217 protein-coding genes, 6 tRNA genes and 1 riboswitch (2 of these 224 cut by a window edge) are annotated in these 229,386 nt (G+C 59.6%); of the genes, 87 read left to right on the forward strand and 136 right to left on the reverse strand.

The features are described 5' to 3' along the window. The 4 genes from AGR1_RS10445 to moaB form a co-directional block, all read left to right on the forward strand. Positions 1-624, forward strand: the 3' portion of a protein-coding gene (locus tag AGR1_RS10445) for a polyprenyl synthetase family protein (RefSeq protein WP_080793191.1). The gene continues 393 nt to the left of window position 1, outside the view; 624 of the gene's 1,017 nt are visible here — the last part of the coding sequence; its start codon lies off the left edge, out of view; it ends in the stop codon at positions 622-624. Between the two features lie 142 nt (positions 625-766). Next, positions 767-2,662: a tetratricopeptide repeat protein gene (locus tag AGR1_RS10450; protein ID WP_187772109.1), complete on the forward strand. Its 1,896-nt coding sequence runs from the start codon at positions 767-769 to the stop codon at positions 2,660-2,662. Between the two features lie 6 nt (positions 2,663-2,668). Then, a complete protein-coding gene (locus tag AGR1_RS10455) occupies positions 2,669-3,553 on the forward strand; it encodes a 4-(cytidine 5'-diphospho)-2-C-methyl-D-erythritol kinase (protein WP_149146874.1) in 885 nt (294 codons plus the stop codon). Between the two features lie 10 nt (positions 3,554-3,563). Next, entirely contained in the window at positions 3,564-4,109 is a 546-nt protein-coding gene (moaB, locus tag AGR1_RS10460; RefSeq protein WP_149146875.1) for a molybdenum cofactor biosynthesis protein B, read from the forward strand. A 233-nt stretch (positions 4,110-4,342) separates the two neighbouring features. Here the strand turns inward: moaB and AGR1_RS10465 are convergent, their stop codons facing one another. The 5 genes from AGR1_RS10465 to AGR1_RS10490 form a co-directional block, all read right to left on the reverse strand. After that, on the reverse strand, positions 4,343-5,218 hold the full coding sequence (locus AGR1_RS10465; RefSeq protein ID WP_149146876.1) for a dienelactone hydrolase family protein: 876 nt from the start codon (positions 5,216-5,218) through the stop codon (positions 4,343-4,345). A 118-nt stretch (positions 5,219-5,336) separates the two neighbouring features. Beyond that, on the reverse strand, positions 5,337-6,365 hold the full coding sequence (gene adhP / locus AGR1_RS10470) for an alcohol dehydrogenase AdhP (protein WP_149146877.1): 1,029 nt from the start codon (positions 6,363-6,365) through the stop codon (positions 5,337-5,339). Between the two features lie 149 nt (positions 6,366-6,514). After that, on the reverse strand, positions 6,515-6,916 hold the full coding sequence (locus AGR1_RS10475; protein ID WP_162927526.1) for an MAPEG family protein: 402 nt from the start codon (positions 6,914-6,916) through the stop codon (positions 6,515-6,517). Between the two features lie 112 nt (positions 6,917-7,028). After that, entirely contained in the window at positions 7,029-8,534 is a 1,506-nt protein-coding gene (gene guaB, locus AGR1_RS10480; RefSeq protein ID WP_080791328.1) for an IMP dehydrogenase, read from the reverse strand. A gap of 179 nt (positions 8,535-8,713) precedes the next feature. Beyond that, complete coding sequence (locus AGR1_RS10490) at positions 8,714-9,715, reverse strand: MBL fold metallo-hydrolase (RefSeq protein ID WP_187772110.1); 1,002 nt, start codon at positions 9,713-9,715, stop codon at positions 8,714-8,716. A 210-nt stretch (positions 9,716-9,925) separates the two neighbouring features. Here AGR1_RS10490 and AGR1_RS10495 point away from each other — a divergent pair, with 210 nt between their 5' ends. Further along, positions 9,926-11,323, forward strand: coding sequence for an MDR family MFS transporter (locus tag AGR1_RS10495; RefSeq protein ID WP_149146878.1), 1,398 nt, complete (start codon positions 9,926-9,928; stop codon positions 11,321-11,323). A gap of 103 nt (positions 11,324-11,426) precedes the next feature. On the opposite strand, the gene AGR1_RS10500 is transcribed toward AGR1_RS10495, so the two are convergent. The 3 genes from AGR1_RS10500 to AGR1_RS10510 all read right to left on the reverse strand — a co-directional run bounded on the left by AGR1_RS10500 (position 11,427) and on the right by AGR1_RS10510 (position 14,145). Next, entirely contained in the window at positions 11,427-12,167 is a 741-nt protein-coding gene (locus AGR1_RS10500; protein WP_149146879.1) for an RlmE family RNA methyltransferase, read from the reverse strand. Further along, positions 12,164-13,792, reverse strand: a complete 1,629-nt coding sequence (locus AGR1_RS10505; RefSeq protein WP_187772111.1) for a Ppx/GppA phosphatase family protein — start codon at positions 13,790-13,792, stop codon at positions 12,164-12,166. The genes AGR1_RS10500 and AGR1_RS10505 overlap by 4 nt, the downstream gene beginning before the upstream one ends. Before the next feature lie 276 nt (positions 13,793-14,068). After that, positions 14,069-14,145 (reverse strand) — tRNA-His (locus tag AGR1_RS10510). A 315-nt stretch (positions 14,146-14,460) separates the two neighbouring features. Here AGR1_RS10510 and AGR1_RS10515 point away from each other — a divergent pair. Together AGR1_RS10515 and AGR1_RS10520 are read left to right on the forward strand one after the other, a co-directional pair. Then, positions 14,461-18,237: an ATP-binding protein gene (locus AGR1_RS10515; RefSeq protein ID WP_149146880.1), complete on the forward strand. Its 3,777-nt coding sequence runs from the start codon at positions 14,461-14,463 to the stop codon at positions 18,235-18,237. A 275-nt stretch (positions 18,238-18,512) separates the two neighbouring features. Then, positions 18,513-20,177, forward strand: a complete 1,665-nt coding sequence (locus AGR1_RS10520) for an iron ABC transporter permease (RefSeq protein ID WP_187772112.1) — start codon at positions 18,513-18,515, stop codon at positions 20,175-20,177. 310 nt (positions 20,178-20,487) lie between these two features. On the opposite strand, the gene AGR1_RS10525 is transcribed toward AGR1_RS10520, so the two are convergent. The 5 genes from AGR1_RS10525 to AGR1_RS10545 all read right to left on the reverse strand — a co-directional run bounded on the left by AGR1_RS10525 (position 20,488) and on the right by AGR1_RS10545 (position 26,213). Next, positions 20,488-21,300: an ABC transporter permease subunit gene (locus AGR1_RS10525; RefSeq protein ID WP_004432617.1), complete on the reverse strand. Its 813-nt coding sequence runs from the start codon at positions 21,298-21,300 to the stop codon at positions 20,488-20,490. 4 nt (positions 21,301-21,304) lie between these two features. Further along, positions 21,305-22,213, reverse strand: a complete 909-nt coding sequence (locus AGR1_RS10530) for an ABC transporter permease subunit (RefSeq protein WP_149146881.1) — start codon at positions 22,211-22,213, stop codon at positions 21,305-21,307. A gap of 11 nt (positions 22,214-22,224) precedes the next feature. Continuing rightward, positions 22,225-23,382 carry an ABC transporter ATP-binding protein gene (locus AGR1_RS10535; protein ID WP_149146882.1) on the reverse strand — a complete coding sequence of 386 codons (1,158 nt, stop codon included), beginning with the start codon at positions 23,380-23,382 and terminating at the stop codon, positions 22,225-22,227. A 165-nt stretch (positions 23,383-23,547) separates the two neighbouring features. Next, positions 23,548-24,645, reverse strand: a complete 1,098-nt coding sequence (locus AGR1_RS10540) for a polyamine ABC transporter substrate-binding protein (protein WP_080791335.1) — start codon at positions 24,643-24,645, stop codon at positions 23,548-23,550. A 152-nt stretch (positions 24,646-24,797) separates the two neighbouring features. Next, entirely contained in the window at positions 24,798-26,213 is a 1,416-nt protein-coding gene (locus AGR1_RS10545) for a helix-turn-helix domain-containing protein (protein WP_149146883.1), read from the reverse strand. Positions 26,214-26,469: 256 nt separating this feature from the next. On the opposite strand from AGR1_RS10545, the gene aceA reads away from it, so the two are divergent. Next, entirely contained in the window at positions 26,470-27,759 is a 1,290-nt protein-coding gene (gene aceA, locus AGR1_RS10550; RefSeq protein WP_003503303.1) for an isocitrate lyase, read from the forward strand. A 95-nt stretch (positions 27,760-27,854) separates the two neighbouring features. Beyond that, the gene (locus AGR1_RS10555; RefSeq protein WP_003493954.1) at positions 27,855-28,112 is read left to right on the forward strand and encodes a hypothetical protein; all 258 of its coding nucleotides are present in this window, start codon (positions 27,855-27,857) and stop codon (positions 28,110-28,112) included. A 64-nt stretch (positions 28,113-28,176) separates the two neighbouring features. On the opposite strand, the gene AGR1_RS10560 is transcribed toward AGR1_RS10555, so the two are convergent. The 4 genes from AGR1_RS10560 to AGR1_RS10575 all read right to left on the reverse strand — a co-directional run bounded on the left by AGR1_RS10560 (position 28,177) and on the right by AGR1_RS10575 (position 31,241). Further along, complete coding sequence (locus AGR1_RS10560) at positions 28,177-28,530, reverse strand: hypothetical protein (RefSeq protein WP_246669639.1); 354 nt, start codon at positions 28,528-28,530, stop codon at positions 28,177-28,179. Positions 28,531-28,640: 110 nt separating this feature from the next. Beyond that, positions 28,641-29,513 (reverse strand): LysR family transcriptional regulator, encoded by an 873-nt coding sequence (locus tag AGR1_RS10565; protein ID WP_080791338.1) that lies wholly within the window; start codon positions 29,511-29,513, stop codon positions 28,641-28,643. Positions 29,514-29,766: 253 nt separating this feature from the next. Next, positions 29,767-29,901, reverse strand: coding sequence for a hypothetical protein (locus tag AGR1_RS30105; protein WP_272868517.1), 135 nt, complete (start codon positions 29,899-29,901; stop codon positions 29,767-29,769). A gap of 155 nt (positions 29,902-30,056) precedes the next feature. Continuing rightward, a complete protein-coding gene (locus AGR1_RS10575) occupies positions 30,057-31,241 on the reverse strand; it encodes an NAD(P)/FAD-dependent oxidoreductase (protein WP_080791340.1) in 1,185 nt (394 codons plus the stop codon). A 123-nt stretch (positions 31,242-31,364) separates the two neighbouring features. Between AGR1_RS10575 and AGR1_RS10580 the strand changes: the two genes are divergently transcribed. The 6 genes from AGR1_RS10580 to AGR1_RS10605 all read left to right on the forward strand — a co-directional run bounded on the left by AGR1_RS10580 (position 31,365) and on the right by AGR1_RS10605 (position 39,932). Then, on the forward strand, positions 31,365-32,804 hold the full coding sequence (locus tag AGR1_RS10580) for a glutamine synthetase family protein (protein ID WP_080791341.1): 1,440 nt from the start codon (positions 31,365-31,367) through the stop codon (positions 32,802-32,804). 12 nt (positions 32,805-32,816) lie between these two features. Then, on the forward strand, positions 32,817-34,103 hold the full coding sequence (locus tag AGR1_RS10585; protein ID WP_149146884.1) for an FAD-binding oxidoreductase: 1,287 nt from the start codon (positions 32,817-32,819) through the stop codon (positions 34,101-34,103). A gap of 137 nt (positions 34,104-34,240) precedes the next feature. Next, positions 34,241-35,716 carry a glucose-6-phosphate dehydrogenase gene (gene zwf / locus AGR1_RS10590; RefSeq protein ID WP_080791344.1) on the forward strand — a complete coding sequence of 492 codons (1,476 nt, stop codon included), beginning with the start codon at positions 34,241-34,243 and terminating at the stop codon, positions 35,714-35,716. Between the two features lie 9 nt (positions 35,717-35,725). Continuing rightward, complete coding sequence (gene pgl / locus AGR1_RS10595; protein ID WP_080791345.1) at positions 35,726-36,424, forward strand: 6-phosphogluconolactonase; 699 nt, start codon at positions 35,726-35,728, stop codon at positions 36,422-36,424. Between the two features lie 125 nt (positions 36,425-36,549). Beyond that, positions 36,550-38,370, forward strand: coding sequence for a phosphogluconate dehydratase (edd, locus tag AGR1_RS10600; RefSeq protein WP_149146885.1), 1,821 nt, complete (start codon positions 36,550-36,552; stop codon positions 38,368-38,370). 197 nt (positions 38,371-38,567) lie between these two features. Next, entirely contained in the window at positions 38,568-39,932 is a 1,365-nt protein-coding gene (locus AGR1_RS10605; RefSeq protein ID WP_149146886.1) for a metallophosphoesterase, read from the forward strand. An 81-nt stretch (positions 39,933-40,013) separates the two neighbouring features. Here the strand turns inward: AGR1_RS10605 and AGR1_RS10610 are convergent, their stop codons facing one another. The 8 genes from AGR1_RS10610 to AGR1_RS10645 form a co-directional block, all read right to left on the reverse strand. Then, positions 40,014-40,313 (reverse strand): type II toxin-antitoxin system RelE/ParE family toxin, encoded by a 300-nt coding sequence (locus AGR1_RS10610; protein WP_149146887.1) that lies wholly within the window; start codon positions 40,311-40,313, stop codon positions 40,014-40,016. Further along, positions 40,310-40,573 carry a type II toxin-antitoxin system ParD family antitoxin gene (locus AGR1_RS10615; RefSeq protein WP_149146888.1) on the reverse strand — a complete coding sequence of 88 codons (264 nt, stop codon included), beginning with the start codon at positions 40,571-40,573 and terminating at the stop codon, positions 40,310-40,312. The genes AGR1_RS10610 and AGR1_RS10615 overlap by 4 nt, the downstream gene beginning before the upstream one ends. Before the next feature lie 125 nt (positions 40,574-40,698). Continuing rightward, positions 40,699-41,055: a hypothetical protein gene (locus AGR1_RS10620; RefSeq protein ID WP_162927527.1), complete on the reverse strand. Its 357-nt coding sequence runs from the start codon at positions 41,053-41,055 to the stop codon at positions 40,699-40,701. Positions 41,056-41,292: 237 nt separating this feature from the next. After that, complete coding sequence (gene ugpC / locus AGR1_RS10625; RefSeq protein WP_149146889.1) at positions 41,293-42,381, reverse strand: sn-glycerol-3-phosphate ABC transporter ATP-binding protein UgpC; 1,089 nt, start codon at positions 42,379-42,381, stop codon at positions 41,293-41,295. 20 nt (positions 42,382-42,401) lie between these two features. Beyond that, positions 42,402-44,057, reverse strand: a complete 1,656-nt coding sequence (locus tag AGR1_RS10630; RefSeq protein ID WP_149146890.1) for an alpha-glucosidase family protein — start codon at positions 44,055-44,057, stop codon at positions 42,402-42,404. 37 nt (positions 44,058-44,094) lie between these two features. Further along, a complete protein-coding gene (locus AGR1_RS10635) occupies positions 44,095-45,255 on the reverse strand; it encodes a carbohydrate ABC transporter permease (RefSeq protein WP_080791350.1) in 1,161 nt (386 codons plus the stop codon). Position 45,256: 1 nt separating this feature from the next. Continuing rightward, the gene (locus AGR1_RS10640) at positions 45,257-46,270 is read right to left on the reverse strand and encodes a sugar ABC transporter permease (RefSeq protein WP_077983385.1); all 1,014 of its coding nucleotides are present in this window, start codon (positions 46,268-46,270) and stop codon (positions 45,257-45,259) included. A 102-nt stretch (positions 46,271-46,372) separates the two neighbouring features. Continuing rightward, entirely contained in the window at positions 46,373-47,734 is a 1,362-nt protein-coding gene (locus AGR1_RS10645) for an ABC transporter substrate-binding protein (RefSeq protein WP_149146891.1), read from the reverse strand. A 274-nt stretch (positions 47,735-48,008) separates the two neighbouring features. Here AGR1_RS10645 and AGR1_RS10650 point away from each other — a divergent pair, with 274 nt between their 5' ends. Beyond that, positions 48,009-49,034, forward strand: coding sequence for a LacI family DNA-binding transcriptional regulator (locus AGR1_RS10650; RefSeq protein ID WP_149146892.1), 1,026 nt, complete (start codon positions 48,009-48,011; stop codon positions 49,032-49,034). Between the two features lie 18 nt (positions 49,035-49,052). Here the strand turns inward: AGR1_RS10650 and folD are convergent, their stop codons facing one another. From folD to motA, 29 genes are all read right to left on the reverse strand, one after another. Further along, complete coding sequence (gene folD / locus AGR1_RS10655; protein WP_080791354.1) at positions 49,053-49,952, reverse strand: bifunctional methylenetetrahydrofolate dehydrogenase/methenyltetrahydrofolate cyclohydrolase FolD; 900 nt, start codon at positions 49,950-49,952, stop codon at positions 49,053-49,055. Positions 49,953-50,029: 77 nt separating this feature from the next. Beyond that, the gene (locus tag AGR1_RS10660; protein WP_149146893.1) at positions 50,030-51,805 is read right to left on the reverse strand and encodes a hypothetical protein; all 1,776 of its coding nucleotides are present in this window, start codon (positions 51,803-51,805) and stop codon (positions 50,030-50,032) included. A 114-nt stretch (positions 51,806-51,919) separates the two neighbouring features. Further along, positions 51,920-52,594 carry a WecB/TagA/CpsF family glycosyltransferase gene (locus AGR1_RS10665; RefSeq protein WP_080791356.1) on the reverse strand — a complete coding sequence of 225 codons (675 nt, stop codon included), beginning with the start codon at positions 52,592-52,594 and terminating at the stop codon, positions 51,920-51,922. 200 nt (positions 52,595-52,794) lie between these two features. Further along, positions 52,795-53,328: a flagellar basal body-associated FliL family protein gene (locus tag AGR1_RS10670; protein WP_149146894.1), complete on the reverse strand. Its 534-nt coding sequence runs from the start codon at positions 53,326-53,328 to the stop codon at positions 52,795-52,797. Then, complete coding sequence (locus tag AGR1_RS10675; protein WP_080791358.1) at positions 53,328-53,696, reverse strand: hypothetical protein; 369 nt, start codon at positions 53,694-53,696, stop codon at positions 53,328-53,330. Before AGR1_RS10675 ends, AGR1_RS10670 begins: the two co-directional genes overlap by 1 nt. Positions 53,697-53,725: 29 nt before the next feature. Further along, on the reverse strand, positions 53,726-54,283 hold the full coding sequence (locus AGR1_RS10680; protein ID WP_162927430.1) for a rod-binding protein: 558 nt from the start codon (positions 54,281-54,283) through the stop codon (positions 53,726-53,728). A 114-nt stretch (positions 54,284-54,397) separates the two neighbouring features. Next, positions 54,398-54,817 (reverse strand): hypothetical protein, encoded by a 420-nt coding sequence (locus AGR1_RS10685; RefSeq protein WP_149146895.1) that lies wholly within the window; start codon positions 54,815-54,817, stop codon positions 54,398-54,400. A 15-nt stretch (positions 54,818-54,832) separates the two neighbouring features. Then, the gene (gene fliR / locus AGR1_RS10690; RefSeq protein WP_077983391.1) at positions 54,833-55,588 is read right to left on the reverse strand and encodes a flagellar biosynthetic protein FliR; all 756 of its coding nucleotides are present in this window, start codon (positions 55,586-55,588) and stop codon (positions 54,833-54,835) included. After that, positions 55,585-57,672: a flagellar biosynthesis protein FlhA gene (gene flhA, locus AGR1_RS10695; RefSeq protein ID WP_149146896.1), complete on the reverse strand. Its 2,088-nt coding sequence runs from the start codon at positions 57,670-57,672 to the stop codon at positions 55,585-55,587. Before flhA ends, fliR begins: the two co-directional genes overlap by 4 nt. Positions 57,673-57,830: 158 nt before the next feature. Further along, positions 57,831-58,097, reverse strand: a complete 267-nt coding sequence (gene fliQ, locus AGR1_RS10700; RefSeq protein ID WP_077983392.1) for a flagellar biosynthesis protein FliQ — start codon at positions 58,095-58,097, stop codon at positions 57,831-57,833. A 48-nt stretch (positions 58,098-58,145) separates the two neighbouring features. Continuing rightward, entirely contained in the window at positions 58,146-58,616 is a 471-nt protein-coding gene (gene flgD, locus AGR1_RS10705; protein ID WP_080791361.1) for a flagellar hook assembly protein FlgD, read from the reverse strand. Beyond that, positions 58,607-59,056: a flagellar biosynthesis repressor FlbT gene (gene flbT, locus AGR1_RS10710; RefSeq protein ID WP_004432543.1), complete on the reverse strand. Its 450-nt coding sequence runs from the start codon at positions 59,054-59,056 to the stop codon at positions 58,607-58,609. Before flbT ends, flgD begins: the two co-directional genes overlap by 10 nt. Continuing rightward, positions 59,053-59,397, reverse strand: coding sequence for a flagellar biosynthesis regulator FlaF (gene flaF / locus AGR1_RS10715; RefSeq protein WP_063949721.1), 345 nt, complete (start codon positions 59,395-59,397; stop codon positions 59,053-59,055). The genes flbT and flaF overlap by 4 nt, the downstream gene beginning before the upstream one ends. A 34-nt stretch (positions 59,398-59,431) precedes the next feature. After that, positions 59,432-60,529: a flagellar hook-associated family protein gene (locus tag AGR1_RS10720; protein WP_149146897.1), complete on the reverse strand. Its 1,098-nt coding sequence runs from the start codon at positions 60,527-60,529 to the stop codon at positions 59,432-59,434. 3 nt (positions 60,530-60,532) lie between these two features. Further along, entirely contained in the window at positions 60,533-62,011 is a 1,479-nt protein-coding gene (gene flgK / locus AGR1_RS10725) for a flagellar hook-associated protein FlgK (protein WP_149146898.1), read from the reverse strand. Positions 62,012-62,033: 22 nt separating this feature from the next. Further along, positions 62,034-63,311: a flagellar hook protein FlgE gene (locus AGR1_RS10730; protein WP_149146899.1), complete on the reverse strand. Its 1,278-nt coding sequence runs from the start codon at positions 63,309-63,311 to the stop codon at positions 62,034-62,036. A gap of 105 nt (positions 63,312-63,416) precedes the next feature. Further along, positions 63,417-64,088: a response regulator transcription factor gene (locus tag AGR1_RS10735; protein WP_046800597.1), complete on the reverse strand. Its 672-nt coding sequence runs from the start codon at positions 64,086-64,088 to the stop codon at positions 63,417-63,419. Between the two features lie 282 nt (positions 64,089-64,370). After that, positions 64,371-64,937, reverse strand: a complete 567-nt coding sequence (locus tag AGR1_RS10740; protein WP_162927431.1) for a lytic transglycosylase domain-containing protein — start codon at positions 64,935-64,937, stop codon at positions 64,371-64,373. After that, positions 64,885-66,246, reverse strand: coding sequence for a flagellar hook-length control protein FliK (locus AGR1_RS10745; RefSeq protein ID WP_149146900.1), 1,362 nt, complete (start codon positions 66,244-66,246; stop codon positions 64,885-64,887). The genes AGR1_RS10740 and AGR1_RS10745 overlap by 53 nt, the downstream gene beginning before the upstream one ends. Next, positions 66,243-67,520 (reverse strand): chemotaxis protein MotC, encoded by a 1,278-nt coding sequence (gene motC, locus AGR1_RS10750; protein WP_080791365.1) that lies wholly within the window; start codon positions 67,518-67,520, stop codon positions 66,243-66,245. Before motC ends, AGR1_RS10745 begins: the two co-directional genes overlap by 4 nt. Further along, complete coding sequence (locus AGR1_RS10755) at positions 67,517-68,803, reverse strand: MotB family protein (protein WP_149146901.1); 1,287 nt, start codon at positions 68,801-68,803, stop codon at positions 67,517-67,519. The genes motC and AGR1_RS10755 overlap by 4 nt, the downstream gene beginning before the upstream one ends. After that, on the reverse strand, positions 68,800-69,450 hold the full coding sequence (locus AGR1_RS10760; RefSeq protein ID WP_149146902.1) for a hypothetical protein: 651 nt from the start codon (positions 69,448-69,450) through the stop codon (positions 68,800-68,802). The genes AGR1_RS10755 and AGR1_RS10760 overlap by 4 nt, the downstream gene beginning before the upstream one ends. A gap of 310 nt (positions 69,451-69,760) precedes the next feature. After that, positions 69,761-71,053: a flagellin gene (locus tag AGR1_RS10770; RefSeq protein ID WP_149146904.1), complete on the reverse strand. Its 1,293-nt coding sequence runs from the start codon at positions 71,051-71,053 to the stop codon at positions 69,761-69,763. A 308-nt stretch (positions 71,054-71,361) separates the two neighbouring features. After that, positions 71,362-71,799, reverse strand: a complete 438-nt coding sequence (locus AGR1_RS10780; protein WP_080791370.1) for a hypothetical protein — start codon at positions 71,797-71,799, stop codon at positions 71,362-71,364. A gap of 5 nt (positions 71,800-71,804) precedes the next feature. Next, a complete protein-coding gene (gene flhB, locus AGR1_RS10785) occupies positions 71,805-72,887 on the reverse strand; it encodes a flagellar biosynthesis protein FlhB (RefSeq protein ID WP_080791371.1) in 1,083 nt (360 codons plus the stop codon). 125 nt (positions 72,888-73,012) lie between these two features. Then, positions 73,013-74,056 carry a flagellar motor switch protein FliG gene (gene fliG / locus AGR1_RS10790; protein WP_080791372.1) on the reverse strand — a complete coding sequence of 348 codons (1,044 nt, stop codon included), beginning with the start codon at positions 74,054-74,056 and terminating at the stop codon, positions 73,013-73,015. Positions 74,057-74,083: 27 nt separating this feature from the next. After that, positions 74,084-74,623, reverse strand: a complete 540-nt coding sequence (gene fliN / locus AGR1_RS10795; protein ID WP_080791373.1) for a flagellar motor switch protein FliN — start codon at positions 74,621-74,623, stop codon at positions 74,084-74,086. A gap of 64 nt (positions 74,624-74,687) precedes the next feature. Beyond that, positions 74,688-75,647 (reverse strand): FliM/FliN family flagellar motor switch protein, encoded by a 960-nt coding sequence (locus tag AGR1_RS10800; RefSeq protein ID WP_187772113.1) that lies wholly within the window; start codon positions 75,645-75,647, stop codon positions 74,688-74,690. Beyond that, positions 75,644-76,516, reverse strand: a complete 873-nt coding sequence (gene motA, locus AGR1_RS10805) for a flagellar motor stator protein MotA (protein ID WP_020010426.1) — start codon at positions 76,514-76,516, stop codon at positions 75,644-75,646. Before motA ends, AGR1_RS10800 begins: the two co-directional genes overlap by 4 nt. 186 nt (positions 76,517-76,702) lie before the next feature. Between motA and AGR1_RS10810 the strand changes: the two genes are divergently transcribed. The 4 genes from AGR1_RS10810 to AGR1_RS10825 are packed head-to-tail and all read left to right on the forward strand — an operon-like array spanning position 76,703 to position 80,203. Beyond that, complete coding sequence (locus AGR1_RS10810; protein WP_149147333.1) at positions 76,703-77,482, forward strand: DUF1217 domain-containing protein; 780 nt, start codon at positions 76,703-76,705, stop codon at positions 77,480-77,482. A gap of 1 nt (position 77,483) precedes the next feature. Then, positions 77,484-78,218, forward strand: a complete 735-nt coding sequence (gene flgF / locus AGR1_RS10815) for a flagellar basal-body rod protein FlgF (protein ID WP_065114846.1) — start codon at positions 77,484-77,486, stop codon at positions 78,216-78,218. An 11-nt stretch (positions 78,219-78,229) separates the two neighbouring features. Beyond that, entirely contained in the window at positions 78,230-79,636 is a 1,407-nt protein-coding gene (gene fliI, locus AGR1_RS10820; RefSeq protein ID WP_080791374.1) for a flagellar protein export ATPase FliI, read from the forward strand. Positions 79,637-79,639: 3 nt separating this feature from the next. Continuing rightward, on the forward strand, positions 79,640-80,203 hold the full coding sequence (locus tag AGR1_RS10825; RefSeq protein WP_121459705.1) for a hypothetical protein: 564 nt from the start codon (positions 79,640-79,642) through the stop codon (positions 80,201-80,203). A 166-nt stretch (positions 80,204-80,369) separates the two neighbouring features. Here AGR1_RS10825 and AGR1_RS10830 read toward each other — a convergent pair whose 3' ends face one another. After that, entirely contained in the window at positions 80,370-81,020 is a 651-nt protein-coding gene (locus AGR1_RS10830; RefSeq protein ID WP_080791375.1) for a LysE family translocator, read from the reverse strand. Between the two features lie 284 nt (positions 81,021-81,304). Between AGR1_RS10830 and flgB the strand changes: the two genes are divergently transcribed. The 14 genes from flgB to AGR1_RS10900 all read left to right on the forward strand — a co-directional run bounded on the left by flgB (position 81,305) and on the right by AGR1_RS10900 (position 91,197). Then, positions 81,305-81,697, forward strand: coding sequence for a flagellar basal body rod protein FlgB (gene flgB, locus AGR1_RS10835; protein WP_080791376.1), 393 nt, complete (start codon positions 81,305-81,307; stop codon positions 81,695-81,697). Between the two features lie 3 nt (positions 81,698-81,700). Then, positions 81,701-82,120, forward strand: coding sequence for a flagellar basal body rod protein FlgC (flgC, locus tag AGR1_RS10840; RefSeq protein WP_020811275.1), 420 nt, complete (start codon positions 81,701-81,703; stop codon positions 82,118-82,120). Continuing rightward, positions 82,117-82,452, forward strand: a complete 336-nt coding sequence (locus tag AGR1_RS10845; protein WP_080791377.1) for a flagellar hook-basal body complex protein FliE — start codon at positions 82,117-82,119, stop codon at positions 82,450-82,452. The genes flgC and AGR1_RS10845 overlap by 4 nt, the downstream gene beginning before the upstream one ends. 17 nt (positions 82,453-82,469) lie before the next feature. Next, positions 82,470-83,258, forward strand: a complete 789-nt coding sequence (gene flgG / locus AGR1_RS10850) for a flagellar basal-body rod protein FlgG (protein ID WP_077983409.1) — start codon at positions 82,470-82,472, stop codon at positions 83,256-83,258. 20 nt (positions 83,259-83,278) lie between these two features. Next, a complete protein-coding gene (flgA, locus tag AGR1_RS10855; protein WP_080791378.1) occupies positions 83,279-83,767 on the forward strand; it encodes a flagellar basal body P-ring formation chaperone FlgA in 489 nt (162 codons plus the stop codon). Beyond that, positions 83,764-84,885: a flagellar basal body P-ring protein FlgI gene (locus tag AGR1_RS10860; protein ID WP_149146906.1), complete on the forward strand. Its 1,122-nt coding sequence runs from the start codon at positions 83,764-83,766 to the stop codon at positions 84,883-84,885. The genes flgA and AGR1_RS10860 overlap by 4 nt, the downstream gene beginning before the upstream one ends. Continuing rightward, positions 84,882-85,418: a MotE family protein gene (locus tag AGR1_RS10865; protein WP_080791380.1), complete on the forward strand. Its 537-nt coding sequence runs from the start codon at positions 84,882-84,884 to the stop codon at positions 85,416-85,418. Before AGR1_RS10860 ends, AGR1_RS10865 begins: the two co-directional genes overlap by 4 nt. Then, on the forward strand, positions 85,415-86,134 hold the full coding sequence (gene flgH / locus AGR1_RS10870; protein WP_077983413.1) for a flagellar basal body L-ring protein FlgH: 720 nt from the start codon (positions 85,415-85,417) through the stop codon (positions 86,132-86,134). The genes AGR1_RS10865 and flgH overlap by 4 nt, the downstream gene beginning before the upstream one ends. A 27-nt stretch (positions 86,135-86,161) precedes the next feature. Continuing rightward, positions 86,162-86,662, forward strand: coding sequence for a flagellar basal body-associated FliL family protein (locus tag AGR1_RS10875; protein WP_149146907.1), 501 nt, complete (start codon positions 86,162-86,164; stop codon positions 86,660-86,662). After that, positions 86,659-87,396 carry a flagellar type III secretion system pore protein FliP gene (fliP, locus tag AGR1_RS10880; protein ID WP_059760555.1) on the forward strand — a complete coding sequence of 246 codons (738 nt, stop codon included), beginning with the start codon at positions 86,659-86,661 and terminating at the stop codon, positions 87,394-87,396. Before AGR1_RS10875 ends, fliP begins: the two co-directional genes overlap by 4 nt. Before the next feature lie 372 nt (positions 87,397-87,768). After that, the gene (locus AGR1_RS10885; protein ID WP_080791382.1) at positions 87,769-88,644 is read left to right on the forward strand and encodes a flagellin; all 876 of its coding nucleotides are present in this window, start codon (positions 87,769-87,771) and stop codon (positions 88,642-88,644) included. Positions 88,645-88,797: 153 nt separating this feature from the next. Continuing rightward, complete coding sequence (locus AGR1_RS10890; RefSeq protein WP_187772114.1) at positions 88,798-89,025, forward strand: hypothetical protein; 228 nt, start codon at positions 88,798-88,800, stop codon at positions 89,023-89,025. Between the two features lie 25 nt (positions 89,026-89,050). Next, on the forward strand, positions 89,051-90,013 hold the full coding sequence (locus tag AGR1_RS10895) for a flagellin (RefSeq protein ID WP_080791383.1): 963 nt from the start codon (positions 89,051-89,053) through the stop codon (positions 90,011-90,013). A 242-nt stretch (positions 90,014-90,255) separates the two neighbouring features. Beyond that, positions 90,256-91,197 (forward strand): flagellin, encoded by a 942-nt coding sequence (locus AGR1_RS10900; RefSeq protein WP_080791384.1) that lies wholly within the window; start codon positions 90,256-90,258, stop codon positions 91,195-91,197. 188 nt (positions 91,198-91,385) lie between these two features. On the opposite strand, the gene AGR1_RS10905 is transcribed toward AGR1_RS10900, so the two are convergent. After that, a tRNA-Thr gene (locus tag AGR1_RS10905) sits at positions 91,386-91,460 on the reverse strand. A 155-nt stretch (positions 91,461-91,615) separates the two neighbouring features. Between AGR1_RS10905 and AGR1_RS10910 the strand changes: the two genes are divergently transcribed. The 10 genes from AGR1_RS10910 (at position 91,616) to AGR1_RS10955 (ending at position 98,467) form a co-directional block, all read left to right on the forward strand. Further along, on the forward strand, positions 91,616-91,882 hold the full coding sequence (locus AGR1_RS10910) for a hypothetical protein (RefSeq protein WP_149146908.1): 267 nt from the start codon (positions 91,616-91,618) through the stop codon (positions 91,880-91,882). 101 nt (positions 91,883-91,983) lie between these two features. Next, positions 91,984-93,276 (forward strand): UDP-N-acetylglucosamine 1-carboxyvinyltransferase, encoded by a 1,293-nt coding sequence (gene murA / locus AGR1_RS10915; RefSeq protein ID WP_080791386.1) that lies wholly within the window; start codon positions 91,984-91,986, stop codon positions 93,274-93,276. Between the two features lie 114 nt (positions 93,277-93,390). Continuing rightward, positions 93,391-93,831, forward strand: a complete 441-nt coding sequence (locus tag AGR1_RS10920) for a DUF2948 family protein (protein WP_080791387.1) — start codon at positions 93,391-93,393, stop codon at positions 93,829-93,831. Positions 93,832-93,964: 133 nt separating this feature from the next. Next, positions 93,965-95,263 carry a histidinol dehydrogenase gene (hisD, locus tag AGR1_RS10925; RefSeq protein WP_149146909.1) on the forward strand — a complete coding sequence of 433 codons (1,299 nt, stop codon included), beginning with the start codon at positions 93,965-93,967 and terminating at the stop codon, positions 95,261-95,263. A gap of 3 nt (positions 95,264-95,266) precedes the next feature. Next, a complete protein-coding gene (locus tag AGR1_RS10930; RefSeq protein ID WP_137409753.1) occupies positions 95,267-95,740 on the forward strand; it encodes a UPF0262 family protein in 474 nt (157 codons plus the stop codon). Between the two features lie 2 nt (positions 95,741-95,742). Beyond that, positions 95,743-96,231, forward strand: a complete 489-nt coding sequence (locus tag AGR1_RS10935) for a low molecular weight phosphatase family protein (RefSeq protein ID WP_149146910.1) — start codon at positions 95,743-95,745, stop codon at positions 96,229-96,231. A gap of 143 nt (positions 96,232-96,374) precedes the next feature. Further along, positions 96,375-96,593 (forward strand): translation initiation factor IF-1, encoded by a 219-nt coding sequence (infA, locus tag AGR1_RS10940; RefSeq protein ID WP_003503453.1) that lies wholly within the window; start codon positions 96,375-96,377, stop codon positions 96,591-96,593. Between the two features lie 33 nt (positions 96,594-96,626). Continuing rightward, complete coding sequence (locus AGR1_RS10945) at positions 96,627-97,250, forward strand: Maf-like protein (RefSeq protein ID WP_080791390.1); 624 nt, start codon at positions 96,627-96,629, stop codon at positions 97,248-97,250. A 3-nt stretch (positions 97,251-97,253) separates the two neighbouring features. Next, complete coding sequence (gene yacG, locus AGR1_RS10950) at positions 97,254-97,481, forward strand: DNA gyrase inhibitor YacG (RefSeq protein ID WP_149146911.1); 228 nt, start codon at positions 97,254-97,256, stop codon at positions 97,479-97,481. 149 nt (positions 97,482-97,630) lie between these two features. Further along, on the forward strand, positions 97,631-98,467 hold the full coding sequence (locus AGR1_RS10955) for a DUF6030 family protein (protein WP_187772115.1): 837 nt from the start codon (positions 97,631-97,633) through the stop codon (positions 98,465-98,467). A 12-nt stretch (positions 98,468-98,479) separates the two neighbouring features. On the opposite strand, the gene galE is transcribed toward AGR1_RS10955, so the two are convergent. From galE to mscL, 3 genes are all read right to left on the reverse strand, one after another. Continuing rightward, complete coding sequence (gene galE / locus AGR1_RS10960; protein WP_149146912.1) at positions 98,480-99,511, reverse strand: UDP-glucose 4-epimerase GalE; 1,032 nt, start codon at positions 99,509-99,511, stop codon at positions 98,480-98,482. A gap of 327 nt (positions 99,512-99,838) precedes the next feature. Beyond that, positions 99,839-101,005, reverse strand: a complete 1,167-nt coding sequence (locus AGR1_RS10965; protein WP_080791393.1) for a pyridoxal phosphate-dependent aminotransferase — start codon at positions 101,003-101,005, stop codon at positions 99,839-99,841. A gap of 151 nt (positions 101,006-101,156) precedes the next feature. Next, positions 101,157-101,585, reverse strand: a complete 429-nt coding sequence (mscL, locus tag AGR1_RS10970; RefSeq protein WP_080791394.1) for a large conductance mechanosensitive channel protein MscL — start codon at positions 101,583-101,585, stop codon at positions 101,157-101,159. 218 nt (positions 101,586-101,803) lie between these two features. Here mscL and AGR1_RS10975 point away from each other — a divergent pair, with 218 nt between their 5' ends. After that, entirely contained in the window at positions 101,804-105,313 is a 3,510-nt protein-coding gene (locus AGR1_RS10975; RefSeq protein WP_149146913.1) for a hybrid sensor histidine kinase/response regulator, read from the forward strand. A gap of 56 nt (positions 105,314-105,369) precedes the next feature. Here the strand turns inward: AGR1_RS10975 and AGR1_RS10980 are convergent, their stop codons facing one another. The 13 genes from AGR1_RS10980 to AGR1_RS11040 all read right to left on the reverse strand — a co-directional run bounded on the left by AGR1_RS10980 (position 105,370) and on the right by AGR1_RS11040 (position 118,940). After that, positions 105,370-107,217 (reverse strand): methyl-accepting chemotaxis protein, encoded by a 1,848-nt coding sequence (locus AGR1_RS10980; protein ID WP_149146914.1) that lies wholly within the window; start codon positions 107,215-107,217, stop codon positions 105,370-105,372. Positions 107,218-107,367: 150 nt separating this feature from the next. Further along, positions 107,368-108,069 carry a helix-turn-helix transcriptional regulator gene (locus AGR1_RS10985; RefSeq protein ID WP_162927529.1) on the reverse strand — a complete coding sequence of 234 codons (702 nt, stop codon included), beginning with the start codon at positions 108,067-108,069 and terminating at the stop codon, positions 107,368-107,370. A 53-nt stretch (positions 108,070-108,122) separates the two neighbouring features. Beyond that, positions 108,123-108,854, reverse strand: coding sequence for a helix-turn-helix transcriptional regulator (locus tag AGR1_RS10990; protein ID WP_162927434.1), 732 nt, complete (start codon positions 108,852-108,854; stop codon positions 108,123-108,125). Positions 108,855-109,222: 368 nt separating this feature from the next. Next, the gene (gene fliF, locus AGR1_RS10995) at positions 109,223-110,905 is read right to left on the reverse strand and encodes a flagellar basal-body MS-ring/collar protein FliF (protein WP_162927435.1); all 1,683 of its coding nucleotides are present in this window, start codon (positions 110,903-110,905) and stop codon (positions 109,223-109,225) included. A 128-nt stretch (positions 110,906-111,033) separates the two neighbouring features. Further along, on the reverse strand, positions 111,034-111,417 hold the full coding sequence (locus tag AGR1_RS11000) for a hypothetical protein (protein ID WP_080791399.1): 384 nt from the start codon (positions 111,415-111,417) through the stop codon (positions 111,034-111,036). Positions 111,418-111,431: 14 nt separating this feature from the next. Next, positions 111,432-111,977 (reverse strand): chemoreceptor glutamine deamidase CheD, encoded by a 546-nt coding sequence (gene cheD / locus AGR1_RS11005; protein ID WP_080791400.1) that lies wholly within the window; start codon positions 111,975-111,977, stop codon positions 111,432-111,434. After that, positions 111,974-112,363, reverse strand: a complete 390-nt coding sequence (cheY2, locus tag AGR1_RS11010; protein ID WP_003503467.1) for a chemotaxis response regulator CheY2 — start codon at positions 112,361-112,363, stop codon at positions 111,974-111,976. Before cheY2 ends, cheD begins: the two co-directional genes overlap by 4 nt. Next, a complete protein-coding gene (gene cheB / locus AGR1_RS11015; protein ID WP_149146915.1) occupies positions 112,363-113,418 on the reverse strand; it encodes a protein-glutamate O-methylesterase CheB in 1,056 nt (351 codons plus the stop codon). The genes cheY2 and cheB overlap by 1 nt, the downstream gene beginning before the upstream one ends. Further along, complete coding sequence (cheR, locus tag AGR1_RS11020; RefSeq protein WP_080791402.1) at positions 113,415-114,323, reverse strand: protein-glutamate O-methyltransferase CheR; 909 nt, start codon at positions 114,321-114,323, stop codon at positions 113,415-113,417. The genes cheB and cheR overlap by 4 nt, the downstream gene beginning before the upstream one ends. A gap of 13 nt (positions 114,324-114,336) precedes the next feature. Beyond that, positions 114,337-116,604, reverse strand: coding sequence for a chemotaxis protein CheA (locus AGR1_RS11025; RefSeq protein ID WP_149146916.1), 2,268 nt, complete (start codon positions 116,602-116,604; stop codon positions 114,337-114,339). 16 nt (positions 116,605-116,620) lie between these two features. Further along, entirely contained in the window at positions 116,621-116,986 is a 366-nt protein-coding gene (cheY1, locus tag AGR1_RS11030) for a chemotaxis response regulator CheY1 (RefSeq protein ID WP_003493773.1), read from the reverse strand. Further along, positions 116,983-117,282, reverse strand: a complete 300-nt coding sequence (locus AGR1_RS11035; protein WP_077985403.1) for an STAS domain-containing protein — start codon at positions 117,280-117,282, stop codon at positions 116,983-116,985. The genes cheY1 and AGR1_RS11035 overlap by 4 nt, the downstream gene beginning before the upstream one ends. After that, positions 117,282-118,940: a globin-coupled sensor protein gene (locus AGR1_RS11040; protein ID WP_348640585.1), complete on the reverse strand. Its 1,659-nt coding sequence runs from the start codon at positions 118,938-118,940 to the stop codon at positions 117,282-117,284. The genes AGR1_RS11035 and AGR1_RS11040 overlap by 1 nt, the downstream gene beginning before the upstream one ends. A 453-nt stretch (positions 118,941-119,393) precedes the next feature. Between AGR1_RS11040 and AGR1_RS11045 the strand changes: the two genes are divergently transcribed. From AGR1_RS11045 to mnhG, 7 genes are all read left to right on the forward strand, one after another. After that, on the forward strand, positions 119,394-119,771 hold the full coding sequence (locus tag AGR1_RS11045) for a hypothetical protein (RefSeq protein ID WP_149146918.1): 378 nt from the start codon (positions 119,394-119,396) through the stop codon (positions 119,769-119,771). 106 nt (positions 119,772-119,877) lie between these two features. Then, positions 119,878-122,796, forward strand: coding sequence for a monovalent cation/H+ antiporter subunit A (locus AGR1_RS11050; protein ID WP_149146919.1), 2,919 nt, complete (start codon positions 119,878-119,880; stop codon positions 122,794-122,796). Further along, positions 122,796-123,131 (forward strand): Na+/H+ antiporter subunit C, encoded by a 336-nt coding sequence (locus AGR1_RS11055; protein ID WP_020810384.1) that lies wholly within the window; start codon positions 122,796-122,798, stop codon positions 123,129-123,131. Before AGR1_RS11050 ends, AGR1_RS11055 begins: the two co-directional genes overlap by 1 nt. Continuing rightward, positions 123,128-124,780, forward strand: coding sequence for a monovalent cation/H+ antiporter subunit D (locus tag AGR1_RS11060; RefSeq protein ID WP_149146920.1), 1,653 nt, complete (start codon positions 123,128-123,130; stop codon positions 124,778-124,780). Before AGR1_RS11055 ends, AGR1_RS11060 begins: the two co-directional genes overlap by 4 nt. After that, positions 124,777-125,265 (forward strand): Na+/H+ antiporter subunit E, encoded by a 489-nt coding sequence (locus AGR1_RS11065; RefSeq protein WP_187772116.1) that lies wholly within the window; start codon positions 124,777-124,779, stop codon positions 125,263-125,265. The genes AGR1_RS11060 and AGR1_RS11065 overlap by 4 nt, the downstream gene beginning before the upstream one ends. Next, positions 125,262-125,543 (forward strand): K+/H+ antiporter subunit F, encoded by a 282-nt coding sequence (locus tag AGR1_RS11070; protein ID WP_077985397.1) that lies wholly within the window; start codon positions 125,262-125,264, stop codon positions 125,541-125,543. The genes AGR1_RS11065 and AGR1_RS11070 overlap by 4 nt, the downstream gene beginning before the upstream one ends. Beyond that, positions 125,540-125,884, forward strand: coding sequence for a monovalent cation/H(+) antiporter subunit G (gene mnhG, locus AGR1_RS11075; protein WP_003522773.1), 345 nt, complete (start codon positions 125,540-125,542; stop codon positions 125,882-125,884). The genes AGR1_RS11070 and mnhG overlap by 4 nt, the downstream gene beginning before the upstream one ends. Before the next feature lie 283 nt (positions 125,885-126,167). On the opposite strand, the gene AGR1_RS11080 is transcribed toward mnhG, so the two are convergent. From AGR1_RS11080 to AGR1_RS11110, 6 genes are all read right to left on the reverse strand, one after another. Further along, a tRNA-Phe gene (locus AGR1_RS11080) sits at positions 126,168-126,243 on the reverse strand. 284 nt (positions 126,244-126,527) lie between these two features. Next, entirely contained in the window at positions 126,528-126,959 is a 432-nt protein-coding gene (locus tag AGR1_RS11090) for a hypothetical protein (protein WP_149146921.1), read from the reverse strand. A gap of 167 nt (positions 126,960-127,126) precedes the next feature. Beyond that, a complete protein-coding gene (locus AGR1_RS11095; RefSeq protein WP_149146922.1) occupies positions 127,127-129,343 on the reverse strand; it encodes a 3-hydroxyacyl-CoA dehydrogenase NAD-binding domain-containing protein in 2,217 nt (738 codons plus the stop codon). A gap of 183 nt (positions 129,344-129,526) precedes the next feature. Then, the gene (locus tag AGR1_RS11100; RefSeq protein ID WP_149146923.1) at positions 129,527-130,735 is read right to left on the reverse strand and encodes an acetyl-CoA C-acetyltransferase; all 1,209 of its coding nucleotides are present in this window, start codon (positions 130,733-130,735) and stop codon (positions 129,527-129,529) included. 37 nt (positions 130,736-130,772) lie between these two features. Then, positions 130,773-132,569 carry an acyl-CoA dehydrogenase C-terminal domain-containing protein gene (locus AGR1_RS11105; RefSeq protein WP_149146924.1) on the reverse strand — a complete coding sequence of 599 codons (1,797 nt, stop codon included), beginning with the start codon at positions 132,567-132,569 and terminating at the stop codon, positions 130,773-130,775. A gap of 80 nt (positions 132,570-132,649) precedes the next feature. After that, positions 132,650-132,979: a hypothetical protein gene (locus AGR1_RS11110; RefSeq protein WP_187772187.1), complete on the reverse strand. Its 330-nt coding sequence runs from the start codon at positions 132,977-132,979 to the stop codon at positions 132,650-132,652. Between AGR1_RS11110 and podJ the strand changes: the two genes are divergently transcribed. The 4 genes from podJ (at position 132,946) to AGR1_RS11130 (ending at position 139,300) form a co-directional block, all read left to right on the forward strand. Continuing rightward, positions 132,946-136,692, forward strand: coding sequence for a cell division protein PodJ (podJ, locus tag AGR1_RS11115; RefSeq protein WP_149146925.1), 3,747 nt, complete (start codon positions 132,946-132,948; stop codon positions 136,690-136,692). The two genes, AGR1_RS11110 and podJ, sit on opposite strands and share 34 nt — an antisense overlap. 263 nt (positions 136,693-136,955) lie before the next feature. Continuing rightward, positions 136,956-137,882, forward strand: coding sequence for a sulfite exporter TauE/SafE family protein (locus AGR1_RS11120; RefSeq protein ID WP_080791415.1), 927 nt, complete (start codon positions 136,956-136,958; stop codon positions 137,880-137,882). Further along, the gene (locus AGR1_RS11125) at positions 137,879-138,706 is read left to right on the forward strand and encodes a TIGR02186 family protein (protein WP_077985386.1); all 828 of its coding nucleotides are present in this window, start codon (positions 137,879-137,881) and stop codon (positions 138,704-138,706) included. Before AGR1_RS11120 ends, AGR1_RS11125 begins: the two co-directional genes overlap by 4 nt. 156 nt (positions 138,707-138,862) lie before the next feature. Next, positions 138,863-139,300: a universal stress protein gene (locus AGR1_RS11130; RefSeq protein ID WP_077985385.1), complete on the forward strand. Its 438-nt coding sequence runs from the start codon at positions 138,863-138,865 to the stop codon at positions 139,298-139,300. 46 nt (positions 139,301-139,346) lie between these two features. Here the strand turns inward: AGR1_RS11130 and pdeM are convergent, their stop codons facing one another. Together pdeM and AGR1_RS11140 are read right to left on the reverse strand one after the other, a co-directional pair. Further along, a complete protein-coding gene (gene pdeM / locus AGR1_RS11135; protein ID WP_077985384.1) occupies positions 139,347-140,075 on the reverse strand; it encodes a ligase-associated DNA damage response endonuclease PdeM in 729 nt (242 codons plus the stop codon). Between the two features lie 28 nt (positions 140,076-140,103). After that, entirely contained in the window at positions 140,104-142,623 is a 2,520-nt protein-coding gene (locus AGR1_RS11140; protein ID WP_080791417.1) for a ligase-associated DNA damage response DEXH box helicase, read from the reverse strand. Between the two features lie 116 nt (positions 142,624-142,739). On the opposite strand from AGR1_RS11140, the gene AGR1_RS11145 reads away from it, so the two are divergent. After that, a complete protein-coding gene (locus tag AGR1_RS11145; RefSeq protein WP_077985383.1) occupies positions 142,740-143,243 on the forward strand; it encodes an Rrf2 family transcriptional regulator in 504 nt (167 codons plus the stop codon). Positions 143,244-143,351: 108 nt separating this feature from the next. Beyond that, positions 143,352-143,813, forward strand: coding sequence for a carboxymuconolactone decarboxylase family protein (locus AGR1_RS11150; protein WP_077985382.1), 462 nt, complete (start codon positions 143,352-143,354; stop codon positions 143,811-143,813). Positions 143,814-143,839: 26 nt separating this feature from the next. Here AGR1_RS11150 and AGR1_RS11155 read toward each other — a convergent pair whose 3' ends face one another. From AGR1_RS11155 to AGR1_RS11165, 3 genes are all read right to left on the reverse strand, one after another. Next, positions 143,840-144,481, reverse strand: coding sequence for a YitT family protein (locus tag AGR1_RS11155; RefSeq protein WP_080791418.1), 642 nt, complete (start codon positions 144,479-144,481; stop codon positions 143,840-143,842). 72 nt (positions 144,482-144,553) lie between these two features. Beyond that, a complete protein-coding gene (locus tag AGR1_RS11160) occupies positions 144,554-145,165 on the reverse strand; it encodes a YitT family protein (protein WP_035236585.1) in 612 nt (203 codons plus the stop codon). A 134-nt stretch (positions 145,166-145,299) separates the two neighbouring features. Beyond that, the gene (locus AGR1_RS11165) at positions 145,300-146,241 is read right to left on the reverse strand and encodes a class I SAM-dependent methyltransferase (RefSeq protein WP_162927440.1); all 942 of its coding nucleotides are present in this window, start codon (positions 146,239-146,241) and stop codon (positions 145,300-145,302) included. Positions 146,242-146,407: 166 nt separating this feature from the next. On the opposite strand from AGR1_RS11165, the gene AGR1_RS11170 reads away from it, so the two are divergent. Then, on the forward strand, positions 146,408-146,674 hold the full coding sequence (locus AGR1_RS11170; protein WP_003493739.1) for a DUF6460 domain-containing protein: 267 nt from the start codon (positions 146,408-146,410) through the stop codon (positions 146,672-146,674). Between the two features lies 1 nt (position 146,675). Continuing rightward, a complete protein-coding gene (locus AGR1_RS11175) occupies positions 146,676-147,173 on the forward strand; it encodes a CAP domain-containing protein (protein ID WP_080791419.1) in 498 nt (165 codons plus the stop codon). Between the two features lie 124 nt (positions 147,174-147,297). Here AGR1_RS11175 and AGR1_RS11180 read toward each other — a convergent pair whose 3' ends face one another. Then, positions 147,298-148,389, reverse strand: coding sequence for a quinone-dependent dihydroorotate dehydrogenase (locus tag AGR1_RS11180; RefSeq protein ID WP_080791420.1), 1,092 nt, complete (start codon positions 148,387-148,389; stop codon positions 147,298-147,300). After that, positions 148,389-148,742 carry a DUF952 domain-containing protein gene (locus tag AGR1_RS11185; protein WP_080791421.1) on the reverse strand — a complete coding sequence of 118 codons (354 nt, stop codon included), beginning with the start codon at positions 148,740-148,742 and terminating at the stop codon, positions 148,389-148,391. The genes AGR1_RS11180 and AGR1_RS11185 overlap by 1 nt, the downstream gene beginning before the upstream one ends. A gap of 242 nt (positions 148,743-148,984) precedes the next feature. Here AGR1_RS11185 and AGR1_RS11190 point away from each other — a divergent pair, with 242 nt between their 5' ends. Together AGR1_RS11190 and AGR1_RS11195 are read left to right on the forward strand one after the other, a co-directional pair. Beyond that, a complete protein-coding gene (locus tag AGR1_RS11190; RefSeq protein ID WP_077985377.1) occupies positions 148,985-149,635 on the forward strand; it encodes a response regulator transcription factor in 651 nt (216 codons plus the stop codon). A 111-nt stretch (positions 149,636-149,746) separates the two neighbouring features. Next, a complete protein-coding gene (locus AGR1_RS11195) occupies positions 149,747-150,397 on the forward strand; it encodes a helix-turn-helix transcriptional regulator (protein ID WP_080791423.1) in 651 nt (216 codons plus the stop codon). Between the two features lie 67 nt (positions 150,398-150,464). Here the strand turns inward: AGR1_RS11195 and AGR1_RS11200 are convergent, their stop codons facing one another. The 3 genes from AGR1_RS11200 to AGR1_RS29570 form a co-directional block, all read right to left on the reverse strand. Further along, positions 150,465-151,217 carry a polysaccharide deacetylase family protein gene (locus AGR1_RS11200; RefSeq protein ID WP_080791424.1) on the reverse strand — a complete coding sequence of 251 codons (753 nt, stop codon included), beginning with the start codon at positions 151,215-151,217 and terminating at the stop codon, positions 150,465-150,467. 26 nt (positions 151,218-151,243) lie between these two features. Beyond that, on the reverse strand, positions 151,244-152,539 hold the full coding sequence (gene uppY / locus AGR1_RS11205) for a Wzy-type polysaccharide biosynthesis protein UppY (protein WP_080793223.1): 1,296 nt from the start codon (positions 152,537-152,539) through the stop codon (positions 151,244-151,246). 145 nt (positions 152,540-152,684) lie between these two features. After that, positions 152,685-152,849, reverse strand: coding sequence for a hypothetical protein (locus AGR1_RS29570; protein ID WP_162927293.1), 165 nt, complete (start codon positions 152,847-152,849; stop codon positions 152,685-152,687). Here AGR1_RS29570 and uppX point away from each other — a divergent pair. Further along, the gene (gene uppX / locus AGR1_RS11210) at positions 152,827-154,119 is read left to right on the forward strand and encodes a Wzx-type polysaccharide biosynthesis protein UppX (RefSeq protein WP_187772117.1); all 1,293 of its coding nucleotides are present in this window, start codon (positions 152,827-152,829) and stop codon (positions 154,117-154,119) included. The genes AGR1_RS29570 and uppX overlap by 23 nt on opposite strands. A 37-nt stretch (positions 154,120-154,156) precedes the next feature. Here uppX and AGR1_RS11215 read toward each other — a convergent pair whose 3' ends face one another. Beyond that, positions 154,157-154,918, reverse strand: coding sequence for a transporter substrate-binding domain-containing protein (locus tag AGR1_RS11215; protein ID WP_149146926.1), 762 nt, complete (start codon positions 154,916-154,918; stop codon positions 154,157-154,159). Positions 154,919-155,087: 169 nt separating this feature from the next. Here AGR1_RS11215 and AGR1_RS11220 point away from each other — a divergent pair, with 169 nt between their 5' ends. Continuing rightward, entirely contained in the window at positions 155,088-157,025 is a 1,938-nt protein-coding gene (locus AGR1_RS11220) for a glycosyltransferase (RefSeq protein ID WP_187772118.1), read from the forward strand. Positions 157,026-157,234: 209 nt separating this feature from the next. On the opposite strand, the gene AGR1_RS11225 is transcribed toward AGR1_RS11220, so the two are convergent. The 4 genes from AGR1_RS11225 to AGR1_RS11240 all read right to left on the reverse strand — a co-directional run bounded on the left by AGR1_RS11225 (position 157,235) and on the right by AGR1_RS11240 (position 159,663). Beyond that, entirely contained in the window at positions 157,235-157,528 is a 294-nt protein-coding gene (locus AGR1_RS11225) for a hypothetical protein (protein ID WP_162520452.1), read from the reverse strand. A 52-nt stretch (positions 157,529-157,580) separates the two neighbouring features. After that, positions 157,581-158,306 carry an aquaporin Z gene (aqpZ, locus tag AGR1_RS11230; protein WP_149146927.1) on the reverse strand — a complete coding sequence of 242 codons (726 nt, stop codon included), beginning with the start codon at positions 158,304-158,306 and terminating at the stop codon, positions 157,581-157,583. 129 nt (positions 158,307-158,435) lie between these two features. Next, positions 158,436-158,509, reverse strand: a tRNA-Gly gene (locus AGR1_RS11235). A gap of 56 nt (positions 158,510-158,565) precedes the next feature. Then, positions 158,566-159,663 carry a 2'-deoxycytidine 5'-triphosphate deaminase gene (locus AGR1_RS11240; protein WP_149146928.1) on the reverse strand — a complete coding sequence of 366 codons (1,098 nt, stop codon included), beginning with the start codon at positions 159,661-159,663 and terminating at the stop codon, positions 158,566-158,568. Positions 159,664-159,736: 73 nt separating this feature from the next. Continuing rightward, positions 159,737-159,815: riboswitch (SAM riboswitch) on the forward strand. A 43-nt stretch (positions 159,816-159,858) separates the two neighbouring features. Between AGR1_RS11240 and AGR1_RS11245 the strand changes: the two genes are divergently transcribed. Both AGR1_RS11245 and apaG read left to right on the forward strand, forming a co-directional pair. Continuing rightward, positions 159,859-161,043, forward strand: a complete 1,185-nt coding sequence (locus AGR1_RS11245; protein WP_080791427.1) for an O-succinylhomoserine sulfhydrylase — start codon at positions 159,859-159,861, stop codon at positions 161,041-161,043. Positions 161,044-161,275: 232 nt separating this feature from the next. Continuing rightward, positions 161,276-161,668 carry a Co2+/Mg2+ efflux protein ApaG gene (gene apaG / locus AGR1_RS11250; protein WP_003503545.1) on the forward strand — a complete coding sequence of 131 codons (393 nt, stop codon included), beginning with the start codon at positions 161,276-161,278 and terminating at the stop codon, positions 161,666-161,668. Positions 161,669-161,722: 54 nt separating this feature from the next. Here the strand turns inward: apaG and AGR1_RS11255 are convergent, their stop codons facing one another. The 4 genes from AGR1_RS11255 to AGR1_RS11270 all read right to left on the reverse strand — a co-directional run bounded on the left by AGR1_RS11255 (position 161,723) and on the right by AGR1_RS11270 (position 165,403). Next, positions 161,723-162,712 carry an Hsp33 family molecular chaperone gene (locus tag AGR1_RS11255; protein WP_149146929.1) on the reverse strand — a complete coding sequence of 330 codons (990 nt, stop codon included), beginning with the start codon at positions 162,710-162,712 and terminating at the stop codon, positions 161,723-161,725. Between the two features lie 237 nt (positions 162,713-162,949). Beyond that, positions 162,950-163,867 carry an ornithine carbamoyltransferase gene (gene argF, locus AGR1_RS11260; protein ID WP_080791429.1) on the reverse strand — a complete coding sequence of 306 codons (918 nt, stop codon included), beginning with the start codon at positions 163,865-163,867 and terminating at the stop codon, positions 162,950-162,952. Positions 163,868-163,924: 57 nt separating this feature from the next. Continuing rightward, positions 163,925-165,124, reverse strand: a complete 1,200-nt coding sequence (locus AGR1_RS11265) for an aspartate aminotransferase family protein (RefSeq protein WP_149146930.1) — start codon at positions 165,122-165,124, stop codon at positions 163,925-163,927. A gap of 30 nt (positions 165,125-165,154) precedes the next feature. After that, positions 165,155-165,403 carry a hypothetical protein gene (locus AGR1_RS11270; RefSeq protein ID WP_080791431.1) on the reverse strand — a complete coding sequence of 83 codons (249 nt, stop codon included), beginning with the start codon at positions 165,401-165,403 and terminating at the stop codon, positions 165,155-165,157. A gap of 152 nt (positions 165,404-165,555) precedes the next feature. Here AGR1_RS11270 and AGR1_RS11275 point away from each other — a divergent pair, with 152 nt between their 5' ends. After that, positions 165,556-166,089, forward strand: a complete 534-nt coding sequence (locus AGR1_RS11275) for a GcrA family cell cycle regulator (protein WP_080791432.1) — start codon at positions 165,556-165,558, stop codon at positions 166,087-166,089. Between the two features lie 179 nt (positions 166,090-166,268). Here AGR1_RS11275 and phoB read toward each other — a convergent pair whose 3' ends face one another. The 7 genes from phoB to phoR all read right to left on the reverse strand — a co-directional run bounded on the left by phoB (position 166,269) and on the right by phoR (position 174,204). Continuing rightward, positions 166,269-166,952: a phosphate regulon transcriptional regulator PhoB gene (gene phoB / locus AGR1_RS11280; protein WP_003493692.1), complete on the reverse strand. Its 684-nt coding sequence runs from the start codon at positions 166,950-166,952 to the stop codon at positions 166,269-166,271. A gap of 30 nt (positions 166,953-166,982) precedes the next feature. Beyond that, positions 166,983-167,708, reverse strand: a complete 726-nt coding sequence (phoU, locus tag AGR1_RS11285) for a phosphate signaling complex protein PhoU (RefSeq protein ID WP_077985368.1) — start codon at positions 167,706-167,708, stop codon at positions 166,983-166,985. A gap of 97 nt (positions 167,709-167,805) precedes the next feature. Next, the gene (pstB, locus tag AGR1_RS11290) at positions 167,806-168,621 is read right to left on the reverse strand and encodes a phosphate ABC transporter ATP-binding protein PstB (RefSeq protein WP_080791433.1); all 816 of its coding nucleotides are present in this window, start codon (positions 168,619-168,621) and stop codon (positions 167,806-167,808) included. Between the two features lie 14 nt (positions 168,622-168,635). Continuing rightward, a complete protein-coding gene (gene pstA, locus AGR1_RS11295) occupies positions 168,636-169,958 on the reverse strand; it encodes a phosphate ABC transporter permease PstA (protein WP_080791434.1) in 1,323 nt (440 codons plus the stop codon). Next, a complete protein-coding gene (gene pstC / locus AGR1_RS11300) occupies positions 169,955-171,439 on the reverse strand; it encodes a phosphate ABC transporter permease subunit PstC (protein WP_149146931.1) in 1,485 nt (494 codons plus the stop codon). The genes pstA and pstC overlap by 4 nt, the downstream gene beginning before the upstream one ends. Positions 171,440-171,702: 263 nt before the next feature. Further along, complete coding sequence (locus AGR1_RS11305; RefSeq protein WP_080791436.1) at positions 171,703-172,737, reverse strand: substrate-binding domain-containing protein; 1,035 nt, start codon at positions 172,735-172,737, stop codon at positions 171,703-171,705. A gap of 195 nt (positions 172,738-172,932) precedes the next feature. Then, positions 172,933-174,204 (reverse strand): phosphate regulon sensor histidine kinase PhoR, encoded by a 1,272-nt coding sequence (phoR, locus tag AGR1_RS11310; protein ID WP_149146932.1) that lies wholly within the window; start codon positions 174,202-174,204, stop codon positions 172,933-172,935. A gap of 233 nt (positions 174,205-174,437) precedes the next feature. Here phoR and ppk2 point away from each other — a divergent pair, with 233 nt between their 5' ends. Next, a complete protein-coding gene (ppk2, locus tag AGR1_RS11315; protein WP_149146933.1) occupies positions 174,438-175,319 on the forward strand; it encodes a polyphosphate kinase 2 in 882 nt (293 codons plus the stop codon). Between the two features lie 48 nt (positions 175,320-175,367). On the opposite strand, the gene AGR1_RS11320 is transcribed toward ppk2, so the two are convergent. Beyond that, positions 175,368-176,513 carry a hypothetical protein gene (locus AGR1_RS11320; RefSeq protein ID WP_187772119.1) on the reverse strand — a complete coding sequence of 382 codons (1,146 nt, stop codon included), beginning with the start codon at positions 176,511-176,513 and terminating at the stop codon, positions 175,368-175,370. A gap of 254 nt (positions 176,514-176,767) precedes the next feature. On the opposite strand from AGR1_RS11320, the gene AGR1_RS11325 reads away from it, so the two are divergent. The 4 genes from AGR1_RS11325 to AGR1_RS11340 all read left to right on the forward strand — a co-directional run bounded on the left by AGR1_RS11325 (position 176,768) and on the right by AGR1_RS11340 (position 178,817). After that, positions 176,768-177,730, forward strand: coding sequence for a nitronate monooxygenase family protein (locus tag AGR1_RS11325; RefSeq protein WP_149146935.1), 963 nt, complete (start codon positions 176,768-176,770; stop codon positions 177,728-177,730). 136 nt (positions 177,731-177,866) lie between these two features. After that, positions 177,867-177,942, forward strand: a tRNA-Thr gene (locus AGR1_RS11330). A gap of 156 nt (positions 177,943-178,098) precedes the next feature. Next, the gene (locus AGR1_RS11335) at positions 178,099-178,257 is read left to right on the forward strand and encodes a YqaE/Pmp3 family membrane protein (protein ID WP_020811433.1); all 159 of its coding nucleotides are present in this window, start codon (positions 178,099-178,101) and stop codon (positions 178,255-178,257) included. 317 nt (positions 178,258-178,574) lie between these two features. Further along, positions 178,575-178,817: a DUF982 domain-containing protein gene (locus AGR1_RS11340; RefSeq protein WP_080791442.1), complete on the forward strand. Its 243-nt coding sequence runs from the start codon at positions 178,575-178,577 to the stop codon at positions 178,815-178,817. A 94-nt stretch (positions 178,818-178,911) separates the two neighbouring features. Here AGR1_RS11340 and AGR1_RS11345 read toward each other — a convergent pair whose 3' ends face one another. From AGR1_RS11345 to AGR1_RS11370, 6 genes are all read right to left on the reverse strand, one after another. Further along, a complete protein-coding gene (locus AGR1_RS11345; RefSeq protein ID WP_162927445.1) occupies positions 178,912-179,304 on the reverse strand; it encodes a PRC-barrel domain-containing protein in 393 nt (130 codons plus the stop codon). A gap of 128 nt (positions 179,305-179,432) precedes the next feature. Next, the gene (locus AGR1_RS11350; protein WP_162927446.1) at positions 179,433-180,314 is read right to left on the reverse strand and encodes an AraC family transcriptional regulator; all 882 of its coding nucleotides are present in this window, start codon (positions 180,312-180,314) and stop codon (positions 179,433-179,435) included. A gap of 109 nt (positions 180,315-180,423) precedes the next feature. Further along, on the reverse strand, positions 180,424-182,613 hold the full coding sequence (locus tag AGR1_RS11355; RefSeq protein ID WP_149146936.1) for a TonB-dependent siderophore receptor: 2,190 nt from the start codon (positions 182,611-182,613) through the stop codon (positions 180,424-180,426). Between the two features lie 178 nt (positions 182,614-182,791). Next, on the reverse strand, positions 182,792-184,468 hold the full coding sequence (locus AGR1_RS11360) for an iron ABC transporter permease (protein ID WP_149146937.1): 1,677 nt from the start codon (positions 184,466-184,468) through the stop codon (positions 182,792-182,794). 72 nt (positions 184,469-184,540) lie between these two features. After that, on the reverse strand, positions 184,541-185,557 hold the full coding sequence (locus AGR1_RS11365; RefSeq protein ID WP_149146938.1) for an extracellular solute-binding protein: 1,017 nt from the start codon (positions 185,555-185,557) through the stop codon (positions 184,541-184,543). Positions 185,558-185,705: 148 nt separating this feature from the next. Next, on the reverse strand, positions 185,706-186,761 hold the full coding sequence (locus tag AGR1_RS11370) for an ABC transporter ATP-binding protein (RefSeq protein ID WP_149146939.1): 1,056 nt from the start codon (positions 186,759-186,761) through the stop codon (positions 185,706-185,708). A gap of 360 nt (positions 186,762-187,121) precedes the next feature. Between AGR1_RS11370 and AGR1_RS11375 the strand changes: the two genes are divergently transcribed. Then, the gene (locus AGR1_RS11375) at positions 187,122-188,834 is read left to right on the forward strand and encodes a long-chain fatty acid--CoA ligase (protein WP_149146940.1); all 1,713 of its coding nucleotides are present in this window, start codon (positions 187,122-187,124) and stop codon (positions 188,832-188,834) included. Positions 188,835-188,973: 139 nt separating this feature from the next. After that, positions 188,974-190,599: a glucose-6-phosphate isomerase gene (gene pgi, locus AGR1_RS11380; protein ID WP_149146941.1), complete on the forward strand. Its 1,626-nt coding sequence runs from the start codon at positions 188,974-188,976 to the stop codon at positions 190,597-190,599. A gap of 62 nt (positions 190,600-190,661) precedes the next feature. On the opposite strand, the gene AGR1_RS11385 is transcribed toward pgi, so the two are convergent. The 16 genes from AGR1_RS11385 to AGR1_RS11465 all read right to left on the reverse strand — a co-directional run bounded on the left by AGR1_RS11385 (position 190,662) and on the right by AGR1_RS11465 (position 209,521). After that, on the reverse strand, positions 190,662-191,390 hold the full coding sequence (locus AGR1_RS11385) for an alpha/beta hydrolase-fold protein (protein ID WP_080791450.1): 729 nt from the start codon (positions 191,388-191,390) through the stop codon (positions 190,662-190,664). Further along, positions 191,387-192,352, reverse strand: coding sequence for an acetylxylan esterase (locus tag AGR1_RS11390; protein WP_149146942.1), 966 nt, complete (start codon positions 192,350-192,352; stop codon positions 191,387-191,389). The genes AGR1_RS11385 and AGR1_RS11390 overlap by 4 nt, the downstream gene beginning before the upstream one ends. Positions 192,353-192,476: 124 nt before the next feature. Beyond that, on the reverse strand, positions 192,477-193,403 hold the full coding sequence (locus AGR1_RS11395; protein ID WP_080791451.1) for a carbohydrate kinase: 927 nt from the start codon (positions 193,401-193,403) through the stop codon (positions 192,477-192,479). 100 nt (positions 193,404-193,503) lie between these two features. Next, complete coding sequence (locus AGR1_RS11400; protein ID WP_149146943.1) at positions 193,504-194,202, reverse strand: orotate phosphoribosyltransferase; 699 nt, start codon at positions 194,200-194,202, stop codon at positions 193,504-193,506. Between the two features lie 145 nt (positions 194,203-194,347). Further along, positions 194,348-195,385 (reverse strand): dihydroorotase, encoded by a 1,038-nt coding sequence (pyrC, locus tag AGR1_RS11405; protein ID WP_149146944.1) that lies wholly within the window; start codon positions 195,383-195,385, stop codon positions 194,348-194,350. Positions 195,386-195,497: 112 nt separating this feature from the next. Beyond that, on the reverse strand, positions 195,498-196,535 hold the full coding sequence (locus AGR1_RS11410; protein WP_149146945.1) for a 4-hydroxyproline epimerase: 1,038 nt from the start codon (positions 196,533-196,535) through the stop codon (positions 195,498-195,500). 126 nt (positions 196,536-196,661) lie between these two features. Then, a complete protein-coding gene (locus tag AGR1_RS11415) occupies positions 196,662-197,984 on the reverse strand; it encodes an alpha/beta hydrolase (RefSeq protein ID WP_149146946.1) in 1,323 nt (440 codons plus the stop codon). 183 nt (positions 197,985-198,167) lie between these two features. Continuing rightward, on the reverse strand, positions 198,168-199,664 hold the full coding sequence (locus AGR1_RS11420; protein WP_080791456.1) for an acetyl-CoA hydrolase/transferase family protein: 1,497 nt from the start codon (positions 199,662-199,664) through the stop codon (positions 198,168-198,170). A 289-nt stretch (positions 199,665-199,953) separates the two neighbouring features. Beyond that, complete coding sequence (locus tag AGR1_RS11425) at positions 199,954-200,754, reverse strand: phosphodiesterase (RefSeq protein ID WP_149146947.1); 801 nt, start codon at positions 200,752-200,754, stop codon at positions 199,954-199,956. Between the two features lie 66 nt (positions 200,755-200,820). Then, positions 200,821-202,113 (reverse strand): ABC transporter substrate-binding protein, encoded by a 1,293-nt coding sequence (locus tag AGR1_RS11430; RefSeq protein WP_080791458.1) that lies wholly within the window; start codon positions 202,111-202,113, stop codon positions 200,821-200,823. Between the two features lie 42 nt (positions 202,114-202,155). Beyond that, positions 202,156-202,977 carry a carbohydrate ABC transporter permease gene (locus tag AGR1_RS11435; protein ID WP_149146948.1) on the reverse strand — a complete coding sequence of 274 codons (822 nt, stop codon included), beginning with the start codon at positions 202,975-202,977 and terminating at the stop codon, positions 202,156-202,158. Then, positions 202,977-203,903, reverse strand: coding sequence for a sugar ABC transporter permease (locus AGR1_RS11440; RefSeq protein WP_149146949.1), 927 nt, complete (start codon positions 203,901-203,903; stop codon positions 202,977-202,979). The genes AGR1_RS11435 and AGR1_RS11440 overlap by 1 nt, the downstream gene beginning before the upstream one ends. Then, positions 203,900-205,045, reverse strand: coding sequence for an ABC transporter ATP-binding protein (locus AGR1_RS11445; RefSeq protein WP_187772120.1), 1,146 nt, complete (start codon positions 205,043-205,045; stop codon positions 203,900-203,902). Before AGR1_RS11445 ends, AGR1_RS11440 begins: the two co-directional genes overlap by 4 nt. Positions 205,046-205,510: 465 nt before the next feature. Then, a tRNA-Arg gene (locus AGR1_RS11450) sits at positions 205,511-205,587 on the reverse strand. A 217-nt stretch (positions 205,588-205,804) separates the two neighbouring features. Then, positions 205,805-207,223, reverse strand: a complete 1,419-nt coding sequence (locus AGR1_RS11460) for a HAMP domain-containing sensor histidine kinase (protein WP_162927530.1) — start codon at positions 207,221-207,223, stop codon at positions 205,805-205,807. Positions 207,224-207,472: 249 nt separating this feature from the next. Then, a complete protein-coding gene (locus AGR1_RS11465; RefSeq protein WP_080791461.1) occupies positions 207,473-209,521 on the reverse strand; it encodes a methyl-accepting chemotaxis protein in 2,049 nt (682 codons plus the stop codon). 352 nt (positions 209,522-209,873) lie between these two features. Here AGR1_RS11465 and rpmH point away from each other — a divergent pair, with 352 nt between their 5' ends. Genes rpmH through yihA form a run of 4 tightly spaced genes read left to right on the forward strand, consistent with a single transcriptional unit; the run spans position 209,874 to position 212,883 of the window. Next, on the forward strand, positions 209,874-210,011 hold the full coding sequence (gene rpmH, locus AGR1_RS11470) for a 50S ribosomal protein L34 (protein ID WP_003493611.1): 138 nt from the start codon (positions 209,874-209,876) through the stop codon (positions 210,009-210,011). Positions 210,012-210,047: 36 nt separating this feature from the next. Next, complete coding sequence (gene rnpA / locus AGR1_RS11475) at positions 210,048-210,431, forward strand: ribonuclease P protein component (RefSeq protein ID WP_080791462.1); 384 nt, start codon at positions 210,048-210,050, stop codon at positions 210,429-210,431. Continuing rightward, positions 210,431-212,233 (forward strand): membrane protein insertase YidC, encoded by a 1,803-nt coding sequence (gene yidC, locus AGR1_RS11480; protein ID WP_149146950.1) that lies wholly within the window; start codon positions 210,431-210,433, stop codon positions 212,231-212,233. The genes rnpA and yidC overlap by 1 nt, the downstream gene beginning before the upstream one ends. After that, the gene (gene yihA / locus AGR1_RS11485) at positions 212,230-212,883 is read left to right on the forward strand and encodes a ribosome biogenesis GTP-binding protein YihA/YsxC (protein ID WP_035263945.1); all 654 of its coding nucleotides are present in this window, start codon (positions 212,230-212,232) and stop codon (positions 212,881-212,883) included. The genes yidC and yihA overlap by 4 nt, the downstream gene beginning before the upstream one ends. A 12-nt stretch (positions 212,884-212,895) precedes the next feature. Here yihA and AGR1_RS11490 read toward each other — a convergent pair whose 3' ends face one another. Continuing rightward, complete coding sequence (locus AGR1_RS11490) at positions 212,896-213,273, reverse strand: hypothetical protein (protein WP_149146951.1); 378 nt, start codon at positions 213,271-213,273, stop codon at positions 212,896-212,898. A 271-nt stretch (positions 213,274-213,544) separates the two neighbouring features. On the opposite strand from AGR1_RS11490, the gene argB reads away from it, so the two are divergent. Further along, on the forward strand, positions 213,545-214,429 hold the full coding sequence (gene argB / locus AGR1_RS11495) for an acetylglutamate kinase (protein WP_003503698.1): 885 nt from the start codon (positions 213,545-213,547) through the stop codon (positions 214,427-214,429). A gap of 45 nt (positions 214,430-214,474) precedes the next feature. Here the strand turns inward: argB and AGR1_RS11500 are convergent, their stop codons facing one another. Then, positions 214,475-215,392: a DMT family transporter gene (locus tag AGR1_RS11500; protein WP_149146952.1), complete on the reverse strand. Its 918-nt coding sequence runs from the start codon at positions 215,390-215,392 to the stop codon at positions 214,475-214,477. Between the two features lie 106 nt (positions 215,393-215,498). On the opposite strand from AGR1_RS11500, the gene AGR1_RS11505 reads away from it, so the two are divergent. Next, positions 215,499-216,212, forward strand: a complete 714-nt coding sequence (locus AGR1_RS11505) for a pyrimidine 5'-nucleotidase (protein ID WP_149146953.1) — start codon at positions 215,499-215,501, stop codon at positions 216,210-216,212. A 100-nt stretch (positions 216,213-216,312) separates the two neighbouring features. Beyond that, a complete protein-coding gene (locus AGR1_RS11510) occupies positions 216,313-216,921 on the forward strand; it encodes an EF-hand domain-containing protein (RefSeq protein ID WP_149146954.1) in 609 nt (202 codons plus the stop codon). A 40-nt stretch (positions 216,922-216,961) separates the two neighbouring features. Here the strand turns inward: AGR1_RS11510 and AGR1_RS11515 are convergent, their stop codons facing one another. Next, a complete protein-coding gene (locus AGR1_RS11515) occupies positions 216,962-217,219 on the reverse strand; it encodes a DUF1150 family protein (RefSeq protein ID WP_149146955.1) in 258 nt (85 codons plus the stop codon). 56 nt (positions 217,220-217,275) lie between these two features. Next, complete coding sequence (locus tag AGR1_RS11520) at positions 217,276-217,701, reverse strand: Hsp20 family protein (protein ID WP_080791469.1); 426 nt, start codon at positions 217,699-217,701, stop codon at positions 217,276-217,278. Between the two features lie 206 nt (positions 217,702-217,907). Between AGR1_RS11520 and AGR1_RS11525 the strand changes: the two genes are divergently transcribed. Continuing rightward, the gene (locus tag AGR1_RS11525) at positions 217,908-218,852 is read left to right on the forward strand and encodes a nucleoside hydrolase (RefSeq protein WP_080791470.1); all 945 of its coding nucleotides are present in this window, start codon (positions 217,908-217,910) and stop codon (positions 218,850-218,852) included. A 71-nt stretch (positions 218,853-218,923) separates the two neighbouring features. On the opposite strand, the gene AGR1_RS11530 is transcribed toward AGR1_RS11525, so the two are convergent. Next, complete coding sequence (locus AGR1_RS11530) at positions 218,924-221,251, reverse strand: methyl-accepting chemotaxis protein (RefSeq protein WP_149147339.1); 2,328 nt, start codon at positions 221,249-221,251, stop codon at positions 218,924-218,926. Positions 221,252-221,419: 168 nt separating this feature from the next. After that, positions 221,420-222,280: an LOG family protein gene (locus tag AGR1_RS11535; RefSeq protein ID WP_137409698.1), complete on the reverse strand. Its 861-nt coding sequence runs from the start codon at positions 222,278-222,280 to the stop codon at positions 221,420-221,422. Positions 222,281-222,423: 143 nt separating this feature from the next. Between AGR1_RS11535 and dapD the strand changes: the two genes are divergently transcribed. The 3 genes from dapD to AGR1_RS11550 are packed head-to-tail and all read left to right on the forward strand — an operon-like array spanning position 222,424 to position 225,070. Then, positions 222,424-223,278, forward strand: coding sequence for a 2,3,4,5-tetrahydropyridine-2,6-dicarboxylate N-succinyltransferase (gene dapD, locus AGR1_RS11540; protein WP_003520045.1), 855 nt, complete (start codon positions 222,424-222,426; stop codon positions 223,276-223,278). Positions 223,279-223,293: 15 nt separating this feature from the next. After that, complete coding sequence (gene dapE / locus AGR1_RS11545) at positions 223,294-224,490, forward strand: succinyl-diaminopimelate desuccinylase (RefSeq protein WP_149146956.1); 1,197 nt, start codon at positions 223,294-223,296, stop codon at positions 224,488-224,490. Then, positions 224,474-225,070: a hypothetical protein gene (locus AGR1_RS11550; RefSeq protein WP_080791473.1), complete on the forward strand. Its 597-nt coding sequence runs from the start codon at positions 224,474-224,476 to the stop codon at positions 225,068-225,070. Before dapE ends, AGR1_RS11550 begins: the two co-directional genes overlap by 17 nt. 22 nt (positions 225,071-225,092) lie before the next feature. Here AGR1_RS11550 and truA read toward each other — a convergent pair whose 3' ends face one another. From truA to def, 3 genes are read right to left on the reverse strand one after another with little or no spacing between them, the layout of a single operon-like run. After that, positions 225,093-225,896, reverse strand: coding sequence for a tRNA pseudouridine(38-40) synthase TruA (gene truA / locus AGR1_RS11555; protein WP_080791474.1), 804 nt, complete (start codon positions 225,894-225,896; stop codon positions 225,093-225,095). Further along, positions 225,896-226,831, reverse strand: coding sequence for a methionyl-tRNA formyltransferase (gene fmt / locus AGR1_RS11560; RefSeq protein ID WP_149146957.1), 936 nt, complete (start codon positions 226,829-226,831; stop codon positions 225,896-225,898). The genes truA and fmt overlap by 1 nt, the downstream gene beginning before the upstream one ends. Before the next feature lie 45 nt (positions 226,832-226,876). Continuing rightward, positions 226,877-227,389, reverse strand: coding sequence for a peptide deformylase (gene def / locus AGR1_RS11565; protein WP_080791476.1), 513 nt, complete (start codon positions 227,387-227,389; stop codon positions 226,877-226,879). Positions 227,390-227,538: 149 nt separating this feature from the next. Between def and AGR1_RS11570 the strand changes: the two genes are divergently transcribed. Both AGR1_RS11570 and AGR1_RS11575 read left to right on the forward strand, forming a co-directional pair. After that, a complete protein-coding gene (locus AGR1_RS11570; RefSeq protein WP_187772121.1) occupies positions 227,539-228,732 on the forward strand; it encodes a DNA recombination protein RmuC in 1,194 nt (397 codons plus the stop codon). A gap of 54 nt (positions 228,733-228,786) precedes the next feature. Further along, positions 228,787-229,386: the 5' portion of a ribokinase gene (locus AGR1_RS11575; RefSeq protein ID WP_149146959.1), read on the forward strand. The gene runs 300 nt beyond the window's last position; the window shows 600 of its 900 coding nt (coding positions 1-600); the start codon lies at positions 228,787-228,789; its stop codon lies off the right edge, out of view.

Below are 229,386 nucleotides of genomic sequence, written 5' to 3' on the forward strand. Positions count from 1 at the left end.
CAGGCGTTCCGCATGATGGTGGATGTCGGCTCTCTCGATGCGCTTGACGTGCTGTCCACCGCCGCCTCCGTCATCGCCGAGGGCGAGGTGCTGCAGCTTTCCGTCGCCAAGAACATGGAAACGACGGAAGATGATTACCTGCAGGTGATTCGCGCCAAGACGGCCGCCCTTTTTGCGGCGGCGGCGGAAGTCGGCCCCATCGTCGCCAAGACAGACAAGGCGACCCGCAGCGCGCTGAAATCCTACGGCATGAATCTCGGCCTCGCCTTCCAGCTGGTCGACGATGTTCTTGACTACGGTGGAAAGTCCGCCGATCTCGGCAAAAATACCGGTGACGATTTCCGCGAAGGCAAGATCACCCTGCCGGTCATCCTCTCCTATCGTCGCGGCACGCAGGATGAGCGCGCTTTCTGGCGCACAGCCATCGAAAAGGGCGAAAGCAGCGATGAGAACCTCGAGAAGGCGCTTGGCCTGATCACCAAATATAACGGCCTAGGTGACACGATCGGCCGCGCCACGCATTACGGCACCATTGCCCGCGACGCGCTCGCGCCGCTGCCGCAGAGCCCGTGGAAAGATGCGCTTCTGGAAGTCATCGACTTCTGCATCGAGCGTCTGAACTGACGCTGGAAGACCGGAACAACGGCGGATGAAAAAGACCATCCGCCCGAGGTTCCGGGCCAGCTTCTCCGCAAGGCGTGATTGTGGCCGGGGCCATAATTTCTTGCGGGGCTGCTTCAAAAAAGCCATTCTATCGTGACCAGTAATGGAAACTGATTTTTCCGTGCTTCTGCACAAAGGCAAAGGTTCCCTCATGCGGCGTAAACCAGCACTCCGTCTTCTCTGCAGCGCGGCTCTTGCCGCTGCTCTCGCAATCGGCGCGGGTGCAAGCCCCGGCTTTGCGGAGACGAAGGCGACACCGGAAGACAAGGCCGTTACGTTCGATCCGGCCAAGGTGAACACCTTCTCCGGCGCGTTCCTCGCTGGCCGTAATGCCGATGTCGATCAGGATTATCCCACCGCGATTTCGCTTTATAAAAAGGCGCTGGAATTTGATCCGGCCAATACGGAAATCCGCCAGCGGCTGATGATCGCCGAACTTCTGAGCGGCAATTTCGAGGCCGGCGCGAAGATCGCCGATTCGATGAAGGACGATACCTCGGTGGAGCGCGTGACGACCATCGTTCGTGGTCTGGATGCGATCAAGGACAAGGAATTCACCAAGGCCGAGAAGATCCTGAAATATACCGGTCCGAACGATCTCGACCGCATGGTCAACACGCTTTTGACCGCCTGGGCGCGCGCCGGTTCCGGCAAGCCGAAGGAAGCGCTGGCGCTGGTCAACAACATGAAGGGCCCGGGCTGGATTTCGATCTTCCAGAAATACAATGCGGCGGCCATCGCCCTCGTTTCCGGCAACAATGAAGCGGCCCGCAAAAGCCTCAACGAAGCGGTGACGGACCGCGAAGGCGGGGCAACCGCCTCCGATACCTATATGCGCGCGGTGATGGCGCTTGCCCGGCTGGAAGCTTCCGCCGGCAACAAGCAGAAGGCGCTGGATGCGATTGCGGTCGGAGACACTTTCGCGCCGAATTACGCGCCGCTGAAAGCGCTTCGCCAGTCCATCGAAAACGGTGAAAAGCCGGAACAGCAGATCACCAATGCGGTTGAAGGCGCCGCCAGCGTCATGTTCTCCATCGCCGGCGCGCTGAACCGCGAAGGCGCCGAAGAGATCGTGACGCTTTATCTGCAGACGTCGCGCGCGCTCAATCCGAAGAGCCCGGATACGCTCATCCTGCTCGGCGGCCTTTCAGAAGCGCTGAAACAGCCTGACCGCGCCATTGCCTTCTATCGTGAGGTGCCGAAGGATTCGCCGATGTATCGCATCTCCGAGCTCCAGCTCGGATTGACGCTTGCACAGACGGGCAAGGTGGACGAGGCGCGCAAGCATCTCAAATCGCTGCTCGAATCCGATCCGAAGGACATCCGTTCCTATCTCGCCTATGGCAGCGTGCTTTCGGACGCCAAGGACTACAAGGCGATGGCCGAGAACTACGACAAGGCCATCGAGGTCATCGGCTCGGTGCCGCAGAAATCCGACTGGTCCATCTTCTTCCAGCGCGGCATCGCCTATGAGCGGCTGAAGGAATGGGACAAGGCGGAACCGAATTTCAAGCGGGCGCTGGAACTGAACCCGGAACAGCCGCAGGTTCTGAACTATCTGGGTTATTCCTGGGTGGACAAGGGCATCAATCTCGATGAAGGCATGAAAATGATCAGCCGTGCCGTCGAGCTTCGGCCGAATGACGGCTATATCGTCGATTCTCTCGGCTGGGCCCATTATCGCCTTGGCGATTTCGATGAAGCCGTGACCGAGCTGGAACGGGCGATCGAACTGAAAGCTGGCGATCCCACCATCAACGACCATCTGGGCGACGCCTACTGGCGGGTCGGCCGCAAGATCGAGGCGGTCTATCAGTGGAACCGCGCATTGATCGGCGACAGCGACGACGTGGACAAGGCCAAGGTGAAGGAAAAGATCGCCAACGGCCTGCCGCCGGTGGAAAAGGATGCCGAAAATACCGCCAAGAAGGACGTCACGCCACAGCCGCCGGCTCCTCCGGCACCGGCACCGGCCACCACTCCGGACAAGAAATCCTGACGCCGCATGCGCGGGCATGAGGTTTCCGGGGCCGCTGAGACCATCGAGGCGGCCCCGGCCAAGATCAATCTGGCGCTGCATGTGACCGGCCAGCGAGCGGATGGATATCACCTGCTGGAAACGCTGGTGACCTTTACCGAAGCCGGCGACAAGATCCGTATTCGCAACGCCGATGCCGACAGTTTCTCCATCTCAGGCCCCTTCGGCGATCTTTTGCGCGCGGGCGATGGCGGCGATAACCTCGTCACCAGCGCCAGGGACCTGTTGCGCGATGCGCTCGCATCGACAGGTCAACCGGCACCCCCGGTCGCCATTCATCTTGAAAAGAACCTGCCAGTGGCTTCCGGCATCGGCGGCGGCTCGGCGGATGCGGCGGCGACACTGCGCGGGCTTTTGCGGCACTGGCGTGCCGGGATTGCGCCGGATGCGCTTGCATCCATGGCGCTGACGCTCGGGGCGGATGTGCCGATGTGCCTTGAGAGCCGATCCCTGATCGCGCGCGGCATCGGCGAGGACATCGAACTACTCACCGATCTGCCGGAACTGGCGATGGTTCTGGCCAATCCGCTGAAGGCGGTCTCGACGCCGGAGATTTTCCGGCGATTGCAGAACAAGACCAATCCACCCCTGCCTGCCTCTGCGACAATCGGCTGGATGGATTTTCTCGCTCAAAGCCGTAACGATCTTCAGCTGCCGGCACAGGCGTTGCTGCCGGAGATCGGGGAGATCATCGGGTTACTTTCGCAGGAAGATGCAGCGCTTGTGCGCATGTCCGGTTCGGGAGCAACCTGTTTCGGGATTTTTCATTCCTTCGATGCCGCCCAAAACGCGGAAACATCGCTTCGGAAGAAACGCCCCGGCTGGTATTTTCAGGCGACGCGGACCATTTGAGGATAAGGCCATGGCAGGCGAAAGACCCTTCATTCCCCTTGGCATTGCGGTTTTGACCGTTTCGGACAGCCGCACGCTGGAGAACGACAAATCCGGTGATACGCTCGTCGCAAGGCTGGAGGAAGCGGGCCACAGGCTCGCGGCCCGCGCCATCGTGCCTGATGACAAGGCAGCGATTGCCGGTACCGTGCGCGACTGGACGCTCGCTGAAGGCGTGGATGTGGTCATCACCACCGGCGGCACCGGTTTTACCGGCCGCGATGTGACGCCGGAAGCGCTGGAGCCGCTGTTCGAAAAGCGCATGGATGGGTTTTCCGCCCTCTTCCACCGCATCTCCTATGACAAGATCGGCACCGCCACCATCCAGTCGCGGGCGACCGGCGGCGTGGCGAACGCAACCTTCATCTTCGTGCTGCCCGGCTCGCCGGGTGCGTGCAAGGATGCGTGGGACGGCATTCTGAAAGCCCAACTCGATTATCGCCACCTGCCCTGCAATTTCGTGGAGATCATGCCGAGGCTTGACGAGCATTTGAGGCGTGGGAGTGGTGGGGTTTAGATCAGCGGATTGAGGGCGCGTGGGGCTTACCCCCCTCTGCCCTGCCGGGCATCTCCCCCTCAAGGGGGGAGATCGACTCGTGGTTGGGTCTCGCCCATCTCAACATTCGCGAATGAATTGGTGGCTGCGCCTCCTGCCGATCTCCCCCCTTGAGGGGGAGATGCCCGGCAGGGCAGAGGGGGGTGAAGCCGCACGCACCTCCGGTTCGCAGACAATGCCCGCCCAAAGCCCCATCACGCCAGATATTTCTTGAAGAACTCCACCGTCCGGCCCCAGGCGAGATCGGCGGCCGCCTTGTCGTAGCGCGCCGAGGACGTGTCGTTATTGAAAGCGTGGTTGACGCCGTCATAGACGAAGATTTCAAAGGTCTTGCCGTTTTCCTCCAGCGCTTTCTTATAGGCATCGAGGCCGGCATTGATGCGCTCGTCGAGACCCGCATAGTGCAAAAGCAGCGGCGCCTTGATGGCAGGTACATCGGCCGCCGGGGCCTGCTGGCCGTAATAGGCGACGCCGGCATTCAGGTCCGCCGATTTCGTGGCGAAACGGTTGACCAGCCCGCCGCCCCAGCAGAAACCGACCGCGCCCACCTTGCCATTCGCCCCCTGCCGGGCCGCAAGCCATACCCGGCCCGCTTCTGCATTAGCGACGGTCGCGTCCATGTCGAGACCGCTGAACATCTGCCGCGCCTTCTCTTCATCGGCGGGCGTACCGCCCTGCGGTGAGAGGAAATCGACCGCGAGCGCCCGGAAACCGGCGAGCGCCACCCGTCTTGCCACGTCACGAATATGGTCGTTCAAGCCGCGGTTTTCGTGGATGACGATGACCGAGCCGATGGGGCCGGAAACGGATTTCGGCGTAACGAGGTAACCCTTCATCTCGCCACCGGAAGCGGGATAGGTCACCTCTTCGGCGACGATCCTGTCATCATCAGCCGCGATGACCGCCGCTCGGGCACTGTTGGCCGAAAGAAGCGGGGCAATGGCCGCCGCCGCCGCGCCCGACCCGGCCAGCACGGTGAGCTTTTCCATGAATTTGCGGCGATCGAGGCTGAGATGGGTATATTCATCGTAAGCGTCGATCATGGCCTGCGTAATCTTGGGCTTGTCCATCGCTCTATCCTCCTTGAACGCTCGGATGCGGAAAGATAGCGCAGATCGCAGGGTGGGGAACGAGGCGGGGGCAAGCGGCGTCACACATTTGCGTGAGCGCCGCCTCCGGTTTTTCACATCAGGCGGCGAGATCCACGACAATACGGCCGTCGATCTTGCCCTCTTCCATGCGGTGGAAGATATCGTTGATGTTTTCGAGCTTGTCCCAGGAGAAGTGGGCCGCCACCTTGCCTTCGCCGGCAAAGGTCAGCGCCTCCTCCAGATCCTGACGTGTTCCAACGATGGAGCCACGCACCGTGATGCGCTTCAGCACCGTGTCGAACACCGGAATGGAGATGAAGCCCGGCGGCAGGCCGACAAGCGCCATGGTGCCCTTGGCGCGCAGGAAACCGTAAGCCTGTTCCATGGCCTTCGGCGACACCGCCGTCACCAGCGCGCCGTGGACGCCGCCGGTCGCCTTCTGCACCTGCTCCACCGCGTCAGGCGCACGGCCGTTGACGGTGACATCGGCTCCGAGCTTTTTCGCAAGCGCCAGCTTGTCGTCGAAAATATCGGCGGCAACGACATGCATGCCCATGGCCTTGGCATATTGCACGGCCATGTGGCCAAGCCCGCCAATGCCTGAAATGACCACCCACTCACCGGGCCTGACTTCGGTTTCCTTGAGGCCCTTATAGACGGTGACGCCGGCGCAGAGCACCGGTGCGGCCGGACCGAAATCGAGATTATCCGGCAGGCGGCCGACGAATTTCGGGTCGGCGAGGCCGTATTCGGCAAAGCTGCCATTCACGGAATAGCCCGAATTCTTCTGGCTCGGGCAAAGCGTTTCCCAGCCCGTGCGGCAAGGAATGCAGCATCCGCAGGCGGTGTAGAGCCAGGGCGTGCCGGCGCGGTCGCCTTCCTTGATGCCGGTGACGCCAGCGCCGATCTTGGCGACGTAACCCACACCTTCGTGGCCGGGAATGAAGGGTGGGTTGGGTTTGACCGGCCAGTCGCCAGTTGCGGCGTGCAGGTCGGTGTGGCAAATGCCCGTCGCCTTGTAGTTGATGAGAATCTCACCGGGACCGGGATCCGGTATCGCCACTTCCTCAATGGTCAGCGGTTTTCCAAATGCGCGGACAACCGCCGCCTTCATTGTCTTAGCCATGACATACTCCCTAATCTCTGCTCGCTTGAAATCCTCGACGGCACTCAGAGATTAATGGGGATGGAGTTTCATGGAATTGACCCATCGCAAGCCGGAGCATTTTGCGCGCCGGGATTGTCTCACTTATGAAACAACCTGATGGTGCTGATTTACTCCAGCGCCAACCATATGGCGAGCCATGCCCACAGGCAGACGACCAGCGCAAAACCGATGCCGAACAATGCGCCGCGCTGACGCAAGCGGTTGCTGGTGACATGGACATAGGAATGGGCGTAACGCGAAAGCACGAACAGCCATGCCAGAACGACGGTGACGATGTTGTCCGCATCCGTGATGTAAAGCAGCAGGCAGGCGATGTGGAACAGGACCGGTAGTTCGAACTGGTTGGCGATGTTGCGGTTCACCAGATGGCTTTCGCGCGCTTCCTCGCCGCGGTCGCGCAGCTTGATCGCGGATTCGCGATCCTTGAAGGTGTATTTGTTACGCCGGACGATCAGGAGCGCGTAAAGGCAGAAGACCAGAAAGACATGGGCGATCATCGGCCAGAACATTGCGGTCGTGGGTGACATGCTTTCTTCTCCAATCATCAAAACGCTCCCCGATCCGGCATGAATCGGGGAGCGCCAAATACTCAGTATCCTTTTACGGATTCACCTCGAAAGATCAAACCGCGCCGGGGTAGTTCGGGCTTTCGCGGGTGATTGTCACGTCATGGGCGTGGCTTTCACGCAGGCCCGCGCTGGAGATGCGAACGAAAGTGGCCCGCTCCTGGAATTCCTTGATGTTGCTGCCGCCGACGTAACCCATGGCGGCTTTCAGGCCACCTGCCAGCTGGTGCAGCACGCCGGAAACCGGGCCCTTATAGGGAACCTGACCTTCGATGCCTTCAGGCACGAGCTTCAGCGTGTCGCGCACTTCCGCCTGGAAATAACGGTCTGCCGAACCGCGCGCCATAGCGCCAACGGAGCCCATGCCGCGATAAGCCTTGAAGGAACGGCCCTGGTAGAGGAACACTTCGCCCGGGCTTTCATCCGTGCCTGCCAGCAGCGAGCCGATCATGACAGCGGAAGCGCCGGCGGCGATCGCCTTGGCCAGATCGCCCGAGAACTTGATGCCGCCATCGGCGATAACGGGGATGTCAGCCGCATTGGCGACTTCAACCGACGACATGATGGCCGCGAGCTGCGGCACGCCGACGCCGGCGACGATGCGGGTGGTGCAGATGGAGCCGGGGCCGATACCGACCTTGACGCCGTCGGCCCCGGCATCGATCAGCGCCTTGGTGCCGTCGGCTGTCGCGACATTGCCGGCGATGATGCGAACCGAGTTCGACATTTTCTTGACGAGCGAAACGGCATCCAGCACGCGCTGCGAATGGCCGTGCGCGGTATCGACGACCAGAAGGTCGACGCCGGCATCGATGAGACGCTCGGCGCGCTCGATGGCGTCAGCACCGACACTGATGGCGGCTGCGGCGCGAAGGCGGCCCTGCGCATCCTTGGTGGCGTTGGGGTTCAGCTGCGACTTCTCGATATCCTTGACGGTGATGAGGCCGACGCAATTGCCCTTGGCGTCCACCACAAGCAGCTTTTCAATGCGGTGCTTGTGCAACAGGCGGCGCGCTTCCTGCTGATCAACGCTGCTTTCCTTGACCGTGACCAGATTTTCGCGGGTCATCAGTTCGTAAATCTTCTGCTGCGGATCGGAGGCGAAGCGCACGTCGCGGTTGGTCAGAATGCCGACGAGGCGACCGTTCTTGTGGCCGCCGGAACCGCCGTTTTCAACAACCGGAATGCCGGAAATGCCGTGCGCCTTCATCAAGGCCTGTGCTTCTGCGAGCGTTGCATCCGGGCCGATGGTGACGGGGTTGACGACCATACCGCTTTCGAACTTCTTCACCTGCCGGACTTCTTCGGCCTGTTCGATGGGGGTCAGGTTGCGGTGGATAACGCCAATGCCGCCGGCCTGGGCCATGGCGATGGCAAGACGGCCTTCGGTCACCGTATCCATGGCGGAAGAGAGGATCGGCAGGTTGAGATCGATATCGCGGGCGATGCGGGTGGCGATATTCGTCTGTCCCGGCATAACCTCGGAATGTCCGGGTTGCAGCAACACATCGTCAAATGTGAGAGCGTCCAAACCAGTGGGTGTTTGAATGATGCGTGCCATGACCAAATTCCTTCATAATGAAAATGCGTGGCCGTTCCGGAACGAAAAGTTCACCCCGGCGCCCTGCAAGGATTGCTTGGAAGTTGGCGAGGGCTGGTAACACGTTCATGACAGGAAGGGAATAGAAAAAACCCGGAATAACCTTCCGGGCTTTCTCTGTTGCTGCGTTGCAGCAGATATCAGATGTCGAACTGATAGGATTTCGGCACGAAACGATAGCCCGTATCCAGCTTCTCCGCGTAACCGACCGCCGGGAAAGGCATGTGATACCCAAGGAAAGGCAAACGGTCGGTGGCGATCATGTCATAGACCTTCTTGCGGGTCGCGGCGGCTGCCGCCTTGTCCATGTCGAACTTCACCTCCCAGTCCGGCTTTTGCAGGGAAAGGACGAAATGGTTGGCAGTATCCGCCGTCAGAATGAGTTGTTTGCCTTCCGATTCGACACGGAAGATCATGTGCCCCGGTGAGTGACCGAAGGCCGCCACGCCGGTAATCCCGGATACGACGCTGGCGCCGTCGCCGATGAAGGTCGCCTTTTCCGCCAGCGGCTTGACGTTTGTGAGAACGCCCTTGTGACCGCCTTCCGCAGGCGTGCCGACGCGCTTGTCGTCCGTCCAGAAATCATATTCCATCTGGCCGAACACATAGCGGGCCTTGGAAAAAGCCGGTACGCCCTTCTCCATCAGCCCGCCAATATGATCGCCATGCATATGGGTCAGCACCACCACGGTCACATCCTCCGGCGTATAACCGGCGGCCGCCATGCCCTCGATCAACCGGCCATTGCCCGCACCGCGCCCGGCTTCACCGAAGCCGGTATCGAACAGCACGAGATCGGTGCCGGTATTGACGAGGACCGGCGAGAAGGAATTGACGAATTGCTCTTTCGGCAGAAAATTGTCTTCCAGCAATTTTCCGACCGTCTCGGGTGATTGATCCGTGCCGAAGGTCTCGCCGGGATTGGGGGCCGCGCGTGCGCCATCCTTCACCACCAGCACTTCGAAATTGCCGAGCTTGAAGCGATTGGTTTCAGGCGGCATCGCGTGTTCTATCTCCATGGATGTCTGCGGCTGGTTGGTCTGGGCATTTGCGCTACGCGCCATCAAAAGCGGCGCGCCGAGAACGCTTGCACCGGCCGCACCGATAAGGCCGCGTCTGCTCATGCTCAAGGATTGGGTCATCATCTTTCTCCCGATATCGCCAACTGGCCGTGATCGCCAACTGAACTCACCCAACGGACAATAAAGCGAGAAAGTTGCAAGAAAACCGGCCTCACGCAGGTTTGATCGGAACTTGAGAAATTGATAATTAACGTGTTGGCAAGCCCGTTTATCAGGCGTAGGAGGAACGGCGATATCCTTTGTCGCAGCGGAAAGCCGCAGGCAGCCTCAATGAACCGCATCATTCCACTCATCCTGGCAGTCGCTCTCTTCATGGAGCAGATGGACTCCACCGTCATCGCCACCTCGCTTCCGGCAATCGCCGCCGATCTTCATGTCGGCCCGATCACGCTCAAGCTCGCATTGACGGCGTATATGGTGGCGCTGGCGATCTTCATTCCCATCAGCGGCTGGATGGCCGACAAATATGGCGCGAAGAAAATCTTCCGTTTCGCCATCGGCGTTTTTGTGGTGGGATCGATCTGCTGCGCAGTTTCCTCCTCGGTGTTCGAGTTCGTGCTTTCGCGTTTTTTGCAAGGCATGGGCGGGGCGATGATGACGCCCGTCGGACGTCTCGTGCTTTTGCGCACGACCAAGCGCAGCGAACTCGTCTCCGCCATGGCACTGCTGACAATTCCGGGACTTGTCGGACCGCTCACCGGACCGCCCATCGGCGGTTTCATCACCACCTATTTCTCATGGCACTGGATTTTCCTTATCAACGTGCCGATCGGTATTATCGGCATCTGGCTGTCGACAATCTTCCTGCCGGAAATCGAAACGACAAATCCGCCGCCGATGGACGGCAAGGGGTTCTTGCTCTCAGGCATCGCCGCCTCTGGCGTGGTGTTCGGCCTCTCCGTCGTCAGCCTGCCCGCGCTACCGCCCGCCATCGGAATCGCCTCGACCCTCATCGGTTTCATCTGCGGTTTTCTTTATCTGCGCCACGCCGCGCGCCACCCCGCCCCCATTCTGGATTTTCGCATATTCCAGAACGCGACCTTCCGGGCGGCTTCCGTCGGCGGCACCGTTTTCCGCATTTCCACGGGCGCCATACCCTTCCTGATGCCGCTGATGCTGCAGATCGGTTTCGGGCTGAACCCGTTCCAGTCGGGCATGATCACCTTTGCCGGCGCAATCGGTGCGATCACGACGAAATTCATGGCCAAGCGAGTGTTTGCGGCAACCGGATTTCGCTCGACGCTGATCGGTGCCGGCATCGTCGGCGCCTGCACAACGCTTGCCAACAGCTTCTTCACCCCGGAAACGCCTTATGCGCTCATCATGATCTTTCTGGTGACGGCGGGATTTGCCCGATCCTTCTTCTTCACCGGGTCGAATGCGCTCAGCTATTCCGACATCGAGGACAGGCAGGCCAGCCAGGCGACCTCGATGGCGTCGGTGTTGCAGCAGATCAGCCTCGCGCTGGGCGTGGCTTTCGCCGCTTCCATTCTGGAAGTCAGCAGCATGATGTCCGGCACACATCTGCAGCTTGCCGATTTCCACATCGCTTTCACTATCGTCGCACTGGTGTCGCTGTTCGCCATCGTGCCGATCATCCGCATGGACGGCAATGCCGGGGCGGCCGTTTCCGGCCATCGCGGCAAGGTCTCGCAACCGGCGGAGTGATTAAAGCGCCGTGCGCCCGTTTGGGCGCACAAAGGACGCTTTAACTCTTTGAATCTGCGCATCGTTTCGGACAAAAATCGAATACGATTTTCTGTCCCATTCGCTAGTCTTCGGAAGCCTCTCCGGCCTCCGCATCGACCTGCGGCTCGGTCTTGCGGCCCTTGAAGTGTTTGGCAAGCAGGAACATTTCCACCGACTCCGAACGTGACGAGGCCGGTTTGATATGCAAGACCTGCTTGAAGTTCTTCTTGAGCATGTCCAGCAGCTGCTTTTCCGTGCCGCCCTGGAAGGTCTTGGCAAGGAAGTGCCCGCCCTCCGCCAGCACCTGAACGGCAAAATCGGCCGCGACTTCGCACAGATGCATGGTGCGGATGTGGTCGGTCTTCTGGTGTCCGGTGGTGGGCGCGGCCATATCCGACAGCACCAGATCAGGCGTACCGCCGACGGCCTCCATCAGCTTTTCCGGCGCGCTCGGATCGAGGAAGTCCAGCTGCAGGATTTTCACGCCGGGAATAGGATCGATCTCGAGGAAATCGATGGCCGCAACGCGAATGTCATCTTCTGTCGAATCCGTCACCTTGGAGGCGATCTGCGACCAGCTGCCGGGTGCGGCGCCAAGATCGATGATGCGGCGTGCGCCCTTCAGAATCTCATGCTTGTCGTTGATTTCCAACAGCTTGAAGGCGGCGCGGGCGCGATAGCCCTCAAGCCTGGCGCGCTGCACATAAGGGTCATTGATATGACGTTCCAGCCAGCGGCGCGACGAGGCCTTTAGCTTGGTCTTCTTGACCTTCTGGCCGATCTTGCGGCCGGTGCGGTTGTTGCTTGTCGGCGCCTTGCTCATGTCAAACCTTCCGTCCTGTCCTGCCGTGCCATCTGCATGCGCCTTATCCGGTTGCGCCGCCATGCGCCGTCATCCGCCATCATATCCGTCAGCAGGCCTTCGCGAAGGCCGCGATCCGCCACGCGCATGCGGCGCGCCGGCCAGCGGCGGCGAATGGCCTCAAGGATGGCGCAGCCGGCCAGAACCAGATCGGCCCTGTCAGGCCCGATGCAGGCATTGGCGGCGCGACCCGCGAAATCCCATGCCAGCAGCTTGTCCTGCATCGCCGTCACCTCGGCATCGGAAAGCCAGAGGCCATCCACCTTGCGGCGGTCATAGCGTGGCAGATCGAGATGGACGCCGGCAAGCGTCGTCACGGTGCCCGAGGTCCCGATCAGGTGAAAATCCTCGTGGTGGGTCTGCGGCGCGAGAGGGGGGCAATGGAAGGCGTCGAGCAGCCCTTCGACTTCCCCCACCATGGCGGCGAAAACATCCGGCGTCACATCGCGCCCGCCATGACGTTCCGAAAGCGTGACGACACCGACCGGCAATGAGGTCCAGTGGGTGATGTGATTGGCGAGCCGGTTCGAGCGATTTTCCCCGACCTTGATAACGGCGATTTCCGACGATCCGCCACCAATATCGAACAGCACGACAGAGCGCGCTTCGCGCCCGACAAGCGAGGCGCAGCCAGACACCGCAAGGCGGGCTTCCGTCTCGCGGCTGATGATTTCGAGCTTCAGTCCCGTCTCCCGCGTAACTCGCGCCAGAAATTCCTCGCCATTCGACGCAGCGCGGCAGGCCTCGGTGGCGATGAGCCGCATGCGCCTGATCGGACGACCGGAAAGCTTCGCGGAGCAGACTTTCAGCGCCTCGACAGCTCGATCCATGGCATCGTCGGAAAGCCGGCCGCTCGACACCAGCCCCTCGCCCAGCCGGACGATGCGCGAAAAGGCGTCGACGACCCGAAACTGGCCGGGCCTCGTCGGCTGCGCGATTAGAAGCCGGCAATTATTGGTGCCGAGATCGAGCGCGGCGTACATATCCGTCGGCGGCTCCTGGCCATGCTCGTGCTGGCGGCCTGCGTGGCGGGCGGATGTTTCGGACTGCCGATGCGGCTCCTGCCCGGCCCCGTTGGCGCGGCCATTCTGCTTGCCGACATGTTTCGGCGCATGGGTAGGAACCAGCGGGCGACCCTGTGGATCGCGCCCGCGCGGATCGCGATGCCCACGCTTGCGGTGGCGCGACTTTCGCCCGCCGCCCGGCGGCACGGAGGAAGGATTGACCGCATCGGTTGCGGCTGGCGCCTGCGTCTGCACGCTGGAAGCTGGGGCAACCTGTTGAGAGGTCCCCTTGCCGCGAGAGCGCCTGCGACGCTTTCTCTTGCGCGGCTCGGCATCCGGCTCAAGAGCCGATACGTAGGAGGAACCGGCCGGAACATCCGCGGCAACATCATGCGACAGCACAGCAGCGTCACGGGGCTGACCGTCACGCTTGTGTTTCTTGCCACGACGGGATCGCTTCGCTTTCCCTTTGTTCGCCACCGACTCCCCTTGTTCCGACGGCTTTGGGCCGTTTCCGGGGTCGATCACTGTCTTGTCCATTTCGCCGCGCACAAGCGTAGACGCTATGCTGCTGGCTTTCATAAGGTTTCGTTGGGCCGACAATACCAGCGCAAGCGATTTTAGCCAAATGGTTTTTGCCAGGCCCCACATGGGAAGCGCTGATGCCTCGCCAAGGCTGGGCAAGGATCGTCACGATCGCGGCTATGATTTCCGGATATTTCGAAATCGGAAGGCAGGTCAGCTCGCCGCCGGGACTTGCGCAAACACCCACAAGTCATGAACGGGCGCCAATGTGGAGAAAATATTCCCCTCTCCCGGTAAGTCCTTGTGACATATAAACTTACTGGGAGAGGGGAATGGTACGGTTGAGTGGGGTCGAACCACCGACCTCAGGTGCCACAAACCTGCGCTCTAACCAACTGAGCTACAACCGCACATGAAACGCCGAAGCGGCGTCACGGGGGGTGACATAAAAGGTGTTTTGCCCATTTGCAAGTGCCTGTTCGAATTTTGCGAAAAAAGGCGAAGAAAGGCAAGCGCTTTTCAATGGGCCGGATTGTCATTAAGAGGCCGCGGCGGCCTGTTGATGTTAACTCTATTTGGCGATTCATCCGGCGGATGGTGGACCGGATCGCCCTGTGAAGTTATTTAAAATTCTGTTAACGTGATGCCTCGGCGGGTTTACGTTTAGAGCTTCATGAGGAAGCCGAAAGCCCGCGAGGTCCGGTAGTGCCAGAATAGGTTTCGACATGCCCGCCGTCCAGTATCCCTTTATCGATATCGCAGTACATGAACGGGTGCGTGACGGTTTCGGGCGCGGCGAGGCCATGGCGTTGTTCTCGCTAGACCTTAAAAACGCCCTTTGGGCCAATGGCCGGGGTGCGGCGCTGTTTGGCACGCCGATGGTCTATGATTTTCTGGAACAGGGCCCGAAACCGCAGGACGTGACCTTCCGGCAACTGGCGGCCGCGGCGGCGCGGCTTTCCAAAGCGGGCGACAGCCTGCCGTTTACCATTCGCATCACGTCGGGTTTCCGCAGCCTTGCCGTTACCGCGCGCGCAGAAGTCATCGAGGCCGAACCCGGCCAGCCCGCCATCCTGTTTTCCGCCCTCACCGATCAGGCCGAACCTGACACGGCGGAATGCGCCCGGCGCATGATCGAAGGTTTCGACGACCCTGATATCCATATGGCGGTTCTGAACGGCGAGAACGAGATTGTCGCTGCTTCCCCCGGCTTTTCTTCTCTCGGTATTACGCCTCACACTGCGCGGACGCTGGTGAAAATGGCAGCCGGACAGTCCGGCCATCTCGTCAAGCGGCCGGTGCCGACCGGCAAGGGTTATCTGCCCGCGGCCACCGGCCAGATCGCGACATCGCCCGAACTGAACCTGATGTTCGTGGTCGAAACCGCGCTGGGTACACTCGATCCCGTCAATGGTTTTTTCGAAGACAGGTCGCAGGAAGCGCCAGCCCTGCCGGTTGCGGAGACCACGACTGTCGTCGTTGCAACTTCCTCTTTCGATTCCGTGCTCGACGCTGTTGCCGGCATCGAGGATGTGGAAGAGGTGCAGGAACTGCCGGTCGATCCCGAAGAAGAAGCGCCAGTGCAGCAGGATGATGACAGCATCCTGTCCTCGCCTGAAGACGAAACGGAAACCCCGGCGGCGCTTTCCGCGCAGGACACCGACGCCGCTGCGAATGTGGCGATGACGGACGACATCGCCGATCTTTTCGAACTCGATGAAGATGAAGCAGAAGCGCCCTTAACCGAGCGGGCGATCGCCGATGCCCCTGCCGAAGAGGCCGTGACCGAAGAAAACGTAGTCGCTTACGATGAAATCGTAGAAACCGCGCCGTCAGAAGCTGCTCCTGCGGCGGATGAAGAGGTAGCGGCGGAGACGGAGACCGAAGAGACGAATATCGGCGCTGGCGCAGAAGCGCAGCCTTTTGTTTTCAATGCCGGTGCGCGCGCTTCCCGTTTCGTCTGGAAAATCGATGCGGAAGGGCGCTTCAGTTCGATCTCGCATGAATTTGCAGAGGCTGTGGGCGCCAAGGCGGCTGCCGTGGAAGGCATGGGCTTTGCCGATGTCGCGGCCCTGTTCAATCTCGATCCCGACGGCAAGATCCGCGAGCTTCTCGGCCGTCGCGACACATGGTCGGGCAAGACGATCTACTGGCCGGTGGAAGGCACATCGCTGATGGTGCCGATCGATCTTGCCGCCCTGCCCACCTACACGCGCTCACGCGAATTCGACGGCTTCCGCGGTTTCGGCATCGTGCGGCTTGCCGACGCCGCCGAAGACCCGCATGCCACGGGCCTGACCTTCATCAACGGCGAAGAGGCCCATCCGGCGGAAGCCCTGCCGCAGCCCGCCATCGAGGATGAAAGCCACGAATTGCTGGCCTTTATCGATGAGGATGACGACGCGGCGCAAGACGCAAGTTCCGTCGCTGATAATGAGGCCCCCGTAACGCAAGCCGATGCGGCGCATGATGCATCGGACGTGGCTTCGGCAGAAGAACAGCACCATGATTATACCCCGCCGGAATTCGAAGCGCCGGTTGCGGCGCCCGCTCTGGAACCGGCCTATTCCGACAAGGTCGTCCATCTGGAGGAGCGCCGCTCGCGCTCCCGCGAGGGGCTGACCGCAGGCGAGCAGGCCGCCTTCCGCGAAATCGGCCGAGCCCTTGCGCCGGCGGATGCTGCTTGCGAAGACGACCGGGAAACGGATGAGGAGGCCATCTCCGCTGAGCCGGTCATGCAGGATATCCACCAGGATATCGATGCGGATGCTTCGGAAAGCGCGCCCTGCGAAACGGAAAATGACGGCAATAAAGCCGAGCCCGCGGAGGAAGACGATCTTTTCGCCGATTATGTTCGTGGCGAGCAGCCTGCGGCCATTCGTGCACCCGTGGATGAAAGCGGTTCCGACGAAAAGCAGGAACCTGCGGCTGACGAGCGGCCGGCTGCCGATATTGCCGCCGCCATGGTCAGCCCGTCCGTTCGTCCCGCGAATGCCTTGACGGCCGAGACGCTGGACCAGATGCCCGTGGCGCTTCTGGTGCATGCCGGCGACAGGCTGATCCACGCCAATCCGGATTTCCTGCGCTTGACGGGCTATGGCTCTCTCGCCGAACTCGAAGAGGTGGGCGGTCTGGAAGCGCTGCTGCAGCGGCAGGAGCTGGAAGAAATGCCGGACAATGAAGGCGGCATGGTGGTCGTGAGCGCCGAAAACGACATCATTCCCGTCAAGGCGCGGCTGCAATCCATCCGCTGGGAAGAGACCAAGGCGCTGATGCTGTCTCTGGTGCCGCTTGAGGAAAAGCAGGCGCCGGTTGCGGCCGCCAACGAAAATATTGCCGCTGGCGATGCCGAAGGTGCGGAAGCAGGCAGTCTCTCGCTGTTGCAGGGGGAAGTAGAGGAGCTGCATTCCATTCTGGAAACAGCCACCGACGGGGTTGTGCTTCTGGGAGACGAAGGCGAAATCCGCTCGCTCAACCGTTCCGCCAGCGCGTTGTTCAACTATGACAATGCTGAAATCGCTGGCAAGCCTTTCGTCACCCTCTTTGCCCATGAGAGCCAGCGCGCCGTGCTGGATTATCTCTCCGGCCTTGCCAATAACGGTGTCGCCAGCGTGCTGAACGACGGCCGCGAAGTGATCGGCCGCGAAGCCTCCGGCGGCTTCCTGCCGCTGTTCATGACCATCGGCCGGCTAAAATCCTCGCATGGCTATTGCGTGGTTATCCGCGATATCACCCAGTGGAAGCGCACGGAAGAAGAACTGCGCAACGCCAAGCGGGCTGCGGAAACCGCCAATGCCCACAAGACAGACTTCCTGGCGCGCGTCAGCCATGAAATCCGCACGCCGCTCAACGCCATCATCGGTTTCTCCGACATGATGGCGACCGAACGTTTCGGGCCGATCGGCAATCCGCGTTATGTGGAATATGCCAATGATATCGGCCGTTCGGGCCGGCATGTGCTCGACATCGTCAACGATCTGCTCGATATTTCCAAGATCGAGGCCGGGCAAATGGATGTGGATTTCATTGCCGTACCGCTTAATGAAACGGTGGCCGAGGCGGTCTCGCTGGTGCAGCCGCAGGCCAATAACCAGCGCGTCATCATCCGCACCGCGCTTGCGCAATCCGTGCCGCAGATCGTCGCCGACCTGCGTTCGATCAAGCAGATCGTGCTGAACATCCTGTCCAACGCCATCCGCTTCACGCCATCCGGCGGCCAGATCGTGGTGTCCACCGCCTATGAGGCCAATGGCAGCGTGTCGCTGCGCATTCGCGACACCGGCATCGGCATGACACGGGCGGAACTGGAACAGGCGATGAAGCCGTTCCGGCAAGTTGCTTCGTCCGGTAAGCGTATACGCGGCGACGGCACCGGGCTCGGCCTGCCGCTGACCAAAGCCATGGTGGACGCCAACCGGGCGAATTTCTCCATCACCTCCACGCCGAATGAAGGCACGCTGGTGGAAATTACCTTTCCGTCGCAGCGGGTTCTTGCCAACTGAGGCCATGCGGGCGTAGCAATGCGACGGTAGGAAGCGGGTGGTTTTCCGAAGATACCATCTCTCCCTCATTCCTGTGCTCGTCACAGGAATCTAGCCAGCCCAAGTCCTTGGGCTGAAAAGACTCTTCTCGCCGCGCAGACGCGCGTCGGCTGGATTCCTGTGACAAGCACAGGAATGAGGGAAATGCGGATGCGAGAGCATAAGAATTCGTTAGGTCATACAGTGTGCCGCGGGATGCATGACACGTTGTGGCTTTCGCAAAACAGCAGGCCCGCATGCCCATGACCATTTCCCCTCCAGCGTCAAAACGCGTTTCGCTCTTGCCCATCACGGCGGTCATCGTCGCGGCCATTGCCGCCATGCCCATTCTGGCAATTTTCTGGCTGGCGCTGACGGGCAGCACGGAGGGATGGCAGCATCTTCTCGTCAATGTCCTGCCGCGCGCCGGGTTTCGCACCTTCCTGCTCTTGGGGATGACGGCCGCGACGACGGCATTCTTCGGTATCGTCTGCGCCTGGCTTGTCACCACATTCGAATTTCCGCTGCGGCGGTTATTGTCCGCGGCGCTCGTCCTGCCGCTCGCCATCCCTTCCTATCTTGCCGCCTATGCGTTTGGCGAGTTTCTCGACTTTACCGGCCCGGTGCAGAGCGCGTTGCGCGCCGCTTTCGGGTATCACAGCATCCGCGATTACTGGTTTCCGGACATACGCTCGCTCGGCGGTGCGGTGCTGGTTCTAAGTTCGGTCCTCTATCCTTACGTCTATCTCTCGGCCCGCGCCGCCTTCTCCATGCAGGGGCGGTTTGCGGCCGAAGCGGCCCGCACGCTTGGCGCAAAACCGCTGAACGTGTTCTTCTCCGTGCAATTGCCGATGGCCCGGCCGGCCATCGCCATCGGACTGTCTCTGGTCCTGATGGAAACGCTGAACGATATCGGCGCGGTTGAATATCTCGGCGTCCAGACGCTTACCTTCACCATTTACGAAACCTGGCTCAATCGCGGCAACCTCGCCAATGCGACGCAGATCGCCGCCGTCATCCTCGTCATCGTCGGTGCGCTGATCGTCATCGAACGCAATGCGCGGGAAAAGCAGCGTTTCGGCGCGCCGAAAGCGACAAGCATGGCGCAGCGTCACCGGCTGAAGGCGCTCGCCGGCTGGCGGCGCTGGGGCGCGAGCCTTCTATGCTTCCTTCCCGTGGCGAGCGGCTTTTTCATTCCCGTCATCGTGCTGGGCGGTTACGCCGCCAAAAGGCTCGATGCGCTGTTTGCGCCGAAGCTTCTGAAAGCACTCGGACACAGTCTCGAAGTCTCGCTTTCCGTCGCCTTCGTGACCCTGATTGCCGCTCTCGTGTTTTCCTATGCCATTCGCACCGAGCGCTCGCGCATATCGAAAGCGGCCGTCCGCTTCGGCTCCATGGGATATGGCGTGCCGGGAACCGTGCTCGCCATCGGGGTGCTCATTCCGCTGGCCAGTCTCGACAATGGCGTCGATGGCTTCATCCGTGCACATTTCGGTTTTTCCACCGGGCTGCTGCTTTCCGGCACCGCCTTCGCCATCATTTACGCCCATGCCGTGCGCTTCATGACCATGGCGGAGGGTACGCTTGATGCCGGTTTCCACAAGCTCTCTCCGCATATCGACATGGCCTCGCGGACGCTTGGGCGCAACCGGACGCAGACGCTGTTCAAGGTGCTGTTGCCCAACATGCGGCCCGCAGCGCTGACGGCTTTTCTGCTCGTCCTGATCGAATCCATGAAGGAACTGCCGGCCACCATCCTGCTACGGCCATTCGGCTTCAACACGCTGGCCACGCTGGTTTATGAGGATGCGTCGCGCGCAAGGGTGCAGGATGCGGCCGTGCCGGCGATCATCATCATCATTGCCGGACTTATTCCCGTGCTTCTCGTCTCGAAATCAATGGATCATCCTGAAAACCGCTGAGTGGCGCGGGCCTTTGCGGCAAAAAGAAAGGCGGCCTTGCGGCCGCCTGAATGAGTTGTGCTTTTCAACGAGAGAAAGGGGGACAATCTCGCCATATGGAAATTATCAGTCCCGGCCATCAAAAATTTGACGGCCCTGCGTTGGGTTTACTTTCCGCCAACTCCTATTAACAAGCGGTTAAAACCAAAATCGATCAATTACCCACGAAAATTCCTATTCTGAGACCGTAAAACGCCGAAACTAAATTAACAGTTTCTACTTTCCTCGCGATTTCAACAGTAACGCGTAAAAATTGACGAGGGATATTCGATCAGTTCCGCGCCGCCGCATGTTCGTCCCGCATGCGTTGCAATTCCGTGCGTTTGGAAGCGATGGAGGCGACAATCACGCCGATGGTGACGAGTCCGATCAGGATCGTGCAGATGGCGTTGATTTCCGGCGTTACGCCGAGGCGAACCTGCGAATAGATCTTGATCGGCAGCGTGGTTGCGCCGGGGCCGGTGGCGAAGCTGGCGATCACCAGATCGTCCAGCGACAGCGTGAAGGCCAGCATCCAGCCGGCGATGACGGCGGGGAAGATGAGCGGCAGGGTGATGCGGAAGAAGGTCTTGACTGGTGGGCAGCCAAGATCGAGCGCTGCTTCCTCAAGACTGCGATCGAAGGTCAGGAGCCGCGACTGCACGACAATCGCCACGTAACACATGGTGAAAGTCGTATGGGCTATAACCACCGTCCAGAAGCCGCGATCCACCCCGACGGCCACGAAGAGCAACAGGAGCGACAGGCCGGTGATCACTTCCGGCATGACGAGCGGCGCATAGATCATGCCGGAAAACAGCACCCGGCCCGGAAACCGCGCGAACCGCGTCAGCGACAGCGCCGCAAGCGTTCCGAGAATGGTGCCGATGGTGGCGCTGAGGATACCGACGCGCAGCGTCACCCAGGCCGCATCCATCAGCCCCTGGTTCGACCACATGGAGCGATACCATTGCAGTGAAAAGCCGCCCCAGACGGTGACGAGCTTGGAAGCATTGAAGGAATAAACAATCAGGATGATGATCGGGATATAAAGGAAGGCAAAACCGAGGGTGAGGACGGTAATGTCGAATTTTCCTCGCTTCATGGCCTCACCCCGCCTTCTTCTGCTGGTTCTGGAAGATGGCGATTGGCACCACCAGCAAGATAAGAAGCAGCACGGCGACGGCGGATGCCAAGGGCCAGTCGCGGTTGCCGAAGAATTCCGTCCACAGCGTCTTGCCGATCATCAGCGTCTGGGCGCCGCCAAGCAGATCGGGGATGACGAATTCCCCTGTTATCGGAATGAAGCAGATCATCGAACCGGCCACGACGCCCGGCAGCGACAGCGGGAAGGTGATCTTCCAGAAGGCCTTCCAGGGCGGGCAGCCGAGGTCGGCCGCCGCTTCCAGCAGCGTATTGTCGAGCTTTTCCAGCGCCGAATAGAGCGGCAGCACCATGAAGGGCAGATAGGAATAAACGATGCCGATGAAGATCGCCGTCTCTGTGCGGAAGATGTTGACCTGCTGGTCCGGCCCCAGAAACCCGAGCCACTGAAACAGCACCGTCAGTAGACCTTCGGGCTTCAGAATACCGATCCAGGCGTAAACGCGGATCAGGAACGAGGTCCAGAACGGCAGGATGACCAGCATTACCAGCGTCGGGCGGATGGATGATGGCGAACGCGCCATGGCAAGCGCCATGGGATAACCGATCAGCAACAACAGGAAGGTGGAGATGAATGCGATGCGCAGCGACGACAGATAGGCGTCGATATAGAGCGGGTCTTCCGTCAGGAAGAGGTAATTCTCAAAGTCCAGTTCGGAGAAGAACGCGCCGAGCTTCGAAAACCCTTCGAAGACCGGCGTATAGGGCGGCATGGAGATCGCCGTATCCGACAGCGATATTTTGAAAATGATGAAAAAGGGCGCTGCGAAAAACAGCAGCAGCCAGACATAGGGAACCGCGACGACCAGCCAGCGCCAGGGGCTTTGCCGGTTTTCAGGAATGGAGATCGCCATCGAAGCCTCCCTCAGCGCGTCAGGACGAGGCCGGAATCCGGCTTCCAGTTCAGCCATACCATATCGCCGAAGGTGATCGGGCGATCGACGAGACGCGAAACATTCGCCTGCGCTGCGCGAATGACGCGGCCATCGGCGAGCTTGACGATGAAGACCGAGAAATCGCCGAGATAGCCGATATCCCAGACCTCGCCATAGGCGGAATTGACGCTGCTATCGGCGGGCTGGTCGAGCGAGATGCGGACCTTTTCCGGGCGGATGGCGAAAGCCACCTGGCTGCCGGTCGCGGCGGCGCATTCCTGCTCCACCGCCACCTTCAGCCCGTCACAATCCAACGTCACCGGGCCGGGTTTGCCGATATCGGAGGCATTGGCGACGACATTGGCGTCGAAAATATTGATATCGCCGATGAAGTCCGCCACGTAGCGACTGTTCGGCGCTTCATAGATCTCAGCCGGCGTCGCCACCTGCACGACATTGCCCTTGTCCATGACAGCGATGCGGTCCGAGACCGTCATCGCTTCTTCCTGATCGTGGGTGACGATGAGGAAGGTAAGGCCGAGATTGGTCTGGATGTCCATCAGCTCGAACTGCGTTTCCTCGCGCAGCTTCTTGTCGAGCGCACCGAGCGGTTCGTCGAGAAGCAGCACCTTCGGCCGCTTGGCAAGCGAACGGGCAAGCGCCACACGCTGCCGCTGGCCTCCGGAAAGCTGGCTGGGCTTGCGTTTGGCGAATTCCGTGAGCTTGACGAGCCGCAGCATTTCTTCGACGCGCGCGGCGATATCCGCCCTGGGCAGGCCATCCTGCTCCAGGCCGAAAGCAACGTTCTTTTCCACCGACATATGCGGGAAAAGCGCGTAGGACTGGAACATCATGTTGGTGGGGCGCTTATAGGGCGGCACGCCGGAAATATCCTTGCCCTGCAGCAGGATGCGGCCCTCGGTCGGTTCCTCGAAACCGGCCAGCATGCGCATCAGCGTAGTCTTGCCGCACCCGGAGGGACCAAGCAGCGAGAAGAATTCGCGTTCGTAGATATCGAGCGTCAGATTGTTGACGGCGACGAAATCGCCGAAACGTTTGGTGACGTTTTCAAAGCGGATGAAGGGCACCGCATCGGGATTGTCCCAAGGGCTAAATTTGCGTTTGACCGGCCCCAGAGTTTTCGCCATTCACCCTACCCTCAAATCCCGTTGGTCTTGTAGATTTGAGCATCGGATTTTCCGACTTTCGGTCCGATGCTTTGAGGCGGGCGGCACCGGCAGGTAACAGAACCTGCCGGCAAAGGATCAGAGAAACAGGCCCGCCGGCCGTTCCTCAACCAGCGGGCGGAAGTGTCAGCTGCCGGTCTTTATCTGCGTCCAGACGCGGTTCAGGACGCGCTGTTCCTTCGGTCCGTAGGGCGAGATGGTGAAGAGCTTCTTCAGCGTCTCGGCATCGGGATAGACCGCCGGGTTCTTGACGACGGACTCATCCATCACCGCCTGCGCCGCGAGATTGCCATTCGCATACTGAACATAGTTGGAGGCCTTGGCGATGACTTCCGGTCGCATCAGATAGTTGATGAAGGCGTGGGCTTCCTCGACATTTTTGGCATCCGCCGGGATGGCAAGGTTGTCGAACCACATGTAGGTGCCTTCCTTCGGAATGACGTAGTTCACCTCGACGCCGTTCTTGGCTTCCTCGGCACGGCTCTTCGCCTGCAGGATATCGCCCGACCAGCCGATGGTGATGCAGCTGTCGCCGTTCGCCAGTTCATCGATATAGGCGGAGGAATTGAAGGTCTTCACATAGGGGCGGATCTTCATGTAGACGTCGCCGCCCGCCTCGAGATCGGCGGTTTCCTTGCTATCCGGATTCTTGCCGAGATAGTTCATGGCGATGGCGAAGGTCTCGTCCGACGCATCGAGAATATTGATGCCGCAGGATTTCAGCTTTTCGGCATTTTCCGGCTTGAAGAGAATATCCCAGCTGTCGACCGGAACATCGCCGAGCGCCGCCTTCACCTTGGCGACATTATAGCCGATGCCAGTGGTGCCCCACATGTAGTTCACGGCATATTCGTTGCCGGGATCGTATTTGGCCAGACGCTCGGAAACCTCGGGCCACATGTTCTTCAGATTCGGCAACTTGGACTTGTCGAGTTTCTGGAACACGCCGGCATTGATCTGGCGGGCGAGGAAGGGCCCAGTCGGCACCACGACATCATAACCGGAGCTGCCGGCCAGAAGCTTGGTTTCCACAAGCTCGTTACTGTCGAAAACATCATAGACGACCTTGATACCGGTTTCCTTGGTGAAATCGGCAAGGATCGATTCGTCGATATAATCCGACCAGTTATAGACGTGGACGACCTTCTCCTGGGCCATTGCCGAGCCTGCTGCAACGAGCACGGTGGTGAGAGCCAAGGTCAGACGGAGAGAACGGTTTTTCATGATGTCTCCTGTTAACGCATCCTCACGGTGGAAGCGTGATCCCCTTTTTTTGGAGAGACTAGAAAGGAAAACAAAAGGGAGCAAGCGGGAAATGTGCAGCACAGCATTTTCAACCAAATGTGTTCCGACCACAAAAAAGCGAATGGAAGCACCTACTGGAAGTCGAAAACACTGAGACCGGTGACCATTTCATCGAGCCCCAGCGGCCGCGTCAGCGGCGCTTCCGCCCGCGACAGACAGCCCTGCCTTTCGCACAGCCGGCACGAAGGCCCGACGGCGACGGGCGCAGCACCCGAGGCGGTGGGGCCATAGACGGTCTCTCCGGCCTGGGCGAGATCGCAGCCGAGAAGCACGGCCGTTCGCCGCACCCTTTCGCCGAAACCCGCCTGCGGGCCTTCCAGCGTGCGCGACACAGTGAGGAACGCGTCGCCATCCGGCATCTCGACTGCTTCCACCAGCACCTGTCCCGGCTGTGCGAAAGCGGCATGGATGTTGAGCCGCGGGCAGAGGCCGCCGAAGCGCGCCCTTGGAAAACCGCCCGCCCCTGCAAGGCGGAAACGGTTGCCGGCATTGTCGATTTCCATCAGGAAAAACGGGATCGCCGCGGCTGACGGCCGTTGCAGACTGACAAGACGGTTGGCCGCCTGTTCGAAAGAAACGTTGAAGCGCGACCGCAAAACCTCGAGATCGTATTTCGCCCGCTGGGCGGCGTTCAGGAACGCGCCATAGGGCATCATCAACGCATGGGCGGCGTAACGCGCCAGTTCGAAGCGGGCGATGCGCCTTGCCTCCTCCCCTTTCAGACCGAGCCCTTCAAGCTCCGTGCCGATTTCTTCGCGAAGCGCCAGAAGACAGGTCTCCATGGCCATTTCCCGCAATTGGTCCGGCTGCGACAGGCGTTCGGATAAAAACAGCCGCATGGAATGGCGATCATAACGCCTTCTAAGGTTCGGCATGGCATGAACCGGCAGAGTGCGGACCACGATGCCGTGGTTTTTCTGAAGCCATGCCCTCAGCCCAGAAGCCAGATCGTCGCCCGCCGACAGATGTTTGTGGAGTTCTTCGGCCGTCGCATCGATAGCATGGAAATAGGCCGGCCGGTTTTCAAAGACATGTCGCACCTCGTCAATCGGCAGGCGGGTGGAGGAGAGCGCCGTCTCGTGCCCTTCCCGCGCCAGAAGATCGGAGAGATCGGAAAGGCGCTGCGCCTGTTCCCGATAGGCCCGGTAAAGCTTGAGGACACCGCTTGCCGCATTGGGCGCGGCATCGGCAACCTCGATCAGCTCCTGTGGCGACGGCACTTCACCGGCAAGCAGCGGATCGGCGAAGACCTCGCGCAGCTGCCCCGCGGAACCGGCGCTTTCGCCCTGCAGGTCGTCCAGATCGACCTTGTAGACGGAGGCAAGCTTCAACAGCAGCTGCACGGTGAGCGGTCGCTGGTTGCGCTCGATGAGGTTGAGATAGGACGGCGAAATCGCCAGCGCCTCGGCCATGGCCGTCTGCGTCAGCGCGAGACCGTTGCGAATGCGGCGCACGCGCGGGCCTGCAAAAATCTTGTTTTCCGACACTGCGTCGCCCCTCCAACCTCGTCAACTCATACAAGCTTGTTACAAACTCGAAAACTCAAACTCTTTTACAAAATTTACAATTTTACAGCGCCACTCTGTCACGCACCCTACAGGATAACCTCTTTCAAGTCACTGTTTTTATGTTTGTTCTGGCGCTCAAATCTCAAAAAATGTAAATGTAGTCACATCGAACCGCGACACACGCAACGCACAGTCGCCGGTTCTTGTAACTGTATTTATCTTGGGAGAGAGAAGTATGACGGATTTTTACAAGCTTGTTCCGGGCGCGCCGCAGGGACGTTTTGACGGCATTGAGCGTACCTATACCGCCGCCGATGTGGAACGGCTGCGCGGCTCCGTCGAAATTCGGCATTCGCTGGCCGAAATGGGCGCGAACCGGCTGTGGAAGCTGATCAACGAGGAAAATTTCGTCAACGCGCTCGGCGCGCTTTCCGGCAATCAGGCCATGCAGATGGTTCGCGCCGGACTGAAGGCGATCTATCTCTCCGGCTGGCAGGTTGCGGCGGACGCCAATACGGCGTCGGCCATGTATCCGGACCAGTCGCTTTATCCGGCCAATGCGGCACCGGAGCTGGCGAAACGCATTAACCGCACCTTGCAGCGTGCCGACCAGATCGAAACGGCGGAGGGCAAGGGCCTTTCGGTCGATACCTGGTTCGCGCCGATCGTTGCTGATGCGGAGGCCGGTTTCGGCGGGCCGCTGAACGCCTTCGAGATCATGAAGGCTTTCATCGAGGCAGGTGCTGCGGGTGTTCATTATGAAGACCAGCTGGCATCGGAAAAGAAATGCGGCCATCTCGGCGGCAAGGTGCTGATCCCGACGGCGGCGCATATCCGCAACCTGACGGCGGCCCGGCTCGCGGCTGATGTCATGGGTGTACCGACGCTGGTTATTGCCCGCACGGATGCGGAGGCCGCCAAGCTTCTGACCTCCGATATCGACGAGCGCGACCGTCCCTTCGTGGACTACGATGCCGGGCGCACCGTGGAAGGCTTTTATCAGGTCAAGAATGGGCTTGAGCCCTGCATCGCCCGCGCCGTTGCCTATGCGCCTTATTGCGACCTGATCTGGTGCGAGACATCCAAGCCGGATCTCGAACAGGCGCGCAGGTTTGCGGAAGGCGTGCACAAGGTGCATCCCGGCAAGAAGCTGGCTTACAACTGCTCGCCGTCGTTCAACTGGAAAAAGAACCTCGACGACGCAACGATCGCCAAGTTCCAGCGGGAACTCGGCGCGATGGGCTACAAGTTCCAGTTCATCACGCTCGCCGGTTTCCACCAGCTGAATTTCGGCATGTTCGAACTGGCGCGCGGTTACAAGGACCGGCAGATGGCGGCCTATTCCGAGCTTCAGGAAGCGGAATTCGCGGCCGAAGCCAATGGTTACACCGCCACCAAGCACCAGCGCGAAGTCGGCACCGGCTATTTCGACGCCGTATCGCTCGCCATTTCCGGCGGCACGTCGTCCACGACAGCCATGAAGGAATCTACCGAGCACGACCAGTTCCGCCCGGCGGCCGAATAAAATCGAAAAACTGCCCTTCTCGGCAACGATTAGAGACCGGGAAGGGCTTGCAAACCGGATCAAGAACCCCAACCAATAATGAGAGGAGAAATGCCATGAACGCCCATAACCCCATCAAGACCCACGTCAAGGAACGCGCCGAGGAGCAGTCCTCCGCCATGACGCAGGATCAGCAGGCCGCCATCCGCATGCTGGCCAATGACCTGCACCGCCTCAACCAGGCCGTCATGAAAGCCGTCGAGGCCGGCGTTTCCGTCGAGCTGGTCCGCTCGGCCCGCCACCATGGCGGCGGCGGCAACTGGGGCGATCTGCTTATCCCCGTCATCGTCGCGCAGGGAAGTGCTGCGGCCTGAAACGAAAGACCGGAGCATCATAATCGATGCTCCGGCCCTTAATGCAAAACTGAGAAGAAACGCCTCAGAAGCTCGCAGATAGGGAAACGCCGACGCTTACATTGACGCCCATCGCTTCGACGTTACCCTGGAGTTGAGGTGCATATGGAGCAAAGCAGGACAGCTGCGTTAGAGGAATCGGGTTCAGAATGGCCGGAGATTCCCACGCCAACTGCATCGTCACGCCCGCCACGAGCTTTTCCCAACCCGCGATCTTGGTGCCTGCGGCTGCCGGCGCAATTGCCGTTACAGATTGCGAAAGAGCGTCGGCTACGATTGCTGCGAGACCCCTGCTGACTGCTGCATAAAAAAGCTTTGCTGCTTCTTCCGGTGTTCCTGCTGCGGACATTGCATTTAAATAGGATGCTGAAATTATCATGGCGGACTCAACCTAAAAGAGTTAACTATACAAAAACAACCTAAAGCTAATTTGAGGCATATGCAACCAGAAATTATCGATATAATTATACACAACCAATGACGGCCTTTTCATGCCGGGCGGCTCTTGCGTCCGGCATATAGATCGGAATGCCCCTTGATGAGACGGGTCATCCGATCCGCCACCGTCCTGATATCACGGCGGTGGCGATCGTCATTGTTCATGACAATCCATTGATTGTGGCGAAGTGGTTCGATTTCGCCGCCTTCCCGAGCAAGCCGCGCATCCGCATCACCCACGAAACAAGGGAGCACAGCGACCCCGGCCCCGGCCAGCACCAGATCGAGCAGCGCCACCGGGCGGTTCACCGTCACCACGATATCGCTGCTACGGTTCTCATGCGGCCAGCGCAGATAGGTGGAAATAGCGCCATCTTCCGCCACCGCCAACCAACGGTCGGCAACCGATCTAGCTGCATTGCGCAGCCTGTAGGGCGCATAGGCCACCTCCCCCGTCCTGATGGCGGCGAGGTTCTTTTCCTGCGGCTCGAAAGCGCGGATACCGATATCGTTTTCGCGATGGGCGAGAGACGCCCTCTGTTCGGCAATGAAAAGATCAATGCGGAAATCATCGCGGTCGGTGCAGATGGCGGAGAAGTTACCGGTCAGCAGCCAGGCATTCCAGGTCCCGACGGCGATACGCACGACGGAAGAGGCTGACGACGCCTTCTGCCATCCCTCGATGTCCTTGGCTGCATTTTCCATCGCCTGAAGACGGTCGAACAACGCGCGGCCATCCGCGGTCAGGGCATATCCCGTCTGGCTGCGATGAAACAGGGCCTTGCCGAGGCGCTCCTCCAGCTCCAGCATGCGACGCCCGACGGTCGCGGGGCTCAGACCCGTCACGCTGGCAGCGCCCGTCAAGCCGCCACTGCGTGACACATCAAGGAAAAGCTGGTAGGAATCCCAGGTGACGTTTTTCATTGGTGAAAAGCGTAGCTCATTTTCTTGCGCAGATAAATCAAAAAACGGCGTGCATCATGGCCCTCCGCATTAGAAGGAGAGCGACATGCACGCGATTTTTGCAGCTCGGGCCATCATCGAAATCGAGCAACCGCGCACCCGACGCGAGGCCATTCTACAGGAAGAGAAATTTTATACTGATATGGCGCAGGCATCTCGCCCGTCACGGCTTTTCAGCGCGCTTATCGGCTTGATGAAGGCAAAAAGCCGCCGATCAGTAAAAGAGAGCGATCAGTGCCGCGACAGCGCCTGCGGCGATGACGGTCAGACGAAAAGCAAGCTGCCGGCTCTCGCTTTCAGCGCGGGCGATGGCAATGGCGCGAGGGCGGCGATGTGCGGATATGTTCATGCGCGGGCTCCTGACGAAAAACTCAACCGACCCATGCCCTGTTGAGGGCCTCCAGCAGGACATCATGTGCAGCGGGATCATTGAGCGATCCGGCCTTGCTGGCATTTGATCAGGATGACTCCATGCACCTTAACAAGGCCTTAAGGCAGGCGCTTTCAGGCGAATTCGCCAGCCGCCTGCCCGGAGGCCCAGGCCCACTGGAAATTATAACCGCCGAGCCAGCCGGTCACATCAACACATTCGCCGATGAAGTAGAGGCCGGGCACGGATTTTGCCGCCATGCTGCGGGAATCGAGGCCGGTCGTGTCCACACCACCAAGCGTGACTTCCGCCGTGCGGTAGCCTTCGGACCCGGCGGGCTTGATCTGCCAGTCCTGCACCTCGCCCGCCAGCTTCGCCAGCACCTTGTCGGACATATCCGCCAAATGGCCGGTGAGACCGGATTGTTCGACAACGTGCTGGGCAAGCCGTTTCGGTAAGATTTCCGACAGGGCCGTCTGGGGCGACTGGCGGCCGTTCTTCTGCTTCGCCTGCTTCAGCAGCGCGGCTATATCGCGATGCGGCTCGAGCTTCAGGCGGACCACATCACCCTCGCGCCAGTAGGATGAGATTTGCAGGATCGAGGGCCCGCTCAAACCGCGATGGGTGAAGAGCAGCGCTTCCTCAAACGACGTCTTGCCATGGAAAACCTCGGCTGGAACCGAAACGCCGGCAAGAGGGCTCAGCCTTTCAAGTGCTGCAGGATCGAGCGTCAGCGGCACGAGACCGGGCCGCGTTTCGATGAGCTTCAGACCGAATTGCTCGGCGATCTGGTAGGCAAATCCGGTCGCGCCCATTTTCGGGATGGACTTGCCGCCTGTCGCCACAATGAGGCTTTCCGCCTCGATGACGCCGGCGGATGTCGTGACGCGGAAACGGGCGCCATCATGGGTGACGGCCGAAACTGACGTTTCGAGCCGCAGTTTCGCATTCACCGCCTGCATTTCGCCAAGCAGCATGCGGATGATGTCCTTGGCGCTGTCGTCACAAAAGAGCTGGCCGAGCGTCTTTTCATGCCAGCCGATGCGGTGTTTTTCGACAAGGGCAATGAAATCGCGCGGTGTGTACCGGGCAAGCGCGGATTTGGCGAAATGCGGATTGGCGGAGAGATAATTCTTCGGCCCGGCATGGATATTGGTGAAGTTACAGCGGCCGCCGCCGGAGATGCGGATCTTTTCGCCCGGCGCTTTCGCATGGTCGAGAACGACGACGGAGCGGCCGCGCTGGCCGGCGCGGATGGCGCACATCATGCCGGCGGCGCCCGCCCCCAAAATCAGCACGTCACATTTCTCTGCCATCATTCCATTCGATCCGTTTCCTTCCTCTTTTTCCAAGTGTCGCCGCTTGTCAATGGCGCTTTCCCCCTCGCCAATTGCCAAACTACGGTTATGATGGCGCCACCAGAAACACAGACCCGGTGATACATGCCCGCCAAGAAAACCATGCTCCGCCCGAAGAAACAGGCAACCATGGCAAAGAAGTCCCCTCCCCTCGACCTTTCTTCCACCCGTGGTGTTTCCACCTGGCGCGAAGCCGCGCAATGGCTCCGCGCGCGCGGGATCGAGGACATAGAATGCATCACGCCCGACCTTGCCGGCGTTCCCCGTGGCAAAATGATGCCAACCGCGAAATTCACCGGCGATACCTCGCTCGCTTTGCCCTCGGCGCTCTATCGCCACACGATTTCAGGCGAATATCCCGATGAGACCGCGAATTTCCGCTATGAGCCGCGCGACAGCGACCTGAAGCTGGTGCCTGATCTTTCGACGCTCTCCGTCGTGCCGTGGGAAACGGACCCGACCGCGCAGGTGATCTGCGACGTGGTGGACGCGGAAGGCAATTTCGTGCCCTACACACCGCGCAACGTCTTGAAGAACGTGCTGTCGCTTTATACGGAAAAGGGCTGGAAACCGGTCGTGGCGCCGGAAATCGAATTCTACCTCGTCGCCATGAATGACGACCCTGACTATCCGCTGCATCCGCCGAAGGGCCGGTCCGGACGCTCCATCGTTGGCGGTCAGAGCTATTCCATCGCCGGCATCAACGAATTCGACGAGCTGATCGATGATATCTACCATTTCTCGGAAAAACAGGGCCTCGAGATCGATACGCTGATCCATGAGGAAGGCCCGGCGCAGCTGGAAATCAACCTGCGTCATGGCGATCCGATCGAGCTTGCCGACCAGGTGTTCCTGTTCAAGCGCACCATTCGTGAAGCAGCGCTGAAGCACGGCATCTACGCCACCTTCATGGCCAAGCCCATGCAGGGCCAGCCGGGTTCGGCCATGCATATCCACCAGTCGGTGGTGGACATCGACAGCGGCCGCAATATCTTTTCCAATGCCGATGGCAGTCCCTCGAAAGAATTCTTCTCCTTCGTGGGCGGCATGCAGCGTTATGTTCCCAACGCGCTCGTCATGCTGGCGCCCTATGTGAATTCCTATCGCCGCCTGACGCCCGACATGGCCTGCCCGGTCAACAATGCCTGGGGTTACGACAACCGCACGACTGCCTTCCGCGTGCCGATTTCCGGCCCGCAGGCGCGGCGTGTCGAAAACCGCCTGCCGAGTTCGGACGCCAACCCCTATCTGGCGCTTGCCGCCTCTCTGGGCTGCGGCTGGCTCGGCATCGTCAACAATATCGAGCCGACCGAACCGACTGCCGATACGGCCAATGAAGGCTCCATCGACCTGCCGCGCGGCCTGCTAGAAGCCGTTGCCCTGCTGGAAGGCGAGGAGCAATTCGACCGGGTGTTCGGCCACGAATTCGTGGGCCTTTATGCCGGTCTGAAGCGCGGGGAGTTTGAGACGTTCATGCAGGTCATCAGCCCCTGGGAGCGGGAATTCCTGCTTCTCAACGTGTGAGGAGCCGCGAGCATGACATGGCAAAGCCCGATTGCGCCGGGACTATCCTGGTATCAGGCAAGCGTCGGCGAGCGGCCTGACTATCCCGCCCTCGACGGGTCGAAGCAGGTGGATGTCGCGATCATCGGCGGCGGTTATACCGGCCTTCAGGCCGCCTGCAACCTTGCCGAAAACGGCGTCTCCGTCGCCCTCATCGAAGCGCATCGTTTCGGCGATGGCGCTTCCGGCCGCAATGGCGGGCAATTTGGCACCGGCCAGCGTTCCTTCCCCGACGAGATGGAAGAAGAGATCGGTTTCGAGCAATCGAAGCTGCTGTTCGACATTGCCGAGGACGCCAAAAACTACCTGCGCGGCTTCGCCGTCAGCCGCGGCATCGACATGGAATATCTTCCCGGCCAGCTCTATGTGGCGCACAAAGCCGCTTATGAGGATGATTACCGCCGAAGCGTCGATGCGATGAACAACCGTTATGGCTATCCGCATATTTCCTACATGGAACGTTCAGAAGCACGCAAACGCGTCGGCTCCACCCATTATTTCGGTGGTACACGCGATACCGGCACCGGCCATATCCACCCCTTGAAGCTGCTGGTCGGGCTTGCGAAAGCGGCGAAAGATGCGGGCGCTCAGATTTACGAAATGACGCCGGCGAAATCGATCCGGCAAGTGGGCGGCAAGACCATCATCGAAACGCCTTTCGGTACGATCACCGCGCCACGGGTGCTGATCGCCACCAATGCCTATATCGGCAATCTGGAACCGGTAACGGCCGCCCATATCATGCCGATCCGTTCCTTTATCGGCGCCACCGCGCCGCTGGATGCGTTTCCTGACATCATTCCCGACCGGGAGGCCGTGGCCGACTCCCGTTTCGTGGTGCGTTATTTTCGCAAGACGGCCGACAACCGGCTGCTGTTCGGCGGGCGTGAGGCCTATACGGCCGATGCGCCGCGCGATATTTCCAGCCATATCCGCCGGCAGATCGCGGAAATCTATCCCGAGCTGAAAGCCGTCGAAATCACCCATTCCTGGGGCGGCTCCGTTGGCATCACCCTGCCGCGCAAAGTCTTCGTGCGCGACGTCATGCCCGGCGTCACCTCCATCGGCGGTTATTCCGGCCACGGGGTGATGCTGTCGAATTATTGCGGCAAGCTTTATGCCGATCTCATTCTCGGTAAAAAGGACATGCTGGCGCCCTTCGCGCAGCTGAAGGTGCCCTCTTTCCCCGGCGGGGCGTCGCTGCGCGCGCCGCTGCTTTTCCTCGCGCTTTCCTGGTACGCGTTGCGAGACAGGTTTTAGGCCAATGTTTACAGACTGTTGCCGGCGGTGGACGAGTCGGCGGAAGCAAAATTCATAATTTCACATAACTGAGTCTGGCATTTTTAAATCGATTAGATTATTGATGCCCCAACCCTTTGAAGATCGAGAGAATCGATATGAGCAGTCAGATCATTCCTGTTGAACCTTTTGATTGTGTCGTTTTCGGCGGCACGGGCGATCTTGCCGAGCGCAAGCTTCTGCCGGCCCTTTATCACCGGCAGGTCGAAGGCCAGTTCACGGAGCCGACCCGCATCATTGGCGCGTCGCGTTCGGTCATGACCCACGAGGAATATCGCAAATTCGCGCAGGACGCGCTGAAGGAGCATCTGAAGGCCGGCGAATATGACGATGCGCAGGTCGCCACCTTTCTGAACAGGCTTTTCTACGTGCCAGTCGATGCCAAGGGCAATAATGGCTGGGACGTGCTGAAGAAGCTGCTGGACGAGGGCAAGGAGCGCGTGCGCGCCTTCTATCTGGCCGTCGCGCCCGGCATTTTCGGCGATATCGCCGACAAGATCCGCGAGCACAAGCTCATCACTCGCTCGACCCGCATCGTCGTTGAAAAGCCTATCGGCCGCGATCTGGCTTCCGCGCAGGAACTGAACGACACCATCGGCCATGTCTTCAAGGAAGAGCAGATCTTCCGCATCGACCACTATCTCGGCAAGGAGACGGTGCAGAACCTGATGGCGCTGCGTTTCGCCAATGCGCTTTATGAGCCGCTGTGGAATTCCGCCCATATCGACCATGTGCAGATCACGGTTGCGGAAGCGGTCGGTCTCGAAGGCCGCGCCGGCTATTATGACAAGGCCGGCGCGCTGCGCGACATGGTGCAGAACCATATCCTTCAGCTGCTTTGCCTCGTCGCCATGGAGCCGCCTGCTTCCATGAATGCGGAAGCCGTGCGCGACGAAAAGCTGAAGGTTCTGCGCTCGCTGAAGCCGATCGACACCAGCAATGTTGAAAAGCTGACGGTTCGCGGCCAGTATCGCGCTGGCGCTTCCGCCGGTGGCCCGGTGAAGGGTTATCTGGAAGAGCTGGAAGGCGGCGTTTCCAACACCGAGACCTTCGTCGCCATCAAGGCTGAAATTGCCAACTGGCGCTGGGCCGGCGTGCCCTTCTACATCCGGACGGGAAAACGCCTCGCGACCCGCGTTTCGGAAATCGTCGTGACCTTCAAGCAAATCCCGCATTCGATCTTTGACGATGCGGCCGGCAAGATCGAGGCCAACAAGCTGGTCATTCGCCTGCAACCGGATGAAGGCGTCAAGCAGTCGCTGCTCATCAAGGACCCCGGTCCGGGCGGCATGCGTCTGCGTCAGGTGTCGCTGGACATGAGCTTTGCGGAAGCCTTTAACGTGCGCAGCCCCGATGCCTATGAGCGGCTGCTGATGGACACGATCCGCTCCAACCAGACACTGTTCATGCGCCGCGACGAGGTCGAGGCCGCCTGGGACTGGATCGATCCCATTCTCAAGAGCTGGGAAGAGCTTGGCCAGGGCGTGCAGGGCTACACCGCAGGCACCTGGGGTCCAAGCGGTTCCATCGCGCTGATCGAGCGCGACGGCCGCACCTGGCACGATGCCGACTGAGGGCGGGCGATGAGCGAAACCATTCACGTCTTCGACACCCCCGCAGCGCTGGCGACCGCGCTTGCGGCTGAGGTCGCCAAACGCCTTGATGAGGCAACCAAGGAACGCGGGGCCGCAAGCATTGCGGTCTCTGGCGGCTCGACACCGAAGCTGTTCTTTCAGGCGCTTTCCCGCCACGAACTCGATTGGCCCAATATCAGCGTAACGCTGGTGGACGAGCGTTTCGTGCCACCGGAAAGCGACCGGTCGAACCATCGTCTCGTCGCCGAGAACCTTTTGCAGGACAAGGCGAAGGCGGCTTATTTCGTGCCGCTGTTCCAGCCGGCGGCCTCGCCGGAAGATGCCGCAACCCTTGCGACCGTCAAGACCGAAGCGATCTGCGATCCCTTCGATGTCGTCATTCTCGGCATGGGAACGGATGGCCACACGGCATCGTTCTTCCCCGGTGGAGACAATCTCTACGAAGCGCTTGATCTCGATGAACCGCGCGGCGTTCTGACCATGGCGGCGGAAAATGCCGGTGAGGAGCGGTTGACCTTCAACTTCTCCAGCCTGCACGATGCCGAGTTTCTGGTACTGCATATCGAAGGTGCGGCCAAGAAGGCAACGCTGGAGAAAGCGCAGTCCGGTGAGGATGAGGATGAAATGCCGATCCGCGCCGTGCTGAACCGGGCCGAAACGCCAGTGGATATATACTGGGCGCCATAAGCCAACGCGGTTGCCGCCTTTGCGGCCCGCGACGAGCGCCCCGAAGACATGAAGACTGAACCACGACAACCGGCCGCTCACCTCCCGGAACGCCGGTTGCCGACCAACGAACAGGATGAACGCCCATGTCCGCCGATTCCCGCATTCAGGCCATTACCGCCCGCATCGTCGAACGTTCCAAGCCCTACCGCGAGACTTATCTCGAGCGGCTGCGGCTGCAGGTTTCCAAAGGCGTTCACCGTTCCGTGCTTTCCTGCGGCAATCTTGCGCACGGCTTTGCCGTCTGTTCCCCCGCCGACAAGGACATCCTTGCCGGCGACCGGGTTCCCAATCTCGGCATCATCACCGCCTATAACGACATGCTGTCGGCTCACCAGCCCTATGAGACCTTCCCGGCGATCATCCGTGATGCGGCCAAGGAGGCCGGCGGCATAGCGCAGGTGGCAGGCGCGGTTCCCGCCATGTGCGATGGCGTGACCCAGGGGCAGCCCGGCATGGAGCTTTCGCTGTTTTCCCGCGATGCCATCGCCATGGCTGCCGGTATCGGCCTGTCGCACAACATGTTCGATGCGGCTCTATATCTCGGCGTATGCGACAAGATCGTGCCCGGCCTCGTGATCGCGGCCCTCGCCTTCGGTCACCTGCCCGCCGTCTTCGTTCCCGCCGGCCCGATGACGTCAGGCCTGCCGAATGACGAGAAGTCGCGCATTCGCCAGCTTTATGCCGAAGGCAAGGTCGGTCGCGCCGAGTTGCTCGAAGCGGAATCCAAATCCTATCACGGCCCCGGCACCTGCACCTTCTACGGCACCGCCAATTCTAACCAGATGCTGATGGAAATCATGGGCTTCCATATGCCCGGTTCCTCCTTCATCAATCCCGGCACGCCGCTGCGTGATGCCTTGACCCGCGAGGCCACCAAGCGCGCGCTCGCCATCACCGCGCAGGGCAATGAATTCACGCCCGCCGGCGAGATGATCGACGAGCGGTCAGTCGTCAACGGTGTCGTCGGTCTGCATGCGACGGGGGGGTCCACCAACCACACCATGCATCTGATCGCCATGGCGCGTGCCGCCGGCATCATCCTCACCTGGCAGGATATTTCCGATCTTTCGGACATCGTGCCGCTGCTCGCCCGCGTCTATCCCAACGGTCTTGCGGATGTGAACCATTTCCACGCCGCCGGCGGCATGGGCTTCCTCATCAAGCAGCTCCTGAAGCAAGGCTTCGTGCATGACGATGTCCGTACCGTCTTCGGACAGGGGCTTGCAGCCTACACCGTGGATGCCCTGCTGGACGAGAAGGGCGCCGTCACCCGCCAGCCCTCACCCGAACAGAGCCACGACCCGAAGGTTCTTTCCAGCATCGAAACCCCGTTCCAGCCAACGGGCGGTCTGAAGATGCTGACGGGCAATCTCGGCAAATCGGTCATCAAGATTTCCGCCGTCAAGCCGGAACGCCATATCATCGAAGCACCGGCGATCGTCTTCCACGACCAGCAGGAACTTCAGGACGCCTTCAAGGACGGGAAGCTCAACCGCGATTTCATCGCCGTCGTCCGCTTCCAGGGGCCGAAGGCCAACGGCATGCCGGAGCTGCACCGCCTGACGCCGCCGCTTGGCGTGCTGCAGGATCGCGGCTTCAAGGTGGCGCTGGTGACCGATGGGCGCATGTCAGGCGCCTCCGGCAAGGTGCCGGCCGCGATCCATGTCACGCCTGAGGCTTCCGATTGCGGGCCGATCTCCCTCATCCGCGATGGCGATATCATTCGTCTCGACGCCATTTCCGGCTCGCTAGAGGTGCTGGTTTCCGCCGCCGAGCTGGCAAAACGCGAACCGGCGCGGGCCGATCTTTCCGGCAATGAATGGGGCATGGGCCGTGAACTGTTCGCCCCCTTCCGCCGTAGTGCCGGCCCGGCCGATCAAGGCGCCAGCGTGCTCTTCCATTGATTTTGTGGAGGCGAAGGCCGGATGCGGCTTTCGCCTTTCAACCCTGCTTTGCGGTGTCGCCGGGATGCCGCCAGAAACCGCTTTATTTCCCACATCTTAAACGTCAGACTTGTCATGCGGCTGTGATGATCGCCCTATAGGGCCTTCTCCGGCCGACCGTGGGACGACGGCGCAGTTTCGGATGATGGGGCAATGACATGACGATTTTTTCAAGCAAACGCCGCGACGTGCTGAAGCTTATGGCAGGCACCGCCATGCTGCCGCTGCTGGTGGCGGCGACGCCCGTTATGGCGCAGGATGTAGCCCTTCGCGCGATCGTCATCTCCGACCTGCATTCGGCCTATGAGCGTATCGGCCAGCTTCTCGCGGCCATCGAAACGCGCATCGCCGCCGACAAGACGCCCCACATCATCCTGCTGAATGGCGACCTTTTCGAGCTCGGCAACGCGGTGGCCACACGGTCTGCCGGCGAAATCGAATGGACCTTCCTTGCGGCGCTCGCCAAGCTCGCCCCCACGGTCATCAATATCGGTAATCATGAACCCGATATCGACAATGATCTTGCCAATTTCGTCAGCCGCGCCGGCGCGCTCGGCATCACCGTGCTTTCCAACATCATCGACAAGCGCAGCGGCAAACCCTATGCGGCTGATCGCGTCGAGGTGAGCGTCGGGGAGCAGCGGGTCGTCGTGGCGGGCCTCGCCACCAATGCGATCAACACCTACCCGAAGGCCACGCGCGAAATGCTCGACATTCCGCAACCCGTGGAATGGGCCAAGGCCAATCTTCCCGGTATCGTCAAACCGGACGCGATCAATATCGTTCTCAGCCATGCCGGCGTCGTCGCCGACCGCGATATCCTGCCGCTGCTGCCGGATGGCACGCTGCTTGTCGGCGGCCATGACCATCTGAATTTCGTGCATGAACAGGGCGCCACCCGCTATGTCCATACCGGCTCATGGTGCACCTCCATGACGGTGGCGACCATTGCGGCACCCGGCAAGGCTGCGGCCATCGAGACGATCGCCATTGATCGCGCCGCTCCGGCATCCCCTGCCCTCAAGGCCCTGATCGAGCAGACGCTTGCAAAGCACCTGACCTCGGAAGAACGGGAAGTTGTCGGCAAATCGGCGAAGGCGATGACCGTCGACGAGGCGGGCCGCCATGTGGCGCAGCTTATCGCCGCAAAAACCGGCGCAGATGTCGGTTTCGTCGGCCACACCTCCTTCGGTGCGGGCCTGCCTGAGGGCGATATTCGCCGTTATGATTTCAACGCATCGCTGCGTTTCGACGGCAAGCTGATGGTGACGGAAGTGGACGGCGAGGCGCTTGCGCAAATCCTCAAGCGATGCAACCAGGATGGCGACATTCCGCTCGCCGCACGCACCGGCGACTATCTCTACGCCATGCCGGAAAAGCCGGAAAACAAAGAGCGTTACAAGCTGGTCTGCAACGACTGGTCCGCGACCAACCAGAAATCCTATTTCGGTCGCGGCGATCTGACCTTCACCGAGGTGCCGGATGTAAAGCTGAAGCAGACTGCTCTGGGCGGGCTTTCTTAAGCTCACAGGCATCGAAGGCAGAGACAGTCGCGAGCCTGCAAATTCTTGATTCATGCCGCGTTTTCGGGATCGATGTGTGAATCAGTCTTGCGGGAAGAGGATGGACTCGTGATCCTGTGCACCGTTCAGAATGTGCAGAATTTCCACCCGTGTTTCGGTAACACGATAAAAAACAAGATAGTTTTCATAGGGACGGCGACGAACACCGGTTTGCTCGTAACGGGGCACCAGCGGGTAAGCACGAGGCATCTCCGCCAGTCTTGAACATCGGTCCAGCAACTCGACAACGAATGTTTCTGCGCGTCGCGGATTATCAGCCGCAATAAAATCACCGATGCGTTCAAGGCCTGCCTTGGCCTCGTCGGTGAGAACGACGATCACAGCCCGCTTTCTTCCGCAATTTTTCGGTACTTCGCGCTAAGTTGCGATGCAACGTCCTTGATTGGCGTCACGCGTCCCGCATCTGCGTCTGCGACTCCGCGCGCAATTGCCAGATCAAGAACGGCGAGTTTCTTCTCACGCTCTTCCACCAGCCGAACGCCCTCCCGCAACACCTCGCTGCGAGAATTATAACGCCCCGACTTCACAAGGTCTGAGACGTAAGTTTCCAGATGACGACCGAGATTTGCACTGCTTGCCATAGCCATATCCTTTCCACCACCTATATCATCCAGTGATAATAGTTAGCAACGGCAGGATATGACACGGGGTGATGCGGACGGTCGAAACAGCCGGTTAAACCATTTTCGCCGATCCGCAGATGGTCTCAGAACGACCTGATATCGAGCTTGCGGTCCTTGTGCGCCGGGTGTGTGCTGAACACGAAGATGCGGTCCAGTTCCTTCTGTGTCAGCATGCGCAGGAAGCGGACGTGGATCGTGTTATTGGCGTTGACGCGCAACATCACGCAGCCGATCTTGGTGATGCGGGCGTCGGGAATATCGAGATAGAACTGGTTCGGCAGATTGTATTTCGTCAGCAGCGCCAGCACCGCTTCGGTCTGGGAGATGCGGATGACATCGCAGCGGCGCGCCGCCATGTGCATCACGGCCTTTTCGGTATATTCGATGCGTGCCGCATTCATGGTATCTTCCATGCGGAACCGGTTTTCGCGGTCATACATGAAGGATTCTTCCTTGCTCAGGTAATGGTTCCTGATGACACCCGTACCGCTCTGCACGCCCAGACTCCCATGCTCGATCAATGGATCGAGACTAGGCCATAGTCTTTAACAATTCATATCAGCGCAGGCTTAAACAGACCGAGAGCGGGACATTTCCGTCATTTTTCCACAGCCGTAAAAAGCTCAGGAAAACCCCGGAACGAGGACGTTCCGGGGTGTTTTGGGGGGCGACTGCAATCAGACGCGGTAAGTCTTGCCCTCGGCATTAAAGAGGTGAAGCTTTTCCTGCGGCGCGGCGAAACGCAGGGTTTGCCCCTTGGCGACCGCGACAATGCCCGGTGCCTTGACGATGATGGGCTCCTGGCCCTTCGGCGCTTCGAGATACAGAAGCGTCACCTCGCCCAGAGCCTCGACAATCGACACTTTCCCTTCGAAAAGATAATCATCACCGGTGACGATGCTCAGATCTTCCGGCCGCACACCGAAGCTTGCGGCCTTGCCCTGTTCGGATGCGGGGGTCGGAACATCGACGGCAAGCGTCTTGCCGCCGGCCAGCTCGATCGACGTCCGCTCGCCGGTCCCGACGATCTTCCCTTCGATGATGTTCATGGCCGGCGAGCCGATGAATTTCGCCACGAAGAGATTGGCCGGGTTCTCGTAAAGTTCGAGCGGCGCCCCGACCTGCTCCACGCGGCCGGCATTCAGAACCACGATACGGTCAGCCAGCGTCATCGCCTCCACCTGGTCATGGGTGACGTAGATCATCGTCGTATCGGCCATCTGCTCGTTGAGCTTGGCGATCTCGATACGGGTAGCGACGCGCAGCGCCGCATCGAGGTTCGAAAGCGGCTCATCGAACAGGAAGACCTTCGGGTTGCGGCAGATGGCGCGACCGATGGCGACACGCTGTCGCTGGCCGCCTGACAGAGCCTTGGGCAGACGTTCCAGATATTGCGTCAGCTGCAGGATTTCGGCGGCGGCGCGCACGCGGCGGTCGATCTCCTGCTTGTTTTCCTTGGCGATCTTCATGCCGAAGGCCATGTTGTCGTAAACTGTCATATGCGGATAGAGCGCATAGGACTGGAACACCATGGCGATGCCGCGACGCGAGGGCGGGATTTCGTTGACGATCTGGCCATCGATGAACATCTCGCCGCCGGTGATTTCCTCCAGCCCGGCGATCATGCGCAGCAGCGTCGATTTTCCGCAGCCGGACGGACCGACGAAAACGATGAATTCGCCCTGTTCGATCGAAAGATCGATGCCGTGCAGGACTTTCACCTGCCCGTATGATTTGCGGATATCCTTGAGAACGAGACTTGTCATGGGTGTTCCTCCCTCATCTGTCAGGCGTAACGGGCGAAGAATGCGCCCCATGCCGGAAGTTCTACGCTTCTGCCTTCAAGACCGCTTGCAAAGCCGTGGCCTTCAAGAACCTCCCAGTTCCCTTCCGGCAGCGTGGCCTTTGCCGGCGTTGCGGCGAGATTGAAGAGGCATAGCACGGTTTCGTTGCCGAGCGTGCGGGTGTAGCTCAGCACTTCGCCCTCAACCGGCTGGAATTCGATACCGCCCTTGGCAAAAGCGGGGTGTTTTTTGCGGAAAGCCAGAAAACGGCGATAGTGCTCAAGCACTGATGCTTCATTACCCTGCTGGGCACTGACGGCGCGCTGCTTATGCTCGGCCGGAATGGGCAACCACGTCCTGTCGGCGGTCGAGAAACCGGCCTGCGCATGACCGGCATCCCATACCATCGGCGTGCGGCAACCGTCGCGCCCCTTGAATTCCGGCCAGAACTGGATGCCATAGGGATCCTGCAAATCCTCGAACGCGATATCGGCTTCGGTGAGGCCGAGTTCCTCGCCCTCATAGATGCAGACGGAACCGCGCTGCGTCATCAGCAGCGCCGAAAGCACCTTGGCGAAGGCATCCTTATCTTCGACATGCTCGCCCCAACGGCTGACATGGCGCACGACATCGTGGTTGGAGAAGGCCCAGCAAGCCCAGCCTTCCGGCGCGGCTCTCGCAAAATCCGCCTGCACATCGGCAACGCGCTGCGGGGTGAGCGCGTCCGGTGCGAGGAATTCAAAGGCGTAGCACATCTGCATCTTGTCATCGCCCGACGTATATTCGCCGACGATTTCGAGACCGCGCTGGCTATCGCCGACTTCACCCACGGCGGCGATATCCGGAAACTCGTCCAGCACCGCGCGGAAGCGCTTCAGGAAAGCAATATTTTCCGGGCGGTTCTTGTCGTAGAGATGTTCCTGGAAGTTATAGGGATTAACGGCAGGTGCCGTGGAGGCATTGCGGCGCTCCGGAGCCAGCGCCGGGTTGTCGCGCAGCTCAAGGTCGTGGAAATAGAAATTGATGGTATCCAGGCGGAAACCGTCGACGCCGCGCTTCAGCCAGAAACGGGTGATGTTCAACAGCTCTTCCTGCACTTCCGGATTATGCAGGTTGAGGTCCGGCTGCGAGGTCAGGAAGTTGTGCATGTAATATTGCATGCGGGTCGGGTCCCACTGCCAGCCCGAACCACCGAAGATCGACAGCCAGTTGTTGGGCGGCGTGCCATCCGGCTTGGCGTCAGACCAGACGTACCAATCCGCTTTGGGATTGTTGCGGCTGGCGCGGCTTTCCACGAACCACGGATGCTGGTCCGAGGTGTGCGACAGAACGAGATCGATCATGACGCGAATACCGAGGCGGTGGGCTTCGGCAATCAACCCGTCGAAATCGGCAAGCGTGCCGAACATCGGGTCGACATCGACATAATTCGAGACGTCGTATCCGAAATCCTTCATCGGCGAGGTGAAAAAGGGGGAAATCCAGATCGCATCGGCACCGAGAGCGGCAATATGCGCCAGCCGGTCGGTGATGCCCTTGAGATCGCCGATGCCGTCGCCATTGGAGTCCTGATAGGAGCGCGGATAGATCTGATAGATAACAGCGCCGCGCCACCAATCCTTGTTGGGCGTCAAAGCGGAAGTCACCGAAGCGGTCATTGTCTCATCCTGTCTGGTATGGGCGTTCATGGAATTATCAGCCTCCCTTGACGGAGCCGGAGAGCAGGCCACGCACGAGATAACGTTGAAGGGCAAAGAAGACGCCGAGCGGCACGACAATGGTGACGAAGGCCGAGGCGGTAAGGATTTCCCAATTACCGCCACGCGAACCGAGCAGCGCGTTGAGCGCACCGGTCAATACCAGCTCGTTCTTCTGCGTGCCGAGGAAGACCATGGCAACGAGCAGGTCGTTCCAAGTCCACAGGAACTGGAAGATGGCGAAGGAGGCGAGCGCCGGGAAGGACAGCGGCAGGATGATCTTGACGAAGATTTCGAAGTCGCTCGCGCCATCGACACGAGCGCTTTCGATGATCTCTTTCGGCAGGCCGGAAATATAGTTGCGCAGCAGGTAGATGGCGAGCGGCAGGCCGAAAGCGGTGTGCGCCAGCCAGATGCCGGCATAGGTCTTGGACGGCACGCCGAAGATGGTGCCGATTTCATTATAGAGCCTGAGAAGCGGGATCAGCGACATCTGCAGCGGCACGACGATCAGGCCCACCACCATGGCAATCAAGAGATTGCGGCCGGAAAAGCTCATCCATGACAGGGCATAGGCGGCGAAGGCGGCAATGAGGATGGGGATGACAGTCGCAGGCACCGCCACGGTAAGCGAATTGACGAAGGATTGACCGATGCCTTCCGAGGTCAGGACCGTGCGATAATTATCGAGCGTGAAGACGGGCGGCGTCGCGACGGAAATATAGACGCGCTTGCCGCGAGAGCCTTCAAAGCTGGAGGCCTTGCTATATTCGTAGGTGCCGTCCGTATTGACGAGCAGCGTTTCGCCGTCACCGATATCGGCCGCCTCGCCAGCTTTGAACGCCGTGGGCTCCTGTACGCGAACGCCGAAGGCTGCAACCTTGCCGTCCTGTCCGTTTTCGAAAACATTGCCTGATATGACATAGCGGCTGCCGTCCTGCTTCTGCACGGAAGCATCGGCGAGGCGAACCGCAGAAGTCTGTTCGGAACTGGAGAAGGCCGTCCACCAGCCGGAAACGGTGATCTGGTCCTTGTCGCGCAGCGAGCTGACGAGAATGCCGAGCGTTGGCAAAAGCCAGAGAAGCACGACGACCAGAACGCTGGCGTGGACGATGAGGCGCGGCAGGCCGACGCGGCGAAGACGTTTGACGATATTCATCTCAGCGGCCCTCCATCTCGCGGTTTGCCTGGCGGATGTTCCAGACCATGATCGGGGTGACGGCCGCCATGATGATGAGCGCGATGACGGCGCTTCGGCCGCTGTCTCCGCCACCGCGGAACATCCAGTCGAACATGAGGTTGGCGAGAACCATGGTGTTCCACTGCCCGTTGGTCATGGTGAGCACGATATCGAAGACCTTGAGCACGAGAATGGTAATCGTCGTCCAGACGACGGCGATGGTGCCCCAGATCTGCGGGACCATGATCTTCCAGAAAATCTGCCAGCCATTGGCGCCATCGATGACGGCCGCCTCGATGGTTTCTTCCGGGATACCGCGCAGCGCCGCGGACAGGATGACCATCGCGAAACCGGTCTGAATCCAGATAAGGATGACCATCAGGAAGAAGTTGTTCCAGAAGGGCATGGAAATCCACACTTCCGGGCTACCGCCGAAAAATTCGACGACGGCGTTCAAGAGGCCGATCTGCACCTGCCCTTCAGCACGGTATTCATAGATGAACTTCCAGATGACCGAGGCGCCAACGAAGGAAATCGCCATCGGCATGAAGACGATTGATTTGGCGATATTGCCCCACCAGATGCGGTCGGTCATGACGGCGATGACGAGGCCGAAGAAGGTGCAGGCGGCCGGTACGACAGCGAGCCAGAGGATATTGTTAAAGATCGACTGCCGGAAACCGGCATCGAAAATCGCCCAGCGATAATTGGCAAGCCCAACGAATTCGCTGCCGGTCCGATCATAAAAGGACAGGATCAGCGTGGCGATGACAGGGTACACCAGATAGACCAGCAGAAGGATCAACGCCGGGCCAATGAACAGCCAGGGCCGGACGGCGGCGCGGCGATTGAGATTGCGGGATGCGTGAATGACGTCTCCCGAGCGTACGGGAAAGATCGCCTGCAGCGCCTTGTCGGATAGCCAATAATAGGCAGCGCAGGCAAAAACGCCCGCCACCATGACGCCGATGGCTGACACGAGTTGTTGAGCCATGTTCCCTCCCTTGATCCTCTCCGCGCCGCGCTGATTTATGCGGTCGTCGGGGCCGTTCCGTTGGTTAAGGCCCGGCAGAAAACCGCCGGGCCTGATCCGATTTTATTTCAGGCCGTCCCAGGCCTTCTGGATATCGGCGGCGACCTGATCGGCGGACTTGCCGCCGACGAAATCGATCATGCCGGTCCAGAACGCGCCGGCGCCGATCTTGCCGGGCATCAGGTCGGAACCATCGAAGCCGAAGCTGGTCGCAGTCGTCAGGATTTCACCCTGGCGCTTCATCTGCTCATTGGCATAGGTGTCGACATTCACGCCCTTATACGGCGTCAGGAAGCTGGACTGCGCCATCCAGACTTCATGCGCGATCGGGGTCTGCAGGAATTCTACGAATGCCTTGGCAGCCGGCGCTTCCTTGGTGATGGTGACGAGCGTGCCAGCGCCGAGAACCGGCTTGCCGAGTTCAGGCTTGGACGCGTAGGTCGGCATGTAGAAGAAATCCGCATCCGTTCCGACCTTCGTGCCCTCAGGGAAGAAGGAGGGAATGAACGACGCCTGATGGTGCAGGTAGCACTTCGGCGGAATGTCGAAGAGGCCCTTGGGGCTGTCGCGGAAGTCGGTGGAGGCCACGGCCGCGACGCCGCCGCTGACATATTTTTCGTTCTTGGCGAATTTGCCGAATTCGTTGATCGCCTCGACCACGGCCGGATCAGTGAACTTCACCTCGTTGGTCGTCCATTTCTGGTAAACGTCGAGCGGCTGCGTGCGCAGCATCAGGTCTTCCACCCAGTCGGTCGCCGGCCAGCCGGTAGCGCCGCCGGAGCCGAGGCCGATGCACCAGGGCGTGCCGCCATCGGCAACGATCTGGTCCGTCAGCTTGAAGAGGTCTTCCATGGTCTCGGGCACTTTATAACCCGCTTCCTCGAAGTTCTCAGGCACGTACCAGACGAGCGACTTCACGTCCGCCTTGAACGGGAAGGCGAAATAGGCCTTGTTGCCGTCCTTGCCCTTGTAGCTGCCGAGATCGACCCAGGACTGGCCCGCGCCGTAATTTTCCTTGACCCAGTTGGCGGTCTCGTCGCCGAGCGGCACGAGGAAGCCCTTGGCCGCCAGATCTGCCAGAAGACCGGGCTGCGGCAGGATGGCGATATTGGGCGGCGAGCCCGCCTGCGTATCGATGACGATCTGCTGCTCGTAGTTTTCCGAAGATGAATAACGGACATTCACGCCGGTCGCATCGGCGAAATAGGCGAGCACCGACTGGAACAGGGCCTCGTCTTCACCACGCCACGGACCGAAAATCGTCAGCGTCTGGCCTTTCAGGTCGGCATGGGCCGCCTTGAAGTCCTCGTAGCTTTTCCAGTTGAACTTGGCGTCGCCGCCGGGTGCAAATTTAAGGTCGGCGGCAAAGGCCGCACTGGACAGCAATGCCATGACAGCAGCCGTCGCCAAAAGAGTCTTCTGCATGTGATTTACCTCCCATCACATAAAAGGCTCAAAGCGTCCTCTCCAATCAAAGCGCTTTGGCTGTCTATTCATCTCATTGTCATCAAGACAGAGTCAAGAGGCTCTTTGTTCGGAAACGTTGCAGCGCCTTATAAATAGTCATATTTAATTCGGAAGGCGGCTATCCTTTTCGATTGAGAAATGCAGTGGAGGCTGGTAAAAATCTAAAGCGCTTTGGGAATTGAGGAGAGGCTTTGCCGTATTCTTAGGCGCGCGCATGGAGGAAATTAGAGACATGAACCTGAAACAGTTGTCGCAACTGCTGGGCATTTCGCAAACGACCATCAGCAGGGCGCTCAACGGCTATCCGGAAGTCAGCGCCGAAACGCGCCGCCGCGTCATGGAAGCTGCCGAAAAGACGGGATATCGCCCGAATGCGGCAGCGCAACGGCTGGCGACGGGCAAGGTCGGCTCCATCGGGCTTGTCATGCCGATTGGCGAACACCACCGTTCCGACGTGCATTTCGGCGAATTCCTGAGCGGCCTCGGTGAAGAGGCGTCGCGCAGCGGCTTTCATCTCGTGATCATGCCCACCGAGCCGGAAAAGGAGCGCGAAGCTCTGCGGGGGCTCGCCACAAACGGCAGCGTCGATGGCATCTATCTCGCCTATATGAAGAAGAACGACCCGCGCATCGCCATGTTGCAGTCGCTCTCCCTGCCCTTCCTCGTTCATGGCCGCTCCGTCGGCGTGGAGGAGGACTATCCCTATCTCGACGTGGACAATGAGGGCGCGTTTCGCGATGCGACCCAGCTTCTCCTCCAGCTAGGCCACACGCGTATCGGGCTTCTGAATGGCCCGGAGGGTTATGATTTCACCTATCGGCGCTGTCTCGGGGTGGAAAAGGCGCTTTCGGCAAATGGCCTGACATTGCATGCGAACAACAAGAGACACAGCAGCATGACCGACGAGGATGGTTATCTCGGCATGGAAGCGTTGCTGTCACAACCGGAAAAGCCGACCGCCATTCTCTGCGCCAGTACCGCGCTTGCGCTCGGCGCGATCCGTTCTCTCAACCAGCGCGGCCTGAAACCCGGCAAGGATATTTCGCTGATCGCCCATGACGACGTGCTGCCGCTTTTGAAGCCGGATAATTTCTCCGTGCCGCTCACCACCACCCGTTCGTCGCTCCGGGCGGCGGGCGTGCGCGTAGGCCAGCGCCTGATCAACCGGATCAAACTCAACCAGACCGAACCGCATCAGGAACTCTGGAAGGCGGAACTGGTGGTGCGCGCCTCGACGGGGCCGGCCCCGAAAGTGTAGCCGGCCGTTTCTAACCGCTTAGAATTTCGGCGCGGTCAGGCCCAGCGCGCGATGGGCGGCGATGACGGTGTTGGCCATCAGCATGGCGATCGTCATCGGGCCGACGCCGCCGGGAACAGGCGTGATGGCGGCAGCCACGGCGCTCGCCTCATCAAAGGCGACATCGCCAACCAGCTTCGACTTTCCTTCGCCCTTTTCCGGCGCGGGGATGCGGTTGATGCCGACATCGATGACGGTCGCGCCCGATTTCACCCAGTCACCCTTCACCATTGCGGCGCGACCCACCGCCGCGACGAGAATATCCGCCGTCTTGCAGATGCCGGCCAGATCCTTGGTGCGGGAATGCGCCATGGTCACCGTAGCATTGGCATTCAGCAGAAGCTGGCCCATGGGCTTGCCGAACAGGTTGGAGCGGCCGATGACAACGGCGTTGAGGCCGGAAAGATCGTCACCGTGAATGCCGCGCACCAGAAGCATGGCGCCGGCGGGCGTGCAGGAGATGAGGCCGGTGGCGAGATCGCCGGTCGCGAGCTTGCCGGCATTCAGCACGCTCAGACCATCCACGTCCTTCTCCGGCAGGATCGACTGGATGATCTCGTCGGCATTGAAGTGTTTCGGCAGCGGCAGCTGCACGAGAATGCCGTGAATGGAGGCATCGGCGTTCAGTTCGCCGACCAGCTTCAGAAGATCAGCTTGCGTGGTTTCTTCCGGCAGCGTGTGCTGGATGGAGTTGAAACCGCACTGCTTGGCCATCTTGCTCTTGGAGTTCACGTAAGCGTGGCTGGCCGGATCATTCCCGACGATGACAACCGCGAGACCGGGCTTTACGCCCATTTCCGCCTCAAGCGCTTCTGCCGATTTGCGGACCGCCTCCGTTACCGAAGCCGCCTTCGCCTTCCCGTCAATCACAACTGCCATGCGTCCTGCTCCTGCTGGGTTACGTCGGCTCCGTATGGTGCCCCCGCCACAGGAATGCAAGCTAAAATGCGGCGTTTTCAGGCTGTTTTGCGGTAGTCTTCGCGGCGATCGGCGTAATCGGTAAGACACTCCCTCAGGAACGCCAGTTCGCGTCGCAATTCCATCAGTTCCTCTGCTTCGGCCTGGGCATGATCGACGTGCCCGGCAAGGGCGTCAGCCAGAAGCGGCGGAAGTTCGTAAGGGGCTGGATCAGCGCTCCTGACCGTGCGGTTGCCCATCAGCACCTGCCGCACGCGCTCGTCCAGCGGCATGTCGTCGTCGTCATTGACGGCCTCGCCGTAATAGTCGGCAAAGCCGTCTTCCTCCGGCTCGATGTTGTCCTTTGCGGCAAGATCCTGCAGATCGTCGAACACGGCCGGCTCTATCGGTTCGAATTCAGAAATCTGCAGAGACTCAACCGACGGCTCGACGGAGGATGGACGTTGCGCGCCCTCTTCGATGAGCAATGCGCCCTCCTCTTCCTCGTCGTGACGACGATAGCTCAGGAGATAGAGACTGCCCAGCAGGCCGATCAACGCACCGCCGCCCGCCAGCATGGCGGCCTGCGTCAGGTCGCGGGTCAACTCGCCCGGCGCCGCCTTCTTGGTCAAACGGGTTTCGACCGCGGGCGTGGCGGATGCGGACAGGTCTCGGCGTTCGCTTGCCTCCAGATAGGCATTTCGCGCCGTTTCCAGTTCCCCCTGCAATCTGGAAAACTCGCCGGGGGCGACACCCAGCTCATTGAGGCGGTCGAGATACTTCTTTTGCTCGCCATTGGCGGCCGCGATCTCCTGAGAGATACGCTTTTCATCCGCCTGCAGGCCTTCCAGCAATTGCCGCAATGCGGGGGCGGCAAGCGCCTGTGCGGCATCCACCGCATTCTGGGCGGCGATGCGACGGGGATGTTTCGGGCCGTAATCGACCGAAACTGCAGCAAGCGCCATGCTGGCGGTTGAATACTTCTGCCTGACATCCTCAAGCGCCGAAAAACCCGCACCGGCCGGCAAAGGCTTCGCAACTACATCATTCGGCTTCAGGGCCGAAGCCGCTTTCAGATCGGTCTGGATGGACAGTTGCTGCCGGGTACTACGCGCCAGACTGTCATTTACGTCGCGCAGCTGCTGCTCGAGCTGCTGCGCCTCGGCCATCACCGCGTCACCGTGGCGCATCTGGAAACCGTTCAGCGCCGCTTCCGCCTCATCGAGCCTTGCCCGCGCCCTTTCCGTCTCGCGCATGACGGGCGTCATGGTGCCGGCCTTACCATCCGCGATGACGCGCATCGAAAGATAGTCAGTCAGTCGCATGGCGGCGTCCGGCGTCGCGGCCTTGCCGGTCACGATCAGCGTGTTTTCATCCGGGGTAAGTTCCAGCCGGATCGCTTCTCCCACCGCGCCGTTCAGCGCCTCACGCTCAGACAGCGGACGCGCATCCGCGCCGGTCAGAAGCTCGAAAAGCAAGCCAAGCTCGCCCTGATTGCGAACGCCGACCATATCGGCGGACTTCAGCCTGAGATCGGCGGTTATACGGTCGAGCCCAGAGGGTGAAAGCAGCGTACGACGCGCCATCGCCAGAAAGCGGGCAGCATCCGGGGCATCGTAAGCGGTCTGGATAACCTCGATCCGGGCCTGCGAAATATAGCCGCGAAAGCCCGAATCGACGAGCAGAAGCGGAAGGGCAGCACTGGTAACGGCGGCGGCGGCGATGCAGCCGGACGTCAGGAGCCGACGGCAATGTCTGCGCCATTGCGATACGGGCCCAGCGCCATCATCCTCGTCAGGGCGGATCGCCATCATGTCCGGATTGTCATCAACCATCTGAAGCCGTCTGCCGCCCTCGGCGCCGCCCGCCACGGGCGACTGTCAAAACCTTACGAGAGGTTAAAGGATCGTGGCAAACAAATGGTTAACGTGACACTTTCAAAAGCAGCCTCAGCTCTTGCCGAGCGCAATGTGCCAGGGTTCGGCACAGAGGCTGTAAAGCCAGCTCATGTGAAGCTTGCGGAAAATTTCCGGCATGCCGGCCACTTCCGAAGACAGGACCTTGAACAGTTGCCCAACCGCAATGGTGACCCGCGCATTCTCGCTGCTGACGGTGCGGTGCAGCCACGTTTCCTGGTTTTCCTTCAACATTCCCGCGAGCAGAACATCCACCTTAACACCCGATGCGTCGCGGTTCAGCATGACGAAATCATGCCAGGGCGCATGCGCCCGCAACCTGGCGAGAACCTCGCCGATCTGCGCCGAATCATCTCCCGCCACACCGATACGCTTCGGCACGGCCATATAGGTCAGAAGCGCCATGGTGAAGGCGACGCCGTCGATGGGTGCAGACAAAGGCTCGCCATTCTCGTTGCGCACAGCGGTCCTCATTGTCTTTCCCTGCGGCAAGAGCAGACAGCTCTCAAGAACCTGCCGGTAGGCGTTGTCCTTGAGCGAAAGCTTCACCTTTTCGATGGTGAGAAAGGACAGCATCGTATGCCCTTCACAGGCAGACGCCCTGCCGCTGATCAATTCCAGCGCCCCATTCCAATCGAGATCACAGACGCGCAGTCCGTGGATATTCCGTTGCGGTCCCGACCGCGCGAGACCTGACGCAAAACTCATTGCCAACCCCCAAATGCCAAAGCCGTCGCCACCGACCCGACGCATGGTCTGCGGGATGGTGGTTCATGGGTTTGTTATACAGGTGCTGGTTGAATTTAGCCTGAAAGCAATCTCTCGAATGCCTGGGGATGCGGCAAGAGACAATTAACCAGAAAGACGCCCCGTATCCCCTATCCGGCCGACGCCCCTCCCCTCGGTCGTCAGTGGCTTGGCGTCGCTTCTTTTCCGGCCTCGGTCTTTTCGCCCTCGACGAGCTTGACCGAGCGGGGCGTGCCATTGCCGTCCTGCTCGCGGATATCGGATTTCGACAGATAATCCAGCTGTTCGATCAGCACATCCTCGACCACCTCGTCATCGAGCCTTTTGTTCAGCCCCTCGCGGATGCGCTGTTTGAAGGCTTCGGGGTCGAAGGTGGAAATATTGGCGATATTGACCATGGAAGAACCCGCAAGCAGCGTGAACAGTTCGTCCGTCATCAACTGCGTTGCCGGCAACTCGATCTTCGCCATCTTGGTCTTGTCGACGCGCAGCGAAATACGGCTAAGGAAATAGCCGTTCACCCCGCCGTCATTGATGACGGGGATCGTGATGCTTTCGCCCTTGACCAATTGCAGATTGGCCTTTTTGGCCCCCGCCTCATCCGGCGCGGGCGCCGTCGCCAACTGGACGGAGAAATACACCGCGCCGAGCGTGACGGCGCAAACCCAGACGCCGGTGAGAAGAAGCTTCAACATCAGGAGGCTGCGCCGTACATGAACTGTTCCTGCGAATAGGTGCCGTCCGTATCGGCTTCCTGGATCGCGTTCTTGAGCAAATCCGCAACGGCGCGAACCGCGTTCAGATGCGCCTCGACACGGCTGGCATTGGTGGCGAGCTTGGACTTGATGCCCGTGACCTGTTCCATGTAACCGGCGGCGATTTCCTCGCGCGGTGTGTCGCGAAACAGCATCGTCAGCTCATAGAGGCAACGGCTCTTGTGGGCGTTGGATACCTTGAAGTCGAACTTGGGGTCTTTACCGATATTGTCGTTCTCATTGTCGATGATCATCTCAAGGCGGCCGAGAACGGATTGGATACGGTGGTCGTTCGACATAAGGTCCATGCTTGTCTCCTCGTTAGGGGTTTTCATTCTCAAGCCTCGTCCGTTTTATCATTGGAAACGCCGAGGACCTGCCGCTCGAACTCCGCCACCATCCGAATTGCAGCATTATGGTCTTTTTCATTCATCGATACGTCGGTAATGCCTTTGCTTTCGGCTTTCCGCAACGCATCCTTGTAAGCCTGCTCCGCAATGCCGACACCGCCATTTCTGGAGATCGTGTCAGCAAACTGTTCGGCCATCATGCTTTTCCAGATCTCGCCGGCATTGCCCTTGCCGTAAACTTCCTCGCTGTCTTTCGGCAGCATGTTGGCCACGAAGGTCTGGAGTACCGAGGCTTCATATTTGCGGTAGGTTTCCGGGATTTCGGTGCGGGCCGCGCGAATATTGGTGTCGCCGAGGCCAGCCTTCGAGGAAGCGCCATCCAGCATATCGACCGCGGCACCGAAACCCTTGCCGGCATCGGCAAGGCTGGTTGCGGCAAAAGCCGCCTTGTTCGCCTTGAGTTTTTCCTGCGCGACCTGAACTTCCTGAGGGTCCGCAGCGCGAACCACATCCATCACCAGATCACTTATCACCGATATCGCCACGTCCAGATCTCCCGAGCTGACGAATGCTCGGCGCAAAAGCCGGCGCATTCGCTCAATCAAGAAACATCGCCGGAAACGTCCTCAAGGACGCCCGCGATGCAACAATGGGACAGATTATGGATCGCCAACCTTGCTGGAGGCTGGTGTGTGGGAAACATTCGTAATTTCTAACAAATCATAGATTGCATTATCGTCGGCCTCGCGCTGCTCGAGATCGCGCGCCAGGTGCATCCTGTCCTCCAGCCGGTCTGCCTTGGTCTTTTCCTTCAGAACTTTGTTTTCCTGAAATTGCTGAACGCCCTCAAGCTGGCGGTCCTGGACGACGAGACGGCCGTAGCGATCCGAATAGTGCCGGGAGAATGTCTGATGCACCGGCTCCATGGAGCTCATGGCCTCCAGCACGCTCTCCATGGATTGCGCCACTTCGGTACGGGCGCGGGTGGTGTCGGCCAGTTCCACCTCAGCCATTTTTTCCATGTGCCGCTGAACCGTTACCAGACGTTTGAGTTTTTCCGAGCGTTTGTCCGAAGCCATAATGTCTTCTCCCGATCAAAAGCCGATAAAGACGGGGCCGAAACCATCCACGAACTGACGGATAAGGGCTGCGACCGACAGGTAGAGCATGAAAATACCCCCCGCGAGAACGAAGGGCGTCGATATAAAGAAGACCGGTATCTGCGGCGCGAGCTTGTTGATGAGGCCGACCGCGACGTTAAACATCAAGCCATAGATCACGAAGGGGCTGGCAAGCCGCAGCATGATGGAAAAGGAAGCCCTGAGCGTGTCGGTCAGCGTAATCAGCATTTTCTGGCCGCTGATCAGCGCGCCGACCGGTGTGGCGGTATAAGAATCCACCAGCGCCTTGAGGACGATATGGTGGAAATCGAATATGAACAGAACCAGCAGGCCGCCGAAAGTGATGAAATTGGATATCTGGTTTTCCTGCACGTCTTCAATGACATCGGCGCCACCCGGCGCACTGAGGCCAATGGAAGCGCCGATGACCGCGCCTGTGAACTGGAAGCCGAGCGTGTAGAACCGCGCGATCAGGCCATACATCGAACCGATGACGACCTCGGTGAAGATGAGGCCGACAACCGTGCCCTGGCTTGCGCCGGAAACTTTCGGATAGATCGTGTCCCATAGCACCGGCAGAAGCGCCATCGACACGGCCACGCAGAGCAGCATGCGTATCTGCGGCGAAATGCGCGAGCTTGAAAAACCCGGCATGGTCATGAAGCATGCGCCGATACGGCAGATGGCAAGGAACAATGCAATGATTGTCCCCTGCGGGTCGGTTATCATGAAATGGCGCCCAGAATCTTGATCTCAAGACCCTTGGCCAGTTCCACATGCGAAAGAACCGGCAGGGTCGCAAAGAGTCGCTCGATAATCATGCGCACATAGGACCGCGTTTCCGGCGAGGTTACAAGGACAAAGGGCAGGCCGCGATCCATGAATTCACGGATAACTTTCGACGCCTGCTCTGAAAACTCCTCGAGATGGCGGGGATCGATGTCGAATTCGACGATTTCGCCCTTCTGGTCGCGCTTGAGCGCCTGATGGAAGACCATGTCCCATTTGTTGCCGAGGCGCAGGACGCGCAGCACGCCATTGTCGGCCAGATCGCCGCAGAGCTGCTGCGACATGCGCACCCGAACATGTTCGACGATCTGTTCCGTCTTGCGCACATGCGGCGCGAGTTCTGCAACCGCTTCGAGAATGAGATGCAGGTTGCGGATCGACACGCGTTCGGCGAGCAGCAGCTTCAGAACCGCCTGCAGGCCGGAATAGGACATGTGCGACGAGCAAATCTCGTCGGCAAGCTTTTTGTATTCGGGATCGAGCCTGTCGATGAGGATTTTGACATCCTTGTAAGACAGAAGCTGCGGCAGGTTGTTGCGGATGACCTCGCTCAGATGCGTCAGCACCACGGAGACGTTATCGATCGGATGGAAGCCTTCGCGCTTGAGATCTTCGGTGAAGGTTTCGAGGATCGAGACCGCAGGCATGCCGAAAGCGGGTTCGCGGATTTCGTCGCCGGGAATGCTCGGCTTGCGCCCTGCCCCAGTCACCACGAGGACATCGCCGACGCGCAGGCTGCTGGATGCGATGGTCGTGCCGTGGACGCGGATCTGGTAAGCTTTTTCCTGGATCATGATGTCGTCGGAGACCTTGATCTCCGGCACGACGAAACCATACTGGCTCGCGAATTTCTTGCGCATCTTGCCGACACGGAAAGCCAGCTCCTGATGCGCGCCAAGAAGGCGGGTGGAAACCTGCTTGCCAAGTGCGAGCTCGATTTCGGCGGTCTTGAGTACCTGCTTGACGGAATCCTTCTCCGCCTCGGTGTTCTGGAGAACCTTGTTCTCCTCTTCCTGCCGACGAAGGGCGCTTTCGGCTTCGGCCTGGCGTGGAATATACCAGCTGCCAAAAGCCATGATGCCGCCGAGGAAGATGAAGGGCAGGAACGGCAGGCCTGGAATGATGGCGAGCAGGCCCATCAGCATGGCTGAAACCATCAACGCACGCGGATAGCCGCTCAGCTGGTTGACAACGGCCTGGTCCGTCGAGCCGGCGGTACCGCCGCGAGAGACCAGAAGGCCGGCGGCGAGCGATACGATCAGGGCCGGGATCTGCGAGACAATACCGTCGCCGACCGAAAGTTTGACGAAGACGTCGGCCGCTTCACCGATGGGCATGCCGTGGCGGAAATAACCAATGATGATACCGCCGAAGATATTGATCGCGGTGACGATGAGGCCGGCGATGGCGTCGCCACGAACGAACTTGGAGGCGCCGTCCATCGAGCCGAAGAAGGAGCTTTCCTCTTCCAGTTCGCGGCGGCGGCGCTGGGCTTCCTTTTCATCGATGATGCCGGCGGAGAGATCGGCGTCGATCGACATCTGCTTGCCGGGGATGGCATCGAGGGTGAAGCGCGCGCCGACTTCCGCGATACGCGTCGCACCCTTGGTAATGACGATGAAGTTGACCGTGATCAGGATCAGGAAGACGATCAGACCGATCACGAAATCGCCGGACATGACGAGACTGGAGAAACCCGCAATGACGCCACCGGCCGCCGTCGGCCCCTCGCTGCCGTGCGAGAGAATGACGCGCGTTGTCGCGATGTTCAGCGACAGGCGAATCATGGTCGCTATCAGCAGCACGGTCGGGAAAGACGAGAAGTCCAGGGGCCGCTGGATCCAGAGCGCCACCATGAGGATAAGGACCGAGAGCGCGATCGAAAAGGCCAGGCCAATATCGACCAGCATGACCGGAATGGGCAGGAAGAGGACGCAGAGGATCGCCACAATGCCGAGGGCGAAGCCGATATCACGCGTGCTCGGACTGACCTTCGGTAAGGAAATGACTGGTGGTTGCGCCATGATTTCGTCCTGTCTCTTCATGAGAAGGGCGACGGAAAAGCCGCCGCACGGTTCCGAAGCACCGGTTTTCGAAAAGCGCACACAATCCGGGCCGATGCTTCGCGCCTATCCCTAGCCGCTGAAGCTTGCGCGAGGGTGGCATCGGGATCGAACGGAGGTCAGAAGCCGGACTGGATGCGGGAAAAAACGAGATTGGAAAAGAGCGATATCTGCGCGCCCACAAAGGGGGCGGCGACGCCAAGAACGATCATGATCGTTACGATTTTGGGAACGAAGGTCAGCGTCATTTCCTGAACCTGGGTCAGGGCCTGAATGAAGGCGATGACGACGCCGACGATCATGGCGGCGAGAACAGCCGGACCTGCCGCGACGAGAACAGTCCAGACAGCCGCCTGCATGATATCAAGCGCATCTGCCTCGTTCATCGTCGCATCCTTGTTTCATAAAGGCGGCATCATGCCGCCTCTTCAATGTCAGGAACCGGGCGGGCTATCCGAATCGGTTCCGCCATCAGATGTACTCGTAATCGGGCCGTTGGAGAAGGTCACGCCGGCCTGCAGCAGCACCTTGTCACCAGCTTCGGTGATGGCGACAACGCCGTCCGAATAGACCTCGACTTCCTTCACCACGCCGGTGACGGTGTCGTCGGCGCTCTTGACCGTCTTGCCAACCAGATCGGAGGCGCGCGTCAGGGCTTCCGCCTGCAGCATGCTCTTCAGATGGGTGTTGGTCTTGATCGTCTGCTCGACCTGAGAGAAACTTGCGAGCTGCGACATCTGCTCGCCGGCATCCATCGGGCTGGTCGGATCCTGGTTCTTCATCTGCGCGATGAGGAGCTTCAGGAAGCTGTCATAGTTCAGCGACGCCGCGCTGCTGTCGGAGCCGCTCGCCCCGGCATTAGCCCAGGGATTTGACGCTGCCGAAGTGACTGCATCTACCGCCATGGTGCGATCTCCTTGCGAATCTGTTCGATCGTTGCGGGGGTCATTTCCTGATTGTTGAGGATTTTCTCCTCGATCGGGTATAGACCGCGAATGGCTTTCAGCGCTTCGAAAGCCTTGCCGGATGCGACAAGCCCGTCGATCCGCTTCAGTTCCGCCAGAACCTCGTCATGCTGGAAGCAGTTCAAGAGCATGCTCACCGACTTGCGGAACATGTTGGTGGACTGCTCGCGCCCTTCCGGGTTGATGAGGATCATCTGCGCGATGAAATAAAGCTGTCTGAGCGGCGTCGTCGCCTGATCGGGCTGCAGAACGTGGTTTTCAAGCAGGAACGTGACATCGTTCAGGAATTCGAGCGCTACCTTGCGATCCACACGCAGAACTGCGCCGTTGATGAAGATCTTTTCGCCCGATTTCAGCGAAATCCGAAGTGTACTTTTCATTTCAGTCCATCCCTGATGATGGTTGTCACGTCAATTATGCCCTGGAAATTCGTCGACTGACGTTTCCGGATCAGTTCGCACTCTTTCAAAATCCAGATCGCGATGGAGATCAGATTGGCTCTGAGCTCGATGGCAAGCTGGTTGTCCGGCTGTTTGAGATCCTCAATGAAGCGGATCCAGACACGGCGAGTGTAAAAAAGTGCCTCAATCGTCGGCCGCTGCGAGGAGGAGTCCCTTGCCTCCACCAGAAGTTCGATCGATTTGGTCAACGCCTGCCGCTCGCGATCTTTCGCGTTGGCGACACCATCCTCCATGATTTCGGCGTAGGAAAACTGGTACATTCATGTATCCTTTATCTGCCGCCACCCCTGATCATCAGAGGTAGTTGACCAGACTCATTTTTTGCAGACGCGACGTGAGGCTGTATGCGATTTCAATCTGCTGCTGCAGCAGGTCGAGGCGTGTCTTCGCCTCGTAGGTATCGATCCCCTCGATATCCAAGAGATGCGTTTCGATGATCTTTTTCTGGGCTGAAAGCGAATCGTTGGCTTTCGTAACGCGCTCCTGTGAAAGACCAAGGCTGCTCGCCTGCTGGTTCAGGCCGTCTATGGCTTTGCCGATGTTCGTACCGGCCTGAGACGCCACCATGGCGCGAATCTCGCTGCTCACGCTGTCATCGAGAAAGGTCATGGCCGTTACGGACGTCATCGCGAAATAGCGCATCCCCTGGGAATTGCTGTTCGTCGAGCTTTCCACCACCTCATTCTGGCTGATGCGGCTCGTCATATTGGTGTCGCTCGCCTTGGAGCCGAAGGTCGTCCAGAAATCGTAATTCTGCGTGCCGTCGAGACCGGTATGCGGCGGGTTTGTCACCGTGGTGGTGCCGTTGAACACTCCTTCGATATGAGTCATGAACGCGCTGACCTGGTCCTTGGTGAGGTCCGATGGCTTGGACACACCCGCAGTCGCGAGGAAGCTGTTCAGCTCGACATCATAGGCCGCCTTCAGTGTCGATCCTTCTGCAAAATAGTCATCGACCGGCTGCACATCGGTATTGATGCCTGAAAACAGGTACTCACCACCGACAGCCGTATTGGCAAAACCCGTAAAGGTCTTGTAGGCGTCGGTAATCGTCTGAAGCACGACTGCCGTGGTCGGCGCCTCCGCTCCGTTTGTCGTCAGCACGACGCTCTGGATCTTGTTGGCCGCCGTCGCCATCGACTTGAGGGCAGCCTGGGAGGATTCCAGACGCTGGGTCGCGAAGGCATTGATGGTGATGTTCGACTGGAGACGGTCGACATCGCGGTTGAGATCGAGGCTGCGCGCCGTGTTGGCGCCCAGCGTCACGCCGAGATCCGCATGTTTACCCGTCGTCAGCTCAGTATTGAGATTGGTCATCTCAAGTTGAGCCTTGAGGATGGTGCTGCGCATGCTGTTCTGCATCGCCAGCGATGAAATGAAGGATGTTTTCATCGTTTACCTCACCATGTCCATCAGCGACTTGAGCATCTCATCCACTGTCGTCACCAGCTTCGTGGCCGCCTTGTAAGATTGTTCGATATCCATGAGCAGCGAGAGCTCCTCATCCAGGCTGACCGCCGTATTGTTCGAATAGGAAGCGGATGAGCGCTCATAAAGTGCGCTTTTCGCTTCGTTCGCCGAAGTCGCGCCGGACCGTTCCTGTTCGAGCCAACCCATTGAGTTGGTGCCATATTTCAGGATGCTGGTGTTCGTATCGATACGTGTCGACGCGGCAAAATTCATGGGCGCGTCGAAAGCAGTGACATAGCTGTCGATCAGTGCGGAAAAACCGGTTCCGCCCGAAGTTGTACTATTGATGACGTAATCGGTACCGTTGATGCCGCCGTCGCGCAACAATTCCGGATTGCCACCTTTAGAAATAATTAACGCCGGGTTGACAGTAATGCTGGCGGCGAGCCCCGGAGAGACAATCCCATCCGCCGGAATGGTCGTCACCGGGGGTGAGCCGTAGATGAACAGACCCGGCATATTCGGCAAACCTGCGGTTGGATCCGCCGGCTTTTCCGCAAACATGGTGATGAGCCCTCGGGCGATTTCATCGAGCTGGCTCTGCATCGTCGGCGCCAGATCGTCACGAACCTGCATCAGGCCCTGAAGCGAACCCTCCGCCGTCGTGTTGTTGCCGCTGCCGGCCTTCAGCGCTACGCCATCGACATAGATTGCGTTGCCCGTGGTCGTCGCATCGTAGCCGGGCTGCGCGCTGAAGGTCACCTTGCGCGGTACGATCTCGAACAGCGTCGCGCCATCCGTCGTATAAAGTGCGACATCGTTGTTTGGACGCGTAACGGCATTGACGCCGATAATGGACGAGATGTCCTTCAGAAGCGCCTCGCGCTGATCGAGAGCGTCGCTCGGATCGCCGCCAAGCGACGTCTGCGCCTTGACCTCGTTATTGGCTTCCTCGAATTTCGCAAGCAGACCATTCAGCTTGTCGACCTGAAGGGTGATTTCCTTGTCGGCGCGCAGGCGTATCGCCTGCAATTCGGCCGAAGCCTTGTTCAGGGAACTGGCGACGTCAGTGGCGGAAGTCACCACCGTCGCCGCCAAAGCGGAATCGCTCGGCTTGGCGGCATAACCCTCAAGGCTCTTGAGCAGCGCCTTCATATAGGTTGAAGGAGAGCTTTCGTAGTCATTCCCGCCGAAAATGCTTTTCATCTCCTCAAGACCGGTCAAAACGGTTTTCTGCCCGGAAGCGAGAGAAGAACTGGAAATCGTCTGCCTGAAAAGACTTTCATTCTGGGCACGGCCATTGGAGACGATACTCGCTCCGGCCATGGTCGTGCCAAGAATGGCGGTTCGCTTGACGTAGTTCGCATTACCAACATTGGCAATGTTTTTCGAAGTAACGTCGGTCTGCTTACCTGTGTTATTGAAAATCGATTGCGCAGTATTCATTGCTGACGTGAGCGACATTCATCTGTCCTCGTGAGAAGTATTATCTCTTCAGATTGATCAGGACGTCCATCAAATCCGATCCAGTCTGGAAGACTTTCGAATTCGCTGTGTAGATACGCTGGGATTCAATCATGTCGGTGAGTTCGCTGGCGATATCGACGTTCGAGCCTTCCAGCGCACCCTTCTGGATGTAACCGAAGCTGCCCGATTGCGGGAAGCCGATGGTGACGACACCTGACTCGTTGCTCGGCAGATAGACGTTGCCGTTCTGCGGGCTGAGATTGTCGACGCTCGGTACCGTGGCCAGCGCCAGCTGGTAAATGTTGCGCCGACCACCATCCTGATAGACCGCCGTTACCACGCCATCCTTGCCGATTTCCACATCCTTGATCTGGCTTGGGCCGTTGCCGTCCAGAATTGCGGTGCCAGGCGTAAACTTGGTCGAGAATTGCGTCATTTCAGACAGATCAATGTTGATCGCCTGCGCCACACCGCTGTTGCTGTCATTAATCGTGATTGACGTGGGCGACGTGGTCGTGAGCTTGTTGGTGGCGGGATCGAAAGTGAGGGTCACCGTTTCCTGGACAAGCGTCGCAGGTGCCGTTGCCGTGTAGGGGAAACCGCCATTCGTCGACTGATCCTGACGATAAACCGCAACTTCCCAGGTATTGTCTGCGGTCTTCGTGTAATAGAAATCGTAAAGTACCTTCGCACCGCCGCTATCGAATGCCGTCAACGAAGTCTTGTTGCCGAATGCCGCAGTCGCCAAGTTGCCGCTCGGAAGCGGTGCCGTTGCAGCCGTATCGTCACGGTTAAGATTGGCCGGGAAACTGCCCTGCGTGGAGGGCGATGCCGTCAGGCCGAAATTATTGACGTTGATGGCCTCAAGACCCGTGAAACCGTTGACGACAGCCGCCGGCGGGTTGGAGCCGTAAGGATAACCCATCAGCTGAAAACCAGCCGCGTTTTCCAGATAGCCTTCCGAGTTCTTCACGAAAGAACCGGCACGCGTGAGGTAGGGCGTGCCCGCACCGTCCTGGACCACAAAGAAACCGTTGCCCTGAACGGCAAGGTCCGTGCTCGAGGTGGTGTAGGAGAGGTTGCCCTGCTCCGAAATGCTGTAGCGAACGTTGGACTGTACGCCGCCGGACGCATAGCTGCCCGACGAGGAGGGCAGAACGAGCGAGGAGAACGACGTCGAAGCGCGCTTGTAGCCGGTGGTGCTTGCGTTGGCGATGTTGTCGCCCACGGTGCCCAGCTTGTTCGCCTGCGCATTCATGCCGGACACACCGGTTCGCATAGTGCCGAAAATACTCATTCAAAAACCCTCGTGGTCATCTTTCAGGGAGAAGGTAAAGCGTTTGGCTTGCGTGAAGCTGTCGGAAATACCGCGTTTGAAAAAGACCACGCGGGTCAATGAAAATCACTGCCAGTCGATGCTGTAGCCGAGGAACCGCTTGGAATCGACCGGATCGTAGCCAAGCTTCTTGCGCAGCTTCTTGCGCAGCTTGCTGATATGGCTTTCGACGACGTTCTCTTCGACGTCGTCATCGAAGATGCCGTAGATGGCATTGAAAATCTGCGTCTTGGAAACGCGGCGTCCGCGATTGGCAATCAAGTATTCGAGGATGCGGCGCTCACGGCGCGGCAAGGGGAACACTTCACCACCCACCTCCGGGTCGCGGCCATCAGAGAAAACCCGGATCGGTCCCGCATCGGTGAAATTCGAGATGACCTGCAATCGGCGACGGATCGCCGCTGCACGAGCAAGGATCTCACGGGGGTGCACCGGCTTGCGCACGACGTCATCAACGCCGCTGTCGAAAAGCGCCAGCGTCGATTCCAGCGAGGGCTGGTCGCTGACCGCGATCACCGGGGCCGTCGTGCGATCCCTGATCGCCTTCGGCAAAGAAAAGCTCCGGTCGCCCTGGCCGATCAGGAAGGCTTCAACAGCCGCAAGATCGCTTTCCGCCGCCGTCGAGACCCATTCCCCGAATTCGACCGGATCGAACCCGGTCGAGGGAATGCCCTCACGCCCAAATAGAGATGTATAGCCGTCTTTAACGAGCTCGCGCTCATCAACCACTACGATCATTCGTCCGCCTCCGAATCAGTGTGGTGTTTTCCAATGTGGCATTGGTACGAATCGGGGGATTCACGAACAACTGTAGAAAATCATCGATAGATATTAATAATTGATTAACCATTTTGTGCCGATTTGATCTATATATAGTGGGTATTAACCATATATGGCACAAAATTTTTGTGTAGAAATTTCAAAATTCCGAAAAAACCACTTGAAGTGCCTTTTTTCGATCAATCTATCGCCACATTTCGAAATACGAGTCCCGCAGCGTCTGAAAGCAATTTCAGGTTGTTATCCGTCGCAGAAACTTTTCGCATTGGGGGTCCATTTCCCGTAGCCTGTCGCCACCAGATTGGCGATGACACGGCAGACATATTTCTTCTGTGCCGGGTCGTTGTTCGGGCCGGCATGATAACGGGCAACCGCCATGGTCCAGGTTTCATGCCTGTTGTGAAGGTTGCGCAGGAACATGGCGGCATATTCCACATTGCGACGCGGATCGAACATTTCCCGCGCGGATGTGAAGTTTTCGCCATGGAAATAATGATTGATCTGCATGCATCCGAGGTCGATAAGCTTTGCGCCGTTGCGCTTCGCCGCCTCGAAAGTGGTCAAAGCCTCCTCCGTGGAGGCGGCAAACACCGGTTTTCCCTCAATATTCATGGCGTTGGGGTCGAGCCGTCCCTTGCGGCCGGTTTCCGTCAGCCCCACCGAATAGAGAATTCCCTCCGGCACGCCATATTTGCGTGCCGCCGACTGAATCTCTCTTTCACAGACACCTGATGTGGCCGAAGCGGACGCGTTGTCAGAGGTAGACGCCATTGTCAGCAGAAGTGCGGCCAGACCCAAGAGCGCCATCCATGCCTTCATTATGCACCCCCAAATTATTGCCATTGCCTTGCCGGTCGCCGCGCCCCCCGGACTCGTCACGGTTGCGCCCGGCGGCGGCTTGCTGGCCCTGCTGCTGCGCCTGCTGATTTTGCTGATTGTTGCCTTGTGTGCCCGATTGGTCACTCTTGTCGGAAGAAGCGATGCTGATGGTGATGTTGTCGACCGTCAGCCCCTGCGCCTTGAGGCCGTCGAGGATGCTCTTGCTGTCTTCCTGCAGCTTTTTATAGGCCGCAACACTCTCCACCGTCATGTGAACGGAAAGCTCGTCACCGGCAAGACGCAGTGACATCGTCACCGACCCAAGCTCGATCGGCGTCATGTGCAGCTTCAGCGTATGGACGACCTTGCCTGTGCTGCTCTGGGCCGCCGCATTGGACAGCGACGAACCGGGCTGCATGGCGCTCACCCATTCCGGATCATTGACGATCAGGCCGGTCAGCGCCGAGGCGTTGGTCGAAGGCGCGAGGCCAATGAACCGCCGTGAATCGAGAACCGTTATGGTGTCGGTCGTCTTGCCGGTGCTTTCCCGCGCATCGAACTCGACACGGCCGTCACGCTGAACCGTGCTCATATCCAAAGCCCGGGCCGCGCCCGAACGCGGCGAGGAAAAACGGAATGCCGCGGCGTCGCCCTCGTTTTCCGAACCCGAACCCGCCTCGTTACCGGCGGGTGCAATCCCTGTCGGCATGTCCTTGATCAAGTGCTCGCCCTTGCTCCGGACGGGTTCACCCCGGTCTGACTTAACCGTGTCGGCCTTACCGGCAATCGCCTGGGCAATTTCCTCAAGCGGCGTCTTGGCGGTCGCCATATCGGCGGCAGCGGCCGTCGCCAACTGCAGTTCCGTCAACTTCGGATCGATCGTATCGTCCGCCGCTTCGGCGCCCCTGTCGACGTTGTCTTTGAGCTTCTTACCCGTCTTGCCGTTTTCCGGCGTCGCGCGGACCGTTTTCACAGCGTTTTGAAACTCGGCCACAGCGTCCTGAGCACGACCTTCGTCGGCATGCTGCTTGACCATCGCATTGAGAAATGTTGGGGGCCGCTTGACCGGGACATCCATCTTTTCCGCCTCGCCATCAGGCTGCGATTGCTGTCCTTCAGCCGGATTTTCGTCCTGCTGACGCCGCGAATGCAGCGCCTGCGGCGGCCGCTCGTCCCGGACCGTGGAAAGGGCATCACCGAAACTGCCGCCCTTGGCGTCGTCCCTGACACTGGCGCCGCCGGCGCGCGGATCGGATGGCGGCGCATTCACTATCGTGTTGATGGTTGCGTCGATCATGGTGCCCCCTCGCCTTTCTTCAACAGGCTGTCGATTTCATCGAGCTTGCTGCGGCCACTCGTCACGAGCTGCCGCACATTATCGCCCTCATCGTCAACCTTCTGGGTTTCGACCCGCCATATGCTTTTTGCATCGGCAGCGCTCGCCTCGTTTTCGGGCGGATTCCGTCCGGTCTCCTTCGCGGTCGCAGTCTCGGCCTCAACACCGGCCTGCGGGGAGGGAGGACGAACCACCTGGTCGGCAATCGTCCTTGCCGCCTCCCGCAAGGCCTTGTCCCGATCCGAAAGCTGCGCTTCGGGAATTTGCCCGATTGTCTCGATCGCGCTCACCACATCGGGCGTGCCGATATTGGAAAGGCTTTCATAGAGATTTGCCTGCACTTCCGGCTCACCCGGCAGTGCCGGAGACAGCGCCTTCGCCTTCAACGCCGCCATGCGCGCCAGCGAATCCTTGCCGCTGATCGCCGCCAGCCGCGAAAGCCGCAGATAGGCTTCCTTCTGCCTTTCCGTATCCATCATGGCGAAGGTTTCCTGTATCGCCTCATGGCCGATGGAATCGGCGCGCTTGACCACCAGCGAAACCAGAAGGTCTGCGAACTGGCTGGCATAGGGCGAATGCAGGAACCGCCGCGCATAACGCTGCGCATAATCGACGCCGCGCGCCGCATCGCCGTCCTCGACCGCAATGGCGAGCGAGCGGCGCAATGCGGCCTCCTCAACTATGGTGCCCGGCGCTTCGAGCCGGGCGATGTCGTAAAAGCCGAGCGCAGCCAACGGATCGCGCGGGATTGTCACATTCCCGCTGATCAGCGCCAGATAGGCGCCAATCCGCTTGCCGCGATATTCCGGCACCATGGCCGCAATGCTCTGCGCGACAAGGGTTCCCTTGCCGGAGAGGTATTTGCGCAGGACATCGGCGACGCGGCTGTCGAAATTGCCATCCACATCGCGCGCGACCAGAAATTCCAGCGTGGACGGATTGCCGCCGCTCATCGCATAGATGAGCGCCGCATCGACATTGCGCGGATCCTTAAAGATCGCCGAAGGCGCGCTCTTCAGCCGTTCATCGATGGTCTGGAGTAGAAATCGCTGCATTTCCGAGGCGGAATGGTCGCCCATGGCGACCGAATCCTGTACGAATTGCAGGGAGCGCAGCATGGAATAGGGCATAAGATTGTCTTGCGACTGCGACAACGCCCTGCCCGGCTCGGAGCCGAGACCGCAAAGCGTCGCTGCAAGAAGAAGCCAGCGTTTCGAGGTTTTCGTCACTTTCACCCCCGATCGGCCTCAAGCAGAATTTCGATGCGGCGGTTGGCGTCCGCCATAGGGTCTGCCGGCACTTGCAATCTTCGGTCCGCAAAACCCGAGACCTGCTTTACCCGCTCTTCTGACAGGCCGCCGCGCACCAACATGTAATAGGCGCTGTGAGCGCGATCCATGGAGAGCCGCCAGTTGTCATTGGCCTCGCCCTTGAACTGCCTCCCGTCGGTATGGCCGCGGATCACCACGCTGCCGCCGCGCTCCTGAAGCAGTTTGCCGATTTTTTCCATGGCCAGAACCATTTCACGCCGGGGAACGGCCGATCCGATGTTGAACATCGGTGTCTCCGTCTGGTCGGAAATGGTAAGCAGCAATCCACCTTCGGCCGGCGTCACCACCAGACCTTCGGAAAGCTTGCCGGTAATGCCTGAGATCTGCTTCTCGATTTCCTCGCGCAGCGCGTCGGCCTGTTCCCACTCGGTGTCGCTGGCCTTTTGCTGCTGCTCCGGCCTTGGCTGAGAAAGCGCTGCCTGCTCGGCGGCGTCCGGACGCTGCTGCGGCACGACGGCGGCGACTTCGGTCGGCTTGCCGTCTTCCGCCTTGTCGGCCGGTGTCTCGGACGCCTTGAGTGCGACCGCCTGAGCGTTTTCGGCCGCATCCTCTTGCTTGTTTTCGGCGAGCTGCTGCTGTTCAACCGGTTTTTGGGGTTGATCGGCGCGAGTGATTTTCACCTGCTGGGTCCAGAAATCGGGATCGAAGGGATCGCGATAGGCTTCACCGCCGCTAGCGCCCGTCGCCGGGCCGGAATCAGCAGCGCCGCCCTCGCCCTTGGCGCTGACATTAGCCTGCTGCCCCACCTGCTGGGCAATTTCGGCGAGCACGGAGTAAGGATTTTCGAAAAAGTCCGCTTCGGAGAAATTCGACTGTTCACCGGTCTGGGAGGTCAGATCTTCGCCCGTCGCCGCGGCGGAGCCCTTGGTGACTTTTTCCGCCTGGATGTTGGACTGATCCTTCTTCTGGACGCCCTCTTCCTTGTCGACAGGCTTTTCCAACCCCTTGGAGGACGGTTTCTCATCGGACAGCTTGATCGGATTGAAATAGCTGGCGACCGAGGCCTTGGTCTCCTCGTTGGCGGCATTGACCAGCCACATGACGAGGAAGAACGCCATCATCGCCGTCATGAAGTCAGCATAGGCGATTTTCCACGCACCGCCATGGGCGCCGTCATGCCCGCCCTTGTGGCGCTTGACGATGATGATCTCGTTCTTGCCGTGGTGGTGGTTCTCGCCTTCACTCATTTCATCACCTTGCGAAGACTGGAGGCCCAGGCGGACATGCGCGTCACGAACACGCTTTCACCCAACTCGACGGAAAGATCGATATCGGTGGTCTCGGTAAATTTCATCGTTTCTTCTTCAAAGCCCGGCTGCGTCTTCAGTCGCTCGAACAAATCTTTCGGGCCTTTCACGACAAGCGTGACCCCTTCGCCATCCGGCATGGCGCTACGCACCACATCCGCCAGCGCGGAGACCGCCTTGAGCGACAGCTTTTCCGTCAGGACCGGAGCAAGGATATTGGCGGTCTGCTCGCTGAGATTGGCCGCAATCGCGTCGATGCCCTCGCGCAGACCCCGGGACAGGGAAGCTGCGATTTCTTCAAGATGGCCCGAACACAGGGTTTCCAGCTCGGCCGCATGGGCAGCGATCAGCTCTTCCCGCTCCGCCTGCATCTTTTCAGTGATCTCGCGGGTGGCGTCTTCGCGACCGCGGGCGTAAGCCGCCTGTTTCTCACTTTCAACATCGACGGTTTCGAAGTCATCGAAACCCGTTGCGAGATCGGGAAAAGCTGATGTGGCGTCGCCATCCGCCAATGGATCGCCAAAGGCCATCCCGGCAGGCTGGGTGTCACCAAAATCCTTGAGATATCGTGCAATGGACGCGCTCATGCCCGCCCCCGGCAAAACAGGCCAAAGGGGTGGTACATGTTTCGCTGCCTGCGATCTGACGCGTTCTGTCGCATTTCCGGACGGAAAACCGGAACCCACTTTTCCTGGAAATGCTCTAAGCCGTTTGGCGGCACCACCGTCATCCTTGCTACCCTGCCCGTCTCTTCCACGTTTCCCGGCCAGATCACGCCATGCAATCCGCCCCATATTGACCCGACGTTAGGTGTTCAAACTTGTGCGAAGATGAAGGCGGGCTCGATCAGCAAGCCTGCGCCCCTTCACCCCCTCGCGGCCACGCCGGCCAGATCCGTTACTTGAAGAGCTGGAGGATATTTTCCGCATTTGCGTTGGCGATGGAGAGCGCCTGGATGCCGAGCTGCTGCTGCGTCTGCAGCGCTTTCAACCTGGTCGATTCCTCGTTCATGTCAGCATCGACGAGACGGCCGACGCCCTTGTCGATCACATCCATCAGGCTGGAGACGAAATTGTCCTGCATGCTGATGCGGCTCTGCAGCGAACCGAGGCTGGAAGCCGTGCTGGTCATCGCCTCAAGCCGCCGGTCCACGAAAGACATCATCATGTCGATGGCGTCGGCATCGGTATAGGTCGTGCCGCCGCCGGCAAAACCGCCCATGGCTGCCGCGACGACGTCAAGCTTGGCGAGATCGAGGGTGGAGACGGAAAACTCGAGGGAACGACCGGTTGAAGCCGTTCCACTGCTGGTGTCGTAAAACCAGTCGTTGCTGCCGGTGTCCCGATAGGCTGGGGAAACGGTGACGCCGCCGCTCGACGGATCTGTCGCCGTTACCTTGACCCATACATTTTCGGCGAGTCGCAGATAATTGTCGGTTCCGTTGCCGTAGACATTCGGATCCGTATTCGTGTCCGCCGTCGCGGCATTCAGCGCGCCGATCTGTGCATCGGTCAGCTTCGGGACGACATAACCCGTATCCGTCGTCGTTCCAGCCGTCGTTGACGTCTGGGTGACTTCATATTCCGTCTTGCTGACAAAAACGGCGTTCTTGTCGAGAATCCCGAGCTTTCCGCCACTGAGGTCGAAAAGCACGGTGCTGCCGTCGAGCGTGTAGTCGACGGTGGTGACCCCGACATTGCCCGAGCCCGTGCGCGTGAAGGATGCAACGACCTTTTTGATGATCGCTTCTTCAACCGGCGGCGTGCCGCCGTTGCTGATGCTGGCCTGCAGCCAGTTTTCACCCGAGAAGGAGGCCGATTCGGAGATGCTCTTCAGCTGTTCCTGAAGCTGTTTGATTTCATCCTGAATCTTGCTGCGGTCGGCGCCCACGCCGTAGGCCGCAACCAGCTTGGCCTTAATCTGCTTGACGACCTCAATCGTGCTTTCAAGCGCATCGTAGGCGGTGTCGACCTTGGCCGCTCCCAGACCCAAAGCATCCTGCACGGCCGAAAGCGCATTATTGTCAGAGCGCATCGTCGTTGCAATGGACCAGTAGGCGGCATTATCCGCGGCCGTCTCGACACGGTAGCCGGAAGATACGCGCGCCTGTGTTGTCTCAAGGCTCTTGTCGATCATGCGCAGGGTTTGCAGCGCGGCCATCGCCGCCGCATTGGTCAAAATGCTGGTCATGGGGTCCACCCAACTCAAAATTTAAAAAGAAATCCGGCGCGGTGCCGACAACGAGCAGAAGCATCATGCGCATCGCCAATGGTCTGAACCGACCACCGCGACCTGCCGTTCGTTAACAAATCGTTAATGCGATAGGTAACAAAGAACGAGACTGATTTGCAAGGCGTTCCTGACCTTCGCAGCCGGGTTTCGCATAAACCGGCAGGCTTCAGGCAAGCTCGGGTTAAAACGCACCGGAAGGAGGCCGTTGCGCCCGCGATTTCGGCGCGCGCAACAGACATGATGGAAATATGCAGCGGGTGATCCGATTAAGCCGCTTCGCCCTGACGGGTGGGCACGAATCGGGCAGCCGTGAGGCTTTGACGAAGAAACTCGGTGTTCTCGTCCGGGTTTTCGGAAGGGTTCTGAAAAGAGACGTGATTGATCTCGATCGCCGCATGCTCGTTGGCGAGTGTCAATCGCGCATAGACCGTGGCGCCCTTCGGCTTCAGCTCGAGATCGAGAACGATCTCCGGCGCGCCTTCCCATTCGAGCTTATATTCGCCGCCGGTGCCGAAATTGATCGTACCAGGATGGTAATAAAGCTCAGCCGCCGAGGAAACGAGGTCGGCGATGCTGCCGTAGCACTCGAATCGGAGCAGCGAAATCAGGTCGGCCGGGTCTAACAATCGAAGTTCGGTGGCGATCGGGTTGATCGCCTCTGCGACGATCATTTCCCGCTGTTCGGAATAGGCGGATTTTTTCATTGGTTTTATTGAACCCGTATTTTCGGTGACTTCATGGCGTAAACCCGGTGAACGAGTTCCGCCACAGCCTTGTAAAAGACTGGTGGAATCACACTATCTACCGAGACTTGCGCAAACATGGAGCGTGCAAGCGGCGGGTCTTCAAAAACGGGGATATTATTTTCTTCCGCAATCTCGCGGATTTTCAATGCGATAAGGTCCTGGCCCTTGGCGACGACGACAGGGGCGTCGCCTTCTTCGCGCACGTAACGAAGTGCTACCGCGAAGTGCGTCGGGTTGGCGATCACGAGCGTCGCGCGCGGCACGTTGTTGATCATGCGGCGGCGGGCACGGTCACGGGCAATCGAGCGCTGGCGGGACTTGACCACCGGGTCACCCTGCGACTGTTTGTATTCTTCCTTCACCTCGTGCTTCGTCATTTTCAGCTGGCTGAACCAATGATGGCGCGTCCACAAGACGTCCACGGCGGCGAGCAGCGCTGTCGAGAGCAGGATGACCACCATCATTTTCTTGACGATTTCAACCACCCGCACGAAAATCACCTGCGGATCGGAAAACATCAGATCGATGAGACTGTAGAAATCACCGCGAAGCGCGAAGAACATGATGACCGAAACGATCATGATCTTGAACACCGATTTGGCGAATTCCACAAAGCCCTGCTTGCTATAGATACGGGTGAAGCCCTTTGCCGGTGAAATGCGCGACCATTGCGGACGCACCCGCTCCAGCACCGGCGACGGCAGGTTCTGCAGGAAAGACGAGGCAAGCCCGAACACGATGAACATGATCATGGCCGGCATAAGCAGATAAGCAACGGACGTGCCGAGAAAATAGAGCAGCGACAGGGCATCCGGCCGGGTGCTGAGGTTCCATTGTTCGGGCTGGCCGAACAGGTCCTTCAGGGTAACACCGAGACGACCGGCACCATCGGGCAGGAAAAAAACCAGATAGCAGTAAAAGGCGAGCGACGATGCAAAGATCGGCACTTCGCGCGAAAATGGAAGATTGCCTTTTTCCGCCGCATCACGAAGTTTTTTCTCCGTGGGGTCTTCTGTTTTACTGTCCTTGTCCTGATCGTCTGCCAAGGCACGTTCCCGAAATAAAAAAGGCCCGCCGATCCCGGCAGGCCGTCATCCCGAAACTAGCGCCCGTGAGCGGCCACCGCAATGGCCGGTTTCGGCGTAAAAGCCGGTTATCAACCGGCTTCCGCTTAAGCTGCGGCTGGCTGGTCTTCCGCGGAAGTTTCCTTCAGCTGGATCTGGCCGGAATTGGCGAGCCGGATCGCTTCTTGAGCGACGGCGCGACGTGCGATCGCCACTTCGCGGGTATTGATCGAGGCTTGCGGCACGGAAAGGTCCGATTCGATCATACGGCGCTGGCGCGGGCTGATGCTGGAGAGCACGCATTCCTTGATTTCCATCGTGGCGCCGCGCAGCGCCATCGTCAGAACATCGGCCGAGACATCGTTGAGCAGCAGGACGCGGCTGCGCTGCGGCATGAACATGAGGTCGTCGAAGAGGAAGATCTTCGGCTTGACCTTGTTTGCGGCTTCCTTGCTGAGCGTCTCGAGCGAGCTGAGCAGCGTATCGACCTGCGGCTTGTCCAGTTCGTTCATCAGATCCGCAACCTTCGTGGAACCGCCGGCATTGCGCTCGGCCTCGATTTCATTGATCAGATTGACCACACGTTTCTCGATGATCTGGGCGGCCGTGGGGCTGACTTCCTTCATGTTGACGGTACGATTCATGATATCGGCGCGCTGCTCTTCCGGAATGGTCAGGAGAACCTTCGCGCCGAAGGAAGAAGGCAGCATGGAGAGGATATAGGCGATGGTCTGCGGATGCTCGCGCAACAGGAACTTGCCGACGAATTCCGGCTCGGCTTCCTGCAGACGGTCCCAGATCGACGCTTCATAGGCCTGGAAGGCGGCACGGCGACCGAGAAGGCTGTCGACCTCTTCAGGCGTCAGCCCCTCTTCGAGAATGCTTTCGATTGCCTTGGCATTGTCCATCAGGCCTGTTCCTTCGGTGAACAGGTCTTCGAATTCCGCCACGATCTGCGCGAGTTCGTCCGGAGGAATGACGCGCAGGGTCTGGGCCGAGGAAATGATCATCTGCAATTCGTGCTGCGTGAAAAACTTCAGCAGCTTGCCGGCGACGCCCTTGCCCATGGCAAGAAGCACCGCGGCCGCCTTGTCGGCCTGAGACAACGGCTTGCCCGCAATGGGGTTACCGAAATCTTCAAAGTCCATCATGGTCTTTCCTCTCCGTCCCCACAGGGATCAGGCTTTCTTCGTACTCAGTACTTCAATCAATTTTACGCCGAAGCGCGTATCGTCGTCTTCCAGAACCGTTATTTCACCGCGCGCAATACGGCGGCCATTCACCATGATTTCAACCGGCTCGCCGATCTTGCGGTCGAGTGCGATTGTTGCTCCTTCTTCAAGGCTCATCAGCCCCGAAACGAGCATTCTGCTGGTGCCGAGAACGATCTGGACATCGATCGGGATGTCCATGATCATTTCCATGTTTTCGGACAATCCGCTGCCAAGCGGCGCCTTCACACCCGCAACCTGGGGGGCGGCGGCGAAATCGTCCATCGCAAAATCGTCCGTTCCGCCACCGAAGGCGGATAGGTCGGTGTCCGTCGAAACCTCGTCCGTCGTTCCGAAATCGCCAAAGTCGCCGAAGTCGGATAGCGAGCCTTCCGCATCCGTCTTGAGGACGCCACGCAGATCGCCGATAGCCTGGTCGAGGTCGCCGCCGTCTTCAAACGACGGCAGCGCCGCATCATCGGTCACAGGTGTTTTCTTCGTAGCCATGCGCTGATTATTCCCTTTGAAACTTGCGTCAACCTGCCCAAATCCTCGAAGGCCGGGCAGGATTTTAACCCATCAAATGTCGTAAGATCTCGTCGTCAGAGCTGACATTGTTCTTCACCCGAACCATGTAGCGGTCGCCGGACTTGCCGAATTCGCAATTGTAGAGCTTGGAACCGTTGGCGCTGACCTCAACGCCGATATCGTCCTGCTTCAGAGCCTGAAACGGAATGACATCGCCGGCCACCAGCTTGGAAATCGTCCTGAGCGTCAGTGTTTCGAGCTTGATTCGCGCCTCGAGCGTGACCTGCGATCGCTTCACCTGCTCCGAAATCATCTCCATCCATTCCTCCTGCTTCTTCAGCGCCTGGGCTGAAGCCTTGGGGGCGACGATGGAAGTCTTGAGCAGGGGGCGCTGCGGCACGATCAGCGAGAACTCCGACGATACCTTGCCAATATCGACCTTCAGGCGGATGGTCACGCCGTAAAGGCCGGCGATCATCTCGTCAAAGGCGCTTTTACCGCTGGAATTGAAGGGCGGATCGATGGTCGCCTCAAAACCGCCCGGCGCGTTGACACCCGAGCGCAGGACACCTGCGATGCGGCCAAGAACCATGGCCGCGAGATCAAGCTCGATATGGGAGAGGCTGCGCTCGTCCGGCTCGCCAATCATGTCCGGCGACGCGCCCAGCATGCGCTCCATGAGCGCGATGACGAAACCGTTGCCGACCGTCATCATGAAATTGGGGCACCAGTTGCGCAGGGAACAATCGGCAACCGCGACATTGCGCCCGACATTGGCAATGAGATCGGTCATCAGTCCCGATTCGGAACCGACATATTCGACGTCGATCGCGATGCCGGTCTCGCTGTGGAAGATGTCTGGCAGGAACTCGCTGTAGAGATGGCCGATATCGGAACCGATCTTGGCGATCGTCTTGCGATCGGATAACCCGCCCGTCAACTTTGCCAGAAGGGCCGTGTCGATGGTCGGTGCTTGTTGCGCTGCAGCTTTTGCCATCGTCATGCCGCCTTGTTTTCGCCGCCGGGGTTCATCATCTCCTGCTCGACGGCGTCAATAGACGGCCGCTCATAGTTGGAGATGGTCTTGCGACCATATTCGAGCGCGACCTGCGGCACCGAGCCGTTCATGTAGGCGATCAGCGTCTGCTTGACGATGATGTAGAGGCGGTGCTGCTTGGTGCGGACGATCTTGACCTGGGACGCCAGCGGGTTGCAGATCGAATAAGACAGGATGATGCCGAGCATGGTGCCGACCAGTGCGGCGCCGATGAGGCCGCCCAGCACTTCCGGCGATTCGTTGATCTTGCCCATGGCCTTGATGACGCCGAGAACCGCCGCGACGATACCGATGGCGGGGAAGGAATCCCCCATGGTGGTAATCGCGTGATAAGGTTTCAGCTTGTCGTTCAGGATGGTTTCGATTTCTTCATCCATCAGCGCCTCGATTTCGTGGCTGCGGGCGTTGCCGATGATGATGAGGCGAACATAGTCGCAGATGAACGAGGTCAGTTCCTTGTTCTTCAGAACCGATGGCGCGCTCTGGAATATCGAGGATTCTTCCGGATTGTCGATATGGGCCTCGATCTCGTTGCGCGATTTCGTGCGCAGGTCGCGCATCAGCGAATAGAGCACGCCGAGCACGTCGAGATAGTTTCGCTCCTTCGGGACCGAATGCTTGAAGGCCTCGCCGAGCGCCTTGCCCGAATCCTTCACGACTTTCATGGGGTTCGCCATGATGAAGCCGCCGAGACCGGCGCCGCCGATGATCATCAATTCGAACGGCTGAACCAGCACGTCCAGATGACCGCCCATCGCCATGTAGCCGCCGATGATGCAGCCGAAGGTGATTATAAGTCCAATTACAATATTCATTGATCGACCACGCTCGAACAGTGTTCCATGACGCCATGTCTAAAAAATGTGGCTTGCGTGAACCTGTCCGCAAAGCCTCTCTCGCATTCCTGTCTCCAGCCAGTTTCGCACAAGCAAGCCACGGCACTATGCCGACAAAGGCGGACGTGCGCCTTGAGATCGGGATCAAACGAGAGCGGCGGTTCAGTGACTTCCACCTACACCAGCTACAGACTGATCAGTCAGGATATCGGCAAATCGCTTGAGCGGGTGTCGGAGCAGCCCGACGTGGCGCGCGAGACCGAATATTATCGCGCGAAGATCGGCGCCGTGAAATCCATCGACGACTTCATGGCCGATACGCGCCTTTACAATTACGCTCTGAAGGCCCACGGCCTTGAGGACATGGCCTATGCGAAGGCCTTCATCCGCAAGGTGCTGACAGAAGGTGCCTCGGACAAGGACGCTTTCGCCAACAAGCTTTCCGACAGCCGTTATGCGGATTTTGCGAAGTCGCTGGATTTTGCCGGCCTTGGCGCAGCGGCGACTTCGGTCGACGCGGCCCAAACGGGCGTCATCAGCAAATACACGCGCCAGACCCTGGAACAGGAAGCCGGTGACGACAATAACGGTGTCCGGCTCGCCCTTTATTTCGAACGCAAGGCATCAACCATCACATCCGGCCTCGATTTTCTCGCCGACGACGCGCTCGCGCAGGTGTTTCGCACAACGTTCAACCTGCCCGACGCATTTTCCGCGGCCGATATCGACAAACAGGCGGCGCTCATCGAAAAGAGCATCAATATCAAGGATCTGCAGGACCCCGAAAAAGTTAGAAAGCTGCTCGAGCGTTTCACCATCATGTGGGAAATGCAAAACCCCTCGACGACCTACGACCCTTTGGCCGTTTTCGGCTCCTCCAGCGGCTACGGCATTTCCCCTGACCTGCTGATCTCGATCAACTCCCTGAAACTCGGAGGCAAATGATATGCAATCCGGACTATATGTCGCCCTCTCCTCACAGATCGCGCTGGAGCGCCGTCTCACCACCATTTCCGACAATATGGCGAATGTGAATACCGTCGGTTTTCGCGGTTCCGAAGTGAAATTCGACGAAATGGTCGCCAAGAACCACAATGACATGAACGCCCGGGTGGCCTTCGTTTCGCAGGGCAACGACTATCTTTCCACTCGTCAGGGCGCTTTCGAGCAGACTGGCAATTCCTTCGATTTCGCCATCAAGGGCGATGCCTGGTTTTCGCTGGATACCCCCGATGGCCAGATTCTGACCCGCGACGGCCGTTTCACCATGCGTCCGGACGGCGCGCTCATCTCCTCGAGCGGTTATCCCGTTCTAGATGCCGGCGGCGGTCCGATCCAGCTCAATCCGAATGGCGGCCCGATCACCGTCGGTCTCGATGGAGCCATCCGGCAGAACGAAAACATCGTCGCTACCCTCGGTATCTTTCAGGCGGATTTTTCGCAAGGTTTCCTGCGTCATCCCAATAGCGGCGTGAAGCCGGTGGCCCAGCCGGTTCCGGTGGTCAACAATCATGAAGTCGGCGTCGTTCAGGGTTACCTCGAACAGTCAAATGTCAACGGCATTTCCCAGATGACCCAGCTCATCCAGGTCAACCGCGCCTTTGAAAGCATCTCCTCGCTGATGCGCGATACCGAATCGACCTTCGGCGAGGGCATCAAGACGCTTGGCGGCGCGCGTTGAGGAACTGAGTGATGACAATGCCGGAATCCATGCTCTCGGCTGATGCCATTTCACCGAAGCTCGCGCAGCTGGCGAGCCTTGCCGGGCATTATGCCGATCCGGAGTTTTCGGTGGCGCATGGCGGTCATGTCCGCACGATCGCCGCCGGGCACTATACGGTTTCCGGCCTGTCACGGCATGTGCGGCTCGGAGAATTCGTCGCCCATCGCAGCGCGACCGGCATTCATCTCGGCGAAGTGGTGCGCGTGGAGCCGGACATCTGCTATGTCTGCCCCATCGAGCCCGGCGAGCCGATCGGCATTCACGACACCGTCATCCGCAAGGGCGCTTTCCGCGTCGCGCCCGACGATAGCTGGTGCGGCCGCACGATCAACGCGCTGGGCGAACCTATCGACAATCAGGGGCCGCTTGCGCCGGGCATTGAACGCCGCTCGATTTCAAACAACGCACCACCTTCAATGACCCGCAAGCGCGTGGAGACACCCTTTAAGACGGGTGTCCGCGCTATCGATATCTTCTCGCCGCTTTGCCTCGGCCAGCGCCTCGGCATTTTCGCCGGTTCGGGTGTGGGCAAATCCACGTTGCTGTCAATGCTCGCCAAGGCAGACGCCTTCGACAAGGTGGTGATTGCGCTTGTCGGCGAACGCGGCCGTGAAGTGCGCGAATTCATCGAAGACACGATGGGCGAGAATATGAGCAAGTCCATCGCGGTTGTCGCCACGAGCGACGAAAGCCCGATGCTGCGAAAAATGGCCCCGCTTTCCGCCGTTACCATCGCCGAGCATTTTCGCGATCAGGGCGACAATGTCCTACTCATCATCGACAGCGTGACGCGATTTGCCCATGCGATCCGCGAAGTGGCGGTCGCTTCCGGCGAACCGCCCGTCGCACGCGGTTATCCCGCCTCGGTCTTTACCGAACTGCCGCGCCTTCTCGAGCGGGCGGGACCGGGCGCCGAAGGCACTGGCACCATCACCGCCATCGTCTCCATCCTCGTGGATGGCGACAATCACAACGACCCGATTGCCGATTCGACCCGCGGTATTCTCGATGGCCATATCGTGCTTGACCGCAGCCTTGCCGAAGAAGGCCGTTACCCGCCGATCAATCCGCTCGCCTCGATCTCGCGTCTCGCCAAGAAGGCCTGGACGCCGGATCAGGAGAAGCTGGTCTCGCGCCTCAAGGCGCTGGTGCATCGCTTCGAGGAAACCCGGGATCTTCGCCTCATCGGCGGTTATCGGCCCGGCACCGACCCCGATCTCGACATGGCGGTGAAGCAGGTGCCGATCATCTATGAAACGCTGAAACAACTGCCGAGCGAGCCGGCGGCGCAGGATGCCTATGCTGACCTTGCCACCGCATTGCGCGGCGGCGCGCAGAACGGTCAGCCGCAGGTAACCCCGAGAATGAGAGGCTGACCCGTGAGGAAAAAGCGGAACGACAATAGCCACGATGAAGACGTGCTGCCCAGGCCCGTTTTCTTTACACCCGACCGTATTCTCGCGTGGACGGGCATCGGGCTCGCCGCAGCAGCAGCCTTTTTCCCCTGGTACGTGTTTTTCAACGAAGAAAAATTCGGCATGAAGGTGGCGGGCGGCGATCGCACGCGCGATCTGCCCCATACCGGCCCGCGGGAAGTCTTCAGCGTTTCGCCGATGGCCATGACCAACCGCAACAAGGAAGACACCCCACCGCCGGCGGAGCTGCCCGACATGCTGACGACGGCAACCGTGAATGCAGGCGGCAAGGAAAAACAGAACGACCTGGCGGCCGGGATCGAGGACCAGCCTTTCCCCGGCCAGACATCCTTTCGTTTGCTGCATGTATCCAATGGCCGCGCCCTGATCGAAGACGGTTCGGGCATGTATATGGTGAGGGTCGGCTCGACCCTGCCTGACAATGCGCTGCTGACGAAGATCGAGCAACGCAACGGCGAGTGGCTGATAGAGACGTCCTCCGGAAGAACCTATCATCCGGAAAAATAGTCCGGCCACCCTTGAGCGGAAGGCCGTGTTGCGGATCTCGGTGACAACACTCCCAAAGCAAAACTTCCCGATGACCGCCGCAAAGACCTCTTTGCGGCGGCATTCCATCGGTAATCTTGGCTATCCCCGCAGTAGCCTTCAGGGACGGCTCTGCAAGTCCCGCGGTTTATTTTCTCTGGTTGCCGGCAAAAGCCGCCGTCACACCGAGACCGATATAGACGAAACCGCTGACCCAACGTTCGGCGCTGAGATAAACCGGGCTGCGCTTCAGCCAGTTGCCGGCCGTTCCCGCCACAAGGGCATATGTCCCATCCGTCAAAACGCCGATCACCGTGTAGAGAATGCCGAGAAAAGCGATCTGCATTGCCACATGGCCCCTTCCGACCTCCACGAACTGCGGCAGGAAAGCCAGAAAGAACAAAGCCGTCTTCGGATTGAGGAGGTTGACGATGAAGCCCTCGCGAAAGATGCGCATGCGGCTGCGCGTCGGCAAACCGCCCTCGATATCGGGAATGTCCGACGAGCCGAAGAGCTTTTTGAGGCCAAGCCAGATCAGATAGGCCGCACCGGCATATTTCACCACGCTGAAGGCGAGCGCAGACGAGGCGAGCAGCGCCGACAATCCGACAGCGGCAGCGACGACATGAACAAGCGTCGCCGTATGGATGCCAAGGATCGAAACGAGACCGGCGGAACGACCCTGCTCGACCGAGCGTGCGAAGATATAAAGGACTGCGGGGCCGGGCACGAGAAGCAGCACCAGCGTAGCGCTGATGAACAGGCCGAGATTGGCGGCACTTGGAATTACCAGATCCATGATTGTCTCCCATCGTTCTCACCACTCTAGCGCTAATATCGGGCCGCGTTCAAGGTGAATCGAATCCGCTTCCGACCCACCCTGCACGGCGCTCTCTGGAATGGGCGTGACAGCCGCATTTGGTCATTCAAAGCGACGCGTGCCGCAATGGAGACATGCGCTTTTATCTCCGGCAGACCCTCTTCCGTCCCGCGTCCGGCCCTTGGCCAGCGCCGTCTCCCCTCCCCGCAAGTCTGACGCAAGATTAGCCCCGTAGGTTCGGGCCATACGAGATGGAGAAGTCTATGCAACCGATTCAACTGTTCGAACTGGCATCCCGCCAAGCGGAATGGCTGAGCGTGCGGCAGGAAGTCGTGGCGACCAACATCGCCAACGCCAACACACCCCAGTTCCGCGCCAAGGATGTCAGCCCTTTCGAAGCGGTCATGCAGGCCACCAGCCAGCAGGTCGGCATGGCCAGGACCAATCCTGCCCACTTTGGCGAGAGCACCCTCAGCGACAATATCGCGGTGCGCGACAACCCGGTCAATAACGAGATCGGCATGCAGGAATCGGGCAATTCGGTCGCGCTTGCGGAAGAAATGACCAAGACCGGCGAGATCAAGCGGCAGTACGAGCTGAACGCCAATCTCGTCAAATCCTTCCATCGCATGATGCTGATGACGGTTAAGAGGTAAGCCATGGATCCCTTGAGTGCAGCGAGCAAGATTGCCGGCAGCGGCCTGGAAGTGCAGTCCACGCGACTGCGCATCGTCTCCGAAAACATCGCCAACGCCAGATCGACCGGCGACACCCCCGGAGCCGACCCCTATCGCCGCAAGACCATCACTTTCGGGTCCGAGCTCGACCGCGTCAGCGGCGTGGAGCGCGTGACGGTGAAGAAGCTCGGCGTCGACCGTGGCGATTTCATCAACGAATACGACCCCGGCAACCCGGCCGCCGACAGCAACGGCATGGTGAAGATGCCGAACGTCAACATCCTGATTGAAATGGCGGACATGCGCGAAGCCAACCGCAGCTACGACGCCAATCTTCAGGTCATCCGCCAGACACGCGACCTCGTCGCCTCCACAATCGACCTTCTGAAGGCATCGCAATGATCGACGGTATCAAGCAAGTCAGTTCCCTTTCGCTCACCCGCGGCGCAAGCGGTATTTCCTCGCTGACGGAAAGTGTTTTCGGCAGCGAGCAGACGACGCCCGCCCAGCAGACGGGCGCAAGCTTCGCCAGCGTTCTCGGCAACGTATCGATTGATGCGATGAACAATCTGAAGAAGGCGGAAGTCGCTTCCTTCGAAGGCATTCAGGGCAAGGCGAATACGCGTGAAGTGGTCGATGCCATGCTTTCGGCCGAACAGTCGCTGCAGACCGCCATCGCGCTCCGAGACAAGATCGTGTCGGCCTATCTCGACATTACCAAAATGCAGATCTAGCCCACAGGAATATTGACATGAGAGCTCTTGCCATCGCTGCCACCGGTATGGACGCCCAGCAGACCAATCTGGAAGTCATTGCCAACAACATCGCCAACATCAACACCACCGGCTACAAGCGCGCGCGTGCGGAGTTCACCGACCTTCTTTACCAGACCGAGCGCATGCAGGGCGTGCCGAACCGAGCCAACCAGGCGATCGTGCCCGAGGGCGCCAATATCGGTCTCGGCGTACAGACCTCGGCCGTGCGCAACATCCACACCCAGGGCAATCTGATCGAGACCGGCAACAAGCTGGACGTCGCGATCATCGGCCAGGGCTGGTTCCAGATCGAGGCGGCCGACGGTTCGACGCTCTACAGCCGCGCAGGCGCCTTCAACAAGAATGCCGACGGCAATCTCGTGACGGTCGACGGCTATAACGTCATTCCCAACATCAATATCCCGACGGACGCGCAGGACATCACCGTGACCCGCACCGGTCAGGTCACGGCCCGCATCGGCAATGCCACCGATTTCACCGAACTCGGCCAGCTGACCATCGCCAACTTTGCCAATGAAGCAGGCCTGAAGCCGCTGGGCGACAACCTCTTTGCCCAGACGCCGGCCTCCGGCGATGCGGTCGTCGGCGTGCCGGACGATCCGAGCTACGGCTACATCAAGCAATCCTACCTCGAAGGCTCGAACGTCGACGCCGTCAAGGAAATCACCGATCTGATCACGGCGCAGCGCGCCTACGAGATGAATTCCAAGGTCATCACCACCGCTGACGAAATGGCTTCGATTGTCAGCAAGAACCTGAAGTAAGAACGGAAAGGCAGGCGAACATGAGGTTTGGCCGGAAACATAGCAGCAGCAGAACGGCGCTTGTCCGTATGTGCCTTGCGTCTGCCTTTTCACTGGGGGCTCTTGCCCCCGCCCTTGCGCAGGCGCCGATGGCGCTGGTCCCGACGCGCACCATCTATCCGGGCGAGACCATCTCGCCCGACCAGGTGAAGCCTGTCGAAGTGACCAATCCTAATATTTCCTCGGGTTATGCGAGCGATATCAGCGAAGTGGAAGGCATGATCTCCAAGCAGACCCTGCTTCCCGGCCGCACGATCCCCGTTGCCGCCTTGCGTGAACCGTCGCTCGTCACGCGCGGCACCAGCGTCAAACTCGTCTTCACAATCGGCAATATGACGCTGATGGCTTCGGGAACGCCGATGACCGACGGCTCGCTCGGCGAAGTCGTGCGGGTACGCAACATCGATTCCGGCGTGATGGTCAGCGGCACGGTCATGAGGGACGGAACCATTCAGGTGATGGCGAAATGAGAGTGCTTCCTATCCTGGCCGCGGCCGTTCTGTTTTCGGCCCAACCTTTCCTCTCGCTGCCCGCAGCCCATGCGGATACCTCCCGTATCAAGGATATCGCATCGCTACAGGCCGGGCGTGACAACCAGCTGATCGGCTACGGTCTCGTGGTCGGCCTGCAGGGCACGGGCGACAGCCTGCGCTCCTCGCCGTTTACCGAGCAATCCATGCGCGCGATGCTGCAAAACCTCGGCATCACCACGCAGGGCGGCCAGTCGAACGCCAAGAACATCGCCGCCGTGATGGTGACAACCAATCTGCCACCCTTCGCCAGCCCCGGCAGCCGTGTCGACGTGACAGTCAGCTCGCTGGGCGACGCCTCGTCGCTGCGCGGCGGCACCCTCATCATGACTTCGCTTTCCGGCGCAGACGGCCAGATTTACGCGGTCGCTCAGGGTGCGCTGATCGTCAACGGCTTTTCCGCACAGGGCGATGCCGCAACGCTGACCCAAGGCGTCACCACCTCCGCCCGCGTGCCGAACGGCGCAATCATCGAGCGCGAACTGCCGTCCAAGTTCAAGGATTCGGTCAATCTGGTCCTTCAGCTGCGCAATCCCGATTTTTCGACCGCTGTGCGCGTCGCCGATGTCGTCAACGCCTTTGCCCGCGCCCGTTACGGAGATGGCATCGCCGAGCCGCGCGATTCGCAGGAAATCGCGGTGCAGAAGCCGCGCACCGCTGATCTGACGCGACTGATGGCGGAAATCGAAAATCTGACGGTCGAGACGGATACGCCTGCCAAGGTCGTCATCAACGAACGTACCGGCACCATCGTCATCGGTGCGGATGTGCGCATTTCCCGCGTCGCCGTCAGCTACGGAACGCTGACCGTGCAGGTGACGGAATCGCCGCAGGTCATCCAGCCGGCGCCATTTTCGCGCGGCCAGACAGCCGTGCAGCCGCAGACGGATATCATGGCCATGCAGGAAGGCAGCAAGGTCGCCATCGTTGAAGGGCCTGACCTTCGCACGCTGGTTGCCGGTCTCAACAGCATCGGGCTCAAGGCGGACGGTATCATCGCCATTCTGCAAGGCATCAAATCCGCCGGCGCCCTTCAGGCGGAGCTTGTGCTGCAATGATGGAACATCAGAAGAAAAACGTATTCCCGAATGGCCTTACTCGCTTCGCGGCCGTCGCCTCGCTGCTAGTCCTGCTGCCGGCCGCCGGCGCGGAAAGCCAGCAGAATGTGGTGTCCGAACTCAGCACGCAGGATGAAATCCAGAAATTCTGCACCAACATCGCCGATGCGGCCCGCGACCAGCGTTATCTCATGCAGAAGCAGGAGCTGGAAAAGCTGCAGTCCGACGTCAACGAACGTATTGCCGTGCTGGAAGACCGCAAGGCGGAATATGAGGACTGGCTGGCGCGCCGCGAACATTTTCTCGCCCAGGCGAAAGCCAATCTCGTTGATGTCTACAAGACGATGAAGCCGGATGCCGCAGCACCCCAGCTCGAAAAGATGCATGTGGAGATCGCCGCCGCCATCATCATGCAGCTGCCGCCGCGCCAATCCGGCCTGATCCTCAGCGAAATGGATGCGGCGAAAGCCGCAACCGTCGCCGGCATCATGTCGCAGGCAACCGACAAAAACACTTCGAAGGATCCTTCATGACCGCGCGTCGTCTTCCGGCCCTCCTCCTGCCGCTCGCTCTGCTTGCCGGCTGCCAGAACAACCAGACCCTGAAGGAAATCGGCAACGCACCTGCGATGAGCCCGATCGGCAGTGGCCTGCAATTCAGCCAGACGCCGCAGATGGGCATGTATCCCAAGCAGCCGAAGCACATGGCCAGCGGCTATTCGCTATGGAGCGACAGCCAGGGTGCGCTGTTCAAGGACCTTCGCGCGCTCAACATCGGCGACATTCTGACCGTCAACATCCAGATCAATGACAAGGCCGATTTCGACAATGAGACCGAGCGCAACCGCACCAATGCCAGCGGCCTGAACTGGAAGGCCAAGGCCGAAATCTTCGGCTGGACCCCGGAAGCGGACTCGAGCATCAAATACGGCTCCGACACCGACACCCAGGCGAAGGGCAAGACCAAGCGTTCCGAAAAGCTGACGCTGCTGGTGGCCGCCGTGGTGACAGGCATTCTGGAAAACGGCAACCTCATCATCAGTGGCTCGCAGGAAGTGCGCGTGAACCACGAAATCCGCATCCTCAACGTCGGCGGTATCGTCCGGCCGCAGGATGTCGATGCCCAGAACATGATCTCCTACGAGCGCATCGCCGAAGCACGCATCTCCTATGGCGGCCGCGGACGTCTGACGGAAGTGCAGCAGCCCCCGGTCGGGCAACAGGTCGTCGACCTGTTCTCGCCGCTCTGACGCCGGTACACGGGAACGGACTGACCCATGGAAAACGAACAGGTAGAGGGCAAGAAAAAATCTTCCCCTCTGGTCATGACCATCGCAGGCGTTGCGATCCTCACCCTGCTCGGTGCGGGTGGCGGCTGGCTCGTGGGCGGCATGATTGCGCCGAAGATCGCTGGCGCGGAGGCCCATGCCACGGCCGCTGCCGGCGGGCATGGTGACAAAAAAGACGAGGGTATCGAGAAAATCTCGGCTGAGGCGAACGGCATCGTCCAGCTCGATCCCATCACCACCAACCTCGCTTATCCCTCAACGAACTGGGTGCGGCTGGAAGTGGCGCTGATGTTCAAGGGGCCGGTCGAGGTGGGTCTGGCGGAAGACATACACCAGGATATTCTCGCCTATGTCCGTACCGTTTCCCTTCAGCAGCTGGAAGGGCCGCGCGGCTTTCAATATCTTAAGGATGACATTCAGGAACGAGTTGACCTGCGCTCTCAAGGGCGCGTATCCAAGGTCATGTTCCGGACCTTTGTCATCGAATGATTCGATTTCTTGTAACCATCGCCGTCCTCCTCGCCTTGCCGGGTCTTGCCAGTGCCCAGCAATTCCCGTCCGATCTGTTCAATACGCAGATAGACGGCTCCGTCGCGGCTTGGATCATCCGCACCTTCGGCCTGCTGACGGTTCTGTCGGTCGCGCCGGGCATCCTGATCATGGTCACGAGCTTTCCGCGCTTCGTGATCGCCTTCTCGATCCTCAGATCCGGCATGGGACTGGCTTCGACCCCTTCCAACATGATCCTGCTGTCGATGGCTATGTTCATGACCTTCTACGTCATGTCGCCCACCTTCGACAAAGCCTGGACCGATGGCGTGCAGCCGCTTCTGCAGAACCAGATCAACGAACAGCAGGCCGTGCAGCGCATTGCGGAGCCCTTCCGTACTTTCATGAACGCCAATACGCGTGACAAGGATCTGAAGCTGTTCGTCGATATCGCCCGCGAGCGTGGACAAGAAGTGATGACCGACAATGTCGTCGACTACCGCGTGCTGGTTCCGGCCTTCATGCTGTCGGAAATCCGGCGCGGTTTCGAGATCGGCTTCCTCATTATCCTGCCGTTTCTGGTCATCGATCTGATCGTCGCCACCATCACCATGGCCATGGGCATGATGATGCTGCCGCCCACCTCGATCTCCCTGCCGTTCAAGATTTTGTTCTTCGTGCTGATCGACGGCTGGAACCTGCTCGTCGGCAGCCTCGTCAGATCGTTCAACTGACGGCCTTTGTGCCGGATTGACACCCGTTAACCCTGTTCTTTAACCCCGCGTGCCCAAGGCCGCGGGGTTTTCGCATTTTGATGCTTTGTTTACCATCTTCGCTAGCGCCTGAGTAACTATATTTATAAACAAAAAAATCACCATTTAACTAAACAACTCAGTAACCATAAGTATTTTCCAGTATTTCTTGGCGCTCAAATTAATAATTGCGCAATTTTTCGCTGCGAAATTCCAATCACACGCAGCGGGTTTGGTTTCCGAAACTAAGAATTTCTGGACCGAGTGGCATGAAGCCGAAACGTTGTGACCGGTAATACCAAGTCCGGAATGTCCCCACTCCAGTATCTCGTAAAAACAAGGGACACATTTATTATGGCAAGCATTCTCACCAATGTCGGCGCAACCGCCGCTCTCCAGACTCTCCGCTCGATTGCTTCCAACATGGAAGACACGCAGGGCCGCATTTCCTCCGGTCTGCGCGTTGGCTCGGCTTCCGACAACGCTGCTTACTGGTCGATCGCAACGACCATGCGTTCGGACAATGAAGCTCTTGGTGCCGTTCAGGACGCCCTCGGCCTCGGCGCTGCGAAAGTAGACACGGCCTATGCAGGCATGGAAGCTGCTATCGACGTCGTGAAGGAAATCAAGAACAAGTACGTTGCCGCCAGCGAGCAGACTGCGGACCGCGCCAAGATCCAGGAAGAAATCACCCAGTTGAAGTCGCAGCTTATTTCGATCGCAGAAAGCGGTTCGTTCAACGGCGAAAACTGGCTGCTCAATGATCTCAGCTCCGCGAACAAAACGGTGGTTTCCGGCTTTGTCCGTGCTGCTGACGGCACGACGTCCGTTAAGACGACGGCTTATACACTTTCGGCAACCAACGTACTGTTCGAAGCTGCTGCCGGCACCGGCGGTATTCTGGGCGCCTCCTACGCTCTGGCGGACATGGACGCGACGACGACCGATGCAACCGTCGCAACCAACCTCAGCACCGTCGAAACCGCTCTGAAGGCGATGACGAGCGCTGGCGCCAAGCTCGGCTCTGTTTCCATGCGTATCGACCTGCAGCAGGACTTCGCAACGAAGCTCTCCGACTCCCTCGAAAAGGGCATTGGCCGCCTCGTCGACGCCGACATGAACGAAGAGTCCACCAAGCTGAAGGCTCTGCAGACGCAGCAGCAGCTGGCAATCCAGGCTCTGTCGATCGCCAACAGCGACTCGCAGAACATTCTGTCGCTCTTCCGCTAAGAGCCGAGCTTCTCATAGCCCTTCGGGGCTGGGGGATCCATTTCTTCCCATAAGCAAACGGGGGCTGACCGAACGCAGATTGGGATAGAAAGCATAAAGGTCCGAAAGGCTGAATCGGACTGAATGCATGCATGAGGCCGCATCCGGAAACGGATGCGGCCTTATCTTTTTCTTAAACTTTCGGGGATACGCGCGCGTGCGCGCGAGGGTTGCAATTTTAAATTTGCCGGGGATGAATTTCTTTCCACGCTTATCAATTCATTAACCAAACCCGCGTTACCTAATGCTCATCGAAACGGCGAGCTAACGTTAAAAATCAGCCAGTTAGCAGGCATGATGCTGTACGCCGTTCCCGGTGAAACCGGAATGTCCCTTCTTTAATCAGCCATTCAAGGGGCACACTACTATGACGAGCATTATCACGAATGTCGCAGCAATGTCTGCGCTCCAGACCCTGCGCTCTATCGGCCAGAACATGGAATCCACCCAGGCACGCGTTTCCTCCGGCCTTCGCGTCGGCGAAGCTGCGGACAATGCTGCTTACTGGTCGATCGCGACCACCATGCGCTCCGACAACATGGCGCTTTCCTCGGTTTCCGACGCTCTCGGCCTCGGCGCCGCCAAGGTAGACACCGCTTCTGCCGGTATGGAATCGGCAATCGAAGTCGTGAAGGAAATCAAGGCAAAGCTGGTCACGGCAACGGAAGAAGGCGTCGACCGCACCAAGGTTCAGGAAGAAATCGGCCAGCTCCAGAAGCAGCTCGCATCGATCGCACAGGGCGCATCCTTCTACGGCGAAAACTGGCTGGTAGGCGCTTCAACCCTCGGCGCAGCAACGCCCGGCACGGCCCCGGACAAGTCGGTCGTTGCCGGCTTCGTTCGCTCCACCGGTGGCGCCGTTAACGTCACGACCACGAAATACGCCCTCGACAGCACCGCTACCGGCAATACGCTCTTCGGCTCGGTCGACTCGGCAGGCGTTCCGGACACGACCGGCATTCTCGGCACTGTCGGCACGTTCACGACGGTTGCCGCCCAGTCGGTCTACACGCTGGATATCACCCAGTACGCAGCCGCAGACCGCGCCACCAACATGGCAGAAGCCCTGACGCTGGTTGAAAACTCGCTCAAGGCAATGACCAGCGCCGCTGCAAAGCTCGGTTCGCTCTCCATGCGTATCGGCCTGCAGGAAGATTTCGCTTCCAAGCTGTCCGACTCCATCGACAAGGGCGTCGGCCGCCTCGTGGACGCTGACATGAACGAAGAGTCCACCCGCCTCAAGGCCCTGCAGACCCAGCAGCAGCTCGGCGTTCAGGCTCTCTCGATTGCCAACAGCAACTCCGAAAGCATCCTTTCGCTCTTCCGTTAATCGAAGACCGAAAGCGAAAAAATCAACCGCGCCGAAAGGCGCGGTTTTTGTTTGTCCAATGGACCCGAAAAATTAAGAGATTTTTTGATTAAGAGTTCATTAACCAAATCACGGCTAAATCAGCGCATCGAAACGACTCGTTAACCAAGACGAAAAAGAGGTTAACAGGCATCACGCCGCTCAGTCGTTTCCGGCGATCCCGGAATGTCCCTTCCCAATTTAGCCAGCTCAGAGGGGCAATTATGACAAGTATTCTGACAAACACCGCCGCCATGTCGGCGCTTCAGACACTGCGTGCAATCAGCGGCCAGCTCGAAGAAACACAATCCAGAGTATCTTCGGGGCTGCGCGTCAAAACCGCTTCCGACAACGCCGCTTACTGGTCGATCGCGACCACCATGCGTTCGGACAACATGGCCCTTTCCGCAGTACAGGATGCACTTGGACTCGGTGCGGCGAAGATTGATGTCGCCTACTCCGCAATGGAAAGCGCCGTCGAAGTCGTGAAAGAAATCAAATCGAAAATCGTTGCGGCAACCGAAGAGGGCGTCGACAAGACAAAGATCCAGGAAGAAATCGACCAACTGAAAAAGCAGCTGGAATCGATTGCGCAGGGCGCGTCTTTCAGCGGCGAAAACTGGTTGCTGGGCACCGGCGCAAAGACCGTCGTTTCCGGCTTTGTCCGTGACGGCAGCGGTTCCGTCAACGTTACGAAAACCGACTATACGCTTGTCGATACGACGACCGCGACAGAAACACCCAATGTGATTTTTGGACTGACCGGCACGCCCGCAACGCTCGACACCACAAAAGGCATCATCGGAGAGGCCGGAGTAGCCTCGGGCATTTCCGTATGGAGCATCGATCTCAAACTTTTCGATAGCGCAACGCCGCCAACCTACACGATCGGCAATCTTCTCACCGATGTCGAAACCGCGTTTCAGTCTCTAAGCAGCGCCTCCTCCGCCCTCGGCTCCATCAAGATGCGCATCGGCCTGCAGGAAGATTTCATCTCCAAGCTCACCGACTCCATCGACAGCGGCATCGGCCGCCTGGTGGATGCGGACATGAACGAAGAATCAACACGCCTCAAGGCATTGCAGACACAACAGCAGCTGGGCATCCAGTCGCTCTCCATCGCCAATACCAGTTCCGAAAATATCCTGTCGCTATTCCGTCAGTAAGCGGCGCCCGATGGCTACGGGCGGTTTCGTCCCGCTCTGGCAGCAACAGAATATTCGGATACGGAAACCGCGCTTCGCAAGGGGCGCGGTTTTCCATTTGCCGCTAACTGCGTGGCGCACGCATGGATCGTGCAGCCGCAGGCGACCGGTTCAAAAACCACATAAACATTTGAAACTTTGGAGAGAAATGGTGCTGCTAGAGAGATTTGAACTCTCGGCCTCTCCCTTACCAAGGGAGTGCTCTACCCCTGAGCTATAGCAGCATCCGGTGCCGAAGCGTTTGCTTCAGCATCAAGCGTGGCGGCCTATTGCCATAGGTTTTTGACGAGCGCAAGTCGCAAAACGATATTCTTCATCCAGCGGGGCAAAAAAGCGTGCCCCCTGTTGAAAAATGCATTTTTCAGATATTGCTCACTCTATGAACGAACATCATGACAAACAGGCAAAGGCAGCGCTTTTCGCCGGCGCTTCCGCAGAAGCATCCGCCCCGGTGGCCGAGGGTAAGCCGCAGGCAGGGCCCGGCGAAAAGGCGCGGCAGCGCGAGGCGGAACGCAAGGCACGGGCGGCGAAGAAGCTTCGTGAAAACCTTTTGAAGCGCAAACAGCAGGTTCGTGCGCGCCGCGCAGGCGAAGAAGACCAGACGATTGGCCTGCCTGCCGCAAAAACGGACGAATCATCCTCATAGAGAATTCACCAGCATAAAATTGAAACGCCGCGGAAACTCGTCTAAGGAGACGCCTTTCCGCAAGGCACGATAGAAAGGCGGGCACAGGCCCGTAGGGACGCATGGATCGCATCAGAATTACGGGTGGCAACAAGCTCAACGGCGTCATCCCCATCTCCGGCGCAAAAAACGCCGCCTTGCCGTTGATGATCGCATCGCTTCTGACCAGCGACACGCTGACGCTCGAAAATGTGCCGCATCTGGCGGACGTGGAGCAGCTCATCCGCATTCTTGGCAATCACGGCGTCGATATTTCCGTCAACGGTCGCCGCGAAAGCCAGGGCGAGGCCTATTCCCGCACCGTGCACTTCACCTGCCGCACCATTGTCGATACCACCGCCCCTTACGAGCTGGTGTCCAAGATGCGCGCAAGCTTCTGGGTCATCGGCCCGCTTCTGGCGCGTGAGGGCCGCGCCCGCGTTTCCCTGCCCGGCGGCTGCGCCATCGGCACGCGCCCGGTCGACCTGTTCATCGAGGGACTTGAGGCGCTCGGCGCAACGATGGAGATCGACGGCGGCTACATCAACGCCACCGCTCCCAAGGGCGGCTTGATCGGCGCTGTCTATACCTTCCCGAAAGTCTCCGTCGGCGCGACGCATGTGATGCTGATGGCGGCAAGCCTCGCCCGCGGCACCACCGTCATCCACAACGCCGCGCGCGAGCCGGAAGTGGTCGATCTGGCCCATTGCCTGATCGCCATGGGTGCGAAGATCGAAGGCGCCGGCACCTCCACCATCACCATCGAAGGCGTTACCTCTCTCTCCGGCGCGCGCCATCGCGTTCTGCCGGATCGTATCGAAACCGGCACCTATGCCATGGCGGTTGCAATGACCGGCGGAGACGTGGTGCTGGAAGGCACGCGCGCAGCGCTGCTCGATAACGCGCTCGATACGCTCAGGCTTGCAGGCGCCACGATCAGCGAGACGGAGACAGGCCTTCGCGTCGTGCGCAACGGCAACGGCATCCAGCCGGTCGATATCGTCACCGAGCCCTTCCCCGGCTTCCCCACCGATCTGCAGGCGCAGTTCATGGCGCTGATGACCCGTTCGCAGGGCGTCTCCCACATCACCGAAACCATCTTTGAAAACCGCTTCATGCATGTGCAGGAACTCGCCCGTCTCGGTGCGAAGATTTCGCTTTCCGGCCAGATGGCCCGCATCGAAGGCGTCTCCCGCCTGAAGGGCGCGCCTGTCATGGCGACCGACCTGCGCGCTTCCGTATCGCTGGTCATTGCCGGCCTCGTGGCGGAAGGCGAAACCATGGTGTCGCGCGTCTACCACCTGGATCGCGGCTTCGAACGCCTTGAGGAAAAGCTCAACCGCTGCGGTGCGCTGGTCGAACGCGTCAGCGATTGATCCTGTCTTCGCCGCTCATCCGTTTTCTACCCGTTGCAGAGTGGGCCCGGACTGCCTATTTCCAATGTAAGTCATGGAAATAGCGGTCCGCACCGCAGAAGAAGGAAGAAAAAGATGAGCGGCCTGAAATTACTCGCGCTGGATACTGAAGATCTCTCCGTCATTTCGACGCATATGCAGGACAGTGTCTTCAAGCTGAAGGATGTCGCCTTCGAGCCGAAGCATGGCCAATTCACGCTTTCCGCCAACCGTTTCGTCTGGGAAAGCACTGACAAAAAGAACCTGCCGCCGGAACGCTGCCGTAGCGTCGTTTTCCTGAAACGCGTCTCCGCCGTTCGCTCGCAGTCAATCAATCTTGCCGACAGGGAGCAGGTGCTTTCGCTTCTTGCGATGCGCTTCAAACCAAACGGCGAAGGCCCTGATGGCCTTGTGGAACTGGCGCTTTCCGGCGGCGGCACCATCGCTCTTGATGTCGAATGCATCGAGGCGCAATTGACCGATGTGAGCGGTGCATGGGAAACGGCTGCCAAACCGCATCATCCAGACAGCGAATAAGCACACCGCGCCATTGCAACGGTTGCCTTTCGTCACCGTTTCGATTTATGCCACATACCAGAGCCGCAATTTTTCTGCGGTGAGTTCGTGCACCTCGCGGGTCCACCCGCGGGGACTATGAAAGGGTAATGGTGTGGCAATCTGGCTGGAGCGGGCATCGGCTGATTTCGAACAGAAATTCGCGACCTTCCTGACAACCAAGAGAGAAGTTTCCGAAGACGTCAACGCAACCGTTCGCGACATCATCGACGATGTCCGCCATCGCGGCGATGCGGCCCTTGCCCATTATTCCCAGAAATTCGACGGTATCGATTTCACCAAGGTTTCGATGCGTGTCACGGCGGACGAGATCGACGCGTCCTTTGCCGCCGTCGACAGCAGCGTGATCGAAGCCCTCAAACTCGCGGCCCGGCGCATCGAAAAACACCATGCGCGGCAGATGCCGAAGGACGACATTTACGAGGACGAAATCGGCGTAGGCCTAGGCTCGCGCTGGACCGCCATCGAGGCCGTCGGCCTTTATGTGCCGGGTGGCACCGCCAGCTATCCAAGCTCCGTCCTGATGAACGCGGTGCCGGCAAAGGTTGCAGGTGTGGAGCGCATCGTCATGGTCGTGCCGGCCAATGGTGGCGCGGTCAATCCGGCGGTGCTGGCTGCGGCGCGTATTGCGGGCGTCGAGGAAATCTATCGCATCGGCGGCGCGCAGGCCGTCGCCGCACTTGCCTATGGTACGCAAACCATCGCGCCGGTCGCCAAGATCGTCGGCCCCGGCAATGCCTATGTGGCGGCCGCCAAGCGCCAGGTCTTCGGCACCGTCGGCATCGACATGATCGCCGGCCCCTCCGAAGTGCTTGTCATCGCCGACAAGGATAACGACCCTGACTGGCTGGCCGCCGATCTTCTCGCGCAGGCGGAGCATGATCGCGGCGCGCAATCCATCCTCATCACCGACAACGCCGAACTCGGCAAGGCCGTTGAAGTCGCCGTCGAGCGGCAGCTGAAGCGCCTGTCGCGCTCCGAGACGGCGGCGGCAAGCTGGGCCGATTTCGGCGCGATCATTCTGGTCGAAAATCTCGCCGACGCCATTCCGCTCGCCAACCGCATCGCCGCCGAGCATCTGGAACTTGCCGTCGATGACCCGGATACGCTGATGGCCCACATCCGCAATGCGGGTGCGATCTTCGTCGGACGCCATACGCCGGAAGTGATCGGCGATTATGTCGGCGGCTCCAACCACGTGCTTCCGACGGCACGGTCGGCGCGCTTCTCCTCTGGCCTCTCGGTGCTGGATTTCGTCAAGCGCACCTCGATCCTGCGGCTTGGGCTGGAGCAGTTGCGACAGCTTGCGCCCGCAGCCATCACCCTTGCCCGCTCCGAGGGACTGGATGCGCATGCGCGTTCGGTCTCAATTCGCCTCAATCCGGAAAGTTAAGCGATGGCTTCAGGCGATTTCCGGCTCTGCGACGTGGTACTGGACGACAGCATCGGCCGGTCCACGCCCGACGTTGAGCATGAACGCGCCGTCGCCATTTTCGATCTGATTGAAGAAAACAGCTTCGAACCCTTCGGCCATGATGGCGGCCCCTATCGGCTGCATATATCGCTGGTCGATTCCAAGCTGGTTTTCTCAATCCGCACCGAAGACGAGAAGGATGTCGCGACCCATATTCTGTCGCTGACGCCGTTCCGCCGCATCATCAAGGATTATTTCCTGATCTGCGAAAGCTATTACGAGGCGATCCGCTCCTCTACGCCGAGCCAGATCGAGGCTATCGACATGGGCCGGCGCGGCATTCACAATGACGGCTCGCAGACGCTGATGGACCGGCTTTCGGGCAAGATCAGGATAGATTTCGACACGGCGCGCCGCCTCTTCACCCTTGTCTGTGTGCTTTATTGGCGGGGTTAGAGATGATCGATCCTGCCGCAGCACCAAACGAGGGGCGACCGCCCAAATCGGTCCTCTTCATGTGCGGCATGAACTCCATCCGTTCTCCAATGGCGGAGGTCATCGCCAAACGGCTGGTGGCGCCCGGCATCTATATACAGTCGGCAGGCGTGCGGGCCGGCGAGCGCGATCCTTTCGTGGATGCTGTGCTGGAAGAACAGGGATTTTCGCTCGGCAAGCACAAACCACGCACTCTTGACGAGATCGAGGATGATTTTTTCGATCTGATCATTACATTGACACCCGAAGCCCATCATGCCGCACTGGAACTGACGCGCTCGAACTCACTGGACGTGGTCTATTGGCCAACCATGGACCCGACGGTGATCACAGGCACGCGCGAGCAGATCCTCGACGCCTATCGCGAGGTGCGGGACCATCTGGCAAGGTTGATCTCGGAACGACTGCCGAGGCGGCAGCAGCCAGTGGCGGATACGCTTTCAAAAGACTGAAAACTTGCCCGGCCTGTTAAAATCAATCGCGATTTCCAAGCCGATGCTTTAGAGGTTCACAAATGTGCCGGGATTGTGTAGTTTCCGCGCAATTTTCCCGGACTCGATATGTCCGGCACTATCAACAGGAAGAAAACCCTTACATGACAAAAGAAGAAGTCCTTGAATTCCCGGGCATCGTAACCGAATTGCTGCCGAACGCAACATTCCGCGTGAAGCTTGAGAACGACCACGAAATCATCGCCCACACGGCGGGCCGCATGCGCAAGAACCGTATCCGCGTTCTGGCCGGCGACAAGGTACTGGTCGAAATGACGCCTTACGACCTCACCAAGGGCCGCATCACCTATCGCTTCAAGTAATCCACCTTCCGCATCGGACGCCCGGGCAGCGCAATGACCAATTCAAAACAAAAGCTCGTTCTGGCATCCGGCTCGCCGCGGCGTCTGGAGCTGCTGCATCAGATCGGCATCGAGCCTGCACGTCTGATGCCGATGGATATTGACGAGACGCCGGCCAAGCTCGAGCACCCGCGCACGCTCTGCCGCCGTCTGTCATTGCAGAAGGCGGAAGCCGCGCAGGCGGCGTTGAAGAACGAGCAGGCGTGGAAAGACGCCTATGTTCTGGGGTCCGATACGGTGGTCGCCGTCGGTCGCCGCATCGTCGGCAAGGCGGAATATACGGAAGAGGCCTCGGCGGCGCTGCATCTTCTCTCGGGGCGCAGCCATTGGGTCTATACCGGCATCTGTCTTGTGACCCCCGGTGGCAAGATCCGGCAGAAGGTGGCGGAGACAAAGGTGCGCTTCAAGCGCCTCTCCACGCGCGAGATCGACGCTTATATCGCCTCAGGCCAGTGGCGCGGCAAAGCGGGAGCCTATGGCATCCAGGGCATTGCCGGCGCATTCGTACAGAAACTGACCGGCTCCTATACCAATGTCGTCGGTCTGCCGCTTTATGAAACCATGTCGCTTCTTTCTGGAGAAGGATTTGAAGTGACTTCGGGCTGGCTCGAAGGATAGGCCATGGCAAAGTCCACCAATGAAAGCGCTGGAACCGTCACACCGCTTCGCAAATCGCAGCCATGCCCGGAATGCGGGCGGCCCTCGACGCGCGAAGACTACCCTTTCTGTTCGGATCGCTGTCGCTCGCTCGATCTTGCCCGCTGGTTGAACGGCTCTTACGCCATTCCGGTCGCGGACGATGAAAGCAGCGCCGGCGGACAGGACACGGCCAAGAACAACGGCGAATAAGACCTGCGCCGCCGGGAACTTCGGCGGTGAATTACATAAGATTTTCAGAGCCTCCGCTCCCACCATTTATTCACCGGGCTGCCGACAGCCCGAAAAAGCCATATCAGAACCGGCTGACGCCTTTTCCGCCAGCCCTTTAAGGTCTTGCGATGGACGCAGGCTTGCAGAAGAGAGTGAGCCATGGCGCGCTGCTGTTTGCGGTGCTGGCCGTTTGCCTTGCCATCGGGGCGACGGTGCTGCTGGCCAATGACAGGAAACATCTCAAAAGCCTGGTGATTTACCTCAATCTGGCATCCACCACAGGCTCCGCGGAGCCACCGCCGAAGATGAAACCTGTCAAACGGCAGAAACCGGTGGCCCCAAAAGTCTCTCTGCCGCCGCATCTGCTGAAGTTCGAGCAACTGGGCGACAGAGCATCCTTCGCCCGCGATTTCGTTCTTTCCGGCAAGGAGCTTTGCGACCGCATTACTGCCGCAGGTTTTTCCAACCCACAGGGCTGGCACGCGAGCCCGGTCAACATCCGCAATTTCGAATGCATGGCCGATCTTGCGGCAGGAAACGCATCAGACCCAGCCGAGCGGGCATCGCTGTTTCTCGAAATCAGGGGGGAAGCCTCGGGACAAATTCGCTCCATCAGGATGAAGGCCGTTGCGCCCAAGACACCGGACGGGGCGGCCGTTCTGACAAAGCTCGATGCAGTGCTCACCCTGATTATCGGACAGACACGCTGGGCCGATCTGGCGGACATGCTTGAGCCGGCACGGCGGATGCAGCCCTATCAGGCACAACATTTCGGTATTTCGGTTTCCATAAAACCGGAACCAACGGCGCCGCATCGCCTGAACGTGATTTTGCTCGCAAGCGAACAATCGCCGGGGTTGAAGCTGACACGCAGTTTCTTTGACCGGGATCGCTGGCTTAGCCCAGCCGCTCCACTGGATCGGCCGGCGATCTATGCTTCCGCCAAGAAAGACCGTGTACGGTAAGGCGAAGGCCGCTCAGCCTATTGCAGCCAGCTTGCGCCGCACCGGCGGAATCCTGTCGCTTTGCAGGGCCTGACGTTTGGCCTCCCACTGAAGCGCCGTGCGAACGATTGTCGCCAGATCGTTGAAGCGGGGACGCCAGCCCAGTTCCGACTGGATACGCGACGAATCCGCCACCATGGCCGCAATATCGCCCGGGCGGCGCGGACAATGGATGATCGGGAAATCGCGTCCCGATTCCTGCTGCACGGCCTGCAGGACCTCCAGAACCGAATAACCGACGCCATAACCGCAATTGAGTGTGCGGGTGCCGCCACCGGCGCGCAGATGCGCCATGGCCAGCATATGTGCGTCAATCAGGTCGCTGACGTGAATATAGTCGCGAACACCGGTGCCATCGGCGGTCGGGTAATCCGTTCCATAAACCTCCACCCGGTCGCGGCGACCGGTTGCCGTTTCACAGGCGACTTTGATGAGGTTCGCAACGCCCGTGGGCGAAGGCCCGGCGCGGCCCTGCGGGTCGGCTCCGGCGACATTGAAATAACGCAGCGCCACATAGTTGAAATCATGCGCCTGCACGACATCGCGCAGCATGATTTCGGAAGCGAGTTTCGACAGGCCGTAAGGATTTTCCGGGCTGAGGATCGCGGCCTCAGGAACCGGACCATCAAAGGGCTGGTTTCCATAAACGGCGGCTGTCGAGGAGAAGATGAAATTGCGAATGCCATGGCTCACCGCCGCAGCGACGAGGGCGCGGGTGGTGCCCGTATTGTTTTCGTAATATTCGAGCGGCTGGCTGATTGATTCAGGAACGCTGACAGAGCCTGCGAAATGGAAAATGGTCTCGATCCGGTTTTCTTCGAAAATCTGGTCGAGCAGGGCGTGGTCCGCCGCATCGCCTAGGTAAAAACGCGCCGCAGGCGCAACAGCCCAGCGCGACCCCGTTGAAAGCCGGTCGACAACAACGACCTCTTCCCCGGCATCGAGCAAAGCCCACACCATGTGGCTTCCTATATAACCGGCCCCACCCGTGACCAGAACAGCCATGACACTACTTCCCTGTTTGCTTTTCTTGAGCTCATCAAAGCCAATAATTCTTCATCATTGATTACTTGCACAGCGAATACGCGGCCAAACCACCGCCCCATTAGAAAGGTGGCTTACGATTGGTTAGCGCAATGAAGTGCTTTTTATTTATTAGTGAAAATGTTCTCATAAATGGAACAAGGAGCGCATATCACAGAAAACGCCCCACGTCGATGGTTGCGCCGTGGGGTTGCAGTTTTAGGTCTTCGCTGTGATTTTGTTAACGATTTCCCTGCCGCAGCGCGATCCCGACACGGCAGGGGAAACCCTGGCACGGAAAGCCGACGCTTACCTGCCGAGGATATAGGATGCCAGCCGTTCGGCCGCGTCTTCCATCTGCCTGGGGTTGCGCAGGAAGCAGGCGCGGAGAAACAGCTCCCCTCCCGGGCCAAAGGCCGTGCCGGGCGCAAGACCGACCCCGGTCTTGTCGACGATATCAAGCGCCGTGGCCCGGCTGTCCGTCACGCCGTCTATCTTGAGAAAGGCATAGAGAGCGCCGTCGGGCTTCAGGGTTTCCACACGGTTCGTCGCGATCAGCGCATCGCAGAGAATGTCGCGGGAGGTCAAAGCGCGTTCGTAATTCTCGCGGACGAAACCGTCGCCGTGATCGAGGGCGGCAACCGCGCCGCGCTGCATGAATTGTGCCACGCCTGAGGTGGAATATTGAATGAGATTCTCGATCACCTGGCCGATGGCAGGCGGGGCGACAAGCCAGCCGACGCGCCAGCCGGTCATGGACCAGTTCTTCGAGAAGGAATTGGCGAAAACGATCTTGTCGTCCGGTTCCATGACATCAAGGAAGGACGGCGCACGGCTGCCGGAATAGTGATAAAGCGCATAAATCTCGTCGGCGACGATCCACAGATCGTGTTTGCGGGCAAGCGCCAGAACATCACGAAGATTGTCGAGGGTCGCCGTCCAGCCGGTGGGATTGGAAGGCGTATTGATGAAAAGCGCCTTCGTCTTATCCGTGATCGCGCTTTCCAGCCTGTTGATATCGAGATCCCAGCGGCCGTCGCGGAAATCGATACCGACCGGAACGGCCTTCGCACCCGCCACGCCGATGGCGGCGACGATATTCGGCCATGTCGGAGACAGATAGACCATTTCGTCACCGGGCGAGGTCAGCGCCTGCACGGCAAGCACGATAGCCTGCATGCCGGAACCGGTCGCATAAAAATGTTCCGGCGGCAGCGACGCCGCGAAATGACGTTGATAATAGCGGCTCAGCGCCTGGCGCAATTCGGGAATGCCGCGCTGCCAGGTGTAGAAGGTTTCGCCATTGTTCAGCCCATCGATGGCGGCCTGATTGATGAAATCCGGGCTCGGCAGGTCGCCCTCGCCGACCCACAACGGCAGGAGATTGTCCCGCCCCCGGGCATAATTCACGACTTCAACGATGCCGCTCTCGGGAGCCGCCAGAGAGCGCGCACTCAGACTGTTCAAAATGGACATTAAAGACACTCCGTTTGGTGCCTTCTTATCGCATCGAACCGGCCATGTGCATGATATTCCGTGAGGCGATCATGGATTTTCTTTATGGATCGGCGCTAACGGGAAACCGCCGGCCACTACAGGCCGGCGGATAAAGGCGGGCGTAACCGGATCAGCGCGTCTTCAAAAGATCGCGGATTTCGGTCAGGAGCCTGACGTCTTCCGGCGGCGGGGCAGCGGCCGGCTTTTCCTCTACCTTCTTGCGTTCAACGGAATCACGAAGCTTGTTGACGCCCTTGATCATCAGGAAAATGATCCACGCAAGGATAAGGAAGTTGATGAGAACCGTCAGAAAGTTGCCATAGGCGAAGACGGCGCCCTGATCGCGGGCGGCGGCGAGCGACGTGGCGTTGACATTGGAACTCAGCGGCAGAAAGTAGTTTGAAAAATCGAAACCGCCGAAGATCGCGCCGACAATCGGCATGATGAGATCGTTGACGACGGAATCGACGATCTTGCTGAAAGCCGCACCGATAATAACACCCACGGCCAGATCCATGACATTGCCGCGGGCAATGAAGGTTTTAAATTCGTTAAGCATTCAGATTGTCCCTCTCTCCTGCTTCGCGAGCTGAAGCTATGTGACTGTCCCTACGGGTGGAACCATATAAGGTCCGGGCATCATTTGGAATCCGCGGGATTGCAATTATTAGTTTTTCTGCACGCTCGCCTTGAACTTTATGCTCATTTCGCGCTCATTCTCAACGGCGAAGAATTCGCCTATGCTTATATCAAGGAATTCTTGCATGGGGAGGATGCGTGCTTCCTGGGTGGATCATATTCGGTTCGGCCTTCGCTTACGTCCTGCTGCTGTTTGCGGTTGCAAGCTATGGGGACAGGAAGAGCCGTAAGAGAAACGCTCCGAACAAGGGGCGCCCGTTCGTTTATGCGCTCAGCCTGGCAATTTATTGCACCTCCTGGACCTATTTCGGCGGTGTGGGGCTCGCGGCAGACAGGGGGCTGGAATTTCTCGGCATTTATACCGGTCCGATCCTTGCCTTCACCATCGGCATGCCGATCATCCGTCGCATCGTCGAACTGGCGAAAACGGAAAAGCTGACGTCCGTTGCGGATTTCATTGCCGCCCGTTACGGCAAGAACTCCACCGTGGCGATGATCGTCGCCATCATCGCTCTCGTCGGCGCCATTCCCTATATCGCGCTGCAGCTGAAAGCCGTTTCCAGCTCGGTAGCGACAATGGTCGATCCCGGCGATTACGGCATTGGCAGCGGCAATCTTTATTTCCTCGATCTGCCGCTGGTCGTCACCATTGTCATGGCGGGTTTTGCCGTTATGTTCGGGACCCGCCACACCGACGCCACCGAACATCAGGACGGGCTCATTCTGGCGATTTCGATGGAATCGCTGATCAAGCTTGTCGCCATGTGCACCGTCGGCTTTTATGTGCTCTTCGTGCTTTTCGACGGCCCCGTGCATCTGTGGCAGCTGGCCTCCGACAACGAACAGGCCATGCGGGCCATATCCCATCACACGCCCGTCAGCCGCTGGGTCGTGATGACGCTGCTTTCCTGCTTCGCCATCATCCTGCTGCCGCGCCAGTTCCACGTTACCGTGGTTGAAAACCGCACGCCGCAAGAGCTGCGCATGGCGGGGTTCCTGCTGCCGCTCTATCTTGTCGCGATCAATATCTTCGTGTTGCCGATTGCGCTGGCCGGCATTCTGACACTCGGCGCCAATGGCGACGCCGACCTCTACGTGCTGCAATTGCCGCTCAATCATCAGATGCCGGTGGTGTCGCTGATCACCTTCATCGGCGGATTTTCGGCGGCGACTGCGATGGTGATCGTCGCTTCGGTGGCGCTATCGATCATGATTTCCAACGATATCGTCATGCCGATCTTCCTGCGGCAGAAGCTGCTGAACCGTTCGCCGCACCGGGACGACTTCGCCAAGACGCTGCTCAACATCCGCAGGACGGCAATCTTTGCGGTGCTGCTTCTGGGCTATGGCTATTATCGCGCCGCCGACAGCGCCACGGGCCTCGCCTCCATCGGCCTTCTTGCATTCGCCGCCATCGCCCAGATGGCCCCTGCTTTGTTCGGCGGGCTGTTCTGGCGGCGCGCCAATGCGCGCGGCGCAATCGCCGGGCTGACTTCCGGCTTTTTCGTCTGGGCCTATCTGCTGTTCCTGCCCAGCTTCGGCGGGCCGGATAATTCCGAAGTCGCCGCAAATATTCTCGGCTTCCTGTTCTCCGGCAGCACGGTGTTCAACGGGCCTGAAGCCGATCCATTCGTGAATGCGGTCATTCTCAGCCTGCTCGTCAACAGCCTTGCCTTCGTGCTGGGCTCGCTTTCGCGCAATCCGAGGCCGGTGGAGCGCATCCAGTCCGGCATTTTTGTCAAGCGCCACTCCAAATCGCAATTCGCCACGCGCGGCTGGAAAACCCGTGTCAGCGTCGGCGATCTCAAAAGCGCGGTCGCCCGTTATCTCGGCGAGGAGCGCATGCTGCGGTCACTCGCGACCTATGAAAAGACGGCTGGCAGGAAGCTGAATGACGACCAGCCGGCGGATATGGCGCTGATCCATTTCTCCGAACAGCTGCTGGGCAGCGCCATCGGCTCCTCTTCCGCCCGTCTGGTGCTCTCGATCATTCTTCAGAAGGCGGAAGACACCAGCGCGGATACGGCATGGCTGCTCGACCAGGCAAGCGAGGCCCTGCAATATAATCAGGACATGCTGCAAACGGCGCTGGCGCAGATGGATCAGGGCATTGCGGTTTTCGACAGTTCGCAGCAGCTGACCATCTGGAACCGGCGCTTCCGCACCCTTCTGGATTTGCCCGAGCAATTCGGGCAGGTGGGCGTACCGCTCACGGATATCGTTTCGATGCTGCAGGAACGCGGCGACATGCCTGACGGCGACACGAATGAGCTGATTACCAGCTTCCTGACCATGGACCTGCCCTTCTCGCTGGTGCTGGCGGGCGGCGAACGCATCATCGAAGTGCGCTCCAACACCATGCCGGACAAGGGCATCGTCGCCACCTTCACCGATATTACCCAGCGTGTGGCGAGCGATCAGGCACTGAAACAGGCAAACGAGACGCTGGAGCAGCGCGTGGCGGAGCGAACAGTGGAGCTTACCCGCGTCAACCGCGAACTGGCGGAAGCGAGGGCATCCGCCGACGAGGCGAATATCGGCAAGACACGGTTTTTCGCCGCCGCCGGCCACGATATTCTCCAGCCGCTGAATGCCGCCCGCCTCTATTCTTCCTCGCTGGTCGAGCGGCTTGGCGCATCGGGAGAAAGCGATCTCGTCCACAATATCGATTCGGCGCTGGAATCGGTCGAAACCATTCTCGGAGCGGTTCTCGATATTTCCCGCCTCGACACCGGCTCGATGAAGGCGCGCATGACATCGGTGCCGCTGAACGAGTTGCTGAAACGCATCGAAACCGATTTCGCGCCAATGGCGCAGGAGAAGAACCTCGACCTTGTCGTCATGCCGACCTCGCTCACGGTCCGCTCCGACCCCAATCTGCTGCGGCGTCTGATCCAAAATCTGGTTTCCAACGCCATCAAATATACGTTGAGGGGCAAGGTGATCGTCGGTGCGCGCCGCCGGGGCGGCGAAGTGGTCATTCAGGTGACGGACTCCGGTATCGGCATCCCCTCATCCAAATTTCGCACCGTTTTCAAGGAATTCGCCCGATTGGACGAGGGCGCAAAAACGGCGTCCGGGCTTGGGCTTGGCCTATCTATCGTCGATCGGCTTTCGCGCATGCTGCACCATCCGGTACAGCTGATTTCCACCCCCGGAAAAGGCACGACCTTCCGCATCCACCTGCCGCGTGAGGCGGACCGCCTCCCACCGGCCAAAGCCGATGGCGGCATAACCAATCCCGCAGCCAGCGACCGCCTTCAGGGCGTCCGCGTCCTTTGCATCGACAACGAGCCGAAGATCCTCGAGGGCATGACTCTGCTGCTGACGGGGTGGGGTTGCGAGGTTTTACCCGCAGGTTCCGTAGCGACGCTGGAGGAACCCTTCCTCGCTTTGGCCGCAGCACCCGACGTCATCGTTGCAGATTACCATCTGGACGATGGCGACGGCATCAGCGCCATCCGTCTCATCCGGGCTTTTTACGGCAAGACGATCCCTGCCCTGCTTGTGACGGCGGATCGCAGCCCGGAAGTGCGCAGCGATGCCGAAAAATATGGGATTTCGGTTCAGCACAAACCGGTCAAACCGGCGGCATTGCGCGCCTATATCAACCAGATATCCGGCACGGTGCGGGCAGCGGCCGAATAAAAACTCCCGGACCTTGCGATCCGGGAGCGGTATTGGCCTTCAAAAAAACAGACGTATCAGGCCGCCCGATTGTAGCGATCCTTGCCGGTCACTGACCCCTGCTCCATCTGGAACCGCTGCACCAGATCGAGCAGCGCTTCCACCTCACCGGACAGTACCCGGCTGGCCGCACTCGACTGTTCGGCAAGCGCCGCATTCTGCTGCGTCATCTGGTCCATCTGGTTGACGGAGCTGTTGACGTTGTGAAGCGCGGAAGACTGGTCCTGCGTTGCCGTCGCGATGGTTTCGACATGCTGGCTGACGGTCACGATCTGCTGGCTGATGGCGGAAAGAACCGTACCCGCCTCCTGCACCAGCTTCGAACCGGAGCTGACCTCATGCGTCGACTGGTTGATGAGCTGCTTGATCTCGCGGGCCGCGTCGGCGGAGCGCTGGGCAAGCTCGCGCACTTCCTGGGCCACAACAGCAAAACCCTTGCCCGCCTCGCCCGCACGCGCCGCCTCGATGCCGGCATTGAGCGCAAGAAGATTGGTCTGGAAGGCGATGTCGTCGATAACCTCGATGATCTGCTCGATCTTGCGCGAGGCGTCTTCGATGCGGCCCATGGCGTCCACGGCGTTGCTGACGACCGAACCGGAACTGTCGGCGCTCTGTTTGGTGACGAGGACGGCCTCATTGGCCTCCCGCGCCCGCTCGGCCGATGATCTGACGGTAACCGTGATTTCATCGACGGCGGCGGCGGTCTCTTCCAGCGAGGCGGCCTGATTTTCGGTGCGCTTCGACAGATCGACCGACGACTGCTCGATTTCGAAGCCGCTATGCTGAATGATAAGCGTGCGCTCGCGAATCTGCCCCAGCGCATCGCGCAGGTTGAGGAGGGATTCGTTGAAATCCGTGCGCAGACGATCAAGGCGGCCCGCGAAAGGCGTCTCGATGGTGCGGCTCAGATCGCCACGCGAAAGCCTGCCGAGACCGGAAGCAATCTCGCTGACCGCAAATTCGATCTGGCTATCCATTTCCTGCTTCTCGGCATCGTTGCGAGAACGTTCGGACTCGGCTGCGGAGCGTTCCTCCGCGCTCTTGCCCTCAATCGCCAGTTTCTCGATCGCGTTCTCGCGGAAAATTACCAGCGCGCGGGCGATATTACCGAACTCATTGGTGTTGGCGGCGTAGGGAATCTGTGTGTCGAGATTGCCGTCCGAAAGCGATTTCACCGCATCGGTCAGCTTGCCAAGCGGCTGAAGTGTGCGCTTGATGACGAAATAGGCGAGCAATCCGACGCCAAGCATGGCGAGCGCGCCACAGATCAGCATCAGGTCACGCAGGCTGTATATCTGCGCATTGTAAACTTCCATGGGAACACCCACGAACAGGATGCCAACGGTTGCGCCTGTCTTGTTCAGAACGGGCATGTAACCCGTCATGTAGTTGGTGCCGAAAAGTGTGGCGGGACCAAAATAGGATTCGCCTTTCGAGACTTTCGCGAAAGCAGGGTGATCGGCGGCGAGTTTAGTGCCAGTTGCCCGTTCGCCCTTTTCATTTTTCAGATTGGTGGTTAAACGGACGTAATCCCCAGCCTTGGTTTCAAAGACGGTGGCGATGCCTCCGTTTGCTGCGGCCGTGCGATCGACGAGATCGTTGTCGCGCAATGTCCCGATACTGGCGCGGCCGACACTCTTCAACTCAGCTTCGACCAGTTCAAGAGCGACGCCGCCGACTTTCATCTCGTAAAGGATAGCCATGCTGCGCATCGCGCCGCGCGTGTCGCGTAAGGCGGTGGTGATAATGTTGTCCTTCAAGCGAATGTAGGTCGAAAACCCAACTGCCGCCACGCTGAGCGCGATCATGCCGATCGTCAGTGCGACGACCTTTCCAGCAACGGACTTAAAGAGGCGGTTATGCATGAAACAGTTCCCCAAAGCCAAACCTGCGACAGTTTTAGCCGGCAACTGTTAAAAAACGCGAAATACAGGAAACCACCGGTCTCCCGGCCCATATACGGCAATGGAGCGGCCCGAAACGACTGATTTACGGCACGGAGACCCCGTCCACCATCAGTGGATATAACCGAGCCGGATGGCCTTGGCGATCGCCTGGATGCGGTTGACGCTATCGAGCTTGATCGTCGCCGAACCGAGATAGGCGTTGACGGTGTGCACGGAAAGCCCGAGCTTGACCGCGATCTCTTCGCTGATACGGCCGTCCCCCGCCAGTTGCAGGCAGGCGATTTCCCTCTCGCTCAGGGCCTCGGAAGGCGCCGCCTTGCGCTCGTCCAGCGCCAGCATGTCTACCATGATCTCACAGCATTTGATGTGCTGTTCGATCACGACCTCATTGTCGAGAACGAGGTTGGCGCCACAGAAAACGATATAACCATTGCCAATGGTGCCGAGCCGCACCGGAAGCGCGAGCCCCGCATAAGGCAATATGTCGTTCTCGATGCGGCGCAGAAGTGCAGGCACATCGGGAAGGTCGGCAAAACCGCCGGCGTTCTTGTTGCGCCAGATGACCGGCAGGAGCGATGTCTCGATATGATCGAGAAGAATGTCGCCGACGGCGCGGATGAACTGCGCGCTCTGCTCTGCGGCATTCATGCCCCAGTTTTCCAGCTCGCAGGTCAGCTTTTTCTTGTTGGGGAAACCGGAAGCGGCAGCCTTCGTCACCACGAAATTACGCGCGCCGACCAGCTTCTGCATGGCCACGAGCTTCGGAAAAAGATCCGACCGGCTCGTCACGACAGGGCTGCGATAAAACATGCCCGTCTGGCCTGTACCCTCAGTGTCTTTCGTCTGTACCATCCGTCCGACCATTATACGAGGTTGTTGCGCACGGCGTAGGCAATCGCCTCCGAGCGGGTTTTCGTCGCGGTTTTACGCATCACGCTTGTAATGTAATTATTGATCGTATTGCGCGAAATGCCAAGGATCATCGCAATTTCATCGCTCGTCTTGCCTTCCGCGATCCAGAACAGGCATTCGAGCTCGCGCTCCGTGAGATCGATATCGCGCACAGCCTTTGCTTCGCTGGCAATGCCGAAGCTGACGCAATAACCCGTCAGCAGGGCGATTTCCCGCAGTCTTTCCGGTGAAGGCACCGCTTCTTCGGGAAACAGCAGCAGAAGGGAAAGCCTGATGCGGCCCACACAGAAAGACAGGGCCGAATATTGCCGGTCTATGCCGTAGGGAATCGAAACATCGTCGGGAAGAAAGAGCAGGCGCGGCTGCAGAAGCGAAAGGCATTTCTCCATTTCGCTCGATCTGTTCTGGCTGTTGGCCAGTTCGACGCCAAGCCTGCGGACCAGATCGAAAGGCCAGTCCGATGTGACGATGAATTTCAGCCCGGTTTCTTCGAGAAGATCATCCCGCGCCAGCAGATAGTGCGAGGCGCCAGCATAGGTTACGAGCAGATCCAGCGCACCTGCAACGTTACCGGCAGCAGCCGTGGCCGCGACGTTTTTAGCAAGCTGATCGCGCGGCAGGGGCTTACCCATGCCCTCCATAGGCTTGGCAGACAGCCTGCGGATATCAACATCGACTTTCAATCGCCTACGCCCTCTTGCTCCCAGTGGGAGATTATACCTCGGGATGGAATCATTCCATTCGAGAACTTACCAAAATGGGACGGCAAGCCCCCGGAGACCGAATCACTTCATTTTATGGAACGGACTGGGATTTGCCATTACCTGACACCAGCCTTTCCACGTATTTCCCTGCTCGTCTATTACTAAAAAAACATACTGAAAAGCTGTTCAATCCATAAACGGCATTCTGAGCCAATTCCCAGCAAACTGTATCGTTGCTGAATTTTTTGTAAACACTGTCCTGAAATGAGATTGCCACGGCTCGCCCGCCAAGCATAGCAAAAAGCCCAAAAACGGAAAAAGGCCGGGTAAAACCGGCCTTTTCGATATTATGCTGCTTTTTCCACCGCCCATTTGCGCAGGATCTTGGCGGCTCTTTCCTCGCTGATTTCCACCATGCGGGAGAGCCTGCGTTCCGGCCCTTCGCGCACCCGGCGGTTGAATGTGCCCTCTCCATCGCCGCCCGCCAGAAGGTCGTCGGTGCTGTCGAAGCCGAAATCCGCCCCGAAACCTTCCATGAGACCGCCTGCGCCCGCATCCATGCCGGGAGAGAAATCCGGCAGTTCGAGACCAGCGGCCTCCTGGCTGAGCTGACCCGCGGCGGCAGCGTTGCCGGTCACCGTGCGGACCAGGGGGCGCACACCGAGCCAGACGACAAGGAAGGCGACGGCGACAAAGGCGAGCGAGTTGATGATACCTGCGGAATTGCGGCTCAGCACTTCCATGACGCCGGGTCCGGTTGCGGCCTCGTCCAGCAATTGCGTTTCGAGGAAGTCCATTGCCGTCAGGGTGACCATGTCGCCGCGATCGGAAGAAATGCCCGCTGCCGAGGTGACGATCTTCTGCATTTCGGCAAGATAGGCGTCGATTTTCGCCTGATCGGCTGGCTCGCCGACCATCTTGGCGATCCGGCCCTTGTTGACGACGACTGCGACCGAAATCTTCTCGACGGTGTAGCCGTTCTTGACCGTAGCGACCGTCTTAGAATTGATCTCGTAATTGGTCTGTTCTTCCTTCTTGGCCGACTGGTCGGAGGACTGCGGGCCGCCGCCACCGCCCTGGGGTGCTGCCTGCGGTACGTTCTGTTCCACGGTCGCGGCCGTGTCCGGCTGCGTTTCCTGGGACTTCTGGTCTTCCTTTACCGTGCGCACGGAGCGCTCGACGCGCGATTCCGGATCGTAGACGGTTTCCTGGATCTGGCGGCTGTCGGTATTGAGCTGGGCCGTGACGCTGGAGCGGAAATTGTCCATGCCGAGGAAAGGCGCCAGCGCCTTGTCGATATTGGTTTCGATTTCCTGCTGCACGTTCTGCGCCAGCGTCAGCGAACGGTTCATGGCGGCATTGGTGACATCGTCGCCGGAAGCCAGAAGCTGGCCTGTCGAATCAAGCAGGGTCACATCGTCGACTTCAAGGCCGGGAACCGCCGAGGCTACGAGGTGACGGATGGATGCGGACGCCTTGCGGCCGGCCGAGGCACTGGCGCGAATCATCACCGATGCGGTGGGCTTCTGCTCGCCTCGGCGGAAATTACCGACGTCAGGCATGACGATATGGACGCGTGCAGCCGCGATGCCGTCGATCTGCTGGATGGAGCGGCCGATCTCGCCCTCAAGGGCCCGAACGCGTGTTACTTCCTGCATGAAGGAGGTCAGGCCAAGGGAGCCGACATTGTCGAAAAGCTCGTAACCGGCATTGGCGCTGTCGGGCAGGCCGCGTTCTGCCAGAAGCAGCCGCGCCTTGGACGTGAGCCCAACGGGGACCTGAAGACTGGAGCCATCGGTTCCCACCTGAAAGTCGAGACCCGACTCGGCGAGCGCAATGCTAATCTTGTTGAGGTCGCTCTTTTCAAGCCCCACATAGAGGGTCTCGTAAGCGGGACGGTTCACATAAAGAGCCGCCGCGAGGATAATGGCCATGGATACAACGCCCACGCCACCCAACATCAGCAGCCGCGTCTGCCCCAGCGCCGCGACGTTCTTCAAGACCTGAGGGATTTGATTTAACAGATTCATTCTGTTCCGCACCGTCATTCATAGAGTCCGAGACCTTTTGGCCCCGTAATGACAATAGGGTGCGAAGCTTGCGCGAGCGTTGCCTTTCTCCGCATTCCGCGCAGGAAGGCAGGAAACGCCGACCTGCTCTAGAACAGGTCGAAGTCGCCCGAGGCCTTATCCAGAGGCTGCGAGTGGCCGTGGCGGTAGGCAGCGCCAAGGGCTTTTTGCATCTCGGCCAGCTTCACGAGGCTGAGCGCGGTGCTGACATCCACGATCCACTCACTGGATATGGAGCCTGTGATGGTATCGATGAATTCGGCAAGGCCACGGGTCTTCTGCACGGCCAGGTCGATACCCTGCAGAAGCTTTACGCCGTCGGTGGACAATTGACCGCTGGTCACCTCCAGCAACTGCGGTTCGATGCGCTCGATGAGATAGGCGACATCGTGCAGTTCCGATACCACCCGCATCAGCACATCCGGCAGGGCTTCTTCGAACGGAGTTGCGGCGGTGGGTTCAGCAAGCTGCATTGGAAACTCCGTGACTAAAAAAATTCGATGTCGTTGGCGACTGGCTTTGGGGCCGGCGCCGGACGCGTTTCCAGAGCAACCGTCTTCTGGGTTTCCGCGCCGCTGAGCGGATGTTGACGGGCGCGACCGGAGACCGGCCAGAATTCGATCTTGCGACCATGATCGCCCCCCGTGGAGGAGCTTATGACCGGAATGCCTTCGTCCTTCAGAAACTGCATGGCGAAGATGGCGTTCTGCTCGCCGACATTGGAGAAGCTGGCAATCGTCTTGGCGCCGCCGAAAACCTTGGCTTCCAGCCGGTCGCGCCGCGCACCCTTCTTCAACAGCCCGTTGATGAGAAGCTCCATGAGATGCACGCCGTAACGCGTCGCATCTCCGCCGGTCACGCTCCCCGTTCCCGGCAGCAGGAAGTGGTTCATGCCTCCCAGGCCGGCAACGGGATCTCTCAGACAGGCGGCCACGCACGAGCCGAGTATCGTCGTCATCACCACATCGGGATCGCTGACGACCTTGTACTCGCCCTGAATGATATGTACGCGCTTGGCCGCAGCTTCAATCATTTCAGCGATCCGAAAACCGCCTCGATCGCGGCGCGCATCTTGTCGATCGTGAAGGGTTTGGCCAGCACGTTGTTGGCGCCGAGCTGGGCCGCCTTCTGCACCAGCGCGCGGTCGCCCTGCGCGGTGAGGATGATGAAGGCGGCCTTCTTGGTCGTCGGGTTGGCCCTGACGGCGTGCAGGAAACCGAGACCGTCCATCTTCGGCATGTTGAAATCGGAGATGACGAGATGATGGGGCTGCTGCTCCATGATCTTCATTCCCTGCTCGCCGTCACCGGCGGCGGTGATCTGCTTGAAGCCGAGCTGTGTCAGCGCATCGCTGAGGAGCAGCCGGCTGGTCACCTGATCGTCAACGATCAGAACTTTGATCTTTTCTGCGAGAGACATTAGTCAGCACCTTCTTTGCGGGCAGTGGTTAGTTTCAGGATTTCTTCGCCTATGGAGGGCAGCGGGAGTTGCTGTTCCACGGCGCCAAGTTCATAGGCCACGCGGGGCATGCCGTAGACGACACATGTTTTTTCGTTCTGGCCGACGGTGCGTGCGCCGGCATGACGCATCTTCAACAGGCCGGCAGCGCCATCGCGGCCCATACCTGTGAGAATGACGCCGACGGCGTTGCGACCGGCAAGCTCGGCCACCGAATCGAACAACACGTCGACTGAAGGACGGTGGCCGTTGACGGGATCGCGCTCAACAAGCCGGCAGCAGGGTGCGGACCGGTTGGCGATCTGCAAATGGCGCTCGCCGCCTGGCGCAAGATAGATCTTGCCGGTCTGCAGACGCGCACCGTCCGTCGCCTCTTCCACCACGGGCGCGCAGATGCGGTTCAGCCGTTCGGCGAAACTCTTGGTGAAGGTCGGCGGCATGTGCTGGGTGATGACGGTCGGCGGGCAATTGGCCGGGAACTTCTGCAGCACGGCGATCAACGCTTCGACACCGCCCGTGGAGGAACCGATGGCCACGACCTTGCGGCCGGCGCGATATTCACCGACCGGGGTCGGCTGCGGCGCTGCTGCGGCGTCCGGGCGCGCCGCGCGGTAGGCGGCGTGTTGTGAGCGGGCGGCGGCCTTCACCTTGTCGGCCAGATCACCGAAAGGGCGTACATCGCCCGGCGCCGGCTTGCCGACACAGTCGAACGCGCCGATTTCAAGCGCGGCAAGCGAAGCATCCGCGCCGCGATGGGTCAGCGACGAGACCATGATGACCGGCATGGGCCGCAGGCGCATGATCTTTTCGAGAAATTCCAGCCCGTTCATTTCCGGCATCTCGATATCGAGCGTCACGACATCGGGATTGAGCTGCTTGATGGCGGCACGCGCTTCCATGGCGTTGCCGGCCTGCCCAACCACCTCAACCTCCGGATCGGCCTTGAGGACAGCCGAAATCAGGCCGCGCATGGTGGGGGAATCATCGACAACGAGTACCCGTGCGAGTGCGCTCATGCCTTCCTCCCCGAAGCGTTGCCAGTGAAGCGGTAGGTGGTGATGCCCGTATTGTCGAACAGGTTCTTGGCGTCACCGGAGACGCGTTCGGAATGCCCGATATAAAGATGACCGCCTTCCGGCAGCAGCCCGGCGAAACGCGACCATATGCGCATCTGCGTCGGCTCGTCGAAATAGATCACGACGTTGCGGCAGAAGATCACGTCGAAATTACCCTTGAAGGGCCATTGCGTCATCAGGTTCAATTCGTTGAAGGTGATGAGGCGCTTGACCTTGTCATCGATGCGGAACTTGCGGCGACCGCCTGCATCGACCTCCGTGAACCATTGCTTGCGCATGGCGGGAGACACCGTCTCGAGCGCATTGTCGTCATAGATCCCTGCCCGGGCCTGCGCCAAAATCTTCGGGTCGATATCCGTTGCGAGAATCTTGAAATCGTAGTCCGCCGCATTCGGAAACATGGCGAGCACGGTAAGCGCAATGGAATAGGGCTCCTGCCCGTCCGAGCAGGCCGCCGACCAGATGCGGACACGTCCGCCGCTCTTCGCCCGGGCGATGAGACCCGGCAGGACCTCGTCACGCAGATGTTCGAAATGATGGTTCTCACGGAAGAAGCGGGTGAAATTGGTCGTGAGATGCGACAGCATTTCGCGCCGCGCCTGCGCGCCATCCGGCGAGGACACCAGCGCGCAATATTCGCGGAAACCCGACAGGCCGAGATTGCGGATATGCTTCGACAGGCGGGAGTAGACCAGCGACGCCTTGGTGTCGTTGAGATAAATGCCCGCATCGGCATAGATCATCGCCGCGATTTCCGACAGGTCGCGCCTCGTCAGCGGGTATTCGCCGCTGGCAAGAACCTCGTCGGGAGACTGGCGCTGGTCGCTGAAATTAAGTGCTGCCATGGATAATCCGCTTTCAACCCGTCGCCGCGAGCGACATTTCCTGTTTCAGGGGCTGTCCGCGCGAGGCGCTGACGATGGCATCGACATCCAGGATAAGCGCAACGCGTCCGTCACCGAGGATGGTGGCGGCGGCAATGCCCGGAACATGGGTATAGTTGGCTTCCAACGACTTGATGACAACCTGGCGCTGACCCTGGATCGCGTCGACCATCAGGGCGCGCTGGCCGCCGCCTTCCGATTCCACCAGAAGGGCGACGCCCTCGACTGGATCGGCCTGGGTCGGGCGGAAATTCAGAACGCGACCGACATCGACCAGCGGGCAGAAGGAGTTGCGGATGGAGATCAGCCGCTGGTTGGAACCGAAGGAGTGAATGTTTTTCGCTTCCGGCTGCAGCGTTTCCACGATTGCCGTCAGCGGCACCACCAGCGTCTGGCCGGCAACGGTCACCACCATGCCGTCGAGAACCGCGAGCGTCAGCGGCAGGCTCATGGTGAAGGTCGAGCCGAAGCCGGGGCGCGATGAGATGTTGATGCGGCCGCCAAGCGCCTGAATGGAACGCTTGACCACATCCATGCCCACACCGCGGCCGGAAATATCGGAAATCTTGTCCGCCGTAGAGAAGCCCGGCGCGAAGATCAGATTGTCGATCTCCTCATCGGTCAGGTTCGCATCGGCAGCAATGAGATCGTTGTCGATCGCTTTCTGGCGAACGCGCTCGCGGTTGATGCCGGCGCCATCATCCTGAAGTTCGATGAGAATACGGCCAGAGCGGTGCTTGGCCGAAAGCTTGATGGTGCCTTCCGGGTTCTTGCCCGCCGCTTCGCGTTTTTCCGGCGTTTCGATGCCGTGGTCGACGGCATTGCGGATCATATGCGTCAGGGGTTCGGCCAGCTTGTCGATGACCGTCTTGTCGACTTCGGTGTTCTCACCTTCGGTGACGAGGCGGATCTGCTTGCCGATCATGTCGGCGACTTCGCGGACGATACGCGACATGCGCTGGAAGACGGGCTTCACCGGTTGCGCGCGGATCGCCATGACGCTGTCCTGGATTTCGCGCGTCAGCTGCTGCAGCTCGTCGAGGCCCATATTGACGGCGGAGGTGCCGCTCGCATCGTTTTCGATGACGCTCTGCGACAGCATGGCCTGATTGATGACGAGCTCGCCGACGAGGTTGATCAGGCGATCGACACGGTCGAGGTCGACGCGGATGGTCTGGCCGGCGCTGGCATTGGCCGCAGCATTGGCGTTCGCCTGGGCTGCGGCAGGCGCTGCCGCCGCTTCGCGCTTTTCGATGGCGGCATTGACGCTCTGGGCGATCTGCGTCGTCGCGACAGCCGTTTCAACGGCTGCGGCAACATAAGGCGTTTCCGCTTTGGCGATTTCATCAACGGGCTGCTCTTCCGGTCCGCTATCGAGGGCCGAAAGGTCGAACGGCACCGGGATCATCGGAAGCTCTTCCGCGTCGTCTGCGGCGTCCGAAACAACCGGCACGATTTCCAGATCGCAATCCCATTCGGCGAATTCGAAGACGCTGCGGATGCCCTCTTCGCCCTTGTCGGTCGTGATCGAAACCGTCCAGGAGAGATAGGATGTTTCAGGATCGAGCTTGTCGAGCGAAGGCAGTTCCGACAGGTCGCAATTAATGCTCATCTCGCCGATGCGCGAAAGATCGCGCAGGAGGAGCGCCGCCTCGTTACCCTTCGAATAAAGCGACGCATGCGGCTTGAAGGTGATCTGGAAGGACGGCGCTTCCATCAGAGGTGTGGTTTCGTCGGCAAAGTCCGTGAAGGAGAACGGGATCGGCTCGAAGCCGCTCTCATCCGTCGGCTTGGGTACGACGGGTTGCGGCGCCTTGACGGCAGCCGGCGCCGCCACAGGCGCGGAAACCTGCACGGTCTCGCCGTTCGCCAGCGCTTCCAGTTCCTTGACGAGGCCGCGGGTGCGGGTTTCATCGACGCTGCCGCCGTCTCGTGCCGCATTGGTCAGGTCCGCCAGCACGTCGGCGGAGCGCAGCATGACTTTCAGAACGTCTGGGCCTGGCTCCAGCTTGTTGGAGCGAACACAGTCGAGGGTCGTTTCGAAAACGTGGGCGAAGGCCACGAGATCATCGAGACCGAAGGCACCCGCCCCGCCCTTGATGGAATGAACGGCACGGAAAACAGCGTTGACGGTTTCCGGATCGCGATCGCCGTCATTCAATTTAAGAAGCCCCGATTCCAGTTCGGCGAGCTGCTCCTCGCATTCCTGGAAAAAGATTTCCTTGATTTCGTTCATATCCATCGTGAAATGTCCCGTATCAGGCGGTTACGCGTTCAATGGCATCGATGAGTTTCGCGGGGTCGAACGGCTTGACGATCCAGCCCGTCGCACCGGCCTGACGGGCGCGGTTCTTTTTCTCAGCGTCGCTTTCGGTCGTCAGGACGAGGATCGGGATCGCACGATACTTTTCGTTGCGACGCACACCCTCGATGAAGCCGAAACCATCCAGACGGGGCATGTTGATGTCCGTCACGATAACATCGGGGTTGCTCTGCTCGAGCACTTCGAGACCCTCAATGCCGTCTTCAGCCTGAATGGTTTCGAAACCGGCATTGTTGAGGGTGACCAGGAGCATGTTCCTGATCGTCCGGGAATCATCCACGGTAAGAACTTTTTTCTTCACTTTTGCATCTCCTTGGGGAGCAAATGGTCAATATCGACGCCTATCAGTTTCATCGTCTTGTCGAATGCATCGGACACCCTGGCAAAACCGAAGGGCTTGCCATCCTCTTCCCAGGACTTCGCGCCGGCCATGAGGACCTGGACGCAAAGCGCACCGATACGCTCCACCTCGGACGCGTCTACCGACAAAGGTGCTCCCCTCAGCGTCATCAGCTTGCCGTGCAGGGCCGATGCTTCGTTGAGATCCAGCACCGGTGACAGTTTCAGCGTCGCCTCAGCTGCTTTTCTGGCTGCCATTACATGACTCCCTGACGTCTGAATTGTTGGTAATCCTGGCCGTAATCCGGGCGGTTATCCGCACGGGCCATAAATGAAGCGTCCTGCCGGTCCGCGCCGGACGCCGCTCTCGCCTGCCCCTGACGGGCGATGCGGAATTCGCGGACGGTGCGGCCGAGTTCGAGAATGACGGTTTGAAGCGCGTCGGCCTCGGAGGCGCTTGCGCTGATATCGACGGCGTTCCGGCCTGCCTGCCTTTGCTGCTCGCCAATATCGGCGGCAACCGATTGCAGTGCGCCAGCCTGCTCGGCCGTATGCCGGGAGACTTCCGCGATCATGTCGTTGATGCCCGAGACCTGCCGGACGACGCCGCCGATTGCGTCCTGCGTGCGGTTGACCATGCGCACGCCGTCCTCGACTTGCGTCTTCGTGGTGCCGACGAGACTCTTGATCTCTCTTGCAGCGTCGGCGGAACGCTGGGCGAGCGCCCGGACCTCCTGCGCGACGACCGCGAAACCACGTCCGCTTTCACCCGCCCGCGCCGCCTCGATGCCGGCATTGAGGGCGAGAAGGTTGGTCTGAAAAGCAATCTCGTCAATCGTACCGATGATCCTGCCGATCTGTTCGGCGGATTGTTCGATGTCCGACATGGCGTCAATGGCCTCGCCGATCGCCCGGCCGCTTTCGACCGCCGCCTCACGGGCGCGGGAAACGGCCGTTTCCGTGGCCGATATGCGCGCGCCATTTTCAGCGACGTTTTCGATCATCGTCTGAATGGCGCGGGAGGTTTCAACAAGGGCTTCGGCCTGTTGGCGGGAACGCTCGGCAATCGAGCGGCCCATATCGGCAAACCGCGCGCCCAGCGCCTCGGCCTCGCCGATGCTGCTCTGCGCCTCGATCAGCGATGCGCCAATCGTTTCCAGAGCCGCATTAAAGGACGCCGCAACATCGCGATAGGCTTCCGGCACATCGCCGCCGATACGGGCCTGCAAATCGCCCGCAGCAAAGGCCGTCAGCGCCGTGCCCAGCAACCTCGCCGCTTCCGAGCGGTCATTGTCGCGCTGCTCCGCCAGTTCGCGGCCGTGGCGCAGGCGCAATTCGTTAAAGCGCAGCGAGACGGCGATTTCGGTATCGACCATCACCAGACGGACGACATTCTTGACGGCTTCCGCCAGTTCACGGGTTTTCTTGCGGTTGCCGGGCAGGATAGAGCGCGGCGCATGTTCGGCCACCAGCCCGCCGACGAGATGTTCCAGAACCACCGCATGGCTGGCGATCTGCCAGCGCGGATCGAGCCCCATGCGGCTGGCATTGTCGGAAAGAACCTTCACCCGCTCTGCATAGAGCGCATCGAAACGCGCATCGGTCAGAACGCTCCAGTGCGAGGATTGCAGATCGTGCAGGCGCTCAAGCTGGTTTTCACTTTCGAAAGACGGGGAACAGTCCGGCATGGACTGGAAACGGGTCATCACGTCCCGCAGGCCGGCCTTGACGTAAGGCTCCAGCATGCTGCGATAGCTGCGCAGGAAATCGGACTGTGTCTCGTCGAGGCCGGCAAAACGCAACCGTCCCGCCAGGCTTCCGCCTGCCGATCTGCGCGCTTGATCTGATGGCAAGTCCTGCCCCAACCGACGTCCCCAACAACATGACGGCCGGTGAAACCCGGCCAATTTTGCCAAGGTTCAGAATGCCAGCACCCTAAGGGGATTTTTGAACGCACATACCCATCGCGGACGATGCGGCATCGACGCTTGCCAGACCTTCTTGAACCAAGAAACGAAAATACCGGATCGGCACCGGTACGGCAGTGCGGCGTCATGCCTGGAAGGGGAGAGAACCCCATTCCGCCGTCGAAATACCATCAATCTTTATGGTTAATTCCTTGCTTGAAAGTTAAGAAACAAAGGCGACGGCGTCAAACGGTAAAATTTGTAAAAGCTTTTAGCCAATGGCGCCCTCACTTTGCCGCAAACGCACAAAAACAAAAATGAATCGAACACGGCCGGCGCTTTTTCCCGCACGCGCGCTGGACAAGCATGTCAGGCTTCCCCTAAAACAAATCAACACGATATTCGCTCAACGGTGACGCTTAAAGAGACCTTTACGATCAAGGAGATGCCAACTTGCCACGGATGGAGAAAGGCCGCAGTTCAAGGCGCCATCCGCAAGTGCTGATCGGTATCGTGGTCGCGAGCCTGCTCGTCATGATCGGCTTTCAAGCCCAGGCTGGCGTCAAGACCCTTTCCAAAACCAGCCGCCTTGAGCGATTGCAGAGCGTCGATCCGGGCCGTTCGGTTTCTCTTCGCGAAAAAGCTTGCGATAGCGGCAACGATTTCGGCTGCAGGACCGGCGACGCCGGTTCGGGCCTTCGTTATAGCGAGTTCGCTTCATTCTCCCCAAACCTCAGGGATGACGCCGAAGTCTCGCTCGCTGCTGTTGCCATCGTGCCACAAACTTCCCGAGACTTTGCCAGTGTGGTTCCACGCGCGCCTCCGCATATTATGTACTAGTCATTCCGGCGGTCAGCATCATCAGGTTCATCGCGAACCTTGAGGGATCGGAGGCGTCGGAAACCCGCCGTAGGCTCCCATTCCAGAGAGAAAACCGCCGCCGCATATGACACTTGCAACCATTCTTCCATTCATTGTCGCCTTGCCCTTCATTGGCGCGCTCCTGACGGCTTTCATGCCGCGCGAGGGTGCGGCCGCCGGTCCCGCCGCCGTCGCGGGCGCAGTCGCCCTTTTCGGCCTTGTCAGCAGCATCTTTCTTTATACAAGCGTCAGCGGCGGCGCGGTCCTTAAATATGATGTGGAATGGTTGCCCCAGCTCGGCCTGAACTTTACCCTGCGGCTGGACGGATTTGCCTGGATTTTCACGATGCTGATTACCGGCATCGGCCTGTTGGTGGTGCTCTACGCCCGCTATTACATGTCGGCCGAAGACCCGATCCCGCGCTTCTTCGCCTTCCTGCTCGCCTTCATGGGTTCAATGATTGGCGTGGTGCTCTCCGGCAACGTCATCCTGCTGTCGATCTTCTGGGAAATGACCAGCATCTTTTCGTTCCTGCTGATCGGATACTGGCATCAGAACGCCGGCGCACGCGACGGCGCGCGCATGGCGCTGACCGTGACCGGGATCGGCGGCTTCAGCCTGCTGGCCGGTTTGCTGATCCTCGGGCACATGGCGGGAAGCTATGACCTCGACAAGATCATCGAGGCAGGGGCCACCATCCGCGCCCATTCTCTCTATCTACCGGCGCTTATCCTTATCCTCGGCGGTGCGCTGACCAAGAGCGCACAGTTTCCGTTCCATTTCTGGCTGCCCAACGCCATGGCGGCGCCTACACCCGTTTCCGCCTATCTGCATTCGGCCACCATGGTGAAGGCAGGAGTTTTCCTGCTGGCGCGGTTCTGGCCGGTGCTGGCGGGCACGCCGGAATGGTTCTGGCTGGTGGGTGCGGCCGGCATCATAACCCTGCTGCTCGGCGCCTATTTCGCCATGTTCCAGCAGGATCTGAAGGGACTGCTCGCGTATTCCACCATCAGCCATCTCGGCCTCATCACCACGCTGCTCAGCCTCGGCAGCCCGCTTGCGGCGGTTGCGGCCATCTTCCACATGGTCAACCACGCCACCTTCAAGGCCTCGCTCTTCATGGCGGCCGGCATCATCGACCATGAAACCGGCACCCGCGACATGCGGCGCTTAAGCGGGCTTTACACTTATATGCCGGCGACCGCGACGCTCGCCATGGCAGCGAGCGCAGCCATGGCCGGCGTGCCGCTGTTCAACGGCTTCCTTTCCAAGGAAATGTTCTTTGCCGAAGCCGTCGAAACCCATGCCGACTCGCTCCTGGATCGGGCGCTGCCCTATGTCGCGACGCTGTCGGGCGCATTCGCCGTCGCCTATTCGCTGCGCTTCATCCACACGGTCTTCTTCGGCCCCAAACCCGTCGATCTGCCGAACCCGCATCCGCACGAGCCGCCGCGCTGGATGCGCTTCCCCATCGAATTCCTCGTCTTCGCCTGCCTGATCGTCGGCATCGTTCCGAGCCTCTCCATCGGCCCGTTCCTGCATTCGGCCGTGCTTTCCGTTCTCGGCGCACAAACGCCGGTCTACAGCCTGTCGATCTGGCACGGTTTCAACCTGCCGCTGATCATGAGTATCGCGGCGCTGATCGGCGGCGTTACGATCTATGCCCTGCTCGGCGGTTATTTCTCGCGCTGCGACGACGGTCCGCCGGTCTTCCGGCATTTGCGGGGACAGCGCATCTTCGAGCGCATTCTCGTCACCGTATCCTGGAAATGGGCGCGGTGGCTGGAAAGCACGCTCGGCACGCGGCGTCTGCAGCCGCAGCTCAGGCTTCTCATCCTCGTGGCGCTTCTTGCCGGTTTCTCGCCGCTCTTCCTTTCGGAATTCTCCCTCTCGCTGCCACGCGTCACGACCTTCGATCCGATCTTCGCCATTCTCTGGCTGATCGGCATGATCGCGGCCATGGGTGCGGCCTGGCAGGCGAAATATCATCGCCTCGCCGCCCTCGTCATGCTCGGCGTTTCCGGGCTTGTTACCTGCCTCACCTTCGTGTGGCTTTCCGCGCCGGATCTGGCCATCACCCAGCTGCTGGTGGAAATCGTCACCACGGTTCTCATCCTGCTTGGTCTCAGATGGCTGCCGAAACGCTTCGAGAAAGTCGACAGCAGCAACGAGTTTCCTGCGCAGCTTCGCCGCGCCCGTGACTTCCTGCTGGCGGCCGCAAGCGGCATCGGCATGTCCGTCATCGCCTATGCCGTGATGACGTTGCCCGTGCCGAACGCGATTGCGACCTATTTCCTCGAACGCGCCTATACCGAAGGCGGCGGCACCAATGTCGTCAACGTCATCCTGGTCGATTTCCGCGGCTTCGATACCTTCGGCGAAATCGCGGTTCTGGCCATCGTCGCGCTCACCGTCTTTGCGCTGCTTCGCCGTTTCCGCCCCGCCCATGAAAGTGTCGGCATGCCGGAACAGCAGCAGATGCAGAACGCCTTCGATGCCGAACGGCCGGACCGCAGCAAGGGCGATACGGTCCGAGACTATCTCTATGTGCCTTCGATCGTGATGCAGTGGATGTTCCCGGTCATCATCACCTTCTCGATCTTCCTGTTCATGCGCGGGCACGACCTGCCGGGCGGCGGCTTTGCGGCCGGCATCACCATGGCCATCGGCTTTCTACTGCAATATCTCGCCGGCGGCGCACGGTGGGCGGAGGACCGCATCCGCATCCTGCCGCTGCGCTGGATGGGTTTCGGCCTTTTGATGGCGGCGGCGACGGGTATCGGCTCATGGTATTTCGGCTACCCGTTCCTGACCTCCTATTTCCAGTACACGGAGATACCCTATATCGGCAAAATGCCAACCGCATCCGCCCTGCTGTTCGATCTCGGCGTCTTCTCGCTGGTCGTCGGCTCCGTTGTTCTTATCCTGATAGCACTGGCACACCAATCGTTGCGTAACTACCGCGTTCGCACGCCTGAAGCCGCAAGAGCGGAGGACGTGTAATGGAACTCATTCTCGCCATCGGCATCGGCATCATGACCGGCTCCGGCGTTTGGCTGGTGCTGCGCCCGCGCACCTATCAGGTCATCGTCGGGCTTTCGCTGCTGTCTTACGCCGTCAATCTCTTCATCTTCGGCGTCGGCGGCATCAAGACCAACGCGCCGCCGGTGCTGGTAAATGGCGTCGACAGCTCCACGCTTGCCGACCCCGTGCCTCAGGCGCTGGTGCTGACGGCCATCGTCATCGGTTTCGCCACCACCGCATTGTTCCTCGTCGTGCTGCTTGCCGCCCGCGGCCTCACCGGCACCGACCATGTGGACGGGAGGGAGACGAAATGATGTCTTTCCCTTTCCCCTTCCACATCGTCATCGCGCCCATCCTGCTGCCGCTGATTACCGCGGCCCTTCTGCTGTTCTTCGACGAGCGCCAGCGCGTGGCGAAGGCCGCCATCAGCCTCACCTCTACCGTGCTGTTGCTGGTAGTCGCCATATTGCTGTTCCGCGAAGTGAACTCGACGGTCAATACCGAAATCGCCGCCGTGGTTTCGAGCGGCGTCTATCTGCTCGGCAACTGGCCGGCGCCCTTCGGCATCGTGCTCGTCGCCGACCGTCTTTCAGGCCTGATGGTGCTGCTGACGGCGCTGCTTGCCATTCCCTCCTTGATCTATTCGATGGCGAAGTGGCACAGGTCGGGCGCGCATTTCCATTCGCTGTTCCAGATGATGCTGATGGGTGTCAACGGCGCGTTCCTGACCGGGGACCTGTTCAATCTCTTCGTGTTCTTCGAAGTGATGCTGGCGGCTTCCTATGGCCTGCTGCTGCATGGTTCCGGCCAGCAGCGCGTGAAGGCAGGGCTGCACTACATCGCCATCAACCTCGTGGCCGCCCTGTTCTTCCTGATCGGCGTCAGCCTCATCTATGGCGTGACCGGCACACTGAACATGGGCGACCTCGCCCATCGTATCGAGGGCCTCAACCCCGATCAGCGTATGCTCTTGGAAACCGGCTCTGCCGTCCTCGGCATCGCCTTTCTGGTCAAGGCCGGCATGTGGCCGTTGAATTTCTGGCTGCCCTCCGCCTATGGTGCGGCGTCGGCCCCGGTGGGCGGGCTCTTCGCCATCATGAGCAAGGTCGGGATTTATGTCATCGCCCGCCTGTCCTTTCTGCTCTTCGGGCAGACGGCGGGAGAATCTGCCGGCTTTGGCCATGATGCCCTGCTTGTCGGCGGCATCGCCACCATCATTTTCGGGGCTATCGGCGTTCTGGCGTCGCAGGCGCTGGGGAGGCTTGCCGGTTTTTCGGTCCTCGTCTCGTCAGGAACGCTTCTCGCCGCCATGGGCACCGGCAATCCGACGGTTGCGGCCGGCGCGCTCTATTACATGGTCAGTTCCACCCTCACCATCAGCGCCTTCTTCATGCTGATCGAACTCGTGGAGCGCGGACAGGATGCGGGTGCGAACGTTCTTGCCGTGACCATGGAGGCCTATGGCGAGGGCGAGGAGGAAGAGGAGGAAGAAGAGGTCGGCGTGACCATGCCCGCCACCATGGCGGTGCTCGGCGCGTGTTTTGCCGCCTGCGGTATTCTTCTGGCCGGGCTGCCGCCGCTTTCGGGTTTCATCGCCAAGTTCTCAATGCTGACCGCCATTCTCAACCCTTCGGGCCTTGGCGCCAATGACAGCGTCTCGACGCTTTCCTGGTGGCTGGTCTTCCTGATCGTCTTTGCCGGTTTCGCCTCACTGATCTCGATGACCCGCGCCGGCATCCGCACCTTCTGGGCCTCCATCGAAGGCACCGTGCCGCGCGTGCTCGTCATCGAAATCGCCCCCGTGATGCTGCTGCTCGGCCTGACACTCGCCATGACCGTGCAGGCAGGACCCGTGATGCGATACATGCAGGAAACGGCGCGTATTCTCGACCTGCCGGCGAGCTATATTCAGGGCGTCATTTCCGCACCGCGAGCGGGCACCAATCCGGAGGCGGAGCCATGATGAGCCGTATCCTCCCCTATCCGCTGCTGACCGTTTCGCTGATCTTCTTCTGGTTGACGATCAACAGCTTTTCGCCCGGTCATCTGCTGCTCGGCACCGCCGTGGCGCTCATCGCCTCCTGGGCGATGGCGTCGCTACGGCCCGCCAAGCCGCGCATCCGTAACTGGCACAAGCTCGTGCTGCTGATCCTGATCGTGCTTTACGATATCATCAGGTCCAATATCTCAGTCGTGAAAATCATCCTGTTCAAGCGCGAAAGGGACCGCAAATCCGGCTTCCTGGCTGTGCCGCTCGATATTCGCGACCCGATGGCGCTTGCGGTTTTGGCGACGATCCTGACCTCGACGCCCGGAAGCGCATGGCTTGAATATAATTCCAGCCAGGGCACGCTTCTACTTCACGTTCTCGACGATGTGGACGAGGCCGCCTGGATAAGCCTTATCAAGAACCGTTATGAAAAACTGCTGATGGAGATATTCGAATGAGTTCGATTATCCTTTTCTGGTCCTTTTCGCTGGCGCAGCTGATGCTCGCCATCGCCATGGCGATCTCCGTCTATCGCATCGCCATCGGCCCACGCGCGCAGGACCGGGTGCTGGGCATGGATACGCTCTATGTCAACGCCATGCTGCTTCTCCTGACCTTCGGCCTGCGCACCGGCAATGACATCTACTTCGAGGCATCGCTGCTGATCGCCATCCTCGGCTTCGTCTCCACCGTCGCCCTTTCCAAATTCCTGATGCGCGGCGAGGTGATCGAATGAGCGAGGCGCACGAATTTCCCCTCTGGGCCGCCATTGCCGTGGCCTTCTTCGTGCTGCTCGGCGCCTCGCTGACGCTGATCGGCACCATCGGCTTTGCCAGACTGAACAGCTTCTATGAGCGCCTGCATGCGCCCACACTCGGCACCAGCTGGGGCACCGGCGGCATTGTCATGGCCTCGATTATCTATTTCTCCGTCTCCGGCGACCGCTTCGCCTTCCACGAAATCTTCATCGGCATTTTCATGACGGTGACGACGCCGGTTTCCCTGATGCTGCTGGGGCGGGCTGCGCTTTATCGGGATCGGGCGGAGCAGAATACGGATAATCGGGAGCATTTGTAATTGCACTGATCAGGGCTGTCTTGAAGCAATGACCTTGCGAAAAGTGAGGGAAATCCTTCTGCTTCGGGCGGTTCAAAAAAACGATGCCGGGCGGCAGAAGAGATGGGTCTGCGGCTTCGTCCATTGCAGATTTCTCTTTTCACCGCTTGAGACAATCGAGCTCAGCGTATGACTAAATTGAACCTGTCAAAAGCGTATCAAGGCGAAGCCATAATCGGAGCCGCTGCGCTATAGATGGAACGCGTACCATACAATCAATTCAAAAAAGGAAAATTGAGAAAAATGGTGCCCGGAGGCGGATTTGAACCACCGACACGCGGATTTTCAATCCGCTGCTCTACCAACTGAGCTATCCGGGCACTTCAGGTCCTTGAAGAACCTCCGCTTTTGGCGGGCGGGACTGTTTGGCGCCCCGAAAGTGAGCGGGGTTATAACATCTTGTTCGGACATGGCAAGCGCCCTTGCGAAGTTTTTTGACAGTTTTTTCACGAGGGCTGTGGATGGCTGAAATGTCTGCCCGGCGCAGGCCGGATTGCGGTGGAAAACCCGTTATCGTGCGTGTACCGCGCCGTGCAGCATCCGGCCGCTAGCCGGGTTCGGCAGCAGCCGACCCTCCCCGGCATTGCGGCACCACGGGCAGCAACTAGGCCGTTTCGCTGCGTCGTGCGGCAATTCCAAGCGCGAAAGGCACCACGGCCACCAGCGCCGCCATGACTGGCGAAGAAGCGAAGATGCGGCTGGCAAGCGAGGTGACGGCAACAGAGCGCACCACCGTCATCAGGCGGGAGTTCTCGCGGTCTCGTTCATGGTGCGCCTGTGCGGGCCTGTGGCGGGAATGCTGTGCGACCTCCAGCCGTTGGACATCACGGCGGATCTTGTCGATCTGTTTGCGAAGCTCTTCCAGTTCGGCGCGCAGCGCAGAATCAACGTTATTCTCCGCATGCGTCCTCTTCACCGCGGTTTTTTCCGTCTTTGCTTCCGCGGCTATCGCCTCAGCCTCCTCGTCCAACTCCGCCAGATGGTCGTCGAGGTCCGTGGGTTTGTCGAAACCGTGGGATCGCAGTGGTGCTTTCATCATTGTCTCCTGAGGCGTGCTGAATTGCGGTGACGGGCGTCTTTGCCCTGTCTCGCCTTTTCAACGCCCCAGCTGGGCAAAGGATGCACGGAAAGCGATCGATGCGGGAAATTTGGCTCAAAAAAAACAGGCCCCGGAGGGCCTGTTTTTTGTTCTGTCTTGAAGCCTCAGGCCGCCTTGGCGGCGCTGGCATAGGGATCGAAGCGTCCGTAGAAGGTCTCGCCCTTGGCGGCCATCTCCTTCAGCAGCGGCGTCGGCCTGAAGCGCGGGCCATAGGTCTCGCTAAGCTTTTCCGCGAGCGCCACGAAGGTCTTCACGCCCATGCCGTCGATGTAGGACAGTGCACCACCGGTATAGGGCGCAAAGCCAAAACCGAGGATGGAGCCGACATCAGCCTCACGCGGGTCGGTGACGATGCCCTCTTCCACCGTGCGGGCGGCTTCCAGCGCCACGGTGACGAGGAAGCGCTGTTTCAGCACCTCCATATCCACCGCTTCAGGCTTCTGCTGCGGATAAAGGTCCTTCAGGCCGGGCCAGAGGGATTTTTTGGCGGGCTTTGGCGGATAGTCGTAAAAGCCCTTGGCGTTCTTGCGGCCGAAACGGCCCTCACCTTCCACCAGCGTCTTCACCAGCTCCATATGGCGCGGGTCGACGGCCTTTTCGCCAAGATCGGCGACGGTGGCTTTCAGGATCTTGTAGGAAAGATCTATCGCCACCTCGTCGTTCAGCGCCAGCGGGCCGACCGGCATGCCGGCGAATTTCGCGGCGTTTTCGATCATGGCGGGCGGGACGCCTTCGATCAGCATATCGTAGCTTTCCGCCATGTAACGCAGCACGCAGCGATTGACGAAAAAGCCGCGCGTATCGTTGACGACGATCGGGGTCTTCTTGATCTTCGCGACGTAATCCAGCGCGACGGCGAGCGCCTTGTCACCGGTTTCCTTGCCGAGGATCACTTCCGTCAACATCATCTTCTCGACCGGCGAGAAGAAGTGGATGCCGATGAAATCCGCCGGGCGTTTCGAGTTCTTCGCAAGGCCGGTGATTGGTAAAGTGGAGGTGTTAGAGGCGAAGATCGCGCCTTCGGGCAACACGGCTTCCACAGCCTCGATAACGGCCTTCTTCACATCGCGGTCTTCAAAGACGGCTTCGATGACGAGATCAGCATCGGAGAGCGCCTTGTAATCCGCTGTGGGGGTGACGAGGTCGAGCAGGGCCTTGCCTTCATCCTGCGTCAACTTACCCTTGCCGATGGCGGCCTTGACGCTTTCCTCGCAATGGCCCTTGCCCTTGTCGGCCGCTTCCTGATCGCGATCCACCAGCGTCACGGGAATGCCGGCAGCAGCAGTGACATAAGCCACGGCAGCACCCATGAAGCCCGCGCCGACGACGCCGACCTTTTTGAACTCCGTTTTCGGCTGACCGGCCGGGCGGCGCGCGCCCTTGCCCAGTTCCTGCATGGAAATGAACAGCGAGCGGATCATGCCGAAGGCTTCCTTCGAGCGAAGGATTTCGGTGAAATAACGCTGCTCCACCTTCAGTGCGGTATCAAAAGGCAACTGCAGGCCTTCATAGACGCATTTGAGGATGGCGAGGGCAGCCGGATAATTGCCTGCGCTTTCACGACGCAGGATCGCTGGGGCGGCGGGCCACAGCTGGGCAGCCGCAGGCGTCCAGATGCCGCCGCCGGGGGCCTTGAAGCCCTTCTCATCCCAGGGTGCTACCGGCTTCAGGCCGTCTTTGATCATCTGCTTTGCGGTTGCGACAAGCTGATCAGGTTCGACCACCTGGTGCACCAGCCCCATGGCCTTGGCGCGCGCGCCGGTCAGCGACTGGCCCGTGGTCATCATCTGCAAGGCGGATTGCGCATCCGTCAGGCGCGGCACGCGCTGGGTGCCGCCAGCACCGGGGAAAATGCCGACCTTGACTTCCGGCAGGGCCATCTTGAGGCTCTTGGCGCTGGAGGCGACGCGGCCATGGCAGGCGAGCGAGAGTTCGAAAGCGCCGCCCATGCAGGTGCCGTTGATGGCGGAAACCCAGGGTTTGCCGTTGGTCTCGATCTTGCGGAACAGGCCGGTCATGCGGCCCACCAGCTCGAACAGCTTTGCTGCCGCCTGATCCGGGTTCTTCATCTTCTCGTCATTGTAGAAGGAGAACATCGACTTGATCATCGACAGATCGGCGCCGCCGGAAAAGGTGCTTTTGCCCGACGTGAAGACAACGCCCTTGACGGCGCTATCGGCGACGGTGGCGTCGAGAATGGCGTTCAGCTCGTCCATCACCTCTGACGTGAAGACATTCATGGATTTTTCCGGCATGTCCCAGGTGACGAGGGCAATGCCGTCTGCGTCCGTCTCGATGGTGAAATTGGTGTAAGTGCTCATTTGGGATTCCTCTTCCCTGAATTTCGTTTTGCCGGACTTCCCGATCCCTCATTCCTGTGCTCGTCACAGGAATCCAGTCAGCCCAAGTCTTTGGGCTGGAAGACCCTCTCGCGCCGCAGACGCGGCGCTGCTGGATCCCTGTGACAAGCACAGGGATGAGGAGGTTGGGTTACCCTCCGCAACTCAAACCCGCTCGATAACCGTCGCCGTGCCCATGCCCGCGCCGATGCAGAGCGTCACGAGCGCGGTGTTCAGATCGCGCCGTTCCAGCTCATCCAGCACCGTGCCGAGGATCATCGCGCCGGTTGCACCCAGCGGATGGCCCATGGCGATTGCGCCGCCATTGACGTTCATCCGGTCGTGGCTGATGTCGAAAGCCTGCATGTAGCGCAGGACCACGGCGGCGAAGGCTTCGTTAAGTTCGAAGAGATCGATATCGGCAAGCGACATGCCGGTCTTCTTCAGAAGCTTTTCGGTTACGTCCACCGGGCCGGTCAGCATCAGCGCCGGGTCGGAGCCGATATTGGCGAAAGCCTTGATGCGGGCGCGGGGTTTAACACCCATCGCCTCGCCGCCAGCCTTGGAACCAACCAGCACGGCGGCCGCGCCATCGACGATACCGGACGAATTGCCCGCATGATGAACGTAGTTGATCCGCTCCACTTCTGGATGCGCCATGATGCCGACGGCTTCAAAGCCACCCATTTCGCCCGGCATCTGGAAGGACGGGTTGAGCGAAGCCAGCGCCTGCATATCCGTGCCGGGGCGCATATGCTCGTCGCGATCGAGGATCGTAAGGCCGTTCTGGTCCTTCACCGGAATGACGGACTTGTTGAAATAGCCCTTTTCCCAGGCATGCGCCGCACGCTTCTGGCTCTCGACAGCATAGGCATCGACATCGTCACGGGAGAAGCCGTATTTGGTGGCGATGAGATCGGCCGATACGCCCTGCGGCATGAAGAAGGCGGGGAAGTTGACCGAGGGGTCCATATACCAGGCGCCGCCGGACATGCCCATGCCGACACGCGACATGCTTTCCACGCCACCGGCAATGACGATATCATCCGAGCCAGCCTTCACCTTGCCGGCCGCGAAGTTGATGGCGTCAAGACCCGAAGCGCAGAAGCGCGAGATCTGCATGCCCGGCGCCTTGTTGGAGTAACCCGCCTCGAAGGCGGCGGCCTTCGGGATCACCGCGCCGGCATCCATGACAGGATCGACGCAGCCCATGATGATGTCGTCTACCGTGGATGTGTCGAGCCCGTTGCGGTCGCGGATGGCTTCCAGCGTCTTGGCGGCAAGGCGAACGGAGGGCACCTCATGCAGGCTGCCATCCTTCTTGCCGCGTCCGCGCGGGGTGCGGACATGGTCGTAGATAAATACGTCGGTCATAAACTCTCTCCCTGCGGCGCGGTCCGCGCCAGATGTCTCAGAATGCTTCCGCGGCCAGTTCCATCATGGTGTCCGCGCCGGTTTCGATGCGGGCCTTGCGCAGCGCCGTTTCCGGCATGATGCGCTCCATATAAAACTTCGCCGTGACAAGCTTGGTCTTGAGGTAATCCTCATCCGAAGCGCTGCCTGCCGCAAGCGCTTCGCTGGCGGCTTTCGCCATGCGCGCCTGCATGTAACCCAGCACCACGATGCCGAAGAGGTGCATGTAGTCGGTCGAGCCGGCACCGGCATTGTCGGGCTTGGCCATGGCGTTCTGCATGAACCACATGGTTGCGGCCTGCAGGTCGTTCAAGCCCTTCTTCAGGCCCTTGGTGTAAAGACTGAGCTTTTCATCAGCGCGGTTTTCCTCGCAGAAATCGCCGATTTCCTTGAACAGCGCCATGACGGCACGGCCGCCATTCATGCCGAGCTTGCGACCGACCAGATCGAGCGCCTGAATGCCGTTGGCGCCTTCGTAGATCATGGTGATACGCGCATCGCGGACATATTGGCTCATGCCATGTTCTTCGATGTAGCCATGGCCGCCGAAGACCTGCTGCGCCATCACGGCGTGGTCGAAGCCCTTGTCGGTCAGCACGCCCTTGAGGATCGGGGTGACGAGACCGAGCAGGTCGTCCGCCGCCTGCCGCGCCTTCTCATCGGTCGAGCGATGGGCGATGTCGGATTGCAGCGCCGTCCACAGAAGGAAGGCGCGGCCCGCCTCGTTATAGGCCTTGATGGTCATCAGCGTGCGACGGATATCGGGATGCACGATGATCGGATCGGCCTTCTTGTCCGGGAATTTCGCGCCGGAAAGGGAGCGGCCCTGAATGCGCTCTCGGGCATATTCGACAGCGTTCTGATAGGCGATCTCGCCGACCGAAAGGCCCTGCAGGCCGACGCCTAGGCGGGCTTCGTTCATCATCACGAACATGGCCGACAGGCCCTTGTTCTCAGCGCCGAGCAGATAACCCGTCGCATCATCGTAGTTCATGACGCAGGTGGCGTTGCCGTGAATGCCCATCTTGTGTTCGATGGCGCCGCAGGTGACGCCATTGCGCTCACCCGGCGTGCCGTCTTCCTTGACAAGGAACTTCGGCACGATGAACAGCGAAATACCCTTGGTGCCTTCAGGCGCGCCCTCAATGCGGGCGAGCACCAGATGAACGATATTGTCAGTCATGGAGTGTTCGCCGGCCGAGATGAAAATCTTCTGGCCGGAAATCTTGTAGCTGCCATCGCCTTGCGGCACTGCCTTGGTGCGCAGCAGGCCGAGATCGGTGCCGCAATGGGGTTCGGTGAGGTTCATGGTGCCGGACCATGTGCCACCCACCATATTCGGCAGATAGGTTTCTTTCTGTTCCTGCGTGCCGTGCACGAGGATCGCAGCGATCGCGCCCTGCGTCAGGCCGGGATACATCATCAAGGAAAGGTTGGCGGACGACATATATTCGCCAATGGCCGCATGCAGCGTATAGGGCAGTCCCTGACCGCCAAATTCCTGGGGAACGGCAAGGCCGATCCAGCCCCCTTCGCAATAGGCGTCATAAGCGGCCTTGAACCCATCCGGCACCGAAACCGAACCGTCATCGGCGCGCTTGCAGCCCTGCTGATCACCGGAAAGGTTGAGCGGGAAAAGCCGCTCTTCGGCAAGCTTTGCGGCTTCACCGGTAATGGCCTCGATCATATCGGGGGTTGCGTCCTCGAAGCCGGGCAGGTTGTTATACCGCTCCAGGCCGAGAACGTCGTTCAGGATAAAAAGCGTGTCTTTAACTGGGGCCTTGTAAACAGGCATTACCGATGTTCCTCCGCATCGTGGGCGCCGGCGATAATCCGGCCGATATGGGATGACAATATTTGACGTGCGCGTAAACGTCAAATAAATTTCGGCGGAATATCCCTTCTCCTTTTTCGCGCGACGCATATCCGGCCCGGCGTCAGGCGGCCATGCGCCGTAAAAGTTAAAAAATTCCGACCATAGTTAACCACTTCTTTACCACGTTTCGTGAATTCTCCCGACAGAGGTAACTGCTTCGTACTCGGCGCATTTTCCTCAACGGGGGCAAATACCGGCTCTGGAATTGCTGCATGTTGCGGCGACGGCGTGTTCAGGCAGGCAACGTCGCGACAGATAACCGGGCACGGCGGGCGGAAGCGAAGCGAGCGAAAAGATGAACGGATTGCGATCGAAAAACCAACAGCCAAGCGACAGATCGTCTCTTGATGCTCTCAATCGCACCATTGAAGGCCTTGAAGCCCGCATTGAGGGGCTGATGAGCCAGAAGTTCCCGCGCGATCCGCGAACCGCGAGCGCTCAGGCAGAGCCCAAGACCGAGGCCTATGCCGCGCCGCGTGAGCCCCGCGCTGCCGTTACGCCACCGCAGCTTGATCCCGTCAACGAAATCCGCCAGCGCCAGCGTCTTCTCGAAGCAAGCTTCCAGCGCCCGCAGGAACCCGCCGTCCGCCCGGAACGGACGATTACCCGGCCGCTCGCGCCGGCATATGGCTCGAGGGAAACCCAGCAGACGGCCGCTCCCGCGCCGCGCGCCCGCGCCATGCCGCCCTATCAGGAAGCGCAGCGCGATGACGCAGCCCTGCAGGAGATCGCCCAGGCGCTGGTCAATCTGCGGCACGAGCTGAAGCACGATATTGCCGAGGGCGTTGCCCGCGAAGCGCAGGGACTGCGTGCCGAAATCCGCAATATCCGCGCGGTGGCGGAAGACCAGCAATTCATCGGCGATCTGCGCGACGACATCGCGCGGTTGGCCGGCAGCATCGACCAGCTCGGCAATCTGGCGTCCCCTGACGCTTATGGCCTGCGCAACGAATTCGAGGACCTGCGCCTCACCATCGACCAGCTGGCGCGCGAAGACAGCGTACACCGGATCGAAAGCCGCTGGAACAATGTGGAAGACACGCTGCGCGGTTTCGACGCCGGCGCGTTGCAGGATGAGATCGTTTCGCTCGCCTATCGTCTCGATGACATCAAGACGCAGCTTGGCGGCATGAGCAACAATCCGGCCGTGCGTGTGCTCGAAGACAAGCTGATCGCGATTGCCAGCGCCGTGGAGCAGCTCGGCAAGCACATCCAGCCGAACGAAGCGGCCTTTACCGAACAGTTTTCCGGTCTCGACCAGCGGCTGGATGAAATCAGCCGCGCCATTGCCGCATCCGGCACGCGCGCCAATGCGCAGGCAACGGACAATGCGCTGGCGCAGCGTCTGGAGAACCGGCTGAACGGCCTTGCCGAACAGCTTGGCGACATCAACCGCCTTGCCGCCGCAAAACCTGAACCGGCGCCGGACCTCACCGCCCGCCTTGAAGCGCTGGCCGGCAAGATCGACGAACTCAGCACCGCCCGCGACGCCGCGCAGTTGCATGAGCGGCTAGACCAGCTGTCGCTGCTTCTGGAACGGTCGCAGCGCCCCTCGCAACAGGCGGAACTGACGTCCTTCCTCAGCGATATTTCCCGCAAGATCGACGCGCTGGATCACGGCGCCGTCAATGACGGCCTGGCCGAGCGGCTGGACCTGCTCTCCCGGCGGATCGAGGAACTCGATTATCGTTACAGCCAGCCGCAGCCGGCATCGGGCCTCAGCGAAAGCGCTTTCTCGCGTCTGGAAGAGCGGCTCGGCAACATTGCCGCCCGCCTCGACGAGACCGCCCATGCCGCGCCCGCCGACAGCCATGCGCTCGCGAGCCTCGAAAACCAGATCGCCCATCTCTCGACGCTGATCAGCCAGCCGGTGCAGATGCAGGCCGCGGGCATGCCGCCTGAACTCGACGCCCGCATGGCGGCCATCGAAGACTACATGGCGTCCAACGACGAATATATCATCGAGGCAGCCCGGCAGGCGGCCGAGGCCGTTCTGGACGCCTACACCCGCAACAATCTCTCGGCCGGCGCAAACCTTGCCGACATGAGCATGCTGACCGATCTTGCGACCGATCTGCGCAGTCTCGAAGCCTTGAGCCGCAATACCGAAGAACGTACGCACCGCACATTCGAAGCGCTGCATGAAACGCTGGTGCAGATTGCCGGCCGGCTGGACAACCTCGACAATGCTCCAGTCTATCGCGAACAGGCAGCGCAGCGCAGCGTTGCGCAACCTGCGGCAGCCCCCGCGCACGAAGATGTGTCCATGCCGGCCGCCGTCTTCCCGGAAGAGGGTTATATTGCCGAAGAACAGGCCATTCTCGACGCCGACGAGAAGGATGCGGACGCCATCCTGCCTCCTGCTGCAGCAAAGCCCGCGAAGGTGGAAAAAAAGAGCCTGCTCGCCGGTCTTACGAAGCGTTTCAAAACGGGTACTGCAAAAACCGTCAAAGCCGAAGAAGAACCGATATCGGCCTCCTCCTCCCGCACACAGGTTGAGCCCGCCCCGTCACTCGATCCGATCGACGTTCTGCCTGCCGGTCAGGAGAACGAACTTCTGGAGCCTGGTTCGGGCGCGCCCGATATCAAGAAAATCCTTGAGCGCGTTCGCGCCAGCCAGGTGGCCGCCAGCGGCAAGGCCGCAGACGCCGAAGGACGGACGGATTTCATTGCCGCCGCCCGCCGTGCGGCGCAGGCCGCCGCCATGGAAACATCGCCGGAGAAGCTGGACACAGGCAAGAAGAGCCGCAAGACCGACACCTCGGCGCTTTCGCGCTATCGTCGCCCGCTGCTGCTCGGCATCGGCGCCATTCTTCTGGCGATGATGGCCATGCCGCTCGTCAAGACGCTGATCGGCGGCGCGGAAGCCCCGACGCCGATCATCGAGCAGAAGCAGGACAATGGCCCGGTCTCCGCGCTTCCAGAAACCGGCGAGAAGGCCGTGACCATTCCGTCCGATCTTGCCATCGATCCGGAACAGGCCGCATCCGCCGACAGCATCGAAAACACCGCACCGGCGGAAAATATCATCGATCCACGCACCATCGGCGGCGCGCCGCTGCCTGACGAGCCGCCGGTTGCCGACGTTCCCGCCGTGGATGCGGCAAATTCCGGCACCGTCGCGCAGAACGAACCCTCGGCTCCGGCACAGGTTGCCGCCACGACTGTTCCCGTCCAGGACGCCATCACCGTTCCCGCCGGCATCGAACCCGCTTCGCTTGCCGAAGCGGCCGCCAAGGGGGACACGCAGGCGCTGTTCGAGATCGCAGCCCGTTACACCGATGGCCGCGGCGTTGCCGCCGACCGCACCGAGGCGGCAAAGTGGTACAAACTCGCCGCAGACCGCGGCCTCGCACCGGCGCAATATCGTCTCGCCAATCTTTACGAGAAGGCGAACGGCGTCGAACGTAACCTTCCCGAAGCCAAGCGCTATTACACGCTGGCCGCGGAACAGGGCAATGCGGGCGCCATGCACAATCTCGCCGTCCTGCTCGCTTCCGATGCGGCCGGTCAGCCGGATTTCGCCGCCGCCGCGCAATGGTTCATCAAAGCCTCCGACCTCGGCGTTCGTGACAGCCAGTTCAATCTCGCCATTCTTTATGCACGCGGCAGCGGCGTGAAGCAGGACATCGAGGAATCCTACAAGTGGTTCGCCATCGCAGCCAAGGATGGTGACGCCGACGCCGCCCAGAAGCGCGACGAAGTGGCGGGGGCCTTGAGCCCGCAGCAGCTTCAGAGCGCAAAGGCCAGGGTGGACGCCTGGAAGGTCAAGCCGCTTTCGGAAGACGCCAACAGCGTCAACCCGCCTGAGGAATGGGCTGGCAAGGAAGGCGTGAAGACCGCCTCCGTGGACATGGAAAAGGCGATCCGCAACATTCAGGCGATCCTGAACAAAAACGGTTTCGATGCCGGCCAACCTGACGGCAAGCTCGGCAAGAACACCGTGACGGCCATCAAGGACTTCCAGAAATCCGTGGGCCAGACGCCGGACGGCCGCATTACTAACGAACTGGTGACCGCGCTTCTCGCCCGCAACAAATAAACATTCAAGAACATGCGAAGCGGCCCGTTGGCCGCTTTCGCTCAGCCCGGCGCAGGAATGTGGCCCGCTGCCGACACACAGCCGCTATCTTTCCAAATTATCAACGTATTTGCCGTTGAATGTTGACAGGTCAGGCCCTCGTGGGCATGACGGATAAAGGTCGGGCATGCCCGGTCTTTTCAGACAGAAAGTGTAAATCGCGGCGCGGCCCCCTCACCCGGACAAGCCATGCCGCCCGGAACCATTTGCCCGAGGTCCGAGCCGTGACTGTCTATCTGCCGATCGCAGAACTGTCGGTGAATATTTTCATCATTCTCGGCATGGGCGCGGCCGTCGGTTTTCTGTCCGGCATGTTTGGCGTGGGCGGCGGCTTTTTGATTACCCCGCTTCTGATTTTCTACAATATTCCGCCTGTGGTGGCCGTGGCGACGGGCGCGAACCAGGTGGTGGCTTCCTCCGTTTCCGGCGCGATCACGCATTTCCGGCGCGGCACGCTCGATGTCAAGCTCGGCACCGTCCTGCTCATCGGCGGTCTTGTGGGCGCGACGGTCGGCGTCTGGATATTCTCCTTCCTGCGCAGCATCGGCCAGCTCGATCTCATCGTTTCGCTCCTCTATGTCATCCTGCTCGGCGCCGTCGGCGGCCTGATGCTGAAGGAAAGCATTTCGGCGCTCCGCCGCGCTGCACGCAACGAAGCCGTGACGTTGCGCCGGCCGGGCCATCATAATTGGGTGCACCGCCTGCCGCTGAAAATGCGGTTCAAGAAATCGAAGATCTATCTCAGCATCATTCCCGTCGTCACGCTGGGTTTCGCCATCGGCATCCTCACCTCCGTCATGGGTGTCGGCGGCGGCTTCATCATGGTGCCGGCACTGATCTATCTTCTGCGTATTCCGACCAATGTGGTCGTCGGCACCTCGCTGTTCCAGATCATTTTCGTGACCGCCTATACGACCGTCGTTCAGGCAGCGACCAACTATTCCGTCGATGTGGTGCTGGCCTTCATCCTGATGGTGGCGGGCGTCATTGGCGCGCAATATGGCGTGCGCGTCGGCCAAAAACTGCGCGGCGAACAGCTGCGCGCCCTGCTGGCGCTTCTCGTCCTCGCTGTTGCGCTTCGCCTTGCCGTATCGCTAGTGGTGCGCCCGGAAGACCTGTTTTCAGTCGCCGTTGGGGGGTTAGGTTATTGATCCGCCATTTGCTGCTTGCCGCCCTTGCGCTGGCCTCATGTCTTTCCCTCGGACAACCGGCTTCGGCCCAGACGCCGCCGCTTGCCCTGCCGCCCGGTCCGCAGCAGCCGCCGCTGCAGGAAAACATCGAAATCGGCGCATCGACGACCGAAATTCCCATCGCTTCGGATTTTCGCGGCGCGGATTTCACCCTCTTCGGCGCACTCAACAATACCGACCAGCTGCTGCTGGCCATCGGACAATATGACATTGTCGTAACGCTGGAAGGGCCGAGCGACTATATGACCGTGCGCAAGAAACAGCGCGTGGCGGGCATATGGATCAATACCAGCGCCATCACCTTCACGCCGCTGCCGGAATCCTATTCCATGGCCAGCACGCGCAATACCGCCGACATCGCCTCGCCCGGAACGCTCCGCGCCATGGGGCTCGGCGTCGACCATCTGTCACTGAAAAGCGCGGTCTTCTCCGGCGTGCCGGACAATGTTTTCGACTTTCAGGAGGCCTATCGGCGTCTGAAGCTTTCCAGCGGCATCTATCGCAACGACACAACCGGGGTGCGGCTGGAACGCACCGGCCTGTTCTGGGCGACTTTGCGCCTGCCGGCCAACGTGCCGAATGGCGTGCACACCGCCCGCGCCTATCTCTTCAAGAGCGGCAAATTCATCGCCCAGCGCGAACTGAAACTGCGCGTCGTCAAGACGGGCATGGAACAGGCGATCACCGATGCCGCGCATCAGACGCCCCTTGCCTATGGCGCGCTCTGCGTTCTGCTAGCGGTCGTGACCGGCTGGGGCGCCAGCATCATCTTCCGCAAGGACTGACCCTTTTTCCCGAAAAAGAGAGTGTCTGCCGTCCCAGTCGGCGAAGATAGCATTCGCTTCCGCCAGCGGTTTGCGGTAAAATTCAAGGCGTTACAACCCCGCACCCAGGTTATGGCGGTATGTGCGGTTGTGACGGGGATGAAAAGGAGAAATGTCATGTTCAAGCACATTCTCATTCCCACCGATGGCTCGCCGCTGGCGCAGATTGCAATCGACCAAGGGTTCGCTCTCGCCAGGGAGGCAGGCGCAAAGGTGACCGTGGTGACGGTATCGGAACCCTTTCACGTGATTGCCAGCGATGTCGAGGACATTGCCGCTATTGCCGAAGAGGAATTTCACCGGTGTGAAGAGGCGGAGCATCTGCTGCGCGATACGCAGGCGCACGCCGCCGCCATGGGGCTCGATTGCGAGGCCCTGCTTGCGCGCGCGGGACGGCCGGACGAAGCGATTATCGAAATCGCCGACAAGAGCGGCTGCGATCTCATCGCCATGGCCTCGCACCGACACAGGCGCTTCGTGGAATTGCTGCTCGGCAGCGTCACGGCCAAGGTGCTCAAGAATTCGAAGATACCGGTGCTGGTCTACCGGCAATAGAGCATTTCCGGTAACTACGTAGCGGCTTTACGTTCGGAAAATACGCTCAGCCGATGAGATTTGAAAACCGCACAGAATAGATGCGGTCCCGCCCCATCAGATGTGCGACAAGAGCGGCATGATCGAAGAGGCCGCGCATGGCCTTATGGCGCAAATCCAGCCCGCCGCTCATCACCCCGAAAGCCGGCATCAACAGACGCGAACCGTCTGTGGCGAAACAGGGCCGCCGCACCGTCTTTTCGCGGCGGCGGACCGTGGCGGAGGGATGCAGGTGCCCGGCGATTTCGCCGGCGGCATCTCCCGGTTTCGGCTCGTGGCGGAAGACGAGAGCGCCGTAAAACATCTCGTCTACCGAAGAGCCCGGCAGATCGACCGTACCATCGGGATCATGGTTGCCGTTGATCCATATCCATTCGCGGCCACGCGCCATCTCGCGAATGAGTTCGCGCAGCGGCAGCGGCAGATGCTGCGAGCCGACGCGATCATGGAAATTGTCACCGAGGCTGACGACGATCCTCGGATCGTAGCGGCTGATCAGCGAAGACAGGATTTTAAGCGTGGCGATGGTGTCGTAGGGCGGCAGCATGGAGCCGCGCCGGGCAAAGGCCGCGCCCTTTTCCAGATGCAGATCGGAGACGACCAGCAGCGAGAGGTCAGGCAGATACAGCCCGCCCAGCGGGTCGCACCAGGCAGCAACGCCATTGATGACGGTCTCGCTGCCAAGGCATTCGAAGCCATTGGAAAATCTGTCGCTCAATGTCAGCCGGCTCAGCAATGTTGTCGTCGTTCCTTCAATGGGTCTTTCAGGACATGGCCTCGGCGATCAGCTCATCGGCGGCTTCCGCCAGCACATCGTCCATCGCTTCGCCCGCCACCGTCTCCCGGCCGATTTCCAGCATGACCGGAACGGCGAGAGGTGAGACATGCTCCAGCGCGCGATGCGTGGTGTGTCCCTTGATTCGCTTCAGCATATCTCCAAGACGGCCAATGTCCAAAAGTCCTGCCGCGGCATCGCGTCGCGTGGCTTCCAGCAGGATATGATCCGGCTCGTGACTGCGAAGAACGTCATAAATAAGATCGGCCGACACGGTCACCTGCCTGCCGGTCTTTTCCTTGCCGGGGTGGCGGCGTTCGATGAGGCCCGAGATGATGGCGCAGTTGCGGAAGGTGCGCTTCAGCATGAAGGATTCGTCCAGCCAGGCCTCCAGATCGTCGCCCAGCATGTCCTCGTCGAGCAGGTCTGCCAGCGACAGGCGGCGGGATTTCAGCCGCATGCCGATATCTTCCATGGCCCAGATGGCGAGTGAATAATCGGTGGCGACGAAACCCATCGGCTTGGCGCCGGCCCGCTCCAGCCGGCGGGTCAGAAGCATGCCGAGCGTCTGATGCGCGAGCCGTCCCTCAAAGGGATACATGACCATGAAGAAGCGCTTGCGGAAGGGAAAGGTTTCCACCAGCAGCTCGTCGCGCTTTGGGATGATCGACTTTTCCTTCTGGATTTCAAGCCAGTCACGGACCTGATCCGGCAATGCCTGCCATCGGGCCGGATCGGCAAGCATGGAACGCACCTGATCGGCAAGATAGGTCGAGAGCGGAAATTTGCCGCCTGCATAGGAGGGAATCTTCGGATCGAGGGAGAAAGCCTGCGAAACCAGACATTCGTTCTCGCGGATACCTTCAAAACGCAGCACCTTGCCGGCAAACAGGAATGTGTCCCCCTGCACCAGCTGTTCGAGAAAATATTCCTCGACCTTGCCGAGTGACATGCCGCCGCGCCCGACCGTGCCCTTGGCGTTGCGCTTGACCATGCGGACATTGAGTTCTGCTGCCTCGACGATGGTGCCAAGGTTAAGGCGATATTGCTGGGCAACGGCTGGATTGGAAACGCGCCAGCGCCCATCCTTCATCTGGCGGATGCGCGCATAACGCTCATAGGTGCGCAGCGCATAACCGCCGGTGGCGGTAAAATCCACCACCCGGTCGAAGGTGGGGCGCGGCAAATCGGCATAGGGCGAGGCGCTGGTCACTTCTCGATAGAGCTCATCCGCATCGAAGGGTTCGGCGCAGGCCATGCCAAGCACATGCTGGGCGAGAACATCGAGCGCGCCTTCGGCAATGGGCGGGGTATCCTGCGCGCCGATGTAATTGGCATCCAGCGCCGCCCGGCACTCCATCACCTCGAAGCGGTTGGCGGGAACGAGAATCGCCTTTGAAGGCTCGTCCATACGGTGATTGGCGCGCCCGATACGCTGGGCAAGACGGCTTGCGCCTTTTGGCGCGCCGACATGCACGACCAAGTCCACATCGCCCCAGTCTATGCCGAGATCGAGCGTAGAGGTCGCGACAACAGCGCGCAGCTTGTTTTCCGCCATTGCCGCCTCCACCCTGCGGCGCTGGCCGGCATCCAGCGAACCGTGATGCAGTGCAATCGGCAGGTTGTCGTCATTGACGGTCCAGAGTTCCTGGAAGACCCTTTCGGCCTGCGAGCGCGTATTCACGAAGACCAGCGTGGTCTGATGCCGCTTCAACGCCTCGTACAAGTCCTTGCCGGCATAACGCGCGGAATGGCCGGACCACGGAATGCGCTCTTCCGTTTGCAGAATGGAGATATCCGGCTTTGCGCCGCCTTCGACCGTGATAAGGCCAGCCGGCGGCTCGCCCTGTCTCTGCGGCGCAAGGTAACGGCGCAAATCCATCGGATCGGCGACCGTGGCCGACAGGCCGATAAAACGCACATCCGGCGCGTGCCTGCGCACCCGCGCGAGCGCCAGCGACAGCAGATGGCCGCGTTTTGATGTGACGAGCGAGTGCAACTCATCAAGCACCACATATTTCAGGTCGCGGAAAAAGCGCTCAGCCTCCTTATTGGCAAGCAGCAGCGAGACCTGCTCCGGTGTCGTCAGCAGGATATCCGGCGGCCGGACCTTCTGGCGCTGGCGTTTCGCCTGGGGCGTATCGCCGGTGCGGGTTTCGATGACAATCGGCAGACCCATTTCGGAAACGGGTTTGGTGAGATTTCGCTCGATATCGACTGCAAGCGCCTTCAGCGGCGATATGTAGAGGGTGTGCACGCCGACAAAGCCGGAGCCGGGCGGAACCTTGCCGCGCTCTGTGAGAGCGGTGAGCGAGGCTAGGAAGCCACCCAGCGTTTTGCCTGCGCCTGTTGGTGCGATCAGGAGCATGTTTTCCCCGCCCCTCGCCCGTGCCGTCAGCTCCAGCTGATGGGCGCGTGGAGACCACCCTTTTTCGGCAAACCATTTCTGGAATGGAAGGGGCAAGGTGCCGACATGCGTGCCGGACGTGGGAGACTCGGTATGTTTCACCCCTTCAAGGTAGTGAAAAACCTGAGAAAAAGAAGAGCGCTCCAGCGACGCTTGACAGGAAATCAGAATCGTGGATAAATAATATCCACGATATAGCAACAAGACGTGAGGAACCAATGAAACTCGGCGACGGCGTTGAACAGGCCATTCACAGCGTGGGCATGCTGGCGGGACTTTCCGAAGGCGGCGTGTTGTCGGCAGCGGCGCTGGCGGAATTTCACGGCGTTTCCACGAGCTATCTTCTGAAGCACCTGCAATCATTGTCCAGCGCGGGCATTGTCGCCACGGTGCCGGGGCCTAAGGGCGGATATCGTCTGGCGCGACCGACCGACAAGATCACCCTGCTTGACATCGTTCTGGCGGTCGAAGGACCGCAGCCAGCGTTTCGTTGCGCGGAAATCCGCCAGCGCGGGCCGAACCCGCTGCCCGGCCGTTATTTCACCAAGCCCTGCGGAATCAATGCCGCAATGTTGAAAGCAGAGAAAGTCTACCGGGCCGAACTCGCCAAAACCACCATCGCCGATATTCTGGGTGATCTTGCTGCCAATGATGATGGCGGGATTGCCGCGCGTGGCTGCGCCTTTCTGGACATGAATGAGCGTAAGACGACGATGCGCTGAACCCGAAAACGAGGCCCGTAATAACCACCAATCACGTTCCCGGACAGCTTTACCGCTTTCCGGACCGATGACACACGCCTTCAACCAACCCAACCAACGGAGAAACACATGAAAACCCGCGTCAACTATGCCAAAGCATCCCCCGAAGCTTTCAAGGCCATGATGGCTTTTGAAAATTATGTTCAGACCAGCGGTCTTGAGCGCCGCTTCATCCACCTCATCAAGCTGCGTGCCTCGATCATCAACGGCTGCGCCTTCTGTGTGGACATGCATGTGAAGGAAAGCCGCCATGACGGGCTTTCCGAACAATGGATCAACCTGATGAGCGTCTGGCGCGAATCCCCCGTTTACACCGAACAGGAACGGGCTCTGCTTGGCTGGGTGGATGCGGTGACGAAGATTGCCGAAACCGGCGCTCCGGATGATGCCTTCGAGACGCTGAAGGCGCATTTTTCCGATGAGGACATCGTGAAGATCACGGTTGCGATCGGCGCGATCAACACCTGGAACCGCATTGCCGTTGGTTTCCGCTCGCAGCATCCGATCGATGCGGCCGCGAAGGCGGCGTGACCTCTTAAACCCGAAACGGGCGGCCGCTACATGGCGATGTAGCGGTCGTTTCTGTGGTTGACGGCGAGCGTGAGATTCATGACCATCGCGCCGAGAATGGAACAAAGGATAACGAAAGGCGTCGCAACGAAGAAGGAGCAGGCGAGCACCATGCCATCAAAGGCGAGCTGCACGAGGCCGGCGCGCCAGCCGAAGCGATCCTGAAGATAGAGCGCCAGGATGCCGAAGCCGCCGAGGCTGGTGCGATGCCGGAACAGCGCCAGCATGCCGGCCGCCACCGTCAACCCGCCGAACAGTGCCGCGGCAATCGGGTTGATGCTCTCAAAGGCAAAGAAGCCCGGCATATATTCGGAAAGCAGCGCCGTCATGGCGATGGCGCAGAAGGTCTTGACCGTGAAGGCAAGGCCGAGGCGACGGAAGGCGAGATAATAAAACGGCAGATTGACGAGGAAGAAGACCGTACCGAAGCTGAGATCTGCGCCGTAATGCACGAGAAACGCCAGACCGACCGTGCCGCCCGTCAAAAGGCCGGCAGCGGAAAACAGCGTGACGCCGAGCGAAACCAGCATGCTGCCCGCGAGAACGCCCTGCGCGTCCTCCAGCAATGAATGACGATCCGGCGCGGAGGCCCAAAGGTTCAGACGCCTGCGTGCGCTCGTATCATCCATGCACTTTTTCCCCGAATTTTGGTCTCTACCGAGCTATTGCGCTGAAGTGCTCCGGATTTCAACCACCTTTGCTCAACGCACGACGATGTATCTATCCGAGCGGTGATTGATGGCCAGAAACATGTTGAGGACAAACGCGCCGACAATCGAATAAACGACGGTCGCCGGATCGATGACGAGGAAGGCGCAGAGCATCACGAAGGCGTCGAAGGCGAGCTGGATCAGACCGGCGCGAATGCCGAAGCGATCCTGAATATAGATGGCGAGAATGCCGATACCGCCAAGGCTGGCGCGGTGGCGATAGAGCGCCAGTAGTCCATAACCTAGCAGCAGGCCGCCGAGCAGCGCCGCCCAGAGCGGGTTGATGCTGTCGATCACCATCCAGCGTGCCTCCACTTCCGTCAGCACAGAAACAAGGCCGATGGCGATGAAGGTCTTGAAGGAAAAAGCAAGACCGAGGCGGCGGAAGGACAGGTAATAAAACGGCAGATTGACGAGGAAGAACAGGAGGCCAAAGCTGATGCCGAAAGCATAATGCAGGAGAAAGGCGACGCCGGCGGTGCCGCCGGTCAGAAGGCCGACCTTGTTCAGAAGATAAAAGCCGAGCGCTGAGACGATGGCGCCGGTGACGATGCCCTGCACGTCTTCCACCGGCGCATGTTTGGCCGGATCGGAACTCCACATGCCGTAAACGCTTCTCGTTCTGCTCACGCTTTTTTCCTCAGCTTCAGACATATTTTGCACTGCAAAAAACATCTGAGCAAGATGGATACGTAAGGAAGCCTGACCTATCGCGAAAATGGCAAGAAACGGAATGTTCAGGCTTTGGCACGGGCAAGAAAAAGAATGCCGGAAAGGGGTTTTCCGGCATCCTTGCGAATGGTGGTTTTGCGGATTTCGATGAGGGCAAAGCCCGTCCGCTCAAGAAGCTCGGTCACGTAGCTCTTAGAATGGGCGTAACGAAGGGATTCCCGAAGCACGAAACCGTCTTCCTCCCCCGCATCCTCCACCGAAAAGGCGAAAAAGCCTGAAGGCGCAAGCAGGGCGGAAACGAGCGGCATGACAGTATCGAGACTGCCGAGATACATCATCACATCGGCGGCGGCGACGAGGTCGGCGCGGTGCTGCGCGAGCGTGGATGTGAAGAGCCCCGAGGCCTCCGGCTCCAGCGAAAGATCGGCCTGCTCGAGATGATCGTAAAGCCCCTTTTCCTCCGCCTTGGCCAGCATGTTCTGGGAAATATCGAAACCTTCCAGCCGGTTTGCGAAAGTGCGGATTTCAACGCCAAGGAGACCGGTGCCGCAGCCAATATCGACAATGGTATCGAAGACGCCGCCTTTCGCCGCCTTGCCGATCAGTTTCGCCAGCTTTTGCGGCACGCTGTAATCCAGCTTTTCCACGAGCGAGGTTTCGAAACGGTCGGCGTAATCGTCGAACAGCCCTTCCACATAGCGGCTGGGCGGTTGCTCCGGTGTTTCGGCGGCGCCGAGAACCGCGAGTTTCAACTCGGCTGCAAACAGTCCTTCGGCGTCCAGTTCAGCGACTTTCCCGTAAGCCGCTACGGCTTTTTCAGTTTCGCCCGCTTTTTCGTGATATTCCCCGAAGCGAAACCAGCCTGCCGTCCACTGCGGCGCAAGTTCAAGCGCCTGCTCCATGAGTTCGGCGGCGGCGGGATAGTCACCGCTCTCCGCCAGCATGCGAGCATAGTCAGCCCGGCGGTCGGCAATGACGTCACCGGAAGAAAACTGGTTTGGGGCCATTCAAGATTCCTGAGAAGATGCCGGCTGTCATTTATCAAGCCACAAAAAAACTCAAGTCCTATTTCATGGCCCTGCGTGGAATTGACGAATATGACGCGATATAGTCGCCAAAACTTGCATCGAAGCATCGTGCTTTATATGTCAGGACAAAACAGGAGACGTGCTGATGGCCGGTGAGGTCAACAAAATGCTGGGTGACACGGTGGCCCGTACCGTGGTGAAACTGCTGGTGGTTTCATTGCTCGTCGGCTTTCTGATGGCTATCTTCGGATTGACGCCATGGAACATCATTTACGGCGCGCGCGATTTCGTGGTCGACCTGTGGCGCAGCGGTTTCCATGCGCTGGGCGCAATCGGCGACTATCTGATCCTCGGGGCAACGATCGTCATTCCGGTTTTCATCATCCTGCGCCTCCTGAGCTACCGTCGCTGACATGACCCAACCCACGTTTCAGACGCTTTCACGGCGCGGCTTCGTGCTGCTTTCCGCCAGCTCCGTTCTTTCCGCCTGCGTTTCCATGCCCACCAACAAGGGCATCCCCTCCGGCACTCGCGACGAGACGGCGGCGGCGCTTCCCATGGTCAACGATCTGCGCCGATCCAAAGGGCTTTCGCCGCTTGCCATCAATGGCGCGGCAAGCGGTGCTGCCGCCTATCAGGCCGGCCGCATGGTCAAGGCGCAGAAAATGGCGCATCTTATCGGCCTGACCGACAGTTTCCTGCTTCGCATGAAGGACGGCAATGTGCCGCTTCCGGCAGCGGAGAACGTGGCCGCCGGGCAGGACAGCGTCGAGCGGGTGGTCAAGGCCTGGATCGGCTCACAACATCACCTTGAAAACATGCTCGGGCCTTATAACGGCCTCGGCGTCGCGGTCGCCTATGATACGGCCAGCCGCAACCGGCCCTATTGGGCGATGGTGCTCTGCGCCTGAGGCAAAGCGGCGGGAACCACCATCTTCCCTCATTCCTGTTCCCCGGAACAAGCCCGAGGATGTTACAGGGATGAGGAAGGAGAGCCCCCTGAGGAAACGCTACCTCAACCGTTCAGACCCGCTCTCAGCCGAGATTGCGATCCGCCCAGCGGTCCACCGCGCTGTCACGCAGGTCGCGAATGGACTGTACGCCCTCGCGGGCGACCAGCTTCGACAGGCCCTTGACGATGGCCGAGGGCAGGCCCGGGCCTTCATAGACCATGCAGGAATAGAGCTGCACGAGATCGGCCCCTGCCCTCATCTTTTCCAAAGCGGTTTCTGCCGATGACACACCGCCGACGCCGATGATCGGCAGGTTGCCGCCGACGCGGCGGCGCATCTTGGCGAGAACCGTGGTGGAAAGCTCGAAGAGCGGCTTGCCCGAGAGACCGCCTGCCTCGCCCTTGTGTGGACCCGGCCTCAAGCCTTCGCGGGAAAGCGTGGTGTTCGAAACGATCAGGCCATCGAGATCATGGGCGAGCGCCTCTTCGGCAACATCGTCCAGCCCCTCTTCGGTGAGATCCGGCGCGATCTTGAGGAAGACCGGGATGCGTTTGCCGAAGCGTTCGGCTTCCACTTTCCGGCGTTCCAGCACGGCGGCGAGAAGCGCGGCAAGGCTTTCGCGCGCTTGAAGATCGCGCAGGCCGGGCGTGTTGGGCGAGGAAATATTGACGGTGAAATAGGATGCCACCGCATAAAACGCCTCGATGCCCTGCACATAGTCGGCGATGCGGTCTTCGCTATCCTTGTTGGCGCCGATATTGACACCGACGATGCCGCGCAGCTTTGCCTGCTTCAGACGCTCCAGCGCAGCGGCATGGCCTTCATTGTTGAAACCGAGGCGGTTGATGACACCTTCGTCTTCGACCAGACGGAAGATGCGCGGCCTGGGATTGCCGGATTGCGCCCTGGGCGTGACGGTGCCGATTTCGGTAAAGCCGAAACCGAGTCTCAGAAGCGGCCCCGGCACTTCCGCATTCTTGTCGTAACCCGCCGCCATGCCGAGCGGATTGGGGAAGACGAGGCCAGCCACGGTCTGTTGCAGACGCGGATCGTGCGGCACCATGCAGGTGGGCAGGAAGCCGCTTTTCAGCGCCGCAATGGACAGGCCATGGGCCTTTTCCGGATCGACCAGAAAAAGGCCCTTGCGGCCGATCGAGGAAAATAATCCGCTCATCACAAAATCTCCGGAAACTGGTGCTGGCCGTCGTGACCGAGTGAAAGCGGCGTTTCCCAAAGCACGGCGGTCAAGGGAAGAGGCGCATAAAGATGCGGGAAAAGATCGCCGCCTCTGGAGGGTTCATAGACCAGCTTGTCGCCGAGGGCCGCGCCGTCGACCGCGATCAGAAGCAGATCGACCTGGCCGGAAAAATGCCGTGCGGCGGTCTCTGCCGCCTGTTTCGCCGTTGAAAAATGAATGAAGCCGTCGGTCTGGTCGATGGCCGCACCTTCGAAGACGCCCTTCGCCTTTGCCGCGCTCCATAACGTCTCCGGCACGATTTTATAGATGATCGCGGGCGTTTCCTGCATAGGGCTCTCCAAGGCTTTCCACTCAGCGGGATTTGCCGCAAAGCTCGAAGATTGTCCACAGTTTCCACGGCATTTTATTGCGGAGAGCCTGAAAGACCGCCTGTCCACAAGCTTTTTCTTGTAATGCGGGACCGATTGGCGCAACCTTTGGCGGAGGAGCCGGGTGTGTTTCGACCACCGGCAAACGGGAGTGAGCCAGTATCAGAAAAAGAACCGCATAACGCCCTTGGGAGGGGGCCAGAATGTCGGAACTTGTCATTATCATAGCAGATGACCACCCGCTTTTTCGCGGTGCCCTGAAACAGGCCGTATCCGGCCTCGACGGGCAACAGAGCATTATTGAAGCCGGGGATTTCGAGGCTGCCCGCAGTGCAGCCGCAGCGCGCAACGATGCCGATCTCATGCTTCTCGACCTCGCCATGCCGGGGGTCAGCGGATTTTCAGGCCTGATGGCGCTCCGGGCGGAATTCTCCAGCCTGCCGATCGTCATCGTTTCGGCGACGGACGATGCGACCACCGTGCGCCGTTCCATCGAACTCGGTGCTTCCGGTTTCATTTCCAAATCCTCGGGTATCGACGATATCAGGGACGGCATCCGCGCGGTTCTGGAAGGCGATGTCTGGATACCGTCGGGTCATCAGGGCGAGAAGGAGCAGGATCCTGACGTGGCCGATCTCATCGGCCGGCTCAGAACGCTGACGCCGCAGCAAAGCCGGGTTCTGGGCATGCTAGCCGAAGGGCTGCTGAACAAGCAGATCGCCTACGAGCTCAATGTTTCCGAAGCCACCATCAAGGCGCATGTCTCCGCCATCCTGCTGAAGCTCAAGGTCGACAGCCGCACCCAGGCGGTGATCCAGCTCGCCAAGATAAATACATCGGCCATGGTGGCGTAGAAAAGGATTTTATTCCTTTCTTTGCTTTACTCCTGACCGGACATGGTCTAGATTCCGGTCAGTAAACGACAGGAGCTTTCCGCTATCGGCTCCACTTGCGGGCTTTCTATCATGCTGTCACACGAGACGATCTGGAGCGCCATCGATACGCTTGCCGAACGCCACCAGCTAACGCCTTCGGCATTGGCGAAGCGTGCCGGCCTCGACCCCACCTCGTTCAATAAATCGAAACGTTTCGGCCCGGATGGCCGCAAACGCTGGCCTTCGACGGAATCCGTCTCCAAGGTGCTGGAGGCGACGGGGGCAAGCGTCGACCAGTTTTTCGGTTATGCTTTCGGCAGGGCGCAGACCATGCAGCCTGCCAGCGCTGACAACGCCATCCCGCTTCTCGGTTTCGCGCAGGCGGGTTCCGGCGGTTTTTTCGACGATGGCGGCTTTCCGGCGGGTCAGGGCTGGGATGTGGTGGAGTTCCCCTCCTCTCCCGAGCGCAGACAGGGCGTCTATGCGCTGGAGGTGCAGGGCGAGAGCATGATGCCGCTCTACCGCGACGGCGACATCCTCATCGTGGAGCCCGGCGCACAGGTGCGGCGCGGTGACCGCGTGGTGCTGAAAAGCCGCGACGGCGAAGTGATGGCCAAGGTGCTGGCGCGGCAAAGCCCCAAAAACATCGAGCTTCTTTCGCTCAACCCGGAACATCCCAACCGCAGCTTCGACATGGCGGACGTGGAATGGATCGCCCGCATCATCTGGGCCAGCCAGTAGCCTGCAATTGCGGATACGGACTTCCCGTTTCAGCCGTCGCGGCCCGTAAGCGGGAAGAGAATATCCCCTACAGGCCGAGTGCCGTCGCCGCAGCGTCGACCGTCATGATCTTCGCACCACCGGACACCGCCCTGCGGACGAGCCTCTGCAATCTGTCTTCAGGACAGCCATAAAAACTTGGTGTGCGCGAAACATCATGGGTGAAGATGATGAGCCAGCCGCCTTCTTGCAAAACATCTTCCAGCCAGAGGTCAGCAGCGTCGAGGTAGCTCTGATCCGCACGCAATTCGACAGCGGCAAGATTATGTGGGTCGACGTTGCCCCTGTTGATGCCAGGCATGATGCCGCGTGCAGTCCTGAACCGGCGCCGCAGCAGCGGCTGCATGACCGGTGAGGCCATGCCGAAGGGAACGGAGAAATTGCGCCCGTGGCGGCTTGCATCGAACGAGCCAAGCACGCGGTCATTGCGATCGAGATCCTCCTCTAGCCCCCGTCGGGAAAAGCTCGAGAGTTTGCGATGGGAAAAGGTGTGGCAGGCAAGCTCATGGCCGGCCGCCGCCAGTTCCGAACACCCTTTCGCGGAAATCATCTGCTGTTGTTCATCGTATTGGTCGATGAACACGCCGGCGATGTAAAACGTGCCGCAAACGCCCTCGTTTTCCAGAATGCGCGCACCCGCCGTCCAGGCGGTTGCCGGCACATCGTCGAATGTGAAGGAAACGATAGGTTCGGACGTTTCGATCCGCACCGCCGGTCCCGGGAAACAGCGCACCAGCCGGTTATTGATCCGGTCTCTAAAAGTCCCGATTTTTTGCGTCATACAAAGCCCCCCGGCCTGTCTGCAAATTACTGTCCCTCTTCGAGTATGTCGTAAGCCTGATGCCTCAAACAATAGATCGCGATCAGAAGAGAAGACCAGATAGGCCCGGTTCCGGTAAAGAAATTACTCTCTAGACACGAAGAAAGTAGCGCATACACCCAAATTCTCGCAAAAAGTCGGGTCAGGCCTGGATCCGCGCCCTTGTCCACCGCCGTGCGGAAATCATTCGCCGGTATAATGACCAGCCAGATGACGGTGAGAATGAAGGCGGGCAAGCCGCCGTTCAGCAGGCTTTCGATATAGCCATTATGGGCATGGAAGGCTGAAACCGCCCAGGTGCCGGCGATATCGGCCTGCGACAGGAGCTGGTCACTCATCCAGAAGGCCTGAAACCCCTGACCGAAGATCGGTGATTGCGCGAAAGTATCGAAGGATAGCCGCCAGATGTCCGTCCGCCCGGTGAAGGTGGAATCGATGCCCAGACTTTCGACAAAATTCTGTATGCTCGGGAAATAGGTGGAGCCGACCGCGGATATGTTGATGAAGGCCAGAAGACCGCCAATCATCAGCAGAGTGCGATGAGCATGCCTTTCCATGATCCAGATCAGCGCCACGGTGACGGGCAGCAGCATGGCTGCGGTTTTTCCGTTGGTCTTCCAGAGAAAGAACCCTGCCAGCAGCGTGATGGCGAGGCCGCCCAGCGTCGACCAGGCGTTGCGCAGGTAAAGCCCGATCATGAACAGAATGATCATGGCCGGAGCGGCGGCATTCTTGTGATTGAAGATACCGCGCCAGTCACCCGCCAGCGCTTTTTCATCGAGATCATAGGGCTGATGGATCGAGCGCGAACTGAGGAAGATCACACCCAGATAACACAGCGCCAAGAGAATGATGGCGAAGATGGCCATCATCCGGTCGAACTGCCGCCGGTCGCGCGGCATGACGACAAGGACGCTGGTGATGAAGCACAGGAGCGCCGTGAAGATCAGACGTTGCAGCGACGTGCCGGGCTGGGTTCCAACCACCGAGCATATCGCCAGCCAGAAGAACAGCAGCAGAATGGGCAGCCGCGGCCGCAGCAGAAGCCCCGTCAGCCGGTGGCGCAGCGCAAAAACGCCGAGGATCAATGCGATCACGAGGCCGGTCAGCTGGTTTGCGGCGGCGTGCGGCACGGGCGGTGCTGCGAGATTTTCGAAAGGCGCGACGGAAATCCAGATATAGAGCATGGTGGCGACGAAAAAAAACGCGTCGCGCCGGCTGCCGGCAAGGGAAATGGCGCCACCTTGCGCAGACACGGGCTGCGTATCAGCCAAACGCGGCATGGTCGCCTGCATCGAAAATGGATCGTCGGATCATTGGCCTGCCTTGTGACGAACAACGAAACCCTTCTGATACAGGGCCATGTCCAAATAACCATAAACAGTCATTATCATCATTATTATGCAATTGCTTTAACCCTCTCTTACCTCAAGAGGGATAAGACAGGATAAACTGCCATTCATACGGATCGCGGACTTTCACATTATTGGCCAGTTGCGGCTTTTTCAGTTCGCTGAATTCTAAAAAGCAGCGCAGCCATTTTTGAATTCGTCCGGCAATGCCGGAAAACATGGAGAATGAGGTGTCGTTCAATACGCCGCGGCTCGGCCATCTAGTCAGATTGGGATTGACCTACATGGCGTCCGGCGGGGCGCTCCTCATGTCCAGCGCCGCCCAGCTTCTGACCTTCGCGCTGCTTGCCCGCCATCTCGGCGTCGAACAATTCGCGCTTTACGCCTCCATCACGGCCGTCACCAATCTCGGCGTCCAGATCTGCGGCATCGGTTCGCAGGAATCGCTGATCCGCCGCGTCGCGCAGGATCGCAGCATGTTTCCCGTCATGCTCGGCCACAGCTATCTCTTGAGCGCCGCGACAGGCGTCGTGCTGACGATCATCGGCATGGTGACGATCCCGGTATTTTTCCCGACCTCGGAAACATTGCTGCACACGCTGATCACCACCTTCCTGATTCTGTTCACGAACCTCGTCCTCCTGAAAGTCATCTCGCTTTCCACGCAGAGCTTCATCGCCCATTCCGACTTCGCTTCCGCCAACAAGCTGGAAGTGATGTTTGCCGTCGCCCGCACCATTGCCGCGGTGGTCGCCTGCCTCATCTTCAAGGTTGAGACTGTGGAAGCCTGGGCGCTGTGGAACCTTGCGGCCCACACCATTGCGGCCATGATATCGGTCAAGGCGATAGCCAGACTTGGTAGCCCGGTGTTCCGCATCGTGCGCGAGGAAATCCGGATCGGCATCCTGTTTTCCACCCAGTTCCTGTTCAAGGCCGTGCGCGGCAATGCCGATATTCTCGTTCTCGGCGCCATTGCCAGCGCCGAGGTGCTGGGCAGCTATTCCATCGCCCGGCGCATTCTCGACAGTTCCTATCTCTCCGTCGAGGCCCTTAACCGGCTGATCTATCCCGGCTCGGCTTCCGCCGCCCTGCAGGGCATCAGCAAGACCATCGAGCGCGCCTATAACGTGCTGAAGGCCGCGCTTTTCATCGCGACCGGCAGCGCGTTCGTCATTTTCATCATCGCGCCCTTCCTGCCGCTTTTGTTCGGCGATGAATATGTTTCGCTACCCATCATCACCCGCGTACTTTGCTGGGCGGTTCTGCCCATGGCTGTTGCCGCCACCGCACTCGAGGCGCTCGGCGCATCCGGGCGGCAGGATATTCGCGCGAAGATCTGGAACAGCGGCAATCTCATCGGTTCCGTCATCGTCGCCTTCTTCACATGGTCCTTCAGCATTTCAGGAACGATCGGCAGCTATTTCATGGTGGAAACCGCCATCGCCGCCGCCGTATGGATCGCGCTGCTGCGCCTGCGCCGCAATGAAGAGGTTTTCGCGCCAGCCAAATAAGAGCTGGCATAGGAGCCGATCTGGTGGCCGGCTCTCCCTAATAGAGCCCATAAGGGAAATAACGCCGGTAGATTTCTTCCAGCCGACCGTTGCGGGAAAGGGCCGCCAGCGCCTGATCGAAAGCCGGAACAAGCACGTTGTCGGGATCGACGGCCATGATGGACAGGCCTTCACCGAGAAACCTGTCGGACATATAGGGACCGCCGAAGAGCGCGCAGCAGCCTTCGGACGCGCTTCCGGAAACCCAGAAAGGCAGGCGCAGACCGTCGGCGAAAATGGCGTCCACCTTGCCTTTCTTCAGCGCGTCATACATCGGTTCGTAGCCGTCGAAGCCCTCGGCCGCAGCCTTTGGAAAGAACGCCTTCAGCATCTGCTCGTGCCGCGAGCCGGCAACCACACCCACCTTCTTTCCCGAAAACGCATCGGCACCGGAGCCGGTGAATTTCGCCGCCTTGTTCACCGCAAGACGGGCGGGCATCAGGAGATAGGGCCGCGAGAAGGTAAAACTCTTGCGCAGGTCGGCGGTGGTGGCGAGGCCGGAAATCACAGCTTCACCCTCGCCCAATTCCAAAGCCGCCTCCAGCTCGTCAAATGGCAGCGCCTGCACCTGGCATTTGCTTTCGACCTTCAACTGAGCGCAGATTTCACGCACCAGATCGACATGGAACCCCGCAAGCCGGCCTTCCTGATCGGTAAAATTGAAGGGCGGGAAATCGACCGACATCAGAAATCTGATGCGGGGAACGGAAGAAAGATCGCCGCCCGGAAACCGCTCCTGCGCATCGAAAAGCACCGGCATCCGGCTTCCGTCCGACAGGTTCTCCGCGCGCAGGCCATCAATAAAACATGTCAATTGTAAAGCGAAAGCTAAAGTAAATCCGAAAGTTATATTTCGCGTTACATCAGTCATTCTCATCTATACTATCCGCGACAGGAAGTGGGCGACACCATGACGGCGGCGGCAATGCATGGATTATTTTAGGCAATATACACGAGATTCGTTTTGTACGACGCCAGTGACACGAAAAATTGCATTTTCCCACGCCAGTGATGATCCCCTTTCAACCGCTTCCGAACAGGATCAGGCTGGACAAGCCCGCTTTCTTTCTTCGCTGGGATTTGGCAGACCCTATATCGAGGCATTCAAACAGCGGGCTCTGGAAAATGGCTCGACTTTGGAAGACGAGTTACTGGCAAGCGGTCTCGTCACGGCGGACGCCTATTTCGGCGCTTTCGCCAGATTGCTGCGATTGCCGTTTTTCCCGGAGATCGAGCCGGATCGGGTGACGGACTTAAACAAGCTGGACACTCAGCTCTCCGAGCCGAGGTTTCTGCGCTTGACGCCGCTGAACGGCGCGCCCACGCTTCTGATCGTGCCGGAACTGGCGCGGATGACGTCGCTGAAAAACATGCTGGATCAGCGTCCGCGCCTTCTCGACGAATTTGCTGTAACAACGCCGCAAGCCATGCGCAGCGCAATCTGGAAAGCCGGCGAGGCCCGTCGCTCGGCGGAAACCCAGCACCGGCTTTTCAACATGGCGCCGCAGCATTCCGCCAGGATCACCCTGCATGGCGAGCAGGGTTTTTGCAGCGGCGTTCTCGTCACCCTGCTGATCATGTCGCTACTGTTTTACACGGAAGCGGCATTGACATATCTGCATGTCACCCTGACGCTTCTGTACCTTTTGACCCTGCTCTTCAGGTTGTTCGCTCTCGTCCATGCACCCCGTGAAAACGACGCGACAACCGTCTTGCCTCTTCGGCAGGAAGACGAACTGCCGGTCTATACCATTCTGGTGGCGCTTTACCGGGAAGAGGCCGTGGTCGGACAGCTCATCGGTGCATTGGAGCGTCTGGACTGGCCCAAATCCCGGCTGGACATCAAGCTTGTCTGTGAGGCGGACGACAGCGCGACTATCGAGGCCATCCAGAAGATAAATCCCGGCCCGCATATAGAGGTCGTGAGGGTGCCCCCTTCCCTGCCGCGCACCAAACCAAAGGCCCTTACCTATGCACTTTCCGGCGCGCGCGGTGCATTCGTTGTCGTCTATGACGCCGAGGACCGGCCCCACCCGCAGCAATTGCGCGAAGCCCATGCCGCCTTCCGCAACGAACCGGACGAGGTTGCCTGCCTGCAGGCGCCGCTTATCATCAGCAATGCCTCTTCCTCTTGGCTAAGTGCCTGTTTCGCCTTGGAATATTCCGGCCTCTTCCGTTGCATCTTACCTGCCCTTGCCGCACATGGCTTACCGCTGCCGCTTGGCGGCACCTCCAATCACTTCCGGACCGCTGTGCTGCGGAAGGCAGGCGCCTGGGATCCCTATAATGTAACCGAGGACGCTGATCTCGGCCTCAGGCTGCATCGGCTCGGTTACCGCTCCGGCGTCATCCGGCGACAGACGCTGGAGGATGCGCCAACCTCGCCACCGGTGTGGCTGAACCAGCGAACACGCTGGTACAAAGGTTGGCTGCAAAGCTGGCTTGTGATGACCCGTTCGCCATTTGCGACAGCACGTGACATGGGATGGATTGCTTATATGGTTTTTCAGCTGCTGATCGGCGGCATGCTTCTGTCATCTCTGGCCCATCCCCTGCTCTTCGTTTCCCTGGCATTCATGACTATCGCCCTCCGGGAAGATGGCGTCGATCTGCTACTTACCTGGCAGGGTCTTCTGTTTGTTATCGATATGCTGAATATCGTCGGAAGCTACACGATCTTCGTGCTGATGGGTCGAACCAGAATGATCGCCTATGAAAGACGGCATGTCGGAAGGCGGTGGCTGGCAATGCCCGCATATTGGCTGATGCTGTCCATCGCGGCCTGGCGGGCCGTGGTGGAACTCAGGACCAACCCCTTTGCATGGAACAAAACGCCCCACGCGCCAGCCGTCAGGAATACCTCATGATCCGGCATCTTCGATAGAACCAAAACAGTCGAGATACTTGTTTCGAGCAGCGGCGGCTCACGGCTCCTATCACATTACCGCTGCCAGCAAAGCCGCCTCAGGCCTTACGTTATTACCGCCGTCATCGATAACGCGAGCCGGTGCCTTGCCGAACGAAGCTCCTCCTTCGGCAAGGTGCTTCATTTCATCCTGAAGGCGACCGAACCGCTCTACTTGGCAACGAGCTTGTTCTTAATCAGGCCGACGATGATCTGCACGATCAGACCGCCGACACCGCCGCCAACCAGCTGGCCGGCGAGAGCGCCGATATCCACGCCGCCAGCTGCCGCGTCTCCCGCTGCGCCGAGCAACGAACCGAGCACAGTTCCGCCGCCGAGGCCGCCGATGGCACCTGCAATCAGATTGCCGAGCGAACCAAGATCGGAGTCCTTCACTATCTTTCCGCCTGCCGTGCCGCCTACCGCACCGCCGACGATCTGGGCCAATATCGAAGCAAGATCCATGTCATCCTCCTCAGTCGTTTCCCCGACCATTCGAGGAAACAAAGCCTCTTATTCATGTCTGGGCAGGTTGAACCGAACCGGCATGGCCGGCCTTCTCTTCCTCGCCGAAGATTTTCCAGATCGCGGCTCCGATGGCGCCGCCGAGGATCGGAGCGAGCCAGAACAGCCAGAGCTGCTGCAGCGCCCATCCGCCAACGAACAATGCCTGTCCCGTGGAGCGGGCCGGATTGACGGATGTGTTGGTGACCGGAATGGAAATCAGATGAATAAGGGTAAGGGCAAGACCGATGGCGATCGGCGCGAAGCCGGCCGGAACCCTGCCATGTGTCGACCCCAGAATGACGATCACGAAAAACGCCGTCAGGATGACTTCGATCAGCAGCGCCGATACGAGAGAATATCCACCCGGAGAGTGTTCGCCATAACCATTGGCGGCAAAACCGCCAATGTCAGCCCCCGCCTTGCCGGTGAAGATGACATAAAGCGCCGCAGCCGCGACGATCGCCCCCAGAACCTGCACCACGATGTAAGGCACGAGGCTCGCTGCCGGGAATTTACCCGCAACGGTGAGGCCGACTGAAACGGCCGGATTGAAGTGACCGCCCGAAATGCCGCCTACCGCATAGGCCATGGTCAGAACCGTCAGACCGAAAGCGAAAGCGACGCCAAGGAAGCCGATGCCGAGTTCTGGAAAGGCTGCGGAAAAAACCGCACTGCCGCATCCTCCGAACACGAGCCAAAAGGTTCCCAGAAATTCCGAAAGAAGTTTGCGACTCATAACACTTCCCCTATGTTACGATCGCATCAACTATTACGTGCAATTTAATTGTAGTCAAGCTAAATCGCATATTCGCTCGGTCCGCGAATATAACGGCGGCAAGCGGCCTATTATTTGCTGGGGTGGAATTGGAGCGGGTGAAGGGAATCGAACCCTCGTATTCAGCTTGGGAAGCTGCTGCTCTACCATTGAGCTACACCCGCGCCGCGCATAAGACATCGGATAGTTCGTAGCGGGTGTCAAGCACCCGCCGGGTTTGTTATTCTGCGCGAAAATGCTTGGAGAGCTTCAGTCCTTGGGCCTGATAGTTGGAGCCGAGGCCGCTGCCATAGAGGCCTTCCGGTTTTTCCAGCATATGCTCGTAAACAAGCCGACCGACGATCTGCCCGTGTTCGAGGATGAAGGGCACTTCGTGGCTGCGCACTTCGAGCACGGCGCGGCTGCCGGTGCCGCCCGCCTGCGCATGGCCGAAGCCCGGATCGAAGAAGCCGGCGTAGTGCACACGGAATTCGCCTACCAGCGGGTCGAAGGGCGTCATTTCAGCCGCGTAAAGCGGCGGAACGTGGACGGCTTCGCGCGAGACGAGAATATAGAATTCATCCGGGTCGAGGATCAGTTCGGCGCGGCCGCGCGCGTAGAGCGGCTCCCAGAAATCGAGAACGTCATGCTGGGCCTTCTTGTCGACATCCACCACCGCCGTGTGATGTTTGCCGCGATAACCGATCAGTCCGTTTTCGCCGAAACCCTTGAGGTCGATCGAAAGCGCGATGCCGCCGCCGGTCACGTTGGGCGTGTCGCTGGCGACCAGCATTTCCGTCTCGTGCAGCTTCAGCAGTTCACTTTCGTTGAGCAGCGAATGGCCGATGCGGAAGCGGATCTGTGACAGGCGCGAGCCGCGGCGCACAACGATGGGGAAAGTGCGCGGGCTGATTTCCAGATAGAGCGGGCCGGCATAGCCTGCCGGTATCTTGTCGAATTCCTGCGCATTATCGGTCATGACGCGGGTGAAGATATCAAGACGGCCGGTCGAGCTTTTCGGATTGGCCGAGGCCGACATGTCCGCCGGCAGCGCGAGGCTTTCCATCAAGGGGACGATATAAACGCAGCCGGTTTCCAGCACCGCGCCCTGGGTGAGGTCGATCTCGTGGAGGCTCAGACGATTGAGCTTGTCGATCACCCGGGTTCCCGGACCGGGCATGAAGCTGGCGCGAACACGATAGGCCTTGGAGCCGAGCCTGAGATCGAGGCTGGCGGGCTGCACCTGATCAGCATCGAGATCGGCCTCGCTCTTCAGCTTGCCGCCCCCAAACAACGCCTTGATCGCGCCATCCGCCAAAATGCCCGTGGTTCTGGTCATGGTTGTCATTCCTTTTTACGGCGACAAAACCAAAAGGAAAGCATTGACGCAAGCCGATAACGGCAGTATGGCAAGCTTATCCCGTGGTGATTTGGCCGGTCGGCTTGCAGCCACGTTAAACAAGTGGCTAAAAAGACCGGGTGCTAGGAACCGGTCTGCTTTTGCGGCCGGTTTTTTTGTTTTGAAGGGGATCACATGAGCAATAAATGGCGCCCGGCAACCCAGCTGGTTCACGGCGGTACGCTACGCTCACCGTATGGTGAAACGTCGGAAGCGATCTATTTGACCCAGGGTTTCGTATACGAAAACTCCGAAGCCGCCGAAGCGCGCTTCAAGGGCGAAACAGACGGTTTCATCTACGCCCGCTATGCGAGCCCCACCAATGACATGTTCGAAAAGCGCATGTGCCTGCTGGAAGGCGCTGAAGACGCCCGCGCGCTTGCCTCGGGCATGGCCGCCGTCACCGCCGCCATCATGTGCCAGCTACGCGCCGGCGATCACATCGTTGCCGCCCGCGCCCTCTTCGGCTCCTGCCGCTGGGTGGTCGAGACGCTTGCGCCGAAATACGGCATCGAATGCACGCTGATCGACGGACGCGATCTCGGCAACTGGGAAAAGGCGATCCAGCCGAACACCAAGCTGTTCTTCCTCGAAAGCCCAACCAACCCGACGCTCGAAGTGGTGGATATTGCCGGTGTGGCGAAGCTCGCCAACCAGATCGGTGCGAAGGTCGTGGTCGACAATGTGTTTGCGACGCCACTTTTCCAGAAGCCGCTCGAACTCGGCGCGCATATCGTCGTGTATTCGGCAACCAAGCATATTGACGGCCAGGGTCGCTGCCTCGGCGGCGTGATCCTTTCCGACAAGAAGTGGATCGAGGAAGAACTGCAGGATTATTTCCGCCATACAGGCCCGGCCATGTCGCCTTTCAATGCCTGGACGCTTCTGAAGGGTATCGAGACGCTGCCGCTGCGCGTCAAACAACAGACGGCCAATGCTGGCAAAATCGCCGATTTTCTCGCGGACAATGGCAAGGTCGCCAAGGTCATCTATCCCGGTCGCGCCGATCACCCGCAGGCGGACATTATCGCCCGGCAGATGTCGGGCGGTTCGACGCTTGTGGCTTTCGAACTGAAGGGCGGCAAGGACGCGGCCTTCAAGCTGCAGAACGCGCTTGAGATCGTGAAGATTTCAAACAATCTCGGCGACGCCAAGAGCCTCATCACCCACCCCGGCACGACGACGCACAAGAACCTCACCGACGAGGCGCGCGCCGAGCTCGGCATTTCCGGCGGCACCCTGCGCCTTTCCTGCGGTATCGAGGATACCGACGATCTGCTGGAGGATCTGGCAAAGGGTCTTTCGGCTGTTTCGGCCTGAAAATTCAATCGGCAAATCCCCATGGCCTGACCGCGTGTCGGGCCATGGTTCGCCTGTCCAGCCCGAAAGACCGCATCAGGCAACCAATATTTACCTCTACCGTTATCCCTAACGGTGGAAAAAAGCGCATCAGGAGACGCCTCCTGCCCGTCAAGTCATTCATTTTCTTGACGATAGCCAGAGCCTATAGTGTAGGATACGGCGGCAGGCATAATATCGAGGTGTGGCGCGTATGTATCGTGCTCTGACAAGGGATATCGAGGTAACGGTCGATCCGTATTATCTCGAGGAACAATCCGACCCGGATGACGATCGTTACGTCTGGGGCTACAAAGTCGTGATCGCAAACAATTCCGATATTCCGGTCACCCTCGTCAATCGCTACTGGCACATCACCGATCAGAACGGTCAGGTGGATGAGGTCTATGGACCGGGCGTCGTGGGTGAGAAGCCGCATCTGAAACCGGGCGACAGCTACGAATATTCCTCCGGCTGCCCGCTGGATACACCTTCCGGCCTGATGTTCGGCCATTATGAAATGGAAACGGAAAATGGCGAGGTGTTCAACGTCACCATACCCGCCTTTTCGCTGGATTCACCGGGTCTGATGCGGGTTTTGAACTGACCACGCGCCCGGCAAATGAAAAAGCCGCACTCTTTATAGGGCGCGGCTTTCTATTCAGGCACTTTCAAATTCGCTGACATTGTAGCGATAGGTGGTGGAGCAGAACTCGCAGGTCACGGCAATGGCACCGTCTTCCTCGCTCGCCTTGATCTCCTCGGCGGTGAAGCCTGACAGAACACCCTTGATCTTGTCCCGCGAGCAACTGCAGCGGTCGAAAACCGCCTGCGGATCATAGATGCGCACGCCGCTCTCATGGAAAAGCCTGAAAAGCAGGCGTTCCACCGGCACCTGCGGATCGGTCAGTTCGTCGGTATCCACCGTGTTCAACAGCGTGACGGCTTCCGTCCAGGCATCGTCCTCCTGCACCTCGTGACCGCTTTCATCGCCGTCACCGCCATGCAGGTCACGCATACGCAGCCGTTCGGGCGCCTGCGGCAGGAATTGCGCGATAACGCCGCCCGCACGCCAGCCATGACGCGGCTTGCCTTCGCCATCACGGTCGAAGAACTCGGCAACGCCCAGCCGTACGCGGGTGGGCAGCTGTTCCGACTGACGGAAATAGACGCCGGCAATGTCTTCCAGCGAGGAGCCATCGAGCGGCACTATGCCCTGATAGGGCTGCATGCCCGCGCCCTGATCGATTGTGAAGGCCAGAATGCCGTTGCCGAGCAATTGCTCCGGCGAGGTTGCACCTTCCGCAACCGCCGCCGCCAGCCGCTCCTCGTCGAAACGGGCATAAGCGCGCATGCTTTCCGGCGCGGTAAAATCCGCGACCAGAAGGTCGACCGGACCATCGCCCTTGGTCTGAAGCGTGAGCTTGCCGGAAAATTTGAGCGACGTGCCGATCAGCGCCGTCAGAACGGTCGCTTCCGCCAGCAGGCGGGCGACCGTCGGGGGATAGTCATGCCGCTCAAGAATGGCGTTCAACAGCGGACCCACCTGCACGGCGCGGCCGCGCACATCCAGACCTTCGACCTGAAAGGGCACAACCTTGTCGTCGCCAGCAAAATCGAGATCGTCCAGTTCAACCGTTACATCTGCCATGTCATACTCCCTGGCGCAGCCGTGGCGCCGCTACCGTCCAAAAGTCCGGCTTTTAAAATGTGCTTTTTTCGCTTGTCGCACAGAGACCCGGGAAGAGAAACCGCTTCCGGGGAAAAACGTGCAAATCGTGATGATGGCCCGCCAGCAAAACCGACGAGCCTCTTCGAAGCCCCACAGATAGTATCTATACGGTCAAGTTCAAGCACCGGCGTGACACATGTCAGGCCGGGTGCTTGCTCAGATGACGCCCATGCACCAGGCAATGATGGACTTCTGCGCGTGGAGACGGTTTTCCGCCTCGTCGAAGACCACCGATTGCGGGCCGTCGATCACGGCATCCGTCACTTCTTCGCCACGATGCGCCGGCAGGCAATGCATGAACAGCGCGTCCTTCTCCGCCTTGGCCATCAGGGCTTCGTTGACCTGATAGGGCTGGAAGATGTTGTGGCCGCGCGCCTTGTGTTCCTGGTTCATGGAGACCCAGGTATCGGTGACGACGCAATCGGCACCCGCAACCGCCTTGTCGGCGTCATGATACAGCGCGATCTCGCCACCATTGTTGCGGGCCCAGTTCAGGAACTTGTCATCGGGTTCGGAACCCATCGGCACCGCCATCGTCATGCGATAACCGAAGCGGGCAGAGCCCTCGACGAAGGAATGCAGAACATTATTACCGTCACCGGTCCAGGCGATGGTCTTGCCTTTGACCGGGCCGCGATGTTCCTCGAAGGTCATGATGTCAGCCATGATCTGGCAGGGATGCGTGTCATCCGTCAGGGCGTTGATGACCGGCACCGTCGCATGTTCGGCAAGTTCCAGCAGGCGCGAATGATCCGTCGTGCGGATCATGATGGCGTCGACGTAGCGCGACAGCACCTTGGCCGTGTCACCGATCGTTTCGGCGCGACCGAGCTGCATTTCCGTACCGGAGAGGAAAAGCGTCTCGCCGCCGAGCTGGCGCATACCGACATCGAAGGAGACGCGGGTGCGGGTGGAGGGCTTTTCGAAGATCATTGCCAGCATCTTGCCGGCAAGCGGCTTTTCCGCCGTTCCGGCCTTGGTGGCGGCCTTGCGTGCGCGGGCATCGTCAAGAATTGCCCGCAGGTCCTGCGAGCCAACGGCCGACAGGTCGAGAAAATGTTTAGGTGAAGCCATTTCAAACTGTCCCATGCTCGCGAGCCTCGGGGGAGAGGCCCGCTATTTATTGTTTCCTCAGGCGATCTTTGCCTGTTTCACTGTCAGTGAAGCGGCGGCCGCTTCCACGCGCGCCAAGCCCTCGCGGGCCTCTTCCGCCGTGGTGACGAGCGGCGGCAGAAGACGGATGACGTTGTCGCCCGCCGGCACACCCAGCAGATGCTCGGCGCGCATGGCCTGCAACAGCTCACCCGAGGGAACCTTCGCCTTGATGCCGAGAAGCAGGCCTTCGCCGCGAATCTCCTCGATGACATCGGGATAACGATCTTTCAGCGAAGCAAGGCCCTGGCGGAAGACCAGCGCGACATCACGAACCTTTTCCAGGAAGCCCTCGGAAAGGACGACATCAAGCACGGCATTACCAACAGCCATCGCCAGCGGATTGCCGCCATAGGTGGTGCCATGCACGCCGGCTGTCATGCCGGACGCGGCATCGGCCGTCGCAAGGCAGGCGCCGAGCGGGAAACCGCCGCCGATACCCTTGGCAACCGCCATGATATCGGGCGCGACACCGGTGTGCTCATAGGCAAAGAATTTGCCCGTGCGGCCGACACCGGTCTGGACCTCATCGAAAATCAGCAGCATGCCCTGGTCGTCGCAGAGCGACCGCAGCAGCTGCAGGAATTCCTTGGCTGGCGCGCGGATACCACCCTCACCCTGAATGGGCTCGATCAGAAGCGCGGCCGTCTCGTCCGTGATAGCGGCTTTCAGCGCATCAACGTCACCGAAGGGCACCTGGTCGAAACCCTCGACCTTTGGGCCGAAACCTTCGAGATATTTCTGCTGACCGCCGGCGGCGATCGTCGCGAGCGTGCGGCCGTGGAAGGCGCCTTCGAAAGTGATGATGCGGAACTTTTCCGGACGTCCCTTGGAATAGTGATAACGGCGCGCAGTCTTGATCGCACATTCCAGCGCTTCCGCGCCGGAGTTGGTGAAGAAGACCTTGTCCGCAAACGTTGCTTCCGTCAGGCGCTTTGCAAGCTTTTCCTGGCCCGGCACTTCATAAAGGTTCGAGACGTGCCAGACCTTCTCGGCCTGCGTCTTGATCGCCTCCACGAGGTGCGGATGGGCATGACCCAGCGAATTGACCGCAACGCCAGCCGCAAAATCGAGATATCGCTCACCGCTCTCCGTGTACAGCCAGACGCCCTCGCCTCGCTCAAAGCGCAGGGGGGCTCTTGCAAACGTATCGAACAATGGCGCGGCGGCTTCGGCCATGGCTGTATCACTCCTTGCGCGGTTGCGCTGTCAGACAGTTGTCAATAGGCTTTCGGGGTTATCCCTCGCCTGAAAATCAAAAATGCCGCCTTGCGGCGGCAGGGGCACTATTGTCACTTCGCCTGCCGATGTCAACAAAAGTCCGCGTTTCTCGGGCTTCTCAAGCCCTAGTAGGTGGCGGCGGATGAGGCCCAAGGTGTTGCCTTTCAGACTCAATTCGCCAGCAAGTTGGGGAAAACCGGAAAATCGATTCGAGATGATTCCCGCGACTCTTGCCACGGAGTCTGCGTGGCACTAGGTTAATCGCTAATTACTAGACTGCATTGCGGCGGAACTAGTCACCAAAAATCAGGCAGAAACCACGCTCGCGGCACGCCCGCGAGGCGGAGAGGGATTCTGCCGACATTATACGCGACGAGCGGAGAAGCGGCATGAACTGGACAGACGAACGGGTCGAAAAACTCAAGAAATTGTGGTCCGAGGGGCTTAGCGCCAGCCAGATAGCAGCACAGCTGGGCGGCGTCAGCCGTAATGCCGTTATCGGCAAGGTGCACCGTCTCAACCTGCCGGGTCGTGTCAAGGCTGGCGGCCCGGTCACTTCGGCGCGTTCCACGCCCAAGCGGACTGCGGCCCCTGCCCCACGCGCGACGAATTTCGTGGGCCGTGTCGGCACAGCGCCTGCTCGGGTTCTTACCCGTTCCAACGCAGCAACGGCTCTTCAGGAAGAGATCGGCATCGAGACCGCGGAAGTCCTCGATTACGTTCCTTCCAGAAACGTCGTCACCCCGATTTCGCGTCGCCTGACGCTGACGGAACTGACGGAGCGCACCTGCAAGTGGCCGGTCGGCGATCCCTTGAAAGACGATTTCCATTTCTGCGGTTGTGAAGCGCTGGAATCTTCGCCCTATTGCAAGTTCCATGCGAAACTCGCCTACCAGCCGGTGAGCGAGCGCCGTAAAGCTTGAGTGTTGCGGCACGCATTTGACACTCAAAAACTACGGGCCTTCGGGCCCGTTTTTTTGTGACAAAACCAGAGCGGATTGAAATGAACCAAAACAATAGGCCCGATACCAATGCGGTTTCGGGCCTATTGCTTTTGCGGGAAATTACTTCAAACAGAACGCGTCAGTCGGATGATACCCGCTCAGGCTTCCATCGAGTAGCCGGCGCCGCGCACGGTGCGGATGACATCCTGCATATGCGAAAAATTGAGCGCCTTGCGTAGCCGTCCGACATGGACGTCAACAGTGCGCTCATCCACATAGATATCGTGACCCCAGACACCATCCAGCAACTGCGAGCGGGAAAACACCCGGCCGGGAGAGGTCATCAGAAACTCCAGCAGGCGGAATTCCGTCGGACCGAGGCGCACTTCGCGGCTCTTACGATGAACACGGTGGGTCTCGCGATCCAGCTCGATATCACCGCATTTCAGCACCGACGACAGAACCTCAGGCCGGGCCCGCCGCAGCATGGCCTTGACGCGGGCCATGAGTTCCGGTGTCGAGAACGGCTTGACGACATAGTCGTCTGCGCCTGTTGCGAGACCACGAACGCGCTCGCTTTCCTCGCCGCGCGCCGTCAGCATGATGATGGGCAGGCGTTCGGTTTCCGGCCGCATTCTGAGCCGACGGCACAGTTCGATGCCGGAAACACCGGGAAGCATCCAATCCAGGATAAGAAGGTCCGGAATACGTTCCTGCAGCCGAATTTCGGCCTCGTCTCCACGGGGTATCGTGTCGACGTCATATCCCTCAGCCTCGAGATTGTAACGAAGCAGGACGCTCAGCGCTTCCTCATCTTCCACAACTGCAATCTTGGGCACCATATACTAACTCCGCAAGCCGCTGCCTGTCTGTTACTCGGTCACCGAACCGAGCGTGTTGGAACTGTCATCCTTAGGACGTTCGCCTTCCGGCTGGCTGCCGGTGGTCATGTAATAGATCGTCTCGGCGATATTGGTGGCATGGTCACCGATACGCTCGATGTTCTTGGCGCAGAACAGAAGATGCGTGCAGGTGGTGATGTTACGCGGATCTTCCATCATGTAGGTCAAAAGCTCACGGAAGAGCGACGTATACATGGCGTCGATTTCCTCGTCGCGCTCGCGGATGGCATTGGCCTTCTCCGCCGAACGTGTCGAATAGACGTCGAGGACTTCCTTGAGCTGTACCAGCGCCAGCTCCGAAAGGTGTTCGATGCCGCGGGCGAGCTTACGCGGCACGCCCGTTCCGGCGACCGCTATGACACGCTTGGCAGTGTTCTTACCGAGGTCGCCAACGCGTTCGAGGTCGGCGGCGATACGCAGGGTGCCGATGATCTCGCGAAGGTCTGCCGCCATCGGCTGGCGCCTGGCGATTGTGACGATGGCCTTGTCGCCGATCTCACGCTCGGAATGATCGAGGATCGCGTCGTCGGAAATGACCTTCTGAGCGAGTGCAGCGTCGGAGTTGACGAGCGCACGCACGGCGTCGGCGCACATCTGTTCCGCCAGACCGCCCATTTCGGCGATACGACGCGTCAGGAATTTCAGTTCGTCGTCATAGGCCGACAGGATATGCGAATGGGTCGTTGTCTGTGTCATGGTATAGTCCTCCGGCTTGGCCTGCATGCGCGTACCCGGAAGCGGGCACGGCAGAGGCACCAGTCTTGTTCGGTTTCGATAAAACGCCGGCCGGGTATCAGCCGAAGCGGCCCATGATGTAGTCCTGCGTGCGCTGATCGTCCGGATTGGTGAACATCTTGTCGGTTTCGTTTTCCTCGACAAGGTGACCAAGGTGGAACATGGCCGTGCGCTGGGAAACACGCGCCGCCTGCTGCATGGAGTGCGTGACGATGACGATCGTGTAATTGGTACGCAGCTCGTGGATCAGCTCTTCGACCTTTGCGGTCGCGATCGGGTCCAGCGCCGAGCAGGGTTCGTCCATCAGGATCACTTCCGGGCTGACGGCAACCGCGCGGGCGATGCACAGGCGCTGCTGCTGACCGCCGGAAAGACCCGTGCCGGATTCCTGCAGGCGATCCTTCACTTCGTTCCAGAGACCGGCCTTCTGCAGGCTATGTTCGACGATCTGGTCCATATCCGCCTTGTTGCGGGCGAGACCATGGATGCGCGGACCGTAGGAAATGTTTTCGTAGATCGACTTCGGGAAAGGGTTCGGCTTCTGGAACACCATGCCGACGCGGGCGCGCAATTCCACGACATCGATTGCCTGATCGTAGATATCGTCGGTATCGAGCGTGATCTTGCCGGTCACCCGGCAACCGTCGATCGTGTCGTTCATGCGGTTCAGGGTGCGCAGGAAGGTGGATTTACCGCAGCCAGACGGGCCGATAAGCGCGGTCACCGTATTTTCGCGAACATTCAGGTTCACGTCGTAAAGCGCACGCTTTTCGCCGTAATAAACCGAAACGTCCTTGCCGATCATCTTGTATGAGACTTCATTCATTTTCTTGTCCAGCGCCTTTTCAACTGCTGCTTCCGACAACATGTTCATTGCTCAATCTCCCTCTACCAGCGTCGTTCGAAGCGGCGACGCAACAGGATTGCGCCAACATTCATGACGATGAGGAACAAAAGCAGGATGATGATAGCGCCGGATGTCCTTTCGACAAAGGCACGCTCGGCTTCGTTCGCCCACATGTAAATCTGCACCGGCAGGGCCGTGGACGGATCCATCGGCGTTGTCGGGTAATTCGCAACGAATGCCACCATGCCGATCAGGAGCAGCGGCGCCGTTTCGCCCAGCGCATGGGCGAGGCCGATGATGGTGCCGGTGAGGATGCCGGGCATGGCGAGCGGCAGCACATGGTGGAAGATCGTCTGCATCTTGGAAGCGCCGAGGCCGAGGGCGGCGGCGCGGATAGACGGCGGCACGGCTTTCAGGGCAGCGCGCGTCGCGATGATGATCGTCGGCAGGGTCATCAGCGTCAGGACGAGACCGCCGACCAGCGAGGCCGAGCGCGGAAAGCCCATGAAGTTGATGAAGACCGAGAGGCCGAGCAGACCGTAGACAATCGAAGGAACAGCCGCGAGATTGTTGATATTCACCTCGATAAGATCCGTCAGACGGTTCTTCGGGGCGAATTCCTCGAGATAGATGGAGGCCGCGACGCCGATCGGCAATGACAGCACCAGCACGATCAGCATCATGTAGAAGGAGCCGATCAGCGCCACACCCACGCCCGCCGCTTCCGGACGGCTTGAGGCGCCGTTGATGAAGATGCCGGTATTGAAATGTTTGCCGAGCTGGCCGCTTTCGGCAAGCTGGTTCATCCAGCCGAGCTGCTGGTTGGAGATGCGGCGATTGGCTTCATCCGCCGTCAGGTCGACCTGACCCTTGAAGGCGCTGTCAACATCGCCTGACGCCAGCAGCGCGACGGTGCGCGTGGTGCCGATGACGGCGGGATCGGCGACGACGATGTCTCGAAGCTGCGTGCGCACGCTGTCGGAAATCAGCAGATTGACGGCGCGAAGGCCGGCGCGGTCCGTCGGCGCAACACCAAGAACCTTGGCGACCGCATCGCGGGCGACGACGGGATAATTCGCCGTCATCAGCTTTGTCGGGTTTGTGGCGCGTTCATTCTTCGGATCGATGATCTGTTCGGAAAACTCGACCGGAACGGTGATCATTGTCTGCTGGAAGGCGGTGTAACCCTTGGAGAAAACCGACCAGAGCAGCAGGAAGAGGAAGATGAGGCCGAAGGAAATCGCCGCCATGCCGTAGGCGCGGAAGCGGCGTTCGGCAGCATAGCGGCGCTTGATGCCGATATCACGGCGCGTGGCCCTGTTGACGGCGCTCGCGCCGGCTGCGGGAGAAACGATGTCGGTCATTCATATTGCTCCCGGTATTTGCGCACGATGTAAAGCGCGTAGATATTCAGGCAAAGCGTGATGGCGAAAAGCGTGATGCCGAGCGCGAAGGCGACCAGCGTCTGCGGCGAAGTGAATTCGAGGTCGCCGGTGAGCTGGCTGACGATCTTGACCGTCACCGTGGTCATGGGCTCGAAGGGATCGAGCTGCAGGCGGGCGGCAACACCTGCCGCAAGGACCACGATCATGGTTTCGCCGATGGCGCGCGAAGCCGTCATCAGCACGGCGCCGACGATGCCGGGAAGAGCGGCCGGAATAATGACCCTCTTGATCGTTTCGGAACGCGTGGCGCCAAGACCGAGCGAACCGTCACGCAGCGAGCGCGGCACGGCGGTGATGATATCGTCCGACAGCGACGACACATACGGGATCAGCATGATACCCATGACGAAGCCGGCGGTGATGACGCTCTGCGCCTGAATGAAGTTGGCGTAGTCGCCCGTCGCCAGACCATTGATCTGCGTGGAGATGTCTCTGAGGAAAGGACCGACCGTCGTCAGCGCGAAGAAGCCGTAGACGATGGTGGGAATGCCGGCGAGCACTTCAAGCAGCGGCTTTGCCATGGAGCGGAAGCGCGGCGAGGCGTATTCCGCCATGTAGATCGCCGAGAAGAGACCGACCGGAACCGCAACCAGCATGGCGACGAAACCGATATAAAGCGTGCCGGCGAGCAGCGGGATCAGGCCGAACTGGCCGGAGGAGTCTGTAGCACCCGCCGCAGCAAAACGCGGATCCCAGACCGTTCCGAAAAAGAACTGGTGCGCCGGCACCGTGGTAAAGAACTGGATCGCCTCGGTCAGCATCGAAAAGACGATGCCGATGGTCGTGAGAATGGCGATGGACGAAGCGACGAGCAGGGCCGCGAGAATGACTTTCTCGACCTTGTTGCGCGCCCGGAAACGCGGCGCGATCGCACGCAGCGCATAGGCGGCGCCACCGAATGCGGCCAGCAGGACGATGGCGATCATCGCGATGCGGCTGGTGGCGGTCATGCTATTGAGCGTGTGGGCGGCATCGATCATGAAACGCTCGGGATCACCGGCGATTGCAACACCCTTGGAAGCCAGGAGCGGCCGGACCGCAGCCGTATCCGCCTCGACCTGCGCGGTTTCCTCCGGCGTCAGCCGCTGCAGGCCACGGGCGATGGAGGTCACCATGCCGTAGGTCAGGCTCTGCTGCGCTTCGGACTGCGCGCGCACATCCTCGGGAAAATTGCCGCGCACCGCCGAGGTGACGAGCAACGGGCTGACAATGAGCCAGGCGCAGAGGATGAACGCCGCGGGCAGCACCGCCCAGACGACCGCGTAGGAGCCGTGATAACCGGCACGGGAATGCATGCTGGACGGGCGACCGCCAGACAGGGCGACGGCGCGTCGGCTGCCGAGCAAATAGCTGCCGATGCCGATGAGCGCCAGTAGCAGCAAAAGGATCGATGTGTTCATTAGAGTTCCCTCGGCGTGCCTCAAGAGCACGGTGCGATATCGGGCAAATCAAAAAGTCATCAAAACGAGACCGCTGGACCATCCAGTGATGCCTGCCGTCTGACTGTATCATCGTCTGGCAAGCGTCAAGGTTGATACATCCTATCCATCTGAAATCCATCGACAATCATGTGGATGGTGATGAATGGGAACTGTCAACCGCGGACGACGGCCTCAGCGAGGCTGAATGAGGGGCACGGCAAAGCCGCACCCCTCCTTCTTCATTACATCGTGGAGCCGGCCGAGAACTTCGAGCGGATTTCTTCACGCTCTGCGTCGGGGGCGGCAACCAGGCCGTAGTTGGCGAGCGGGGAATCCGGGCCGATCATCTCGTCGGACGTGAAGAACTCGACATATTCCTTAAGACCCGGGATAACGCCCAGGTGAGCCTTCTTCACGTAGAAGAACAGCGGGCGGGAAACCGGGTACTTGCCGCTGGCAACGGTTTCGGTGGACGGAACGACGCCCGAAACGGTCGCAACCTTCAGACGGTCAGCGTTGTTTTCATAGAAAGCGAGGCCGAAAACGCCGAGGCCGGTCTTGTTGGCGTCGATACGAGCGAGCGTTTCGGTGTAGTCGCCGTCGATATCGACAGCTGCGCCGTCCTTGCGAACTGCAACGCACTTTGCAGCGGCCTGCTTGGCGTCGGTGATGAGCGTCTTGATGACGTCGGTGGCACCGGCTTCCTTGCAGCCGTCAGCCATGATCTTCTCTTCGAAGACTTCGCGCGTGCCGTGCTTGGAGCCCGGGATGTAAGCGGCGATAGCAACGTCAGGCAGTTCCTTGTTGATTTCCGACCACTTCTTGTAGGGGTTGGCAACGAGCTTGCCGTCCTTGACGATTTCAGCAGCGAGAGCAAGGTAAAGATCCTTCGGCTCCAGCTTGATGTCCTTGTTGGAAGAGTCCATCGCAAAAACGATACCGTCGTAACCGATCTTCACTTCCTGAACGTCGGCAACGCCAGCAGCCTTACAGGCGGCCAGTTCGTCGGCCTTGATCTTGCGCGAAGCGTTTGCGATGTCGATGGTGCCTTCGCCGACGCCCGAGCAGAATGCCTTCAGACCGCCGCCCGTGCCGCCGGACTCAACAACCGGAGCCTTGAAGTTCGGGAAGGTTTCGGCAAAGGTCTCGGCAACGATCTTGGCGTAAGGCAGAACCGTGGAGGAACCGGCAACCTGGATCTGGTCGCGAGCAGCGGCGGCGCCAGCGAAGGCGACAGAAGCCACCAGAGCTGCTGCGGAAAATTTAACGATGTTCATTTGTCTCTCCCGTCGTGGGCTTTGTTGTGGACGCAGCCGATAGCGACACTCGCTCTTAGCTTGCGCTCGGCGACCTTTTCTTAACCACCGTAGCCACTTCCTTTTATGTCACTTTGACGAAAGATTTGTGACAATTTAAGCCATTGATTTTATTTATAAATATTTACCACATCAAAAACAGATGCATATTTTATGTCAAAATCTCACCGTGAAGTCCGTGCCGCTGCCCAATTCCGATTTAATGATGAGGCGGGCGCGATGGCGGGTGAGGATGTGCTTGACGATGGCAAGGCCGAGACCCGTGCCCTTTTTCGAACGGCTGTCGGCGACGCTGACACGATAAAAACGCTCTGTCAGGCGGGGCACGTGTTCGGCGGGAATGCCCGGCCCCTTGTCGATGACGCTCACCTCCACAGGTTTGCCGGGTTCGGCCCGCAACCAGACATCCACGACCTTGCCTTCCTGGCCGTATTTGCAAGCATTTTCAACGAGATTCTGGAACACCTGCACCAGTTCGTCGCGATCTCCCTGCACTTCCGCTGGTCGATCCGGCAGGTGCAGCGTGATGGTCACCTCAAGCTCGTCGGCAAGCGGCAGCAGCGTATCGCGCACATGGCCGATGACGGGAACGAGATCGACCCTCTGGTCCGGCGCGATATTTGCACGCAGTTCCAGCCGCGAAAGGGACATGAGATCGTCCACCAGCCGGCTCATGCGGGTTGCCTGATCCAGCATGATGGCGAGGAAACGTTCCTGCGCCTTGGGGTCGTTGCGCGCCGGCCCCTGCATGGTTTCGATGAAGCCACGGAGCGAAGCGAGTGGCGTTCGCAGCTCATGGCTTGCATTGGCGACAAAGTCGCTGCGCATGCGGTCGATGCGTCGGAGTTCTGAGACGTCGCGGAACGACAGGATGTAGAATGGCGGACCCGCCCCCTCTCCCACATCCGCACGGGCAATACGGACGATGAAGACCCGTTCGGAAGGGAAGCGCTCCGAATGTTCGACCTGATTGGGCTGGCCGGTGGTGATGGTTTCGCGAATGACATCCAAAAGGCCGGGAGAGCGCAACCGGGCGGAAATATGCGCGCCGGCAGGCAACTGGCCGAAGGCGCGCTCGGCCGCGCCGTTCTGGAACAGCACGCTGGCGTTCCTGTCGAGCATGAAAACGGGCGTGTCCAGAACCGCGAGCCCCGCCCTTACGCCGGAAATGACGTTTTCGCCAGGCACTTCTTGTTCATCCGTCTCGGCAGCCAGACTACCGTCCTTTGCGGAATCTGGCGCGGGGCCCTCCCGACCGGCGAGGATGGCAATGACGGCGCAAAGCCACAGGGCGGCGGGCATATAGGGCGTGTTAAGCTCGGCAACGGCCACGATGGCGAGCATGCTGACGATGAGAAGGGGCAACCAGTTCCGGCCGAGCTTCTTTCCCAAACGCCTTAATCCACCATCGCCTTCCATGACTGCCATTTAAGCCCGCTCTTTCCACTTTCATCTGACAGCGCATCGAAATCTCATAGGCCAGCTTCATGACAGAGATTCATCACCGCGCATTTTCCACAACGTATATGCGCAAAATCGACGCCGCAATTGCCCTCGCTGCCGCGGGCCGGTCAGGCGGTTCTGTTTCACTTGAATTCTGGCAACGGATGTGAACTCATTGGCGTTGAGTTGCCTTTACACAACAACGGCCGGAGGAAACCATGGGCGAAGAAACGAAGAAGCGGACGGTCGATATCACCGTAGACGGCAAACTGCGCAGCTTCGACATCGACGATCCGGTTCTTCCTGACTGGGTTGAGGAAAAGAAACTTTCCGCCGGCAACTTTCCCTACGACAAGAAGATGAAGCGGGAGGACTACGACACCACTCTCGAGACGCTGCAGGTGGAGCTTGTCAAGGTGCAGTTCTGGCTGCAGACCACCGGCAAAAGGGTGATGGCGGTTTTCGAGGGCCGTGATGCGGCGGGAAAGGGTGGCGCGATCTTCGCGGCGAGGGCCTATCTCAATCCCCGCTATGCGCGCGTGGTGGCGCTGACCAAACCGACGGAAACCGAACGCGGCCAATGGTATTTCCAGCGCTATATCTCGCATTTTCCGACCGCCGGCGAATTCGTTCTCTTCGACCGCTCCTGGTATAACCGCGCCGGGGTCGAGCCGGTCATGGGTTTCTGCACGCCGGAGGAACACAAACGTTTCCTCAAGGAAACGCCGCGCCTGGAAAAGATGCTGGTCCACGACGACGTTCATCTGTTCAAATTCTGGCTCGATATCGGCCGCGAAACGCAGATCGAGCGTTTTCATGACCGCCGCCACAGCCCGCTGAAATGCTGGAAGCTTTCGGATATGGATATAGCGGCGCTGACGAAATGGGACGACTACACGCAAAAACGCGACGAAATGCTGGCAAATACCCACACCGACGACGCCCCATGGACGGTGGTGCGCGCCAACGACAAGCGCCGCGCACGGGTGAACCTCATCCGCCACATCCTTCTGGCGCTCGATTATGAGGGTAAGGACAAAAAGGCGATCGGCGAAATCGACGACAAGATTGTGGGATCGGGGCCGGATTTTATCAAATAGGACCCAAGACGCTGACAGGCGCCTCCTTTCGAGACGCCTGTTTTTCCCTTACTGGCCCGGCAGAATGCGCACGGAATAAAGATTAACCGGGCGGCCGCTGCCATCGATATCGCTGTTGATGAAGATCTTGCCCGGCGCATTGGGGGCGAGAGATCGTTCGAATGTCGTATTTAGCAGCATGTCCGCGCGCTCGGCCGTGGCGGTGAAGCGGTGGCGGGAGCAATCGCCCAATGTCGCGAAATCACAGGCGACGGAAACCTGGGTCTGCCGGTCGCTGGAGGATTGCAGCGTGATCGAAATGGTCGAGGACTTGCCCGCCATATCCCGCATCACCTCCACCGGAACCTCGACGCTGACGGCGCCATCCTGCGACACACTCCTTGAGGTCAGCTTTATCGCCCTGCCGGCGGGTGTGGCGATGTTTTCGACATTGGCGCGCGGGCCGGCAGAAATACCGGAACCGCCACGCTCCGCGTTGAAGATTTCCACCCAGTCATCGGAAAAACCACGGCCGGCGGAAAGGCGCGGCGCGGGCTCCGTCCCGTTGAAATCCTCCGCCTGCACCTGCGCCGGCGGATTGGGCACGCTGGTATCGCGCTGCTCCGGCGAGAGCAGGAGGCCGGAGGAATAAACCCACCAGGCGCCGAAACCGATAAAGGCCAGAAGCGTCACGTAGATGAAAAGCCCGGCGAAAAGCCCCCGGCGCTTGCGGCGGCCCACCGCGCCTTCCGGTCGGAAGGCAAGTGAAGAATCGCCCGCGCGGGCACCTCTCTTCGGCGGCCTGCCATTGCGCTGCCCCGCACTCAGAGGCTCCGGAGCAGCGGCTGCGCCCGGCCGTACATCGCGCGTTTCGCCGCGCAGCTCCGGCTCAACACCCATATCGTCGTGATGGGGTGGTTGCAAAACGGGATCGACGAAGTGATCGTCCTGCACCGGACTTTCCGCTGCGGGCGGGCGCAACTGCTGTTCCACCATATCCAGAAGCCGGTTGCGCTCTTCATTCTCGATCTGGTGGATCAGGCCTTCAAGCCGCTGGCGCTGCTGGGCGACAACCTGCGGATCGTCTATGCCCTGCTTGCGCAGGCCCGCTTCCAGCGCCTGGCGGGAAGATTGATAAATCCGCGCACGAACTTCGGCGTTCGATCTGTCCGATTTTTCCAGAGCATTTCTGATTGCCGTTTCCAGTCCGCTCACGACCGATCCTTGTTCTATTGCGCTTTGCAAAAATATGCGGCGCTGCGCCATGGGTTCACGATTCGGTAACGGCTATACCGCCCCTCCGCAAGCTTCGTTTATGATAAAGACCGGATTGCTTTCAGGAAAATCGATCCATTGTGGCGTTACGAACGCAGATTCGAGAGGCGAATGCCGCGCTGTTTTCGCTTTCAATCTCCTTCCGAACGCGATATTGACTTACGTGCGCGTAAACGTAATTCGTGGGAGGAGACATGCTACCGTCCGTGCTGAAAGACAATCTGCGTCTTCCGGTCATAGCATCACCGCTATTCATTATTTCGCATCCGCAACTGACGCTGGCGCAATGCAAGGCCGGCGTCATCGGCGCTTTCCCGGCACTCAATGCGCGGCCTGAAAGCCAGCTTGACGAATGGCTGGCAATGATCACCGAAGAACTTGCCGCGCATAACCGGACCAATCCCGAGCGTCCGGCGGCGCCTTTCGCGGTCAACCAGATCGTGCACATGTCCAACCGGCGGCTGGAGCATGACCTCAGCCTTTGCGTGAAATACAAGGTGCCGGTGGTGATTTCCTCGCTTGGCGCGGTGCCGGAGGTCAATGCGGCCGTGCATTCCTATGGCGGCATCGTGCTGCATGACGTCATCAACGACCGCCATGCCCGCTCCGCCATTCGCAAGGGCGCGGATGGGCTTATCGCGGTGGCGACGGGTGCCGGAGGACATGCGGGCACGCTTTCACCCTTTGCCCTCGTTCAGGAAATCCGCGAATGGTTCGACGGCCCGCTGCTGCTTGCAGGCGCCATCGCCAATGGCGGCTCCATTCTCGCGGCGCAGGCCATGGGCGCGGATATGGCCTATATCGGCTCCCCTTTCATCGCCACCGAGGAAGCGCGCGCATCCGAAGGCTACAAGCAGGCGATTGTGGAAGCGCAGGCGAAGGATATCGTCTATTCGAACTATTTCACGGGCGTGCATGGCAACTACCTGAAAAGCTCGATCGTCGCCTCGGGCATGGACCCCGACAATCTGCCCGAAGCCGACCCTTCGAAAATGGACTTCGAAACAGCCTCCGGCGGCGCCAAGGCATGGAAAGACATCTGGGGCGCGGGGCAAGGAATCGGCGCCGTCAAGGCGGTGGAACCGGTGGCGGCGCTCGTCGATCGCTTGGCAAATGAATATGAAACGGCCAAAAAGCGCGTCTGCGGGAAAGGCTGAAGTCACCGGCAAACAATGGACAGGCAAAGCTTTTTGCGGAAATTTCAAAACCAGCACATTCAAGGCTTGAAATCCGTGAACATTGCCTGTATCAGCCCGCCATGAAGCTGATCCGCAACAAGCGGGTCAAAATCGGGCCGCTTTAGCTCAGTTGGTAGAGCACGTCATTCGTAATGACGGGGTCACGTGTTCGAGTCACGTAAGCGGCACCATTTCTTCCTCCCAAGTTGTGATCATTACTCGATCAACGCGTCCATGCGATTGATCTTCGCATTGCAACGACCTTGCCGGTCAGAGCGAGATTTGAAACCAAATTGTGGTTATACACGTTGACTGACCAGTTATCACAAACTGGAAAGCCAATCCTCGTGGACGTCATTCGTATTCTCATCGCCATCATCCTCCCGCCCGTCGGCGTATTTCTTCAGGTCGGGCTAGGCCTGCATTTCTGGCTCAATATTCTCCTGACGCTTTGCGGTTATGTTCCCGGCATCATCCACGCGATCTGGGTGATCCTGCGGAGATGACACCCGCGCTCATCGGCGATCGGACGTCCGCAACATTTTAGTACGTGATTAAATTCTTATTAGATGTTGGAACTTCGTCTTCTCCTTCACGTTATGGTGATGACACCAGCCAAGGAGAAAATCATGAACCAGATCATCTACATCGTCGGCCTCGTCGTCATCGTTCTCGCGATCCTGTCGTTTTTCGGCTTCCGCTGATCCCCGTTGTCAATTCGCTTGCTTGCGCATATCCTAAGTAACAGTGACACACGGCTGCGTTCATGGGTTACTTCGCTGTCGGGTGTATTTCGGGATCGCGTTGCTCTGGGAGGTGCACGATGAAGAACGAGAGATGGACAGAACCTGTCGAGGTCAATCTTGAGGCGAATGGCAAGAGTGTCGTCGCCGGCCCCTTCGAAGCACTGACATTGTTGACCGAAAGCTGGCCCAGGATTGGCGGATTGAGCTTCGTAAAAGCCAGAAGCGCCTGCCGCGCCGCCCTTGACGGACGAAAATCGCCGGAGGAAGCGCGCAAATGCTTCACCGATGCGGTTTCCGAGATGCAGAAAAACCCGCATTGATGCACCCAAAAGAAAACGGCTCCTGAAAAGGAGCCGTTCTTTTGTTTGCGACGCTTTCGATGATTAAACAGTCGGAAGCGCATTCTGCTTGACCCTACATCCAATATGGTGCGACGCCATAATAGTCATAGACCTTACGGTCCTTGGCGTTCAGCAGGTCGTTGTCATCGAGATTGGCGAAGTGAGGCGCATGTTCGATCTTTTCCTTGGTGAGGTCGATACGATAGCCGTCGAGTTCTTCATCGTAATGCAGCTTTTCCCAAGGCAGCGGATAATAATCGTCGCCGATGCCGAGGAAGCCGCCGAAGCTCAACACCGCATAGGCGACGCGCCCGCCGCGCTTTTCCAGAATGATGCGCTGTATCGAGCCGATATGCTTGCCGTCGGCTCCATAGACACGGGTGCCTTCCACCTTGTCGCTGGCGATCAGGCTCGGCGTATCCTTGACATAGGGGTCCTGTCCGACGCGGGGTTCCTGATGCAACATGATAGTTTCCTCCATCGCTTTCTTCGTTGGTGTCACGCCCGGTAAACCCCGGCACCCGGCAAATCGTTCCGAAGAGTTTCCGGCTTCGTGACCGGATTTTTTTGAGGGAGGATGGAACGAAACGGCGCCTATTGGCGGATTTTCTGCCAGACGGAAGGGGAAACGCCGACCATCTTGCGGAAGACGCGGGAAAAATGCGCCTGATCCGAAAAACCGGCGGCAATCGCGATATCAGTCAGCGCCATGTCGGTTCGCATCATCAGTTCCTTGACGCGATCGATGCGCGCCTGCATCTGCCATTGGTGGGGCGGCACGCCCGTGGAGGCCTTGAAGGCGTGGCTGAAATGCGATTGCGACAGGTTGGTGAGTTCCGCAAGTTCCTCAAGCCGGATCGACCGCAGGCAATGTTCGCGGATGTAATCCGTCGCCGCCCTCAACTGCCAGGCGGCGAGCTTGCTGCGTTTTTTGACCGGCTCCCGCTTGACCTTCAGGAAATCCGTCAATAGCGCCAGCACGAGGCTTTCGCCATAAAGGTCATGCAGCGGATCGGGATTATCGCATTCGTCCGCAATCAGTCGCGCCAGCGCAAGCAGTCGCTCATCCTCGAACATCAGATGCGGGTCGAGCAGGCCGTGCGGATCGAAGCCCTGCGCCAACCGGGCGCCCAGCAATCCCGCATCGAAATGCAGATCGAGATGGCGCACGAAGGAGACATCGCTGAGTTCGGCGTGCACATCGAGATCGGCGGGCACGAAGGAAATACGGTTCGCCTTGGACGAGCCGTAAGTGTCGCGGCGGCAGCGGTTCATCATGAAACGGCTGTCATCCGTCCCGTCCATATCCAGCAGGAAAACAAACCGTGGATCCTTGCCGACATAACGTCCGCCCGCCTTCGGCGCGCAACGCACATCCCAGAGATCGGCGACGACCCCGTTCCACACCCGCGAGCGCGGCCCGCCGATGACGGCAAAGCCCTCGATCTCATTTTCCATCCGCACGCGGAAAGCCATGGCCTCTCGATCCCGCAGGGCGCCATGGCGCCACTATAAACATGATAAATCTATTCATGTTTATAGTGGCAAACTGCTTACCCCGCAACTGCCGGCCTTCGGCCAAGCCTTACCACTTCTTGGAAAGCTTGAAGGTGACGGTGCGGCTATCGCCCCAGCCGCAGACGGAGACGCCGGCGCAGCTCTTCACATATTCCTTGTCGAAGACATTGGCGACGTTGATCGATGCGGTCCAGTCGTTCTTCTCGTAGCGGATTGCGGCGTCGAAGACGGCGGCATCCGGAACGCGCAGCGTATTTGCCGCATCGGCCCAGGATTTGCCCTGATACCGTACGCCGCCGCCGAGGCTCAGCCCATCGAGTGCATCATTGGTGAAGGTATAGTCCAGCCACAGCGAGGCAGTTTGGGTGGGCACGATCCATGGCGATTTGCCGATAAGGCTCGGGTTGGCATCGCGGGTAATCTCCAGATCCGTATAGGAATAGGAGGCGAGCGCCTTCCAGTTCTCGCTGAGATTGGCTTTGGCCTCCAGCTCGAAGCCGGTGGATTCCACCTGCCCGAACTGGCCGCTCGTAGTCACGCCACCGGCCGTATAGGAAACGATGGCATTGTCCTTAACCAGCTTGAAGACGGAGGCGGTGATGGCGCCATCGAAGAATGTCGGCTCATATTTAATGCCGGCCTCGAACTGGTGTCCCTCCTCCGGTACGGCGGGGGTGCCATCCGCAAGCGTATCGATGAGCGGATTGAAGAAGGTGGCCGCCGAGACATAAGGTGTCAGGCCATTGTCGAATTCATAAGCGAGACCGGCGCGGCCGCTCAACGCATCGTCATTCGAGCGGCGGGAGAGGCCCGCCGGCAGCCTGTTGTTCAGCTCGGTATCGACATAGTCGTAACGGCCATTCAGCGTCACCAGCCAGCCATCGCCAAAACGCAGCTGATCCTGGGCATAGATGCCGATCTGCTGCTGAGTAACGATATTGTCGGCATAAACGAAGTTCGTTCCCTGCATCGAGCCATAGACCGGCTTCAGCGCGCCGATCGCATTCGATCCGCAGCAAGCCTGCACCTGATCCAGCCGGTAATATTTATAATCAAGGCCGAACAGCAGCGAATGGCTGACCGCGCCGGTATCGAACTGGCCATCGATGCGGTTGTCGACGCCGAAGCTGTCGACCTTCGACAGACCGTCATAACCGAAGCGCGTCAGCATGTAGTCGTTGGTGGTGGCATCGAGGAACGGCTGGCCGTTGGCATCGGCATTAGCCCAGCCGCCCGGATAGGGCCCTTTCTCATGCTTGTAGAGGTGGCCATAGCGGGCGTTCTGGCTGATCTTCCAGCCATTATCGAATTCATGGCTGACCTCGTAACCCACCATGGACTGGTAGACGCGGCCATTGTCGATATCCGGCTCGCCATAAAAGGCCTTGCGGTCGAGCTTGCCGAAGGGCGCATCGACCACGGTGCCGACATAGGGCAGGAAACCGTTGCCGACATGGACCTGATCCAGTGCCGAGAAATAGCCGTAGAGCGTGGCACTCGTCTGGGCATCCGGCTCGAAGGTGATCTGCGGCATGATGAAACCGCGCAGATCCTCCGAATAGTCGGTGTAATTGTCGCCGCCCGAGACCTTGCCGGTGACCCGGTATTTCCACACGCCGTCGGCGTCGACCTTGTCGCCGAGATCGAAACCGAAGAAGGCATTGCCGAAATTATTGATACCGATTTCCGTTTCGCGAACCGGCTCATCCTGCGGGCGCTTACGGACCATCTGCACGATACCACCGGGATTGGCGCCACCGTAAAGCACAGAGGCGGGGCCTTTCAGAACTTCCACGCGCTCCAGACCGTAGGCATCCATCTGGAAACCGCCGAAACCGTAGCTGAACAGGTTCAGACCATCCAGAAACACGCCCGTCTGGGTGGCCTGGAAGCCACGAATATAAAACCAGTCCGTGTCGGGGTCGGCGCCGAAGGGCTCCGCCGTCACACCGGGAGTATAACGCAGCACCTCGTCGATTTTCGTCACCGCGCCACGGTCATCCATTTCCTGGCGGCCGACGACCGATACGGATTGCGGAATATCCCTGGTTTCCGTCTCGGTTTTCGAACCGGTCGCGCTTTTCGTCGCGACATAACCCCGGACCGGACCCGTCGCGTTCTCCGCGCCCTGCCCTTCAACGGTAATCTGCTGCAGAACGGTCGTGTCCTGCGCGTGGCCCATCGCTGGCGCCAGCAAAACAATGGCAGCCGTTCCCAACGCCAGACGGCTCAAAAACATCCCATGCAAATTTTTCAAGATATGCCCCGAAACAGATCGCAGCCGGTGTCCCTATCCGACAGGCCGCAGCGCCTCAATTAAGATGAGTGTTTACATCATGATTAAGGCAGGATGCTTGTCGTTTTCGGGGCTGATTTGAAGCTTATTGGCTTCTCGCACAGTTTCAGACCCGCCATTTGTAAGGGCGGACTTGGAATCAGCCCTTGCGTCGGCCGATCCTCGCGAGCAGCACCACAGGGAGCATGCCGATGACGACAATCGCCAGAGCTGCGATAGACGCCTCCTCATAGGTACCGCGTGCCGCTTCACCATAAAGATGGGTGGCGAAGGTTTCGAAATTCAGCGGCCTCAAAAGAAGCGTGGCGGGAAGCTCCTTGACGCAATCGACGAAGATCAGCAGTGCCGCCGCCGCCAGCGAGGCCTTGGAAAGCGGCAGGTGAATCTGGCGGAAGGTCTGGGTAGCGGATCGCCCAAGCGTGCGCGAGGCATGATCGAAGGATTGCGGGATGCGGCTGAGCCCCGCATCAACACCACCAGCGGCAATGGTGAGGAAACGGGCGCAATAGGCATAGATGAGGGCCGCACCACTGCCGATGAAGATAAGGCCGGTAGAAATGCCGAACCAGTCACGCATGGTCTGATCTACAAAACGATCGAAACCGCCAAGCGCGATCAGAACGCCGATGGCGATGACCGTGCCCGGGGCCGCATATCCGACCGTCGAAAGGCGATAGGACCAGCGCGAGAGACGTCCCGGTGCAAGCCGCATTGCGTAAGCAACCGCGAGCCCGAGGATAAGGGTGATCGCCGTCGCCAACCCGGCAAAGAGGATGGTGCTCAGAGCCTCATCGGCAAAGCGCGCCGACAGGCCACTGAAGCGGAACCGCTTCCATGCCTCGATGACGAGATAGCTCGCCGGCGCCACGAAGCCGATCAGGACCGGCAGGCTGCCAAGCGTAAAGGCCGCCCAGCCCTTCGGGCCGGTCAACCGCAGCGGCTCCAGTTCCCTGTTTTTCTGCGCCGAAACCGCATAACGCTGCCTGCGCCGCGCCCAGCGCTCAAGCGCCACGAGGGCGACAACGATGAACAGCATGGACAGCGCGATCTGCGCTGCACCCGGCAGGTCCGATTTCGTGACCCAGGTGGTGTAGATGGAAACCGTGAGGGTGCGGACGCCGAGGAATTCCGAAGCGCCTATATCGTTCAGCGCTTCCATCAGCGCAAGGCTGATGCCGACCGCAATCGCCGGTCGCGCCAGCGGCACCGCCACCTTGAAGAAGGCCGCTCGTCTGGAAACGCCGAGCGTTCGCGCCGCTTCCAGAAGGTTGCCCGCCTGCGTCAGGAACATGGCGCGCACGGGAATATAGACATAGGGAAACAGCACGAAGCCGAGAAGGACGATGCAGCCCGTCATGGACCTTATGTCCGGCAGACGGAACTCACGCGGGCTGGAATAACCGAGCAGCCAGCGGATCGCACCCTGCACCGGTCCTATCGGATGCAGAATATCCAGATAGGCGTAAGCGACGATATAGGTGGGCATGGCCAGCGGCAGCAGCAGCGCCCATTCCAATATCCTGCGCCCGGGAAAATCATAAGCGGTGACCAGCCAGGCGGCGTAGGTTCCGACGACACCTGCCAGCAGCCCGACCCCGGCAAGAAGGATCGCCGTATCCGGAAGCGCCGTCCAGAGCACGGTTGAGCCGAGATGCGCCCACAGGCCTTCAGACCCCTGCACCGCCTGCAATACAAGCGCCAGAACCGGCACCATGGCGCCACAGACCGACAGCAAAGAAAGGCCCAGCCACCAGAAGGTGGAGGAAAATCTGGCTCTCGTGCTGGGTGGCAATGGCTGGATGGCGTCTGCGTTCATGTGCTTCGGGAAAATACGCGGAAAGGCGTCCGCGGGTGCGAACGCCTTCCATGTTGTTACTGTTGAGTGGCCTTACTTGTCGAAACCGACCTTGTCGACCAGCTCGCTCGCCTGCTTGCGATGCGAGACGATTTCCGTCAGCGGCTTGTTATCGATCTTCAGCTTGCCGAAGGAAGCGATGATCTCATTGAGAGCCGCACCCTGCTTGACCGGATATTCGTAGTTGGCTTCGGCATAGATCTTCTGGGCTTCGTCGGAGACGAGATATTCCAGCAGCTTGACGGCTTCCGCCTTGTTCGGTGCATTCTTGGCCACAGCCGCACCGCTGATGTTGACCTGCGTGCCACCATTCTTGAAGGTCGGCAGAACCACCTTGATGGCGTCGCCCCACTTCACCTGCTCCTCGCCGCCCTTGCCCGAGCGCATCAGGCCGACATAATAGGAGTTGGCAATGCCGATATCGCAAATGCCGCCGAGAATGTCCTTGGCAACGTCACGGTCACCACCGCCTGCCTTGCGGGCCAGGTTTTCCTTGACGCCGGCAAGCCACTTCTCGGTGTCTTCAGCGCCGTAATGGGCGATGTAATCGGCAAACAGCGCCGTGTTATAGGGGTGCTGGCCAGCGCGAATGCAGACCTTGCCCTTCCACTTCGCATCCGCCAGATCTTCATAGTGGAAGGCGGCGAGATCGAGATCCTTCGCTGCGTAGAGAACGCGGGCGCGCATGGAGAGCGCGAACCAATGACCCTTGGCGTCGCGAAGCTCGGCGGGAATGGCCTTCGTCAGGGTTTCGGATTCGACCGCCTGGGTGACGCCCTTTTCAGCGAGATCGACGAGGTTGCCGGCATCAACCGTCATCAGAACGTCGGCAGGCGAGCTTGCGCCCTCGCTCAGAACGCGCTCGGCAAGACCATCCTTCAGGAACACGGTATTGACCTTGACGCCGCTCGAGGCAGTGAAAGAGTCGAGCAGCGGCTGGATCAGGCCCGGTTCGCGGGTGGTATAAATGTTGAGTTCAGCAGCGCTGGCCGTTCCGGCCGCAAAGGCAACCGTGCTGGCAAGCAGGGCAAATCTCGTAAATTTCGTCATGTTTTGTCTCCCTCTCCGATAGCGGCAATATGGAGGAGCAGACATCATACATGACGCGCCAAATCAAGTTTTATTTCTCTGCTTTCAGGGCAGATTCGATCACCAAGAGTTGAAAATGGAGCGAAAATTAACATGCAAATCCGCTTACTCAACCTCCAGTAAATATCAATACTCCCTTGGGATCGATACCGAAGCGCACCGCCTTGGTGCGGGTGGGTGTGCGCTGCATCGTCCTGACACGCAGATCTGCCGACAGGCCGGGCACGGCGATGCCAAGCTGCTCGATCTCCCCGAGGAAGACACGGCTCGATATTTCGCCGGCAATTCCTTCTTTCGCGGCGCCGTCCTCGATGATCGAAATCGCATTTGGGCGAACATAAGCAACGGCGGCGAGGCCATCGGGCAGATCGGACGCATCGCCCAGAAGCCCGAGCGGCGTTTCGACGCGGCCCTGTCTCACCCGGCCCTCGATCTTGTTGAAGGCGCAGAAAAAATCAGCGGCATAACGGGTTTTGGGATGATCGTGGATTTCGTAACCCGTGCCGCTCTGCACGATGCGACCTTGCTGCATCAGAACCACACGGTCGCCTGCGGAAAGCGCTTCTTCCGGATCATGGGTGACCATGATCGCCGTGGTGCCCAGCTGCCGCAGGAGCCCGAGCGTTTCCTCGCGCACACTGTCTCGCAGTCCCCTGTCCAGATTGGAAAAGGGTTCGTCCATCAGAAGCAGGCCGGGCTGCGGGGCAAGCGCGCGGGCAAGAGCCACACGCTGCTGCTCGCCGCCCGAAAGCGTATGCGGATAACGTTTCGCCAGTTCCTGCAGGTGGACATGTTCAATCATCTCTGCGGCGCGGCGGCGGGCGTCCGCCTTTGGCAAAGACCGAAGACCGAACATGACATTCTGTTCCACGGTCAGATGCGGAAACAGCGCATAATCCTGAAAGACGAAACCGATATTGCGCTTTTCAGGCTCCACGAAAACAGCGGGACCAGCAACGACAGCGCCATTCAGGGAAACGCTGCCATGATCCGGCGTCTCCACGCCCGCCACAATGCGCAGCAGGGTCGATTTTCCACAGCCGGAGCGCCCCACCAGACAAATGATTTCGCCGCGTTCGACGGAAAGATCGATATCGGACAGCACATCCGTATCGCCGAATCTCTTCCCGACCGATTTCAGTTCCAGCGCTACTCTGCCTGCCATTTCCAATCCTGCCCTGCTTTGCGAATTATGTTGATCGCTCAAATCAGGATTAAAGTCAAAAAAGGCTGGCGAAATGCTTTTCCCTTCATGAGTCGGCGAGATGTGCGGCAGCAATATTGACGTTTACGTTAGAGTTAAATAGGCTTTACCGATGCGATGGACGTAAAGGGATTACGCGTCTATCATTCGTCACCGGGGAGCGAGAGGAGCGGTCGATCCGGTGACGCCACATGGGGTTCCCTCAATCCGGCCGAGTGAGCCGGATGAATACGGGAGCCTTATGAATAATCAGGCAGCCGAAAGCGCCCTTCACGCATTTCAAGGAATGCGCGGCGCGACAAAGACTCTGGGAGGAGAAGCATGAGTGAACTGTCCCTGGGACACCCGGAAAATGTCAGCGCAGAGAAGCGCTGGCTGGCATCCTATCCGCCGGGCGTACCTTCCGAAATCCCCGCATCCGCCCACGCCTCCCTTGTCGAACTGCTCGAAAAGAGCTGTGCGCAATTTGCCGACCGCAAGGCCTTTTCCAGCATGGGAAAGTCCCTGACCTATCGGGAACTGGACGCTGAAACCCGCGCGGTCGCTGCCTGGCTGCAATCCAGAGGGCTGGAAAAAGGCGACCGGGTTGCCGTGATGATGCCGAATATTCTGCAAAATCCTGTTGCCGTATACGGGATTTTGCGGGCGGGCATGATCGTCGTCAATGTCAATCCGCTCTACACACCGCGCGAGCTGGAACATCAGCTCAAGGATTCCGGCGCAAAGGCGCTCTTCGTGCTGGAAAACTTCGCCCATGTGGCCCAGCAGGCCGTGCCGAAAACCGCGGTGCGGCATCTGGTCGTCGCAGCGATGGGCGATCTCCTCGGTCTCAAGGGACATATCGTCAATCTGGTGGTTCGCAAGGTCAAGAAACTGGTGCCCGCCTACACCATTCCCGGCTCCATCAGCTTCAAGGCCATGCTGAAGGAAGGTCAGGGATTTTCGCTGAAGCCGGTCAGCCTCACGCCGCAGGACATCGCCTTCCTGCAATATACCGGCGGCACGACGGGTGTATCCAAGGGTGCGGTTCTCACCCATGCTAACCTTCTTGCAAACAAGCTTCAGATCAGCCTGTGGCTGGACGCAGCCTTCAATGGCAAAAAAGACCGCCCGGAAGTTCTCAACTTCATCTGCGCGCTGCCGCTCTGCCACATCTTCGCATTGACGGTGAATTCGCTGATGGGCATTGCACTCGGCGGCCACAATCTGTTGATCGCCAATCCGCGCGACATTCCCGGCTTCGTGAAGGAGCTGGCGCATTATCAGCCGCATATTTTCCCCGGCATCAACACGCTTTTCAACGCGCTGATGAACAATGAGGATTTCCGCAAACTCGATCTGTCATCGCTCATTCTGGTTCTCGGCGGCGGCATGGCCGTGCAGAGGCCCGTTGCGGAGCGCTGGCTTTCCGTCGTCGGCTGCCCGATTGCCGAGGGTTACGGCCTCTCCGAGACATCACCCGTTGCAACAGTCAATCGTCTCGATTCCACGGAATTCAGCGGCACCATCGGCCTGCCGATCTCCTCGACGGAAATCGATATTCGCGATGAGGACGGCAAAAGCCTGCCGACAGGCGAAGTCGGCGAGATCTGCATTCGCGGCCCGCAGGTCATGGCCGGCTATTGGCAGAGGCCGGATGAAACCGCGAAAGCCATGACGGCGGACGGCTTCTTCCGTTCCGGTGACATGGGTTTCATGGACGAGCGCGGTTACACCAAGATCGTTGATCGCAAGAAGGACATGATCCTCGTTTCCGGTTTCAACGTCTATCCGAACGAGGTGGAAGAAGTGGCCGCCAGCCATCCGGGCGTGCTGGAATGCGCCGCAATCGGTGTTCCGGATGAGCATTCCGGCGAAACCGTCAAGCTTTTCGTCGTCAAGAAGGACCAGTCGCTCACGGAAGCGGAACTCAAGGCCTTCTGCGCCAAGAGCCTGACGAACTACAAAAGGCCGAAAATCATCGAGTTCCGCACCGAGCTGCCGAAATCGAATGTCGGCAAGATTTTGCGGCGCGAATTGCGCAATCTGAACTGATTGTCACGCGCAATGGGGAGAGCCGGGCGACCGGCTCTTTCTTTCATCCCGGCCCTTTTCTTTTATCAAAGTCGCCTTGATTTGGCCGTCGGAAAAAGAATAGTTTCCTCATCCTTCCACGGAAGCCGAGGAGCACAAGATGCAGGCCACCATCGAAAAACTGAAAGCAACGGCGAGCAGCACAGCCGCAACCGATCTTCGCGCCGCCTTTGCGGCCGACGACAAGAGATTCAGCCGTTTCAACGCCAAATTCGATGACCTGCTGATGGATTATTCCAAATGCGCCGTGAATGAGGAGATCGTCACGCTTCTCGAACAGCTCGCACGCGAAGGCGGTGTCGAGGCCAAGCGCGAGGAGATGTTCTCCGGCAAGGCAATCAACTTCACCGAAGACCGCGCCGTGCTGCATACCGCGCTGCGCAATCGCTCCAACACGCCGGTTCTCGTTGACGGCAAGGACGTGATGCCCGATGTGAACGCCGTTCTGGCGGCCATGGGCAAGTTTGCCGACGCCATCCGCTCCGGCTCTCTCAAGGGCGCGACTGGCAAGAAGATTACTGATGTCATCAATATCGGCATTGGCGGCTCCGATCTCGGCCCGGTCATGGCGACGCTAGCGCTCGCACCGTTCCATGATGGCCCGCGCGCGCATTTCGTTTCCAACATCGATGGCGCGCATATTGCGGATACGCTGAAGCTCATCGATCCGGAAACCTCGCTCTTCATTGTCGCATCGAAGACCTTCACCACCATCGAAACGATGACGAACGCCGCCACCGCGCGCCGCTTCATCGCCGAAAAGCTGGGTGAAGAGGCCGTAAAGCACCATTTCGCCGCCGTTTCAACCGCGCTGGACAAGGTCGCCGCCTTCGGTATCGAAAGCGATCGCATCTTCGGTTTCTGGGACTGGGTCGGCGGACGTTATTCGATCTGGTCGGCCATCGGCCTGCCGCTGATGCTTGCCATCGGCCCGGATAATTTCGGCAAGTTCCTGGATGGCGCACACGCCATGGACAGGCATTTCCGTGAGGCGCCAATCCGCGAAAACCTGCCGATGCTGCTCGGCCTCATCGGTTTTTATAACCGCAACGTACTGGATTATCCGACCCGGGCGATCCTGCCCTATGACCAGCGCCTGTCGCGTTTCCCCGCCTATCTGCAGCAGCTGGACATGGAATCGAACGGCAAGGGTGTCACCATCGATGGCACGCCGGTCGAAGGCCAGTCCGGACCGGTCGTCTGGGGCGAACCCGGCACCAACGGCCAGCACGCCTTCTACCAGCTCATCCACCAGGGCACGAGCGTGATCCCGGCGGAATTCATGATCGCTGCCAATGGCTTTGAGCCGGAACTGCGTCACCAGCATCAGCTTCTCATCGCCAATTGCCTGGCCCAATCAGAAGCGCTGATGAAGGGCCGCACGCTCGCCGAAGCGAAAGCCCAGCTCACCTCCAAGGGCATGGAAGACAGCCAAGCCGATTTCATCGCGCCGCACCGCGTCTTCACCGGCAACCGTCCGTCCATCACCTTCGTCTACGACAAGCTGACGCCGTTCGCGCTTGGCCGCCTGATCGCGCTTTACGAACACCGCGTCTTCGTCGAAGGCGTGCTGTTCCGCATCAACTCCTTCGACCAATGGGGCGTGGAGCTTGGCAAGGAACTGGCAACCGGTCTGCTTCCGGTCGTCGAAGGCAAGGAAAGCGCTGCCGGCCATGACAGCTCGACGCAGGGACTGGTAAAGGCGCTGGCGGGACTGGCGGGCTGAGACTCGTTACGACCAAGATCCAAAAAAGCCGGAGACACCTCCGGCTTTTTTAATGGGGCGGCTCAAATATAAAGCGCCGCCATCTTGCGCCACGCACCCGCACGGTGGGCGCGGCCGTCCCAGACGTGCATACGATGCCCCACCTGCTTGTCCGACAGGACACGGCTCAGATGATGATTGTTGTCCAGAAACGGGTCGGCATCGCCGATGGTGAAGACCATGTCGATACGCCGCAGGTGATCAAGCCGCCATGGGCAGTCAAGGCCCGGAAGAAAGTGGCTGGGTGTATGGAAATAGACGTCGTCGTCGTAATAGCCATCGAACAGATCGCCGAAGGATTCCACCTTCATCGTCAGATCATAACGACCGGAAAAGGCGACGAGCTTGCGAAAAAGATGCGGGTGGCGAAAGACGAGGCTGGCGGCCTGAAATGCACCGAGACTGCAACCCTGCACAATGGTGCTGCCGTGAGGATTTTTCTCTGACATCAGCGGCAGCACTTCGTTCAGAATATACTCTTCGAAAGCGGCATGGCGGCGAATGCGATCGGCGGGATGATGCCCGCCTGCATAGAAGGTCTCTCTGGCCAGCCCCTCTATGCAATAGAGCTGAAGGTGGCCCGCCTCCAGCTTGTCGGCCAGACTGCCGACAAGGCCCAGTTCCTCATATTCGAAAAATCGCCCGTCGCGTGTCGGGAACATCAGCACCTTCGCACCGGCATGACCGAATATCAGGAGCTCCATGTCGCGATGGAGCCTTTGACTATACCAGCGGAGATATTCGCGTTTCATGGCACCTTGAAAAACCGTCTGACCTTGTCCTTATGGACCGCATCTTGCGATGCGCTGTCAGGGTAATCGAAATGTCCGGCGTCGAGGATGAAGATTTCATTAAATTTCGATTCTGGCAAAGCATTGGCCACGGCGAACTGGCAGGGCGGCGCCACTGCCGGATCGAAAAGCGCAGGCGCGACCAGCATCGGGACTTTTATGCGGGCGGCAGCACAGGCGGCATCGAACAGGCGCAGCGTTTCGAGCACATTGGCATGGGTCTTCTGGTACGTCTGAACCGCATCTGCGCTGCCGACGGTGGGCAGCGTCAGCCAGAACGGCCGGTGTCCGAATGTGGGAACCACCAGATGGCCGCAATCAATACGCTCGTCGAAAGGGATGGCCAGGGCGCCGATGCCGCCGCCGAAGCTGATGCCGCTATAACCCACCTGCCCGTCCAGCCAGGGATAAAGGCTTATGAGCATGGAAACGGCAACCCACAGATCGTCGACGCAGCCGCCGATGACGTAATCGTCCTTCCTGTCGATATTATAGAGAACATGTAGGGCCGGGTCGGACGAGATCGGCGGACAGGCGCTCAGCGAAAGCCCACGAAAACAGGGAAACAACACGGCTGTTTCTTCCACCGGCACGTCAAAATCAGGCGCCTCGCGACCGCCATAACCATGGCCAACAACGAGGCCGCGACGCACCTGCCCCTCGCGCGGTAGCAGCAGCCACCCGCCGATACGAAAACCGCCGGTGGAGGTGTAGGTCATATCGAGGACATGCCAGCGGGGGGCGCTGAGCCTGCTCTTGCGCAGCACCGGCCGGGGATCCGTGGCCAGCGCGCGGCGATAGCGCTTTTTCCAGAAATCATCGAAGCCCGGTGGCGCCTCGGGCGGGGTAATGGCCAGCAGTTGTTCACGCTGCATGCCATAGGTCGGGTCGAAATCAAAAGGATGGGACTTGGGAACGCTCATGCGATGCTTGTTTCGTGAAAAAACAGCGGACACAAGCTTCATAATATCGAAATAACGGTTTTTTACGGCTTTGGCGCCGGGAAGAGTGTTGAACCACCTGTTCAAAATGGTTCAACCGCGCCCATCACAAACCGATCTCATGCGCAAAGGGCGGATTCGCTCCAGCCCGCGAAACGGTGACTGCCGCAGCCTTTGCCCCCAACGCAAGCGCCTTTCTGATCTGCTCTTCCGTCAGTGAGGCAACCTGCGCCTTGGCGAGAAGGCCCTGCATTTTCAGCGAAGCCAGAATGCCGGCATCGAAGGTGTCACCAGCACCAACGGTATCCACGACCTCGACGCGTTCAGAGGCGACCTCAACCTTCAAGCCGGAGGTGTAGCCCACCGCGCCCTTGGCGCCACGTGTGACGACGACCAGCTTTGCACCGTGATGCAGCCAATGGCGGGCAAGCGTGTCCTCATCCCCTTCAAGACCGAACCAGGCGAGGTCCTCATCCGAGAACTTGACGATGTCAGACATGGCGGCCATGCGGCGGATGCGGGCCATATGCGACTGCTTGTCCTTGATGAAACCGGGGCGGATATTGGGATCGAGCGAAATGACACGGCTTTCATGCTCGCGTGTCATCAGCGCCTCATAGGTGCTGCCGCAGGGCTCCGGGATGAGGCTGATCGCGCCGAAATGCAGCGCCTCGCAATCCGCGCCCAGTGCCGGAAGCTCCTTCTCGGTAATCATCCGGCCAGCGGTGTTCTCATCGTAGAACGCATAGGTCGCATGACCTTCCACCAGCTTCACGAAGGCGATGGTGGTCGGGCGCGAGAGGGTGGCGCAATAGCTGAAATCGACATTGCTGGCGCGCAGGGTGTCCCGCAGGATATCACCCATCATGTCATCGGAAAGACCCGTGAAGAAGGCGGAAGGAACGCCGAGACGCCCCAGCGCAATCGCCGTGTTGAAGACCGCTCCGCCTGCATAGGGGGCAAAACCCGCCTCGCCCAGCGTCGTCTGCCGGGGCAACATGTCGATCAGGGCTTCACCACAACACAGGATCATTACGGTCCTCCTCAAAACAGCAAATCAAATGGACTTAAATCGATTTAGACGAAGATCGATCGGAAGGCCAGCCGCAAAACCGGGCTGGCCGCATCCGAAATTAAGATTGCGGCAATTCGCTGACACCGCCGTGCTTTGCCGACCATGGCAGGGGGTTATCGAGGAAGGCTTCGACCTCCGACAGGGTCTTTTCGTCGAACAGTTTTTCGGTGCGGGCGACCGCAAGAACATCGCGCCAGGTGGTCAGGTAATGCAGCTTGACATTGCCGTTGGAAAAGCGTGCTTTAGCCTCTTCGAAGATGCCGTAATAGAACAGCGCGATACCATGATCGACAATCCCGCCCGCCGCGCGAATGGCGTCGATGAAGGTGAACATCGAGCCTCCGGCCGTCGTCAGATCCTCGATGACCAAAACGCGAGCGCCTTCCGGCATATGGCCTTCGATCTGGGCATTGCGGCCGTGGCCTTTCGGCTTCTTGCGGCAATAGATCATTGGCAGGCCGAGGCGCTCGGCAAGGAAAGCAGCAAAGGGAATGCCTGCCGTTTCACCGCCGGCGACACAGTCGAATTTCTCGAAACCCGCCTCGCGCATCACCGCCGCCGCCGCAAAATCCATGACTGCGGAGCGAATGCGCGGGAAAGAGATGAGCTTGCGCATGTCGATATAGACAGGGCTCTTCATGCCCGAGGCAAAGGTATAGGGGCTTTCGGAATTGAAATGGACCGCCTTGATTTCCCACAACATTTTCGCAACCAGTTCCGCAACGACGGTGCGATCGGTGAATGTGAAGTGGTTCATAGGCGTTCTCCTTTTGGGCCCTGTTTCTCGCTCCGAAAACCCGGATGGGTGTTCGGAAAGCACGCGTCTTTGTTCGGTATGTCGTCGCCCGCCAAGGTACTGGCAGACCATAACAAAACCGCCGGCAGTGCCGGCGGTCATAAAATCAGTCTACATCCCAATGAAGCGGGAACATCGGGTCAAACACGGTGACCGGCCCCGCGCCCGTTTCGATCTTGGCCGGGAATGACACAGGTTCTTCGCGCTTGACCAGCGTGATCGTCTCCTCGTTCGGAGCCAGCCCGTACCAGGCCGGACCGTTGAGCGAGGCAAAGGCTTCCAGTTTATCGAGGGCGTTTTCATCCTCGAAGACGTGGGCGAGGCAGCTCAGGGTGTTGATCGAGGTATAGATGCCGGCGCAGCCGCAGGCGCATTCCTTCAGCGGGTCCACATGCGGAGCGGAGTCCGTGCCGAGGAAGAAGCGCGCGTCGCCCGACGTCGCAGCAGCCCGCAGCGCCAGCCTGTGCTCCTCGCGCTTGGCGACGGGCAGGCAGTAATAATGTGGCTTGATGCCGCCAACCAGAATGGCGTTGCGGTTGATGATGAGATGATGGGTGGTGATTGAGCCGGCGATGTTGGCCTTGGAAGACTTGATGTAATCCACGCCGTCGCGGGTGGTGATGTGCTCCATCGTCACCTTCAGTTCCGGCAGGCGCTGGCGCAGCGGTTCCAGAACCGTATCGATGAAGGCCTTTTCGCGGTCGAAAATATCGACTTCCGGCGTCGTTACCTCACCATGCACGCAAAGCGGCAGGCCGATCTTCGCCATGCGTTCCAGAACCGGCATGGCCTTGTTGAAATCGCGCACCCCGCCGTGGGAATTGGTGGTCGCCCCCGCCGGATAGAGCTTTACGGCAGTGATGAGGCCGCTTTTTTTGCCCTCTTCCACATCGTCGGCCTGCGTGTCCTCGGTCAGATAGAGGGTCATCAACGGTTCGAAACGGTCACCCGCCGGAATTGCCTTGACGATGCGTTCGCGATAGGCGCGGGCATCGGCCGTGGTAACAACCGGCGGCACCAAATTCGGCATGATGATGGCGCGGGCGAAATGGCGGCTCGTATCCCCGATCACCCCTTCCAGCATGGCGCCATCACGAAGATGCAGGTGCCAGTCATCAGGGCGGCGCAGGGTGAGCGACTTCATCGGGATACCTCGGAGCATGATGGAATTGCGCCCGCTTAGCATCTTTTGTCGCGGGAAAACAGCCGCCAGAGACCATCAGGCAGCTGTAAATGTCATTTTTTTGAAGCCCGCTTCAGATGTTGCCCGCTTCCGGACCCCAGACATCGGTCATGGCAAAACCATCGGCCAGCGGGTCAAAGGGATCGAGGCCCACCTGGTGCAGACCGAAGGTGAAGCCGCGTCCGGCAATGGTCGGAATGACGGCTGGACGGCCCGCCACCTCGGTGACGGCGGAAAGGCCGACATCGAATTCCGACCCGATGATCGAGCGGGATTTATACTCATCTCCCACCTTCACCTTGCCGCGCGCATAAAGCGTGGCGAGATTGGCGGAATTGCCGGTGCCACAGGGCGAGCGATCCGCCCGGCCCGGCCACATGGTGGTGCAGGTGCGGATGGAACCGTCCGCATCCACATCCCGGAACATGACATAGGCAACGCCGGAAATGGCCGGAATTTCCGGATGAACGACCGTCATTTCACGGTTGACGCGGTCCTTCAGGATCATACCCGCCGAGACCAGCTTTGCCGCATTGGCTTTTTCGATCGTAAGGCCGATCTGGCGAACATCGACCAGCGCATAAAAAATGCCGCCATAGGAAATATCCATCGTCACCCTGCCCCATTCGGGCGTGTCGATGCTGACATCCAGCTCGTGCACGAAGGATGGCACCATGGTCAGCTTGACCTTTTCGCAACGGCCATCGCGGCAGGTGGCCGTGGCCTTTACCAGACCGGCCGCCGTTTCGAGGATGATGACGGTTTCCGGCTCCTGCATTTCCACCATGCCGCTTTCCAGAAGCGCCGTCGTTGCGCAGATGGAATTGGAACCGGAGCTGGCATGCGCCTGATCCGGCTGGAGAATGACGAAAGCCGCGTGCGCATCCGGGTGCTTCGGCGGCAGGAGTAGATTGACTGATCCCATCGGCGTGCCGCGCGGTTCCAGCGTCAGGAAGCGGCGAAGCGCCTCCCCCTGCGGATCGGTATTCATCCAGTGAAGCTGTTCGGCCACGGTATTGCCGGGAATTTTCGGCGCGCCGCCGGTGACGACACGGCCGATTTCGCCTTCGCAATGAACATCGAGAAGCTGGAGGGTGCGTTTCCAACGCATGGGGTAAACTCCGGAAGTTGGGTTATTAACCCGACCATACAGATAAAAATACAAGCTGTATACAAATCTGCGGGAGCGTCGTGACAAAATCGCTTAACGTTTTCGCCGCCCCGCACGCGTCGTCGTTTAGCGATTACGGCATTCCGCCCGGCTTCGATTGGCGGCGGCATCGCAATTCACTCTGGAGGATTGAACCGCCTGATCATCCACCACGGAACCGGCTGTATCGCCCACCGATCCGACGGTGTTTTCGACGGAACGGCCGAGCCGCTCCACCTGCCTGCCGTAATTCTCCCGCGTGCGCGGATCGAAGACTGCGATCGGTGCGCTGACCACGACGCTGGCTGCCGTTCCGACTGTTTGCGCGGCACCGATGCTGACGGCACCCAGCGCCTCGCCCAGACCGACATCGGAATCCGTCACCGTCTGGCCCGCAATAAGACGGTCACCGATCAGGCGAACGACTTCCGGGCTCTCGGCAAATTTTCCGTGGTTCAGACGATCACCGGATTGCAGCTTTGTGAGATCGAGAACCGTGATGCCAGCTTTTTCCAGCTGGCTGCGATAGGGCTCGACGGAAGGATCGATCTGACCGAGGCGATCGACATTACCGGAAATGCGGCGCGACAGGCTGAGCGCGCGGTCATCCTGCGACACGAAGAGCGTAAATTTCGGCGGCATATTGCCGAGGCTGCTGAATTGCCGGCTGAACACGTCGACATCGAGATCCGGGGCGGCCAGAATGACATTGCTGATCTTAGGATCAACGCGGCCGTTGCGGATGGCCATCTGGCGCAGCGCCTCCACCGCAAGCCAGGTGCCCATGGAATGGGCCATGACGGTGACTTCGCGAATGGATTTATCTTTCGCCAGCCGCGTCAGCATCTCCTCCAGGGAATCGCGGGAATAGTTGGTGCTTTCCTTATCGTAATTATAGTCGAAAATGCTCGCGCGCGACGGCCAGGTGAACACCACAGGCACGACATCCGTGCCGGAATCATGGACGATCTGGGCGAAACGATAGACGGATTCCTCGTAACGATTGTTGAAACCATGCACGAAGACCAGCACACGGCGGTCCTTCGCGATATGCTTACTGATCCAGCTTCTGGTTTCGGCTTCGGAGCGAATGGGCTCAACCGCAACCGTGGTGAAATCCGTCAGCGGATTGGGTGGCAGCTTTTTCGGCCATTGCACCTGACCAACCTTGCGGTTGGCAGCAGGCGGAATGGAGACCGTGACCGCATCGACCTTCAGCCCCGTTCCCCGCTCGCCGCCGAAAAGAACCGCAGGATTTTCGGAAGGGGCGCGCGTTGTCGCAACGAGGAGATTGACCGGCGTCGTACCGGCCACAGTTTGTCCCGTTGGCGTCATCACACCGATCGGCCGCCCGCCGCAACCGGCAAGCAGGGCGACAATCGTGATCATGGCGACGAAGCGAATGGGCATCACATCACTCTCCTGCAACCCTGAGGCAGCTCGATAGCGGCCGGGTGGAGAGGATTTTCTACCGGAGGCGGAACAGTCGCGCCAGCAACCTAAGCGGAGTGACGGGCACTTTCCCCAGCGGTGTGTCCAAACAGACCCAATTGCCGGTCAAAAAACCGGCAAGTGGACAACCTGTTTCAACGCCTATTGCTGAGGTCGCATCGTGCCCTTTTCCCGCAACGCCTGATGCCACGACAGCGCCTCTTCGATGAGATGCGGCGTATGCCCGCCCCGCGCTGCCGCCCGGCGGTAATAATCCATCAGCGCATCGCGATAATCAGGATGCACGCAGTTCGCGATGATGACCGCCGCACGCTCGCGAGGCGCCAGCCCGCGCAGATCGGCAAGCCCGATTTCGGTGACGAGAATATCGACATCATGTTCGGTATGATCGACATGGCTGACCATCGGTACGACACTGGAAATAGCCCCGCCCTTGGCGATCGACTTGGTGACGAAAATGGACATATAGGCGTTGCGGGCGAAATCCCCCGAGCCGCCGATGCCGTTCATCATGTGCGTTCCGCCGACATGGGTGGAATTGACGTTTCCGTAGATATCGAATTCCAGCGCGGTGTTGATGCCGATGATGCCAAGGCGACGGATGACTTCCGGATGGTTGCTCACCTCCTGCGGACGCAGGATCAGCCTGCTTTTGTAATCGGCCAGTCGCGGCATGACCTGCTCGTTCATGGCAGAAGAAAGCGTGATTGACGAACCAGAGGCAAAGGTCAGCTTGCCAGCGTCGAACAGTTCGAAGGTCGAATCCTGCAGGACTTCCGAATACATTTTCAGATCGTGAAACGGCGTATCGATGAAACCGTGCATCACGGCGTTGGCAATGGTGCCGATGCCGGCCTGAAGCGGCTGTAATTCGTGGGTCATGCGGCCATGACGCACCTCGTTCAAAAGAAATTCGGTGAGATGGCCGGCAATCGCCTTGGTCTCGTCATCCGGCGGCAGCACCGTGGAGAAACTGTCGCTCTTGTCGCTCAGCACGATGGCGGCGATCTTTTCCGACGGCACCGGAATGAATGGCAGGCCGACACGGCTATCCGTCGCGACCACGGGAATGGGCATGCGGGTCGGGCGTTTGGCGGGAATGAAGATGTCGTGCAGCCCCTCCAGCACCTCGGGCTGCGACAGGTTGATCTCGACGATGACCTTATCGGCCAGAATGGCGAAGCTTGCGGAATTGCCGACGGAGGTGGTGGGCACGATGCCGCCCTCCGCCGTGATTGCCACGGCCTCGACAATGGCGACGTCAACGCCGTGAATCTGGCCGCCGCGAAGTTGCTCCACCGTTTCGGAAAGATGCTGGTCGATGAACATCACCTTCCCGTCATTGATCGCCTTGCGCAAAGCGGGATCGGACTGGAACGGCATGCGGCGTGCCAGCATGCCGGCCTCGACCATGGTCTTGTCGAGGTCGTTGCCGAGGGAAGCGCCGGTCATCAGGGTGATTTTCATGGGGTTCGTCTTGGCGCGCTCGGCCAGCGCCAGCGGCACTGCCTTGGCTTCACCGGCGCGCGTAAAGCCGCTCATGCCCACCGTCATGCCATCCTGAATGAGACTGGCGGCCTCCTCGGCGCTGACGATCCTGTTCAAGAGGGACGCGTTGCGGATACGCTTTTCAAGCATGCAATTCTCCATGATCTGTCATCACGATGGCACGGCATTGGTCGGCCATCTTTCGGCGACTATGGCGTGCAGTTTCATCGATGAAACTGACATAGATCAAGGGTGCGCACGGAACGATGGTGTCGATGCATCGCATCCCGTTAAACAAACCAGAAGTGGCGCATCGGCGCGACAGGCCGCAGGATCTTCTCACCACCGCAACCCTGTAATCGGCAAAAAACCTCGCACCCTGCACCGGGACCAGGCACGAGGCGGAGGTCATCCCCGTATAACACGGAAACGTCCGGTGTCAGGGACCTTCGCAGACAGGCGCCTGACCGAGCACGACCTGCCCAACTTCCGCGTCATAGGCACGCAGGCCGAATGCACCAAGGCTTATGATCCGGTAGCAGGGATTACCACCCGTCCACAGCGGATCGACAACATCGATATCGGTGATGAAACGATGCGCGCAGGCCTGACCGGAACTGTAGGCGATACCTTCGGCGGTCGTCCCTGCCATCGGCACATGTATATGGCCGAAAATGATGTGACGTATACCGGCCGGATGAGCGACGAGCCGGCGCATGACAGCGCCCTCATCATGCATACCGATATGTTCGAAATGGCGGATGCCGCAATCCATCGGCGGGTGATGAATGAAAATTGTCGCGGGCAACTCGCCCGCGCTTTCCAGCGCACTCTCCAGCCATGCCAGACGATCCGCGCCATACATGCCGCCGATCATATCGGCCTCGTGGCTGTCGAGAAACAGCAGCCGACCGAATTCAGTGTCGATGAAGGACTGGATATAGCCGTTGTCATCACGCGGCTGCTCGGGAAAGGCAGCCACGAATTCCGGGCGACGGTCGTGATTGCCGAGCATCAGCCGCACAGGCACCGAGACCGGCGCGAGGATGTCGCGCAGCAGTTCATAGGCTTCCGGCTCGCCGTAATTGCAAAGATCACCCGTCATCACAAGAAGATCGGCGTCGGCGTGTTTTTCGACAATATCAGCCACCGCCGCGCGCAGCTGCTTTTCCGGGTCGACGCCGTTTACAGCAATGCCGGGGGGTACGAGATGAGTGTCGGTGATCTGGATGATCTTCATAACAGGGCTTTCTGCGCAAAATAGCTGCGGGAACGGATTTCCCCGCAGCCTTTTCAATGGTTTTGCTTATTTCAGCAGGGCGTTGGTCTGCTCGACGATCTGCTTGAGACCAACTTCCGGCGTCACCTCACCGCGCATGACGGTGCCGATGATGTCGCGCTGGGTGCGCCAGATGCGGACGGAATCGCCACCCGGATAACCGGCCCAGGGGAGCGAACGGTCAGCCTGAAGCGAAGCGGTCTTCACATTCGGGTTCTCGACATAATAAGGAGCGAGGAAGTCCGGGCCGGTGGCCAGCTTGTTGGTCGGCAGGTAACCGGTGATGCGAACGATAGTGTTCTGCGCTTCCGGACCGGTGATCCACTTCAGGTACTTCCACGCCGCGTCCTGCTTGGCCTTGTCCTGGGTCAGAATAACAGCCGAGTTACCGCCAGTCGGAACGCCGCCCTTTTCCTTGTTGTCGAGCGGGAAGGTTGCGGTCTTCAGCTTGAAGCGGTCGCCGACCAGACCCTGGATCGTCTGAACGTGGGCGGGCGTCGAGAAGATGAAGCCGGTGAGGCCTGCACCGAACTGCTGGCGAGACTGATCCCAGTCGAGCAGGTTCTGACCACCTTCGGTGACGAACTGACGGGTCATCTTCAGGGCGTTGAGGCCGATCTCGTTGTCGAAGCCAACGGTCTTGGCCTTCTCGTCAACGAGCTTGCCGCCCTGTTCGACGATGAGCGCCTGCCACAACCAGTCGTCCGGCCAGCCGTTGATATCGTAGCTCATGCCGGCGAACTTCGGGTCGAGCGCCTTGATTTTCTTTGCGAGAGCAATGAGCTCCGCAAAGGTCGTCGGCATCTTGTCCGGGTCGCCGCCAGCCTTGGTCACGAGGTCGGAGTTGATGTAGATGATCGGCGAGGACGCGTTGACCGGCAGACCATATTGCTTGCCGTCGATCTGGCCGAGTGCCGCCATCTTCGGGCTGTAGTTCTTGTCGAGGAAAGCCTGACCGCCTTCAGCCTCAATGAATGGGCCGAGATCGGTGATCTGGTTGCGCGGTGCGAGCGTGTGAACGAGTTCAGCCGTCAGGTTGTAACCCGAGAAATAAACATCCGGCAGATTGCCTGTGACGGCGGAGCGCAGAACCTGCTGCTGGCCTTCATTGTAACCGGCGGCCGGAGCGAGGAAGTTGATCTTCACATCAGGGTTCTTCTTCATGAATTCATCGGCCAGCGGCTGATGGAACTTGGTGAAGCCCGGCAGGTTGTAAAGAACATTGAGCGTGATTTCATTGGCCAGAACCGGCTGAGCGAGGCCAGCAAAAGCCATGCCAAGAGCCAGACCGCCCATCACAGCGCGTCGGTTGAGTTTCATGTCAGTCTCCAGAAAGGTTGTGAGGAGGAAATCTGAACGGCGTCACTTGACGCCGGTCATGGTAATACCGGCGATGAAATGCCGCCGTGCGAGGAGGAAGCACAGCACCATCGGCGCGGTAATCAGTGTTGCGCCCGCCATCAGCGCACCGTAATTGGCGCCGGATTCGACATCCGCGAAAAGCATCATGCCAAGCGGCGGCGGGGCGAGATTGGTGTCGGAGACCACGATCATCGGCCAATAAAGGTCGTTCCAGTGGGCAACGAGCGAAAAGATCGAGAAAGCGGCAAGCGAAGGCAGAGAACCGCGAAGGACCAGCCCCCAGCAAATCTCCATTTCCGAGAACCCGTCCATGCGGGCGGCCTCGATGATTTCATTCGGATAGCTGCGGAAGGACTGGTTGAACAGGAAGATGGCGAAGACCGACAGGAAGAACGGCATCATCATCGCGAAATAGGTATTCAACAGCTCTGTCTTGGCCAGACCGACGAAGAGCGGCAATGCCAGGGCCTGAATGGGAACGCAGAGCGCGGCAATGACGAGGCCCAACAGCAGCTTGCGGCCCGGGAACCGGAGCTTCGCGAGCGCATAGGCCGCCGGAACCGAGGTCAGGATCTGCACGACGAGAATGCCGACGCAAACGATGACGCCGTTCAGCATGAAACGCGCCATTGGCACCTGACCCGCAGCCCGTGCATAGTTGTCGACAGCGTCGAATTTTTGCGGGATCGGCCAGAGCGACACATCGAAAATCTCCGCCGGCGAGCGGATCGAAGTCAGCACCATCCAGTAGAACGGCAGGAGCATCACGAAAGCGCCGAGCGCAAGCACGAGATGCGGGAAATATTTGCGGAGTACGGCCATCAGTAATGCACCTTCCGGTCCATATGCAGCGTCTGGCCGATCGACAGGACCAGCACGATCACAAGGAAGATGATCGTCAGCGCGGCGGCATAACCGGTGTTGGAATATTCGAAACCTTCGAGATAGAGGTCGAACAGCAGGGTTTCCGAGCCGAAGCGGCCCTTGGTCAGCACAGCCACCGTCTCGAACACCTTGAAGGCCGAAATGGAGGTAGTGACCACCACGAACATGGTCGTGGGTCCGAGCATCGGCCAGGTTACGGTCAGGAACCGGTCAACCGGGTTCTTGGCGCCATCCAGCCGCGCCGCCTCGTGCAGATCCTTAGAAATGGCGGTGAGGCCCGCGAGGAACAGCACCATGTTGAAACCCAGGATCTGCCAGACGCCCATCAGCGCCATGGTGGGAATGAGGAGGACGGGATTGGAGAGGAAGGCGACCGGTTCGAGACCGAACCATTTGATCGCCGCATTCACCGGACCGAGCGAGGGATGCAGCAGGAACTGCCACACGGTCGCCATGGCGACGAGGGTTGCGGTGACGGGGAGGAAATAAGCCACCTCCCAGAAAGCGCGGCTGCGCTTTCGATTATACACGAGCAAAGCCACGCCGAGTGCCAGAAACACACCGAAGGGAATGACGATGAGCACATAGATGGCGGTATTGGCCAGAGAGCGCAGGAAAACCGGATCCTGAAACGCCTTGATGAAGTTTCCAAAGCCGACAAAACGGGTGGAAAGCGAACCGAGCTGATAATCGGTGACAGAAAAACCGGCCAGAACGAACATCGGAACGATATAGATCGCCAGCAGCAGCAGGCTTGCGGGAGCAGCGAACATCAGGCCGCGCCAAATCATCCGCCGGTCCGCCTTTGAAAGCCGCGGGCGAGCCTTCGCGCGCGCGGCCGTGGAAAAATCGACCGCCGTCATGCCGGCACCCGCTCGCGCACCGTCAACTTGCGGCGCAGACCGTCGGCCGCGAAAAGATGCGCGCGTTCCGGCGCAAAGCCGAGATTCATCACGCCATTCATATCCGCGCCCACGGCATCGCCGGCGCCCTGACGCAGGGTGATAGCGACCGTCTCGTCGCTCAGCAGGCGGCAGCTTACGAAACGGTCGGCGCCGTGGGTTTCGCTGCGCACCACGCGCACGGCAAAACCTTCTTCGCCCGGGCGTAAATCTTCTGCACGAAGGCCGAGCGTCGCCGGGCCGGCATCACGGCCAGCACCTTCAATGCCAAGATCGCGTCCAAAAGCCGCGATCTTGCCTTGCGCATCGATTTCGACGGGCAGCAGGTTGATCGAGGGCGTGCCGATAAAACGCGCAACCGTCAGGGTCGCGGGCTTGCGGTAAAGCTCGTCCGGCGTACCAAGCTGCTCGATACGGCCTTCCGACATCAGCGCGATGCGGTCGGACATGGTCATGGCTTCGATCTGGTCATGGGTGACATAGATGAAGGTCGCCCCCAGCCGACGGTGCAGGCCCGCCAGTTCCTCACGCATGTGGGCGCGAAGCTTCGCATCGAGGTTGGAAAGCGGCTCGTCCATCAGGAAGGCGGCGGGCGAACGCACCAGCGCCCTTGCAAGCGCCACACGCTGACGCTGGCCGCCGGAAAGCTGCGCCGGCTTGCGATCCAGCAGATGCGCGATCTGTAGCGTCTCGGCCGCCTGCTCGACGGCGGCATCGATCTGCTTCAATGTTTCCGCAGGGGCCGCAAAACGTCCGATCAGCGGCAGACGTGCAGCAAAGGGCAGGCGCCGCATCCTGAGCGGTGTGGCAATGTTCTGGCGCACGCTCATGTGCGGATAAAGGGCGTAGGATTGGAAAACCATCGCCAGATTGCGATCGCTCGGATCAACCTCCGTCACATCCTGTTCGCCGATGGACACCGAACCGCGATCCGGCGTTTCCAGCCCCGCAATGATACGCAGAAGCGTGGACTTGCCGCAGCCCGACATACCAACGAGAGACAAAAACTCTCCGGGACGGATGGAAAGATCGATCTCTTTCAGAACATCGTCGGCGCCGAAGCCCTTGCCGATTCCTGAAAGTTCAAGTGATTGTGGCGTCATTCTGCGCTCCTTTTCTGGAGCGCATATGCTTTTATTGTATGACAATATGACGAAGGTTTGAGGAAGGTTCGATGACACTCGAAAGCCCGATAATCCCGGACTATCGGAAAACCCTTTGGTACAGGCCTTCACCCAAAACCACTAATATTTAGGGGGCATTGCTCAGATATTCCCCACTAGCATTTAAAGACTGAGAACCGGGTCGGCAGTGCCGGTTTAAACGGCGGCGAGAATCACATGTGGTCGTATTTTCCGGAATCGAACCCGCAAACACCTTGTCCGTTTCCAACGCGGCTTTCACCCCGGGGACAGCTGATGAAAGGGTGACTTTAGCACATATTCGGAACGTTCGGAATTCACGCGGCCCTACGGAGCGTCGAAGCATCCGTCTGAAGGACTTGCCAATACCAGCGATATCGCGCGTGAGAGCGATTGTTTCAGGACTTCATTTTATGGGAAGAGAAATGGCGCACCCGAAGAGATTCGAACTCCTGACCCCCAGATTCGTAGTCTGGTGCTCTATCCAGCTGAGCTACGGGTGCGTGCCGTTCCGGTCGTTTCCGGTGGCGTGGCGATCCTCTAAAACGTCCTCATTCCGAATGCAAGCGATTTCGCTTCGAAATTGTCATTTTTCCGCAGCAATTCATGTATCTAATTGATTTTATTTAAAATTCCATGAAGGTCATTTTCCACGGGCCAGATACCATGTCCGTTTGGGCGGGGAGAACGATTGTGCGAACCCGCTGCGGAGCAGGTTTTTCAGGCGGTTCTGGCCGCCTGCACGGAAGCGGCGCGGTCGGCGATCTCGATGCGGAACTGCGTGCCGGGACCGGGCTTTTCGACGAGCGCGATCGTGCCGCCATGGGCAAGCACGAGTTCGCGGGCAATGACCAGCCCGAGGCCCGTGCCGCCGGAGCGCGCCGACCCCCTGAAAGCAGAAAACAGGTTCTCCTTCGCCTTGCGCGGCATTCCCGGCCCATTGTCATCGATGACGATGCTGACGACGCTGCCAGCCCTCTGTGCCGAGATGGAGAGGTGTCGAAGCCCGGCATTCGCGGTATCGGATTGCAGGGCCTGAACGGCATTGCGACAGAGATTGTGGATGACCCGGAAGAGCTGCTCGGAATCCGCATCCACCGTGAGATCGGAGGGAACGCTGTCCTGAAACTCGATGCCGCTATCCGGATCGAGCGCCAGAATATCGCGCACATCCCGCACCAGAAGGCTCAACTGCACCATCTTGCGTTTCGGCGCGCCTTCGGTCGCCTGGCCATAGGCCAGAACCTCGCCCGTATAGGCCACGGCGCGGTCGATGGTGCGCAAGAGTTTCGGCGCGAAGCTCCTGACCATCGGATCCTTGGCATCGACCAGACGGTCTGACATGAGCTGGGCGGAGGAGAGGATGTTGCGCATGTCGTGGTTGATCTTCGAGACCGCGAGGCCGAGATCCACGAGGTTCTTCTGTTGCCGCAGGGTCTTCTGCAGTTCTGTCTGCATATCGGCGAGGTGGCGGCCGGCAACCGATAGTTCATCCGTTCCCTCATCAGGTACGAAAATCCGCTCGGGATTGCCAGGGTCCTCGGAGAAGTTCTGCATGCCGAGCGTCAGCCGGCGTATGGGCCGGATCATGATGCGGTTGATGGAGACGAAGATCAGGCCTGCGGTGATCAGCGACAGGACGATGGAAATCAGGAAAACGTTGCGGGCATAGGCAAGCATTGCCGCCCGCAGCTTGTTTTCGCCAAGCACCAGTTCGATGATCGTGTCGCTGTCGCCGACGACGTCGAAAACGCGGATGATGCGGTTGCCGCCGAACAGCAGGGTGGAAAAGGCGTCCCGCACCGCCGCCACCTGCGAAACGTCGGAAAGATCATATTGCTCATCGACGCCCGGCGGCGTTTCCGCCACGGCGAGCAAGCGCGACGTGCCGTCCTTGCGCAGGGCGATAAGCTTCGCTCCGGTCGCCATCAGCGTGTCGTTCTGCACGCTTCGCGGCAGTTCAGCCTGCAGGCCATCGATGACAGCCCCTGCGGCGGCGGCCGTATTCAGACGGTCGCGCAACCATGAAAGGCGCATATTGGCGACGGAAGGCACGAAGATCAGCACTTCGGCGATCATCACGAAGATGACCGTGAGCAACAGCAACCGCCCCGAAAGACCGGCGGTCAATCCCGGCATGCAATGCACCGGATCGTCTTGCGTGCGGTCCAAGCTGTCTACGCCTTTAGAAAACACCGGGCCATGATCCTGTATGCGCGCCGCTGCTTGCGTGGAACGGCTCGGTTTATATGCAGTGATGATAATAGGACCTAATGGATATTTTTCCAATGCACTGCAAAATAAAGGTTTTCATTGCAGGAAAAACAAACGCCGCCCGGCAGGGGCGGCGTTTGAAAATGAGCCAGTCTGAAGCGGACCGCTTGTCGTCTAAAACTCCTGCCAGTCGCCATGCGCGGGTGCCGCCGCAGGCTGGGCATTGAGCGCGCGGCTGACGCTGTTCATCAATTTACGGGCCGGAGACGCCACTGCCGGCGTCCTGCCGGAGACCGCCACCGGACCGGCGGAGACCGCCATCGGTCTCGCGGGCTGCTCGATGCGGGGGCTGCGCTGCACATTCTCCACGCCGACGTTAAAGCGCGCCACGAGCGTCACGAGATGGTCCGCCTCGCTGCTCAGCTTGTGGGTTGCGGCCGAGGTCTCCTCCACCATGGCGGCGTTGCGCTGCGTTACCTGATCCATCTGGTTGATGGCAGTATTCACCTCGTGCAGTCCGGTGGACTGTTCCCTGGCGGCCGTGGCGATCGAGTGGATGTGCTCGTTGATTGCCAGAACGCGGGTCTCGATCTCGCTCAGTGCGCCGCCAGTTCTCTGCACCAGCGATACGCCGCGCCCGACCTCCTCGCCGGATTTGGTGATCAGCGCCTTGATGTCCTTCGCAGCCGTTGCGGATCGTTGCGCAAGTTCTCGCACCTCCTGAGCGACGACGGCAAAGCCCTTGCCCGCTTCGCCTGCACGGGCGGCTTCCACACCGGCATTCAGCGCCAGCAGGTTCGTCTGGAAGGCGATTTCGTCGATGACGTTGATGATCTGGCTGATTTCGCGCGAGGCATGCTCGATACGATCCATGGCGGACACGGCGTCGCGCACGACATTGGCGGACTCCTCCGTCTTCTGCTTCGTTTCGGCGACCATGGCGCTGGCTTCCTGCGCACGATCGGTCGAATTGCGAACAACGGCGGTAATCTCATCCAGAGCGGCTGAGGTTTCCTCCAGCGCCGCCGCCTGCTGTTCCGTCCGCTTCGACAGGTCGTCGGCCGCCGAGCGCAATTCGTTCGCGTTGCCGCTGATGCCTTCCGTGCTGCCGCGCACTTCGCGCATCGTCTCGCGCAGCTTGGTCAGCGTCTGGTTGACGTTCACCTGAAGTTCGGCGAAGACGCCGCGGAACTCGCCATCCATTCTCTCCGTCAGATCGCCCCGCGCAAGGCCTTCAATGACGCGGCTGGTCTCGGACACGCCATTATGGACGCCGATGAGGAGCGAATTGATCGTCGCAGCGAAACGATTGAGGTTGTCGTCGCCATAATCCTTGTTGATGCGGCGGCTGAAATCGCCTTGGGCCGCAGCGTCGACGACGATGGCCATGCCGGCCTGCAGATCGTCGCTCTTGGCGCGCATGGCGGCTTCCTGCGCATTCATGCGGCGCACTTCGCTGCCGTTTTTCTTGAAGACCTCGACGGCCGCGGCCATTTCGCCGATTTCATCGTTGCGGCCGAGATAGGGGACGGCGGCATCGAGATTTCCGTCGGCCACGGCATTCATCACCTGCGAAACCCTGCGGATGGGTGCGCTGAGTTGCCGCGTTCCCATATACAGGCCGAAGGCCGCTCCCGCGCCGACACCTGCAACCGTCACCGCGACAATCACCCAGAATATAGCGGTGCTGAAAGAATCAACCCCGGCCTTCACGACTTCGAGTTCGGCAAGGTCGTTTTTCACGACACTGTCGATCTCCGCCTGATAAGCCTTGCGGTTGGCGCGGTTAGCCTCGTTATTACCCTGCTGGTTGGCCGCCTGGGGCCCGACTTCCTTACCGAGACGAACCGTCTCCAAGCGGAAGGACCGAAACTCCTTGGATCGATTGACAAGCTTGTCGAAACTCACTTTTTGCTCGGCCGGCACCAGCGGGGCCCAAGTAGCGATCAGCTTTTCCATGGCGTCGAGATTTTTCACCATGCCGTTAGCAAAGGGGGTGGCCGCAGCCACATCGGGGGCCGCATAGATACCGCGCGCGTCCATGACGACTGCCGTCACCAGTCGGTTGAGCGCTTCTCCCTTATAAGCCCTTTCGGCGGCTTTCTCGAAATGATGCGAACGAACCCAGAATTCGTTGATCGCATAGATGGACAGCCCGCCAATGGTACAGGCAACAAGGCTCATCAGCCCGACAAGTAGATTGATACGACCGCGAATTCTCAACTTCGTTCCCCCAACAAAAAACCAGCTGCGCGATGAAAATGGGAAGCTGGCATAACTTTTCGCGTCACAAGATTTATCAATGCCGCGTTAAGAAAGAATTTCGGATTTTACCGACTACGCGCTGGAATCGGCCTCTATCGGCTGTCGGCGAAGGAGATGGCGATGCGTTTTCCGAAAAAGGTGAAGCGCGAAAACCCCTTCGGCAATTGACTTTGCTCGGCCTATGCCCTTATAAGCCGCGCACGCTCGGCCATTGAAAGCTCGCCCAGGCGGGGTTAGCCGTGCAAAAAACGAAACGCTCTTGCAAATTATTGCAAATTCAAGAAGGGCCGCACACCGCGGTATTAAATAAATGTCGAAGCGTACTTACCAACCGTCCAAGCTCGTCCGCAAGCGTCGTCATGGCTTCCGCGCCCGTATGGCTACCGCCGGCGGCCGCAAGGTTCTCGCAGCCCGCCGTGCGCGCGGCCGCGCTCGTCTTTCGGCTTAATTGCCGTCTCTGTGACCCGGTGAAAGTCGCGGGCACATGAGCAAGACAGGAAAACTGCCCGGCCGGCTTAAAAACCGGTCGGATTTCCTTGCCGTTCAGGCAGGAGAAAAACGGCGGGGAGGCACCTTTCTTCTGGAAGTGCTTGACCGGAAAGCCCCGGAAACCGAGCCTCGCGTCGGTTTTACCGTAACGAAAAGACAAGGCAACGCGGTCGAGCGAAATCGCATGCGCCGCCGTCTCAAGGAAGCCGTCAGGCTTTCTGCCGGGGTCGCAATGAAGCCCGGTCATGACTATGTGATTGTCGCCCGCAGGGACGTGCTAGATACAGCCTTCCCGAAACTTCAGTCTCTCCTTAACGAGCGAATTGAAGGAACGGCGAAACCGAAACGGTCCCAGGAGACCCGCTCCAGGAAAGAATGATGGAAAAGAACCGCAATTACTTCATCGCGATAGCCCTTTCGGTTGTCATCGTCCTCGCCTGGCAATTCCTTTATATGAATCCGCGTATCGAGCAGCAGCGCCGCGCCGAAGAGGCCCGCCAGGCGCAGCAGCAAACGACGCAGCAACAGCAGCAGGCTCCAGGCGCCGCACCAGGGGCCGCCGTTGAAGGCGCACCGCCCGCATCCTCCCCGCAGGCCGCCGCCACCGCGACCCGCGAAGAGGCAATCGCAAAAACCCAGCGTGTCGCCATCGACACCAGCGCCATCGCCGGCTCGATCAACCTTACCGGCGCCCGCTTCGACGACATCCGGCTCAAGGACTACCATGAGACCGTCGATGACTCGAGCCCGATCATCACGCTGTTCTCGCCCTCCGACACCAAGGAGGGCTACTTCACCGAACTCGGTTACGTTGCGGCACAGGACGTCGGCGGCGTGCCCGGCCCGACCACCGTCTGGACGCTTGCCAACGGCGACAAGCTGACGGAAACCACTCCGGTCACGCTTACCTACACCAATTCCAAGGGCGTCATCTTCTCGCGTACGGTTTCGATCGACGAGCACTATATGATCTCGGTTGCCGACAAGGTGGAGAACCCCGGACAGGCGGCGATCTCCTTCGCCACCTATGGCCGTGTGACGCGCAACAACAAGCCCGCGGTTCCCCCGGTCTTCGTCATTCATGAAGGTTTCCTCGGCGTCTCCGGCAAGGATGGCAGCCTGACGGAAGAAAAATACAAGGACGTCGAAGAAGCGCCGGTAACAGTTGCAAAGGCGACCGGCGGTTGGCTCGGCATCACCGACAAATATTGGGCCGCGGCCATCGTTCCGCCGCAGACGACACCGTTCGAGACGCGCTACTCGCACATCACCGGCAATCAGCCGAGCTACCAGGCCGACTTCAAGAGCGATGCACTGACGGTCGAGCCTGGCCAGTCGATCGAGCTGAAGAGCCTCGTCTTTGCCGGCGCCAAGGAAGTGCCGCTGGTCGACCGCTACGAAACGACCTACGCCATTCCGAAGTTCGACCTTCTGATCGACTGGGGCTGGTTCTACTTCATCACCAAGCCGATGTTCAAACTGATGGATTTCTTCTTCCGTTATTTTGGCAATTTCGGCGTGGCGATCCTGCTCACGACCATTGTCGTCAAGGCTCTCTTCTTCCCGCTCGCCAGCAAGCAATATGCCTCCATGGCGAACATGAAGCGCGTGCAGCCGAAGATGGAAGAGCTGAAAGCCAAGCATGGCGATGACCGCATGGCCATGCAGCAGGCGATGATGCAGCTCTATAAGGAAGAGAAGATCAACCCGGTGGCCGGCTGCTGGCCCATGCTTTTGCAGATCCCGGTCTTCTTCGCGCTCTACAAGGTCATCTACGTCACCATTGAAATGCGGCATGCGCCGTTCTTCGGCTGGATTCACGACCTTTCCGCGCCGGATCCGACCTCGCTGTTCAACCTGTTCGGCCTTCTGCCTTACGACGTGCCGCACTTCCTGATGATCGGTGTCTGGCCGCTTGTCATGGGCATCACCATGTTCCTGCAGATGCGCATGAACCCGACGCCCCCCGATCCGACGCAGGCGATGATCTTCAACTGGATGCCGCTGATCTTCACCTTCATGCTGGCCTCCTTCCCGGCCGGTCTGGTCATCTACTGGGCATGGAACAATACGCTCTCCATCACCCAGCAGGCCGTCATCATGAAGCGCCAGGGCGCCAAGATCGAGCTGTTCGATAACATTAAGGGGCTGTTCAAGCGAAAGCCGGTGCAATCGAAATGAGTGAGACCGGCACGGCAACCGAAAAGCCCCTGTTCGGGCGACCCTGGATTTTCATTCGCGGCGTTCCCGCAATGAAATTCCTGCCGCCCGAAGGCCCGCCGGAGATTGCCTTCGCCGGTCGTTCGAATGTCGGCAAGTCCTCGCTCATCAATGCGCTGGTGGGCCACAAGGGGCTTGCCCGCACGTCCAATACGCCCGGACGCACGCAGGAACTGAACTATTTCGTTCCGGATGGTTATTCCGGCGAAGCGGGCGATCTGCCGCCGATGGCGCTGGTCGACATGCCCGGTTACGGTTATGCGCAGGCCCCCAAAGATCAGGTCGACGCCTGGACGAAGCTCGTCTTCGATTATCTGCGCGGCCGTGCGACGCTGAAGCGCGTTTACGTGCTGATCGATTCCCGCCATGGCGTGAAAAAGAATGACGAGGAGGTTCTGACCCTGCTCGACAAGGCGGCCGTTTCCTACCAGATCGTGCTGACGAAGACGGACAAGATCAAGGATGCCGGCGTTCCGCGGCTGATCGGCGAAACGCTGGAGAAAATCCGCAAGCGTCCCGCCGCCTATCCGGAAGTTCTCGCCACATCCTCGGAAAAATCATTCGGGCTGGACAGCCTGCGGGCCGAGATCGTCAGAACGATCTCTCTTTGAGAGGCATGCCTCTCAGGCGATGGTGAAAAGCAGAACGGCGGTCCAGAGCATCGCCGTCAACGCCAGAAGGCGCCAGAAGCGCACGGAATGCCAGACCTCCGAAAATATGGCTACGAACATGCTGCCGCCCCGTAGCGGCTGGCCCCTGAATGGCAGGCCGGAGCGGCTTGGGTCCCGTTCCAGTAGCGCGGCGACAGTCGCGTTTTCGCGATATTCGGTTTCCGCCAGATTGTCCCGCCAGCGCCTGACCATGGCCGCGAACTGGCGGTCGCGTTTGACGCGCTTGGCAAGCTCCGCCATGCTTTCCGGCGGCAGGGCACCCAGCACATATTCGCCCGCAAGCACTTCATCCTGCAAGCCGCTTTGCTTGTCTCGATCGGGTGCCGTCATGTGGTTTCTCGCTCCTCGGTCGTTCAGGTCAGCATCGCTCCCGCGGCGCGCGACATCACCTGTCACCCTGAATTAACCCCTCCCCTTTTCCGTGCAAGGCTGGTCCCATTGGGCCTTTATGTCAATCTCATTACAGGGCCGGGACAGCCAAAAAAAAGAAAATTGACCGCTGCCGACACAATAAGGCCAGGAGGTTATTTCATCCGTCAAAGACTTGCTTTAGAGCGGTGGCAGGCTTTCAACGGCCGCAACCACAGACCGAGGTTTTTAGATGACGTCTTCCGAAAGCGAAACTCAGGCGCGGCTGCTCGCACAAGCTCTGCCTTTCATGCAGAAATACGAGAACAAGACCATCGTGGTGAAATATGGCGGCCACGCCATGGGGGACTCCACGCTCGGCAAGGCTTTCGCGGAAGACATCGCCCTGTTGAAGCAATCGGGCATTAACCCCATCGTCGTACATGGCGGCGGCCCGCAGATCGGCGCGATGCTGACCAAGATGGGTATCGAATCGAAATTCGAGGGCGGTCTGCGCGTCACCGACGCCAAGACGGTCGAGATCGTCGAAATGGTCCTGGCCGGCTCGATCAACAAGGAAATCGTCGCCCTCATCAACCAGACGGGCGAATGGGCGATCGGCCTGTGCGGCAAGGACGGCAACATGGTCTTTGCCGAAAAGGCGAAAAAGACCGTCATCGATCCTGACAGCAATATCGAACGTGTGCTCGATCTAGGCTTCGTCGGCGAAGTCACCGAAGTCGACCGCACCCTGCTCGACCTGCTCGCCAAGTCGGAAATGATCCCGGTCATCGCCCCGGTCGCGCCTGGCCGCGATGGCGCCACCTACAATATCAATGCCGATACCTTTGCCGGCGCGATTGCGGGTGCGCTTCACGCCTCGCGTCTGCTGTTTCTCACCGACGTTCCCGGCGTTCTCGACAAGAACAAGGAACTCATCAAGGAACTCACCGTCTCTCAGGCGCGTGCGCTCATCAAGGACGGCACGATTTCCGGCGGTATGATCCCGAAGGTCGAAACCTGCATCGACGCCATCAAGGCCGGTGTTCAGGGCGTGGTGATCCTCAACGGCAAGACGCCCCACTCCGTCCTTCTGGAAATCTTCACTGAAGGCGCCGGCACGCTCATCGTGCCCTGATACGCTGGAGCGGCGGATGGCAAGCCCCTCCGCCACTGCTGGCATTCAGCCGAATGCCAGCAGCGACAGCACGCCCACGACAATCAGCAGGCAGCCGGACAGTTCGAGCCGGTTGATCTTCTCCTTGAAGAAAAGCACGGTCGAGGCGAAGGCGAAAAGCATCTCCACCTGCGCCAATGCCTTCACCACGGCGGCCTGCTGCAGGGTCATCGCCGTGAACCAGCCGAACGAGGCCGTAGCGCCCACGAAACCGACCGCAAGTGACGGTTTCCACACCCGGGCGATGCGCCACAACTCTTCCCGCTCGCGCCAGACGATCCACAGGAACATCGACACCGTCTGCATGACGATGACGACAACCAGAGTAAAGCCCGCCTGCATCATCGCATCCGGAGCCGGAAGGCTCGGCGCAAGCGCAAGCGACGCCGATCGATAGGCGACCGATGAGAGGCCAAAAAAAGCGCCCGAGGCAAGGCCAATACCCGCCGTCCGGCTGAAGATCGAAGTGAAGAAGGAAGCGGGCGTGACTTCCGTGCGCGCCACCGAAATCAGCATGACGCCGGCGACCGAGATGGCGATGGCCGCCAATGTGCCGCCGTTGACGCTTTCCCCGATGAAAATAAGCGCGAACAGTGCTGCCTGTGCCGGTTCTGTACGGGAATAGGCCGTTCCAACCGCGAAATTGCGGAAAGAGAACAGGTGCACCAGCAGGAAGGTGGCGGCAATCTGCGCCATGGCGCCGACCGTCGCCCACACCGCAAAGGACATGTTCGGCACCGGCAGAGGGCGACCGAGCCCGAAATGCAGGAAAGCAAGATAGGCGAGAGCGAAAGGCATGCCGAACACGAAGCGCACGAAGGTCGCGCCCGTCGTCCCCATCATGCCCTTGAGGTGCTTCTGCAGGGTCGAGCGCAGGTTCTGCAAGAACGCGCTTGCGAAAGTGATGCCAATCCAGAGTTCCATGGCTTTGGCGGTATCATGCGCGGGAGGCCGCAGCCAAGCCCGATTTTCTGATCAATCGTCGCCTTTTCGATTTTCTTCGGCCTTCGAAACGGGCATAAAACAGCTCATGGACACAAAGCCGAAAAACCTGCCCGAAGCCGCCGATTTCGCCCATGTGAGCGAATGGGTCTTCGATCTCGACAACACGCTCTATCCGCATCACATCAATCTGTTTTCGCAGATCGACCGTAACATGACGGCCTATGTGGCGGAGCTTCTGAAGCTCGACCCCGACGAAGCCCGCGTGCTGCAGAAGCGCTATTATCACGACCACGGCACGACGCTGCAGGGCCTGATGATCCATTACGGCATCAGCCCGGACGAGTTTCTGGAACGCGCCCATGCCATCGATTATTCGGCGCTGAAGCCGCATCCGGAACTGGGTGAGGCAATCAAGGCTTTGCCGGGCCGCAAATTCATCCTTACCAACGGCAGCGTCAAACATGCGCAGGCCGCCGCCGGTGCGCTCGGCATTCTCGATCATTTCGAGGATATTTTCGATATCGTCGCCGCCGGCTATCTGCCGAAACCGGCCAGCGCGACCTATGAGAAGTTCGCGGCGCTTGCGAAGCTCGACACGCAAAAAGCCGCCATGTTCGAGGATTTACCCCGCAATCTCGCGGCGCCCAAGGCGCTTGGCATGAAGACCGTGCTGCTCGTCCCCGCCAATCTTGAGGACGTCGTCATGGAGCGCTGGGAAATCCCCGCCGTCACGGATGCGCATATCGACTACATCACCGACGACCTGACCGGCTTCCTGACGAAAACCATCACAGGCTGAGCAGCGAACATTACCGAAGCTTCATCCACCTTACGGATGTTTAAGTGGTGGGGTTTGCTAGACGTCATTATCTTCTCTTCAGGGACACCAAAGAAAGGTAATGACGATGACCACACGAAAAATCGCCCTGTCTGCTCTTGGCGCAGCCCTTGTGCTCAGCACGGCCGCAACGGCAAGTTTCGCCGCACCCGGCAAAGGCCATAAGGATCGCATGCCAATCCGCCAGGAAGCCGCTTTCGTTCACCTCTTAAAGGTTGCGGATACCAACAAGGACGGCAAGATTTCCAAGGAAGAATTCGCCGCCCGTCAGGACGCGCTTTTCACCGAGATCGACAAGGACAAGGACGGCTCGATCACGCCGAAGGAAATGCGTGAGTATCGCCAGGCGAAAATGGAAGCTTTCCGCGCCGCCAATCCCCGTCCCGAGCGTGAGGAGGCCAAAGCCGAAGACGGCAAAGGCCCCGAGGGCAAGCGCGCCGAAAGACATGCCGAGCGCGAACATGGCGGCCGTTTCGGCCATCAGGGCTGGGGCAAGCATGGCGGCAAGGGCGCAGGCTTCGCGCTGATCCGCTGGGCCGATGCCGACGAGAACGGTCAGGTCAGCAAGGCAGAATTCACCGCCGCCGGCGAAAAGATGTTTGAACGGCTGGACAAGAACAAGGACGGCGTCATCTCCATCGACGACATGCCGGACCGCCCGTTCCTTTAACCCGCGAAAGAAAAGCCCGCTCAAAAGCGGGCTTTTTTCTTCAATGCAGGCTGACGGTCTGGAGATCGTCTTCGGCAGCCTTGAAAAACGTACTGGACCGGTTGTCCGTCAGGAGGATCGGCGTACCATCTGCACCGAACAGCGCCCAAAGGTCCAACTGCGGATCAAGATCGGGCGCTTCCGGGAAACAGCGGTTGACGTCTTCCGCGCGGATCTTGCGAATATATCCCACTTCACCTTCGCCGATATGGGCGAACTGGGATTGGGTGAGACGCGCATGCGCTTCTTTCAACAGCATATTTCAGCCTCCTTCTTCACGCCGAGCGATTCGTGCCGGATTCTGGCGTTCATGGTCTACTCTGAGACGGAAATATTAATTTTCTTCACCACGTTTGAAATTTCCGGCCGGACCAGATCGATGGAAAGAAGGCCGTTGCGTAGGCGCGCTTCCCTGACCTGCATGCCATCGGCAAGCACGAAAACCCGCTGGAACTGGCGCGCCGCAATGCCGCGATAGAGAAAATCGCGTTTCTCCTGTTCCTGCTGGCGTCCGCGAATGACGAGCTGATTGTCAGCCGTCGTCACATCCAGATCGTCCTGTGAAAAACCGGCAACCGCGATGGTGATGCGCAGGCGCTCCGGCACATCGTCACTGCCCGGCAGGCGCTCGATATTGTAGGGAGGATAGCCGTCATTGGCCTTAGCCATGCGCTCCAGCGTTTTTTCCATGGCATCAAAACCCAGCAAAAGCGGGTGGGTGAATGGCGTCATGCGGCTCATGTCTCTTTTGTCCTTGCAACCAAGCGACGTTTCGTGGTCCCGCTTCCGGCAACCTCGCCGGTCAATCGCACCGGCCCCTGCAATATGGGAAGCACAACCGCAATACGCAAGACGCGGCGACGAGCAAAGGGGACACCGGGGAATGAGACTTGACAAGTGAGCACCCGCCGCTCGAAAAAAGCACTCATCTCAACGGCGGACAAGACATGGCAGAACGCAGAAAAATCATCATCGACACCGATCCGGGCCAGGACGACGCGGCGGCAATCATGCTCGCCTTCGCAAGCCCCGAGGAAATCGACATTCTCGGATTGTGCGCCGTCGCCGGCAACGTTCCGCTGAAGCTGACCAGCCGCAACATCCGCATTATCAGCGAATTGTGCGGCCGCACCGATATTCCCGTCTATGAGGGCGCAGAGAAGCCGCTGGTGCGCAAGCCCATCACCGCCGAGCACGTTCACGGCAGCACCGGCCTCGACGGCCCGGTTCTCGATGAGCCGACCATGGAAGCGCAAAAGCAGCATGCGGTCGATTTCATCATCGAAACGCTGATGCGGGAACCCGCCGGCACCGTAACGCTCTGCACGCTCGGCGCACTGACCAATGTGGCGCTGGCGCTCCTGAAGGCCCCGGAAATCGCCGACCGCGTCAAGGAGCTGGTGATGATGGGCGGCGGCTTCTTCGAGGGCGGCAACATCACACCGGCAGCGGAATTCAACATCTATGTCGACCCGCAGGCCGCCGATATCGTCTTCCGCTCCGGCATGCCGATCGTCATGATGCCGCTCGACGTCACCCATCAGTTGCTGACGACCAAGGCGCGCGTCAGCCGCATTCGCGATATCGGCACGCGCCCTGCCATCGCTATGGCGGAAATGCTGGAGTTCTTCGAGCGTTTCGACATTGAGAAGTACGGTTCGGACGGCGGCCCGCTGCATGATCCGACCGTCATTGCCTATCTCGTCAAACCCGAACTGTTTCAGGGTCGCGAATGCAATGTCGAAATCGAGGTCCATTCCGAACTCACCATGGGCATGACAGTTGTGGACTGGTGGAATGTTACCGAACGACCCGCCAATGCCCGTGTGATGCGCAAGGTGAACGCCGACGGCTTCTTCGAATTGCTGACGGAACGTTTCGCCCGTCTGTGACGGAATACGAATACGAAAAAGGGCCGCTGGTATCCCCAGCGGCCCTTTTTATTTGAAGTCAGAAAGACCTGTCAGAACTCCGTCCAGTCATCCTGCGCCAGCGCGTTTGCACCGCTGGTTCTCGGACGGGCGCGGGGAGCCGCAGCGGGTGCCCTTGCCGGAGCAGCGGGCGCACGCATTGCCGCTGCCGTGGCGCGCAATTGCTGGCTGGAATGGCCGCCGGAAACGGAGAAACCGGCAACGAGCGACTTCAGCGTTTCGGCCTCGCTGTTCAGCGTCACGCTGGCCGCCGTGGTTTCTTCCACCATCGCCGCATTCTGCTGGGTAACCTGATCCATCTGCGTGACGGCGGAATTGATCTCTTTAAGGCCTACCGCCTGCTCGCTGGCGGAGGCGGAAATCTGCCGTATCAACTGGTTGATCTGCAGAACCTGATCGGCGATCTTTTTCATCGTCGCACCGGCCTTGCCGACCAGTTGAACGCCCTCGTCCACCTGGGTGGCCGAGGTGTTGATGAGGCCCTTGATCTCCTTGGCCGCGGTGGCGGACCGCTGCGCCAGTTCGCGCACTTCCTGTGCTACGACGGCAAAGCCCTTGCCAGCATCACCGGCGCGCGCGGCTTCCACACCCGCATTCAGCGCCAGAAGGTTGGTCTGGAAGGCGATCTCGTCGATAACCCCAATGATGCGGGAGATTTCGGCCGACGATTGCGCGATGCCTTCCATGGAGTTCACGGCCTGCTGCACGACTTCACCCGATTTGCCCGCATCGTCGCAGGCATGGCTGACGGCTCCGGCCGCCTCTGCGGCGTTTTCCGCGCTGGAATTCACCTGCGCGGTCAGCTCATTGAGGGCGGCGGCGGTTTCTTCCAGGCTTGCGGCCTGCTGTTCCGTGCGGTGCGAAAGATCGCTGGCAGCGCGGGTGATCTCGCCCGTGCCGTTGCCGATGCTGACGACGGTTGCATTGACGGTGGAAACAGTTTCCTCAAGGCTCGCAAGTGCCGAGTTGAAGTCTTCGCGCAGCTTCGCATATTCGCCGGGGAACTCGTCCTCGATACGGTAGGTGAGATTGCCCTGCGAAAGCGCATTGAGACCAGCACCCAGCACGCCGACAATATGCTGCTGCATCCGGCTGTTTTCAGTACGCTCGGATTCCGAGCGCTGGCGCGCCGTTTCCGCGTGACCACGCTGGGCCTCGGCTTCGGCCTCCATCTCGCGGATGCCGGCAAGCTTCGCGCGGAAACCTTCAAGCGCAGTAGCCACCGCACCCGTCTCATCCCGGCGTTCCTGTCCGGAAACCGGCACATCGTAGCGACCGTCGCTCAGCGTCCTGACGTCGGACACCAGCGAGGCAAGCGGATTGCGGACGAAATGGCGCACGGCGAAATAAAGCGCGGTGATGACGGCGGCGAGAATGACGATTGCGCCGATGATCATCATGTAGGTCTGTTCCTGAACCGGTGCGTTCAGGGCCTGATGGGGAATATCCACGAGCACCACCCAGGTCGCGTTGAGACCCGGAACGGCGAAGGGATAAACGAGACGGTTATAGGGCGCGTCCGTATCGAGGCCGAGATTTTCAATGAGGCCCTGTTTGCCGGAGGTAATCGCCGCCTGCACGGTGCTCGCACCGTCTCCGTCGTAAGCCTTCATGTTCTGCTCGGGCGTCGGCGGCACCAGCCACTGGCCGCCCTGCGAAACGAGCGTTACGCGGCCGGTCTCGAAAGGATGCAGCGCCTGCAGCTTCTGCGACAGCGAGGCCAGCGAGATATCGACACCCGCCACGCCAATCATCTTGCCGTCTGACATGACCGGATAGGCAAGCGAGGTCATGGTTGTGGGTACTTCCGTGCCTTCGGCGAGATAGGGCTGGGTAATGGCGCCCTTGCCGGATTTGGCGGCGAGCGCATACCATTCCGCCGCATAATCGTTCTTGAAGGTCGAAAACTGGATGTCGCCCTTCTGGGTCTTCGACCAATAGGGCGCAAACGCGCCGTTTTCATTGGTGCCAAGATCGAGCCTGCCCGCAATCTCCGTGCTCTGTCCATCAAAAAGGCCGAGCTGCTCGCAAAACCAGCTTCCGAAAGCAAAAGTATTCTGCTCGACATTGGCCTTGAGGATGTTGACGATACCGGGGCGGTCCATCGATTTCGCCTGATGCGCGCGGCCGATGACGCCGGCCATGGAGCGTGCGGCGCTGCCGAGTTCGCCCACATCGGCGGCGATCACATTGGCGATGGCGCGCGCTTCCGTATTGGCCTGATCCATGGTCAGCGCGTGCACGCGCTCACTCGTCTGGGAAATGAGAAAGGAATTCGATGCAACGAGAACCGTGGTGATGGCGCAGCCGGTTACGAGGATCAGCTTCGTCGCAAGCGACTTCACTTGGAAATTGAACATTTTGGCCTCGATCAAATCGCCCGCCCCGAAAAAGGCTGACGTCAACGGATGATAAATCTCCGTCATGGAGGCCCGTCCACAGTGGACAGTGCGCTGCAGCGCGACGAGGTGAAATTAGAAGAAGATTGCTAATTAAACCCTAAAATTACTTCGCCGCGCCAAGCATAATCAGTGTTCGTAGTGGGCCGAGATGACTTTCCATGCATCTTCGGCGGTTTCGGCGAAATGCAGCAAATTCATATCGTCCGGTGCAATGGTTCCGAAATCCGCCAGGAATTTGAAATTGATTACCGATCGCCAGAATTTCTCACCGAACAGGACGAGTGGAATGGGCTCCATGCGCTTCGTCTGGATAAGCGTCAATGTTTCGAAGAGCTCATCAAGCGTGCCGAAACCGCCGGGAAAGATCACCACCGCTTTCGCCCGCATCAGGAAATGCATCTTGCGAATGGCGAAATAGTGGAAGTTGAAGCTCAGCTCCGGTGTCACATAGGGGTTCGGCGCCTGCTCGTGCGGCAGGACGATGTTGAGGCCGATAGACGGGCCGCCGGCATCGGCAGCGCCGCGATTGCCCGCTTCCATGACACCGGGACCGCCGCCGGTGACCACGACATATTCGAGGTGATCTGATTTCGCGGCATAATCGGTGCAGAGACGGGCAAACTTGCGCGCCTCGTCGTAATAAACCGAGGATTGCTCCAGATTGCGCTTCTGCGTCTCGTTGCGCGCCGCCCAGGCTTCGCCGCCGGGTTCAGGAATACGGGCGCCGCCGAACATGACGACGGTGGATTTGATGCCCCGCTCGGCCAGCGCCATTTCTGTCTTCAGAAGTTCCAGCTGAAGCCTGACGGGACGCAGTTCCTCGCGGCAGAGAAAATCCATGTCCGCATAGGCAAGCCGGTAGGACGGGGAATCCGACTGTGGCGTCCTGGGAATGACCTCGGCCTGCTGCTTGTCCGCAGAGCTGCGCTTCAACGGGTCCCATACCCCGTCTTTGCGCCGCAATTTGCCGTTTTTCAGTCGTGTCATTTCCATGCCTTTCGTCTGACGCGCCAAATCACCCAAATCACATTGACGCCTTTCCAACACTCCCTTAGATCAAATGACCAAAGCCTTCCAGCGGCGCGGGACCCGCCGTGACCACGACACACGCGACATTCAAGGAATTTTCCATGAGCCTTACGGATCTAACCTCCCTCGAAACCATCATCGAAACCGCATTCGACAACCGCGATGGTGTGAACGTATCGACGAAGGGCGAGGTTCGCGACGCCGTGGACACATCTCTTCAACTTCTCGACAGCGGCAAGGCGCGCGTGGCCGAAAAGCAGGCTGACGGAAGCTGGAAAGTGAACCAATGGCTGAAAAAAGCCGTGCTTCTCTCCTTCCGCCTGAACGATATGGAGATCGTCACCGGCGGACCGGGCGAATCCACCTGGTGGGACAAGGTGCCGTCGAAGTTTGAAAACTGGGGCGAAAACCAGTTCCGCGCCGCCGGTTTCCGAGCCGTGCCGAACGCCGTCGTGCGCCGCTCGGCTTACGTTGCCAAGAACGTCGTGCTGATGCCGTCTTTCGTCAACCTCGGCGCCTATGTCGATGAAGGCACGATGGTCGACACCTGGGCGACGGTCGGCTCCTGCGCGCAGATTGGCAAGAATGTGCATCTTTCGGGCGGCGTCGGCATCGGCGGCGTTCTGGAGCCCTTGCAGGCGGGCCCGACGATCATCGAGGACAATTGCTTCATCGGCGCCCGTTCGGAAGTCGTCGAAGGCTGCATCGTGCGTGAAGGCGCGGTTCTCGGTATGGGCGTCTTCATCGGCAAGTCCACCAAGATCGTCGACCGCGCCACCGGCGAGATCACCTATGGCGAAGTGCCGCCCTATTCCGTCGTCGTTGCCGGCACCATGCCGGGCAAGCCTTTCCCGAACGGCGAACCGGGCCCAAGCCTCTATTGCGCCGTGATCGTCAAGCGCGTCGATGAAAAGACCCGTTCCAAGACCGGCATCAACGAGCTTCTGCGCGACTGATATAAAGCGACTGCCATGACCACAACCGATCCCGTTGCCAATCTCGCCGCCCTCATCCGTTGCCCTTCGGTAACGCCTGTGGAAGGCGGCGCGCTTTCCCTGCTCGACAACCTGCTTTCGCCGCTTGGCTTTAAGGTGGACAGGATGGTGGCGAGCGAGGCGGGAACACCCGATGTGGAAAACCTTTACGCCCGGCTCGGCACGGAGGGTCCGCATCTGATGTTTGCGGGCCATACGGATGTCGTGCCTGTGGGTGACGAGGCCGCATGGAGCCATCCGCCCTTCTCGGCGGAGATTGCCAGCGGGGAAATGTACGGTCGCGGTGCGGTGGACATGAAGGGCGGGATTGCCTGTTTCGTGGCCGCGATCGCCCGCTATATCGAAAAACACGGCAAGCCGGACGGCTCCGTTTCTTTCCTGATTACAGGCGATGAGGAAGGCCCGTCGATCAACGGCACTTCCAAGCTGCTGGAATGGGCAGCCGCCAAAGGCGAGACATGGGACGCCTGCGTGGTTGGCGAGCCGACCAATCCCGACCAGCTTGGCGACATGATCAAGATCGGCCGCCGGGGATCGCTTTCCGGCCGCATCACGGTCCACGGCGTTCAGGGCCACGCGGCCTATCCGCATCTCGCCGACAACCCCGTTCGCGGTCTGCTGCAACTGACCCATGCGCTGATGCATCCGCCCTTCGATCACGGCACGGACAATTTCCAGCCGTCCAATCTGGAAGTGACGACCGTCGACACCGGTAATGTCGCCACCAATGTCATCCCGGCGCGGGCGACAGCCTCCTTCAACATTCGTTTCAACGACAGCTGGACGGCGGAAAGCCTACGCGCGGAAATCATCCGTCGCCTCGACGCCGCTGCGGCAGACGGCGAGCTTCGCCCTGAACGCGCACCGGTGAAATACGACATCGTCTGGGCGGACCGCCCGGCCCATGTTTTCCTGACGCGGAACAATGCGCTCATCTCCTCGCTTTCCGGCGCGGTGGAGGCCGTGACAGGCAAAGAACCGAAGCTTTCGACCACCGGCGGCACCTCGGATGCGCGCTTCATCAAGGATTATTGCCCGGTGGTGGAATTCGGCCTCGTCGGGCAGACCATGCATATGGTCGATGAACGCGTGGCCGTTGCCGATCTCGAGACACTGACACGCATCTACGAGACCTTTATCGAACGCTGGTTCGCCCATGCCAACGGCAAGTGAAATAAGGCTTTATCTGACGGGCCTGTGGCTTCTGCTGCTCGGCGACCATAATGGCGCACGTTATCTGGATCTCTCCGAGCGCGGCATGTGGCGATCCTTCTATTCCGTCCTCTGGTGCCTGCCGGCCATGCTGGTTTCATGGCTTTGGCTGCGCGCCGCCTTCCTCGCCAGCTACCCACCCGGCACCGGAACGGGCTTCATCTTCTTCTTCCGTCTGGCGATGGTCGAAGCCATCTGTTGGATCGTGCCGCTGCTGTTGATCGGTATGCTGCTCTTTGCCTTCGGCGCACGGGAAAAATTCGCACCGCTCGTCACCACCATGAACTGGCTGTCGCTGCCATTTTCCTACGCTTATGCGGTTCTGATCCTGATCGCATTCTTCCTGCCGCCCTTGCAGGGGCTGATCGCCATTCTCTGGCTGGCGCTGCTTCTGTCGCTGGTTTTCGCCTTCTCGCGAATTGTGCGGTTCTTCATCCGCGACCAGTCGTTGCTCGTCTCGGCCATCGTTATGACGCTTTTGGTGCCGGGCATGCTTCTTTCGGAAGCGCTGCAGCGCTTTCTCGGCGTTTATCCGGCCTGAGAACCGGCCTGGGTTTTAACGGTCAGTCTGCGTCCTCAGCCCTATCGGCTTCAGGGTATCTACGACGCGGCGGAATGACGTCGGGATAATCGACCTGCATGAAATAGAGACCGTCCGGCGGCGCGACCGGGCCGCAGGCCTTGCGATCCCGCGCCTCCAATGCGGCGCGCACATCCTCCGGCGTCATCGCGCCTTCACCCGCCAGTTTCAGCGTGCCCGCGAAAGATCGGATCTGGTTGTGCAGGAAGCTCTGCGCCGTCGCACGTATCTCGATGAGATCGCCGGTGCGCGTCACATCCAGCCGGTCCAGCGTGCGCACGGGGCTGTTCGCCTGACAATGGACAGAACGGAAGGTGGTAAAATCATGCCGGCCGACCAGCATCTGGGCGGCTTCATGCATGCGCTCGTGCTCGAGGTCCTTCGACACCCACCAGGCCCGCTTGTGCTCCAGCGCCAGCCGGGCCTTGCGGCAGATGATGCGGTAGAGGTAGTGTCGACGAAGGGCGGAAAAGCGGGCGTCGAAATCCTCGGTCACGGAAGCGGCGTCGAGCACGGCCACGGCTTCGCCCGCCATGGCGAGATGCGCATTGAGCGCGTTGCGAAGCTTATAGGGCTCCCAGTCTCGGGAAAGATCGACGTGGACGACCTGCCCGACGGCATGCACGCCGGAATCGGTGCGGCCGGCGCCGCGAATGGAGACGCTTTCTCCCGTCAGCGAGCGAACCGCAGCCTCCAGCGCTCCCTGAACCGAGGGGCCGTTATCCTGTCTCTGCCAGCCGTAATAAGGCGTGCCGTCATATTCAACGGTCATGCGGAAACGTGGCATCAGCCGAGCCTCGTGGTGGCCGGCACCGGCGTGCCGCGCACGAAATCGGCAGCCGACATCGGCTTGCCGCCTGCCTTCTGCAAACGGGTGAGCCGCACGGCGCCGCTACCGCAGGCAATGGTCAGAGCATCGTCGAGCGCTGCGCCCGCTTCTCCCATGCCGCTTGCCAGTTCGGAGGAAAGAACCTTCACGCGCTCTGTCTTGCCGCCAATGTCCATTTCCAGCCATGCGCCGGGAAACGGCGAAAGGCCGCGAATGTGATTATGCACATCCTGCGCCGGCCTCGAAAAATCGATGCGGGTCTCGCCCTTGTCGATCTTCGCGGCATAGAGCACGCCCTCTTCCGCCTGCGTGACGAGGGGCAAGTCGCCGGCTTCCAACTTCTCCATCGCCTGCCGCATCAACCGCGCACCTGTTAGCATCAGGCTGTCATGCAGCTCGCCGGCCGTCATGTTATCGCCGATCGCGACCTTGGCGGTCAGCGCGACGGGACCGGTATCGAGCCCCTTTTCCATTTTCATGACCATCATGCCGGTTTCGGGGTCGCCGGCCATGATCGCCCGCTGAATGGGAGCAGCACCGCGCCAGCGCGGCAGCAGCGAGGCGTGGCCGTTGTAACAACCAAGGCGGGTACCGCTGAGGATCGGTTCCGGCAGCAACAGTCCGTAAGCCACGACAACGGCAACATCGGCATTGAATTCCCGGAACTGCTGGCGATCTTCCTCTGCCTTGAAGTTCACCGGCGTCAGCACCGGCAGGCCCAGCAGTTCAGCGGCCTGATGCACAGGGGACTTCTGCAGATCGAGACCACGGCGACCGCTGGGACGCGGCGGCTGGGTGTAGACAGCAGCGATCTCGTGGCCGGCCTCCACCAGTGCACGCAGGGTGGGAACGGAAAAATCCGGCGTGCCCATAAAAATGATGCGAAGAGCCATCGTCGCCCCCTTCCCTGTCGTCCACTCCAGCCCAAAGAGGACGGATCAGATCTTTGCGCGGGCCGCTTTCGTGAATTTCTTGATGACCATGTCGCGCTTCAGCCGCGAAATGTGGTCAATGAAGAGAACGCCGTTCAGGTGGTCGATCTCATGCTGCAGGCAGGTCGCGAGCAGGCCATCGGCCTCGACCGTCTGCTGCTTGCCGTCACGGCCGACATATTGCACCGTGAGCGACGCGGGGCGCTCCACCTCGGCGTAATAATCGGGGATAGAGAGGCAGCCTTCCTCATAGGTCGAGACATCGTCCGACACCTTGAGGATTTCCGGATTGATGAAGACGATCGGGGTCTTTTCTTCGCCTTCACGCGCGACGTCGATCACCAGCATGCGGCGCGGCACGCCGATCTGAATGGCGGCGAGACCGATGCCCGGCGCATCATACATGGTTTCCAGCATGTCGTCAGCAAGGCGCAGCACCTCGGCATCCACCTGTTCGATGGGCCTGGATTGCTGGCGCAGCACGGGATCGGGCAAAATGATAAGCGGTTTGATGGTCATGGCTTCCCATAACGTATCTCTCGCGCGGAGGAAATAAAAAACACGATAGTGAAAACCGCCGGTGGCATGCGCTTCGACCGACTCATTTCTGCCGCAGGAATGTTCTTGTTTTGATCTTACGAATCATTGGAAATCTGTTAGATTTGGCCATGAGCATAGACTTTTCAGTTCTCCTCCAACCCGCGCTGCGGGCCGGCTCCGTCGATATCAGCTTCGGCGCGCTTCTCGCTGCCGCGGTTTTCGGCCTCACCGTGACGTGGCTTGTCACGGCGAACCGGTCGAAAAAAGCGGGAGCCGATGGTGAAATCTCCGACCTTCTGAAAACACAGTCCGAATTGCATGGGCGGATCGCGGCCATGGCGGAAACGCTTGGCACGCGGCAGAGCGAGATGAGCCAGACACTGAACCAGCGCCTTGACGGCATGTCGCAACGCCTTGGTGAAACGCTGACGGAGCAGACCCGGTCGACGCATGAGAATCTAAGCCGCCTGCAGGAGCGCTTGGCGGTCATCGACGCCGCGCAGGGCAATATTCAGGATCTGGCAAAGGACGTGGTCGGATTGCAGGCAATCCTTTCCAACAAGCAGACGCGCGGCGCCTTCGGACAGGCGCGCATGGAGACGTTGATTGCCGATGCGCTTCCGGCAGGAGCCTTCAAGTTGCAGCCGACGCTTTCGAACGGCTACCGGCCGGACTGCACCATCAAGATGCCCAATAATGCACCGCCGCTCGTCATCGACGCCAAGTTTCCACTGGAAGCATGGAACGCCATCAAGGCGGACGAGACGCCCGAAACCAAACGCGCCGCCGTTCAACAGTTCCGCCGCGATATGGAAGTGCATATTCGTGATGTGGCCGAGAAATACCTCATCCGCGGCGAGACGCAGGATACGGCCTTCATCTTCGTGCCCTCCGAATCGATCTTCGCCGATATTCACCAGCATTTCGAATATCTGGTGCAGCGCGCCCATCGCGCCCGGGTCGTCATTGTTTCGCCGTCGCTCTTGATGCTGTCTGTGCAGGTTATCCAATCGGTGCTGAAGGACCAGCGCATGCGCGAGCAGGCGCATCTCATTCAGGGTGAAGTGGCGCTGCTCATGGACGATGTGCGGCGGCTGGACGACAGGACACGAAAGCTCCAGGCCCATTTCGGGCTGGCGCAGAAAGACATCGACATGATGCTGATTTCTTCCGACAAGGTGCTGGCGCGCGGCCAGAAAATCGAAGGTCTCGATTTTTCGCCGACGGAAAAAGAGACTTCGCATGGGGAAATCGAGCAGGCCCGGCGCTTTGCGGAAAACCGAGCCGGTGCGGCGAAATTGCGGGTGGTTGACGACGAGTGATCGTCTCGGGCAAAGTCGCCGCCTTGCTTAAATTTCATACGGACCCAGCGCCCCATGATTACTGTTTTCGGCTCCATCAACATGGACCTCGTCGCCACCGCCAAACGCCTGCCAAAGCCCGGCGAAACCGTGACGGGCGAGACCTTCTCCACGGCCGCCGGTGGCAAGGGCGCCAACCAGGCGCTGGCTGCACGGCGTGCGGGCGCTACGGTCAAGATGGCGGGGGCTGCGGGCGATGACACCTTTGCCGCGCCGGCGCTGACATTGCTGCGCGACGCCGGCACCGATCTCTCACTGGTGAAGACCACGCCCGGGCCTACGGGGACGGCAGTGATCCTTATCGGCGAAGGCGGGGAAAACATGATCTCGGTCATTCCCGCCGCCAATGGTGAAGTCTCCGCATCCGACGCCGTGAAAGCCCTGGCTGAAATGTCGGCGGGCGATATCTTGATGCTGCAGTTTGAGATACCCGCGTCCGCTATCGAAGCGGCGCTGACGGCTGCAAAGTCAAAACGCATCACCACCGTGATCAACACCGCACCGCTGACCGCAGACGGACCGCGTCTCGCTGGTCTCGCCGATATCGTTATTGCCAATGAAACCGAGTTCGAGCTGCTGATCGGCAAGAATGGCCTCTCCAACGCCGAGCGGGAA

It is taken from the genome of Agrobacterium sp. B1(2019) (assembly GCF_008274755.1).
GTDB lineage: Bacteria > Pseudomonadota > Alphaproteobacteria > Rhizobiales > Rhizobiaceae > Agrobacterium > Agrobacterium salinitolerans.

Coding starts and splice junctions, on each gene's coding strand:
- AGR1_RS10450 (WP_187772109.1), top strand. CDS start 767: ATGGAAACTGATTTTTCCGTGCTTCTGCACAAAGGCAAAGGTTCCCTC.
- AGR1_RS10455 (WP_149146874.1), top strand. CDS start 2,669: ATGCGCGGGCATGAGGTTTCCGGGGCCGCTGAGACCATCGAGGCGGCC.
- moaB (WP_149146875.1), top strand. CDS start 3,564: ATGGCAGGCGAAAGACCCTTCATTCCCCTTGGCATTGCGGTTTTGACC.
- AGR1_RS10465 (WP_149146876.1), bottom strand. CDS start 5,218: ATGGACAAGCCCAAGATTACGCAGGCCATGATCGACGCTTACGATGAA.
- adhP (WP_149146877.1), bottom strand. CDS start 6,365: ATGGCTAAGACAATGAAGGCGGCGGTTGTCCGCGCATTTGGAAAACCG.
- AGR1_RS10475 (WP_162927526.1), bottom strand. CDS start 6,916: ATGTTCTGGCCGATGATCGCCCATGTCTTTCTGGTCTTCTGCCTTTAC.
- guaB (WP_080791328.1), bottom strand. CDS start 8,534: ATGGCACGCATCATTCAAACACCCACTGGTTTGGACGCTCTCACATTT.
- AGR1_RS10490 (WP_187772110.1), bottom strand. CDS start 9,715: ATGACCCAATCCTTGAGCATGAGCAGACGCGGCCTTATCGGTGCGGCC.
- AGR1_RS10495 (WP_149146878.1), top strand. CDS start 9,926: ATGAACCGCATCATTCCACTCATCCTGGCAGTCGCTCTCTTCATGGAG.
- AGR1_RS10500 (WP_149146879.1), bottom strand. CDS start 12,167: ATGAGCAAGGCGCCGACAAGCAACAACCGCACCGGCCGCAAGATCGGC.
- AGR1_RS10505 (WP_187772111.1), bottom strand. CDS start 13,792: ATGAAAGCCAGCAGCATAGCGTCTACGCTTGTGCGCGGCGAAATGGAC.
- AGR1_RS10515 (WP_149146880.1), top strand. CDS start 14,461: ATGCCCGCCGTCCAGTATCCCTTTATCGATATCGCAGTACATGAACGG.
- AGR1_RS10520 (WP_187772112.1), top strand. CDS start 18,513: ATGCCCATGACCATTTCCCCTCCAGCGTCAAAACGCGTTTCGCTCTTG.
- AGR1_RS10525 (WP_004432617.1), bottom strand. CDS start 21,300: ATGAAGCGAGGAAAATTCGACATTACCGTCCTCACCCTCGGTTTTGCC.
- AGR1_RS10530 (WP_149146881.1), bottom strand. CDS start 22,213: ATGGCGATCTCCATTCCTGAAAACCGGCAAAGCCCCTGGCGCTGGCTG.
- AGR1_RS10535 (WP_149146882.1), bottom strand. CDS start 23,382: ATGGCGAAAACTCTGGGGCCGGTCAAACGCAAATTTAGCCCTTGGGAC.
- AGR1_RS10540 (WP_080791335.1), bottom strand. CDS start 24,645: ATGAAAAACCGTTCTCTCCGTCTGACCTTGGCTCTCACCACCGTGCTC.
- aceA (WP_003503303.1), top strand. CDS start 26,470: ATGACGGATTTTTACAAGCTTGTTCCGGGCGCGCCGCAGGGACGTTTT.
- AGR1_RS10555 (WP_003493954.1), top strand. CDS start 27,855: ATGAACGCCCATAACCCCATCAAGACCCACGTCAAGGAACGCGCCGAG.
- AGR1_RS10560 (WP_246669639.1), bottom strand. CDS start 28,530: ATGATAATTTCAGCATCCTATTTAAATGCAATGTCCGCAGCAGGAACA.
- AGR1_RS10565 (WP_080791338.1), bottom strand. CDS start 29,513: ATGAAAAACGTCACCTGGGATTCCTACCAGCTTTTCCTTGATGTGTCA.
- AGR1_RS30105 (WP_272868517.1), bottom strand. CDS start 29,901: ATGAACATATCCGCACATCGCCGCCCTCGCGCCATTGCCATCGCCCGC.
- AGR1_RS10575 (WP_080791340.1), bottom strand. CDS start 31,241: ATGATGGCAGAGAAATGTGACGTGCTGATTTTGGGGGCGGGCGCCGCC.
- AGR1_RS10580 (WP_080791341.1), top strand. CDS start 31,365: ATGCCCGCCAAGAAAACCATGCTCCGCCCGAAGAAACAGGCAACCATG.
- AGR1_RS10585 (WP_149146884.1), top strand. CDS start 32,817: ATGACATGGCAAAGCCCGATTGCGCCGGGACTATCCTGGTATCAGGCA.
- zwf (WP_080791344.1), top strand. CDS start 34,241: ATGAGCAGTCAGATCATTCCTGTTGAACCTTTTGATTGTGTCGTTTTC.
- pgl (WP_080791345.1), top strand. CDS start 35,726: ATGAGCGAAACCATTCACGTCTTCGACACCCCCGCAGCGCTGGCGACC.
- edd (WP_149146885.1), top strand. CDS start 36,550: ATGTCCGCCGATTCCCGCATTCAGGCCATTACCGCCCGCATCGTCGAA.
- AGR1_RS10605 (WP_149146886.1), top strand. CDS start 38,568: ATGACGATTTTTTCAAGCAAACGCCGCGACGTGCTGAAGCTTATGGCA.
- AGR1_RS10615 (WP_149146888.1), bottom strand. CDS start 40,573: ATGGCAAGCAGTGCAAATCTCGGTCGTCATCTGGAAACTTACGTCTCA.
- AGR1_RS10620 (WP_162927527.1), bottom strand. CDS start 41,055: ATGTATGACCGCGAAAACCGGTTCCGCATGGAAGATACCATGAATGCG.
- ugpC (WP_149146889.1), bottom strand. CDS start 42,381: ATGACAAGTCTCGTTCTCAAGGATATCCGCAAATCATACGGGCAGGTG.
- AGR1_RS10630 (WP_149146890.1), bottom strand. CDS start 44,057: ATGACCGCTTCGGTGACTTCCGCTTTGACGCCCAACAAGGATTGGTGG.
- AGR1_RS10635 (WP_080791350.1), bottom strand. CDS start 45,255: ATGAATATCGTCAAACGTCTTCGCCGCGTCGGCCTGCCGCGCCTCATC.
- AGR1_RS10640 (WP_077983385.1), bottom strand. CDS start 46,270: ATGGCTCAACAACTCGTGTCAGCCATCGGCGTCATGGTGGCGGGCGTT.
- AGR1_RS10645 (WP_149146891.1), bottom strand. CDS start 47,734: ATGCAGAAGACTCTTTTGGCGACGGCTGCTGTCATGGCATTGCTGTCC.
- AGR1_RS10650 (WP_149146892.1), top strand. CDS start 48,009: ATGAACCTGAAACAGTTGTCGCAACTGCTGGGCATTTCGCAAACGACC.
- folD (WP_080791354.1), bottom strand. CDS start 49,952: ATGGCAGTTGTGATTGACGGGAAGGCGAAGGCGGCTTCGGTAACGGAG.
- AGR1_RS10660 (WP_149146893.1), bottom strand. CDS start 51,805: ATGGTTGATGACAATCCGGACATGATGGCGATCCGCCCTGACGAGGAT.
- AGR1_RS10665 (WP_080791356.1), bottom strand. CDS start 52,594: ATGAGTTTTGCGTCAGGTCTCGCGCGGTCGGGACCGCAACGGAATATC.
- AGR1_RS10670 (WP_149146894.1), bottom strand. CDS start 53,328: ATGTTGAAGCTTCTTCTCACCGGCGTCTGGGTTTGCGCCGTCACGCTC.
- AGR1_RS10675 (WP_080791358.1), bottom strand. CDS start 53,696: ATGGACCTTATGTCGAACGACCACCGTATCCAATCCGTTCTCGGCCGC.
- AGR1_RS10685 (WP_149146895.1), bottom strand. CDS start 54,817: ATGGCTTCGGACAAACGCTCGGAAAAACTCAAACGTCTGGTAACGGTT.
- fliR (WP_077983391.1), bottom strand. CDS start 55,588: ATGATAACCGACCCGCAGGGGACAATCATTGCATTGTTCCTTGCCATC.
- flhA (WP_149146896.1), bottom strand. CDS start 57,672: ATGGCGCAACCACCAGTCATTTCCTTACCGAAGGTCAGTCCGAGCACG.
- fliQ (WP_077983392.1), bottom strand. CDS start 58,097: ATGAACGAGGCAGATGCGCTTGATATCATGCAGGCGGCTGTCTGGACT.
- flgD (WP_080791361.1), bottom strand. CDS start 58,616: ATGGCGGTAGATGCAGTCACTTCGGCAGCGTCAAATCCCTGGGCTAAT.
- flbT (WP_004432543.1), bottom strand. CDS start 59,056: ATGAAAAGTACACTTCGGATTTCGCTGAAATCGGGCGAAAAGATCTTC.
- flaF (WP_063949721.1), bottom strand. CDS start 59,397: ATGTACCAGTTTTCCTACGCCGAAATCATGGAGGATGGTGTCGCCAAC.
- AGR1_RS10720 (WP_149146897.1), bottom strand. CDS start 60,529: ATGAAAACATCCTTCATTTCATCGCTGGCGATGCAGAACAGCATGCGC.
- flgK (WP_149146898.1), bottom strand. CDS start 62,011: ATGTCGCTCACGTCAGCAATGAATACTGCGCAATCGATTTTCAATAAC.
- AGR1_RS10730 (WP_149146899.1), bottom strand. CDS start 63,311: ATGAGTATTTTCGGCACTATGCGAACCGGTGTGTCCGGCATGAATGCG.
- AGR1_RS10735 (WP_046800597.1), bottom strand. CDS start 64,088: ATGATCGTAGTGGTTGATGAGCGCGAGCTCGTTAAAGACGGCTATACA.
- AGR1_RS10740 (WP_162927431.1), bottom strand. CDS start 64,937: ATGGCGCTCTTGGGTCTGGCCGCACTTCTGCTGACAATGGCGTCTACC.
- AGR1_RS10745 (WP_149146900.1), bottom strand. CDS start 66,246: ATGATCGACGCAACCATCAACACGATAGTGAATGCGCCGCCATCCGAT.
- AGR1_RS10755 (WP_149146901.1), bottom strand. CDS start 68,803: ATGAGTGAAGGCGAGAACCACCACCACGGCAAGAACGAGATCATCATC.
- AGR1_RS10760 (WP_149146902.1), bottom strand. CDS start 69,450: ATGAGCGCGTCCATTGCACGATATCTCAAGGATTTTGGTGACACCCAG.
- AGR1_RS10770 (WP_149146904.1), bottom strand. CDS start 71,053: ATGACCAGCATTTTGACCAATGCGGCGGCGATGGCCGCGCTGCAAACC.
- AGR1_RS10780 (WP_080791370.1), bottom strand. CDS start 71,799: ATGAAAAAATCCGCCTATTCCGAACAGCGGGAAATGATCGTCGCAGAG.
- fliG (WP_080791372.1), bottom strand. CDS start 74,056: ATGATGGACTTTGAAGATTTCGGTAACCCCATTGCGGGCAAGCCGTTG.
- fliN (WP_080791373.1), bottom strand. CDS start 74,623: ATGGCTACGAAGAAAACACCTGTGACCGATGATGCGGCGCTGCCGTCG.
- AGR1_RS10800 (WP_187772113.1), bottom strand. CDS start 75,647: ATGACGATGGCAAAAGCTGCAGCGCAACAAGCACCGACCATCGACACG.
- motA (WP_020010426.1), bottom strand. CDS start 76,516: ATGAATATTGTAATTGGACTTATAATCACCTTCGGCTGCATCATCGGC.
- flgF (WP_065114846.1), top strand. CDS start 77,484: ATGCAATCCGGACTATATGTCGCCCTCTCCTCACAGATCGCGCTGGAG.
- fliI (WP_080791374.1), top strand. CDS start 78,230: ATGACAATGCCGGAATCCATGCTCTCGGCTGATGCCATTTCACCGAAG.
- AGR1_RS10830 (WP_080791375.1), bottom strand. CDS start 81,020: ATGGATCTGGTAATTCCAAGTGCCGCCAATCTCGGCCTGTTCATCAGC.
- flgB (WP_080791376.1), top strand. CDS start 81,305: ATGCAACCGATTCAACTGTTCGAACTGGCATCCCGCCAAGCGGAATGG.
- flgC (WP_020811275.1), top strand. CDS start 81,701: ATGGATCCCTTGAGTGCAGCGAGCAAGATTGCCGGCAGCGGCCTGGAA.
- AGR1_RS10845 (WP_080791377.1), top strand. CDS start 82,117: ATGATCGACGGTATCAAGCAAGTCAGTTCCCTTTCGCTCACCCGCGGC.
- flgG (WP_077983409.1), top strand. CDS start 82,470: ATGAGAGCTCTTGCCATCGCTGCCACCGGTATGGACGCCCAGCAGACC.
- flgA (WP_080791378.1), top strand. CDS start 83,279: ATGAGGTTTGGCCGGAAACATAGCAGCAGCAGAACGGCGCTTGTCCGT.
- AGR1_RS10860 (WP_149146906.1), top strand. CDS start 83,764: ATGAGAGTGCTTCCTATCCTGGCCGCGGCCGTTCTGTTTTCGGCCCAA.
- AGR1_RS10865 (WP_080791380.1), top strand. CDS start 84,882: ATGATGGAACATCAGAAGAAAAACGTATTCCCGAATGGCCTTACTCGC.
- flgH (WP_077983413.1), top strand. CDS start 85,415: ATGACCGCGCGTCGTCTTCCGGCCCTCCTCCTGCCGCTCGCTCTGCTT.
- AGR1_RS10875 (WP_149146907.1), top strand. CDS start 86,162: ATGGAAAACGAACAGGTAGAGGGCAAGAAAAAATCTTCCCCTCTGGTC.
- fliP (WP_059760555.1), top strand. CDS start 86,659: ATGATTCGATTTCTTGTAACCATCGCCGTCCTCCTCGCCTTGCCGGGT.
- AGR1_RS10885 (WP_080791382.1), top strand. CDS start 87,769: ATGGCAAGCATTCTCACCAATGTCGGCGCAACCGCCGCTCTCCAGACT.
- AGR1_RS10890 (WP_187772114.1), top strand. CDS start 88,798: ATGCGGCCTTATCTTTTTCTTAAACTTTCGGGGATACGCGCGCGTGCG.
- AGR1_RS10895 (WP_080791383.1), top strand. CDS start 89,051: ATGACGAGCATTATCACGAATGTCGCAGCAATGTCTGCGCTCCAGACC.
- AGR1_RS10900 (WP_080791384.1), top strand. CDS start 90,256: ATGACAAGTATTCTGACAAACACCGCCGCCATGTCGGCGCTTCAGACA.
- AGR1_RS10910 (WP_149146908.1), top strand. CDS start 91,616: ATGAACGAACATCATGACAAACAGGCAAAGGCAGCGCTTTTCGCCGGC.
- murA (WP_080791386.1), top strand. CDS start 91,984: ATGGATCGCATCAGAATTACGGGTGGCAACAAGCTCAACGGCGTCATC.
- AGR1_RS10920 (WP_080791387.1), top strand. CDS start 93,391: ATGAGCGGCCTGAAATTACTCGCGCTGGATACTGAAGATCTCTCCGTC.
- AGR1_RS10930 (WP_137409753.1), top strand. CDS start 95,267: ATGGCTTCAGGCGATTTCCGGCTCTGCGACGTGGTACTGGACGACAGC.
- AGR1_RS10935 (WP_149146910.1), top strand. CDS start 95,743: ATGATCGATCCTGCCGCAGCACCAAACGAGGGGCGACCGCCCAAATCG.
- infA (WP_003503453.1), top strand. CDS start 96,375: ATGACAAAAGAAGAAGTCCTTGAATTCCCGGGCATCGTAACCGAATTG.
- AGR1_RS10945 (WP_080791390.1), top strand. CDS start 96,627: ATGACCAATTCAAAACAAAAGCTCGTTCTGGCATCCGGCTCGCCGCGG.
- yacG (WP_149146911.1), top strand. CDS start 97,254: ATGGCAAAGTCCACCAATGAAAGCGCTGGAACCGTCACACCGCTTCGC.
- AGR1_RS10955 (WP_187772115.1), top strand. CDS start 97,631: ATGGACGCAGGCTTGCAGAAGAGAGTGAGCCATGGCGCGCTGCTGTTT.
- galE (WP_149146912.1), bottom strand. CDS start 99,511: ATGGCTGTTCTGGTCACGGGTGGGGCCGGTTATATAGGAAGCCACATG.
- AGR1_RS10965 (WP_080791393.1), bottom strand. CDS start 101,005: ATGTCCATTTTGAACAGTCTGAGTGCGCGCTCTCTGGCGGCTCCCGAG.
- mscL (WP_080791394.1), bottom strand. CDS start 101,585: ATGCTTAACGAATTTAAAACCTTCATTGCCCGCGGCAATGTCATGGAT.
- AGR1_RS10980 (WP_149146914.1), bottom strand. CDS start 107,217: ATGCATAACCGCCTCTTTAAGTCCGTTGCTGGAAAGGTCGTCGCACTG.
- AGR1_RS10985 (WP_162927529.1), bottom strand. CDS start 108,069: ATGTTTTATCGCAGCCCTGTCGTGACGAGCCGGTCGGATCTTTTTCCG.
- fliF (WP_162927435.1), bottom strand. CDS start 110,905: ATGAATCTGTTAAATCAAATCCCTCAGGTCTTGAAGAACGTCGCGGCG.
- AGR1_RS11000 (WP_080791399.1), bottom strand. CDS start 111,417: ATGCAGCTTGCTGAACCCACCGCCGCAACTCCGTTCGAAGAAGCCCTG.
- cheD (WP_080791400.1), bottom strand. CDS start 111,977: ATGATTGAAGCTGCGGCCAAGCGCGTACATATCATTCAGGGCGAGTAC.
- cheY2 (WP_003503467.1), bottom strand. CDS start 112,363: ATGTCTCTCGCAGAAAAGATCAAAGTTCTGATCGTTGACGATCAGGTG.
- cheB (WP_149146915.1), bottom strand. CDS start 113,418: ATGAGCGCACTCGCACGGGTACTCGTTGTCGATGATTCCCCCACCATG.
- cheR (WP_080791402.1), bottom strand. CDS start 114,323: ATGGCAGCACTTAATTTCAGCGACCAGCGCCAGTCTCCCGACGAGGTT.
- AGR1_RS11025 (WP_149146916.1), bottom strand. CDS start 116,604: ATGGATATGAACGAAATCAAGGAAATCTTTTTCCAGGAATGCGAGGAG.
- AGR1_RS11035 (WP_077985403.1), bottom strand. CDS start 117,282: ATGGCAGCCAGAAAAGCAGCTGAGGCGACGCTGAAACTGTCACCGGTG.
- AGR1_RS11045 (WP_149146918.1), top strand. CDS start 119,394: ATGGAGAAAGGCCGCAGTTCAAGGCGCCATCCGCAAGTGCTGATCGGT.
- AGR1_RS11050 (WP_149146919.1), top strand. CDS start 119,878: ATGACACTTGCAACCATTCTTCCATTCATTGTCGCCTTGCCCTTCATT.
- AGR1_RS11055 (WP_020810384.1), top strand. CDS start 122,796: ATGGAACTCATTCTCGCCATCGGCATCGGCATCATGACCGGCTCCGGC.
- AGR1_RS11060 (WP_149146920.1), top strand. CDS start 123,128: ATGATGTCTTTCCCTTTCCCCTTCCACATCGTCATCGCGCCCATCCTG.
- AGR1_RS11065 (WP_187772116.1), top strand. CDS start 124,777: ATGATGAGCCGTATCCTCCCCTATCCGCTGCTGACCGTTTCGCTGATC.
- AGR1_RS11070 (WP_077985397.1), top strand. CDS start 125,262: ATGAGTTCGATTATCCTTTTCTGGTCCTTTTCGCTGGCGCAGCTGATG.
- mnhG (WP_003522773.1), top strand. CDS start 125,540: ATGAGCGAGGCGCACGAATTTCCCCTCTGGGCCGCCATTGCCGTGGCC.
- AGR1_RS11090 (WP_149146921.1), bottom strand. CDS start 126,959: ATGAAAGCACCACTGCGATCCCACGGTTTCGACAAACCCACGGACCTC.
- AGR1_RS11095 (WP_149146922.1), bottom strand. CDS start 129,343: ATGAGCACTTACACCAATTTCACCATCGAGACGGACGCAGACGGCATT.
- AGR1_RS11100 (WP_149146923.1), bottom strand. CDS start 130,735: ATGACCGACGTATTTATCTACGACCATGTCCGCACCCCGCGCGGACGC.
- AGR1_RS11105 (WP_149146924.1), bottom strand. CDS start 132,569: ATGCCTGTTTACAAGGCCCCAGTTAAAGACACGCTTTTTATCCTGAAC.
- podJ (WP_149146925.1), top strand. CDS start 132,946: ATGAACGGATTGCGATCGAAAAACCAACAGCCAAGCGACAGATCGTCT.
- AGR1_RS11130 (WP_077985385.1), top strand. CDS start 138,863: ATGTTCAAGCACATTCTCATTCCCACCGATGGCTCGCCGCTGGCGCAG.
- AGR1_RS11145 (WP_077985383.1), top strand. CDS start 142,740: ATGAAACTCGGCGACGGCGTTGAACAGGCCATTCACAGCGTGGGCATG.
- AGR1_RS11150 (WP_077985382.1), top strand. CDS start 143,352: ATGAAAACCCGCGTCAACTATGCCAAAGCATCCCCCGAAGCTTTCAAG.
- AGR1_RS11155 (WP_080791418.1), bottom strand. CDS start 144,481: ATGGATGATACGAGCGCACGCAGGCGTCTGAACCTTTGGGCCTCCGCG.
- AGR1_RS11160 (WP_035236585.1), bottom strand. CDS start 145,165: ATGTGGAGTTCCGATCCGGCCAAACATGCGCCGGTGGAAGACGTGCAG.
- AGR1_RS11165 (WP_162927440.1), bottom strand. CDS start 146,241: ATGGCCCCAAACCAGTTTTCTTCCGGTGACGTCATTGCCGACCGCCGG.
- AGR1_RS11170 (WP_003493739.1), top strand. CDS start 146,408: ATGGCCGGTGAGGTCAACAAAATGCTGGGTGACACGGTGGCCCGTACC.
- AGR1_RS11175 (WP_080791419.1), top strand. CDS start 146,676: ATGACCCAACCCACGTTTCAGACGCTTTCACGGCGCGGCTTCGTGCTG.
- AGR1_RS11180 (WP_080791420.1), bottom strand. CDS start 148,389: ATGAGCGGATTATTTTCCTCGATCGGCCGCAAGGGCCTTTTTCTGGTC.
- AGR1_RS11185 (WP_080791421.1), bottom strand. CDS start 148,742: ATGCAGGAAACGCCCGCGATCATCTATAAAATCGTGCCGGAGACGTTA.
- AGR1_RS11190 (WP_077985377.1), top strand. CDS start 148,985: ATGTCGGAACTTGTCATTATCATAGCAGATGACCACCCGCTTTTTCGC.
- AGR1_RS11195 (WP_080791423.1), top strand. CDS start 149,747: ATGCTGTCACACGAGACGATCTGGAGCGCCATCGATACGCTTGCCGAA.
- AGR1_RS11200 (WP_080791424.1), bottom strand. CDS start 151,217: ATGACGCAAAAAATCGGGACTTTTAGAGACCGGATCAATAACCGGCTG.
- uppY (WP_080793223.1), bottom strand. CDS start 152,539: ATGCCGCGTTTGGCTGATACGCAGCCCGTGTCTGCGCAAGGTGGCGCC.
- uppX (WP_187772117.1), top strand. CDS start 152,827: ATGGAGAATGAGGTGTCGTTCAATACGCCGCGGCTCGGCCATCTAGTC.
- AGR1_RS11215 (WP_149146926.1), bottom strand. CDS start 154,918: ATGCCGGTGCTTTTCGATGCGCAGGAGCGGTTTCCGGGCGGCGATCTT.
- AGR1_RS11220 (WP_187772118.1), top strand. CDS start 155,088: ATGGATTATTTTAGGCAATATACACGAGATTCGTTTTGTACGACGCCA.
- AGR1_RS11225 (WP_162520452.1), bottom strand. CDS start 157,528: ATGGATCTTGCTTCGATATTGGCCCAGATCGTCGGCGGTGCGGTAGGC.
- aqpZ (WP_149146927.1), bottom strand. CDS start 158,306: ATGAGTCGCAAACTTCTTTCGGAATTTCTGGGAACCTTTTGGCTCGTG.
- AGR1_RS11240 (WP_149146928.1), bottom strand. CDS start 159,663: ATGACCAGAACCACGGGCATTTTGGCGGATGGCGCGATCAAGGCGTTG.
- AGR1_RS11245 (WP_080791427.1), top strand. CDS start 159,859: ATGAGCAATAAATGGCGCCCGGCAACCCAGCTGGTTCACGGCGGTACG.
- apaG (WP_003503545.1), top strand. CDS start 161,276: ATGTATCGTGCTCTGACAAGGGATATCGAGGTAACGGTCGATCCGTAT.
- AGR1_RS11255 (WP_149146929.1), bottom strand. CDS start 162,712: ATGGCAGATGTAACGGTTGAACTGGACGATCTCGATTTTGCTGGCGAC.
- argF (WP_080791429.1), bottom strand. CDS start 163,867: ATGGCTTCACCTAAACATTTTCTCGACCTGTCGGCCGTTGGCTCGCAG.
- AGR1_RS11265 (WP_149146930.1), bottom strand. CDS start 165,124: ATGGCCGAAGCCGCCGCGCCATTGTTCGATACGTTTGCAAGAGCCCCC.
- AGR1_RS11275 (WP_080791432.1), top strand. CDS start 165,556: ATGAACTGGACAGACGAACGGGTCGAAAAACTCAAGAAATTGTGGTCC.
- phoB (WP_003493692.1), bottom strand. CDS start 166,952: ATGGTGCCCAAGATTGCAGTTGTGGAAGATGAGGAAGCGCTGAGCGTC.
- phoU (WP_077985368.1), bottom strand. CDS start 167,708: ATGACACAGACAACGACCCATTCGCATATCCTGTCGGCCTATGACGAC.
- pstB (WP_080791433.1), bottom strand. CDS start 168,621: ATGAACATGTTGTCGGAAGCAGCAGTTGAAAAGGCGCTGGACAAGAAA.
- pstA (WP_080791434.1), bottom strand. CDS start 169,958: ATGACCGACATCGTTTCTCCCGCAGCCGGCGCGAGCGCCGTCAACAGG.
- pstC (WP_149146931.1), bottom strand. CDS start 171,439: ATGAACACATCGATCCTTTTGCTGCTACTGGCGCTCATCGGCATCGGC.
- AGR1_RS11305 (WP_080791436.1), bottom strand. CDS start 172,737: ATGAACATCGTTAAATTTTCCGCAGCAGCTCTGGTGGCTTCTGTCGCC.
- phoR (WP_149146932.1), bottom strand. CDS start 174,204: ATGGCAGTCATGGAAGGCGATGGTGGATTAAGGCGTTTGGGAAAGAAG.
- ppk2 (WP_149146933.1), top strand. CDS start 174,438: ATGGGCGAAGAAACGAAGAAGCGGACGGTCGATATCACCGTAGACGGC.
- AGR1_RS11325 (WP_149146935.1), top strand. CDS start 176,768: ATGCTACCGTCCGTGCTGAAAGACAATCTGCGTCTTCCGGTCATAGCA.
- AGR1_RS11340 (WP_080791442.1), top strand. CDS start 178,575: ATGAAGAACGAGAGATGGACAGAACCTGTCGAGGTCAATCTTGAGGCG.
- AGR1_RS11345 (WP_162927445.1), bottom strand. CDS start 179,304: ATGTTGCATCAGGAACCCCGCGTCGGACAGGACCCCTATGTCAAGGAT.
- AGR1_RS11350 (WP_162927446.1), bottom strand. CDS start 180,314: ATGGCTTTCCGCGTGCGGATGGAAAATGAGATCGAGGGCTTTGCCGTC.
- AGR1_RS11360 (WP_149146937.1), bottom strand. CDS start 184,468: ATGAACGCAGACGCCATCCAGCCATTGCCACCCAGCACGAGAGCCAGA.
- AGR1_RS11365 (WP_149146938.1), bottom strand. CDS start 185,557: ATGACGAAATTTACGAGATTTGCCCTGCTTGCCAGCACGGTTGCCTTT.
- AGR1_RS11370 (WP_149146939.1), bottom strand. CDS start 186,761: ATGGCAGGCAGAGTAGCGCTGGAACTGAAATCGGTCGGGAAGAGATTC.
- AGR1_RS11375 (WP_149146940.1), top strand. CDS start 187,122: ATGAGTGAACTGTCCCTGGGACACCCGGAAAATGTCAGCGCAGAGAAG.
- pgi (WP_149146941.1), top strand. CDS start 188,974: ATGCAGGCCACCATCGAAAAACTGAAAGCAACGGCGAGCAGCACAGCC.
- AGR1_RS11385 (WP_080791450.1), bottom strand. CDS start 191,390: ATGAAACGCGAATATCTCCGCTGGTATAGTCAAAGGCTCCATCGCGAC.
- AGR1_RS11390 (WP_149146942.1), bottom strand. CDS start 192,352: ATGAGCGTTCCCAAGTCCCATCCTTTTGATTTCGACCCGACCTATGGC.
- AGR1_RS11395 (WP_080791451.1), bottom strand. CDS start 193,403: ATGATCCTGTGTTGTGGTGAAGCCCTGATCGACATGTTGCCCCGGCAG.
- AGR1_RS11400 (WP_149146943.1), bottom strand. CDS start 194,202: ATGAACCACTTCACATTCACCGATCGCACCGTCGTTGCGGAACTGGTT.
- pyrC (WP_149146944.1), bottom strand. CDS start 195,385: ATGAAGTCGCTCACCCTGCGCCGCCCTGATGACTGGCACCTGCATCTT.
- AGR1_RS11410 (WP_149146945.1), bottom strand. CDS start 196,535: ATGCGTTGGAAACGCACCCTCCAGCTTCTCGATGTTCATTGCGAAGGC.
- AGR1_RS11415 (WP_149146946.1), bottom strand. CDS start 197,984: ATGCCCATTCGCTTCGTCGCCATGATCACGATTGTCGCCCTGCTTGCC.
- AGR1_RS11420 (WP_080791456.1), bottom strand. CDS start 199,664: ATGCTTGAAAAGCGTATCCGCAACGCGTCCCTCTTGAACAGGATCGTC.
- AGR1_RS11425 (WP_149146947.1), bottom strand. CDS start 200,754: ATGAAGATCATCCAGATCACCGACACTCATCTCGTACCCCCCGGCATT.
- AGR1_RS11430 (WP_080791458.1), bottom strand. CDS start 202,113: ATGAAACTCAACCGACGCGCTGTGATGGGCGGTCTGGCTCTTGGCATG.
- AGR1_RS11435 (WP_149146948.1), bottom strand. CDS start 202,977: ATGGCCGTACTCCGCAAATATTTCCCGCATCTCGTGCTTGCGCTCGGC.
- AGR1_RS11440 (WP_149146949.1), bottom strand. CDS start 203,903: ATGACGGCGGTCGATTTTTCCACGGCCGCGCGCGCGAAGGCTCGCCCG.
- AGR1_RS11445 (WP_187772120.1), bottom strand. CDS start 205,045: ATGACGCCACAATCACTTGAACTTTCAGGAATCGGCAAGGGCTTCGGC.
- AGR1_RS11460 (WP_162927530.1), bottom strand. CDS start 207,223: ATGCCGGGATTGACCGCCGGTCTTTCGGGGCGGTTGCTGTTGCTCACG.
- rpmH (WP_003493611.1), top strand. CDS start 209,874: ATGTCGAAGCGTACTTACCAACCGTCCAAGCTCGTCCGCAAGCGTCGT.
- rnpA (WP_080791462.1), top strand. CDS start 210,048: ATGAGCAAGACAGGAAAACTGCCCGGCCGGCTTAAAAACCGGTCGGAT.
- yidC (WP_149146950.1), top strand. CDS start 210,431: ATGGAAAAGAACCGCAATTACTTCATCGCGATAGCCCTTTCGGTTGTC.
- yihA (WP_035263945.1), top strand. CDS start 212,230: ATGAGTGAGACCGGCACGGCAACCGAAAAGCCCCTGTTCGGGCGACCC.
- AGR1_RS11490 (WP_149146951.1), bottom strand. CDS start 213,273: ATGACGGCACCCGATCGAGACAAGCAAAGCGGCTTGCAGGATGAAGTG.
- argB (WP_003503698.1), top strand. CDS start 213,545: ATGACGTCTTCCGAAAGCGAAACTCAGGCGCGGCTGCTCGCACAAGCT.
- AGR1_RS11500 (WP_149146952.1), bottom strand. CDS start 215,392: ATGGAACTCTGGATTGGCATCACTTTCGCAAGCGCGTTCTTGCAGAAC.
- AGR1_RS11505 (WP_149146953.1), top strand. CDS start 215,499: ATGGACACAAAGCCGAAAAACCTGCCCGAAGCCGCCGATTTCGCCCAT.
- AGR1_RS11510 (WP_149146954.1), top strand. CDS start 216,313: ATGACGATGACCACACGAAAAATCGCCCTGTCTGCTCTTGGCGCAGCC.
- AGR1_RS11515 (WP_149146955.1), bottom strand. CDS start 217,219: ATGCTGTTGAAAGAAGCGCATGCGCGTCTCACCCAATCCCAGTTCGCC.
- AGR1_RS11520 (WP_080791469.1), bottom strand. CDS start 217,701: ATGAGCCGCATGACGCCATTCACCCACCCGCTTTTGCTGGGTTTTGAT.
- AGR1_RS11525 (WP_080791470.1), top strand. CDS start 217,908: ATGGCAGAACGCAGAAAAATCATCATCGACACCGATCCGGGCCAGGAC.
- AGR1_RS11530 (WP_149147339.1), bottom strand. CDS start 221,251: ATGTTCAATTTCCAAGTGAAGTCGCTTGCGACGAAGCTGATCCTCGTA.
- AGR1_RS11535 (WP_137409698.1), bottom strand. CDS start 222,280: ATGACACGACTGAAAAACGGCAAATTGCGGCGCAAAGACGGGGTATGG.
- dapD (WP_003520045.1), top strand. CDS start 222,424: ATGAGCCTTACGGATCTAACCTCCCTCGAAACCATCATCGAAACCGCA.
- dapE (WP_149146956.1), top strand. CDS start 223,294: ATGACCACAACCGATCCCGTTGCCAATCTCGCCGCCCTCATCCGTTGC.
- AGR1_RS11550 (WP_080791473.1), top strand. CDS start 224,474: ATGCCAACGGCAAGTGAAATAAGGCTTTATCTGACGGGCCTGTGGCTT.
- truA (WP_080791474.1), bottom strand. CDS start 225,896: ATGCCACGTTTCCGCATGACCGTTGAATATGACGGCACGCCTTATTAC.
- fmt (WP_149146957.1), bottom strand. CDS start 226,831: ATGGCTCTTCGCATCATTTTTATGGGCACGCCGGATTTTTCCGTTCCC.
- def (WP_080791476.1), bottom strand. CDS start 227,389: ATGACCATCAAACCGCTTATCATTTTGCCCGATCCCGTGCTGCGCCAG.
- AGR1_RS11570 (WP_187772121.1), top strand. CDS start 227,539: ATGAGCATAGACTTTTCAGTTCTCCTCCAACCCGCGCTGCGGGCCGGC.